Source organism: Enterovibrio baiacu, from assembly GCF_004120195.1.
Classification (GTDB): Bacteria; Pseudomonadota; Gammaproteobacteria; order Enterobacterales; family Vibrionaceae; genus Enterovibrio; species Enterovibrio baiacui.
Map to the genome: position 1 here is coordinate 1 of NZ_SCHN01000011.1, position 230,686 is coordinate 230,686.

Below are 230,686 nucleotides of genomic sequence, written 5' to 3' on the forward strand. Positions count from 1 at the left end.
ATATCAGTCTCAGTCTCAGTTGATAACAAAAGGATGGCGCGCATCCATGACTGACGGGTATGACTGTTATCAGAACGCACTAGCGGAACGGGTCAATGGCATTCTCAAACAAGAGTTCTTGCGTTATCGATGCAAAAACAAAGCAGAGTTGCTATCGCTGGTGAAGGAAAGTATCGATATATACAACAAACTTAGGCCGCACCTCAGCCTAGGGATGCAAACCCCAAATGAGGTACATGAAAAAGCCAGTAGGCAATACCCACTGGCTCTTACTTAAAACCGTCAACTTATTTTAGGACGGGACAGTAATCAATGCTTTTTCTAGCTTCTAGCTTCTAGCTTCTAGCTTCTAGCTTCTAGCCTCTATCGCTTCGGCTGTGCATCAATGCATTGACCGTTCACCGCTGCGCCTTCTGGTGCCATCAAGTAAACGTAAAGCGGCATAATGTCTTCCGGTGTTTTCAGGGTTTTCGCATCTTCACCAGGGAAAGCGGATGCGCGCATTCGTGTACGCGTGCCACCTGGGTTAATGGCGTTAACCTTCACGGATGTGTTGCTCAACTCGTCTGCCAGCACTTGCATCATGCCTTCAGTTGCGAATTTAGACATGGCATAAGCGCCCCAGAATGCGCGACCTGCATGGCCTACGGTGGAAGAGGTAAACACGATGCGTGCGTCTTCTGACTTTTGCATCAGTGGCATGATCGCTTGAGTCATTAGGAACGTCGCTTTGACGTTGACTTGCATCACTTCATCAAAGGCTTTTTCTTCAATTTGGTCAAACGGACTCAACACACCCAACAAGCCTGCGTTATGCAGCACACCATCAAGGCGTCCAAATTGCTGTTCAATGGTATCAACCATGTCGATGTAATGCTGGCGAGTTGCGCCGAGCATATCGAGCGGGATGATGGCGGGTTGCGCGCCGCCAGCGGCTTCGATTTCATCGTACACGCTTTCCAGCTTCTTCACTGTGCGTCCAAGCAAGATGACGGTTGCACCGTGTTGAGCGTAACTGAGTGCGGCTTGTCGTCCAATACCATCACCCGCGCCGGTAACTAAAATCACTTTACCGCTTAATGCATCGGCTGCTACTTGATACTCCACGTTACAATATTCCTTTTCTTATCGGCAATCCTGCCTGTTAATCTCGCTGCCCATGCGTCATGCATGCTCGTTAGAGAAAGGCGTTTACCCTTGCATTGTAAGTTGGCTCGCAGACAAGAAACAATAAGCTGTTGCAAAGAAAGCGAGGCGAAACCAGCACTTTGATACACATCCCTCGTGAATCTCGCGCTCGAATAGTAGTAGAATGGCGAGATATAACGATAAAGAGGAACACAGTTTGGAATTCTTGCTTGATTACGGCCTGTTTCTGGCCAAAGTTCTGACGTTTGCTGTCGCAGTCATCGCTGTTCTCATCATTGCAAAAAGCGCTGGTGGCAAACAAGGTCAGAAAGGGGAACTCGAAATCACCAATCTGACGGACAAGCACAAAGACCTTGTCCACGCGATGGAATCACACATTTATGACGAGGCCGCACTCAAGGCTCGTGATAAAGCAGAGAAAAAATCCGAAAAAGCCAAAGCTAAGGAAGCGAAGGCTGAAGCCAAAAAAATGACCGATTCCGCGTCACTGGAATCAAGCCGCAAACCCCATCTTTTCGTGGTGGATTTCAAAGGCAGCATCGATGCCCGCGAAGTAACTGCATTGCGTGAAGAAATCACCGCCATTCTAGCCATCGCAAAAGACGGCGACGAAGTGATGGTACGCCTTGAAAGTGGTGGTGGCATGGTGCACGCCTATGGCCTTGCCTCTTCACAGCTTGCTCGCATTAAGCAAGCAGGCATTCCGCTGACCGTTTCTGTTGATAAAGTGGCGGCGAGTGGCGGCTACATGATGGCATGTGTGGCGGACAACATTATCGCTGCTCCGTTTGCCGTTGTTGGCTCAATTGGCGTTATCGCACAATTGCCAAACTTCAATAAACTGCTTAAAAAACATGACATTGAATTTGAACAGCTCACTGCGGGTGAATTCAAACGTACGCTAACTATGTTCGGTGAAAATACCGACAAAGCGCGCGAAAAATTCGTCAGTGAATTAGAAGAAACACACGTTCTTTTTAAAGACTTTATTGCAGACCACCGTCCATCGTTGGATCTGGAAAAAGTCGCTACGGGTGAACACTGGTTTGGCAATCAAGCCCTGCCATTGGGACTGATTGACAGTGTGGGTACAAGCGACGATTACCTCGTCACCGCAGTCAAAGAAAAAGACGTTTTGGGTATTCGCTACGTGCAACGTAAGAAGCTGGCAGAAAAAATCGCAGGTTCAGCGGCAGAAGCAACAGATCGTCTACTGTTGAAATGGATTAGCCGCGGCCAGCGTCCGATCGTTTAGGAGTCAACATGAATCAGAAATGGGCTTTGTTTTCGTTCCAAGGCCGAATGAGACGCCGTGATTACTGGCTATACAGCTTACCCGTGATGTTCGCTGTGGTACCTACCTTGTTTTATCAAGGTGGGAATGCTTTGCTTGATGTACTGACGGTAGTGATCACACTGTTTGCGATTTTTGCTTCGCTTGCGCTTAACATTAAACGATTGAAAGACCGCAATAAGAACCCGTGGTGGATTGTGGTCACCTTCTTGCCAATAATCGGCCCCATCTTTGCTTTGGTTGAGTTGGGGATTCTGGATGGCACGCCAGGTCCAAATCAGTTTGGCCCAGACCCGAAAGGGCGTGGTGGTGATAAGTCTGATCAGGGCGGAAACTCTGTTCGAGAGGACAAAGAAAAAGATACCGCGGTGTTTGAGGGATAAGCCCAAAATTTGGTAACATAGGAAAGTCGGCAGGGGCAACAATGCAACTGCCGACTTTTTGTTTTTTAAATTTTTTTTAAATTTGTTTTGAAATCAGTGACATGGTTGTAATGGTTTTAAAACAAGAGATTTTTACCACTGTGAACACTATGTTTGCTAGTGGTTGGTGGGATTCTGGCTGCTGTAACCATCGGTTACAGAGAATATCACTACATGGAAATGCTCAACCTTCATTGTACGACTTTGGCAGAGTCTTCTTTGCCTTGCTCACGGCTTGATAAGTTTAGCGAAAGTAATTCGGATGTTATCTCCATGATTGGAGTGACTTCAGCTTTGAGAATCGTGTATAGAGTCTAGGTTAAGCGCTTCTATGGCAAGTATTAAGTATCGACCAGATGTCGATGGTCTCAGGGCTATCGCTGTTCTTTTAGTGATCGTTTTTCATTTCAATAAAGATATTCTTCCGGGTGGATTCATTGGTGTAGATATCTTCTTCGTGATTTCTGGATTTATTATTACGTCTGCAATCTATCCGCAAATTAAATCTGGGGATTTTACCTTTCTAGAGTTTTATGAGCGAAGAATTAAACGTATTTTACCACTATTCTATATGGTTGCATTGTGCAGTCTAGTCTCCGCCTATTTTTTATTTGCACCTAACGACTTTTCGGCGTTTTCTGATAGCTTACGTTATGCGTCAGTATTTATTTCTAATATTTATTTTGAAAAGAATACCGGGTATTTCGCACCATCGTCAGAAACCATGCCCTTGTTGAACATGTGGTCGCTTTCGGTTGAGGAGCAATTTTACTTTATATGGCCAATCGTTCTGTTGTTTTGTTCTCGCTATCTATCATCAAGAATAGTGCCTAAAGTGCTCATCGTCGCACTACTATCAATGATTGGCTATTCACAATACTTGGCACTAACTTCCCCTTCGGAGGCTTACTTTCTTCTTCAAAGCCGAGCATTTGAGATGCTTATTGGTGCGGCACTTGCGTTGCGGCTATCTCAATTGAGAAGTGAAGATCAATATTACAAAGCCCATGTCTATTTCCTCACAGGCATTGTAGGTGCGCTACTTGTTGTTATTGCGTTAATTACTCTCGACAAAGGTGATATTTTCCCTGGTGTGAATGCTGCGATTGTTTGTTTTGGCGCTGCACTCATCATTTTCTCAGGTGAGAGAAAAAACACACCAATTACACGAATTTTGTCCATGCCACTGTTGGTATGGCTCGGGAAATTATCATACTCTCTTTATCTATGGCATTGGCCTATTCAAGCATTCTACCGTTATTATCAGCCTGGTTTTGGTGTTAAAGGTTTCGTCTTTTGCTCAATATTAACTTTCGTACTCTCTTATTTAAGTATGAAGCTCGTGGAGAATCCTGCTCGACATTTTAAATTGAAAAGAAAATATGTGTTTTTGGGGTATTTCATTATTCCTGTTCTTTCTTTTGTTCTAATTGCTAAGCATATTGATAAACAAGAAGGTTTTCCTGAGCGATTTAGTGCTGAGGCAATGGCGCTATACTATGATTCTGTGTCTAAAATTGAGTTCGATGGGCAGAGTCGAAAGCAATTCGAAGGTTTCGAACCATTCCGGCCAATGTTGTTGGGCGACCAATCCGTTTCTTCACCTAGTGCGTTTCTTTGGGGAGATTCGCATGCGGAACACTTCCAGTCGTTCGTAGAAGAGTTAGGGAAAAAATATCACTTTGGAGCCTTATATGGTGGTCAAGGTGGTTGTCCTCCCATTGCTGAGGGTGGACGTGTGCGTCATGGAGAGCTAGAAGCACACTGTTACCAAAGCAATGAGCAGTTGTTGAAAAGAATTCTTGCGACTGACGTCGACGTTGTTTTTCTCGGAGGCCGATGGGCGACATATTCGGAAACAACGCTTGCCGAAAACGAAGATGGTCGAAATATCTATCTCGGCGATGATAGTGATCGCTCGGAGAGCATCAACAACAATCGCCGCGTGTTTTCTGCGGGGTTAGAAAAGACAATTGCTACCCTTATTGCACATGGGAAAACCCCGGTAGTGTTCGGACAGGTGCCATCATTTCCTTTCAAGCCAAGCAATTGCTTGGTTAAAAAATCGAATTATCGTTGGGCGGCAAAGGATAGTTGCGACACACGCTCTATGCCATTTTTTGATAGATACTCCTACGCGAATAATTTGCTGTTGGATTTACAGCGCAAGTATCCTGAAACAGTGATTATTGACATGCCGAAGCTGGTTTGTGATCGCGACGAATGCGTAAGTTCGTTACATGGTAAGCCTTTGTATAGCGACAATAATCATATCAATTCGGTGGGAGCACGAGCGTTTTACAATGCTTACATGCAAACAGATGCATCAAAAGTAATGAAGAAGTTGTTTGCCAGTTAGCTAAAAATCAAGGGCCTGAGCGTTCAGGTCCTTGATTCAGCATTTAGCGGTAGATGTTAAATTCAGCAAATATCGTTGGCTAGATATCACCGATATCATTATCACTAGGTCAATGTATATTGCTTCGAAAGCTGATGCGCAAGGAACTTAAACATATTAAAAACAGCGGTTGTTTTTGGAGTGGGTAGTCCATTGCTGTCGAGGAAATATTCGCCTTTGAAGACCATCACACCGGCTTTTTCCTCAACGGAATCGGCGTTCATGCCTTCGATGTAAGCGTCATGATCGCGGATCATCGCGTTGGCGATGTTGAGAAGCTCAGTGGCGGAGATAGGAGTCTTGTCTGACATACTTTTCTGCATGATGATGAAAAATGAGTGTCTATTATAATCCCATTGCATATGTGTTAGGCAATCGGTTCTAGCTGACGAAAACATCGCCAAAAGCAATGTTATTGTGAGCCAAGCCAGAAAAATTAATTGCGAAATGGCCTTTCTGCATGCGTCAATGGTAATGATTAGCGCGCTTGCAGATGTGAGACTACGCTAAACCCCCAATATGTCCGATTGGCTGTTCACAAAAGAACAACAACTGTGGAAGCAGCAACCAATCGGGGGGATTTCGAAAGAAACAGGTTGATATTCAGATCTAGTCGCTCAATATTGTAAATAGCGTCAGCGTGCCACCATAATGCACGTGATTTGAATTAATAGATTGAATTTTAAACGCAAGGGCGTACTGGTCACTATGGGTAAATCTCTCGTTATCGTGGAGTCCCCGGCAAAGGCAAAAACGATAAATAAATATCTGGGCAAGGACTTCATCGTTAAATCGAGTGTTGGTCACGTCCGCGATCTGCCTACCGGCGCTTCACAAGGCGGTAAAAAAGCTGCACCTACCTCTACCAAAGGGCTGAGCGTAGAAGAAAAAGAACGCATTAAAAAAGAAAAGGACAAGAACTCGCTGATCAACAAGATGGGTGTCGACCCATACCGTGATTGGAAAGCGAACTATCAGATCTTACCGGGTAAGGAAAAGGTCGTTTCTGAACTACAAACGCTTGCTGAGAAAGCAGACGTTATTTATCTCGCAACGGATTTGGACCGTGAGGGTGAGGCGATTGCCTGGCACTTGCGGGAAATCATCGGCGGCGACGACAGCCGCTTCAAGCGCGTTGTGTTTAACGAAATCACCAAAAATGCAATCCAGCAAGCGTTCCAAGCGCCTGGCGAATTGAACATGGATGGCGTGAATGCACAGCAAGCACGCCGCTTCCTAGATCGCGTTGTTGGTTTCATGGTGTCTCCACTGCTGTGGAAGAAAGTTGCACGTGGTTTGTCTGCAGGTCGTGTTCAATCGGTGGCGGTTAAGTTACTTGTTGAGCGTGAGCATGAGATCAAAGCGTTTATCCCACAAGAATATTGGGATATTCACACTGACACGACGACCGCGAGCCAGAACGCACTGCGTTTGGTGGTAGCTCAGCAAAATGGCGAAGCGTTTAAACCGCTAAACCAAGAGCAAGCGATGTCAGCGACGGATACGTTGAAAAAAGCAACGTACAAAGTCGCTGACCGTGAAGACCGCCCGACATCGAGCAAGCCATCAGCACCTTTTATTACGTCAACGCTGCAGCAAGCGGCGAGCACCCGTATGGGCTTTGGCGTGAAGAAGACCATGATGCTGGCTCAGCGCTTGTACGAAGGCGGTTACATCACCTATATGCGTACCGACTCGACCAACTTGAGCCAAGAAGCGGTTGAATCTGCACGTGAGTTTATCGGTAGCGAATACGGTGAAAATTACTTGCCGTCAGCACCGATTAAATACGGTTCGAAAGGCAATGCTCAAGAAGCGCACGAAGCGATTCGTCCTTCAAGCATTGACGTGAAAGCCGATGATCTTCAGGGCATGGACCCAGATGCGCATCGTCTGTACGACCTGATTTGGCGTCAATTTGTTGCGTGTCAAATGACACCTGCAAAATACGATTCAAGCACCATTACAGTAAAAGCGGGCGAGTTTACGCTGAAAGCGAAAGGCCGCACGCTACGTTTCGATGGTTGGACTCGCGTTCAACGCCCAATGGGCAAGAACGAAGATACTACCTTACCGCATGTGGATGTGGGCGAGACGCTAACACTTGAAACTGTCGATCCGAAGCAACACTTCACCAAGCCACCTGCACGCTTTACCGAAGCGGCGCTTGTTAAAGAGCTTGAGAAGCGCGGCATTGGCCGTCCATCAACCTACGCATCGATCATTTCGACGATTCAAGATCGTGGTTATGTGCGTGTAGAGCAGCGTCGTTTCTACGCTGAGAAGATGGGTGAGATTGTGACGGGTCGTCTTGATGGCAGCTTTGCTGACCTGATGGATTACGACTTCACTGCGCGTATGGAGGGTAACCTCGATAAAATCGCGATGGGCAGTGAAGATTGGAAAAACGTACTGAACAACTTCTTCAAAGCGTTTACCGATGATCTGAGCAAAGCGGAGTTGGATGAGCTTGAAGGCGGTATGAAGCCTAACAGCATCGTTTTGACTGACATCGATTGTCCGACGTGTGGCCGTAAAATGGGTATTCGTACCGCATCAACAGGCGTATTCCTCGGCTGTTCGGGTTATGCATTGCCACCAAAAGAGCGCTGTAAAACGACCATCAACTTGATGGATGAAGAAGGCATCGTTAACGTACTGGAAGAAGACGTTGAAACCGCCGCATTGCGTGCGAAGAAACGTTGTCCTAAGTGCGAAACGGCGATGGATGCGTATCTGATTGACCAAGATCGTAAACTGCACGTTTGTGGTAATAACCCAAGCTGTGACGGTTATTTGGTTGAGAAAGGCGAGTTCAAACTCAAGGGCTATGATGGCCCTGTGGTTGAGTGTGACAAATGTGGTTCTGACATGGTGCTGAAAAATGGCCGTTTCGGTAAGTACATGGATTGCACCTCTGAAACTTGTAAGAACACGCGCAAGATCCTAAAGAATGGCGAAGTTGCGCCACCAAAAGAAGACCCAGTACATTTCCCTGAGCTTCCTTGTGAAAACTCAGATGCGTACTTTGTGCTTCGCGATGGTGCATCCGGACTGTTCATGGCAGCAAGTAACTTCCCTAAATCGCGCGAAACCCGTGCGCCTTTGGTTGAAGAACTGGTTCGCTTTAAAGATCGCATTCCAGAAAAATACCAATATCTGGCAGATGCACCAGCACAAGACCCTGACGGTCGCAAAGCTGTGGTTCGCTTTAGCCGTAAGAGCAAAGAAAACTACGTGCGCACCGAAGATGATGGCAAGCCATCAGGTTGGACTGGCCTATTTATCGACGGTAAATGGGAAATCACAGATAAGCGTAAGAAGAAGTAATTCTTCGGCGTGAACATTGAACAGGCAGCCTGATGGCTGCCTTTTTTATTCCAGTGGTGTTAGCAAAATAAAAGAAGGAATGCGGCGCTAAACCCCTCTATTTTTTTCTCGCTTCTCGCTTCTCGCTTCTCGCTTCTCGCTCTATCCTGCTTTTCGTTGCGCCAACTTGCGTGTACAGACGCGATCGACAATGTTGCCTATCTCTGCGGTACAACTGCCACAACCGGTACCTGCGAGCGTTTGGTTGCTGACGTCTTGAACACTTTCCGCATTACCATCAATTAATGCCACTTCAATGGTATCTAACGACACCTGTTTACAGGCACAGACAATCGGGGAGCGGGCGGCCAGCGAACCTGAGAGAAAGGCGTGAATGTCTTGGCTATCAAATTGACTGGCGAGAAGCTGTGATATGTCTGGCTGTTCACTTTCTTGCTTGAGCGGAAAGGCTGAAAATGCAAACAACGGCATTTTGTCCTGATAAGTCACAACACGACGCCCATGCTCTGCGTTGCCATGAACGAGGGCGGCGCTTTCAACAGGCGCCAATGTCATGATCTTGGCGGGCACGGAGGCACAGCTTTCTTTGAATTGAAAGTGGTAGAGGTAACCCCCTTCGATGGCTTGAAGCACCCAATAGTCTGCATCGAATGTGTTGAGCTGTTGCTTGGTAAGCCGTGTTTTCGTCACCAAGCTGACCGCGCTTTGCATCATCAAAGGTTTGATAGACACAGGTGTTGTTTTAAATTCGGGTTGACCCGAAATGGGGTCGGTGTGTGCGGGGATCACCGCCGTTACCTTTCCACCGGAGCAATTCATCTTGTTCCAGTGGATCGGCGCGAAGCTCTGTCCCGGAATCACGCGATTGGTCACGTGGGCTTTAAAAACCTGCTCGCCGACATGGCTCATCACATTAACCAGCTGGCCTTCTTTGATGCCCCTGTCTGTCGCATCGAACGGGTTGATTTCGATAATGGGTTCGATGGTATGGGCGTTTAATGCCGCAGAAAGCCCTGTACGCGTCATGGTGTGCCATTGGTCTCTAATTCGCCCTGAGTTGAGGATCATGCTGTATTGCGGCGTAATCGGGCTTACAGGCGCTTTGTGATCAACGGCAATAAACCGCGCTTTTCCATCTGGTGTGGAAAAATCCCCTTGGGTGAAAAGACGCCCCGACGCAATGTCATTGCTCACGATGGGCCAGCGCGTCGGCGGGAACGTGTTGTAATCGTCGACGGACAATCCCTTCAACGCGGAGAGGTTTAGCTTCCGTTTTGTCGCATCACCGTCTTGGTTTCCGATCGTCGTCATCGCGACATATTCTTTGAAAATGTGCGCTTCAGTGGGGTAATCGAAGGCGTGAGGGAACCCCATCCTTTTGCCCACTTCACTCACGATCCACCAATCGGGTTTACCTTCCCCTGGTGTCGGCAGTAGTCGACGCTGACGAGAAATCATGCGTTCTGAATTGGTAACCGTTCCGGATTTCTCACTCCACCCTTGCGCGGGCAGTTTCACGTGGGCGTAATCCAAGGTTTCGGATGTCGACACACAGTCAGACACAATGACCAGCGGGCATTTCTCCAAAATCTGCGCGATCCGATCACTGTCAGGCAGACTGACCGCGGGGTTCGTCGCCATCACCCACAGCGCTTTGATTTTCCCGCTTTCGATGGCGTCGAACATGTCGATGGCTTTCAAACCTTGTTGTGTCGCCAATCTGTCGGTTTGCCAAAAATCACTGACCAAGGCGGCGTGTGTGTCGTTGCCAAACTCCAAATGTGCTGCGAGCGTGTTGGCAAGCCCGCCGACTTCGCGTCCCCCCATGGCATTGGGTTGACCCGTGATGGAAAAGGGGGTGCTACCAGGGAGTCCAACGCGGCCAGTGGCGATGTGGCAATTCAAAATGCTGTTGGTATTGTCCGTGCCGCTGGTGGACTGATTCACACCTTGGGAGAACATGGTGACGGTTCTGACATGTTGGCGAAACAGGCGGTAAAAGGTCTCGATGTCTGACAGTTTCAATCCCGTCGCTCGGGCCACAGCAGCGACCGAATTGAAACGTTGTGCTTGTGTGAGTGCGTCATCTAACCCTGTCGTGTGGTTGGCAATGTAACTTTGGTTCAGTTGTCCATGCTTGGCGAGATCGGCCAGCAAACCATTGAACAGCGCAATGTCGCTGCCGGGCGTCAGTGGGAGGTGCAAGTCCGCGATTTCACAGGTACTGGTTCTACGTGGATCAATGACCACAACTTTGGTTCCGCGTGTCTCTTTCGCGGCTTTCAAGCGTTGATACAGCACGGGATGACACCAAGCGAGGTTTGATCCCACCAAAACGACGAGATCTGCGATGTCTAAATCTTCATAAGTGCCGGGTACACAATCTTCCCCAAAAGCGCGTTTATGACCCGCCACGGCAGAGGCCATGCAAAGACGGGAATTGGTGTCGATGTTGGCAGACCCAATGAAGCCCTTCATCAATTTGTTGACGACATAGTAGTCCTCGGTCAAAAGCTGCCCGGACACATAAAATGCAACGGCATCGGGGCCATGTTCTTCGATGATATCGTTGAGAGAGGTCGCAACATGGTTAAGCGCAGTGTTCCATGTTGTCGCTTCACCCTCTATGGAAGGGGTAAGCAATCGCCCTTCAGTCGTGACGGTGTCACCGAGCGATAATCCTTTTGAGCAGAGTCGGCCTAGGTTAGCAGGGTGAGATTCATCCCCTCTAACGTCGAGTTTCCCGGATGCATTAACCTTGGCTTCGATCCCGCAACCGACACCACAATAGGCACACGTAGACTTGATCCATTCGCTTTTGTCTTTCTCTGATGTAGTTTGGATATTTGTCACTTCACTCACCTATCCCTGTTTCATTTCTTATTTGTTTGCGAGTAACACACAGCAAATAACGCGCCACTTTCAACATTGGTAAAAATAACAGCGGCATAGTTGGAATGAATGCAGGGTTTTTAGGTTAAAAGAATGATGTGGTTGAGTTTTTGTCTCTGCGCCAAGAAAGTGCGAACAATGAAAATTATTAATAGTTTCTGTTCATTCTGGTGCAATGCAATAAAAAGGTGCACGTAAAAAGTGCACTTCAATGAATCATTGAAAGCGGTTTTAATTGTTTTTGAAGATAGGGGGTAAATAAATAGAGTATATAAAACATTTAGTTATGATTTTATGAACTCATGCTTGGCTGTGCTGGCACTCTACTTGCTCTATTGACAAAAAAATAGAAAGCGATGATTTCACAAAAGACGCATTCGTGAAAATAGAAGTGTGTTTATTTCTTTAACGTGAATTATCGCATGGATGTATTGATGAGGTCAGGATGGCAAATCGCACATATTCAATTATGCCAAATAAACAGTCTTATACACTCAAAGGTCGTGAAGGGTTATTAAGGCAAGCACGTGTTGCCGCTATTTCATCAAGCGTTTTTGATGGCGTGAATAACAAGAGAGCGAAACTCGAAGAAAGCCAGCGCAAGGTGGGTACTGTCTTTCTGGTTGGTGCGGGGCCGGGTGACCCCGATTTATTGACCATTAAAGCACTCCGTTGCATTCAACAGGCCGATGTTGTCGTCTATGACAGACTCGTCAGTGCAGAGATTCTCTCGCTCATTCCTTCAGACAAAGACATTTTCTACGTCGGTAAAGCCAAGGGCGCGCACAGTGTCCCCCAGAATGATACCAACGCCTTGCTGGTTGAATTGGCGCAGCGTGGAAAAAATGTGTGCCGACTAAAAGGTGGAGACGCTTTTGTCTTTGGCCGAGGCGGGGAAGAAATGCAGACCCTGCATCAGGAAGACATTCAAGTGGAAGTCATTCCTGGGATCACAGCCGCTTCCGGCTGCACCAGCTATGCAGGTATTCCTCTTACGCATCGCGGTTTATCACAAGGTTGTACCTTGGTGACAGCGCATGCCGAAAAAGATTTGTCAGTAAACTGGAGCGCACTCGCCGCTTTGGATCATACCTTGGTGTTCTACATGGGGCTGTCGAAGCTGTCCCTCATCAGCGAAGAACTCTCTCAAGCCGGTTTGCCTTCAACAACGCCTGTCGCGGTGATCGAGAAAGGGTGTACCGCTGACCAGCGCGTATTTATCAGCGACCTCGCCACGATCAAGGATGCCATCAAGCACGAAGCGGTGGTGTCGCCGTCATTGATTGTCGTGGGCAAGGTTGTCTCGCTGGCAAAAGAATTGGATTGGTTTATTACGCAGACCACAGAACAACTTGAAAAGCTTTCTGCATAAGGATTTGAGCATGGAAAAGAAACGTATTGTCGTTATTGGCAACGGCATGGTTGGGCATCGATTCATTGACGAACTGTCCCAAAAAAACAGCGACGCTCAGTTTGAGATCATTACCTTTTCTGAAGAGCCGCGCTTAGCGTATGACCGCGTCCAACTTAGCAGCTTCTTTAGCGGCAAAGATGCCGACGATCTCATGCTGACCAGTGAAAACGAATATAAAGAGAAAGGCATCACGTACTTTTTGAACGAAAAAGTGGTGTCTATTCAGCGCGAGAAAAAATGTGTGGTCACAGATCAAGGTCGCGAGATTGCTTACGACAGCTTGGTGCTCGCCACAGGCTCATACCCGTTTGTTCCACCGATTCCAGGTAACGAGCAGCCGCATTGCCATGTCTATCGCACCATCGAAGATTTAGAAGCCATTCGCGCTTCTGGCGACAACAGCAAAGTTGGCGTCGTCATTGGCGGTGGCCTATTGGGCTTGGAAGCGGCAAATGCCATTCAAAATATGGGGCTGGAAACCCATGTGGTGGAGTTTGCGTCACGTCTGATGGCGGTGCAGTTGGACGAGGGCGGCGGCGAGCTGCTGAAGCAAAAAATCACGGCATTAGGCGTGAATGTTCACACTGAAAAAGCCACGCAAAGCATCACGAAAGGCGAGACGTGTCGATACAAACTCACCTTTGCAGATGGTACAGAACTTGAGACCGATATGGTGGTGTTCTCTGCGGGTATCCGTCCTCAAGACGAACTCGCCAAAGCCCATGATCTGGCTTTGGGAGAGCGTGGCGGTATCGTCATTAACAACCAATGCCAAACCAATGATAGCGACATTTACGCCATCGGTGAATGTGCGCTTTGGGATGGGAAAATCTTTGGCTTAGTCGCGCCGGGTTACCAAATGGCCAAGGTTGCGGTTGCGTCAATTTGCGGCACCGAGGCCGAGTTTAAAGGGGCTGACATGAGCACCAAACTCAAATTGTTGGGTGTGGATGTTGCTAGCATCGGTGATGCGCAAGGATCAACGCCGGGCGCCCAGTCTTACACATTCTCGGATGGCATTGAGCAAGTCTACAAACGGATCATCGTTTCAGAAGATGGGAAAACTTTGCTGGGTGCGGTGTTGGTGGGGGACGTTGAAAGCTACCCGAACCTATTACAAACCATGCTGAATGGCTTGCCTCTTCCTGAGTTCCCTTCTGTGTTGCTCCTGTCTAATGACGCGGCTGACAGTGATTCTGGATCGGCAGGGTTAGCGACCTTGCCGGATGAGGCGCAGATTTGTTCGTGTTATGACGTGACCAAAGGCTGCATCAAAACAGCGGTGGCGTCAGGTTGCACCACCATGGCAGATCTGAAAGCGGAAACCAAAGCCTCAACGGGCTGTGGTGGCTGTGCGGCGCTGACCAAGCAAGTGATGGATGCAGAGCTTGCTGCGCTTGGGCACGAGGTGAACAACAACTTGTGTGAGCACTTTGAGTATACGCGCCAAGAATTGGCGGACATTGTTCGCATCAAGAAAATCAAAACCTTCGATGAGTTGTTAGAAAGCCATGGTAAGGGGCTGGGCTGTGATGTGTGTAAGCCGACCGTCGGGTCGATCTTGGCGTCATTTTGGAATGACTATGTGTTGAAAAACGAGCACATGGGGCTACAAGACACCAACGATATCTACTTGGGTAACATGCAAAAAGACGGCACCTATTCCGTCGTGCCACGCGTCGCTGGTGGCGAAATCACCCCCGACAAATTGATTGTGCTGGGGCAGGTCGCGAAAGACTACAACCTCTACACCAAAGTGACGGGCGGCCAGCGCATTGACTTGTTCGGCGCCCAGTTACATGAATTGCCAGAAATTTGGAAAATTCTCGTTGATGCAGGGTTTGAAACCGGGCATGCCTACGGGAAATCGGTTCGAACGGTGAAATCTTGTGTGGGTTCTACATGGTGTCGTTACGGTGTGGATGACAGCGTGGGCTTCGCCATCAACATCGAAGATCGCTACAAAGGGCTTCGTTCTCCACACAAGCTGAAATTTGCGGTGTCAGGCTGTACGCGCGAATGTGCGGAGGCCCAATCGAAAGACATTGGCATCATCGCAACAGAAAACGGCTGGAACTTGTATGTCTGTGGCAACGGCGGCATGCGCCCGCGTCATGCTGATCTGTTCGCGTCCGACCTTGATCGTGAAACCCTGATCAAATACATCGACCGCATTTTGATGTTCTACATCCGCACCGCAGACCGTTTGCAGCGTACCTCTGTGTGGCTGGAAAACCTTGAAGGTGGATTGGGCTATCTCAAACAAGTGGTGATTGAAGACAAGCTCGCTATTGGTGAAGAGTTGGAAGCAGAGATGGCAGCCAGCCTCGGTCAGTACCAATGTGAGTGGAAAACCACCATCGAATCACCAGAAAAACTCAAACGCTTCAAACACTTCATCAACAGCGACCAAGCTGACAGTGGGTTGAAATTCATCACGGAGCGTGGTCAGAGAGTGCCTGCACCTGCAGTGCAAATTGTAGAGCCGACGAAGGTCGCGGCAGAGCCAGAAAAACGCATTGATGTTGTAGAGATTGAAGGGTAGGAGAGGCGGTATGTATCAGTGGCAAACCATTTGCGATAAGACAGATTTGGTAGAGAACACGGGTATTTGTGCTCTGTTCAACGACAAGCAAGTCGCCATCTTTCTCTGCGGAAAAACCGACACGCTTTATGCGATCGACAACTTCGATCCGATAGGGAAGGCGAACGTGCTGTCGCGCGGGCTTCTCGGGTCCATTGGCGAAAAAACCGTGATTGCCTCTCCGCTGTATAAACAGCATTTTTGCCTCACCAGTGGAGAGTGCATAGAGGACGAATCCGTGTCGGTCATTACCTATCCCGTTCGACAGCATGACGGTGCTGTTCAATTAGGTACGCTGAATATCAAATAAACCGATGCTCACGCTCTGTGGATGCAGCGGCATCGATGGAGCGTTAATAGACAGTGTGCCTTTTCGCAGCGAAATAGGGTGTAACCGCACTGTCTTCTTTTCCTTATCAGGTTGTTGTTTTTAAAACCTCGTGCTCTGACGCTCTCAGCGCAAGCCACGGTGGGACAAGTGCGCCCAAAATAAGGGAAAAATGAAAAGCCAGAGACATGAAAACTGCAGAAATAAAACGTTGCAGTTCAAAGGATTATTTATTAACGAGGACAGGAATTATGTCAGGTAGCGAGAAGTTCAACGTATTTTCCTTTACAGGGAAAATGAAAATACTTCATTTAAGTTGGTTCGCCTTTTTTATTACGTTTGTGGTGTGGTTTAACTTTGCGCCATTACTGCAATCGGTAAAGGAATCATTAGGATTAACCACCGCAGAAATCAAAACACTTCTTATTCTAAACGTCGCCTTCACCATACCCGCTCGGGTCATCGTCGGCATGCTCACAGACAAATACGGGCCACGCTTGGTTTACTCACTCTTGCTCGCGATTTGTTCTATTCCCTGTTTCGTGTTCGCGCTCTCCGATAACTTTGTTCAAGCCGCCATTGCGCGCTTTGCACTGGGTTTGATTGGCGCAGGTTTCGTTATCGGTATTCGCTTGGTATCAGAGTGGTTCCCGCATAACGAGTTAGGCACAGCAGAAGGCATTTACGGCGGTTGGGGTAACTTTGGCTCAGCAGCGGCTGCATTCACTCTTCCAACGGTTGCCGTGATGTTTGGTGGTGAAGATGGCTGGCGTTATGCCATGGGTATTACAGGCCTCATGAGCTTGTTCTTCTCGGTTATTTTCTACAGAAGCGTTACTGACACGCCAAAAGGCGCGACGTACTACAAGCCGAAAAATGGCGGTGCAATGGAAGTGACCTCTAAGAGCGATTTCTACTTGCTGCTGCTGATGAAAATGCCGATGTACGGTGCGCTAGCGCTACTGGCGTGGAAACTGTCGCCATCAGGCATTGGCATGTTATCAGACGCGATTGTGATGGCTATTTACGTGGTGCTTGCGCTGATTTATGCGTTCGATGCCGCTCAAGTATGGAAAGTGAACAAGCATGTGTTTGTCGAGCCTGTGCCTGAAATTCACCAGTACAAATTTAAGCAAGTGGCCGTGTTGAATGTACTCTACTTCGCCACCTTCGGCTCTGAGCTGGCTGTGGTTTCCATGCTGCCACTGTTCTTTGCCGACACGTTTGAACTGACCCCTGTCGTAGCAGGCATGGTGGCATCGGCGTATGCCTTCATGAACTTGATGTCTCGCCCAGGTGGCGGATGGCTGTCGGACAAATTTGGTCGTAAACCGACGCTGCTTATCCTAACGGCTGGCCTGGCAGTGGGTTACTTTGTGATGGGACAAGTGGATGGCGCTTGGCCAGTCTGGCTCGCGGTTGTCGCAGCAATGGGCTGTTCGTTCTTCGTGCAATCGGGTGAAGGGGCAGTATTTGCAGCCGTGCCACTGATTAAACGTCGTATGACAGGCCAAATTGCGGGTATGACGGGCGCATACGGTAACGTCGGTGCCGTGGTGTACCTCACTGTGTTGTCGCTGGTGGATTACAGTACCTTCTTCTTAATCATTGCCGGTACAGCGGTGCTTGGCTTTGTCACGTTACTCTTTATGGAAGAGCCTTCCGGCCAAATTGCCGAAGTGAATGACGATGGCACGATCACCATGATTGATGTAGCGAAAGCCTAACTATGAAACCCGAGGTATTGTCCACGCCTTACATGGCGTCAAATGCCGCGAAAGAGTCCGAGAAGCTTGCTTCTCGGCTCGTCGTTCGCGCGGGAGGGGGCTCTGTTGCGGGGCGAAAGCCCCCAAATCAAGATGCCTTTGCCGTTAAAATCCCCAGCAACCTGAGTGAACTCAAACACAAAGGCGTGGTTGCGACGATTGCGGATGGCGTAAGTTCAAGCGAGGTCAGCCAAAAGGCCAGCGAAACCAGTGTGACGGAATTCATCAATGACTACATGGATACGCCGAACACGTGGTCTGTGAAATCGTCAGCGGGGGCGGTACTTAAATCCATCAACCATTGGCTTTTCCATCACGCAAAGCAAGACGGTGAGAAATCCAATGCCATGGTCGCCGCGTTTACGGGCGTTGTCATTAAATCAAACACTGCCCATCTTTTTCACATGGGTGACTGTCGGGTTTATCTTCTTCGAGATAAAACGCTGACGCAGTTAACTCAAGACCACCGCCGTTACACCAGCAAAACACAGCACCACTTAACGCGTGCTCTTGGCATTGATAGCCATTTAGAAGTCGACTACAAGTTATCCGCGGTTCAGGCTGGTGATGTGTTGTTGATGACCACAGACGGCGTGCATGATGCCTTGTCAGAAAAGGACATACTTACCTTCCTGAAAGGCAAGGTATGCGGCCAAGACGAAAGCCTTGAGACCGTTGCGACAGCGCTGGTAGACAAAGCGTTGGCGGCGGGCAGTGATGACAATATCTCCTGCCTGTTTCTTGCCATTGATGCGTTGCCGAAAGCTGCTTTCGATGAGGCGTTTCGGCATCGCGCAGAACAAGTTATCCCGCCAGTGTTGTTGGAAGGGCAACAGATCGACCACTTCCAGATCAAGCGCGTGATATACAGCGGAAGCCGAAGCCATTTGTATCTCGCGAGAAGCACGCAAGATGACAAACAATACGTTTTGAAAATGCCGTCTCAGAACTTCGCGGACGACGACGTGTATCTGTCTGGCTTTATTCGGGAAGGGTGGATCGGAGAGCAAGTACGGCAGCGTGGCGTGATGAAAATTCACCCCCAAACTTGGCATTCGCGCTTCCTCTATCATGTCTGTGATTATGTGGATGGGATGACGCTCAGGCAGTGGATGCTTGATAACCCGACGCCGACACTCACGCAAATCCGTACGCTTGCCAAAGGCGCGATTCGTTCGATGCGCGTCTTACAGCGTATGGCTGTGGTGCATCGTGATATCAAGCCTGACAACCTGATGGTGGATAAAGACATGAACCTTGTCCTGATCGATTATGGGACGGCACAAGCGCAAGGCTTGGAAGAACTGTCAGGGCATGTTGAAGAAAGTTATCCCGTTGGGGATTTAAATTATGCTGCGCCTGAGTATTTGAAGGGAAACAAAGCCACCTTGTCGTCAGACGTCTATTCACTCGGTGTAACCTTCTACGAAATGCTCACAGGGCATTTACCGTTTAAGCCAGTGAATGCGTCAAACCCACGAGCATCAAACCGACAAACCTACACCCCTGCGGTGGTGTTTCGGCCTGATGTGCCTGATTGGTTTGATGCAGCGCTGAAAAAGGCGTGTCATTCCATTCCATCCGCGCGGTATGACGTGCTGTCAGAGTTTGAGCAAGATTTGCTGACCCCGAACCGGGATCTAGAAAAGACAAGCCAACAGCGCGCGATGATCGAAAAAGACCCCGTGCGCTTTTGGAAAGGGTTATCCGTGGTGTTGTTTACGATGGTGATGTTGCTTACGGCGCTGCTTGTTCAGGCTTAGCGCTGCGCGGTTAACGCAAGCATGACTCCTACACCCATGAATGTACCGCCAAAGGTACGTGGCAGCCATTTGGAATGAGCAAGGCGCTTGGATCGCGTGAAGGCTTTCACGCCCCAATAGCCATACCCGCACAGACAGGTGATTGAACAGCACATGAGCGTGACGACCAGTAAAGAAAACTGAGGTAATAGCGCTTCGTTGATGTTGATAAACTGCGGAAATAACGCCGTGGTAAAGACAATGGCTTTTGGGTTGGTGAGGGCAACCAGCACACCTTGCAGATAGTAACTTTTGGTATTCACGGTTTTAGGCGCATCGTCCAAAGAAATTGCCATGCCGTTTCGCCATGTTTTTATGCCGAGGTAAAAGAGGTAGCACGCCCCCAGCACTTTGATCACCAAAAACGCGGTGGCAGAGCTCAACACCAAGGCACTCAGCCCCAGCACTGAAAACGAAGACATCAAAAACAGCCCCGTGACATTCCCCAAGATCGTAAACACCGCTTTTTTTAACCCTGAACGAACCGAATGCGTCATCACCAGTAAGATCGCAGGCCCTGGAGAAAGCGCCGCGATAAAAGCAATCGACAGAAAGGCGAGCCAAGTTTCGAACGTCATTGTTTCTCCTTGATTGCGTGAGGTGATGAAAATCTAGATTTGGGTCGGATTCAGATAGACCCCGCGATAACCACATGCTGGTGTGAACAAAAATCACGCATTTATCCTTCCATAAAACCATGTTGTGTATGCAATAGAAAGCATCATTGGCTTATTAACGTGTCAGCTATTGAGACAAAAGTCCTGTTTAAGATTGGGGGGGGGAATTACTGCCTGATCTGCGTTAGGCGCATATTGTTTTTTCCTCAAATGAGAATAAGAATCGAAACCAGTATCATGCGCATAACCAAAGGGGAAAATAATGCTCAACAAAAAATGGATGTCACTGGCATTGGCAAGTACCGCCGTTGTATTGACAGGGTGCCCAGCGTTAAAGGAAGGCAAGCTAGATCTTCCCGTGGAGGGAATGCATTACGAATCTTCGGTTTATAAAGGGACAACGGACGAAGAGGGCTCGTTTTATTACTTTGCTGGCGACAAAGTCCGTTTCAGCGTGGATGGCGTGAAATTTTCGAAAGTGAAAGGAAAAGAAACGGTATCACTTGCTGCGTTGGTACGTGAAGATGACTTGCGTGACGAGGAATCTGTCAAACTCCTAAAAATGCTGATCGCGCTCGACAGCGATGGTGACATGTACAACGGATTGTCCCTTGATGCGGCAACTTCTTCTAAGCGTAAGCGCGCTTTCAAAAAACTTTCTGATGCGCAATACGAGAACATTGTGGGTGATGTCGGCGACGCGCAAGCGTATGCCTTTGTGAAATGGGAGCAAGCAGGCTCAGACATTGCCATGGCCGCGGGTAACCACCACACCCTAGGCTTGAGCGCGGAAGGTAAGCCTTTCAGCTTTGGCGAGAACTATGGCGGTTTTGCTTATGGCGAAGATCTGAACCGCTACTGCGACGGAAAAATGCGCACCAAGCTTGGCCGAGCATCGGACCTCTATCTGCCAGAAGGCACTGAACTGGTCACGGAACCACGAGATGGCCTGACAGAAGCGGAAGGTGGATGCTATGTCGATTTGTTGAACCAGCGTCTCTACGGCCTTTCAAACCCTACCTCTGCGTGGATTGACACGGATGGTGTTACGTTCAAATCCATCTCTACCGATCAAATTGATGGCACCATGGTGACGGAAGACGGTCGCTTGTTTGTGTTTGGCCCTAACAACCGTGGTCAATTAGGTCTCGGTCATGAAGACACCGTCGATGCGCCAGTGGAAGTGACATTACCCGATGACGAGCTAGCGGTGTATGCGACCAGCGGCAGTGCGAGTGCCTATGTTGTCACGCGCTCAGGCAAGGTGTATTCAGCGGGTGACAATGGGAATTTGCAGCTAGGCCGTGTGGACGACAAAGATGCAGATCAAAATACCTTCGGGCTGGTGGACATTCCTGCGGACGAATTTATTGTGTCTGTTGCGATTCGTGACCACCATGTTTTTGCCCTGACGGCGCAAGGCGATGTCTACTCTTGGGGTAACAATGCCCGTGGTGGTGAGCTAGGTGATGGCACCGTCAATGCAGACCGTTCCATGCCAGCGAAGATTTTAGAAGGTAAAAACATCATCGCAGTAGAAACTGGCGCTGACTACGGTTTGGCGGTTGATGCAGAAGGTACCGTATACGGCTGGGGCAGCAATGACTATGGCGCACTTGCTCAAGGTACACCTGTTGCGAACAGCGCAGGCACGCTTTACAAAGTGGAAGACATCACGTCACTGCCTACGCCAGAAGTGCTTGTAAACTTGCTTCCTGAAAACCTAAGTGGTGATCGTATTGTTGAATTCCAGGGTGGTAGCCGCAACGCTCACGCGCTGACACTGGGCGGTGATGTTTACTCTTGGGGTGACATGGGATCAGGCTACATGGGCAATGGGTACGCGGTTGATGATCTTGGTATCGAGCGACAAATTGCGGTTCAGCCTGTGAAGAATGAAACGTTGAGCGAGGTAAACGTTCTGTCGTTGAATTCAAATACATCAAGCCATTTTGCGGTTGATGACAACGGCAAGGTATGGGCGTGGGGTTCAGCGGCTGACGGTAAACTCGGCGTGGTCGAAGATTACTGTGCTGAAGTGAACGCGGACGCTTACGGTGAAGCGGCGTCAACCAGTGTTTGTTACACACCAGTGGCCTTGTCTCTTGTGCCGACGAGCGCGGAATTGAAATAAATGCATTAAACGTGTATTGAGCGAAGTAACACGCGTCATCAGCGATTCCGTTGGCTAGCGGATACCCGAGTAAATCGAGACGCACATTCGATACGGGAAACGAAAGAAGGTGGCTTAGCCACCTTCTTTTTTCTACATACAGGCTGACGCCGAGCTAACGAATGTTCAAGCCTCTTCCATGATGGCTAGCACTTCATGCGTCTCTGTTGGGCGAACAACCCGCGCCACTTCCACGCCGTCTTTTAGCAAAATCACCGTTGGCCAGAGTTTCACCTTAAAGTGACGACCAAGCGGTTTTCCTTTGCCATCAAAGACCTTGATATGAAGCATTGAGGTAGGCTCGAGTACCTCTTTGATTGCGTCCTGCGCGCCTTGGCAATGAGGGCACCAAGGTGCGCCAAATTCGATCACCGCCAAGCCTTTCAGGTGCGTGACATCATCAATGGTAGGTGCGTCTTCGTCATAATCAGGTTTGAACCCGATTGTTGATGCTTTCATCGTGTATTCTTCCTTGAAGCGTATTGGGTTAAAAGCGCGTTATTGTGTTCAAAATGCATCGTTTTCGTCGTGCACTGAGACATAAAGAGAGCCATCGTGCTCTTGTTGAACGAAAAAGGTAATCGGCCGACAGCAGACTTGGCAATCTTCAATGTATTGCTGCCCACTGTCTTCACTGTTGATAAGCACCTGAATCGACTCGCCGCAATACGGGCAATCAATGGCTCTTTCATCCAGTTCCGTCATTCACCGTTTCCTTTTTCGTTCCGCTAAAACCAGTGGGTGATACCAACCGCTAAGACTAGATCCATCGTTTTATGGCCTCGGCAGTGTCGCTTGGGTTGGTATTGAAACAAATGGCCGCTTCAGGGGCTGCCATGTGTGCGGCATTGACTAAGCGTTCGAAGACGAGGAAATGATCATCATCACGACGCACACCCGCACCAATTAACACGCAATCGTAGCCTTGCCCTTCGAGCGCTTTGGTCGCCGTCTCAAACGCCGTGTCACCATCACGAATAAAGTGCAGCACAACGTCATAACCGAGTGATACTAAGTTATCGCGGTCGCCTTCTAATGCCGCCAGCAATTTTTCTGCGCTCATGCCTGGCCATTTATCGTAGTTAACAACGTCAGGGTGCCAGCCGAAAAGGGCGACTTTTTTATCACTCATAAATCCTCCAATGGAATGCTTTCCCGCCCCCAATGTATCGCTAATCGGTTTGTCATTGTTGTCTGATTTCTAAGCTTAGTTTATCTATTTGCGACGAGGGATTTGCCGAATGGAAATTGTGTGTGAAGAGAGAGAAGAAGGAGAGTGAAGGGTATATTGGGCGCAATAAAAAGGCGAGCAGGCCGACGACAGGTTATCTGCTCGCAAACGTAAACCGTTTTTCAGTAGCAAACGTTGGACGTTGAGCGTTTGCTATTGGGTGAGATTTTTTAGCGGTTCCCACTTTCCGTCGTTGTCTGACGAACGCACGGCGGCATAAACAAACGCCATGCCGTACGCGCCTTCTTCCACGGTGGGGTTCCACAGGCTGAAAGGTTCGGGCTGCTCGCCCAGCAGGTCATCCACAATGTTCGATGCAAAATCGAAATACAGATTGGCGAAGGCTTCGCGGTAGCCTTCAGGGTGTCCAATGGCCACATGGGAAACACGTCTTCCCGCTTCTGAAAGCCCAATCCCCCCTTTGGTGAGCACATATGCAGGCTTGTCGATAGGGCGAACGATCAATTCATTGGGCTGTTCTTGGTGCCATTCCAATCCACCTTTGGTGCCATAAACGGTGAAGTTCAAACCATGCACGCCACCTGCAGCCGCTTGCGTTACCCAGAAAACACCCCGTGCCTTGTTTGGGTAGCGGAGCAAAATGCCGCAATAATCATCGGCGTTGCGACCTTCCACAATGGCGGTCACGTCAGCACTTAACGACGAGGCTTCCATCCCCATGACATAGCTGGAAAGGTGGTAGCTGTGTGTGGCAATGTCGCCAAGAATGAGGGAAGGCCCTGCCAGTTCGGGTTTCATGTGCCAGTTTGATCCTGCACGTTCCGATTCCGTGAGCTCGGCAAGGTGGCCTTGAACATAGTTGCTTTGGACCATGGTGATGTCACCAATAAGGCCTTGTGCCACCATTTCACGGGCTTGTCGCACCATGGCATAGCCACTGTAGCCGTAAGCGACGCAGTACCGTTTGCCTGACGCTTTCACGCGTTTAACCAAATCGGCGGATTCGTCTTCGGTCATGGTTAATGGCTTTTCGCAAAATACGTTGAACCCGGCCTCAAGGGCATGGCAAGACAATTCATAATGGCTGTTATTGGGTGTCATGATAGCAAGTGCATCAATGGGGTTTGTTGCAAAGGCTTCGCCAGCAAACAAGGCATCAGGATCGGCGTACGGGCGCTCGATGCCCATGGCTTTTCCCGCCGCGATGGAACGTTCTGGGTTGGAAGAGAAAACGCCGGCAACCACCTCAAATTCTTCGTGCATGGTGGCAGCGGAGCGATGGATGGAGCCAATGAAAGAATCTGGCCCTCCGCCAATTACGCCTAATCTCAATCTTCTTCCCAGTTTGCGGTATGCCTTGCTCATTGTTACGTCCTTTTAAAAGAGTCCATTTACCCGTTGTGTTGCGATGCCTTATTTCAGCAACGGTTGCCTGCTGGCTGACAGCAGTGCAAGCACGCGCTCTGCTTCTGCTTGCAAGGCGGGCATTGCTTTACCTGCGAAATATTGACGGTCGTATTTATCAGGTTCTTGCGCCATGCAATCACGAATCGCATTGCCGAAAGCGACGCGGAAGGTTGTACCGACATTGAACTTGGCGACGCGTTGTTGCTTAAGTTTTAAGAGGTCGGCTTCCGCAATGCCTGTTGTGCCATGAATCACTAAGGGAAGCGTGGTCGCCATTTCTATCTGCTTGAGCAGTTCAAACTCAATCGGGCTATCTGCTTCGGTTTTACGGTGCACATTGCCGACAGACACAGCCAAGGCATCTATGCCGCTTTCTTGTGCATACCGGGTGGCTTCAGCAGGGTCTGTTGACTGAGATTTGATGTGATCTCGCCCTTCTTGATAAGGCACGGAACCCAGTTCACCTTCAACGGACACCCCGACTGCATGTGCCACTTCAACCACTTGACGGGTGCGACGAATGTTCTCGTCGAGGGGCAGTTGCGAGCCATCAAACATCACAGAGCTAAACCCTGCATGAATGGCGCGATAGACGATGGCTTCTTCGTAACAATGATCGAGATGCACACACACAGGCACTGACGCTGCTTTCGCCATTGGAACCAGCATTCCTGCCATGGCTTCGACACCCGCAAGGTCTACCATGTCTTTGTTCACCGCCAGGATAACGGGCAGCGAACGTGCTTCCGCGGCCGCGATGATAGCTTGAGCTTCTTCAAGCCCAAACACATTGCAGCAGGCGATAGCGCCGTCTGACACGGCGGCATCGGGGAGTAAATCGTTGAGGTTAACTAACATTGCATCTTCCCTGTGAATGTTGGTGCGTTACTTAAACTTCGCCACCATGTCTTTGATACCAGGAATGGTGTGAACCTGATATTCATGGTGCGGGTCGAAGTGTTGAACCAGCGATTTGCTGCTCTCACCCACGATGATCGTGAAGTAGTACATTTCATAGCCTGGGGCGGCGACGGAAGGGTGATAGCCCTTATCAATCGCAATCACGCTGCCCGTACGCACATGGTAGACAGGGCCAAAATCATCTTCGTGTTCGTAAAGGAACTGCGCGCCAAACCCAAAGTCCGGGTTAAACCTGAATTGGTACACTTCTTCGTAGCGTGTTTCTGCAGGTGGGCGCTCTTCATCATGCTTATGCGGCGGGAAGCCTGACCAACCGCCAGCGCCAACAGTAAACAACTCACTGACTAATAGACGGCCGCGCTGGTCTGCGTTTTTCTGACCAAGAATGTGCTTAATCTTGCGGTGGGTTTTGGTGTCGTCACTGCCATATTGGATTTTGTCTGTGTCTTCTGGCGCAATGGCAAATGACGTGAGTGGTTCGCTGCCTTCTTCTGGCGTAAAGCGTCCACCAGCAATCATCACATCGGCGGTGTCAGAAACACAAGTGATGGTGACTTCACTGCCGACAGGCGCGTACACAGCAGCAGGATCGCCATCCCATACATGAGCGCGTTTGCCGATGTTGTTGTAGGTTTCGCCATCGACCGTGATGTCACAGGTGCCGCCTGCAAGTACCACGGCGGATTCATAATTTTCTAGCGAGTAGCTGTAACTTGCACCTTGGTGTAGTTTCACTGGGTTGAAATAGCACAATGGGGTGGTGTCATCATCTACGCCGATGACTGGCTCATTCTTGTTATCAAACGGAGGGATATGCTTTCCCATGATGAACTCCTTATTCATTCCGTGAATCTTGATTCGATAAGGCTAACGGTATGCCGCCAGCCCTCGTTTATGTTCTTAACAATTGATGTCCGCGTGCCAGCATGAAATTAGAGAGATCGGGAAATGTCGACATGGCGTCGGCACAGGTGTCCCCCGTGACATTGATGGCTGCGTTAGCCGCGCCCATGGCGACGGCATCACTCAAGGAAAATTGGTTAAGCAAGCCAAACAGCAGGGCGGCGGCAAAGGCATCGCCTGCGCCATAAGGCTTGCGCGCTTCAACACGAAAAATGGGTTGCGACAAGTGGGCGAGGTCGCCGTTGCTGTCGAGACCAAACACGTCGCAGCCTTCCGATCCTGCTTTCACCACAACGATCTCTGTGCCGCCACTGAGTAACTCCGAGGCTGCGTTAATGTGGCTGTCCGAGACATCATGAGGCACACCCATGACGTCAAATTCTTCCTTGTTGCCAATCACGATGTCGCTGAACGACGCGGCAAGTTTGTAGAAATGCGGTGGATCTTCGGGTGAAGCCCAAGAGTAAGGGCGATAGTCGAGATCGAGAACCACCTGCGTGCCATTGAGCTGCGCGGTTTGCATGGCCGCCAACGTAGCTTCACGTGACGGGCTAACGGACAAGGCTGTACCGGACACGAACAAGCACCGCGCTGAGGCGAGGTATTTCGTGCTGATGTCTTCTGGCGACAACGCGAGATCTGCGGCGTTATTTCGGTAAATCACCACTTCAGGTTCAGGGCGAAGTTCTGCCACTGCGAGGCTGGTTCGATATTCGCCTCTGAGGGTTTTTACCCCCGCTAAATCGATGCCTTTGTTTACCATGTACTGGCGAACAAAATTACCGAGCGCATCGTCAGAGAGGCAACCAATGAAACCTGCTTTCGCCCCCAAGGTTGCGAGACCAATGGCCACGTTCCCAGGTGAACCGCCGACACTTTTCTTAAAGCTCACTTCTTGCGCAAAATTCGCACCGTCAGTGTTGCCATAGAAATCGACCCCCGCGCGCCCCAAGCAAATGACATCAATGGGGCGTTCGGCATTTTGCTCATAGCCTGAAAGTTGAATCATGCTTTTAGTCATAATCCACCCAGACTGCACCTTGGTCTGCTGAACGCACACAGGCATTCACCATTTTCACACCATCAATGCCACCTTCGATGTTCGGGTACCAATGGTTTTCGAGAAACGCTGTGTCACCGCGTTCGAACGCGTCGATAGCCAATGCGTAGCGATGGTAGATATTTGCCCATGATTCGAAGAAGCCCTCAGCGTGACCGCCTCCTTGACGATTGGCAGACACGCCAGGGTCATCATTGTGAAGATACGGCATGCCGCGTTCTAGAATACGCACTGGCTCGCCTTGCACTTCATAGCGAAGCTGGTTCGGATATTCATCCCACCACTCGAGGCTGGCTTTTTCGCCAACAATGCGGATTTTCTGCTGGTGCATCGATCCACTGTTGATGGCGCTTGCCCACAATGTGCCGACCGCGCCACCTTCAAAGTTGAAAACCACATGCGCGTTGTCTTCAAGTGGCGCACGGGATTCGATGAAGCTTTGACGCGAACACATCAACGACTTCACTTTGAGGCCTGTGATCAAACCCGCCATGTAGAAAGGGTGGGTGCCACAATCGCCGATGATAAAACTTGGGCCAGACACTTCAGGGTTCATGCGCCATTTCGCGCCGGGGTTGTCTTTTTCCACTTCTGTGTTGTGGAAACCGTGCGCAAAGCTCATTTGAATGACGCGTACTGCGCCGATGTCACCACGTTGCACCATTTCTCTGGCTTGGTGCACCATCTGAAAACCGCAGTAGCCATACATCACGGCGAGCATTTTGTTTTGTTTTTCAGCCAAGGCTTTTAGTTCAAGGGCTTCTTCGACATGCACAGTCACAGGCTTTTCACACACCACATGCAAACCCGCTTCTAGCGCCGCCTTGGCGATTTCCGCGTGGGTAGAGTTTGGTGTCGCGATAGAGACCGCCTGAATGCCGTCTTCACGTTTGGCTTCTTCCGCAAACATGGTTTTGTAATCGGGGTAGCAACGGTCGGCGGCTAGCCCCAAATTCATACCAAATTCCTTGCCACGCTCCGCGTTAAGGTCCAGTGCGCCAGCCACAAAACTGAACAATCTATCGCGCTGTGCTGCGGCGCGGTGTGAGTAGCCAATTTCACTGCCACGGCCGCCGCCGACCATGCCCCAACGAATCGGGGACTCAAAGTGCATTTCTTCATTGAACATAGTGCGCTTCTCCTGAAATCTAATCCGTTAGGTCAACATTACACGCCACGGCGTTGATGTTTACGGCCTTCTTCCCATTGGTCACGGGCGTTGGCAATGCTCTCGTTATCAGTCACTTCTGACAAACCCACTTCCCACCATGCATCACAGGAAGACCACTTGGTGTCATCAATATCCGTGACAATGACGTAGGTTTTGTCCGAGGCTTTCGCGCGTTTGAATGCAGCCTCAAAATCACTGAGATGTTCCACTTTTTCTGCGTTGGCGCCTAAGCCGCGGGCGTGGCTGACGAAATCGACGCGCGGTAAGTCGTAATCGCGTTCCGTGGTGCAATCCTCGAGTTGGTTATTGAATGCAGTGTTACCTGTGTTGGTTTGAAGTTTGCGGATCACGGCAAAACCGCCGTTATCACACACCAACACGATCATTTTGTGGCCGGTCAGCACAGAGCTGTATATGTCGGAGTTCATCATTAGGTAGGAACCATCACCGACTAACACGATGGATTCGTGGTCTGGTCGTGCAATTTTATTGCCCCAGCCCGCCGCGATTTCATACCCCATGCACGAGAAACCAAATTCGACATCCAGCGAGTACGGGTAGGTCGCTTGCCAATTCATATTGAGCTCAGCAGGCAGGCCACCAGCCGCGGTGATAACGCGGTCTCCTTCGTTCACAAGGCTGTTCACCTTGCCAATGATTTGGGCGTAAGAAGGAAGTGCCGTGTCGGTGGCTGCGGTGCGTTGTTCAACTACGCCGCGCCATTCGGCAGTTTCTGTCGCGGCTTTATCGACCCAATGACTCTGCGCTTGCCAGTTACCTAATCGATCACTGAGTGGCGCGATAGCCGCCTTCGCATCAGAGATGATGGATTGCGCCATGTGTTTCGTGGCATCAAAACGGCCTGCATTGATGCTGATGAGCTTCATGTCAGGGTCACGGAAGACGGTCCAAGAGCCTGTTGTGAAATCTTGAAGGCGCGTACCAATGGCAATCACCACGTCAGCGTCTTCACACATGTGATTGGCACTGTTCGAGCCCGTCGTGCCAATAGGGCCACAGTTCAGCGGGTGATCAGCACTCAGCAGGGTACGTCCTGCAATGGTTTCCACGACGGGTATCTGGTGTTTCTCAGCAAACTGAATCAAAGCATTGCGTGCGCCGGAATAAGCCACGCCACCACCGGCAATGATCAAAGGGCGTTTGGCTTGCTTGATGGCCTCTGCGGCTAAATCCAGTTCGATTGGCTCGGGTTGTGGGCGGCGAATACGATGCACTTTTGGTGCGAAAAAGCTTTCTGGGAAATCCCACGCTTGGCCTTGCACATCTTGAGGCAGAGCAATCATTGCAGGGCCGCAATCCGCAGGATCGAGCATGGTCGCAATGGCTTGCGGCAGCGCCACGGTGAGCTGTGACGGCGCATTGATGCGATCCCAGAAGCGCGTAACGGTTTTAAACGCATCATTCACGGTGAGGGATGGGTTAGAAAAATGCTCAGTCTGTTGCAGCACTGGGTCTGGCAAACGTGATTGGAAAGTGTCACCAGCCAGCAACAAAAGAGGCAATCGGTTGGTGTGTGCAACGCCTGCTGCCGTGATCATATTGGTCGCGCCAGGGCCAACAGAGGAGGTGGCGATACCGATGCGACGGCGTTGATTTGCGCGGGCGTAAGCCACCGCAGCTAGTGCCATGGATTGCTCATTTTGTCCGCGCCATGTTGGGAAAACGGATTGGTTTTCAAACAGCTGTTGCCCCAAGCAGGTGACGTTACCGTGGCCAAATATGGCAAACGCACACCCGAATAAAGGTTCTATTTTTCCATCAATTTCAATCTGTTGTGCCGCTAAGTAACGCACAAGAGCCTGTGCGGTAGTGAGTCTAATTGTTGTCATCCTTGGAATCTCCTAACGTTCCCTTCTGATGAAATAGTAGTCATTATTTGAAAATGTTTTCAAAACTAAAAAAGCTAAAAATCGGATATAGCGCCCAATTTTCATTCTAGAAGGGTATCCGTCCGAACATTCCTCAGTTGTGAGACGCCGATTACGTTGACAAAGTGAAATCATTACCATAATTGTTTAAAAGATGTTAACGAGACTTTAAACGTTTTGTGTTGGCGAAGGCGTTCAGGTTTACAGGGAAGAAGGCTTGAACGGACGATCTGACGAAAAGTTTAAAACAGATACGCCCTCACTCTTACCAACGATGCGTTGGTAAACACGCAAAGGAGGCAACGGATTGGAACTTAAAATTGCTAATGCACCCTGCTCTTGGGGAATTGAATTTGCAGACAACCCTGCAAACCCAACATGGCAAACAGTGCTCGATGAAATTTCTGGTGCAGGTTACGGCGCAACAGAGCTAGGTCCATTGGGTTACCTACCCACTGAACCCAGCACATTACAAAGTGCGCTTGCTTCTCGAGATCTCGGCTTAGTGGCTGGCACTTTGTTTGTACATCTTCACAAGCCCGAAGCGCGTGATGGTATTTACGAAACGACGCACAAGACCTGCGACATTTTGAAGCAGCAAGGCGCGTCTTACCTTGTTGTTATCGACCACGTGTCATCACCTCGCACCGATCAAGCCGGTCAAGTGGATACCGCAACGCGCCTAACGGACGAGCAGTGGGATGCCATGATGGAAACCCTGCGGGGTGTCGGGGAAATTTGTGCTGAATATGGCATCACACCGACCTTGCACGCCCATGCGGGTACTTACATCGAGTATCGCGATGAGCTTGATAAAGCGATGCGAGACCTTCCACCTGAGTTGATGTCGTTGTGCGTTGACACTGGTCATTGTGTTTACGCGGGCATGGATCCTTGTGATGTGCTGCGTACCTACAAAGACCGCGTTAAATACCTTCATTTCAAAGACATCAATGCCGAGGTACATGCGCAATCTATTGCGAAAGATACGGATTTTTACACTGCGATTGGCAACAACATTTTTTGTCCGCTAGGGCAAGGGTGTGTGGATTTCGATGCGGTGCGTCAAACGCTGCATGAGATTGATTTCAAAGGCTGGGTCACAGTTGAGCAAGACACAGACCCGGCGGCGAAAAGCGATGCCAAAACCGACGCTGAGAAAAGCCGTGCCTTTATCGAAAAGGCGGTGTTAGCAAGTTAATTGACAGTAGGTTGTGCGCGAAAGGTTTCTGCGCACAACTGCTGCTCGTGTTCGACAATATTGGGAGCAGGGCAATGAATTGCCCTAAAAAGGATTGGAGGCAAGTATGTCGGTAAAAGAAGCCGCATCAGAAACGGAGGCTCAACCAACAGGTGGAGCAAATGATGAGCGAGTTCGTAAGGTTTCCTTTGTAAGCGGTTTGTTATCTCGCCCTGAGTTGGGGTCAGTATCAGGCGCGATTTTAGTTTTCGTGTTCTTCGCACTGGTTGCGTGGGATTCAGGCATGTTCAATGCCGACGGCATCATGAACTGGACTACGGTATCAGCACAACTTGGCATTATCGCCGTGGGTGCGTGTTTGTTGATGATTGCCGGTGAGTTTGACCTTTCCATCGGTTCGATGATTGGTTTTGCGGGCATGATGATAGCAATCCCTGCGGTGTATTGGGGTTGGCCTGCATGGGCTGCCATCCTATTTGCGTTCGCTGGGGCAATGGCCGTGGGCTTTTTGAATGGCTATATCGTGGTGAAGACGGGGCTTCCTTCCTTTATCGTTTCACTCGCTTTCCTCTTTATTCTTCGCGGTTTGACCATTGCACTGTCAATCATGCTGACCAACAAAACCATCCTTTCAGGTGTGGGTGATGTGGCAGAAGGTGATTGGTTGGCCTCCATGTTTGGGGGTGAAATCGGGACAGGGCTGTTCAGTTGGCTCGGCAGCATTGGTTGGATTGAAACCTATTCTGATGGCACACCCGTCGTGACAGGCATTCCAATGGTGGTTGTGTGGTGGTTCTTGCTTACTGCTGTGTGTTCGTTTGTGCTGCTACGTACCCGTTTCGGTAACTGGATTTTCGCGTCAGGCGGCGATGCTAACGCAGCAAAAAATGTGGGTGTACCAACAGATCGCGTGAAAATCATGCTGTTCATGTTCACCGCATTTTGCGCCACGGTTTTTGCAGCCTGTCAGGTGTTCGAATTTGGTTCAGCAGCGGCAGATAGGGGCTTGTTGAAAGAGTTTGAGGCCATCATTGCCGCGGTAATCGGCGGGGCATTGCTCACGGGTGGCTATGGCTCAGTGATTGGTGCTTTCTTCGGTGCACTGATTTTCGGTGTGGTGCAGATGGGTATCTTCTTTACGGGTGTGGATTCAGATTGGTTCCGCGTTTTCCTCGGCGTGATGCTTTTGATTGCGGTGTTGTTCAACAACTTCATTCGCAAGAAAGTAACGAGCGCGCGATAGCAGGGTGTGAATACATCTTACTGTTGACATGAAAACGGATTTTAGGAGAAACACAATGTCTGAATACATCCTCGAATTGAAAAAAGTCAGTCGCTATTTTGGCTCTGTTATCGCGCTAAAAGACATCGATATGGAAGTCAAAATGGGCGAAGTGCATTGCTTGCTTGGCGACAACGGGGCAGGTAAATCAACCTTGATAAAAACCTTGGCCGGTGTGCATACGCCGTCTGAAGGTGAGTTCTTGATGGACGGTAAACCGGTGACGTTTAAATCACCCCGTGATGCGCTCGATGCGGGTATTGCAACGGTTTATCAAGATTTGGCGCTCGTGCCTTTAATGAGTGTGACACGTAATTTTTTCATGGGACGAGAGCTGACCAAGCGCGTTGGGCCTTTTGAAGTGTTTGATACAGCACGTGCCAATGAAATCGCGAAAGCGGGCATGAAAGACATGGGCATTGATGTGCGAGACCCAGAGCACCCCATCGGCACCATGTCAGGCGGTGAACGCCAATGTTTGGCAATCGCCCGTGCGATTCACTTCGGCGCAAAAGTGCTGATTTTGGATGAACCAACCGCCGCGCTCGGTGTGAAGCAATCCGCCAACGTATTGAAGGTGATTGCAAGGGCTCGTGGTAAAGGGCTCGCGGTTATTTTGATCACGCACAATGTTCACCATGCTTTCCCCATTGCCGACCGCTTTACCCTGTTAAACCGTGGTAAGAGCTTGGGTACATGGTTGAAGAAAGACGTCACCCGCGAGCAAATTCTAGAAATGATGTCCGGCGGACAGGAGCTAGAAACACTCGAAGCAGAATTAGCAGAATTCGAACGCGCAGACACTGCCGAGGCGAATTAAGCTTTTAACAGAGCAATAAATGAGTAAGAAAAGGGCAGCGATGTTGCCCGACCAAAACGCCGTGGCTAAGTGGACAAAAGGAAAGACCCGTTCCTTAGCCATGACACAATAAGTAGATTGGAGAACACTGGATGAATACCCTACTTAGATCTGTAGCAAAGAGAGCATCGGTACTTGTTTTGGCCTTGGCTGCCAGCATGGGTGCAATGCTTCCGAGCACCGCATTTGCAGAAGGCGAGCGTTTCGTACTTATCAGCCATGCGCCTGATTCAGACTCATGGTGGAACACCATTAAAACCGCGATTAACCAAGCGGGTGAGCAGTTAGATGTAAAAGTGGAATACCGTAACCCACCTTCAGGTGACCTGGCGGATATGGCACGTATCATCGAGCAAGCTGTGGCATCGAACCCTCAGGGGATCATTACCACTATCGCGGATTATGAAGTGTTGAAAGGTCCACTTGAGAAAGCGCGTAAGAAAGGCATTCCAATTGTTACCATGAATTCTGGTACGCATCAGCAAAGTGAAGACCTGGGGGCTATCCTCCACGTGGGTCAACCAGAATATGATGCGGGCTTTGGTGCGGGTAAACGTGCGAAGAAAGACGGCGTTACCTCTTTTGTGTGTGTAAACCACTACATCACAAACCCTGCTTCTGTAGAGCGTTGTCAAGGTTTCGCGGATGCGCTGGGTGTTGAGTTGGGCAGCCAAATGATCGATGTTGGTCAGGATCCAACGGGCATCGAGAAGAAAGTATCGGCTTACCTTCGTTCAAACCCAGACACGGGTGCGGTACTTACACTTGGCCCAACGTCTGCACACCCAACGCTGCGTGCGCTTGAGAAAACACGCAAGCTAGGTGACATCTACTTCGGTACGTTTGACCTGAGCGGCGAAATCGCGCAAGCAATCAAAGATGGCAACATCCAATGGGGTATTGATCAACAGCCATTCTTGCAAGGTTATGTGCCAGTGATGGTACTTACATTGTACAACCGCTATGGCATTGCACCTTCAAACAACATCAACTCAGGCCCAGGCTTTGTGACAAAAGCCAACGTCGGACTGGTTGAAGAATTGGCGGGCGAGTACCGTTAATGTGAATAACGAGTGAAAGGCACGGTCGGTTGTCGTTTTCTGATAAGCGACCGTCTCTTATCTCGGTATACTTGTTTGAACCCACAGCAAAGGAAGCGTGTTTTCCTGTTTCCTTTGTTGTATCCCTTGCTGTTATTGGAGCCTTTGAATAACAGGAATTGCTCAAATACATGTCACAAATAACAACTTAACTCGGGGATTGACGCCCTCTGACAGTATCTAGCTGAAATCAATTTCATTATCATTGCCTGAATACTGTAAGGCGCAGTGTACACAGGTGAAATGGAATATCGTTTTCGAAAGGAATATCGGCAGGAAGGTATATGACAGTCAGTAAAGAAAAGAGAGACAATCAATCACCTTCATTTCCACCTAAGAAAAAGCCCAAAGTTACCGTTGTAGAAGTTGCCGAAGCGGCCGGTGTTTCTGTCTCTGCGGTTTCACGTGCATTTAACCCTGACGCCAGCATTTCTCGCCCTCTGCGTGAAAAAGTGTTTAAGGCGGCAGCGGCATTGAATTACAAGCCAAACCGTTTGGCGCGAGGTATAAAGTCGCGCTCGAGCTTGGTGGGCATATTGATGACAGACTTTAACAACCCCTTTTATCTGCCTATCTTGTCGCGTTTTACCTCTGAAATTCAAAACAGAAACTGCCATAGCCTTCTCATCCACGTGAACGGCGACATGGACATTCAAGAAGCCGTTGAATTGGTCATGGAGTACAACGTTGATGGTTTGATCATTACCTCAGCAAGCCTTCCCAAAGAATTGGTGGATGCGTGTCGCTCACAGAACACACCCGCGGTCATCTTCGGTCGAGACTCTAGCGAAAACAGTGTCACGGTCGTGAGCTGTGACAATGTCTTGGCAGGTAACATGGCGGCAGACATGTTATTGGATGCGGGGTATACAAAACCTGCTTTTGTTGCGGGCCCTGTTGGTACCTCAGCCACCATCGATCGTCAGCGTGGTTTTATCAGTCGCTTGATGGAACGAGGCTGCAGTCAGTGGCAAGTCATCGAAGGGGGAGAGTTTAGCTACGACGCTGGGTATGATGCGACCCTTCGCATGTTCAAGAGTGTCGAACGCCCTGACGCTTTGTTCTATGCCGATGACATCATGGCCTGTGGCGGTATGGATGCATTACGTTATGATTTGGGATTGCGTGTGCCTGAAGATGTTGGGGTGATGGGCGTGGATGACATTCGTTTGGCAAACAGTCGTTCTTATGATTTATCGACCATTCGCCAGCCAAATGAAGAAATGATCCAACGGACTATCGATGCGTTGTTTGAACATATTTCTGACCCGCAGTTACCGCCACAATCTATAACCCTACCGTGTGAAGCGGTAGAACGCGGCTCAACGAAGAAGAGCAAGTAAGCGACAATACTGGTAGCATACGCCCGGTTTTTCTCTGACTTATGCTTTTTATGAATCCGACTTTACGCTATTTAAATGGTTACCCCGAGCACCTGATTTCGCAAGTAGAGCAGCTTGTTGAAAAGGGGGCGCTCGGCGCGTGGCTAAAACAACGTTACCCACATAACCACACTATTACGTCTGAGAAGGCATTGTATGACTATGTGGTGGGCATCAAAAACCAATACCTGAAAAAGTCTTCCCCGCTAAGCAAAGTCGCATACGACGGTAAAATCCACGTGGTCAACAACGCACTGGGATTACACAGTTTTGTGTCGCGTGTGCACGGTGGAAAATTAAAAGCAAAAAACGAAATTCGTATTGCTTCTATGTTCAAAGATGCGCCTGAGGCTTTTCTTAGAATGTTAGTGGTGCATGAACTTGCGCACCTGAAAGAGAAGGATCACAACAAGGCGTTCTATCAGCTTTGTTGCCACATGGAGCCGGATTACCACCAATACGAATTTGATGCGCGCTTGTACTTGATCCATTTGGAAAGCGAGAAGCAAAAATAGCCATTCGTTAGCAAGCACAAAGTTGCAAACAGAAAAAACGCGCCTAGTTAGGCGCGTTTTTGTTTGTTGAAAGCGTGCTATGAATTAACCGAGAGAGAATTTCCCAACAATGTCGTTCACGCTGCGGGTAATGGATGTTAAACCGCTTGCTTCTTTTGACAGAGTATCTGCGCCAGACGCCGTGTTTTTCGCTAGCGTATTGAGCTCATCAACAGATTGGTTGATGTTCAGCACCACCGCATTCTGCTCTTCGGCAGCCACCGCGATTTGATTGTTCATGTCGCGGATGCTTGCGACAGACTCAGTAATCGACACAAGGGCTTCGCGTGTCTTATTGGCTTTCTCTGAGGTATCTGTCGCTTCTTTCATGCTCACACGCATTGAATCCACTGAACGCTTCGATTCGCTTTGCAAGCGTAAGATTAATTCTTGGATTTCTTCGGTGCTTTGTTGTGTTCGACTTGCGAGGCTTCGCACTTCATCCGCAACCACCGCAAACCCTCGTCCTTGTTCACCCGCGCGTGCAGCTTCAATCGCGGCGTTCAGCGCCAACAAGTTGGTTTGCTCGGCAATGCCGCGGATCACATCCAAAATGCTTCCCACGTTCTTGGTTTCATTTTCTAAGCTCTCGATGGTTTCGCTCACATCCCCCATGTTTGTCACCAACGAATCAATACTGGCACGGGTTTGATCCAGCACGGTTTGGCCTTGGTGAGCATGGCTGTCTGCTTGATTGGCCAGGTTTGATGCTTGTTGCGCATTCTGAGAGATGTTGTCGACCGTTGCAGTCAACTCATGCATGGCTTGCGAGGTTTGACCGAGCTGATCTGCCTGTGCTTCAGAGTTATTTGCCGTATCTTTGGTAACATCCACCAAGGTGTTCGATGCACCGTTCAAAGTATCGAGAGATGTTTTGAGCTGCGTGACAATGTCGCGTAAATTGGTGCTCATGTCACCCATAGCGGCATAGATGCCCGTAGCATTTTTCTTGTTTGAAAAATCCTGGGTAAGATCGCCTTGTGCAATGTTGCGTGCCATATTTTCAATGTTTCGTGGTTCGCCACCAATCGGTCTTCGGACCGCTTTTGTCACCATGATGCTAAGGATGATCCCCACAATAATGGCGAGTGCTGACGCGATCATGACAAATTGCACAGCCGCTTCACTGTCACTTTGTGCTTCTGGCCCTAAGGTGTCTTGCGAACTTCTGATGGACGCTTTGAAATCACTTAAATTGGTGGTGACTTGTGGGCCTATGACATCCAAGGTGTTTGAGATGCGGTCGTTACGCTTGGTAATGATGACTGCGGTGCCTTCAAGTGCAGATATATAAGAACGGTGTGCGTTTGAGAAGGCGTTTGAACGCTCAACATTCGCTTGAGACGTGGAGAGGCGTTTCAGAGAACTGAAAGGCACAAGGAGGTTGTTTAGTTCTGACAGAGAACGCTTTAAGTCCGCTTCTGAGTTACTGATGAGAAACTTTGCTGCAAACAATCGTCCAAGAAGAAGTTTCTCTTGAATCTGTGAGGCATAGAAGAGAGGTTCAACCGCCCCAATAAGCTCCGCATCTTTTATCACTTCCGACATGATTTGGCGCATTTTAAGGCCATTTGGGTCGAGTTGACTGGAAACAAGGGCATTGCGGTCTTGAAAGTCTTTCACGACCAGCGCAAATGTTTGGCTGTATGTTTGGAGAAGTTTCTTGGACTCTTCGAGTTCGCGGATGCGATCCGGCGCTTTTTCGTGAGAAAGGATGGTGTTGATGAGTTCGTCGATGCGCGCCATATCGGCCTGAACCTTGTCGACCTGAGCAGCATCTTGATTTTTCAGGAATTTCAATACACCAAGTCGGGCACTCAATAAGGTAGATTGTGCTTCGCTCGCCTCATTGGAACTGCGCGCAAGCCCTCGATAGTCAGTGAAGTTCTTATAGCCTTCAGACAACCCGCTATAGCCGACAACAGACACCACAAGTAGCAAGGCAAGGACAGCAGAAAACGAAATCGTTAACTGTTGGCCTAGTCTTAAGTTACTTAACATTGATAATTCTCCCAACGAAATCCAGTAATTAAGAATATTAATTAGTCTATTAACGATTAGCTCATAAATGAGTCATTCACCATGCCAGTCCTTTTATTTCGCAGGGTGCAATAGGGAGTGTCTGGATTTGCTTACGCAGTGAATAAGTGTTCTGTCATTTATATTCCGACGTGGGTCGATTCTAAAGGCCTGTTTTACATCGTATTACATTTCGCAATCTTGATACGCTAGCTATATAGTAAACAAAAAAATTACTAATAAGAGAAATGGCGAGGAGGGACGATGCCTGAACCTACATACGGATTTTTTCTAAGGCGAGTGTGGCTATTGGGCTTTCCACTCGCGCTGCAAAGCTTACTTTTTAGTAGCGGTGGCTTCATTGATAACCTCATGGTCAGTCAACTCGGTACGCAAGAAGTGGCCGCTTCAAGTATTGGAGCCCGCGTTTTTTGGTTTGCAGGTATCTTTATCTGGGGGATGGGAACCGGGATGGGCGTGATATTAGCCCAGTATTGGGGGGCGAAAGACGACGCCGGATTACGCAGAAACTTCGCGTTAGGCGCCACCTTTTCCACCGCCGCGTCGACGCTTATTTTCCTCTTTTGTTGGCTATTTCCTATGGTCATTCCTTCACTGTTTAAAGCGTCAGGCGAAACGGCAAAACTCGCGGCGGATTACCTGCAAATCATCAGCGTCGCGCTCTTGCTCGCGGGCCCGACCATTTCTATGGATTCGGCGCTGCGTTCGCTGGGTAAAACCAAAGTAACGCTCTACATGTCTATTGCTGAAATTGGTGTAAACATCGGCCTGAGTTTTGTGCTTATTTTTGGCTTACTAGGATTGCCCGAAATGGGCTTAATGGGAGCGGCAATCGGCACTTTAAGTGCCCGTATTCTGCGCGTTGTTATCTCTTTATGTGCCCTCCACGTTCTCACCCCTGTGCTGATTTTAACGCCCAAGGATTTTGCGTTTCGTGCTTCCACCGTCACGCGCTACCTCAACATTACGGCACCTATCATCGCTGGCAGCTTGATGTGGAGTGGGGGGATTTTCACCTACCAACTAATCATGGGGCGGATGGGCGAAACCGAGCTCGCCACCATGGCCATCATTTCTGCATTGGAGGCGTTGTCGCTGTGTGTCGCGTCGGGATTATCGAGTGCAACGGCCATTGTCATTGGTCATGCACTTGGGGCTAACAAGCTTGCTATCAGTGAAAAATATGCCCGCTTTGCGTTAAAAACGGCGGTGATAGTGGGAATAGGGTGCGCCATGGTTATATTGCTGGTGCAAAATCAGGTGTTGAGCCTTTACACCCAAGTGAGCGATGACGTGCTTTCACTGGCCGCACTGTGTTTTCCCGTTTTGGCACTCAGTGCGTTGGTGAGAAACATCAACATCACCTTGATTGTTGGCGTGCTTCGTGCGGGGGGCGATGCGAAGTTTTGCATGAACATGGATGTGGTTTGCCAATGGCTTTGGGCGGTGCCTATGACGGCGATGGCCGCGATCTGGTTTGATTGGCCACTTCATTATGTTTTTCTCATGATGACATCTGAAGAGATTGTGAAACTGTTGCCGACAATTCGTCGTGTATTTGGCACCAAGTGGTTAAATAACCTCACAGAAGAGGCCGTGGCAAAAGCGTAAAGCTCCTTTTAGCGGACATTGGCGAGAACCCGTTTGCTTTGTCGGGCTTCTCGCCTGCATTACTAGGTACTTAAACGTTGTTTAGGTTAACTGGGTATATGCGTTTAAAACAAGCCCGCCCAGACTGATAACACTTCACTCATGCTTATCTCATTGTTTAAATAATTCAAAAACTAAACGAGGCTAAAAATTTCTCATGCCTTGGTTTGAATATTCAATTAACTTACTTGTAAAAACTTGTCACAAAGTGTCTTGTCATTAATCCTCATGTCGCAACTGAGACAAATTTATTGTTAGTAATCTCTAATATTGTACATTCTTGATTACAGGTATGAATGTGTAAAAAAATTGGCGATTCTAGCGTTTAAATTAAATTCAAATACCACGCTTACGAGAAACGTAATGCAGTTTTTATCTAAAGGGTTTTAGATTATGCGCAGATTAGTCAGTTTATTTGCAGGGGTATCAGGTTTATTCATGATGCTCTCTCTTGGAAACAGTGCGTTAGCAAGTGACACTCCTCAAGGTTGTATTGTGAGTCTTGAGACGGGTGCTGAATATTGTTTACCTGTCGGTCAACGTTCTGGCTACTCACTACCGAACTGGATCCGTGCTCATGAAGTTTATGTACAGGCGGAAGAGGGTTCGGCAGTGATGCTGTCTGACTGGGACAACTTATCTTATAACCGTCTCGCAGTGTTTGAAGGAACAACAACAAACCGTGAATTGACCGATGTTCGTGCTTATAACGGTCAAAATCTCGATTTTTCTGCGCCACGTTCAATGCGTGTTGTCGCGAGCAACAAAAAACTGGGCTGTATTGTTAGTAAGCAAACGGGCGACAAGTACTGTCTACCTGTTGGCAAGCGCTCAGGTTATTCACTACCAAGTTGGATTTACGCACACGAAGTTTACGTGCAGGCGTCTGAAGGTACTGGCGTGATGTTGTCTGACTGGGATAACTTGTCATACAACCGTCTTGCCGTGTTCTCTGGCACTGTTGAAAACAACAAAATGACAAATGTTCGTGCTTACAATGGGCAAAACCTCGATTTTTCAGCCCCACGTTCAATGCGCGTTGTCGCTAACAGTGCGCCTCTAGGCTGTATTGTGAGTCTAGAAACAGGTGAAAGATACTGTCTACCTGTAGGGCAGCGCTCAGGTTACTCACTACCAAGCTGGATCAAATCGCACGAAGTGTATGTTGAGCCGTCTGAAGGTACTGCGGTAATGCTCTCAGATTGGGATAACCTTTCTTACAACCGTTTGGGTATTTTTAACTGTACAACGCCGAATCGTCAGCTAGAAAATGTGAAAGCACGTAATGGTCAGAACCTCGATTTTTCTGCCCCTCGCTCAATGCGTGTTATTGCAGGTACTACAGCTTCTGACCAAGTGATTAAAGGTACTGCAGGCGATGATGTGCTTTATGGCTGTTCGGGCAATGACACTATCACTGGCTTTAATGGTGACGACACCATTTACGGTGGTGCAGGTAATGACACCATCAATGGTAGCAATGGTGATGACGTCCTCCATGGTGGTTCGGGTAACGATAAGTTGTTTGGCGCGGGTGGCAATGATGCGCTTTACGGTGATGCGGGTAACGATATTCTTCAAGCAGGCTACGATGATGACATTGTGATGGATGGTGGTACTGGTCTCGACCTTTACATTGGCAGTGAAGGCAACGACACCATGTTCTTTGACCAAGAGGACTTTTCGAATGAAGCGTTCCTAACCCAAAATGGCAATATTTACACGGGTGATCGTGGATTTGATAAATTGATTGTTAACAGTGATGCAAACATCGATTTCTCCGGTCACTCTTATTTCCAGAATGGTCGAAACCCCGGCGTAAAAGTGATTGCTCAAGTTGAAGCTATCGTTGCTAATGCCGGCAATCAAACAGTCACCATCAATGCCAACTCGGTTTTCTCACAATCTGATGATATTCAGACCGAGACAAACGTTAATCCGGGAGACTGGAAAGGCTTTGTGGCTTACTTGGGCTCGGGTAATGACACGTTGAATGTAGAAACGGGTATCTGGCAATACGATGCAAGTGCTTCTGCGGCAGTCACTTTGTCAAATGCCATGATCGAGTTCATGGGACTGAGCTTTGCACAAGTGACTGAGCTGCGTGCTTACGTTTTCACTTACGCAGACAAAAAGATCACCGTTTGGAGTGATGCTGAGTTTATTCAAACTAACGGAAACAACATCTAGTATTTCAGATTAGCAAATATGGCCCAACACGAGTTCGTGTTGGGCTTTTTTCTTTATAGTGCACTGCATCTAGGTTTATAGGCGTTTCGCCATGTTTGCTCATGATAACTGTAAAATATTGACTAAAATTCTAGTCGAATATCGTGTAAGAGATGACGGAGTGCCTTAAAAATAATAGTAATATTCAAGTATGAGTAAGGTGCTAATTTGGACAGTTTTGTATATTTTACTGGCGTAAAATGACATTGATTAGAATATTATGATATTCGGTTTGTCTTCACATAATCCCCACGTCGAATCACGCAAAAATTAAGAAAGTGATTTTTTAGACTCACAAATGAGTCATATGGGTAGTAATAGAATCATTCTTTAATGGTACTTTAGATCGTATGATGCTCATTCAAATGTGATCAAAGAATTAGACCCTATCGCTGAAATTACGCTGAACGTCTTCTCTGGCTATTGTACAGATCCTTCGCTTCATCAAAACTGAGCTCAACAAACATGAGTTCAATTTTACAGCTCTCTTAAATGAGACGCGAAATCTAGATAAGTTCAGGTTGCACAAGCAGTATGAAGTCGGTGGGCTCAACCACCTCCTGCTTTTGACCAAATGAACACAGTCAGAAATAGAGGATGAAGTGATGTCGAAGATTACAGGGACTAGCGGTTCAGATTTTTTGTATGGTTCAGGCGTGTCAGGCGAGAATCTCCTAATGAATGGTGATTTCGAAGCATGGGGTGACGATGGCAACAGAAAATGGGGGCTGTTCGCTGACAATCAAGTTGCTGGTTGGTATACGCCTGGCAACATGGCGATTGAACTTCAACAGGGTTCATTTGGCGGTACGCCTTACACGCCGTCTAACAACACTGTTCTCGAGCTGGATTCAACCGGTAACACATGGGTTCAACAAGACATTGACGTGACTGAACTTGCGGAAGATGGCGACGTATCTCTGAGCCTGTCTTTTGATTACGCAAACCGCTACAAGGGTGATAACCACGCGACAAGCCAATTCGAAGTGAAGGTGATGGATAACGAAGGCAACGTGCTATACAGCAAGTACTTCGCCAACACCCAATCTAATGAGAGCTACCAAAACTTTGAAGTTGATTTCTCTGTTCCTGCTGGCACAGATGGCATTTCACTTCGCTTCGAAGGTAAGGGGCAATCAGACAGCTACGGCGCATTGATCGATAACGTCTCTGTTTCACAATCAGAAACCGGCGATTTGAACGACATCATCAATGGCCTTGAAGGTAACGACACGATTCACGGTGGTGAAGGTGACGATACGCTTATCGGCGGTAATGGCGATGATACCATCGAAGGTGGTGACGGCGCTGATACGATTTACGGTAACGACGGTGTACAAGGTAACGGTGCACGTGAACTGCTGATCAACGGTGATTTTGAAGATTGGGGTGATAACGCAGGCAACAAATGGGGCTTGTTCCATGACCACCAAGTCACGGGCTGGTACACACCTGGCACTAACCTGATTGAACTTCAGCAAGGCCAGCATGGCGGCACGGCGTCAAACAGTGGTTCTAATACTGTGTTGGAACTGGACAGTCACAGAAATACTTGGGTTCAACAAGACGTGAATGTTGAAGGCCTATCTTCTGATGGCGATGCGGTTCTTGAACTTTCTTTCGATTACGCAAACCGTTACCGCGGCAGCGACACGTCAACCAGCCAGTTTGAAGTGAAAGTCTTCGACCAAGAAGGCAAAGTCATTTACAGCAAGTATTTTGACAACACGCAATCGAACGACCACTACGAGTCATTCACGGCAGATGTTGTTGTGCCACAAGGTGTGGACTTCATCTCTATCCGTTTTGAAGCGGAAGGCCGCTCAGACAGCTACGGTGCGCTGATTGATAATGTGTCACTTCAACAGAAAGTGAACAACGAAACGGACAACGACACCATCAATGGTGGCGCAGGCAACGATACTATCTACGGCGAGCACGGCGATGATGTTATCGATGGCGGCACCGGCGATGACACCATTTTCGGTGGTACAGAGCTGAGCCAAACGTTCGACCTACGTCATCAAGATGGCGCGACCATCTATGACCTTAAGGGCGAAGGTACAGTAACAATCAACGTGAGTGATTTCACGCACAGCGCAGCGTACAACAACAGCATCGGTTACTACGTGATTGATGAAAATGGCAACGTGGTACGTGCCGCGGTTATCGCTGATAACGTGAAGAACGTGTCTGACCTGTCTGTTGATATTGATGTGTCTGGTGGTCAGTCATTCGGCATGTTCCTTATCCCTAACGGCGACCGTGCTGGTTTTGATGTGGGTGAAGTAACACTGAACTTGTCAGGTACTAGCTCAACGGTTTCACAAGGTTCAAGCAGCTCTGTTGTTTATGTGTCTAACGCTGCTGAAAACGGCGACGGCAAAGACCATGAAAATGTGAACGGAAATACATCCGCATGGGAAGACTTGTGGAACCTGGGTGACCGTGATTACAACGACACCACGTTCACTATCACTGTTTCTCAAGAGCAGAACTTTACTGACAATGACACCATCAACGGTGGCGAAGGTAACGACTACATCCACGGTGGTGACGGCGACGACCTCATCCGCGGTGATGAAGGCGATGACAACCTGATCGGTGGTCAAGGCAACGACACTATCTACGGTGGTGCGGGCGATGACGTTATCAACGGCAGCCAAGGTGATGACATCCTTTACGGCGGCGACGGTGATGACAAACTGTTCGGTGCGAGCGGTGACGATTCACTGTACGGCGGCGCAGGTAACGACATTCTTCAAGCGGGCTTTGAAGACGACATCATCATGGACGGTGGCGAAGGCCAAGACCTTTACATTGGTAGTGAAGGTAATGACACCATGATCTTCGACCAAGATGACTTCTCAGATTCAGCGTTTTTGGCTGAAAACAAAACCATCTATGTGGGTGACCGTGGCTTCGATAAGATCATTGTAGATGGTGACGCGAACATCGACTTTTCTGGCAAGTCTTACGGTGTAACATCAGGTCCAAAACCAATTGCACAAGTTGAAGCGATTGTTGCTGAAGGTGAGGGGGACCAAACGGTAACCGTTAACGCCTTTGCGATTGATGCTCAATCTGACGATTTCCAAACCACCACCAATGTGGATCCAGGTAACTGGGATGGTTTTGTAGCGTACTTGGGCGCAGGTGATGACACCTTTAACCTTGAAGCGGTTAACTGGAGTTACGAAGCAGATGCAGCAACGACTGCAGAGCTTTCTGCTGAACAGATTGCCTTCATGGGATTGACTGACTCACAAGTGAGTGAATTGGATGCGTATGTGTTTACACAAGGTACTAAAGCCATCACGATTTGGACCGATGCTGAAAACATCCTGCAAGACGGTGATGATATTTTTAGCCTAACCTAATGCTAATACCTTCATAGATAAATATTAAAGCCCAGCGAAGTGCTGGGCTTTTTATTGTTTTCTGGTTTCTTTAAGGTGCCGCTTCGTTAATGGGTTGGTGTTTTTTGTGGTGTTTTTATTTACCGGGCATTATGCGGAATAATTGGAAGTGCTAAGTAAATCATTTGTCGACGTTTGAATGGGTGTTTATAACGGTTCTTATTAATCCCATCGTGTTATTATCAATATAAATCAGTGTCCTATAACTCACTAATTTAGCGTCCTCTATATCCCTTTTCTTTATTTTTAACTATTATGTCCATTTTTCTTGCTTTCTATATCTAATTTATTTTTGTTTTTAGTCCATTCCGACAGTTACTGGTGTGTATTTTTGATATAGGTAATCTATGCAGTGTGCCTAATTATTTTTTCAAACTGATACTTTACTCATGTTTATATTGGTACTTCATTGCTCAACCTGAAAGATCTTATTAATTCAAGCAACTGACTTTGCTATGAACATGCCCCAAACCCATTGTTTAATGATGTCTTATCTATAAAACTGTTGTCACAGCAAGCGTGATATGAATGTTAGCTATCCCAAATATAAGTGCTGCATTGTAAGCAGGGCTGTTTATTGAAGATGTATGACTGTCATTCGTTGGCGCACATAAGACAGACAAGTGAGGGCAAAGGAAATGGCAGATATTAACGGTACGTCAAACGCAGATACTTTGTACGGTGACATCGGTAACGGTGATGACTCTAAAAAGACTGGCGCAATGTTCGTGATGGGCGCTGACTTCACCATGGACAGCGGCAACTTCCATACTTGGTCGTTTCCACCTAAATTGAACTTCACGGGCTCAACGACTGATGTCACTTTTAACGATGACGATGGCCAGCTAAATGGCGATGATCGTTGCAATGAGCGCTCTGATGACAAATCACAAACCGTTGATATCGGTGGCCAAGAATATTCTGCAAACGTGGATTTCAGCCTCAAATACTGCGACAGCGATGGCAACATCTACACGTTCGCGATTGTTGATATCGATGCAGACGGCAACGGTCACCACTACTGTAATGTCGGCGAGAACGGCAAGATCCTAATCCAAATTGATGGCCCAGAGATCACAGGTGACACAGACCTTTCTTTGGTTCCAAACTCTTACCAAAATGTTAGCAGCCTTAACTATGCAGATATCACTGAGCCTCAGACAGTGGATCCAGCAGACCTGAATGACACCATTGTTGGTGGTGATGGCGACGACACTATCTTTGGCCTGAAAGGTCAAGATCATATCTCCGGTGAGAACGGCAATGACAAATTGTACGGCGGTGATGGTGATGACATCATTTACGGCAACACGGCCACGCCTAATTTTAGCGAAGACCCAAGCGTCACTGTCTTCCAGATGGGTGCAGATTTTGATATGCCGGCTGGTGGTAATTTCCACACTTGGTCTTTCCCGAAAGATCTGTCATTTGATGGTGGTTCAACAGACGTTACATTCCAAGACGACGATGGCGTTTTGAATGGTGATAACTACTGCAACGAGTACTCTGACGATAAATCACAGACCGTGACTATTGACGGTAACACGTACCCAGTGAACTTGGATTACACCCTTAAGTACTGCGATTCTGATGGCAACGTTTATACCTTTGCCATTCTAGACGTTGATTTGGATGGCAACGGCCACCATTACAACAACTTGAATGAAAACGGCAACCTGTTGCTTCAACTCGACGGCCCAGAAATCACTGACGCTACCGATTTGTCACTTGTTCCTCATTCATACAAAAACATCAATGAATTGGATTACGATGATGTTGCTAACGCGACAACACAAAAATCTAACGACAATGATTACATTGATGGCGGTGCAGGTAATGACACCATTTACGGTCAATGGGGCGACGATGAGATTTACGGTGGCGAAGGCAACGACACCATTTACGGTGGACAAGAAGCAACCGAAACCATTGAAACCGACCCGACCGCAAGCGTGTTCATCATGGGTGATGATTTCGAAATGCCATCGGGCGGTAACTTCCACACGTGGTCTTTCCCTCAGAAACTTGCGTTTGATGGCGGTACGTCTGAAGTTACCTTCCAAGACGACGATGGCGTTCTGAACGGTGATAACTACTGTAACGAATACTCTGATGATAAGTCGCAGTCTGTCACCATTGATGGAAACACGTACGCGGTTAACTTGGATTACACACTCAAGTACTGCGATGCAGCCGGCAACGTTTATAAGTTCGCGATTATCGATGTGGATTTGGACGGTAACCGCCATCACTACCACAACCTTGGTGAGAACGGCAAAATCCTTCTACAAATCGAAGGCCCAGAAATCACTGCCGCGACAGACTTAACGCTGGTCCCTCATTCTTATGAGAACCTTCGTGACCTTGATTACTCTGAGTTTGCAGAAACCACAAAAGAAGTATTTGTCAGCGACAATGACACCATCAGCGGTGGTGAAGGCGACGATTACATCCACGGTGGTGACGGCGATGACCTGATCAACGGTGACGAAGGTGATGACAACCTGATTGGCGGTCAAGGCAACGACACTATCTACGGTGGTGCGGGCGATGACGTGATCAACGGCAGCCAAGGTGATGACATCCTTTACGGTGGCGACGGTGATGACAAACTGTTCGGTGCGAGCGGTGATGATTCACTGTACGGCGGCGCAGGTAACGACGTTCTTCAAGCGGGCTTTGAAGATGACATCATCATGGACGGTGGTGAAGACCAAGACATCTACATTGGTAGTGAAGGTAATGACACCATGATCTTCGACCAAAATGACTTCAATGATGCAGCGTTTTTGAAAGCGAACAAAACGATTTATGTTGGCGACCGTGGTTTTGACAAAATTTTGGTCGATGGCGACGCGAACATCGATTTCTCTGGAAAATCATACGGTGTAAATGGTGGTCCTAAGCCGATAGCTCAAGTGGAGGCAGTTGTTGCGACTGGTGATGGAGATCAAACAGTCACAGTCAATGCATTCGCGATTGATGCGCAGTCTGATAACTTCCAAACCACGACAAATGTCGATCCAGGTAACTGGGATGGTTTTGTGGCTTATTTGGGTGAGGGTGATGACACGTTTAACCTTGAAGCTTTCAATTGGGATTACGAAGCTGATGCTGCACCTTCAGCAGAGCTTTCAGCAGAACAGATTGCCTTTATGGGATTGACGGATTCTCAAGTGAGTGAGTTGGATGCGTATGTGTTCACACTGGGCTCAAAATCCATCACTATCTGGACAGATGCGGAAACTGTCTTGCAAGACGGTGAAGACATATTCAGCATGTAATTGCTTCCAGCAACAATGAAAAAACCCGCATTTTGCGGGTTTTTTTATGGCTATCGCTTAGCGTGAAAGCGCGTTGTATTGTGCTTTGGTGATGCCATAGTGCAGGCGATCATCAAAGCCTGATTGCGTTTTGTAGTACGCAGTTTGACAGCCTTCTTCAACCAAGCCGACTTTAACGAGCGTTTTATAAGAACCTTCGTTTGAGCGATAACAATCTGCGGCCACTTTGTGTGCACCAAACACATCAAAGGCAATAGACAGAAGGAACGTGCTACCGCGACTTGCAAGGCCTTTACCCCACGCGTGTTGAGCAAACTGGTAGCCCAGTTCATAGTTCCCCGACAAAAACATCACCGCATGCAGACCCACCATGCCCATGAAACGACCTTCGTGGTCGCGAATGATGGCCGTTGGGCTTTCTGGCCATTCACCATGGCCAATCGCTTCCGCTGTGCCTTCAATGATAGGACCAAAATAATCACGGTAAACGTCTTCTGGCGCGGGCGCAAAGTAGAGGTATTCCGTGACCTTTGGGTCGCCCAGCATCTCGATAATATCGTTAAGGTCGTTTCGCTGGATGAGCGCAATGGTGTAGCCATCCATCAAAGGGATGGCTTGGCCGCGCTTAAATGTATTCATGTTCGACACGTTGTTCGTCTTCTATGGTGGAAATTCGCGCACAGACTACGCCGAATTTTCCACCACACAAGTGTTTTTCAGCGATGGGTGAGGAATGCGTGTTTGTCGTTACGCGCCTTGTTTGGACTGCAGTTCACTTAACGCCTCTTGATAGGCCTTGTGTGACCATTGGTTGTTCAAGGCGCGGAGTAATAGCGATTCCATCGACTCTGGCGCTAAACCACCAATCGGTGGATCCGTGTCGAGGTTCGTCGGGAAAGAATAGCCGTCGGTCGCTGCTGTAATGATTGCGACTTTTTCTGCATCGCTGAAGCTATTGTTCTCCCATGCTTGGCGAAGGTAAGGATAGATGACCTGACTGATGTCAGCGAGATCGACGGTTTCCATGGGTTTGGCAAACGTCGAAGAAACTTGCAATAAGTTCGCCGAACGGTGGAAATCTTGCGTTTTATTTGCGCCTGCAGCATGGAAAAGTGCAGGGTTAAAAAAGACCGCGTCACCTTTTTCTAGAGGCACTTGAACGCAGTGTTGCTCAAAATAGGCCTTAAATGCGTCATCGTGATAAGCGACATATCCGAGGGGATAGTGTTGCGAAAAGGGAAGCAACTTGGTTGGGCCACTCTCAATGGGCATGTCTGTGTGTGCGACAGCGCCTTGTAGCGTCAACATGGATGACATCTGCTGAATGTGAAGAGGGTAACGCACGGTTTCGTCTGGCTGTTGAAAGCCTAAGTGGTAGTCGCGATGGGAAACCTGTGCTTCACCGCCGGGTCTCACAATGTTCACTTGCGCAGTGACTTGATAATGTGGGCCTAACCAAGCTTCAGAGACGAGGCTTAATAGCGGGTTTTTGTAGTATTCAACGAAGTTTGATGGCGCTGCAATGGCGCTTTTCTGGAACACATTCCAAATCCTACCGTTGGCTTGCGGGCCCGTTTTTCCGAAGTGGTCGCCAGCACCATACCCTTTCTCTGATTCTAAAATCTCCTCAAAGACCTGACTCATTTCGTCAATCACTTGTGTGTCCTGAAAAAAGCGTTTTACGGCGAAAACGCCGGGGCCATCACGCAATGCGGACGCCATTTCATTTTGAAAGTCACGATACTTTTCAGGGTGTTGACGGATGACTTCTCCATCATAGATAACGACATTTTTAATGATGGAGCTTGCTAGCGGATACTGATCAGCATGGACAACCTGGTGACAGAGAACATGAAAGTCATCGAGTCGAACGTCTGATGACGCAAAGAACGAGGGTAGAACAACGTTTTTGGTTTGATTCATGATGCCTTTCTCCTTTGGCGTCTCTCTTTAAACTCACCTGTCTTATGGATTACTGGCTTTACTGTTTTGTGGTCATCCTAACGTGTCCGATAGCTTCAACTGGTGCGAAAGTGCGAGTGATAGCCATCCAGTTACACAATGAGTCTATTTCAAAATTGATTCAAAATGAAATAAAAATTTCATTTTGTTGATGTTTGAAAAAAATGTTCTATTATTTCTAGCGGGCAAATTGAAAATGTTTTCAATTTGCCCGCTAGACCCGATTCAAGAAACAAACCATGGACAGGTTTAGCGTCTTGAAACGAGTAACGAATCAATCAAACACCAGCAAGGAGGACGTGTGCCTGATCTTCTCTCTAAAAAGCGTGAGTTAACCTCTTCTGGGCGTTATCAGCACATCACCCCTGAATCTGCGGGTTGGAAATATGTCGGCTTTGAAGCGTATTCCTTATCCGAAGGAGACACGCATACTTTCGATGCAGGGGCGGATATTGAATTGTGCTTGGTGATAGTGGCGGGGAAAGCGGAAGCGGTCTTAGCGGGAGCCTCCCTGGGCGTGATTGGTGAGCGTCTTAACCCGTTTGAACGCACAAAGCCCTATTCTCTGTATGTCACAGCGGGTGACACGGCAACAATCACTGCGGTAACCGCGTTGGAGCTGGCGGTATGCTCTGCGCCGGGCAAAGGAACATACCCATCACGCCTCATTGGGCCTGATGATGTGGGCGCGGAAGCGCGTGGTCATGGAAATAATCAGCGATACGTGCACAACATCTTGCCAGACGACAAAGATGCAGACAGCTTGCTGGTGGTTGAAGTGTATACCGATGAAGGGTGCACCAGTTCCTACCCCAGCCACAAGCATGATCGCGATGCGCCACCCGAAGAAACACAGTTGGAAGAAACCTATTATCACAGGTTAAACCCGTCTCAAGGTTTTTGTATTCAAAGGGTTTATACCGATGATGGTGATCTTGATGAGTGTATGGCTGCGTATGATAAAGACGTGGTCATGGTGCCCAAAGGCTACCATCCCGTCGCCACGATGGCCGGTTACGACAGTTACTACCTCAATGTCATGGCTGGGCCTGTTCGCAAATGGTTATTCACGTGGGAAGAAGACCACGCATGGATAAATTCCCCTGTCTATGAAGAAAAGCATTCACGTTAGGTGTTTGGCGTTTCCCTAAAACGACATTACATACACCCAACATTATAAAAATTGAAAAGCAAAAGGAGTTGCCATGTTTAATATCGCGTTGTTTGGATGTGGGCGGATAGGAAAGGTGCATGCGGTGAATATCGCTGCTAACCCTCAAACCCAAATCCGTGCGGTGATCGACCCTTATCAAGAAGGAGCGATGCAACTTGCGGCGCAGTATGGTGCGGATGTTATGACAGTGGATGAAGCCATGTCTGATCCTGATATCCATGCGGTTTGTATTTGCTCAGCGACAGACACACACGCTGACCTAATCGAATTAGCGGCGAAAGCGGGAAAAGCCATTTTCTGCGAAAAGCCGATAGATTTGAGTCTAGCCCGTGTAAGAACCTGTTTAGAGGTCGTTGAGGCCAGTGGCGTACCTTTCTTGGTGGGTTTTAACCGCCGCTATGATCCGCAATTTCGTACGCTGAAAGATTTATTTGAAAGTGGCGCGATTGGTAAAGCCGAAACATTAGTGATTACGTCACGCGATCCGTCGCCACCGCCCGTAGATTACGTCAAAGTGTCTGGCGGCATTTTCCGTGATATGTCGGTGCATGACCTCGACATGGCGCGTTTTATTATGGGAGAAGACCCTGTATCCGTCTCAGCCCATGGTTCATGTTTAGTCGACCCTGAGATTGGAGAAGCGGGAGACATCGACAGTGCTGTGATCGTGTTGCATTTCCCCTCTGGTGCGATGGCAAACATCATCAACAGTCGCCGCTCTGGCTACGGCTATGATCAACGCATAGAACTGCATGGCAGCAAAGGCATGCTCAAAGCCGGTAACGTGCGTGAGCATTTGGTCGAGCATTGGGGGGAAGAAGATTGCAGCAGTGCAAAACCTCAATACTTCTTCCTTGAGCGCTACGAGAAAGCCTACATCGCTGAGTGGCAGCATTTTGTTGATGTGTTGGAGGGCAAAGTCGAGCCTCAATGCTCTGGCTATGATGGCGAGCAGGCATTGGTGTTGGCGGAGGCGGCGCTTGAATCGCTGAATGCACAAACCACGGTAAAGCTCGGCTAAAGCAAACGGTTTAGTGGACAGTCAAGTGTCCTATCCCGAAACAGGCTATACCCATACTAAGAGGATGCATTTCTCATCATTGCATCCTCTTTTTCTATCTACGGTTTCTTATCTATGGTTATATATACAGTGTTTTTGGGCTGACATTATTCACTTTCTCAAGGAAAAAAACGATGGAACGTTGTAGCTGGGCAAATGTAAGCGAACTTGATCAGGTTTATCACGACACGGAATGGGGCGTGCCTGTTCATGATGATAGAGAATTGTTTGAGATGCTGATTTTAGAAGGCGCGCAAGCGGGCTTGAGCTGGACGACCATTTTGAAAAAGCGCGAAGGATACAGAGAAGCCTTCGATCATTTTGACATTGAAACCGTTGCCGCTTACGACGAAGAAAAAATAGCGGAATTGCTGGCGAATCCCGGCATTGTGCGAAATAAGCTCAAGGTGAATGGCACAGTGACGAACGCCAAGTTGGTGCTGGAGATTCAAAAAGAATTTGGCAGCTTCGATGCGTATGTTTGGTCGTTTGTGGGTGGAAAGCCCATCATCAATCATTGGGAGAGCATGTCGGATGTGCCAGCGACCACTGCAGAATCTGATGCAATGAGCAAAGCGATGAAAAAGCGTGGCTTTAAGTTTGTCGGCAGCACGATTTGTTACGCGTACATGCAGGCAACAGGCATGGTGAATGACCACATGACATCCTGTTTTCGCTACGGCGTCGACGTCGGAAAATAACGTCGCCTAGAGGGAAATAGAGAAAGCGGGAATGTTCCCGCTTTTCTTGTTTTATGCCTTCTTGTTAATTCTTACTACCGCATAAACAACCAACAACATGCCCAAGCCATGCCAGATCGTGAATGCTTCATCAAGCAGGGTGATGGCAAAAAGGGCGGTGATGGCAGGGCCTACATTGCTTGTTAAGCTCAGTACAGACGGTGTTAATCGCGCCATGGCTGCTGCGACAAAATATGACGGTAGTACGGTGCAGAAAAAGCCCAGTGCGACACCTAGAAAAATCAATTCATCAGACATGTTGCTGAACTGCGTACCTTGCCACTGCTGTTGAATCATGATGACAACGCCCGCGCTGCCCATACCAATACTGGTAAAAAGCTGTGGCCCGATCTTGCTGATCACTGTCTTACTCAGTACCAAGTACGTTGCGAATAACAAAGCTGCTCCCACGGCCAGAGCGCTTCCTAGCCACACCTGTGAACCAAACGAACTAAAGTCATGCAAGACGATCATGGCCACGCCAGCATAGCCTAAGCCAATGGACACAAAGGTGCCTTTGCGCGGTGGTTCTTTCAGAAATATCCAACTGATGATCACCACAAAAGAAGGAAAGAGAAACAGCAACAGGCGTTCAAGTTGTGCAGAAATAAACTCAAGCGCCGTGATGTTCAGCAAAGAGGCAAAGTAATAGCCAAGGATGCCGACGAGCACAGCTTGCCCACCAAACTTTCGCACTTTGTCGCGTTCTTCTGGGAGGCGACATAGCCAGATAAGTATCGCGACATAGAGTGGGAGAGAAGAGACGGCACGAAGGCTCATGATGTCGGTTACATCGCCACCTGCTGCATAAGCAAGTTTGATCAGAACAGGTTTTAGGGAAAAAAGCACGGTGCCGATCAACGCAAAGATAATGCCTTGGCGATAATCGGAATTGGGCTGTTCGGCGGCGGATGTATTATTCATGTTGTCACGTCCTTGCTTGTCGTTGGGAAAGAAAACAAGGCTGTGAGAAATGGTATCCGGCTGCATTACTCACAGCCGGAAAAGAGTAAAGCTACCGACTGTTGGGCATAAGGAGGAGAAGCCAGAGTGATAGCGATGAAGTAAACATAAATACTCTTTTCTGTTTGGTGGTTTTTAAACTAACTCCCCTGAAACTAAAGCATCTTTTACATTGGTGCAACCTTTAACTCAAACAGCGTTTCATTGGGTGGTGTTAGTGCCGCTACCCGTTGAGGTGCGTTAAGTCAATGGCCTGTCGGTCGAGTGTACGATGAGCATCCCTCTGAACTTCTAAGGCGTAACACGCGATTGGTTCGTGTTTTACAACGACGCGCGTAAACGATCGCTGTTGCTCGTTGGCTTGATAGCCCTCATTTTCGAGGGTGCCGTGGTTGCTAATGCAAAAGCGATGTGCGGCGTATTGTTGGCGCTACCTTGCTTTGCAATATGACGTCTTCCTGCCTTTTTTCCCATTTCATAGCCGACATCGAGCTTCGATTTTTTCATGGTGAAGCGACCAATCGAAAAGTTTTTAGGTGGCGCGATAACACGGACCTTACAATCGGCGGGTGGGTTTTTAATGAAGCTGAGTGATTGATTGTAGCGTTCAGCACGTTGGCGCATGGCGTCCGCGATGTTCGGGTACTTTTTCAGAAGGTGATCCATCAACCCAGGCATTTTCATTGGCGACATGGTGAAATCAGCAGGGTGAGATAAAACAACCGTAATATCACGTGCACCGCGGCGATACGCTTCCGCGACAGGAATGGAATCGGCTACGCCACCATCGGTGTAACAACCACCAGAGAAACAAGGCGTCTGACGATACGCAATGGGCAGCGCAGATGTGGCTTCGATAACATCGGTGATGTTATCTTCGTTAATCCAGTAGTAATCCGCTAATCCCGTGTCGACATTGGTGACAGTCGCGAGCAGTGGAATGGCGTTAAAAAAGGTTTTTCGATCAAGCGGGAAGCGCGAGTGAGATTCATCCCACAGCCATTGCACATCGATCAGATTGCCACCGCGTAAAAAGCGCGTTGGATTGAAAAAGCGTGAGTCAGTGGCAAGCTCAGTAATGACGTGATAACTGCGCTTTTGTTGCCCTGCCAGATAGCCTAACAAGTTCGATGCGCCCGCAGACACACCAACGGCAAAATCAAAAGGCGCGAAGTCGTTATCTAAAAACGCATCTAAAACACCGCTGGCAAAGATGCCACGCATTGCTCCGCCTTCAACCACTAATGCTCGTTGACCTGCCATTGTAATATCCTCCTTTCCACCAATAAGCACAGGATACGTGTGCCTCAGTGTGAAGAGAAATCGCTCTTCGCTATCACTCTGATAGTTTTTACTTATCAGTGGTCAGAGGAGTGATTGTTACATGGTGGGCGCGTTGTCGCTTTTTGTTTAAATTAACGTTTTAAGCATTTCACAAAAATGAAAGGAGGCTGTCTCCGCATAGAATGGTAAGTGTCTGGTGACAGTGCTTTGATTTTTTCACTGACGATGCCCTCAGAAACCTGCGAGATCAGCAGTCCACTCTGTGTAGCAGCCCCTAATAGTTCTGTGAGTGAACGACGGAAGAAGTGAACTTCAACGGGTTCGCCAACGGTGTTCCACAAATCAATAACCGGCTCTCGTTTGAAGTAATCACCGCTGGTGGAATAATCAAAATCAGCAAACGGGTGATGGGTGGAGAACACCATGTACCCACCAGATTTTAGTACGCGATGCGCATCTTTAAAGAGCAAGGTTAGATCTTCAATGTAATGCAGCATAAGTGGGCAAATGATGACATCTTTGCTGTCTGAAGCTTCGTGAGGTAGTCCTTGAGAAGCGTCTTGCGCATAGGCAGTGACGCCACCTGAAAACTTGCGTGAGACAATATCAATCATCGCCTGTGAGGCATCAATACAGGTCACCGCTGCGGCGTCTGACGCCAAAAGAAACTGCGCGTAAACGCCCGACCCACAACCTACATCCAATACGCTTTTACCTGCGAGGTCGTCGAGCATTGCTTGTAGGTTTGGACGTTCGAAATGTGCATTGTAGAGGTTATCTTGAACGGCAAGATCATATTGCTCTGCATGTGTTGAATACATCTTTGATTTCATCTTGTTATCTCTCAATCCACACGGCCATAGCGTGAATTCAAAAGGGGGACTGGCTTATATTTTGCCAGCTATGCGTGGACAAGGCATACGTGTTTTTTGCGTGGAATGTGGCGCGCTGAGTTCGGAAAAGGTGGGGTAAAAGTGAGGGCGGTGTATTCGGGTCATTCATGAGGAAAACCCTCCACAAAATGTGGAGGGTGAACGGCTTATTGTGCTTGGCGAACCAGTGTATCGCTATCAGTGTGCGAAAACGGTTTCCCATAGATGTCCAACTTCACCGTCTCGGTATAGGTGAGTTTGTTGCCATCGATTTTGATGTTCATGGTGAAATCTTTGGTTGATGCTTTTTCAGACATGAAGTTTGATTGGGCGATGCCTTCACCAGAGGCAACCAAGGTCATATCATTTCCTGCTTTGCCTTCTGCAACGACACAGGTGCCGCGCGGTACGCAGAATGAGTTATACACGGTCTGATTTTTGTGGTCATAAATCAGATAACCACGTTGATCATGAAATTTGGTGTCATCTACTTTCCTGAACACTTCTTGCTTGTAGTAAATGGCGGCGAGATATTGCTCGCTGGCATTGGTTGCATCAGCGGCCACTTCAAACGTCATCACTTCATAGAGTGGTGTTGCTGCTGGCGCACCTTCACCTTGTGCCGTATTGGCTTGTGCAGGCGACACATCAACACCACCCGGTTTGTCGCTTTTCCATGTCCCTACAAGTTGTGCAAGAGGGCCAAAGTTGATGCCATTGATGATGCCTTCGTTTTTGGCGGTGTCATTCTCAGCAAGCGCAGTCAGAGTTGTGCTCATCGCAATGGAAAACACTGTCGCTTGTAAGATTTTATTGCTCATTATGTACTTCCTCTGTTTTAAATTTTTTATTGGCATAGCTACTCACTATTTTTTTAGAAGCATTAAGCCAAGACGTCGCGCTATTCCTAGCACCACAAATGCTATTGAAATGAAGTCAAAGAAAGTAGTCATTGTGAAGTGAAAACAGTGGGATTATTTGGGCTGCTACATCTTGAGAGAAATGATAATAGTTACTGAAAGTTAGAGGAGAAAATCATGAGTGAGAATATACATTTGTGTTCGGAAATTTTGAGAGAAGCTATCCAGAAATACAGTGTTCTATTAATAATCTGCATCCAAAAGCTACCTAAGCATCAATGTTCATAATCTAAATGTTATTACATGAAAACGCATTTTCAACACCATACAACGAATTAACAATATTTGAGAATGGCGACTTTGAATAATGGGGAGATGCATCCACTCTTTTTGTCTTAACATCAAAAGTCTATAAAACTAGTCATTTATTATTGTTGTTATCACAATAATTAGACATTGTTGCTAGGTGTTTTTGCATAAAGTGAAGAGGTGACTTTGCACGTTCTACGGGGCGAAGTTTCTCTTTGCTGAACGAAGGATTCGGCCAGCAAGTGTGAATTAAACGATGTCAGTGGTTTAGACAGAGGATGGTCTTCGCATCGATTTGATGATCTATTTCCTATGGTAAACATGGAGTGGTGCGATGAATGATTTTAGCGAAAGACTCGCTGGTATCTGGGCGGCATTAGGCAGTTTTTTTAGGCAAGTCGTCATTTTCTTTGAGCGAGTTATAAACGCCATTTTTCCCCCCGAAGAAGTACCTGTTCCTCCTGTATTGATTCAAGAGCCTCCTTCTCCTCGGGACTCAACGTTGGATCTTGAATCTATCGGTAACTCTTCGCAAGAGGCAACAGCGGCTTGGAAAGCAGATAAAACACGGGTGAGGGCAATCGCCAAAGAAAACCAATTGAAGATTGAACAAGCCCTAGGTACACGAGACGAGTTAGGAAACCTTGTGCCAGATTCAAAGCTTGATCTGGGCTTTAATGTGGTGCTTGGGCGTGGGTACTTTCCTATTCTTGGCGATTTGATTATCCCTGTTGGATCGGGTTTTTTCCGTGGGCAAGGGTCTTATGTACGACGAAAATCATTGAGTTCAGCGTTGCGCGGCGTTGCAAAACACCCGACGGCACTTTGCCCGATTGGTGGGTCGGATAATAACGGTATTCTCACCCAGTGTGGTTCGACTTTTTTGGCGGATTTTGCGGTCAGTGGCTGCTTAAAAGACAAAGGGGATGGGGGTAACGGCATCATCTTGGGGCACACGCCGCCACAGCCTTCAGTGTCAGCATCTGCGCAACCCAGCACCACTCAGTTTTGGGCTGGGCAACCGAATAGACAGCCTCAAAAACGTTTTACCTTTCCTCTTGTATGGGCTGGTTTGACGTCGTTCAAGTTAAACAATGGTAAAGGTGATTCAGAAATCACTGTGCCAGCACGAGGCGCGTACAACACACCGAAAGAAGTGCTGTTGGACGACAAAGTTGATATTCCGTTGGTACGTTGGGTGAGGGCGTTTGCTGCCAATGGTAAAGAAGTGGCGCGCTATGCCAACGTTGGCTCAAAGCTCGCTGGCGGTATTGTTGGTATTAATGCCGATGATAGACAAACCACGGGAAAACCTAAGACAAGCGGTGAAACCCGTGTGTATCACAAACCGATTGGGGAAAATGACACGAAGACGACCGTGGTTGTGCCCGGCGGTTTACCCGCGAATACCGTAAAGGTCGAAGTCTCTTTCTATAACTTGGTGACACATTATTCCTTGGTGTCTCAAATGACACCCTACCTTCCCGGTAACTTTTACACCACAGCTCGCGCATCGTACAACGAGTTCATGAACATCGTCGTTGAACGTATGCCTTGGAACGGCTTTGTCGGCATTGATGGAGCCTACAATACGTTGACGAACCTGATGGCGCGTGAAAATGGTTTGGATGGTTGGTTCTTCCCCGGCGGTTATGAAGATTACATGCACAATGCGTTTGTGAGTTGTGCCGCGGTGAACAATGGCGGCTGGTCGCTTTATGCGTCAGAGCCGGTGTTAGCAAGCCGAAACGTGAAAGACACGAAAGGCTGGCCCAATGCTGCGGGCGTGCTGAAAGTGCACCAAAAATTCACCTATACAGCATCGTCGAATGACTTCGGTAACTTTGATACTTACGGCAGTCGCGGCGGGTCGATCTACATGGGGGCATCCTCGAACTCAATGCAAACAGGGAGCATGGAAGATCATTTTGATTCGAATAATGTGGATCCATTCGGTAACTCTGCAGAGCGGGAAGAAAGCGATTGGAACCCACTGCGATGGACAAGCCTGGTTGTGTTTGCGGCAGATGCACGCCAAAACGATATCATTGTGACGAGCACCCCCACCGACTCCCGACGAGTGACTTACTGCAAAGCAAGGTTGACCCAAGAAACGCCCGCGACGAATAACCCAAACAGCAATGTGTACTCGGCCATTAGCACTAATCATTACTGCCACCCTAGACCAGATAGCTATGGCTCGCTGGTGGAAGTGCGTCCACCGTCCATCGCACATTTGCACTTAACGTCGTATGACGAACATGAGCGTGATGCTGGCGATGTGCAGAGTATTCCTGGCGGCGTTGGAGAAATCCAAGGGCTATTTTCGGGCTTGCGCTCTTACCTCTTCCGACCTTGGTTTTATGGCATCACGCCATTGGCGAATCAACAAACCCTCAGTTGGAAGGTGGCGTTCAGTGCTCGACACACCAAGCTTGCAGGCAACGCGAAAGAAGTGAGTTTGTCTGCGGATGCGTTGGGCATTGCAGGACAGCATAAAATCAATAATTTGTACTTTGGCACCATTGCTCAAAACTTTAAAGGTCGCAGGATTGCTGCCGGTGGGGTATACACCATCTCTTCCATGGTGGATTTCTTTGAACGGAAAGAGTTTGATGACATTGATATGAATTTGTTGAATGTGTCGGCTAACTACCTTGATGATGAAATTAGAAAAACAGTGGGTACGCCTGCGCCCACGTTGCCTGCCAGTTTATTGATGATGCCACCACGGGTTCGACTCTGGAAGAATGCCGCGGGTGAGAAAAAATTCAGTGTCGAAATCCCGATGTTAAACACGGATGACAAAGACTTGGTCTACCCAGATACGGCAAACCTTATGCATTATTTCAAGATTAAGATTGAAACAGCCAGTGCGGATACATCGCTGCAATAGTAGGTTGTGGCCATTCGAGAGCGGTTCTATTGATCACTGAATGGGTGTCATAAAAAACAGCCACAATCGCGTGGCTGTTTTTATATTTGTTTTGGGTATAGACCTGAGTTTTATTTATAGCGCCCTGCTGTAATGAACTCGTTGAAGCTTTCGCACCACACAATCACGGTGTTGAACTGAGAAGGATCAATGCCTTCAGGCACTTTGACGATAAAGTTCTCAAACGTTTTAACATCACCGACTTGGGTCATCTTGCCTTTTAAATTGATAAAGTCGGTTTCTGTTTCGACAAACTCAGGGGAAAGGTACAGCTTGTAGTCTGGTCCGGGTGCGAGCTCTCCCATGAATGAAATTATATCAGGCCCAATGGCAACACTGCCTTCGCCCCAATGAAAGGTATCGCTGTCTTTCAGATCTTTACGGAACTCTGCCGTGTAATTGGCACTCGCTGAAACTGACGTTATTTCCGCCGTAGATGGGCCTTCAGGGGCGATTAAGATGGGCAGGGTGTAGATACCGACAGCAAAGCCTATCGCCACAGCAGCAACATGGGAAATGACGAGAGTAATAGCTTGTCGTGTGGTCATTGTTGAAAGCCTCCGATGTAGGGATATGTCATGGCTAAACAAGGTGAAATCATCGTCTTCGTGTTGTTTAGATACAGTGATTATGTGTAATAGAGGGGGATAAAGAAACCGTCGTTGTTGTTTCTTTCGTGAGATGTGAAGGTGCCAACATTTACGATTATGCGCATGCTTGCGGTTACACGATTGCCCATGAAATAAATTGAGTCTTTTCCTGAATAAAATATAGGCACTTTCCCTATGTTAATCAGCACATATATTTTTTGGCGACGCATCAGTTTTCTGTTTTGTCACATTTTAATCTTCGCGTCCCTAAAAAGAACAAAGTGCGTGCCACTCCAGGTACAATCTTCTCCTTTATAAAGACAAGAACAAGAAAAGTAAGCGCTTTTTATGAGAAAAGTGTGCGCTTTTTTATAAATCTGACGTCGCAGTTAAATATGTCTTACAAGGTATTAAATCTTAGAGGGTGTCCTATTTGGTTGGAATGAAATCATGTTGAATAAATAGCACTTGTTGTAGGTGGTCGTGCTCTCTATGTTCATAAATGGATTTTTAATCAAAGGGATAGATATGTCTAAATTCAACAATGAAAGAAGAACGTTTTTAAAAAATGGCCGTGGGTTACTTTTTACTTCTGTTGCGGTTTCATCGCTTCCCATGTCATTCCTTCTTTCTGGCTGTGACAGTCCGTTTTATCACATCACGTATGAAAACTGGGCGCAGGATATTAAGGTTGGTGGCGTATTAGCGGCCAAGGTAACATCACGAGAAGACCTTGAATCCGTCGCGAAATGGGCATTGGAGAATGGACACTTTATTAAGGCGTTCGGCTCTATGCATAATTGGTCGCCATTGATCCTTTCGGAAGACGAGCCCAAAGATAAAGCCTTGTTGCTTGATATGTCTCAGTTTAATCACCTTGAAATGCTCGAGTCCCATGCTGATTATGGTGTGGTGAAAGCGGGATGTGGTGTGCAGTCAGAAGACTTGTATTCCTTTCTCGCCAATCAAACTGGCGGACAACCAGACATTCCCGGTTATGCGTTTTCAAATACCCCTGCGCCGGGTAACCTTTCTCTCGCAGGCATGCTTTCAATCGGTGGTCATGGCACCAAAGTGAGCTACAACGATTCAAAAGAGAATGAATCGCTAAACGGCAGTATAAGCAACAATGTCTTGTCGGTAACCGCGCTGGTATGGGACGGCAGCAAATACGCCCTGAGAACCTTCCACCGCGACGAAGAAGATGGCGATCTCTTCTTGGCAGCGCTTGGCGCTACCATCATTCTTGAAGCGACACTGTATGTGCTGCCCAACTATAACCTTCGCTGCCAGAGTTTCACGGATGTGCATTACTCTGAACTCTTTGCATCAACAGCAGAAGAAACGCCATTGTCGATTGCGAAGATTTTGGATTCGGCAGGGCGCATGGAAGTTATTTGGTTCCCCTTTAGCCAGAAACCGTGGCTAAAAGTGTGGAGCAATGAGCCGCAAAAACCTGCGTCTTCGCGCGCTGTATCAGGGGCATACAACTATGCGTTTAGCGACAATATTCCCTTGTTCATTTCAAACATCATTAAAGGCATTTTGGTTGCAAAACCCAAATTGGTGCCTGCTTTTGGTATTTTGCAATCCGTTACAACGACCCTCGCATTAAAAGGCGGGGCGAATCGAGAGAATTTATATAATCAGGTCGTTAGCAATACATCAGCGAGAAGCTTGACCGGCGATGGCGTGGATAATGAGACCATCACGGAAGAAGAATTCGAGGCTTTCCTTCCTTACATTGAAGCGGTCGAATCGACGCAACCTGAAAACACCCATGCACGCAGTTTGTTCGCGCAGAATTACGATATTTGGGGGCCGGCATGGAAGACCTTGGTGTATGTGCGCGAAACCACCTTGCGCGTGACAGCGAATGGGTATGCCGTGCACCTCAACCGTGCAGATGTTCAGCCGTTTTTACATGACTTCGCTAACGTCTATCTCCGTCTTCAATCAGAGTATGCGGGCAGAGGCCAATACCCGATTGCTGGGCCAATGGAAATCAGGGTGACGGGCGTGGACAAAACAGACGGGCTCAACCTTTCTAATGCAAAACCCCCTGCGCTTTCAGCAACCACTGACACACAGGATGCGAATCTGGATACCGTGGTGTGGCTAGACTTACTGACCTTTGCGGACATGCCGTGGGCAGGGGAGTTCTATCAAGAAATTGAAGAATGGCTCTACCAACAACTGCCCGCGCATCAAGTCAGGGTTGAGTGGTCGAAAGGGTGGGGGTACAACGCTGCGGGGGCATGGAAAAATGAAGATTTCATTGCCAACACTGTGCCAACAACCTTCACTACTGCAACACGTTCCTATGAGGAGACTGCAGCGCGACTCCGTGACTATGATCCGCACTATTTGTTCGCTTCAAGCTTGGTAAGAAAGCTGGTGCCCTAAGCCATTTATATCTCGCATCTGGCACTAACACTTATCGCAGGATGAAAACAAAAAGGACGAAACATTCGTTTCGTCCTTTCTATTTATACGGCCTGAATCTGGGCGAACTTAGTCAGTTAGTTGGCGTCAGCCACTTTAATCACTAACTTACCGAAGTTCTTGCCTTCCAATAGACCCATAAAGGCGTCAGGCGCATTTTCTAGCCCATCGACCACCTGTTCTTTGTACTGCATCTTCCCTTGCGCTAACCACTGTGACATGTCTGCGGCAAATTCGTTGTAGCGGTGCGCGTAATCATCAAAAATGATGAAGCCTTGCATCTTGATACGTTTGATCAACAAGGTCGCCATCAGCATGCCCATGCGGTCCGGCCCCGCTGGCAGTTCAGTTGCGTTGTACTGAGAAATCATGCCACAGACAGGAATTCGCGCGCCGGTATTCAGCAATGGAAACACGGCATCAAAGACCTTTCCACCGACGTTTTCGTAGTAAACGTCGATGCCTTTATCACAAGCAGCTGCCAACTGTTCAGCGAAATCATCAGCCTTGTGGTCTAAACACACATCAAAGCCCAAGGTTTCAACTGCGTAGCGACACTTCTCTTCACCGCCGGCAATGCCGACCACTTTACAGCTTTTCAATTTACCAATTTGACCTACCGTCGCGCCGACAGGCCCAGTCGCTGCAGCAACGACGAGGGTATCACCGTCTTTTGGTTGACCGATATCCAGTAAGCCCATGTACGCAGTAAAACCTGGCATACCCATGATGCCCAGCGCAAACGAAGGGTGAGACGGTGATTGCCCCAGTTTTAGAAGCCCTTCGCCGTCAGACACGGCATAGGATTGCCAACCTGAAAATGATAATACCCATTCGCCTTTTTCAAACTCGGGATGTTGTGAGTCTTCCACCTGACAAACAGTCGCACCCACCATCACGTCATCAATTGCGGTAGGTTCAGCGTAGGATTTCGCGTCACTCATGCGACCACGCATGTAAGGGTCAAGAGAGAGGTAAATGGTTTTCAGCAACACTTCGCCTTGGCCAATGGTTGGGATGTTGACATTTTCTAAGCGGAAGTTATCGGCAACAGGCGCGCCTACAGGGCGGGAGGCAAGTACGATGCGTGCGTTTTCTGACGGTGTTGACATAAAGCAATATCCTTTTTCTTATGGTAGTGAATAGCCATTAGACCGGTCGTCTAGTGTTGTGTTAAAAAAATCCGCCACATGACATGGCGGCTTTTAGAGTGAACGTATCACTCGCTTATACCCAAACAAGGTGAAGATGCCGGATCCAGCGAGCATCTTCACGTTGTTTGGGGTGATGTCGGTTTAAAAGGCTGTGTTGCCTTTCAATAATTGTTCAGTTGAAAGCAATGCTTGTGACATGCCATCGGTGTTTTGGCTGAGTTTGCTCATTAGGCTTGCACCAATCCACAAATAGTAAAGCTGATTGGCGGCAACATGGCTGTCTTTGACCTGAATGGAGCCGTCTTCGGTGCCTTCTTTGATACATTGAGCAATCAAGGCAATGATGTGATTTGCACCATCAAGCAAGGACAAGCGCATTGCTTCAGACAGATCTGACACTTCACCGCTTAGCTTAACCACTAAACAACGCTGGTTGTTGCATGTGCCGTCATTTACCTCAATCCATTTACGCCAATACTGCATGAGCTTTTCATAGCCACTGATGCTTGGGTCACTGAACAACGCATCGAGGCGCTGTCGGTAATTAGCGAAATACTCGGTGATCAATGCTTCACCAAACTGCTCTTTGGATCTGAAGTAATGATAAAACGAGCCTTTCGGCACACCGGCATGCGCGAGCAATTGAGACAGGCCTACACTGGTAAAGCCTTTCTCAACGATCAATTGGTAGCCCACATCTAAAATGTGTTGGCGGGTAGGGTGTGTGTCTGTATTCATGGCGCGTATCTTAAGATCAATTAGACCAGTCGTCTAGTCAAAGAATTTGTCTGTTATTTGCCTTGTGATCACATCTTTGTCTATTTCGTTAATGAAATGTTTATTTCATTGGTTGCGTGATAAACGTTTAGATCTTACTATTAAATGAAATAAACGTTTCGTTATGGTTTTCTGTGTTTCGAAACGTTTCACTTCACCCCTTCTTCACACCAACACAGTCGGACAGGAGTCATACATGACGACGCGGAAAAGAACACTGGATGTTATCTGCCTTGGGCGCGTAGCGGTCGATCTCTATGGAGAGCAAGTCGGTTCAAGGCTCGAGGATATGCGAACGTTCGCTAAATATTTAGGTGGTTCGTCTGGCAATGTGGCCCATGGAACGGCCCGACAAGGGCTCAAATCCGGCATGCTTGCTCGTGTGGGTGATGAGCACATGGGGCGTTTTGTTCGTGAAGAGTTAGAACGTGTGGGCGTAGATACTAGCCATATCATCACAGACAAAGAGCGTCTGACAGCGTTGGTGTTACTCGGCATCAAAGACAAAGATACCTTCCCTTTGATTTTCTTTCGTGAAAACTGTGCCGATCAAGCCATCACGCCCGAAGACATTAGCGAAGAATACATCGCATCCGCGAAATGTTTAGCCATCACGGGCACGCACCTTTCAAATCCAAGTTCTCGCCAAGCGGTGATCACCGCGCTTAATTACGCGCGCAAACATGGCGTGCGCACTGCGTTGGACGTGGATTTTCGTCCTGTGCTTTGGGGGTTAACCTCATTGGGTGACGGCGAAACCCGCTTCATCGCGTCTGATGATGTCACCAACCAGTTGCAAGAAGTGCTGGGGCTGTTTGACCTGATTGTCGGCACAGAAGAAGAATTTCACATTGCAGGTGGCACGGAAGATTCTATTGGTGCGTTGAAAAAAGTGCGCGAACTGACAGACGCCACTTTGGTGTGTAAACGCGGTCCACTGGGTTGTAGCGTATTTACCGATGAGATCGGCAGCCAGTTAGACGATGGCATCACAGTGAAAGGTGTGCGAGTTGAAGTGCTGAATGTGCTGGGGGCGGGTGATGCCTTTATGTCTGGTCTGCTGCGCGGATATCTGAACGACGAATCATGGGAGCAAAGCTGCCGCTATGCCAATGCATGTGGTGCCCTGGTTGTATCTCGCCACGGTTGTTCTCCTGCGATGCCGACCAAAGAAGAGCTTGATAATTATTTGCTGCGTGAGCATGAAGTGCCACGTCCTGATCGTGATGCGATGTTGAACCATCTTCACCGTGTGACTACCCGTGAAAAAGCCTGGCCAGAGTTATGTGTACTCGCGTTTGATCATCGTTCGCAGTTTGTCGAAATGGCGCTCAGTGCAGGGATTGATGTGGCACACATTCCGCATTTGAAATCACTCATTTGGCAGGCGGTGAAAGATGTCACGGCAGAAAGTGGTTTAACGGGGAAAGCAGGCATTCTGTGTGATTCCACTTTTGGCATGGATGTACTCAACGACGCAACCGGGTATGGGGATTCAGTGGCAGAGCGCTACTGGGTTGGTCGACCCATTGAACTGCCAGGTTCGCGTCCACTTCGCCTCGAAAATGGCAATATCGGCACGCAATTGGCGAGTTGGCCACGCGAGCAGGTGGTGAAATGTTTGATGTTCTACCATCCCGATGACGAACGTGAACTGCAACTTGAGCAGGAAGAAACCTTAAAAGAGGTGTACAACGCCTGTTGCGAAAGTACCAATGAATTGCTGATTGAAGTCATTCTACCGAAAGACGTGCCTGTCAGTTCGGACAAGGAAGCAGATGCCTTGTATCAGCGTGTCATGGAGCGTTTGTATAACTTAGGGATTAAACCCGATTGGTGGAAATTGCCGCCACTCACTGCGCAGGGCTGGAAGGACGTTGATGCCTTGATAGAACATCGTGATTCTCACTGTCGTGGTGTTGTGCTCTTGGGGTTAGATCAACCTGCTGAACAACTTAAAGCGGGTTTCTCTGCCGCTTCTCAATCGCGCACTGTGCGTGGTTTTGCCGTAGGGCGCACTATTTTTGGCGAACCAAGCCGACAATGGATGCGAGGTGAGCTAACGGGTGACGAGTTCGTAGATGCTGTGAAACAGAACTACTTGGATTTGATTGATACATGGCGTCAACGTTAATGGGAGTGCCCACTTCTTTTAACGACAGATCGGCGATGGAAGAGACAAGGAGCGAAACATGGCAGTTCAACGAGGCATCAATCCACTGACTTGGACGAATGATGATCTTCCCTCTTTGGGGGCAGAAACGCCCCTTGATGTATGTTTGGCGGAAGGGAAGTTAGCCGGGTTTACGGGGTTTGAATTGGGCAATAAATTCCCAAGAACCCCAGAAGTATTGGGCCCAATTTTGCGAAAGCACGAATTGACGTTGGTTTCAGGCTGGTATTCAGGAGAATTGTTAAGCCGTTCTGTTGAGCAGGAAATCGATGCGGTGCAATCTCACCTGGATTTACTTAAAACGCTAGGCGCAAAGGTGATGGTGTTTGCGGAGGTAACTGGGTGTGTTCACGGCAACATCACTATGCCTGTTGAGCGTCGACCTCGTTTCCCAGAAAACCGTTGGCAGGAATACGGCGAGAAACTCACGGCGTTTGCAAAATATACCCAATCACAAGGTGTTCAAATTGCCTATCACCATCATATGGGCACAGTGATCGAAAGTGAGTCGGACATTGATCGCTTAATGGATGTCACGGGCGAAGAAGTGGGCTTGTTGCTGGATACGGGTCACCTCCATTTTGCTGGTGGCGATCCGGTTGCTGTTGCGAAACGTCATGCTGCGCGCATCAATCACGTGCATTGCAAGGACATTCGACAATCCATTCTCGATGACGCGAATAATCGTCGACTTAGCTTCTTGGATGCCGTGCTAAACGGCGTATTCACCGTGCCTGGTGATGGCTGTATCGACTACTCTGCTGTTATGGCAGTGCTCAAGGACAGTGATTATAACGGTTGGCTGGTGGTGGAGGCAGAGCAGGATCCTGCCATCGCTCATCCGCTGACTTACGCGAAAAAAGGGCATAAAAACCTTGAGGCTTACGCAAGAGAAGCAGGCTTGCTCTGAGAAAAATGAGTGCAACACCGCCTATAGAAAAGTGGCGGTGTTGATAGAGAAGAATTGAACGCTAAATAACCCCGCATGCAGCGCAATACAGGGAGACCCAAGACATGGAAACGGTTCATAATTTTGTTAATGGCAGCATTGCTGAAAGTCAGACAACCCGATTTGGTGCGGTATTTAACCCCGCCACGGGTGAGCAAACTAAACAAGTCGCGTTGAGTAGCGCCCAAGAAACGGAGCAGGCCATTGCAGCGGCACAAGCTGCTTTTCCAGCGTGGGCGAAAACACCGCCACTTCGTCGTGCGCGCGTCATGTTTAAGTTCAAAGCCTTACTTGAGAAGCATCAAGATACGCTGGCACGTTTGATCAGTAACGAACACGGTAAAGTGTATTCAGATGCCGTAGGCGAGTTGACCCGTGGTTTAGAAGTGGTGGAATTTGCCTGTGGCATTCCCCATCTGCAAAAAGGGGAGAGTTCTGCAAACGTCGGTTCGGGTGTTGATAGCCACTCTCTGATGCAACCACTTGGCGTTTGTGCTGGGATCACGCCGTTTAACTTTCCTGCTATGGTGCCTATGTGGATGTTTCCGATTGCCATTGCAACGGGCAACACCTTTGTGCTGAAACCGTCAGAGAAAGATCCCTCACTGGGTTTGATGCTGGGCGAGCTTTTAAAAGAAGCAGGTTTGCCTGACGGCGTGTTTAATGTTGTGAATGGCGACAAAGAAGCGGTAGATGTGTTGCTGACCGATCCTCGTGTTCAAGCTGTTAGCTTTGTGGGTTCAACGCCGATTGCTGAATACATCTATGCCACGGCGTCTGCACACGGCAAACGTTGCCAAGCGCTGGGGGGGGCGAAAAACCATTGTATCTTAATGCCGGATGCTGACATGGACATGGCCTCTAGCGCCATCATGGGGGCTGGGTTTGGCGCTGCGGGTGAACGTTGCATGGCATTGTCTGTCGTGGTTGCCGTGGGCGATGAAACGGCAGATACCTTGGTAGCTTCTCTGTCTGACAGCATTGCTAACATGCGTGTCGGTCCGGGCATTGTGGATGGCCCTGAAAATGACATGGGCCCTGTGATTTCAGCGCAGCATAAAGACAAAATTCTGGGTTACATCAATGCTGGCGAAGCGCAGGGTGCAAAGCTGGTGGTGGATGGTCGAAATTGCCAGGTTGAAGGGCATGAAAACGGCTTCTACGTTGGTCCAACCTTGTTTGATGATGTCACGCCTGACATGAGCATTTATCAAGAAGAGATCTTTGGCCCCGTGTTGTCTGTGGTTCGTGTGCCGGATTATCAAACGGCGCTCGAACTCATCAATCGTCATGAATATGGGAACGGTTCAGCAATCTTCACACGAGATGGCGAAACGGCACGCCAATTCAGTGAAGATGTCTTGGCAGGTATGGTCGGTGTGAATGTGCCGATTCCTGTGCCCATGGCCTTCCACAGCTTTGGTGGTTGGAAGCGTTCCATCTTTGGGCCATTAAACGTGCATGGCAATGACGGTGTGCGTTTTTATACCCGCATGAAAACCGTTACCACGCGTTGGCCAGCCAGCGTGCGTTTGGAAAAACATGACAGTCACTTCACCATGCCCACCATGGGTTAGCGTTTGATTAAACGATAAAAAGGCCGCTGTTGCGGCCTTTTTTAAACATATGATTTCTTTCAGAAATTATACGAAATCAAACATGTCGCTAGACACTTTGTTGGCATTAAAGTCTTCAAGGGTAACCGTTGTTTTGTTACCGAAGTCTAAGATAGTGTCGCTGCCAGATTGCGTCACGCCGACTTGTTTGAATGATGTCAGCAGTGAACTGTCAATCTGAAGCGTGTCACCTTGGCCTTTAGAGAAGTCCGCAATGGTGTTGTTACCATCGCGATATTCAAAGAAGAAGGTATCTGCACCGAATCCACCAACCATGTAGTCGTTGCCATTACCGCCGACCAAGTAATCGTCGCCGTTTTCACCATACAGGTGATCGTCATTACCGCCGCCATAGAGTTTGTCATGTGCGGCGCCACCTTTGAGGGTATCGTTGCCTAAGTGACCTTCTAGGATATCGTTGTGGAAGCCACCATCAAGATAATCATTGCCTTTACCGCCGTTGAGGAAGTCGTCGCCGGCATCGCCGTACAGGGTATCATCGCCCTCTGAACCACGCAGTTCGTCATTATTGTTGCCGCCATGCAGTTCATCGTTACCTGTGCCACCATGGAGGTAGTCAAGGTTGTTACCGCCATACATGATGTCGTTGCCTTCACCACCCAGCATTCTGTCGTTGTTGCCTTCACCGTACATGGTGTCATGACCGTCACCGCCAACAAGGTAATCATTACCGCCGCCGCCGTTTAACATGTCGTTGCCTTCATCACCGAACAGTTGGTCGCCGCCGTTACCACCAAACAAATTGTCGTCACCTAGGCCGCCGCCGAGTTTATCTGCGCCGTCTTCACCTTGAAGGCTGTCGTTGTCCGCACCGCCGTAGAGTTGGTCAGCTTCTGAGCCACCCCAAAGTGAATCTTCGCCCGCGCCACCACGAATAAAGTCTTCACCTTCATTGCCCCAAAGAACATCGTTACCTTCGTCGCCGTTGATTTCATCGTTACCAGTGTGGCCGAAAAGAACGTCATTACCGTGACCGCCAGATAAGAAGTCGTTACCATCGTTACCTTGGGCTTTGTCGTCGCCATCACCGCCATAGATTTTGTCGTTGCCTTCGTTGCCAAAGAGACGATCATGGCCAGTACCGCCAGAAACGTAATCATCGCCCAAACCACCTTCTACAAGATCATCACCTGCATCGCCGTAAAGGTTGTCGTTAAGGAAGCCGCCACGAACCCAATCGTTGCCCGCATCGCCGTGGACTTCATCAGTGCCGTCACCGCCGATTACCGTGTCGTCACCATCACCACCGTAGATAAAATCAGTGTCGCCGTCGCCTTGAATGTAATCGTTGCCGCCGTTTCCGTAGATGAAATCAACACCTGCTGTGCCGATGATTCTGTCGTCGTTGTTAGTACCGTTAATGATGTTCGACATATTCATTCCCTTGCATTTTTTTGAGGATGAGAAAATATTGTTAAATCTGGGTCAAGATGCCACGTCATTTTCGATAATATGGAAAGAATGCCAACCCATTGAGTTTGCAATAGTGAGAATTCAGGCATTGGTTGAGTAATTAATCTAAATGAGAAACACACCTCCATACTTAAGTGTTTTATTGATTAGACGTTTTTAATTTACTTTATGACTTAAAATCAGGTGGTTACTTTCTTGTTGCCACGGCGAGGCATGAGTATGAAAGGGATGCTCATTCTTTTTAACGGTGTTTGATTAGCGAGTATGGTTTTTTTGGTAAAAAGGCGTGTTGTTATCGTTACATCGCGTTTTTAATTAAAACCGACGGTAGCTAATGTCAATCTTTCTCATTCAGCATAAAACGGTACTGCGAAAAAAGCAGAGAGGCATAGAAAAGGCCGCGAATGCGGCCTTTGGATTAAGTGTGGTTGTGACGTCTATTTAAACAACTTCACATGTGCTTCCATTTCTTCCCCAATCTGCTTACGCATGTTCATTAAACGAATTGCGGATTGTTCCAGCTCTTTATCTTCGTCTGTCTCTGGTATCCATTTAGGAATAGAGGAGGGTTTCCCCGCTTCATCAACTGCGACCATGATGACGATACAGTGGGTTGTGAGTCGGTTTTTCAGTTCTTTTGGATCGCTGGCCTGCACATCAATGGCAATGTGCATGGAGGAGTTGCCGGTATAAATCACTTTGGCGCTGACTTCGACAAGGTTGCCGACATGAATCGGTGCAACAAAACGAATACCGCCTGCATAGGCAGTAATACAGTACTTGCCACTCCATCCTGCAGCGCATGCATAGGCTGCAAGGTCAATCCATTTCATGGCGGCACCACCGTGCACCTTTCCGCCAAAATTCACGTCACTGGGCTCCGCCAGAAAGCGTAATGTTATGTCCCTTTGTCGTGCACTCATTGTTGTTATCCTTACTGCATGAATTACTTTAGTTATAACAAAGAATGAGGGAGACAAGTAGGGGATAGTCAGCGTTACTGTCACTTAAAAGGGATTCAAGAGATAGTTAAGCCTGTTTATGAATATCCTGTATGATGACGACGTTTTCATTCTTCAGTCCAGTTCGCCATGTTTTAGCGTGCTTGGACACATTCTAAGACGCACTATGTCCGCTACTGATTCGCAGAACCACACCATTGTTGATGATTTCGTTGCACCTGCTTGCGAGGGTTTCATCTCGCTGCTGTATCAAGATGATGACATCTTATTGATCGACAAACCCAGCGGGCTGTTTAGCCTTTCCGGTAAAAACCCGCTGAATTGGGATTCGGTGCATCATCGCTTGGTTCATGGGCAAGACGGACGGACGCCTGCCTTTCCTGAGGCTAAACTTCCTCACCGCTTAGATTTCGGCACATCAGGCATCATGGTCGTGGCATTGCATGCCGAGTCTGCAAAGCACCTGAATAAACAGTTCCAAGAGAGAGCGGTTCAGAAGCAATACATGGCGATGTTGGAAGGTTGGGTCTCTGAGGATCACGGCCAAATAACGGCTGCCATTGCAAAAGACAAAACCCTGTTCCCGCGCGTGAAATTATGTGCAGACACAGGCAAGCGCTCGGTGAGCGACTATGCGGTTATTACGCGCTATCCCAACCCACAACGCACACTCGTCAAATACACGCCAGTGACAGGACGAACGCATCAACTGCGCATACACAGTTTGTCGATGGGGCATCCTATTTTAGGGTGCGATTTGTACAGCAGCGATACCAGTGAGCGCTTGGCCTCCCGATTGCAGCTACATGCAAGTGATTTGTTCTTTGTGCATCCTATGACGGGAGAAAAAGTGCACGGTCAGAGTGTGTGTCCATTTTAAAAATACAGCTTTAGGAAAAAGAAAAGCCTGCTAAGCAGGCTTGTCGATGATGCTGTTTAAGGTGTTATGCACCCAGAGTTGATGACAGTGCTTGCTGCACTTCTGTATCTGATGCATCGCGAGAAATGGTGAAAGAACGGTACATATCACCGCGTCCCATTGCGCGATCGATTTCTGCGAGGCAATGAATGCGGTCGCCGTCCAGAATGAAGGAAAGTTCGATTTCCTTTTTACTGAAGAATCCGCTGTTTTGAAATTCCAATTCTTGGTAACAGCCAGAACGTGAGGAAAAACCGTTGCCGTTCAATTGACCTTGCTCAACGTCTGCTTTGACCATGCGGTAGCCTTCGCTCTCAAGCAGGTTGATCACTCGCTGTACCGCAGGCAGAGGGCGAATTTCTAAGTAATCTCTGTCCGTTGGGTCGATAGCGAAATCGATGTCTAGCGACGTTTCAACCCACACTTTTGATTGGTTGTAGTTAGCTGAAACTGCGGTGATAGGCGTTTCGTCATGTAATGGCATGTCGAAAGAAATCGATCTTTCTTCACCCGGTTGGAACACGAAAGGGTCAACGGCTTGCATCGAACCCAAAATGAAATTCTGATAACTCACGCTGTCGTCAGATTCCACTTTTACTTCGGTACACAGTTTGAGTGAAATGGCATCGACTTGTTGTTCAATGTCGCCACCTTTAATGTGAATGGTGCCGGTTAGCATTGCGCCTTGGTAGACAGATTCGTTGTCTAACACGGTGTCGACTTTAGCAGCACCAATACCTAATGATGCTTTCAATTTTTTAAACATGCTTGTCCCTTTTTCTTTGTGGCAATTCTCTTTGCTCATCTCTTATTTACACACACCTGCCAATGTAGACAAGCGACAATAATGATAATTCCCTGCATTCCCAATTCGTTGATAAGCAATCACTCTCGAAGGAAATGAGCGTCACCTTATGTTGATTTAGATGGAGTGTTAGATAACGAGGTTGAACATTGAAGGCGATGTTGTGCTGGCAACGACCCACAAATTCGCTGAGGGTCGTGAACCGTTTACGCGGCTTGCAGCGGCGACCCGCTATGGAAACGGAACATGTCATCCGGTGATTGGATAAGCATTGCTTCTTTTTCGCCGATCAGTTTGATGCGTTCTTGAATGTCTCCGCCCGCGATGGCGGCGGCTAAGGTCAAGTAGTCCTGATAGTGGCGCGCCTCTGAGCGTAGCAGTGAGATATAGAACTTCTGCAGCTCCGCATCAAGATAGGGGGCAATCTTTGCAAAGCGCTCGCAAGAACGCGCTTCAATGTATGCACCGACAATCAGTTTATCGATCAATGTGGCAGGTTCATGCGTTCGCACGGCTGACATCATCCCTTTCGCATAGCGGCCCGCATGCAGAGGCGAGTAGGGCATGTCACGCTTTTCCATGATCTCGATAACTTGCTCAAAATGATGGAATTCTTCTTTAATCAAGCGAACCATTTTGTCGATCAGTTCTTGGCCGTGTACAAAGCCGGCTTTGGGTTTTAATGGGGCGCTCAACCCATTTTTCTTGGCATGAAATGCACCGTCATGTTGGCGTTTGTACACGAAGTCTTCATAGGGTTTTGCCCACTCAAGAAGCAAGGCGCCACTGTCTTTGTCGATGCCGTATTTGCGAATCAACCACATTGCGGTTTGCGCAGCTTTTAGCTCGCAGTTCGCGTGGTCACGCAGCAAGATGGTTTCATTCTCTGGTTTAATGGCTTCATCTATCCATGCCTGTGGCGTTTCGCAGTGGAGAAATCCACGAACGGGCTCTAAGAGTTGTTCTAATTCTTGGCTAAGTTGCATCGACATTTCTGTTCTTTTTTATGGTGTTGAGGGCATTGATTATACAAGCAGCGAGAGTTGAGAGAAACTCTCCTGACATGTTCTGTCAGTAGCTGGCAGTAAGCTTCTTTCAACCCCACATGAAAGGAGAAAACACCATGGATAACATCGTTGAAACGGTACGCTTTAAATTGAAAGAAGGCACGGAAGTGCAAACCTTCCTTGCTGCGGCAGAAGGTACGTTGCCTTACATCAGTGGCTGCGAAGGGTTTGTTTATCGCTCATTGAGTTTGAATGAAGAGACACAAGAGTGGACGGACATTGTGTATTGGACCAACCTCACCAATGCGCAAGCGGCATCAAACAACTTTATGCAAGATGCTGGTGCGCAAAAAATGGTGTCACATATTGATGGCGCTACACTTGTTATGGCGCATGAGTCCGTCAAAATGAGTGTCATGGGTGAGTGTGTAGAGTCAGCTTAGCAAGGAAGTTAAATGAGTAAATCGGAACGTTTGTTTGAGCTGTTAACCCTGTTGCGTTCTAAGCGTTACGCGGTGACAGCCATGGCGATGGCAGAAGAGCTAGGCGTCAGCGAACGCACGATTTACCGTGATGTCCAATCTCTGCAGCTTTCAGGTGTGCCGATTGAAGGCGAGGCAGGGGTTGGGTATCGATTAGGCAAAGGGTCTCATTTGCCTCCACTCATGTTCACTGAAGAAGAAATGCTCGCCATGGAACTCGGTATGCGCATGGTGAGAGCATGGTCCGACAGGCAACTGGCTGCGGCTTCTCATTCTGCATCAAGAAAAATCCATTCCATCTTACCGGATCATATTCGTGCCCAAATAGAGGAGTTTCCAATAGAGGTTCCTGCCTTTCATGTTGGCAGTGATAATGCCGAGCGCAACGAGTTGTTACGGGAGGCGACAGCACAGCTGAAAAAAATCCACATTCATTATAAAACTGGTGAAGGAATCGTGTCTGATAGGGTGGTACAGCCGCTTGGACAAGTTTATTGGGGCAAAGTATGGACCTTGGTCGCTTGGTGTGAATTAAGGAATGACTACCGAAGTTTCCGTATCGATAGAATTATAAATGTCGACATGTTAGCGGATAATTTTTCCACAAACAGCGAGAAATCTTTTCAGCATTATTTAGCCGCGAGCTATGGTTGCGAGAAATAAACTTTATTACATCAGGTAAACCATTTTAAACATCCCGCCGTAATGTCTTTTCGCTGATCAGCTAAATCGAGCAGGTGCTCACAACCTTTCAATAAATGGAATAGGAGAAATCATATGATTTCTACGAAGGTCGTATCGTCTCTAAAATCAGCACTTCTATCTGTGTTCGTTGTATTTGCAGTCTCTGCTTGCAGCGCACAAGCTAAACATCACGAGTCAATGCACGAAAAACCAAAACAAAATATCGTTGAAATAGCAGCAGGAAACCCAGATTTCAGTACGCTAGTCGCAGCAGTGAAAGCGGCTGGCCTTGTTGAAACGCTTCAAGGGAAGGGGCCCTTTACGGTTTTTGCACCCACCAACGAAGCATTTGCAAAGCTACCAGCAGGCACAGTTGAAAGCCTATTGCAGCCAGAAAACAAAGACCAGCTTGTTGCGATTCTTACGTATCACGTCGTGCCAGGGAAAGTGATGGCAAAAGACGTGATAGATCTGACAGAGGCAACGACAGCGCAAGGCAGTGTTATCTCAATCGACACCATGAATGGCGTGAAAGTCGATAACGCCAATGTGGTCGCGACAGATATCGAAGCATCAAACGGCGTTATTCACGTGATTGATAGCGTGATTATTCCCAATTAAAACGGTGCTTTCTCACCCAGACAGTATGGGGCGTAAGCAAGGACAAAAACAAAAAAGCGAGCCATCGGCTCGCTTTTGTTTTTACTGAGAACCCAAATGGGTACCAGACGGTGGGGATTATCCCAGTAGGTCGTCTGCTACTTTGTAGTTTGGATCTTCAATGTGGTTGATTTCAACCAAGCTTCCCGCTTTCGTCAGTAGCGCCTGACAATCTGACGACAAATGGCGAAGGTGCAGGGTTTTGCCTGATTTGTTGTATCGGTCTGCCAAGGTATCAATCGCTTCAATCGCGGAATGGTCAGCAACGCGAGATTTACCAAAATCTACGATAACGTCGCTTGGGTCATTCTGTGCATCGAATAGCTCAAGGAAGTTAGCCACTGAGCCAAAGAACAGTGGGCCATTCACTTCATAGATTTTTGAACCTTCTTCGTTGATGTGGCTTGTCGCGTAAATGTGTTTTGCGTGTTCCCATGCAAACATCAACGCAGAAACAATCACACCAACAATCACGGCAATCGCAAGGTCTGTCATCACGGTAACAACGGTGACGAGCACGATGACAAAGAAATCTTTCTTAGGTACACGGCGTGCCAGTTTGAAGGTTGCCCATTCAAAGGTGCCGATAACGACCATGAACATCACACCAACAAGCGCTGCCAGTGGGATCATTTCAATCATTGAAGACGTGAACAAGATGAAGCAAAGCAGTGCAAGTGCGGCAACAATGCCCGATAGACGGCCACGACCGCCTGAGTTTACGTTGATCATTGACTGACCAATCATCGCACAACCGCCCATTGCACCGAACACTGAACAGGTTACGTTCGCCACGCCTTGACCCACACACTCGCGGTTACCGTGACCACGTGTGCCTGTCATTTCATCAATAACGGTCAGCGTCAGTAGTGACTCAATTAAACCCACTGCAGCAAGAATCAGAGCGTAAGGCAGAATGATGTACAGCGTTTCAAGGTTAAACGGCACGGATGGAACAGAAAACGTTGGGAGTGAACCTGCCAATGTTGCGTTCTCATCACCGCTCATTGAGCGAAGGAAATCCACCACGGTGCGGGTATCAAGATCCAGTAGCACTACCGCTGCTGTCACAGACACGATAGCGACCAGTGAAGACGGTACAGATGTGGTCAGCTTAGGCAGGAAGTGAATGATTGCCATGGTGATAGCCACCAAGCCAAGCATTAGCATCATTTGATTGCCTTGAAGCCAGTCTAGGTTTCCTGCTGCATCGGGTGCTTTGAATTGGCCTAACTGTGCAAGGAAAATAACAATAGCCAAGCCATTAACGAAACCAATCATCACAGGATGAGGCACCATGCGGATGAATTTTCCGAGCTTGAATACACCGGCAGACACTTGGAAGAGACCAGCAAGCATAACGGCGGCAAAAAGGTATTCGATGCCGTGCTGAGCCACCAGGCTGACCATGACTACGGCCATTGCGCCTGTTGCGCCCGAAATCATGCCTGGGCGTCCGCCAAGAATTGATGTTAATAAGCCCATAATGAACGCAGCGTAAAGACCAACCATTGGGTCTACACCTGCGACAAAGGCGAATGCGACGGCTTCAGGCACAAGTGCAAGCGCAACCGTCAACCCTGACAGTACGTCGTTTTTCACTGAGTGCTGGGGGAATTTTGGAAATTCAAACATTATGTAAATTACTTGTCTTTAGATGGGTTAAAGGGAATCACACAACATCGCTAGCGGTAGCAAAACGATCGTCCTTGTAATCACTTAGCTAGCAATTAAACGTTCTTTCTATAAACAGCTGTCTCAACTGTTAAATGCTTGCGGATACTACCTAATAGTGTGATTTTGTTCAATGTTCGTGACGTAATTGTGAATCTATCTAATAAAGATATCAGTGATTGATATGGTGAAACGACCGCCAGAAATGCGTGTATTTCCCATAGCATTAGGGTAGTCGTGTTCGGGGATAACGTAACGAAAACATTAAATATTTATACCCAAGCAACCTCTAGGTTCGCGTTCACCGAGAGTTTGTTTAGGTATAAATAAAAAAAGAGCCATGACATGCATGGCTCTTTCTATACCAGCCTGAACTTAGAAGTTAGGCTTGGTCGCTGGTGCTGCAGCACGGCTTGTTGCCGTGTCGCTACCAGCTTGTTTGGTTTGAAGACGCTCAGCTCGGAATTCTGCAATCGCGACTTGGATTGGCGCAGAAGACACTTCTGGAGCAGGTGCTTTCGTCATTGGAGACGTTGCACGGCGACAGCGAATTACAGAAGTTTCAGCAGGTTTTTCTGCTTCAACCGTGGAGATTTCGCTCGCTTCAATCACTTCTTTGATATCTGCTTTCTCTTCGTTCTGAACAGGAGCAACTGGTGCTGATTCAACCACTGCTTCTTCAACTGCCGCTTCTTCAGCCGCAACTTCTTCAACCAAGGTTTCTTCAATCACTGCTTCAGGTGCTTGCTGCACAGCAGGCTCTTCCGATACTGCATTTACAGTCAGTGGAAGCTCTTCGCTCAATGCATCTGCGCCTTCAGATTTGGCTTTTTCTTCCAAAATCGTTGGTGCAGTCGGACGAGGGAAGACTTTACCCATTGCCATTTCAGGGAAAGCAACACCGCCTAGGGCTGGTTTCGCTTCAACAGCGGCTTCAACAACCGTTGCTGCTGGTGCTACGTCCGCAATCACTTCTTCTGCAACAACAGGTGCTTTCTGTGCCGCTTTTGACGGCCATACTTTACCCATTGCCATTTCTGGAGAAGCCACACCCGATTTCAGAACAACCTTGTTGCGCTTTTCAACAACAGAAACTGCCGTTTCCATCATGTCTAGCTGGTCAAGACCTTGCTCTGTAGATTCAGTGTCGTTTTCTTCGCGGTAGTTACGACGACGACGCTGGCCACTTGCACGTAGGTGACGAGGTGAACGACGGTTACGGCGTTTCTCTTCACGTTGCTCAGTTTGCTCACCATCTTGTGCAACAACAGTGTCATTCACGTCAGCTTGTTTTGCTTCGGCAGCAACGGCTTTGCCCATCTCTTGAAGAGGGTTTGCAGCAACGTTTTCTTGCTCAACAGACGTATCGCCTACGCGAATCTTTTTGTTTAGCTTGCGGCGTTGACGGCGTTGTTTAACTTTTTCCGTCTTCTCCGCTTTTTCCTGCTTCTCAACAACCGGTGCGTCTTCTTTTACAGACTTCGCGACTTTCTGTTGTTGACGCTGTTCCGCTTTCTCTGCTTTATCAACAGGCTTGCGGTTTTGCTTCTTAGCAGGTCTTTCTTGACGTTCTGCGTTGCCGTTGCGCTCGTTACGCTCATTGCGTTGCTCGTTACGATCTGACGTTTCTGAACGGTCTTTACGACGTTGTGGACGCTTCTCGTTGCGCTCTTGCTTGCCGTTTTCATCGCGTTGATTGTTGCGTGAACCACGACGATTGCGGTCTTGCGAACGTTTTTGATCACGACGATTACGGTTTTCTTGTTTTGGTTCTTCTTTCTTCTCTTGCTCTGGCTCAGAAGCAAACAGACCAGAAATGAAGCTAACCAAACGCGAGAACAAGCCTGGTTGTGCTTCAACTTCTTTCGTTGGTGCTGGCTTCGCTGAAGGTGCTGGTGAAGCGGGCGCAGAGAAGCCTTGCAGTGCAGGCTCTTCACGTTTCTTCACGATACGTTCAGCAGGTGCATCATCTTTCGCTTCTGCTTCACGAATAGCTTCCAATTGCTTAGGCAAGTGGTAAGAAAGTGTGCTGTTTTCATCGCCGCCACGGACACGCAACACTTCAAAGTGTGGTGTTTCCATGTCTGCGTTTGGCACGATCACAACGCGTACGTTGTGGTATTTCTCTACGTGCTGAACAGAGCGGCGTTTTTCGTTAAGCAGGTAAGAGGCAACAGGCACTGGCACGATAGCCATGACTTGTGATGTGTTCTCTTTCAATGCTTCTTCTTCGATCAAACGAAGAATGGACAGCGACAGGGATTCGTTATCACGAATCACACCTGTACCTGTACAACGAGGACAAATGTGGTGGCTCGCTTCTGCCAAAGACGGGCTCAGGCGTTGACGAGACATTTCTAGAAGACCGAAGCGCGAAATACGGCCGATTTGAACGCGAGCACGGTCCATACGAACAGCTTCACGTAGGCGGTTTTCAACTTCGCGCTGGTGGCGAACAGGGGTCATATCGATAAAGTCGATAACCACCAGGCCACCCAAGTCGCGTAGACGTAATTGACGTGCAATTTCGTCAGCTGCTTCTAGGTTAGTTTGAAGTGCTGTTTCTTCGATATCTGAGCCTTTTGTTGCACGGGCTGAGTTGATATCGATAGACGTCAATGCTTCGGTTGGGTCGATAACAATCGAACCACCAGATGGCAGACGCACTTCACGTTGGAATGCAGATTCAATCTGGCTTTCGATTTGGTAATGGCTGAATAGAGGTACTTCACCTTCATAGCGCTTAACGCGCTGCAGGAAGTCAGGACGGGTCGCCTGAATACGCTCACGCGCCTGATTGAAAACTGTTTCGCTATCAATCAATACTTCACCGATATCACGGCGTAGGTAGTCACGGAATGCACGGGCAATCACGTCACTTTCTTGATAGATAAGGAAAGGGGCATTTTGAGAATCTGCAGCACCTAGGATACGTTCCCAGTTGTTCAGCAGATAGTTCAAATCCCATTCAAGTTCTTCGGCTGATTTGCCAACGCCTGCGGTGCGAACAATAAGACCCATGCCTTGTGGCAGTTTAAGGCCAGACATTGCTTCTTTTAGTTGGCTACGCTCTTCACCTTCGATGCGACGAGAAATACCGCCAGCACGTGGATTATTAGGCATAAGAACAAGGTAACTGCCTGCTAGAGAGATGAATGTGGTGAGGGCTGCGCCTTTATTACCACGTTCTTCTTTGTCTACCTGAACAATCACTTCTTGACCTTCTTTCAACACCTCTTTGATGTTTGGACGGCCTTGATAGCTGTAATTGTCTGGGAAGTATTCGCGGGCAATTTCTTTAAGAGGAAGGAAACCGTGACGTTCTGAACCGTAGTCAACGAATGCTGCTTCTAGACTTGGTTCAATACGGGTGATTTTGCCTTTATAGATGTTTGCTTTTTTCGATTCATGGCCTGGGCTTTCGATATCTAGATCGTACAAGCGCTGACCGTCAACCAATGCGACGCGCAACTCTTCTTTTTGAGTTGCGTTGATCAACATTCTTTTCATATCAAATTTTTCTCGATTATTTGTCGTTGTTATTAGTTGTCGGATACGAGACAAAGAACGCAATGCTGCCAGGTCCCAAGTCTGACATTAATGCAACCTCACGGCTGGGGAATCAGGGACGCTCTAGGGCACTACTTATTTACCCACTGACACGAAGATAAAGAAGTCTCTTCGGTTTACTCAGTCGGTTTTCCACCACAAATGGCGACAGTCTCTTTGACACTGGTTATTTTTCCCGTCGTGCCAACAAACTAACGGGTGCCTTAATCCTCATGTCTTACGCCAAATGCTGCATGATTAAAACGCGTTGAACTCTCATCGGAATCGAAACTACTAAGAAATAGTGCCGTGAATGGTCAATGTGTCTTGGTTAAAGCGGATTATATTTACTCTGTTTGACGGCAATTTCGCCGTAGTGTGTAAAAAAGCTACAAACTTTTCTACAGTACGGCGCAACTATAGCAGGGACACTTTTTTGCGGCAAATTACTTTGATGCAATGTAGAATCTACGCCCTATGAATACAGAAAAACCTAAAGTGCAATTCATCGACATCTCCGATGACATTGCTGGCCAGCGGATCGATAATTTTCTCCGAAATAGGCTTAAAAACGTCCCTAAAAGTATGATTTATCGCGTTCTTCGCAAAGGAGAGGTGCGAGTTAACAAAAAACGCATAAAACCCGAATACAAGCTTCAAGAGGGAGATGTTATCCGTCTTCCTCCTATCAAGATCCCAGAGACGGCGCAGGTTGAAGCGCCTAACACCAAGCTTGATAGGGTGGCTGAGTTAGAAAATTGTGTGATTTATGAAGACGATCACATGCTTATCCTCAATAAACCGTCTGGAACAGCAGTTCATGGCGGCAGCGGGCTGCATTTTGGCGCGATTGAAGCAATGCGTGCACTGCGCCCTGATGCGCGTTTTCTTGAGTTGGTTCACCGAATCGACCGCGATACGTCCGGCATTTTGTTGATTGCCAAAAAACGTTCGGCGCTTCGTCATCTTCAAGCGCAATTTCGTGAGAAGACAGTACAGAAATATTACTTCGCGTTGGTCATGGGTAACTGGAAACCAAGCATGCGCAAAGTGACTGCTCCTTTACTTAAAAATGAAGTGAACAGCATTGTGCGTGTTAACCCGAACGGTAAAGCATCGGAAACGCGGTTTAGGGTGTTGGAGCAATTTAAAGATGCGACCTTGGTGCAAGCGAGTCCGATTACTGGGCGCACACACCAGATTCGTGTCCATGCGCAATACTCGGGTCATCCTATTGCTTGGGATGATCGATACGGTGACCCACGGTTTGATGCTTACACGAAGAAATTCGGCCTGAGCCGATTGTTCCTTCATGCAGCAAACATAAAGTTCACGCACCCGAGCACTGAAGCGCAAATGGATATCTCTGCGCCGATGGAAAAGAAACTTGAGCGAACGTTAGAAGGATTGCGCACCTGTTAAAGCAATATAAGCTGGTCATCTTTGATTGGGATGGCACTGTGATGGACTCCATAGCACGTATTGTGTCGTGTTTAGAGGAAGCTGCCCGTTTGACGGGTGGTTTGCCTACGCTATCGCCTGAGCAACTAAAGCAAATGATTGGCTTGAGCTTAGAAAAAGGGTTTGTGCTCCTTTACCCAGATGCTCCTTACTCTCTGTTTGAGACGTGGAAGGCGCATTATGGTCAGCAATTTCGAGATGATAACCCGACGCCGCATGGGTTTTATCCAGATGTTGCCACCACACTCGACACGTTGAAAAACGCGCATGGCAAGCTTTTAGGGGTGGCAACAGGGAAGTCACGCATTGGTCTTGATAGGGCGATGGGTGAAACTGAAAGCCAACACTTCTTTGCTGCGACACGTACGGCGGATGAAACATCGTCGAAACCCGATCCTTTAATGATTAACGCGTTGCTCGAAGAGCTCAGTATTAATAAAGAAGAAGCGGTTATGGTGGGGGATACATCTCATGACATGCTGCTAGCAAACAATGCCGGCATTGATGCGATTGGTATTACATGGGGTGTGCATGATGCAGTTACGCTATCTGGATACAACCCTGTGGCAATTGTCGACACACTACCAGAGCTACTCACATTGCCATAGGCTTATGCTTTAGCAGAACTTAGAAATGAAAAAGAGCGAAGATTCGCTCTTTTTTTGTGCCTGAGAAAGACGGTGCTAACCCAATACGTTTACACCTTCTTGTTCTAACATTTCACGCAGTCTAATCAATGGAAGGCCAATCAAGGTGTTTGGGTCTCTGCCATCGAGCTTTTCAAACAGAGCAATGCCTAAGCCTTCGCATTTGAAACTGCCCGCGCAATCGAGCGGAAGCTCGCGCCTCACGTAGTTTCTGATTTCTGGTTCAGTGAGGGTTCTAAAATGCACGTGAAACGGTTCAACGTCAGTTTGAACGTTCCCCGTTGCGCTGTTATAGAGGCTTAAACCTGTATAAAAAGTGATGTGTTTACCTGACGCCGCTTTGAGTTGCTCGAAAGCACGCTCTTCAGTATGCGGTTTACCGAGGATCTTTCCGTCGATCACGCAGATTTGATCGGATCCTATGATCAAGGCGTTGGGATGATCAATAGCGCACGCTTTTGCCTTACTTTCAGACAAGCGCTTCACCAAATCGACGGGATCTTCTTGTTCGTAAGGGGTTTCATCAATATCTGGCGAATGTGTTAGGAAGGGAATCCCCAGCTTTTCTAGTACCATTTGGCGATATTTAGAGCCGGATCCTAGCACGACTGTTTGTTTATTCATCTAACGATGATCCTTTCTCGGAATATTCGTATACGAAGGTCAGTGTAATGTTTTACACTTGCGGAGGCGAGTGGGCATAGGATGTCCGTTGGCAATTCGTGCCCATTCTGTTTCAAATTCGCTAAGTGCCTGTAGTACAGAAAATAACCTTTTCGTCTCTGGACGAGTGTTTATACGCTACGTCTTAGAAGTAAAAGGCTAAATTTCTTTGACTCGGGATACTTTGGAGGCTAGAATTCGCGCCCTATGCAAAAGGTAAAAGTACCACTAACGGTTGACCCGTTTAAAAGTGCGCAAAAGCGACTTGATTATGATGGCATCATCGCAGTTAAGCAGCTCGAGCGTCTTGCAGAGGTAACTGGAGGTGTGATCAGTGATGCTGATGTTAAACTTTCTTTTGATATTGACGCACAAGGACTGAAGATCGTAAGCGGAAACGTGAAGGTCGACGTGAATCTTGAGTGTCAACGTTGTTGGAAAGTCTACCCACATCATTGTGATATCGAATTTATTTACAGCCCGGTTTTCAATGAAGATCAGGTTGGCAATTTACCGGATGCTTATGAGCCGGCATTAGTCGACGAAAATGGTGAGATTAACCTACTTCAACTTATCGAAGATGAGTTGATTGTGGCTTTGCCACAGGTTGCCATGCACGAAGAAGCTGATTGCGAAATCGATTCTGATGGTATGGTTTTCGGGGAAATCCCGCTTGCTGATGAGCGTCCGAATCCATTTGCCGTTTTGAAAAACTTAAAGCAAAAGTAACGAGGAGTAGGGTCAATGGCCGTACAAAAGAGCAAAAAATCACGTTCAATGCGTGGTATGCGTCGTTCACACGATGCGCTAACTACTAGTGCATTGTCTGTAGATGCAACTTCTGGTGAAACTCACCTGCGTCACAACGTGACTGCTGACGGTTTCTACCGTGGCCGCAAGGTAATCAACAAGTAAGGTTGAGCCTTGACTGGTCTAACCATTGCACTTGATGCGATGGGTGGGGATTTCGGTCCCCAGGTAACAGTGCCTGCCTCCGTGCAGGCATTGTTGCATTTCCCTTCGTTAAAAGTCGTACTCGTCGGTGATCACGCTGAGATCACCCGCCAGCTTGTATCGCTGGGTCAAGAACATGCCTCCCGCATATCAATTGTTCATGCGGAATCTTCTATCGCCAACGACACGCGTCCTTCTCAAGCACTTCGCTCGAGTAAAGGTACCTCCATGCGCATCGCATTGGAACTTGTCGCCGATGGCAAAGCTGATGCCTGTGTCAGTGCCGGTAATACGGGCGCACTCATGGCACTCTCTCGCTCCTTATTAAAACTTCTCCCCGGTATAGACAGGCCTGCGCTTGTTTCAGCCCTTCCAACGTTAGGCTCTCAACAAAGCTGGCTACTCGATCTTGGTGCCAATGTTTCAGTCGATGCTGATACTTTGTTCCAGTTTGCCGTAATGGGTTCTGTGCTTGCTGAAGAGCAATTAGGTTATCAACCCACTGTAGGCTTGCTGAATATCGGTGAAGAAGAAATTAAAGGAAATGATTTAGTAAAGCGTTGCTCGGAAATGCTTCAGCAATGCTCTGCAGTCAATTACATTGGTTACGTAGAGGGCAATCAGCTCTATACAGGGAAGGCTGATGTGGTTGTCTGTGATGGATTTGTCGGCAACGTAAGCCTGAAAACCAGTGAAGGGGTCGCAAAGCTGTTTTTAGATAGCTTAAAGCAGCATATTTTGATGAGCCCATTTAAAAAACTGGTGGCTAAATGGTTATTTGGCGAACTATTTACTGCGCTTAATCACCTGAACCCCGACCAGTACAATGGCGCAAGTCTGTTAGGATTGCGCGGCATTGTAGTGAAAAGCCACGGACGTGCTGATATATCCGCTTTCCAACACGCTATCGGGGAAGCGGTCCACGAAGTCGAACGGCAACTACCTAAAAAAATATGTGACCGTTTGGAAGCCGTACTACTCGAGAGGCATTATTAGTCTTCATGTTCAGTAAGATTCTAGGTACAGGCAGCTTTCTGCCTGCCCAAATCCGCAGTAACGCGGATCTCGAAAAAATGGTTGATACCAGTGATGAGTGGATTACTGCCCGAACTGGTATTAAAGAGCGTCGTATCGCGGCAGACAACGAATCTGTTGCGGTAATGGCTTACAACGCTGCTGTACAAGCAATTGATATGGCTGCCATTGATAAGCACGACATTGACCTCATTATTGTTGCTACCACGAGCGGAGAAAGTGCATTCCCAGCCGCTGCGTGTGAAGTGCAGGCCAAACTTGGTATTAGCGGTTGCCCTGCCTTTGATATTGCAGCCGCCTGTTCTGGTTTTGTTTACGCTTTGAGCGTTGCTGATCAGTATGTGAAGTCTGGCATGGCACGTAACGCCTTGGTTATTGGCTCTGATCGTCTTTCTCACATGTGTGATCCGACAGATCGCTCAACCATCATCTTGTTTGGTGATGGTGCTGGCGCTGTTGTTGTCGGTGCGAGTGAAGAGCCTGGTGTGATTTCTACGCACCTACGTGCTGACGGTAAGTTTGGTGAATTGCTGAACTTGAAACATCCTTCGCGCGGCCCGTGTTCTCAAGTGGAAGAATATGCTTGGTTAGAAATGGCAGGGAACGATGTGTTTAAAGTTGCCGTCACACAACTGGCGAATATTGTTTCTGAAACGCTAGACGCCAACCAAATGGAAAAGTCTGAAATTGATTGGCTTGTTCCGCACCAAGCAAACTATCGAATCATTAAAGCGACGGCAAAAAAGCTGGCCATGTCGATGGATCAGGTTGTCCTAACGCTCGATAAACATGGCAATACGTCTGCCGCCTCTGTTCCGACTGCACTTGATGAAGCAGTTCGTGATGGACGCATTCAACGCGGTCAAACGATATTGCTTGAAGCCTTTGGCGGTGGTTTCGCCTGGGGCTCTGCGCTGATTAAGTTTTAATAAGGAAAATTTCTATGTCTAACTTTGCTGTGGTTTTTCCAGGCCAAGGTTCACAAACTGTGGGCATGCTGGCTGAACTGGCTGAACAATTTGATGTAGTAAAACAAACATTTGCTGAAGCATCTGACGTTTTGGGTTATGACCTTTGGGCGCTTGTTCAAAACGGCCCAGACACTGACCTGAACCAAACTCACCGCACTCAACCTGCGCTGCTGACTGCCTCTGTTGCAATCTGGCGTGTATGGCAACAAGAGGGCGGTGCACAACCTACGGTTATGGCTGGTCACAGCTTGGGTGAATACTCTGCACTGGTTTGTGCGGGCGTTGTTGACTTCAAAGAAGCCGTTAAATTGGTTGAGCTGCGTGGTCAATTGATGCAAGAAGCGGTACCTGCTGGCGTGGGTGCAATGTCTGCCATCATCGGCCTTGAGAACGATGCCATTGCGAAAGCATGTGAAGAAGCAGCCGAGGGGCAAGTTGTTTCTCCTGTGAACTTCAACTCACCAGGCCAAGTTGTGATTGCGGGTAATAAAGAAGCGGTTGAGCGTGCAAATGTGCTTTGTAAAGAAGCAGGCGCGAAGCGCGCATTGCCTTTGCCAGTTTCTGTACCGTCTCACTGCGCGCTTATGAAGCCTGCGGCAGACAAACTGGCCGTTGCACTCGAAAGCATCGCATTCTCTGCTCCGTCTATTCCTGTTGTTAACAACGCTGACGTTGCTACAGAGACAGATCCTGCTGCGATTAAATCTGCACTTGTTCGCCAACTTTACGGTCCGGTTCGTTGGACTGAAAGCGTTGAGAAAATGGCAGGTGAAGGGGTTGAGCTTCTGCTAGAAATGGGCCCAGGTAAAGTATTGACGGGTCTTGCTAAGCGTATCGATCGTAAATTGAACGCTGCTGCGGTTAACGATCCTGCTTCTTTGGAAGCGGCGAAGTAATTTCTGGAAACTGCAGCCAGTAATCGCTGGTTGCTGCAATTAAGGAACGAATAAGAATGGACCTGAACGGTAAAATTGCGCTTGTTACGGGTGCGAGTCGCGGTATTGGACGAGCAATCGCTGAAATTCTTGTAGAGCGCGGTGCCACAGTTGTTGGTACGGCTACCTCTGAAAGCGGTGCTGCGTCAATCAGCGACTACTTGGGCGAGAACGGTAAGGGCTACGCGCTTAACGTGACGTCTTCTGAGTCGATCAGTGACGTATTGAAGGCGATCAAAGAAGAGTTCGGTGATATCGATATTCTTGTTAACAATGCAGGCATTACTCGTGATAACCTCCTGATGCGTATGAAGGATGACGAGTGGCAAGACATCATGGATACTAATCTGACGTCTATTTTCCGCATGTCTAAAGCGGTCCTGCGCGCGATGATGAAAAAACGTAACGGACGTATTATTAATGTCGGTTCGGTTGTTGGTACAATGGGCAACGCCGGACAGGCAAATTATGCGGCAGCGAAAGCTGGAGTTGTGGGCTTTACCAAATCTATGGCACGTGAAGTTGCATCGCGAGGCATTACCGTAAATACTGTCGCTCCAGGTTTCATTGAAACCGACATGACAAAAGCGCTGAACGATGATCAGCGTGCAGCAACTTTGGCTCAAGTACCTGCTGGACGTTTAGGCGATCCACGTGAAATTGCGGCGACTGTAGCGTTTTTGGCGTCAACAGATGCAGCCTATATCACGGGTGAGACACTGCACGTCAATGGCGGCATGTACATGATTTGAGCACAAAAGTTGCAACACTAAATGATACAGGTCAAACTCCGACTGTTTATCGAGCAAATCGTGGTTTGACCAGCATTAAGGGTGTTGCAACTTCCACGTTATTGAATAAACTACTGCACATATCGCATCTGCGAATCTTGTAAGGAATAGTATTAATATGAGCAACATCGAAGAACGCGTAAAAAAAATCATCGTTGAGCAACTAGGCGTAGACGAAGCTGAAGTTAAAAACGAAGCATCTTTCGTTGACGATCTGGGTGCAGATTCTCTAGACACAGTTGAGCTTGTTATGGCTCTGGAAGAAGAATTCGATACCGAGATTCCAGACGAAGAAGCTGAAAAGATTACTACTGTTCAAGCTGCTATCGACTACGTTGTTGGCGCGTCTGAGTAATCAGAAAAAAAATTCTTCCAGGCGGTCAATTTGGCCGCCTGAGTTTTTTCTAGCACCTCGAAATTTTAAAGAATCACCTTTCTCCGGAGAATATCATCGTGTCTAAGCGTCGTGTTGTTGTCACTGGCATGGGGATGTTATCGCCTGTAGGTAACACTGTTGAGTCATCATGGAAAGCTTTGCTAGCTGGCCAAAGCGGTATTCAAACAATTGACCACTTCGATACAACAGGCTTTGCAACCAAATTTGCTGGTCTAGTAAATGATTTCAATTGTGAAGATTACATCTCTAAGAAAGATGCCCGTAAAATGGATTTGTTCATCCAGTACGGTATCGCTGCAAGTATGCAAGCACTTGAAGATTCCGGCTTGGAGATCACCGAAGAAAACGCTGAGCGTGTCGGTGTAGCCATTGGTTCGGGTATTGGTGGACTTGGCTTGATTGAAGCTAACCACCGTGCGTATGTCGAAAAAGGCCCACGCAAAATCAGTCCATTTTTTGTACCGTCGACCATCGTAAACATGATCGCCGGTCACGTATCCATCAATTACGGCCTTCGCGGTCCAAACATCGCGATTTCAACGGCTTGTACCACTGGTCTTCACAATATCGGTCACGCGGCACGCATGATTGCGTATGGTGATGCAGACGCGATGGTTGCAGGTGGCGCAGAAAAAGCGTCTACCGAACTAGGCATCGGTGGTTTTTCTGCAGCAAAAGCGTTGTCGACCCGTAATGACGATCCACAAGCGGCTTCGCGTCCTTGGGACAAAGACCGTGATGGTTTTGTTCTTGGTGACGGTGCTGGCATTATCGTGCTTGAAGAATACGAACAAGCAAAAGCACGTGGTGCCAAGATTTACTGTGAGCTTGTTGGCTTCGGTATGAGCGGTGACGCTTACCATATGACGTCGCCTAGCGCAGACGGCTCTGGTGGTGCGCTTGCAATGAAAGCGGCTATCCGCGATGCAGGTATCACGCCAGAAGACATTGGTTATGTAAATGCACACGGTACGTCTACGCCTGCGGGTGACGTTGCTGAAACGAAAGGTATTCGTTTGGCAATGGGCGCAGCTGCAGATAAAACCATGGTGTCTTCAACCAAATCAATGACAGGCCACCTTCTTGGTGCAGCAGGTTCAGCAGAATCTATCTTCACCATCATGTCGCTGGTTGATCAGGCTATCCCGCCAACGATTAACTTGGACAACCTAGATGAAGGCTGTGACCTTGATTACGTTCCACATGAAGCTCGTCAAGTGAAGTTGGATTACGCGCTGTGTAACTCTTTCGGCTTCGGCGGTACAAATGGTTCGTTGATTTTCAAAAAAATCTAAGAATTTTTTGATAGACTAAGGCGGCTCGATACAGTGTATCGAGCCGTTTTTTTATATGTAATTCAGGAACCCGGAATGATTCTGCTCAATGGATTGGTTAGTGATGAGATTTCAATCTCCGATCGTGGTTTACAGTACGGTGATGGCTGTTTTTCTACCCTTTTGGTTGAGAAAGGTATCGTTGCAGCATGGCCGCTACATGAAGACCGATTGCGTAACAATGCATCACGGCTTGGGATCACCAATATTGATTGGCCTTTAGTTGCTTCTTGGGTGCAAGATGCGGCGAAATCTAGCGAAGACACGGACAAAGCGGTTCTGAAAGTGATCATTACGCGAGGAGCGGGTGGGCGAGGCTACAGCCCTGAAGGCTGCAATGCGCCCAACGTCATTATCTCAACGCATGCTTACCCAGCGCATTATGATACGTGGCGAGAGAAAGGCATCGCAATGATGTTGCTCGAGCAACCACTTGGTCTCTCTCCGCTGGCGGGCATTAAACATCTAAACCGTTTAGAGCAGGTGATGCTCAAGCGTGAGGTAGATAAAAGCGGCGTTGAAGATGGTGTCGCGTGCGATATGAGTGGAAACCTCGTTGAAACGTCGGCATCGAACTTGTTCTGGCGAATCGGAAATATGATTTATACGCCAGATCTTCAACGAGCAGGTGTTGCGGGTACGATGCGCGCTCAGGTTATCGAAGCGGCGAAAGCACTCGGGTTCGATGTTCAGGAAGTTCTCTCATCCCCGGATGCGCTATTTCGAGCAGAAGAAGTGTTTATAACAAATGCAGTAATGGGCGTGATGCCTGTTAGATGCGTAGAAACAACAAACTACAGCGCATTTGATGCTTGTAGAGCAATAACATTGAGGTTAAATGCGTGATTAAGAAACTGGCCCTTGTACTTCTTTGTCTTGTATTGGCTGCTGCTGGCGGTGCGTATTGGGCATATGGGGAAATTGAATCGTACGTGAGTGCGCCAATAGACACTCAAGAAACGGTTCTTGTGACGGTACCGGATGGCGCGAATTATCACTCCGTTACCCGTACTTTGATTAATGCCGGTGTCATTTCACCGTCCGAATGGTCAAGGTTTGCAGCAAAAACGCACCCAGAGCTTACTCGATTGAAAGCGGGTACGTATGAAATTGCGCCATCAATGACACTCGCCGATGTGTTTGCCGTGTTTAGAGAGGGTAAAGAGCACCAGTTTGCGATTACCTTTGTTGAAGGCAGTACGTTCAAAGAGTGGCGAGAAATCCTTAATCAAACGGATTACCTGAAACATGACACAGAAAACTTGAGTGAAGCAGACATTGCCAGGAAGCTCGGTTTATCGTCAGAGAAAGTCGAAGGATTGTTGTTGCCAGAAACGTATCACTTTGTGGCGGGGGAGAGCGATCTCTCTATTCTCGGTCGTGCCTCAAAGCAACTTCAAAGGGCTTTGGATTCAGCGTGGGCATCACGTGCTGATAAGCTGCCTGTAAAATCCGCGTATGATTTACTCACGCTTGCTTCCATCATCGAGAAAGAAACGGCTGTGGATGAAGAGCGTGGCAAAGTAGCGTCAGTCTTTGTGAACCGTTTGAATAAGCGCATGCGTTTGCAAACTGACCCGACGGTGATTTATGGCATGGGTGATAAATACGATGGCAACATTCGTAAGAAAGACTTACGCACGCCAACGCCATACAACACCTATGTGATTTCAGGTTTGCCTCCAACGCCGATTGCGATGCCAGGTAAAGCATCGATCATTGCTGCAGCAAACCCTGACAGCACACCTTATTTCTATTTCGTTGCCAGCGGTTACGGTGGCCACAAATTTTCGAAAACGCTCACGGAACATAACCGTGCAGTCCGACAGTATCTAAAAGTATTAAGAAGCCAATGAACGGAAAATTTATCGTAGTTGAAGGCCTTGAAGGCGCTGGGAAAACCACTGCTATCAATAAAGTCATTGAAACACTGAAAGCGCATGGCATCAGCGACATTGAAACAACACGCGAGCCGGGTGGTACACCGTTGGCAGAGCAAATGCGTGCATTGGTAAAAGAAGGCCACCCTGATGAGCCTTTGACTGACATGGCAGAGCTGCTTTTACTTTATGCAGCACGTATTCAGTTGGTTGATAACGTCATAAAGCCTGCGCTTAATCGTGGTGCTGTTGTGGTGGGTGATCGCCATGACATGTCTTCGCAAGCATACCAAGGCGGTGGTCGTGGCTTTGATAAGGCATTGATGCAAAACCTGCGTGATACCGTTTTGGGTGATTTTCGTCCTGATTTCACGATCTATATGGATATTGACCCTGAGCTTGGCCTGTCTCGCGCTCGCGCACGCGGCGAGCTAGACCGTATTGAACAAATGCAGCTAGCGTTTTTCCAGCGTACGCGTGAACGTTATTTAGAACTGGCAGCAGCAGAAGAACATATTGCAGTTATCGACGCATCACAATCGATTGAAGACGTTACACGTGATATTCAATCAGCATTGGAGCAATGGCTGACCCATGCAGGTTAACGTATACCCTTGGCAACATGATACATGGCAGCATTGGCAGCAGCTTCTGGGTCAAGACAGACTTCATCATGCTGTGCTGTTGGCTTCCCCAAAAGGAAGCGGACGTATTGCGCTTACTGCGATGCTGGCGAAAACCATTCTTTGCAAAAATGGCGTCACTGAACCTTGCGGTGTTTGCCATAGCTGCAAGCTGTTTGATGCAGATACGCACCCTGATTTTCACCTACTCAAGCCGGAATCTGAAGGTAAGCAGATAGGTGTCGATGCAGTACGTGCTGTGAATCAGTATGCTTGGGAAACGTCACAGCTTGGTGGGCAACGGGTTATTCTGATTCAAGATGCAGATCGCATGGGTGAGGCGGCGGCGAATGCCGTTTTAAAAACGCTAGAAGAGCCACCGTCCCATTGCCACTTCATTCTCCTTGCTGCATCTATGGAGACTATGCTGCCAACGGTGGTTAGCCGATGTAACAAGTGGAAGCCTAAATTACCGCAAGAAAGCGTTGTGAAGCGTTGGGTTGAAGCCGAGTTATTTGATTCAGTGCCTCTTCAAGTGATCCGTATTAACCGTGGAGCACCGTTAGCAGCGAAAGCATTTGTTGAATCAGGTAGCTTGGGAGCGCATGAAGGGCTACTTGACGCATTTTCGGGCTATGTAGCAAGTAAACAAGGTCTTTTCACGCTCACGGAGAAGCTCATTAAGTCTGGTAACGATGGATTACAGTGGTTGAGTTTTTTATTGTTGGATGTGATGAAGTTGCAGCAGGGGACCCAAGAAGGGCTCGTGCATTGCGAATCTCTGCCGTTAGTTGAAAAGATTGGTCGTGCTGTGCCTGCATCTGTCGTTATACGCCAACTGACAGCGCTAAATAAGTTGAAGAGCGATTTAGTGAAAAGCGCAGGCTTGAACAATGAACTTATGGTCAGTCGCTGGTTGAGTGACTTTCAGTAAGCACCTACAATGCATCGTTTTACAGGAATACCGGAGTTAACAACGTGCTAGTCGATTCACATTGCCACCTTGATAAATTGGATTACGACGATCTGCATACGGATGTTGCAGAGGTCATAGAGAAAGCGAAAGAACGTGGTGTGGATTACCTGCTCTCTGTTGGTGTAACTCTGCGCAGCTTTCCAACCATGATGGACCTGATCCGTCCGTACCCTAATGTGTTTGCATCTTGTGGTGTTCACCCTCTCGATATCGAAGAAGGGTTCGACTTCGATCAGCTGCGCACTTTGGCTGCGGATGACCGTGTTGTCGCGATTGGCGAAACGGGGTTGGATTACCACTACCAGCCAGAACTTGCTGAAAAGCAGCAAGAGGTTTTTCGTCAGCATGTGCGCATCGCGGTTGAGCTAAATAAGCCGCTTATCATTCACACACGTATGGCTCGTGAAGACACGCTGCGTATTCTGCGTGAAGAGAACGCGCAAAAAGTGGGAGGTGTGCTGCACTGCTTCACCGAAAGCTTTGAGATGGCAGAAGCTGCGATTGAGCTTGGTTTCTACATTTCTATTTCAGGCATTGTTACGTTTAATAAAGCGTCGGAGCTGAAAGACGTTGTGCGCCGTTTGCCTTTGGAAAGATTATTGGTTGAAACCGATTCACCGTATCTTGCACCTATTCCGTATCGTGGTAAGCAAAATCAACCGGCTTATGTTCGTGAAGTGGCGGAGTATGTTGGTTTGTTGAAAGGGGTGTCTGCTGAAGAAGTAGCAGCAACCACAACGGAGAACTTTTTCACGTTGTTCTCGACCGCGACGCGCTGAATCACCGCTTTTACTGTCTCTAAAGGGCTGCTTTGCAGCCCTTTTTCGTATTTCTCTGTTACGATTTTCGTAACACGCTACATGTCACGAAGATAAACGAGGTTTGTAACAGTAATTACCCGTTTGGTTTTTATTATTGTTATTTATTGTTTTATCTAATTGAAATTAATAATAAAAAATAAAACATTGTCGCGAAAAAAGACAGGATACATAAGCGTATCAGTGATACTTAATTCGTTACATTAAAAAACATTAAGCCGTTAGGCATTTTAAGTGTCTGAAATTCATTCATAAGGGATGGGTTGTTAATTTAACTCATAAAATACAATGGGTTATGTAGTATCAAAAGTGCTATTCGATACAATTTTCATGTGATCTATATTTAGTTTCTGAACAAACACATCGTGTTACGTAGAGTCATTCGAGCTGCAGTCCTATATTACACATCGAAATACATTGATTAGCAGGTTGTCCTGAACTCACATGTTTCTGAGTTCAACGTACAACTAAAATTATTCTCAGGAGCATAATTATGTTTAAAAACCTGTTTGCTAACCTGCAAAAAGTCGGTAAGGCGCTGATGCTGCCTGTATCGGTATTGCCGGTAGCAGGTATCTTATTAGGCGTTGGTGCAGCAGACTTCAGTTGGCTTCCAAGCGTTGTTTCAGGCGTAATGGAAAATGCTGGTGGTTCAGTATTCGGCCAAATGCCACTGCTGTTTGCAGTAGGTGTTGCGCTAGGTTTCACGAACAATGACGGTGTTGCAGGCCTTGCAGCAATCGTGGGTTACGGCATCATGGCTGCGACCTTGGGTGTGATGGCGCAAGTTATGGGTGTTGATAAAATCGATACCGGTGTGCTTGGTGGCATCCTCGTTGGTGGTGTTGCGGCTTGGGCGTTCAACCGTTTCTTCCGTATTCAACTTCCTGATTACCTAGGCTTCTTCGCAGGTAAGCGTTTCGTTCCTATCATGACAGGCTTCTGTGCAATTGGTCTTGGCCTTGTACTTGCTGTTATTTGGCCACCTGTTGGCGGTGCGATCGCGGCTTTCTCTCACTGGGCAGCAAACCAAAACCCAGTGGCAGCGTTTGGTATTTACGGCATCGTAGAGCGTTCACTTATCCCATTTGGTCTGCACCACGTTTGGAACGTACCATTCTTCTTTGAAGCGGGTAGCTGTGTAAACGCTGCGGGCGAAGCACGTACTGGTGTTCTGACTTGTTACTTGGAAGCAGATGCAGCATCACGCGCTGCAGGTAACGGTTTCGGCCAGCTAGCTGGTGGTTACATGTTCAAAATGTACGGTCTACCTGCTGCTGCTATCGCAATGTGGCACACTGCGAAACCAGAAAACCGCGCGAAAGTGGGTGGTATCATGGTTTCTGCGGCATTGACGTCATTCCTAACCGGTATTACCGAACCAATCGAATTCGCGTTCTTGTTCGTAGCACCAGTACTGTATGTAATCCACGCTGTTCTAGCGGGTACTGCATTCGTACTGACTAACATGCTGGGTATGGTTCACGGTACGTCGTTCTCACACGGTTTGATTGACTTCGTGGTTCTGTCTGCAAACTCTCAGAAAATGTGGTTGTTCCCACTTCTGGGTATCATGTACGCAGTGTTCTACTACGTCGTGTTCCGTGTCGCTATCGTGAAACTTGACCTGAAAACGCCTGGTCGTGAAGACGAAGACGAATCAGTGGCTGTTGCGGGTGGCGAATCAGAAATGGCGAAAGAACTGGTTATGGCATTCGGCGGTAAAGACAACATCACTAACCTAGACGCATGTATCACTCGTCTACGTGTATCAGTGAACAGTGTTGATAGCGTTGACCAAGACAAGCTGAAGAAGCTAGGCGCAGCAGGTGTTGTTGTTGCGGGTGGCGGTGTTCAAGCTATCTTCGGTACCAAATCTGACAACTTGAAGTCAGACATGGACGAGTGGATTCGTAACAACTGATATCCCAATCCATACTCATGACATCAATAGTTACCCCCTAGCTATTGAGATCGAAAAAGGAGAGCCTAGGCTCTCCTTTTTTATTACCTGATGAAGGCTAAATGACGTGGCATCGATTAGAGCGAAACGAAAAACATCATCAAAATAGGTACGAGTAAACTCAAGATAAACCCGCTTACAATCGCAATCGGTACGCATTTAACGCCGCCAGTGGTTTGAATAATTGGTAGCGTGAAATCCATAGAGGTTGCCCCGCCATAACCAATGGCAGTGAGTGGATAGCGACTAATTAAAAGCGGAATAAGAACAATGGCAACCAGTTCTCTCGCAAGCTCTAAAAGAAAGGAGGCCCCGCCATAGACGGGTCCCAGTGCATCTCCCATCAATATCCCCGCCAATGAATACCAACCAAACCCAGAAGCCATAGCGAGGCCATAATTGTACGGAATGGATAGTAACCATGCTGCGAGCAGCCCGCCGCAGAACGACGTCACGATGATAACAGCGGCGACACTCAATCCTTTCTTGTTCAGAATGATCTGTTTCAACGTCATGCCGCTGTTTCTCAATTGAATACCAATCAAAAACAGCAGAATGAGTAAGATCCCTTCACTGGCGGGATCTACCCAGTCCAGAGGGATAGGAAGCAAGAGCCCCAATACCAATCCGCCGCCTACCACAAAGACCAGCTTCACCGACTCCATTAACATGGCTGAAAGGGGAACATCTCGTTTGTGCTGCTCTGTTTTCGTCGATAGCAGCTTATCTAAAAGGGGGAGCGCAAGAAGGTTGGCTGTGCCAATACACAGAAAGAACGTCGACGCGAGAAGCAGAATTTGACTGAGGTTGGCACTGAGATCGTCAAGGCCCGCTAAGCTTAATCCCATTAACCCTAGGATGACAAAGACAAGGTGCGAGGTTGAACGATTGATGATATCGAGAAACTTATCGCTTTTAACTTTGATCAAGTAGCCTACGACAAGTGGCAAAAATATATACAGCATGCCTGGTAGCATTCAGAACGACCTTATTGAAAGAAAAGAGAAATCACGCTGAGAGTATCAGTGGAGATCAAATAAGGTCAATCTGTGCGCCGAGGCTTATATGAGAAAGCCATCGGCGAGAATAGGGGGGTTAACGCTGAGGACTAGAATCCGCAGTTATTGATGATGCCATTAAGCTCAACCCTGAAATCCGCATCATTCAGGTTCGACAATTCGTATAGCGCTTCTGCACCGGCGAGGGTGATTTCAACATCATGGTCATCAATGGCATCGTCATTCGCCCTGAACAAGAGTAGATGGTTTGCCATGGTTGCTACGTTTAGGTACGTCACCTCATCGACTTCACGACGAATGCGTCGGTTTGTCGATACCTCGATGAAATCCAAATCGAAGCCCCAACTTTTTAAAATGAATCTGCTTGCTTCTTTACTGACGGAGTAAAAAACATGACTCGCGATATCAAAATCTAAATAGTTCCCTTCATCGGTGTAGTTTTGATATGCCTTAACAGCACTGTAAATACCAATGTCGGCGAGCAATCCGATCAGTAAGGCTTTCTCCACTTCTAGTTCACAGTGTGTCTCGTCGTACTTTTTCACTTTTTGGCAAACTAGCGCCATTGTTGATGCAAACTCGCGTGACGATGTCGCACTCTTTTTCAACAACGCATTACATTCTTCACTAAATGGAGAGGATGTTTTTAATGTCTGTATGGCATGTGCAGTAGCAATGCCAAGCACACGCTGAATCCCTAATCGAGACACCGCCATGTTGATGTCATGGCAAGGACGATTCGTTCTTGGACTGAAAATGGCTGAGTTTGCCGCGCGGATAACCGCCGCCGTCAGCGTTGCATCATCCAATAAAAGCGTCGACACATCTTTCACTGTGCTGTTTTGAGCAAAGCAAACGCGTTGTAATTTTAGGACGACGTCAGGGATTGGAGGCAGTTCCAATGTCCCGTCTTTCAGTGAGCGATAGACTCGCTGAAAAAAATCAGTCTCAATCGCTTTTAAGTGCTTCTCACGGCTAGGGTTTACCCAGAATAAAGAGAGGTTTGCCATCTTTTTAGACTCGAAAAAACATCCAGTGCATAGTAATCCTGATGGGTGGTAAATGAAACATGTAGCGCATTTTATTTGAAGCAGTGACAAGTATTAATGCGCCGTGTCTAAGATTTTTGTCACCGAGAAAACTGATAATAATATTAATTAGATAAAAGCAAGTTGGCGATGAATTAGGGTGAGAAATCTGAACTAAATTAACGTTTATTGCGCGTAATGCATGTAATACACGACAATAAGTTGCGAGTGTCTGTGCCCATTTAACATGCAGTAAACATAAATATTACACATCATAACCGTGACGGATGTTGCGTTTTTGGTACAACATCCGGTGTTGGGTGATCTAGTGCATGGTTTTCTATGCCCTAATAAGTCATCATTAATTTGCGTTGAGAATTTACAGAATTTTTAGCCGGGGAATTGGCTTTTTGGGGAGAAAGGAGGCACCAGTGCTAGAAGTAAAAAGTGGCTTTGTCGAATACTTGTCTCAATTTGGTGAGACAGAAAAGCGCTCCATGTTTGGTGGTACGGGTTTCTTTGTGAGCGGTGCAATGTTTGCGCTAGTGAAAGAAGATCGTATCTATCTAAGAGGTGGGGCAGAGCTTACAGATAAACTTATTGCGAAAGCGTGCAAAAAATTCGTCCATGTAAAGAAAAGTTCTACCGCCATCGTTAATTACTACGACATCACCGAGCTATACGAGCAGGAGGATGACGGCTTAGATGCAATGGTAAAAAAGTCCGTCGAGAATTCGGTGGCGGAGAAAGAATACCGAGACTCAAAATTAAACAAGCGTCTTCGCGATTTACCCAATTTGCGTTTGACTATTGAGCGTATGCTTAAAAAAGCTGGCGTCGAAAATGTTGATATTTTCTTTTCAATGAGCCCAGAAGAACTGTTCCGTAAGGTACAAGAATCTCACGGCTATGATGTCGACATTAAATTGCTTTGGATGTTTGCTGGTGCGCAAACAGGTGTTCACTGGACGTTGCTCAGTGAAGAAACCAAGCAGCAATTGCTTCGCGCTGTCTAAATACCGTTCCCAAGAAAATAGCCGCCTTGTGCGGCTTTTTTTGTCCCTGTGTTTTACTACGAAGGCTGTTGGCGAGTTGAGCCCCCGTGCTTATTGGGTATTTAAGCATGTACGCTGTAAAGGGATATTGGTACAGTCTTAGTTACGAAATAAAAAATAAAACAGTGACTTCGTATGAAACTGCCTCAACTCTCTTCTTCCTTACTTGCAGGGTTACATTGCTTTTCGATCGTGGCTGAAACCATGAGTTTTACGCGTGCTGCTGAGCAACTACACCTTACCCAAAGTGCCGTTAGTCACCGTATAAAAAAATTAGAGCAAAGGTTAGAAGTTGCCTTGTTTGTTCGTCGCCCTCGTCATTTATCGTTAACCAACGAAGGTGAGCAGCTTAAATTGGTCGTGACAGAACAGTTTTCCGCGATTAGCTTGAAGTTGTTAGAGTTGAACCACGCCAAGCCTGTGGGTGATTTTATTATCTCTGCACCACCTACCTTCGCCCAGCGCTGGCTTGTCCCGCGTCTTCATCAGTTCGCAGAAGCGTTTCCAGACGTCACGCTGCACCTTAGAACGCGCAATGATTTGGTGGATTTCAAAGCCGAGGCCTTTGATTGTGCGATTTACTTTGGTCATGGTCGTTACACCGGACTTTGCAGTCATCACTTACTCGACGATGCCATCCTTCCTGTTTGCAGTCCGTCATATGCAGAAAGGCACGACCTGTATGGCAACCCTCAAAAACTCGCGGCGTGTCAGCTTTTGCATGACGCCGCGCCATGGGCGAGTGCCAGTCTGAGTGATGAATGGCTCTATTGGGCAAATGCAAATGGGGTTGAACTTAATGGTACGAATCACAGCTTTGATCGGGCGGATCTGGCGTTAGAAGCAGCATCGTCAGGGATGGGCGTTGCTATTGGGCGCATGGCATACATTCAAGAGCACCTCCATTCTGGGCGATTAGTCGCGCCTATCGATTTGTCCGTGAAGTCACCGTATAGCTTTTACTTGGTTTATCGAGAAGAGCAGCAAGGAAATGCAAAGATAATGGCATTCAAACAATGGCTGTTTGAACAGATTCCAGTAAATAGAGAATTCTGAACGTTGAGCGTCAAGTTACTGACCTAAATGATAACTGCGTCGAAAAATCCGCTGTATTCTTTTTGGTCAAGCTTATAAGATACGAAGTATGCTAAATCGAAAGTGCGTTAACTAGATGGCCAAAAATACGAAAGAAGGTGCGCTGCAAACCGAAGCCTTGGTGCATCAAACCATCATCGATATTTTCATGGAACATGGCTGGGAAGCTGTTACCTACGGCAGCATTGCCAAGCTTACGGGGTTAAGCCGAAGCGGTATTCAACGCATTGTGCCAAGCAAGGAGGCAATGGGTGAAGCATTCCAAGGCCAAGTGTTTTCCTATGTGTTTGGCAAGCTCGATACTTCCACGTCAGAAACTGTTATTACATCGTGGCTGAAAGCGTTCGATGACCCCAAGTTTTCAAACTGTATTCGTTACCTTGTCGGGGCTGTTCACGCAGAAGATACGGGCAAGTTAAAAGCCGCGAAAGGTCTAGAAAGAATGTCATCACTGTTGGGGCGTGAAATCACGATCACTCTGATGGGATTGTCGGTGGTTAAATTACTGGAAGCCGACCTCGTTGACTGATTGAGGTTGCTGAGTATTCATCAAACGAAACGTAAGGAAGAGATAATGATTCAGCTTCGCGTCGCATTACTGGCAGTCACGTCGACATTTCTGCTCTCCGGGTGTGCCATTAAACCTGCCGAAACCGTCACGGTTTATAAGAGCAAAAACGCAGTGCAATGTGAAACCTCAGGAATGAGTGTGCAAGACAGCGCCAATACGTTGTCTTCTTACGGCGTGACCGTGAAGTCTTCTCACTGTGGTGTGCTAACGGAAACGATGTTTGCGAGCGTGTGCGGGGCGAAAACAGGTGACATTGTTTTCCACGATATTGGTGCGAGAGAAGAAGCCTTAGCAGCAGAATTGGGGTATACCAACATTGATGCTCTGAAGACCGCTGAGCTGGCGAGTGGCTTTGCAGCGGTTGATTGCAAATAATGAAAAGTCATTCGCTGTTATCTGTTAAGAGGTAGCGAATCAGAACAAATAAAAAAGGTCTCTATATGTAGAGACCTTTTTTGATCACTATGCCGTGATAGGCATTAGAACTTAAAGCGTGTGCTCAGAATAACCTGGTCGCCGTAGGCTTCATTGAACCGAAGCTGTGCGCCGATTGCAAACAGCTCAGTCGCGTGGAAACGACCAAACACAGAACCAAACACTTCATCTTCGTCGTCGATAGACAGGTGACCAAGTTCACCACCCACTTCAAGTTGTGGGCCTAACCACTGACGAACACCTAAGTTCACTTCAACGCCGAATTCAGTATCACCTTTGAAACGGTCACGTGCTTTCATGGTGCGTAAGCCCAATTCGCCGTAAACGTCTGCCCAGTTGTTGATAGGTGCGTGGAAGCCGATGGCAGCAGTAGTGTCGAAATCGCTGTCAAATTCAGTATCGGCTTCAAAACGGATGTGGGCATTTGGGTGAATAGAGGTGCTAAAACCAGCGCCGTAAGTCACAGGGCTAATACCTACTCGAGCTTCGAAGTAGTCATAGCTGAAGTTACTCATGGTACCCTCGTTAGCCATAGTTGCAGCAGAAAAGGCAGCAGAAGAGGCAGCGGCTAGCAAAATACCAGCAATCTTAGTTTTGCGCATGGAAGGTCTCGTGATGATTTTAAATTTGTGCAGCCATTTTAATAGAAGTCGCTTTTGCGAAACAACAGCATAGCGCCTTAAATAAGGCGCTGATTAGTAAATATTGGGCAAAATATAGTGAAAATGTGGACAAGAACGGCTGGAAATCGTGAAGCCGTTCTGAATTTAACGTTTTCGATTAACAATCCGAAAAGCTTAATCGGTTATCGCTGATGGCTTTCATCACGCGTTCTGCGTCCAAAATACTCACCCATTGCATCAAATGACGGTCGTGTTTGATCATGTAGGTCGTTAACTGGTCAACAACGACGTGCTTGAGGGCTTCACCTTCCCATGGCTTCGCAATGAAGTAATCCAAGCTGTTATTATTCACTGCTTGAACGGTTTCCTCTAACCCAGCTTGACCCGTGAGGAGAATCTTTCTCGCGTTGGCGCAGTCGCCTTTTTCATTTAGCTCAATGAGAAAATCGACCCCTAAATCTTTTGGCATGATGTGGTCACACAAGATCAGCGCGAGTTTATTGCCATCAGCCGTGGCTTCCGCGAGCACTTCGCGGGCTTCAGCCACAGATTCCGCTGCTTCAATAATAAAGTGCGCTTCCAACGATGCTAAGTCATGGGTAACGCTGTCGAGGACATCTCTTTCATCGTCCACGCACAGGATAAGATATTTACTCATTTTTCCTCCTTAGAAGCCGCAAACAGTGGGGCATAGGGTAGGGTCACTGTCATCGCGGTGAATTCGCCAGATGATGATGCCACTTCTATTTTCCCTCCGTGATGCTCAACAATCTGTCGGCAAACCGACAATCCGATGCCAAGCCCGAAGTGTCCTTCCCGTTTTGTGGTGTAGTTCAACTCAAAGATTTTATTTTTAATGGTTTCTGGAATGCCCGAGCCGTTGTCGCGAACCGTGACCTTTACAGCTTTGCGACTCTGGTAAACGGTTTCTCGCGTTGTAACGTGAATTTCGCCATCAGAATCAACGGCATCGAGTGCGTTCGAAATCAAGTTTGTCCAAACTTGCTGCAGGGCGATAGGCATACAGCGAACGTCTCGAAGTTCGCCATAATCTCTGACCACTTTGAGCCTTTTTAGCTGATTTTCGAACATCACTAAGGTGTCTTCTATGCCTTCATGAATGTCCACATCGCGCATGGTTTCATCATCTTGACGGGCATAGGTTTTTAAGCTTTTCACCATGTCTGCAATGCGCTGGGCGCACACGCTGGTGGAGCGCAATAAGCTGCCGGCTTGATAGAACATGTCCCACTGCATGAGCGTCTTTTCAAATCCACTGTCCAGGGTGTGCATCCAGGTTCTAATGTCTGCCGGATTATCGAATCCCATGTTGACCGCTTTTCTGGCGAGCGTGCGATCGCCAATCATAGGCTCAATGGCTTTTGCTTTTTGTCGGGCATCGGCAGTGGACATTGGGCGGGAAAGGAGCGCCTCAGCCATGATGTGATTAGCCTTCTCTTTGGCTTTGTCACTGAGCTCTGTATTGATGAGCTCACCGATGCTGTCTCTCAACGTGTCGCTGTTTCTTAAAATCGCAGACACGGGGTTGTTAAGTTCATGAGCAACCCCCGCAACCAATTGACCCAGCATCGCCATTTTTTCTCTTTCGATCAGTTGTTTATGGGCCAACTCGAGAGATTTCAGCGTTTGTTGCAGTTTCACCTCCGTGGTGATGCTGCGTTTGAGGCGTCGATTAAAGTGCCGCAACAAATAGCTGGTAAACAAGGGCAACAGATCGTTTCTCGCTTGCATGACTTTGCTAAACAACGCGCGGTTCAACTTAATGACGTTTGTGGGTTGAAGGGTAATGCCCGTGGAAAAAGACACATCACCTGTTACGAACGACATACCGCCGATCAGGCTGCCTTTTCCTAGCCTCGCCACTTCATGAGAGGCGCCGGTTTCATCGCGCTTTAATAACGCCACTTCACCGTCGACAACAAACCAAAGGAAACTGTTTGGTTGGCCTTCATGGGTCAGTAAATGGTCTTCACTGTAGCTTCGGAAAGCGTGGTTCTCGTCGTTATGATCGAAGTAATCAGTCAGCTCATTGAAGAGTTGTTGGGCAAGCTCATCATCCGATGTTCCGATGGCAGATTCGATAAACCCGTGGCGATAGCTGGCAAGACGATGTTCAATATGCGCATCAAGCAATCGACGTTGGTCGAGAACATGGCAAAATCGGAGCAAATCGTCGGTATTGTGCTTTAACACATAGTTGGTTAATTCCTTGCGCGCCGTCGTGACCATCTGTTCGGGCTCCCAAGGTTTGGTCATGCAGTAATTGAGTCGACCTTCGTTCACGGCCTGCATGATCACTTCAATTTGCGCTTGGTCGTTGAGTAATATGGTTCGCGCGCCCGCAGAGGCAGGTTGATTGTCGATATTGATCAGTAGATCAACGCCGTTATCCTCGCCAAGGTTATGGTCGCAAATAAAAAGTGCAACCTGACGGCCTTGCTGATGAAGCTCACTGAGCGTGACAGTCGCGGAAGAAACGTTATCAATACAGACGATGTCGAAGGAGGAGGAAAAAGCGGCGAGTTCTCGTTCTAGTTGCGCCAAAATCTCTGCGTCATCATCAAGACAAAGAATGACATATGGGTGCATGTGTTTACCAAATACCTGCATTTTTCATAAGTGTATAGCTTTGTTCGTCTACAAGCTGAGAACAAGACTGCAAACTGACACATACTGTGCGAAAACATTAACGCTTCTGCTGAAATCCTCATTAAGCCATGGGGTTAAGTGCATTGTTGGTTTACACTTGAGACCGTTTATTTTGATTTCATTGGAGCAATCATGATTTTTGGGAAGTATGCAGCCATTGGTGGTGCCGTGGCATTAGTCGTCATTTGGCCGCTCGCATCTGGACACGTGGGTCAGTCAATTTACGAACGCGAAGTTGAGCAGTCGCAATCGCCATACGCTGTTATTACTAACGAATCCTATGATCGTGGTTATTTGTCTTCTGACGTTGTCACCAAGGTATCTTTGGTGGGATCAGCCAAAGAGCAACTTGAACTGGATGGCATTCCAACCAGCTATGTGCTGAACAGCAAAGTGTCTCATGGCTTCTTTAGTATCGGTACAGAATCGGTGCTTGAAATGACGCCTGAACTTAAAGTGCTGACAGACAAGTTGTGGCCGAACGGTGAATCACCTTTTACCTTCCAATCAGAAACCGCTATCTCCGGTAAAACGGATTACACCATGTCGTTGGCGGCCATTGATGCCAATGAAGACGGTGTGAAAATCGCCAGTACGCCGCTTGTTGTTAACGGTACGATGGACAAAGCGGGTGTGATTTCTTTCACCATGAACATGGATTCATTCGGTTTTGAATCTGACTACGGTGAAAAAGCACAAATCACCAATGTGACGGGTTCAGGTCAAGGTGAGCTAATCGATGATATTTGGGTGGGTAACCAGAAAATTAATTTCGGCCGTTTTGACCTTGATAACCAAGATGGCCTGCCAGCGACGCTCACCAACTTCAGCATTGAAGTGAAGAACCTACTGACGTCTGTATCCGGTGTTGATGTGAAAACTGCTGAAGCGGACGATCTACGTTTCAACAATGAAAACCTGATTTCGTTGGAGAAGTTTGAGGTAAAAGACGAGCTTACTTTGAACAACCTAAAATTAGGCTTGAACTTCGATGCGCTGGACTATACAGCCATGACAACGCTAGCAACGGTCGCAGACGCGATGGGCGAAGAACCTTCTCCAGAAGAGATGGAGCAAATGATCACAGCGTTAGATGCCTTGGTTGATAAAGGGTTGGGTGTGAAACTGAATCCACTGGAAATTGATACGCCAGAAGGGCAAATTGATGCGAACTTGGATTTGCAAGTCGCTTCAGGCTTGACCAGCGTTTCTCAAAACTTCCAAGCATTACCAAGCAAGATTAGCGGTGAATTAAACCTCAGCGCGCCGTCTGCCTATGTACAAGGTGTACCTGAGCTGTCGAACATGGCACAAAATTTGGAACAATATGGATTCGTATCTCAAAGCGAAAACATGGTGAAATTGAATGCCAAAATTGAAGGTGATCAACTGGTGTCTCCGACGGGGCAAAAAATCCCTGTGGGTTTGCTGATGATGCTAATGATGTAATGCAACTTAGTGATTAATATCAAAAGCCCGTGCGAGAGAATAACGCGCGGGCTTTTTTGTGGAAAAAACACCCGAGTTAAATAAATGTTAGAAATTCACTCTAGTCTTTGTGACAAAACGTAAAAATAAGCAGAATAGGGCTAGTAATTTTGCCAACTTAGTCGACACTGAATAGTAAGACAGAGATTTAATCCCTGTTTCTACATTCAGTCCAACAATAGGGGGATGCATGGAATCGATAAAAGTAAAAGATTACATGAATAAAAGGCCTGTAACGTTTAAAGCCTCCATGACTCTGTCGATTGCATTAGAAAAAATGCTGAAGGCTGATCAAACTGGTGGTCCCGTTGTCGATGACAACCATCATGTTGTCGGTTTTCTGTCTGAGCAAGACATGATCCACAAACTGCTCAAGGTTGGTTACTACTGCCAAGACACAAACACGGTTGATGATTGTATGCATAAGGCGGTTGAAACAGTGACGCCTGAAGACAGTATCATTCGATTGGCAGAGCAAATGCTGCCAGGCAAACCAAAAGTTTACCCTGTGGTTGAGCATGGCCGTTTAGTCGGCATCATGTCTCGCCGCGATATTCTCAAAGCCATTGCAACGCAAATCGACGATTGTTTTCACCATCCAGTATAACGTCCTTCGTGTTGATAATAGCGAAATGTTAAAGGTGCTTTAGGCACCTTTTTCTTATTCCTATTGCTTCTACTGAAATACACTGCACCTTGTGAACTCACTAAAAATTCATGCTTTTCCTTTCATCGTTGTTTTCGCATTAATTTGATAGACTGCGGCGCAAAACTTTTGTGCTGCGAACAGGAAATGCAGTGCAGTACTGTGATAATTCGACCGGAAGTCATCATGTCTAAACAGCAACAAGCAAAGTTCGTCAGTGGATCAATCATGCGCCACATCACTGTGATGTCGACATCCGGCGCGGTGGGATTGATGGCGTTGTTTTTGGTTGACCTTGTCGACATGTTTTTCATCAGTTTGCTTGGACAAGTTGAGCTCGCCGCAGCGATTGGCTTTGCCGGTACCATCGTGTTTTTCTCTACCTCTGTCTCAATAGGCACCTCTATCGCCACGGGCGCTTTGGTGAGCAGGGCGCTTGGCGCCGGCAAAAAAGACGACGCGCGAAAGATTGTGGCGAGCGTGATGATTTTCGCGGCGTTGGTCAGTGTGGTAACGGTAGGGCTTATCCTCTTCTTTCTCGACAACATCCTAGGACTGATTGGCGCAACAGGGGAAACCGCCGTTAAGGCGAAAGAGTACCTTGTTATCATCTTGCCAAGTGCACCGTTAATGGCGATGGGTATGTGTGGTGGTGCAGCATTGCGCGGCGTGGGCGATGCGAAGCGCTCGATGTCCGCAACCTTGGCGGGCGGCGCTGCCAATGCCATTCTCGACCCTATTTTTATCTTTGGTTTGTCGATGGGCATTGAGGGCGCAGCGATTGCGTCTGTTATGTCGCGCGTTGTGCTTTTTGGCGTGTCTTTTCATGCCGTACACCGCACGCACGATTTGATCGCGAGGCCATCGCTCACGGATTTGTCAGAGCATTTTCGTGCCATTACGCATATTGCGGTGCCTGCCATCGTGACAAACACAGCAACCCCCTTCGGAAATGCCATCGTGACGGCACAAATTGCGAAGTTTGGTGCGGACTACGTGGCAGGTTATGCCGTTATCGGACGTTTACTTCCGGTTTCTTTTGCTCTCATCTTTTCTCTGTCAGGCGCAGTGGGACCCATTCTTGGGCAGAATTTTGGGGCCGGGCGTTTTGATCGCGTTCGACTAACCTTGTCCGATTCCGTGAAGTTCGTGTCTGCATACTGCGTGTTAGTCGCCGTGATTCTTTTCTTCTCACAAAGCTTCATCACTACTGCATTCAGCTTAACGGGGGATGCGGCGTCCATGGTGAACCTTTTCTGTACCTTTATTGCCATCAGTTTCATTTTCAATGGCATCCTGTTTGTCTCCAACGCGGCGTTTAACAACCTTAATCGCCCAACGTGGTCAACGTTACTCAATGTGGGTAAAGCGACGCTGGGCACGATTCCCTTTGTTTATGTAGGTGGGGAATTGGCGGGTGCTGAAGGTGTGTTGATCGGTCAGGCGCTAGGCTCTGTGTTCTTTGGTGTGGCAGGTTATGTGTTGGTAAACCGTTTGATTAAACAGCTTTCAGACGAGAATGAAACAATCGAAGACACTGTGGCGATTGAGCCAGTTGTACCTGTGGCCGCATTCAGCAGTTGCCGAGAGGTGATGGCGGAAGACGGTGAAGAGCTACAAGACAAAGATGGAAAGTGTAAACCGTCAGCCTAATGCTGACGGATCCCTACCATGGAAAAAGCAGAAACCCCGCGTTTGAAAAGTGAACGTATCCACCCAATTTATTGATCTAATTCAGTAAAGCCTGAGCGTATTCCGCGCAAAATGTCCCCGTTGCCCACTCATTGTGGGTGTTTTAGCTTTTAAGGGACTACAAGCGATTATGCGCATTCAGGCGAAATATCTACTTCCACTTCTTATTCCGTTGTTGGTGTTAGTTCTGCCAGCTTCGGCTTTTCCTTTTGAATCGATGACAGTGATGCAGCAGCGTGCCATCGCGTTGTTTTTGTTGGCTGCGTTGTGCTGGGTGTTAGAACCCATTCCTATCTATGCAACCTCCGTCGTGGTCATTGTTTTAGAGCTGCTTTTCTTATCCGACAAAGGGTTGATTTGGTTCAGACGTGATGCAGGCTCGCCAGAATTCGGCGGTTTATTGAGTTACAGCGATATCATGGCAACTTTTGCTAGCCCGATCATTATGCTGTTTCTTGGTGGCTTTTTCCTTGCAATGGCAGCAACCAAATACCGTTTAGATATCAACCTTGCTCGCGTGTTGCTCAAGCCGTTTGGTGCAAAGCCTCAATGGGTAATGGCTGGCTTAATGCTTATCACTGCTATTTTCTCTATGTTCATGTCGAACACGGCGACCACGGCGATGATGCTCGCGATTCTTACGCCGATTTTGGTGCTGTTTAAGCCTGACGACCCGGGCAAGATTGCGTTTGCACTGTCTATTCCTGTTGCCGCAAACATTGGTGGTATTGGTACCCCGATTGGCACGCCACCCAATGCGATTGCATTGAAATACCTCACTGGCGAAAACATGATCACCTTTGGTGAGTGGATGGCATTTGGTGTGCCATTTGTTGTTGTTATGTTGGTGGTTGCATGGGCGTTGCTGTGCGCGTTGTTCCCTTCAACTGAAACCAACATGTCGCTGGACATTAAAGGTAAGTTCTTAAAAACACCGAAAGCCATCACTGTGTACATCACGTTTGCGGTGACGGTAGGGCTGTGGTTGATGGGTTCAAGCCATGGTATGAACTCTTACACTGTGGCGTTGATTCCTGTCGCTGTGTTCTCGATGACGGGCATCATCAACAAAGAAGATTTGAAAAAGATTTCTTGGGACGTGCTTTGGTTGGTATCGGGTGGTTTTGCATTGGGCTTGGCTTTAGACAGAACCGGGCTCGCGAGCTTGTTGGTGAACAGCATTCCGTTTGAAAACTTTGCGCCAGAAATCGTCTTGATTGGCGCGGCGGCGCTGTGTTTGCTGATGGCGAACTTTATGTCTCATACCGCGACCGCTAACTTGTTGATGCCAATCATGGCGGCGCTCGGTGTGTCCATGACCTCGTTGACGCCGTTAGGCGGTGAAATGACACTTATCCTTGTCGTGACATTCGCAGCCTCGTTGGGCATGTCTTTGCCAATCAGTACGCCGCCGAATGCCTTGGCACACGCTACAGGCCATGTGAACAGCAATCAGATGGCGAAAGTGGGTGTCATTCTTGGTGTGGGTGGTGTGGCACTTAGCTTTGTGATGATTTGGATCTTGAGGTTGGTGAACTTCCTATGAGTTCAACGACAGCACAATGCCCAATCTCTGAGCATGAACCCGTGCTGGCTCGGATCATTCGAGACTACTTTTGCTCGCCTAACCGACAATGTCAGGTCTTGGCGGGCATTGCTGTGCTTGAACAATCAGGGCACAACGACCGCTTGTATTACCTGAAAAGTGGCAGCATGGCGGCCTACTATCAAGAAACTGATAACAGCCATCCCGTGCTGGTATTTCAAGTTGAAGCGGGCATGTTCTTTGGGGTGCACAGCTTTTTCGCGGGCACCTTCAAAGCCTCGACGACCGTGATTGCGCAGACGGATTGTGAACTGGCATGGATTGATATTTCAACGAAAGCTGTCAATGAAGACACTTATGGTTCATTGAGTGCGCAGTTCATGCCTGTGATGGTGAGTGAACTTTCAAAACGCCAACAGCGTGCGAGCTTAAAAGCAGTCGCGAATGCGCAGTCACAGCAAAAACTCTTTCGTGCTGAGCAGATGACGACCTTAGGCCAATTGGCCGCAGGCATTGCGCATGAGCTTAACAATGCGGTCGGCGTGATTGATAGCAAAGCGCAACGCTTGCAGGACACGCTGTCTTCATGGCTTGCCACGTATCAGCCGGACGCACAGCCTTTTTTCGATGTGGGTTTGTCTCAAGGGCAGGGTGTGTCTTCCAGTGAAGCACGTTCACGGGGAAGAATGCTCGAGAAGCAGCATGACTTACCGAGCAATAAAGCACGTCTACTTGCCCGCGCATTGCCGCAAGATGCAGAAATAAACGTGTGGCTGGCTGATCTTGATAACGCCCTGCATTTTTGGGAACAAGGCAGAGAGCTGCATGATCTGCAAATTGCCGCGCAGCATGCGGTTTCCATTGTGCGTTCTGTGAAGCAGTTAGGTGGCGCAGACCATGAACGTAACGAGCATGTTGATATCAATGACACATTACAAAAATCGCTTTCCTTGCTTCAAGGCGCTATTCGTGGCGTGACCGTGACGCAAACCTTTGGTGACCTTCCTTTGCTGGTGGGCAGCAGCACTGAGTTTGTCCAAATCTGGGTCAACCTCATTAAAAATGCCACAGAGGCATTGGCCGACACGCCATCACCAAACATTGATATTTACACCTTCACGTCTAAGGGCTGGCTGATTGTCACCATTGCCAATAATGGTCCTGTCATTGAAGAGAGTGTACGCCGCAAAATCTTTCAACCTAATTTCACCACCCGTAAAGGTGGGTTGTCTTTTGGCCTTGGTCTTGGTCTGTCTATCGTCCAACGACTGGTTAACGAATATAACGGCTCCATCGCCGTCAAAAGTGACGCGGACATAACGACATTTCGAGTCCGATTACCGCTAGGGGAATAACATGGAAAAAATCAACATTATCTGCGTTGACGATCAGCGTGAAGTGCTTAGCGCAGTGCTCAAGGATTTAGCGCCTCTTGCCGACATTTTTCATATTGAAGATTGTGAATCGGCGGATGAAGCCCTTGAGCTTATCGACGAGCTAGATGCGGAAGGCGAGCACATTGCCCTCATCATTTCCGACCATGTCATGCCGGGAAAAACAGGTGTGGAATTGCTGACAGAAGTGTCGGCAGACACGCGTTTCAGCCATACGCGTAAAATGCTGCTCACAGGGCAGGCGACCCACGCCGATACCATTGAAGCCATCAACAGTGCGTGTATTGAGCGTTATTTCGAAAAGCCTTGGAAAGCAGAATTGCTGTGTGATGCGGCGAAAGCCTTGGTGACGCAGTACATCTTTGACTTGGGCATTGATTATCGTGATTACCAAGATGCATTGGATACCAATGTGGTGTTTGCGCGTTTGAAGTAACGCATTGCTGATAAAGAGGAAAGGGCGTCAAGGTTGTGCTCATGCAGTTGTGAGATGTGACCTTGAAGCGAAAACACGATTTTTCTCATGTGGCACTTGACCTTGGAGTTATCTCCAAGGTTTACACTGATTGTATCAACCCAGAAAGGAGATAAGGTCATGTGCCATTCTTGTTCATCATCGCGCTGTAAAAACACCGCGCATGCGCATTCATCAACACACCTTCAAAGCACGACAGTCTCAAGTGACACTTGCTGCAACACGTCAAGTAGCGTTGCGTCATCATCTTGTTCAGTAACTGATGGTTTGCAAGAGGACAGCGATGATCCTGCGCGAGCCCGTGGTTGTCGCCACGAAAAAGACGTTAACATCGAACACGAACATAAGCATTCATGCTGCGCAACATCCAGCCCAGAGCCAGAGGCCGTCATCACGGGTGGCAATGTGCTTGAGTGGCGAGTGTCGAACATGGACTGCCCAAGCTGTGCAGGCAAGCTAGAAACGGCATTGCGTGGCATTGACGGCCTCGTCGATGCGAAGGTACGTTTTGCGACAGAAAAGCTTGTTGTGAGTTTCTCAGCACCGCCATCAGAGGCGTCTCTCTCTACCATCAAAACCCGTGCAGAAAAAACAGGCTTCCCCCTTACGCCAGTTTCCGAACCTAAAAAAGCCAAAGTGCCATTAACGCTTTTTCAGCGCATTCAAAAAGAAGGCGTGTTGATTGCACTTATCTCTGTCATGGCGTTGGCGGGCGTGTTGTCATTCTGGCATGCCGAGCTATCGAGCACCTTGTTCACCTTAGCGACCGTGATTGGTCTGCTGCCTATCTTGAAAAAAGCCGGAAGCCTCGCCAAAAGTGGATCGCCATTCTCCATTGAAATGTTGATGAGCATTGCGGCATTGGGGGCGTTATACCTCGGTGAAACCGTCGAAGCCGCCATGGTATTGGTGCTGTTCCTGATCGGCGAGCGTCTTGAAGGCTACGCGTCTTCAAGGGCGAGAGACGGTATTCAAGCGTTAATGGCACTGGTGCCAGACGACGTCATTCTTATTGACGATAACGGTGAACGTAAAAGCGTTCCTGTGTCGAGTTTACAACCTTCACATTGCATAGAAATCGCACCAGGCGGCAGATTACCGGCGGATGCAGAATTGATGGGTCACACCGCCAGTTTTGATTTGAGTGCATTGACGGGCGAATCGATCCCCGTTGAGAAATTGGTGGGTGAGAAAGTGCCCGCAGGCGCGTTGGTCGTGGATCAAGTGGTGCAACTGCGTGTTGTCTCAGAACAAGGCAAGAGTGCGATTGACCGTATTCTCACCTTGATTGAAGAAGCGGAATCGCGCCGCGCGCCTGTTGAGCGTTTCATTGACCGCTTTAGCCGCTGGTATACGCCGCTGATGATTCTGGTCGCCGCGTTGGTTGTGGTTGTGCCGCCGTTGCTGTTTGGCGAAAGCTGGGATACATGGGTGTATCGTGGCCTCGCGTTGCTTCTCATTGCTTGTCCATGCGCGTTGGTGATTTCAACGCCAGCAGCGATGACATCTGGCCTCGCGGCGGCAGCAAGGCAGGGCGCTTTGATCAAAGGCGGAGCAGCGTTAGAAGCCCTCAGCAAGGTGGATTACATCGCCTTCGATAAAACGGGCACCCTGACGGAAGGTAAACCCGCGGTAACAGACATTCTCACCTGGTCTGGTGATGAGGCTACGTTGATAGCGCAATCTTCTGCGATTGAAACGGGCTCGCATCATCCGCTCGCAAAAGCGCTGGTTGCTGAAGCAAAGCGTCGACAGGTTCCAGAGTTAGTCGCTGAAAAGATGAAAGCGACGGCGGGTCGTGGTGTGTCTGGTGTGGTGAACGGGCAGAGTGTGTCGCTGGTGGCACTCGACAAGCTTGATGCCGAACAACGTCTGAGTGATGTGCAGCAGGATGCCGCTCAAGCGCTGGCTGAATCAGGAAAAACCGTTGCGATTGTTTTCGTCGAAGAACAAGCAAAAGGTGCGATTGCATGGCGGGATGAGTTGCGTGATACAGCAAAAGACACTGTTTCTGCGCTCAATCGTGAAGGTGTCCGTTCAGTCATGCTAACAGGGGATAACCCTAAGGCTGCGGCAGGCCTTGCTGCGCAATTAAACATGGAATATCGCGCAGGCTTGATGCCTGAAGGGAAAGTGGATGCAATCAACGCGCTTGCGAAGGGCTCTCGTGTCGCCATGGTAGGCGATGGCATTAACGATGCCCCTGCAATGAAAGCGGCAACCATTGGTATTGCCATGGGGGGAGGCACAGACGTAGCGCTAGAAACCGCGGACATTGCCCTTAGTCATAATCGCATTGAGAGCCTGCCAGATATTGTCAATCTTGCGCGCACGACCATGTCTAATGTTCACCAAAATGTGACCTTGGCGATTGGCTTGAAAGCTGTGTTTCTCGTGACCACCGTGCTGGGTTATACCGGGTTGTGGGTAGCGGTGCTTGCGGACAGTGGCGCGACAGCCATTGTGACCATGAATGCGCTAAGACTGCTGAAATGGGGCACGGCAAAATAATTCACCCATTGCTAATGTAAATGGGCACTGTGACGGTCAATCGAACGATATTACGCTAATGAAGTGATCTAGATCGATATATGCTGAAATGCGATGAAAGTGAAATGATTCAAAAGTGATATTAATCACTTTAAATTTTTCGCCGGACGCTATTGTAAACGTATTGAACGCCACAACCCATTTTCTAGTGGCCATTTAGACAAGAGCGATAGTTTATCTTGTTGAACCCAAGCATTGAGGAAAGCGTTATGACTGAGCAAACTGTGTTTCACTTAGGTGTTACTAAAAAGGATCTTGAAGGTGCCAAAATGGCAATCATTCCGGGCGATCCTGCACGTGTAGAAAAAATTGCTGCATTGATGGAGACGTCGAAATTCCTAGCCAGTCATCGCGAGTACACTTTGTATCTGGGTCGCATCGAAGATAAGCCTGTAGTGGTTTGTTCAACCGGTATTGGTGGTCCATCAACATCGATTGCCGTTGAAGAATTGGCGCAATTGGGTATTGAAACCTTCCTTCGTGTGGGAACCACTGGTGCGATTCAACCGAACATCAATGTCGGTGACATGATCGTGACCACGGCCTCTGTGCGTTTGGATGGTGCGAGCTGTCACTTTGCGCCACTTGAATTCCCAGCAGTTGCAGACTTTGATGTGGCAACTGCCATGAAAGTGGCTGCGGATGCCTCCGGCGCGAAAGTACACACCGGCGTAACTGCATCGAGCGATACTTTCTACCCAGGCCAAGAGCGCTATGACACCTTCAGTGGCCGTGTAGTGCGTCGCTTTCAAGGCTCAATGAAAGAGTGGCAAGACATGGGTGTGTTGAACTTTGAAATGGAATCCGCAACTTTGCTCACCATGTGTGCAAGTTCAGGGTTGCGCGCAGGGTGTGTCGCGGGCGTCATCATCAACCGCACGCAAAAAGAAATTCCAGACCAAGAAACCATGGCTGAAACCGAAGCGCGCTCTATTCGCACCGTGGTAGAGTCGGCGCGTAATCTGATGAAGATGGATGGTTAACGCCAAAGCCGCAGACCAATAAAAAGAAAGCCAGCAGAGATGCTGGCTTTTTTGTTTGTTATCGTGGTCTAGCTAGCTATAGCGGTGTTACTTACGCAAAAGAGGCTTTCTCATAGCCGCCGGCTTTGAGGAACCATTGATGCAAATGGGTTTTCAAATCACCTAATTGATCGGGGCCAATGAGCGCCAAACCAAGATCCGTTGCTCGTGTAATGTCGTGGTGGCGCAGTGGGCGGAAACTCACCAACATGGCGCGTGCTTGCAGCCCGCCAAGCAGGTCGCGAATCGATTCCAGCTTGTACAAAGTGTCATCACCGTCGCTCGACATGCCTTTGGTTTTGCATTCGATAATGTGAAGTTTGTTATTCACCACGGTGGCAACATCCAGTTCGTTACGCACTTCTTTTTCGCCAATCTGACGATAAACCTGCACACCCAATGAATAGTCTTGAATGGTCAGCAACTCACGCTGAATTTGCTCAACGATGTGGTGCACATACCATTCGAGCCATTCACCATTGGCGAAACGACGCGCCGCTTCATTGGTAAACGTCAAGATGCCGCCTTTATACGTTGAGAGTCCAGCGTCATTCAAATCATCAATCAGCATACCCAATTCACGGTAGCCTTGCTGTTTCTCACTGAGCTCTACGTCAAGACGCTGTTCTTTACGGCAAGTGGTCGCCAAGTAATTTAGCGTTGCAAGGCCAGGGCCGAGTTCATAGGCATTGCTTGCCCACTTGTGGCCAACGCTTTCAATGGTGGTTTCAAGTGGGCTTCGAATATCATCCTCAAGCAACTCACAACGCGCACCGAAAATGGTGAGGTAGTCGCTGATATTGATGTGGTCTTCCACTTGTTGCTGTTGTCGACCTTCAGGGAACAGCCAACAAAGCTCATCGCTGAAAGGTTCAATAACATAAATCGGCCATTGGTAGGTGCGGAACACTTCATAGGCAGAAAGTAGACGGTGGCGCAGTCCGCAGCTTGCATTGAAGTAAACTTCAGCGCTTTCTTGCTTCAGTTGTTCAGCCAACTCAACAAGCTTGGACTTGATGAGCGGGATATTGATGTCTGTAGGGATCACGTAAAAATCAGTCTGAATGCCTTTCGGCAACAAGACTTTACTCAGTTGATCAAATTGGTGCTGCTGTTCCTCTACACCAATAAAGATAACTCTTTCGGCCTGCGATTGGCGGTGCAGCAAAGCGGTGACCAGCCTCACGGGGTCTTGGTCGATAATACCAACATGAATGGCCATAGTTACTCCATGATTAGTCAGCCATACGAACATTTCGTATGCCGACCTTTTGTTATAGTTCTTCTAATATCTGGTCGCGGAGGACGATATTCAAGTACTTAGTGATTTTTCTCTCTTTTTAAGATGGGTGTGATTCACTTCTATTCGTGTTTTGTACAAAAAGTGCCACCAATTTTGGTCTACTTTCCTAATCTTAATAGTGTCGCTTGTTTCATTGCTGATAATTTCCTAAGAATTCATCGATAAACCTCGTCTCATAATTTCTCAATGTTGAGCCTGCAATGAAACTAGGGGAGTGAGCTTAAGACACGCATGCCCTTGATGGTTAGACTACGTTCATATCATCAAAGACATACGACCGCAATTCGAGAAGCGAAGCACTGGGGAGAGTTATGATTGGTCACGAGTTTGATTCCAAATTAGACGTTATCGAGGTTAGAGGACAAGCATTTCTAGTCACGAATGATGCGAGAATCATTGGCCTGGAAAAAGGCATGAACATTGCGCCTAATCAGGTACTTTTGACAAACAACGACAGTGATGTCGTGGTTGCCCTTGATGGCAATATTTTTCAAATCGATAGCCAATGTGCTTCCTGTTTGGTGCCTGCAAAGGCGGGGCAAGATGCCTCCATCGCGACAGCGCAAATTCAAGCCTATTTCAATGGCGAAGTGCTGGATTCCGATTTGCCGCTCAATCTTGACGTTGCCCAGCTCCAAGAACTGATTCTGCAAGGCGTCGACCCCACCGAAGTTTTTGAAGAAGCGGCAGCGGGTGAAGCCGCAGAGGGTTCGTCGAATGCTGGCTTTGTGGTTATTGAATACCTCAATGCCTCTACACTGGCGGAAGCGGGCTTCGATACTACTGGGCCGTCCAGTGATACCAATATTATCCCTGAATTCTTTGGCGATGACGTAAACCGTAATGGTGACGGTAACGGCGATGACGGAACGACACCGCCCACCGAAGACATCGATGCGGCAGGGGGGCAGCGTGTTTCTCTCGTCGTTGATGAAGGCGATCTGGATAATTCCCCCTATGGAACGCCAACCACGGCCACTTTCACGATTGAAGGTGGTACTGAGGCGCTAAATCCAGGCACGCTGCAAATTGCGCCATCTGCGTTAGCACTCTTTGAAAGCGAATTAAGCACCATCACGTCAGGTGGCGAGGCGGTGACGTTTACGCGCTCATCAACGGCATCGGGTGATGTGGGTACATTCACCTTGGTGGGCACGGTTAACGGCGAAGTGGTTATCACACTGACGTTAACAGCAACGCAAGATGGCAACGGTTTGTCCATCAGTGCGACCTTAGATCAATCTGCGCCGCTCGATCACCTGAGCGGTTCGGGCACCTACATCAACATCAACGGCGATGCGATCACCATTGATTTGCCTCTACAAGTTGCGGATAGCTCGGGCGATTTACTTCAAGAGCCTGCGCAAGTTCAACTGGTCAGTAACGACGGCGCAGCTCCAGTCGTTGGAACTGCCAGCGTTGAGATTGATGAACCTCAAAATAACCCTGTCAGCGAAAGGCGTGAATCGACCACCGAAGGCATCGATCTTGGCAGTGATAACATCGCCAAAATCGAGTTTGACGACACGGCCGCGAAGCTCGCGTTTGATGGTGTTACCAGCCATACCCAAGAAACTTGGGTTGATACGTCTGTTGATGGCGTGGTGACACTGCGCGTTGTGGGTACAGACGAAGCTGTGCTCGAGATTTCATTGAAAGTGCCATCTGCGCCGGGAGAAACCGCCGCATATGAAGTGACGCAATTTTTGCCTATCGACCAAGATGAAGATCTTGTCGGCGACGGTAACTTCGAACAGTCAACATTCACACTGCCATTCAAGGTTTTCGATACCGACGGCGATGTGAGTAATGATTCAGAGGTGACGTTTACCATTAACGATGGTGTGCCAACGGCGGGTGGTGAACGTCTTGATGCATCCGGTGCACCAGAAGATCTCCTTTCAATTGATGAAACAGGCTCTAGCCAAGATACATCGGACAGGAACTCAGCAACGAACTCGTTTGATATCGAAGCGGCATCGGACAAATTGATGCCAGACACCTTGAGCATTGAAGATTTCTCGTCACTGCAAACAGAGTTGATGGAGCTTCAGAACAATGCGGGCGAAAACGTCGATGAAGTGACATTGGTTGAGAGCACCGATGCGAATGGCAATCGCGTGTTGACGATCACCGCATCCATTGGTGGCGAGCCAGCACTGGAGTTTGTGTTCACCGCGACGCAGGCAAGCGGCTCGCTTGATGTAACAGTAGAAACAGAATTCCATCAATATACACCTCTGAACCATCCACAAGATCCAAGTGCTGGGCTGCAAAGTGGCGATGTCACTGCGGATGACAGTGTTATCACAATCAAAATCCCCGTGCAGATCCAAGATTCTGATGGCAACCAGCTGATCAATCCTGAGTCGACCTTTGACCCGAGTGCGCCAGATCACCAAGGTCGTGTCGTGACATTCGAAATCAAGGACAACCCGACCGAGACGATTGATGAGACCACGGTTGATGCAATAACGGTTGATGAAAGTGGCATTGATGAGAGTGCGACCAGTCACCAAGGCTCGCAAGCCAGCGGTACCTTGAACATTGACGATACCAACACCAGTGGTAGCCCAAACAACTTGAATGTGCATGATGGCTCGGGGGACACGTTAGCGGATTTCAATTTCGAAGCCGATTATGTGACATACCCTGATGGCCAACCTGTGTTGTCAGGTGACTTTCCTGTTCGCATGGAGCAACGTCCAGAAGGGGATACCTTCCCGAAAACTTATTACGGTATTGCCGATGATAATTCCGGTGACACGCGCGACGTTTATAAGGTGGTCCTTGCTTCGGACGGTACCTTCTCTTTTGAACTGTTAGCGGGGCTGGATCATGCAGAAGGCGATGGTATTAATACCTTAACCTTCAATCTGACCGCTTTCGCTACCGATGCTGACGGTGACGTTGCATCGAAAATCACTGTGCCGATTACCGTTACGGATGACATTCCACGAACGGAAGGCAATTTGGCCATCGACATTGATGATCTCGATGTGGGTGCTATCTCGATCAATGTTTTTGAAATCACCGATCCCTCGCAAAATCCCGGTATTGAAGATCTGCAAGGCGCAGATAGCGACACCCTCATCACCCGTATCTTTAATGGGGAAGAGTGGGTGGATGTGTCAACGCGCCGCGAATCTGAAATCGATATCTTCTCAGAAGCGGATCCAAGCATTCAAATTGGTACCGTAGTCATCGATCCGACGACCGATCCCGTAGGGCAAATCACGTTTACCCTCACCGATGAAGAATTCACTGGCTCCATTGATCAGTCCCTTCGTTATGAAGTGACGGATGGCGATGGAGACAAAGTTGAAGGCAGCATTTCGCTGATCATTGACGTTGATGCAGCCGGTGGACAGAAGGTGTCACTGACCGTCAACGAAGGTGATTTGGATGACACGACCTACAGTGAAGCATCAAGTTCAACCTTCGCCATTGAAGCGGGCACAGAACGTTTAGTGCCAGGGTCGCTGCAAATCGCACCAAGTGCACTTGCCTTGTTTGAGTCAGAACTGGCGACGATCACTGCTGGTGGCGAGCCGGTTGTGTTTACGCACAGCGTAGAAGGCGATGATGTCGGCACCTTTACCTTGGTTGGCAAAGTGGGTGATGAGGTCGTCGTGACACTCACCGTCGTTGCAGAACAAGACGGCAACAGTTTATCTGTCACCGCCACATTAGATCAGACGGCACCGCTGGACCATACTTCGGGCACAGGTACATACGTCAACATTGATGGCGACCAGCTAACCATCAACCTGCCGTTGCAAGTTGAGGATACGACGGGCGAACTGATGTTGGCCCCGGCTGAAATCACCATGGTCAGTAACGATGGTGCACCACCAAGTGTTGATGACGTAGAGATTGAAATTCAAGAACCACAGCTCAACGCTACAGATCCTGTTGTGTCGTCCACATCCGATGGTGTCGATTTGGGCAGTGATGAAATCAGCAAAATAGAGTTTGATGCAACGGCAGCAGAAAGCGCGTTTGACGGCATCACAAGCAATGGCGAAGAAACCTATGTTGATACGTCTGTTGAGGGTGTTCTCACACTGCGCGTAACGGGCACCGATGAAGCGGTACTCGAAATCTCAATGAAAGCGCCAGAATCAAGCGGCGATGATGTTTCTTATGAAGTGAAACAGTTCCTTCCCTTCGACCAGAATGAAGACGTTAGCGGCGATGGCAATTTCGAGCAATCGACCTTTAACCTGCCATTTACCGTCTTCGACGCGGACGGCGACGAGAGCAATAGCGCGGAAGTGAGCATTACCATTAAAGATGGTGTGCCAACAACCGGTGGTGAGCAACTGGATGGCAGCGGAAATCCTGTCGACATACTTGAGCTCAATGAGAATGTCACTACCCAAGATGCATCAGAATCTAATTCTGTAACAGGCTCTTTCGATTTGGTCGCAACCACCGACAAATTGGTGCCTGATACATTAAGTATTGAAGATTTTGCGTCATTGCAGACCGAGTTGATGGGGCTGCAAAACAACGAGGGCGAGAACGTCGATGGCGTGACGCTGGTTGAAAGTGTCGACGGCGACGGTAATCGTGTGTTGACTGTTGCCGCATCTGTAGGCGGAGAGACAGTGCTTGAGTTTGTCTTTACTGCAACGCAAGCCGCAGACTCTCTCGATGTCACGGTAGAAACGGCTTTCCATCAATATGCGCCGTTGAATCATCCTCAGGATCCAGATGCTGCGCAGCAAGAGGGGGATGTGACGGCGAATGGCGACGTTATTTCAATCAAGATCCCTGTTCAAATTCTCGACACTGACGGTAACAGTCTGATTAATCCAGACAGCACTTATGACCCAAGCGCGCCAGACACGCAAGGGCGCATCGTCACGTTTGAAATTAAAGATGATCAACTCGATACGGCAGAAGAAAGCACCGCCGATACGCTCACTGTGAATGAAAGCAGTATCGATGGCAGCGCGACAAGCCACCAAGGTTCTCAAGCCAGTGGTAACTTGAACATTGATGACACCAACGACAGTGGTAACCCTAACAACCTCGATACCAATGATGGTGCGGGCGACACGTTGAAGGATTTCAACTTTGAAACCGACTTCGTGACCTATCCGGATGGTCAGCCAGTGTTGTCCGGTGATTTTCCTGTTCGTATGGAGCAACGCCCTGAAGGTGACACCTTCCCGAAAACGTACGTCGGTTTTGCTGATGATAATTCCGGTGATGCACGCGATGTGTTCACCGTGGTTCTCGAATCTGACGGTAGCTTCTCTTTTGAGTTGTTAGCGGGGCTTGATCACGCAGAAGGCGATGGAATCAATACCTTGAGCTTCAACTTGACGGCATTCGCGACGGATGCGGATGGTGACGTCGTTTCGCAAATCACCGTTCCAATCACAGTGACCGATGATGTCCCGCGCACCGAAGGCAACTTGGCCATCGAAATTGGTGACCTTGTTGGGACACCTGCGACGGTTTCACTGGATGTGTTTGAGATCACCGACCCATCACAAAACCCTGGCATTGAAGATCTACAAGGCGCTGACAGCTCAACGCTGATCACGCGTTTGTTCAATGGTATTGAATGGGTTGATGTGTCGACGCGCCGTGATTCAGAGATCGAAATTTACTCTGAAACCGATAATTCTATTCAAATTGGTACGGTGGAAATTGACCCGCGTACTGACCCTGTCGGCCAAATTACCTTCACCTCGACCGATTCCAATGTGATTGGTTCTGTCGATCAAAATATCCTCTTCGAAGTTACCGACGCAGATGGGGACGTGGTTGAAGGCAGCATTGCGCTGACCATTGAAGACCAAACCCCTACCATTGTTGTGAACCCATCAGCGTCGGGAGAACAGCAAGAAATCAGTGGTGTGGAAGACCAAGGTCAAGACAATACCGACACAGAAGCTGATGGCGTGACGCCTGCGAACGGCATTGCAATCAACATGCAGTTGAGCGTTGGTGATAATGATTTGGGCGAAGCGCTCGAAGAAAACGGCAGCTTAGTGCTCAACGGTGAAGTGACGCTCGCAACACGCGATGTGGCGGGCGACATTGGTGGAACCTTCTATTTCAACGGCACCGCCATTACGCCTGATGGTGATGGCAACATCGTGTTTGATAGCACCATGTTCGAAGCCGTTGACGGTTCAGATCCTGTCACGTTTAACCTCGTGGGCATCACCTTTGTTCCAGATCCAGATTATTCATCGTACGACGACACTGACCTTATCGAGTTTGATGTTGAGCTAGAAGTGAATGGGCACGATCCTGTCTTTACGTCGTCCCCGATGCAGATCAACATTGATGGCATCGCCGATACACCAAGCATTACCTTGATTGGTGATGCCGCAGACGGTGTGTTCGAGATTCAAGAAGATCACAATCCGTTTGACCCGTTCAACCCTGAACCTTTCCGTCTAGGGGATTTGGTCAGCACCGAACTGCAAGACACAGACGGCTCGGAATCATTGCGCCTTGAGATCACCCTGTCGCCAGACGTGGGTGAATTACGTGGCGGACGCATTGTTCTTGAAGACGGTGTGTGGAAGCTGGCCGATCCGTCATTACTGAGCGGCGTGAGCTTTACGCCTGATGAAAATTTCAGTGGTGATATTACGGTCACCGTGAAAGCCATCTCGACAGAAAGCGACCCAGCAGTGGTTGATACAGCAGAAACCGATACCTCGTTCATCATTCGTGTTGAACCGTCTGCCGATGATGCGCGACTCACCACACGTCGCGTCTTTGGCAGTGAAGATGCGGGTAATGCTGACCCAGATATTGCGGAGAGCAATACGGCCATTGCGCTTGGCAGTGCGATCACGCTGCAATCTATCGATGATACTGACGGCTCGGAAGCGCTGTTTGTGCGTATCTTCGACATCCCAGATGGGGCGGTGTTGCAACTGAATGATGGCACGACGATCACGACACTCACAGACACAGATCGTGTGTCGATTGATGATTTAGACAAACTTGAAATCGTTCCTCCTGTGCACAGCAATGAGAACTTTACTTTGCAGGTCGAAGGCATTGTTGTAGACAGTGCGGTGGGGTCTCCTGACAGTGAACGTATCATTTCAGCGGAATCGCTCGAGGTTGTGCTGACGGGCGTTGCTGATGTGCCTGTGTTTGACGTTAACGACCCAGGTACGGACGCCGGGCAATGGGCATTCGATGCCGACACGGGCGTTGTTTCGACCTCGGTGCCGGAAGACGGCTTGGCAGGTGATGGCTTGGTGGCTGTCGATTTCAACTTGGTGTCAGGTGAAAATGCATTGTCACCGTCAGACACCTCAGAGTCGCTATCCCTCATCATCTCAAACCTACCAGATGGACTGAGCTTTGTTCAGGTCGATGGTAGCGGTGTCGAAACAGAAGTCGAACTGACCTTCGCAGGGTGGGTCACGAACGCCGATGGCGAATCTGTGCAGAGCTACGTGATTGACCACACTGGGTTTGCGGATGGCAATGTCTACATCAAGTTGCCGCCAAACCTGACAGAAGACATCAAAATTGATGCACGTTTGGTTGCCACAGAAAATGACGGTGACGAAGCGGTGCTTGATACCGCTATCGAAATTAAGATCGATACCCCTCAAATTGATGCCGAAGACTATGTGGAATCGACGTCCATCGGCAAAGAAGATGAGTGGATCGACGTTAACTGGATGCCTGATTTATCCATTTCAGGCATTGACGATTCCAATGCACAAGGTGCAGAAGAAATCGTGGTTGGTGCGGTGATTTCTGGCTTTGATGCCACTGATAGCGTTCAGTTGGTGAAAGGCACGGATGTGATCACGCTGACACCGACTGGTGGCACCATTGTGATTTCAGAAGCGCAGATCACTGACGGCTATCAGTTGCAGGTTAAACGCGCTGAAAACAGTGACGTCGACCTGACATTGAATACCGTTGTTACAGTGAGGCAGGCTGATTTTGAAGACCCTTCAATCACCAGAGAGAAAGACATCGAAGGTGTCGTCAATGTGAACATTGAAGCCAAAGTTGAAGAAGACGGCTTGTTGACCTTTGTGGATAGCGATGGCAATTCAACGTCGAACCTGTCTACAGCGTCAAACGGTGTGATTGAACTGAAAGATGCCATCCGATATGACGAGCTCGATCTAACGAGTGATGAAGTACCGATCAAAGTGGTTATCACCGATCTTGCGGATGGTTTCTATGTGACCAACTCTCTCTATGATGGAGACGGCGGTTGGATCTTGAATGACCCGAATGATTTCAGCATCGTCGCGCCAGAAAACTCGAGCGGAACGACCACGTTTACAATGACGGCGCTGGTGGTTGATGAAGGTGACAACAACGAAGAAGATGTCAGCCTTCCGGTGCAAGTGAGCAGCAACACCATTACGCTGACTTACGAAAACACCACAGACACGGGCAACATCGCGCAGGTAATTGCTGTGCCGACCGACCCTGTTGTCGCGACGGGTGATGAAGATAACCCTATCTCTCTACAAAGCTTGGGCGAGGCACTCAATGTCAATTGGCCAGCAACTGGTGACACTGAATTTGACCAAGTTTCCTTTATCATCAAAGGCGAAGACTTGCCTGTAGGCGCAGTGGTTGGTGGGGCTAACTACCATGTCGAAACAGACATCTATGTGTTTGATCCACCGGGCATGCAATCGTCAGGTAACCCTTACCCAGATGGCTTTGATCTGTCTGAGCTGACCATTACTGCACCTGATGACTTTGCGGGCGAACTGCAAATACCTATCTCCATTGTTAGCGTGGATTCGTCGAGTGGTAATACGTCGACCTCTGACGTGGTTGTGGAATTGCACGTTAACCCATTGGCGGATGTACTGCCGCCAACGGGGGCAGAGCAGCCAAGCGATAACACCATTGATTACAGCTTCTCGTTAACCGTGAAAGAAACACAAGGGCTTGATGAAAATCAGCAGCCAGTGACGGGAACCGCAACAGAAGAAGTGGTGCCTGATGAGGCGTTAGAAGATGGCCTTGTGATCCTCAGCATCGCAGGTTCATTGGCAGACGTTGATGCCGTGAATGGTGAAGAAACCATTTCCAATGCAGAACTCACCGTCGATGCTAGCATGGGTAGCTTTGTCCTGCCGGATGGTTCAGAGAGCACGACCGTTTCACTGTCTGGTGTGGACATTACCAATATCAAATTCAAACCCGCACCCGATTTCAGTGGTGAAGTCAGCATTGATGCGAGCTTGACCATCACGGACACGGCAACCATTGATGGCGCGCAAGTGTCAGATTCTCGCGATGTCACCACGTCCTTCACGTTTGACGTGACGCCAGTGAATGACACCGTCACCATCACGCAAGACGGTGTGGAGCTTGCTGACGGCGAAGTGATTGAAGTTGAAGGCGCTGAAGACGGATCTGGTGGTATTTCATTGGCATCCATCGGTGCCTCTTTCAGTGATGTCGATGGGTCTGAAACCCTGGCATCGGTGATTGTTAGCAATGTGCCAGAAGGCTTTACACTCAATGTTCCTGCATCGAACGCGGGTGAAGGGCAATGGGTCATTGCTGCTGAAGATTTGTCCAACCTGACGAATCTGTCTGAAATCGCCCTCGTGCCGCCGAAAGACTTTAGCGGCACAGTGGATTTCGTGTTGACGATTTACACCAAAGAAGCGGGGTTGAACTTCGTTGTTGGTGAAAGCCAAGATCTCACGCTGACGGTCACGCCTGAGGGAGACGGCGCGACAGCGAGTGTGGTTGCTGCCGCATCCACGGTGGAAGACACGGCTGTTACGCTTGAGATGGAAATCAACGCACTTGATGCGAATCCAAGCCTCAGCACCACAGGTCAACCTGCTGGCGTTAGCTTTACAGAGAATGGTCCGGAGACCATATTGATCACGGTTTCAGGCATTCCTGAAGGCGGTAAGATCATCCTCCCTGATGGTGTAACCGGTACCGTGACGCCAGAAACGTCTGACGGTGGTGATGTTGTTGTCGCAGTTGACAATACCAGCTTGAACGATTTGACCTTCTTACCGCCCCCGGATGCAAACGGCGAGTTCGTCTTAGATTTGGCGATTCAAACATCCGACAACGGGCAAGTTTCGGCTGATGTGGTGAACAAGCAAGTCACTGTGTCAGTGTCAGCGGTGAATGATGCGCCAGTCAACATCATTGCAGATAGCTATGACGCCGAAGAAGACACCATTTTGACCATCACTGATCTTCAAGTCAGTGATGTTGATGTGGCGGAAGGGACATCGATTGTTGCTGTTGAACTCGTGGTTGGCGCAGGCAATGTGCTTGACCTGGTGGGCGACACGACAGGCATCGATGTCACAGGCCAAGGCACGAACACCATTACCCTTGAAGGTGATATTGATGCGGTTAATGCGCTGCTTGCTGCGGGCGTAACGTATGAGTTTGCCGGTGAGAATACCTCCGGCTCGGATGAAATTCAGATGACAACGCGTGACCGAGGTAACTTCGGTACGGGCGGTCAGAAATTCGACCGAGACACAGTCGATATCATCGTTGCACCGAAAGCGGATTTGCCTGAACTGACATCCGCAGCGCAATTGGCATCCATGCGCGCAGCAACAGGTGCATTAATGCCATTGCTTGGTTTGATGGCCAGTGTGGTTGACCCGATTGCCGATGAGTTCTCTGTTACCTTCAGCGGCCTAGGGACGGTTGGTCAAGTCGTCGACAGTACGGGCACGCCTGTCGGCACAGATAACGGCGATGGCACATGGACGTTTGACCAAGGTACCTTGGCAATGACCGACCTGTCGACGCTAAACCTTATGTTCAGTGGTCAGCCGGCGGGTGACGTTACCATTACGGCACTGTCTGATGTGGATGACGGCGAGCCGCTATCATCCACCATCACGGTGAATGTCGAAGTGGTAGATACATCGACGGATCCTGTGTTGAACGACACCGACAACAGCAACGCTGACCTTGTGATTGATGGCACAGCAAATACCACAGTGTATGGCGGTGCTGCCGATGACATTCTTGTTGGTGGCTTAGGCGAGGATATCCTTGTCGGCGGCGCGGGCGATGATGAACTGTGGGGCGGTGAACGCAACGGCACTGGCGATGGCCAGAAAGATACCTTCGCGTGGGAATCTGGCGATTTCGGTACGGCGGCAGCGCCAGCGACAGACACCATCAAAGACTTCGAAACTGGCATTGATGTTATTGATATTTCAGCTGCGTTTGCCGCAGACGGTATCTTTACCTTCACAGAGTTGGCGAATCGCCTCGATATTCAAACGGTCGATGGCAATACACGTATTCAAGTGATGGATGACACAAGCAGCCCGATTCAAAACATCATTGTTGAAGGCAAAACGCTCGACACCTTGTTAGGGATGGACGCGACAACACTGACACAAGATGAAATTCTTGAGTCCATGTTGATGGCTGGCCAGCTTGTCGTCTTCGATTCGTCGGCAACACAGTTTGGTACGGAAGCCGATGATACCTTGGTGGCTGATCCTGCAGGCGAGCGCATTTACGCGGGCGATGGTGATGACACTATTGAAGCGGGGCTTGGCGATGACATCCTTGTTGGCGGTGAAGGGGATGATGTGTACACATGGACGACGTCTAGCGTTAGTACCACCTCCAACACTGATACCGTTGGCGACTTTGAATTGGGTGACAGTGTCACGGGTGATAAGTTAGATGTATCAGCGCTTCTTCCTGACACAGTTGATAGCTCTTCGAGTATCGCAGAGCTCCTCGACTACATTCGTCCTGAAATGACAGACGATGGGCTGACCTTGCACGTTTCACAAACGGCGGGCGGCACAGAGGTGCAAGACATCGTATTGCACAATGTTGGCTTCACCGAACTGGGGCTTGATTCAGGGGCGACAGGCACACAAATCCTTGACGAGTTATTACAACAGCAGGCGCTTAAGCTCGATTAAGGGCGCGCGCTCACTGCGAGTGTCAATGGACAACAAAAAGCACTGCGTTCAGGCGGTGCTTTTTTTATTGTCGCTGTTCGTTTACCGTCGGCGACGCTATATTGAAGAAAATCAGTTAGAAAGTAGAAACATGAAAACCTTATTTGCACACCGAGGCATGTCCTCACTCGCGCCAGAGAACACCTTGTCAGCATTCTCACTCGTTCCTCAGTACGGACTGGATTGGATTGAATGTGACGTCGATATTCTTGCCGATGGCACCATTGTAGTAAGCCATGACGATACCTTGGACCGTTGCACTGACCGTCCAGGTAGTCTCTATGATTTAACGAAAGAAGACCTGCAAGATATCGATGCGGGCAGCTGGTTTGCTGATGAGTTTATTGGCGAGCGGCTTCCCACATTTTCTGACTTCATCACCTTGGTGAATACGCTCAAGATTAACGTTAATGTGGAGATCAAATCTTGTACCGCAGGGTGGGAGATGTCGGAAAAGCTGATTGACGGCGTACTGGCGGAATTGAAGAACCTCAACAAAACGAGCGACCTTCTTGTGTCATGTTTCAACCCGCTTGTATTGGCAGAGTTTAAACGTCGCAGTCCACAAACCAATGTGGCGTGTTTGTTCTCACGAGAAATGTTGCTAGAAGGGGATTGGCTTTCTGTGTTGCAAGCGTGCAAAGCCGACACGATCAACGTTGATGATACCGGCCTGACAAAAGAGCAAGTTATTGAGATGAAAAGCCATGGCTATGCCGTGAACGTGTATACCGTGAACCACTTAGGGCGCGCCAATCAGCTCTTTAATTGGGGCGTTGACGGCGTATTCACGGATGTTGGGCAAAATTTCCCTTCTCGATACCGACATATTAATCAAGAAAAATAGTCTAAGTCACTCTTATTGATAGGTGGTGCTTATTGAATTGATAATAAGCACCCATTATCCCTCCTGCCTTCGTTGCCGTAATCTAACCCCATAATCAAAGAGGACATTGAGCCTCAGACAAACATCAAGGGGAAAGACCATGACAACCATTAACATTGGTATTAACGAGCAAGACAGATTGGCAATTGCACAAGGGTTGAAGCATCTACTTGCGGATTCTTATACCTTGTATTTGCAAACCCACAATTTCCACTGGAACGTTACGGGTAAGCAATTCCGCGATTTGCACACCATGTTTGAAGAGCATTACAACGCACTGGCGTTAGCGGTGGATGACATTGCTGAGCGTATTCGTACCCTGGGTGTTGCGGCGCCTGGTACATACAAAGCGTTTGCTGAGTTGAGTGCGATTGAAGAAGTGGATGGTGTGCCGAGTGCAGATGACATGATTGATATTCTGACGCGCGGTCATGAGCAAGTGGTGCGCACCGCGCGTCATGTTCTCAAACTCGCCCAACAAGCGGACGATGAATCCTCAGCATCTTTGGTTTCAGACCGTATGCGAGAGCATGAGAAAACAGCGTGGATGTTAAGAGCACTGCGCGAAGTATAAGTATCGTACTGCTTGGTCGTGTCCATCAGCGCCAATAAACAAAACCGCCTACGTTAAGGGCGGTTTTGCTGCGTGTGAATTGGACAGCGATGCAATAAAATGGGTGACGTGATGATTAGCTACCTGCATTTTCAACGCGGTCAATAATGATCTGTGGAAATTGGTATCTGTCTTTATTCTCTCGATTGCGAACAAGCCGATAAAGCTTTTCTAGGTAATCCTCGTCGTCTTTATCGTTCTCCCAGAAAAAACGCCCAGCCGCTTTTACTGCTCCCCACATCAAGTTGGCGCGAAGGTTGTCCACCCCGTTATCGCGCAGTAATCGATAGAAGATGTCATCAGCGAGTTCAATCTCGACTTGATGGTTGTAGTAAAGCCAGTCATGTACCAGTGCTGGCATCATCACATCAGGATGAAAAGGGGTAAACGTTGCCTGCCATGCAGGGGCTGGAATGCTCGCGCCATCATAGCGGAAGTACTTTGGCACAACGATATCGACCCCTTCCGCAACAATTTCAAAATCCCATGTCAGTTCATATTTGTTTACGATGGCATTTGGGAATAGTTTCGGTTGTTTTAGCATGCAAAACCTCTAATTCTTATGTTTACCCAGTTTAATACTGGCCACGAACGCTCACGTTAAGACTAGTTGATGCTGTTGAGTGGTTTGAAAGTAGAGGACTTTCCTTAAAGGAATCTGTAAAACGCTGCGTTTGTATCAATTTTATTATGCAGGGGCGACATTGAGTAAGTGCATTGTCAGTGCGCCAATGGCCGTGCTTCATGGCGTGAAAAGGGCGATCAAAACTGATAGAAAGGTATGTCGGGCACGACGCCCGACATGACATGAATGAAGGTTTACAGCGTCAGGCTTTTTATCATTCCTGCCTCCGCGTGCCCAGGAATATTGCAGGCAAACTCAACGTTTTTATCGCCGTGAAAATGCCATAACAATTGTTTGGCTTTCCCGGGCTTCACCGTGACTGTGCTGCCTGAATCATGATCGTGGTGACTTGTCATGGTTTTCATCATTTCTCGGTGCGTCAATTGCTCTTCCAATGAACCGATAGAAAACTCATGGTCGATCTTGCCAACATTCATGACCACAAATTGCACCACGTCATTCGGTTCGATGGTCACGTCTTTTTTGAAATTGATGCGCATGTCATCCGATAAAATAACGTGAACGACTTTATCAGGCTTTGCGCCATCCGCAGGCATGCCAACCGCAGACATGCCTTCCATGTCCATCATGGCGGAATGGTCCATCTTGGTGTTATCCATTTTTCCATGATCCATGTCGGCGTGGCTCATTTCAGCATGGTTCATTTGGCTATGATCCATGTTTGAATGATCCATGGCGGTAGAAAACGCGCTTGTCGAAATGAATGCGAGTGATAGTGCAAGGAGTGTTTTTTTCATAATGAATGCCTTTTTGTCAGTCAATTTGAACCGCCGCATCTGCTTAACGGGCAGATGCGGCGATAGGTATTAATGAAGTTCTTTGTGTTTCCACAGTTTGAAAATCGCAGGGATCACCAACAGCGTGAGAAGCAGGGCGGACGCCATGCCCCCAATCATGGGTGCGGCGATGCGCTGCATAACTTCAGAGCCAGTGCCTTCGCCATACATGATGGGAATGAGGCCAATGATGACGGTAAGCACTGTCATCATGACGGGGCGAACACGCAACCCTGCACCTTCGCGGATAGCGTGGGTCAGATCGTCTGCGGTTAATTGACGGGATTGCTCGATGGCATCTTGTTTTATGCCATGCCACGATTGGTTCAAGTACACCATCATGATGACGCCAATTTCGACCGCAACACCGGCCAGCGCAATGAAGCCAACACCAACCGCAATGGAGAAATTGAAGTTCAGGAGATACATCAACCAAAGCCCGCCCACCATTGCCAGTGGGAGTGTCGCCATGATGATGAGCATTTCACCCACGCGGCGGAAACTCATGTAGAGCAACAGCATGATGATGGACAGGGTGATGGGTACAACCACGCTCAAGCGCGCTTTTGCACGCTCCATGTATTCATACTGCCCTGACCATGCCAGCGAATAACCGGCAGGTAGTGCCAACTGCTCGGCAACAATCTGCTGTGCTTCCGTGACGTAAGAACCCAAATCGCGTTGATCGATATCGACGAACACCCAGCCGTTTGGCCGTGCGTTCTCTGTTTTGATCATGGGCGGACCATCTTCATAACGAATGTCAGCAACGTCAGCCAACGCAATGCGCGCGCCATTCGGCGTTACTAATGGCAGCTCTTGAAGCTTGACGACGGAATCACGGTAATCTTGCGGGTAACGCACATTGATGGGGTAGCGTTCTAACCCTTCAATGGTTTCACCCACGTTCATTCCGCCTACGGCAGTGGAAATCACTTGTTGAACATCTTTAATGCTTAAACCGTAACGGGCTGCTGCACGACGTTCGATGTCGATGGTGACGTAGCGTCCTCCCGCCACACGTTCGGCATAGACAGACGCCGTTCCCGGAATCGTGTTCAAGATGGGTTCGAGCTGTGCGCCGATAGATTCAATCACGGCCAGTTCTGGGCCTGCGATTTTGATGCCGATAGGCGTTTTAATGCCCGTTGCCAGCATGTCGATACGCGTTTTAATCGGCATCACCCAGGCATTAGTCAGGCCGGGGAACTGAATCAGACTGTCGAATTCTTTTCGGAGCGATTCTGTCGTGACGCCTTCTCGCCACTCAGTGCGTGGTTTCAACTGAATCACAGTTTCAATCATGGTGAGCGGAGCGGGATCGGTAGCAGTTTCTGCGCGTCCGATTTTGCCCCACACGGTATGCACTTCAGGCACGGTTTTAATCAGCTTGTTGGTTTGCTGTAACAACTCGCGCGCTTTACCAATGGAAATGCCAGGGTAGGTGGTTGGCATATACATCAGATCGCCTTCATCCAACGGCGGGATAAACTCACTCCCCAATTTGCTGGTGGGGTAATACGCCGACACCAGCAAGGATAAGGCAACCACAAGCATGGTTTTCGGGAAACGAAGGCTGAGGTTGAGTGCTGGTCGATAAAGTGCCACTAGGCCTCGGTTGACCGGGTTTTTATGTTCGGGCAACACCTTATCGCGAATGAAGTACCCCATGAGGACGGGAACCAGTGTGATGGCAAGGCCAGCAGAAGCTGCCATCGAGAAGGTTTTCGTGAAAGCAAGCGGCGAGAACATTTTGCCTTCTTGCCCTTCCAGCGCGAACACAGGCACAAAGCTCAACGTAATAATGATGAGCGAGAAGAAAAGCGGCGCGCCGACTTCTTCTGCGGCTTTGCTGATCACCTGCCAGCGGTTTTTGTCGGTCAATGGCGTGCGTTCAATGTGTTTGTGCACGTTTTCGATCATCACAATCGCACCGTCCACCATGGCACCAATGGCGATCGCAATGCCGCCAAGTGACATGATGTTGGCGTTGATGCCTTGCCAATGCATCACGATAAACGCAGATAAAATACCTATCGGTAAGCTGATCGCGATGATCAGGGATGAGCGAATGTGGAAAAGAAAGAGCGCGCAGACTAACGCAACAACGATGAACTCTTCCGCCAATTTCTTCCAAAGGTTCTCAACGGCGTCATCAATCAGGGTTGAGCGATCGTAGGTGGCCACGATTTCGACACCTTCAGGCAAACCGCGTTGCAGTTCCGCGAGCTTCTCTTTGACGTTGGCGATGACATCACTGGCGTTTTCACCAAAGCGCATGACGATCACGCCACCTGTGGCTTCACCTTCACCATTAAATTCAGAAATGCCACGACGCATCTGCGGGCCAATGTTGATGTCCGCAATGTCGCCTAACAGCAGGGGCGTGCCTTTCTCTGTCACCTTGAGTGGAATGGATTGAATGTCTTCTACGTTCGTCAGGTAACCCGTGGTGCGAACCATGTGCTCGGCTTCTGCAATTTCAATCACCGATGCTCCGGTTTCTTGGTTGCCGTTTTGAATCGCCATGTTCACTTGTTGCAGTGTCAGGTTGTAGGCGCGCAGTTTTGCAGGATCGATCTGCACTTGGTACTGCTTCACCATGCCGCCAACCGTTGCGACTTCTGATATGCCCTCAACCGTTTGAAGTTCGTACTTTAAAAACCAATCTTGTAGGCTGCGCAGTTCTGCCAGATCGTGCTGTCCGGTTTTGTCCTGCAAGATGTAGCTGTATATCCAACCCACGCCCGTCGCGTCGGGGCCCAGTGTGGGTTTTGCACTGGGTGGAAGTTTTGGCGCGACTTGACTTAAATACTCCAAAACGCGCGAACGTGCCCAGTACATGTCGGTATCATCATTGAATATGATGTAAACGTAAGAATCGCCAAAGAAGGAATAACCCCGCACGGTTTCTGCGCCGGGCACGGCGAGCATTGCCGTCGTCAAGGGATAAGTCACTTGGTCTTCGACAACTTGTGGCGCTTGCCCCGGGTAGGTGGTTTTGATGATGACTTGCACATCCGACAGATCGGGCAGGGCATCAACCGGCGTATTTTTTACGCTGTATAAGCCGCCAAGGGTAAGAAACACCGTCGCGACCAACACGAGAAAACGGTTGGCAATCGACCAGCGAATAATGGCAGCAATCATTGTTTGCCTCCTGCCATTTCAAGCGCTTTGAGCGTATACGCAGAGCCGTCCTTAACCACTAAAAACCGAACAGTTTGCCCTTCAGCAAAACCCGACAGATTCACGCTTTCATCGGCAGAAAAATTCATTTCTCCCGCGTCCCATTGCCATTCACTCACAGCATCATGACGCAGCGTGATCATGCCGAAATCGGCCATCAACATGGAAATGTCGCCAGTGACCCACACTTGGTTCGCGTTAGATGACTCGCTCAACGTGAAATCGACGATTTCATATTGGCCTGATGGGGCTTTCTTCATTTCAAAGTCGATACGCTGACCTGCCTTGGCATCGGGCATGTCCATGCCGTCTGCGAGGGTGAAGTTCATTACCATACCCGGCCAATTCCACTCAGGAACAGGCTCATGATTAATGGTGAACATGCGGTGGCCTGACATTACATCGGTGATTTCACCTTTCGCCCACATGGTCTCTGGCACGCTGTCTTGCGGGTTTTCTTTTACAGCATTGATGCGTGACAGGTCGGCGGTTTGGCTCGATTCTGAATCCAGCATAAAGTGTGCGGATGTCACCACGCGGTGTTGCTCTGTTAATCCGTCCAGCACTTCAATGCGGCTTCCCGCTTCTCGGCCAATTTCAATGCGAGCTGAACGGTATTTCCCTTCGCCTTCAGCAAGCACAACCCGTGTAATGCCACCTGAACGGATCACTGCGCTGTTTGGCACGGTTAACACTGCTTCATCCGTAACAGGTTGAAGCGCAATATTGGCGAACATGTTGGGTTTAAGTTCGCCATTGGGGTTGTCGAACTTTAAACGTACGCGCAAGGTGCGGGTTTTTGGATCAAGAATGGGGTAGACGTAATCGATATTACCTTTCCATGCTTTTCCGGGGATCGCATCAAGCGTCATGGTGGCGAGGCTGCCTGCTTTCATCCAGTGTGCTTGACGTTCGAAGACCTCTGCATCCACCCACACTTCATCGAGTGGCCCCGCACTTATCACCGCTTGTGCTGGCGACAAATAGCCACCTTCACGAATGTTCAAGCTCGCAATGATGCCGTCTGCCACGGCCTTGATATCGACGGTCTGCGAGGCTTTTCCTCGTTTGACGATAGATTGGATTTGTTCGCGGTCTACACCCATCGAGACCAAGCGTTCAGTCGCCCCTTTGACCAAGCCTTTTCGGCTCGTTCGGTAGGCGTTGAGCAACTCTTCTTGGGCTTTTACCAATTCAGGGGAGTAAAGGGTAAACAGCACATCGCCTTTCGTGACTTTCTCACCAACTGCGTTGATATAGAGCTTTTCCACCCAGCCTGCGATGCGCACATTGGTTTGCCAAAGTTTGCTTTCATCAAACGCGATATAGCCAACGGTTTCGATACGCGGCGCAAGCTTGGCGAGTGAAACACCTTCGGTTTTCACACCAAGGTTGTTTTCAACTGATGGGTTGATTTTAACCGTGCCTGCTTGGTCATTTTTTCCCGCAAGGTCATCTTCATAAACCGGGACTAAATCCATGCCCATTGGCGATAGGCCGGGTTTGTCTCGCTGATAGTTTGGATCCATCGGGGCGACCCAATACAAGGGTTCTTTCTCACCGCTTGATGACGCCTCGGCCATGTTTGGCATGGAGTGGCCAGACAGCAGATGGTTTGCACCAAACCCAATGGCACCGCCAATGAGCAACGCGAGAGTGGCTATTTGCATTGTTTTCATTATTTATCCTGCCTTGCTTACTGCTGATGACGTGGTGTTGGGTGGGAAATGTCAGGCTGAACCGCATCGAATTCGAAACCGCCTAATAACGCAGCAAGGTTGCTGTTCACCAGGTTCAAATCGGTAATCAATCGCTGTTGTTCTAGTTCAAGCGCTAGCTCATCCGCGGCGGCCGTGATGACGTCATTGAATTGCGACGTGTTGTTTTGGTAGCCACGTTCGACGGCATTGGTGCGCGCGCGAGCTTGAGAGAGCAGGGTGGATTGATAGCGATTGAGTCGCTGTTCAAGGTTGCTTCTGTCAACCAGCAGTGCATTCACTTTTGCGTTCATTTGCGCAAGAAGCAGGTCTTTTTGAGACTTGGCTGCGCCGACTTGGTATTGCGCGGCGGCGTAAGTGCGATCTTGTTTGTTTTCGGTAAACAGGGGAATGTCTAAGGTGACATAGGCGCTAACAAGATCAGACGCCGGTTGGCCGTTCATGCCATTCGCTTGGCGATGGACATACATCACTTCTACGCCGAATTGGGGGCTATAAGCTTGCTCCGCAATATTGACCTGCGTTTTGTTCACTGCGATGGCCGCATCTGCCATTTTGACCATGGGGTGCTGCGCCAGTAATGCGTAATGTGCGGTGTCGTCACTGTGTTGGATACGCGAGTTTAACGCACGCCAATTCAGCGAATTGGTGGCAATCAGGTCTTGTTCATGTTGAAGCCAGCTTGCTCCCAACCATTCAGAAAGCTGGGAAACAATGCGTCGCTGAACTTGGGCGTTGGCGTGAATTTTTTCGTCCAACTTGCTCACTTGAAGCTGAGCATTCAGCAAATCCTGCGCTTCACTCTTTCCGATGGCGTAATTGGTTTGGATGAAGTTCGCCAATTCACGCACTAAATGCTGGTTTTCACGCAGGATCGTTTCTGCCTGTTGTTGATACCCCAACTCAAGCCAAAGTTGCGTCATGTTGTTGGCGATATCGAGTTCACGAGATGCAACTTGAAGCGCAATACCATCGGCTTGTTGATTGGCTTTTGTCGCTTGCAGAGAAAGGGTTGAACCACGTTCGAACTGTTGCATCAGCCCAACCGAAATGTTGGTCATTGGGTCTTCATCGAACTGAAAACTGTCGACAGGCAAGCCGCCGAAGCCGACCTTGATTTTAGGGTCCATCAAGGTTGCGCTTGCAACGCCTGCTTCGCGCACGGCTTGCGATTGGGCGTAATAGGTTTGACGACTTTTATCGCCTGACAGTGCTTGTTCGATAAGATTTTCGAGCACCGTTTTCGTGCCTGAAACGTCTTCTTTGAGGGTGTGCGTAGTTTCACCGGCCGCAAATGCAGGCAATGATGACCACGCCGCGGCACAGATCGACAGTGCCAATACGCTTGGTTTGATTTTCACAACTAAATCCATTCTGTATGCGTCAAAGCCAACGCTAGACGCAGAAAAATCCTCTGCTAGAGACACGCCAATACGCGCGCAGAAAGCAGATAAGAAAACAGAGAGAGATTTAAGCTATTGGGGGTCTATACAGGGAACGCGGAAAAGTCATCAACGCATGGTTTGATTCTGTAGGGATCAGCGCCAACGCCGTGCGATGTAAAACGGCTTGATGGTCAGAGGCGAGAAACGCAAACACGCTGACGCAGACAAGCGTGCAGCAGTTGGTTTCCATGTCATCCATCGAGCCACAATGTGGGGATTCGGTGTTCGACGCTTTCGGAACGTCGGTGTGATGTGCATGTGGGTTCGACGAGGTGTCCATCGTTGAACAATCCGGCACATCGGATGAAGCCGTGCGAGATGTCACTTGCTCCGTTGACATCATATCCATCGCCATCATTGTTGATCCTGACGCAACACCAGACATCAGCATGACGAGCAAGCTGATGATAGATATCCAGTATGTGCGGAAGGACGAAAAGCGCATGTGATGATGTCAACAAAGCCAATATTGATATAAGTGTAAACGTTCCAGTAGGAGTAAGGTCAATGCGATTTCGATAAAATGGCGATTATTGAGTAATGTGTGAATAACATTTGAGCGGTGTGTGTTTGATTTATTACTCATTACCGGTTGGGTTTGGGGGAATAATTCACCGATGAAATGTGTTTGCGCTTTCTTGGTTTAATGCAACCAAGTTAGAGCCAACTAACTAAAATTAAACGATTTTCCAATTCAATCACACTTCACATTTTCTTTCTCAATACAGGCATAACATCGTATCGGTTTGTTTATTAATGGATAAATGGAGCGACTGATGACTATAGGTAAATATCTGCGTTGGAAAGATGAGCAAGGCAATGTGTTTCGACCTGTTTCTCTTATTGGTACGGAATTGCTGAATGACCGCACTTTGAACAAGAGCACGGCATTTACCTATGAAGAGCGCGAAGCCTTTCAGTTGAATGGTCTGCTCCCTCCGCGTGTTCAGACGTTTGAAGATCAGTTGAATCGTGTGTATGACGGGTTTAGAAGCGCCTCAACCGACATTGAGAAATACCTTTTCTTGCGTTCACTGCAAGACAGAAACGAAACCCTTTTCTATGCGTTGCTTTCTCGCCACGTTGAGGAAATGACCCCCATCATTTACACGCCAACCGTGGGTAAAGCGTGCCAAGAATTTAGCCACCGCTATCAAAAAGCCCGCGGTTTATACGTGACGGCTGACAACGTGAATCAAATGGGCGAAATGGCACGCCAGTTTGCAGGCAAAGACATCAAAATCATCGTGGTGACAGACAGCCAAGGCATTCTTGGTATTGGCGACCAAGGTGTGGGCGGTATGGGCATTCCGATTGGTAAGCTTTCCCTTTATACGCTCGGTGCGGGTATTCACCCAGCACACTGTTTGCCGATTGCATTGGATGTGGGCACAGACAACCAAGATTTGCTCAACGACCCTATGTATCTCGGTGTGCCACGTCGTCGTATGCGCGGCGACGAATACAAACGCTTCATCAAGCGCTTTGTAAAACAAGTAACGCGCCATTTCCCGAAAGCCGTGCTGCAATGGGAAGATTTCAGTAAATCGAACGCGTTCGATAATTTGAGTGATTACGAAGATGTGTTGCCTTCGTTCAACGATGATATTCAAGGCACGGGCTCTGTCGTACTCGCCGGTATTCTTGGTGCATGCAAAATCAAACAAGAAACTTTGATTGACCAAACGTACGTGGTTTACGGCGCGGGGGCAGGTGGCGTCGGCGTCGCCGACCAAATCTATGCGGGCTTGTTGAAAGAAGGCTGTGCACACCAAAACGCGAGAGACAAAATCTTTATCCTCGATTCTCAAGGCTTGGTGTTTGATGACCGAGAAGGGTTAGACGAATACAAAAAACGCTACGCAAAACCTCGCCATATTGCGGAAGGCTGGGTAACGGAATCAACGGAAAAAGTGTCGCTGACAGAGCTCATCAATAACCATCCTGTGACTGTGCTTCTTGGCACGAGTGGCATTGGCGGTGCATTCAAAGCGGAACATGTTCAGAAGATGATGGAATACACGTCGCGTCCGATGATTTTCCCATTGTCGAACCCGACGGCCAATTGCGAGGCTTTACCTGAAGACATTTACCAATGGAGTGATGGTTGCGCGATTGTCGCAACAGGCAGTCCGTTTGCGAACGTGAGCTATCAAGGGCGCGAATTCCGCATCGGGCAAGGGAACAACGTGTTCATCTTCCCGGGGGTAGGCCTAGCGTCTATTGTTTCACAAGCAGAGAAAGTCACCTTGGACATGTTCACCATGGCGTCTTATGCCTTGGCTGACTGTGTGTCTGAAGAGGATTTGGCGGAAGGCTGTGTGTATCCGCGTATTCGCGATTTGAAAGACGTGTCGCTGGTGGTGGCGAAAGTGATTTTGGAACACATTCAGGCGACCAACCCAAATAGCTGTTTACGCGGCAAAGACATTGAGCAAGAACTTGCGCTGCATATGTGGGAGCCCGTTTACTTACCGTATCGCAGGGTTTAGCGAGGAGAGGTGTTGATTTTTACGCCCTAAATCACTGAAAAGTAAAAAGCGACTGATTCCCGCCAAAGCATGAGGTGGGAATCAGTCGCAAACGTTTTTCTTGTCTTTACGCTTTCGAATGCTGCAGCGCTTTCTCCGCCAGCTTGTCTGTCAGCATACGCATCTCAGGCAAAATACGATGGATAAGGTGGAGCTGCTGCAACACCATACGCGCTGAACTGCTTTCTTCCTCGCGCCATTTACCTAAATGCTTGCCAAGCTCATCGTCATAGCAAGACTGTACGTCACTTTCTTTAGAAAGCTTTGCCACCAAACAATCCAGTTCTTTGTGTATACCTCTGTGCGCTTTCGACACCAGTTCATGAATGCTGTCATCATCCATTTGCATGCGGTGTGCACCAAGCGCCGAGATGTAACTCAACATCGCGTGGTTCAAACACAGGAAGCGGAAACTCTCGTCCGTTGCGGCTTGATATCTACCAGGTTCAGCCAACATGTTACTGATGGCCGTCGTGAGTTGCGCATCGTTATTGTGCGCTTCACGGCGCGCGACGCGATACGCCATGGTGTCGCGTTTTCCGATGCGGTACTGACCGATGATTTGCGCGAGATAATCGCGGTTCGCGGCCACGGCATCTTGCATGATCCCGCGTAGGCGGTGAGCTTGCCAATCCGGCAACACAAAACGTACAGCGAGAACCGACAGCAAACAGCCAATTAAAGTATCGCCTAAACGCGGCAACATGACGGCATACCCTTCACCCAATTGGTTGAAACACATGAGCACCAACAAGGTGATGAAGGTGGTTGCGGCGGCATAGTGGGTGGTTCGAAAGGCGAAGAACAACACGCCAAACAATACCATTAACACCAACTGCCCCGTCGGATCGGGGAAAAGCGTCAGCAGAGGCAGACCAATCAGCAAGCCGATCAAGGTACCAGAAACACGTTCTGTCAGTTTGCTGCGCGTTGCGGAGTAATTGGCTTGGCAGACAAACAAGATGGTGAGCAAAATCCAATAGCCGCGTGTTAGGTCAAGCGCTTGAATGATGCCGTAACCGACAGCCAACGAGAGGCTGAGACGCACAGCATGGCGGAACAACAGCGATTTCGGCGTCATCTGCGCCCAAATGCGCGAGATCTTGTCACGCAAGCTGTGTGCGTCTGGGTCGGCAATCTCTTTGTCTTCGTCAGTTTGTGTGGCATCTGGGTTGCTGATGTTCGCTAATTGGCGCTCAACCGTCGCGAGGTTACGGAACAGGTAATCAAGCTGGCTTAACAGCGCATTCCATTCTGGGTTGTTCTGTTCTTTCACATAGATCAGCGATTCGTTTAGCTCATCCAATGCTTTGATGCTCTCTTCCCCATGACGATAAGGGCGAGAAAGGGTTAAGCAATGGGACACTTCCAAACAGGCTTTGGCTTGAAGGCGCAGTAAGCGCTGCAGGCGGAAAAGGATATCGCTGTGGAAGAACACGGTCGCGAGATCTTGATAGCGATAGTGCGATGAGTTTGCGCGTTCGTGAATGTCTTGCGCCAGAATATAAATCTTCAATAGCTGACGACTGCTGTCGTTCAAGCGCCCGCGTCGAACACGGTTCAGCAACGAGGTCTTTGCCGCATTGAGTGCGTTCACCACATGGCGGTTCTGGTCGGCATCGGTTAAGCGTAACGTTTGAGGATTCACATCTCGACCTGGGTGAAACATGTCAGATTTCTGGTCGAGGTATTTCCCAAGGGTTTTGAACAAGGCTGCGAGGCTTTGTTGTACTGGTTGCATCGGCCATAGCATGAGCCACACCAGCGAAATCACGCCATACCAAGCTGCCCCAGCCAACAACATGGCAGGTTGGAACCACAAGTTCACGGATTCGTGCGCACCAAGCATGGTGTAAACCGCCGTGAGCAAGGAAGCAAAGGCGATGCTGGCGTAACGCGGACCTATCGCCCCAAGCATGGTAAATCCAAACGTGGACGAGATTAAGCCAATCGTGAACAACAAGGGATAATCGAAGAGAAGTTCAATCGAGAACGTTGCGATGGCAAAACACACCAGCGTGGTGATCAGCGCGGAGAATCGGCCTGCAAGGTTATCGTCCGTTTCAGCCAGTGCAGAAGCGATGATACCCAGCACCAGAGGCGTAATGGCTTCAGTTGCGCCAAACCACCAACATGGCAGTGCAACGCCAACAAGCGCAATGAACACTCGCACACTGTAATTGATGCGACTGTTTGCCCAGTATTCTCGAAGAGTTAAAGAGGATCGTTTAGAAATCATACGAACAGAGATAGGCCTCGAATTCAGGTAAGATAACAGATTAGGAAGTGCATCCAAGTGGTGAGATCAAAAAGGGCCGGCATTTTCAGTCCCATTCCTGCACATCGCGCGCTTTTGCTGACAATTCATACAAGTATCGTTGTGTCAGTGGGTTTTCTGTAAAGGATATCGATGAGTTGGTGCCCATTCCTTGGTATTCTGAGTCACTATAGAAAACAACGAAATAAAGCGATAGACGCACTCTGATGAAATTATCCGCAAGCCGATTGGCGCAATGGTTTGTGCAAGGCGATCACTACAGCATCCGTTTGGATGAATCCCGCCTTGTGTTCGAATCTAAACACATCACTGAAACCGTGCCTTTTTCTATTTGGGATGGTCAGTGCCGCATTTCCCGTGGCTTATGGTGGGGGAAATTGACGGTGATTGTGTCGCCGGCGGATCGTCCTGCGCAAACCCTCACTGTGTATGGATTGCCATGGCGTGAACTGCAAGCGTTCGCAGAGCAACTTACCGGAGAATACCAAGTCTGGTTGGCGGGCCAGCAGAAGCGCTTTATGTTAGTGGAGCACGAGTTATTTGCGCTTCGCGATATCTTGGCCGATCACCATGGGTTTCTACGTGATGCTGATTTAACCGCATGGCGCGAAAAGGCTGACGCAGTGTTTGAAGCCCATACCTTGCACCCTCAAGTGTTTTCCATTGCCAATCCAGCGCTTTATCAAGCGGTGTATGGTTGGATTCAAAATGGCGATGCCATGCGCGAGGCAAGAAACCAGCGCTGGCAAGATAACGAGCGCGAACGTTGGTCTGCTTGGTTTGATGAGGCAGAGTCTTCCCCTTTGAATGCATCGCAGCGCGACGCTGTGTTAATGGATGATAACCATAACTTATTACTCGCCGGGGCAGGTTCAGGCAAAACCAGCGTGTTGATGGCGCGAACGCGTTACCTTGTCACGGGTGAGCAGACCACACCTGAGCGCATTTTGATGTTGGCGTTCGGTAAGAAAGCCAGCGAGGAGATGAAGGCGCGATTGCAAGCACACCAACTGAACGCGGTAAATGTTTCAACCTTCCACAGCTTTGCCACGAAAATCATCAAAGATGCGACAGGGCAAGCCCCCGTGATGGCAGATATTGCAACAGATGAAGAGAGCAAGTTGAGTTGGATGACCGTTTGGCTGGCGAAAAACTTGGCCAACCCAACGGTAGAGAAACGCTGGCAGAAACACTTAACGCAATGGAAAGTGTCGGGTTTGAGCGCAGACCGTCCTCTGGTTGAACAAGCCCATGAACCTAAACTGCACAAATGGTTGTGGCGACAGTTAGATTTGCTTCAGCAACAAACTTTGTCCCAAACGGCGATAAAACAACGTATTCAAGCATTGTTACCTGACACCTCAGAAAACGATGACGAATCGATGCTGACGCCGGAAGATGCAAAGAAAAAAGACATTGTCACCAAAGCCATGAGTGAATTGGCGTTGGTATGGCCTTTAGTACGGGATTATCGCCAACACCTGTCGCAGAGCAAGACGCTCGATTTCAACGGGTTGATCATCGAAGCCACAAAAATCCTTTCCAAGAAGAATGCCACGCTCGCGTCGCACTATGACCACGTGATGGTGGATGAATATCAGGATATTTCGCCATCGCGCTTGGCACTGCTTGAAGCCGTATGCGGTGGCAAACGTGACCGTGCGCCATCACTGTTTGCGGTGGGGGATGATTGGCAAGCGATATACCGCTTTGCAGGTTCAGACGTGAGTTTAACCACGGATTTCCTCACCCGTTTTCCGAAAGGCAACATTCGCTACCTGGATACCACTTATCGTTTTAACGCCATGTTGGGTGATGTTGCGAACCGTTTTATTCAAGTGAACCCATCCCAGCTTTCAAAACCGCTGAATAGTCATCGACAGCAGAAGAAAAAAGCCGTCACCTTGCTTCCCACGGAGAGCATCGCTGCAACCTTAGAAAAACTCGCGTCTTCTCAAGGCGACAAATCGGCAAGCGTGCTTATCATTGGACGCAACAATGCCAATAAGCCTGCGGATTTAAGTCAGTGGCAATCATCCTATTCCTCGTTAGATATTCATTATGTTACTGCCCATGCCAGTAAGGGGTTAGAAGCGGATTACACCTTCATCGTGGATATGAATGAAAACGTCTTCCCAGCGAGATCTTATGCGGAGGGCTTGGAAGGGGCATTGCTGCACATGGAAGAAGGGGTAGAGCATGCGGAAGAGCGCCGATTGTTCTATGTCGCGCTGACCCGTGCCAAACACCAATGTTGGGTGTGCTGCGAGCCTGATTCAGCTTCTGTGTTCGTGAAAGAGTTGTGGCAAGGTGATTACCCTGTGGCGTCATCCATTGCGAAAAAACAGCTTATAGCGAGCTAACTGTTGGCGTTGTTTGCTTGAACACCGCAGCGCAACATGGTGGATTCTTGCGCGCCATCAGTGACCATAAGATGGAATAGAAAGGCTAAGGAATCATCGACGATTTTTTGTTTAGGGTGATTGAGGGCATTGCCCATGAGGCTGCCAAATGTCTTGAAGGAATGCACAGAGCTTTGCCCTGATACCGCAACGCCCAGTGTGGCGCAAATGGCTAAATTGTCGATGATTGAAGAGCGCATGGTTTCTTCGTCATCGTCAATCACAGCGAGGAGAGCAAAGGTATCTTTGTTGTTAACCCAAATCTCTCCGTTATCGATCACCAGTTTTTCTCCCTTCTGCATAGGCTGCCATTCGTTTTGGTAGCCGAGCATTTCTAAGTTTGCCTTGGTTTCATTCGTGTTTGGGTAGCGCTGTGCATGGACAGAGCCTCCCCAAAATAGGGTAAGTGAGACAACGAGAGAGAGCAGAGAAAGCTTCCTGATTCGATTCAATAGGAGGTACGCCTGATTGAGTTGCATATGATTAAGTGTAGTCATTGATGCTTATGTCGGGAATGGCGAACAGGGTGTTGCATGAAATGTTAAGAAGAAAAATAAGCGCTCCTTGCATGCCTGAAATGTATGAAAAGTGAATCAAGCGCACAAATTTCGATAAAGAGAATGCTGTGCGGTTTTGCGTGAAAGATCTTATTTTAAAAGGCGATTTCACATCAGGAAGCGCTAATGTTTCTCGTCATATCACATTGAATTACTGTGATCTTTTGCCTATAAATAATGAAAGGCGTTTAGGGTGCGATGAATTCTTCATTAGTGATGGGTAAATTTGTGTGTAAAACGCACTGACAGAACCGCAATGAATGACGGATAAAACGCACAGGCAGTGAAAGCAACCCCTATTTTTGGTCGTGGATCCGGCGAGGTATAAATGAGTACGAATTCGACACCTGCGAAAAAGCCGCCGGCAAAAACCAGAGAAAAAGTGGTCATGGGCTTACAAGCCATGGACTTCATTCAACATGGTACGGAAGCCTCGTTAGAAATAGTGACCCCTTTGGGTCAACGATTGAACTTCAAATCCAACTTCATTGGTTTCGATGATCAACAACATATCTTCTTTACCATGCCGAAACTCTCTAAAGGTGATTACGAAATGTTTTTCACCGAAGGGTTTAATGTCGATATTGAAGGTGTATCAGAACACGGTGAAGGGGCATTAGTGCGCTTTCGCACCCGCATAGAGCATGTGATTTATCGTCCTGTCTCTTTGATTGTTTTTCCTGTTCCTCAGCAAGCAAAACTGGTGCTGCTAAGAAACGAAATCCGTTACGAGCTGCGCCTTCCTGGCGATATTCAACTGTCTAATCGCAAGCTTCGTGTCATTTTAACGGATGTGTCTTCTGGCGGGTGTGGCTTTGCTTACGATGCGATCTCTCCTGAGTTTGATGTTGACCAAAAGATCGTTCTTGAAGTCATCAACAGCACCACACAGGACACTTACGCGTTAAGTGGGGCAGTGAAGAACGGACGCACTAAGCGTGGTAAGCAAACATATGGCATGGTTTTCGATGAGCCAGGCAAGGCAAACTGCCGTCGCTTGCTTTCAACGTTGATTTACGACGGCACGAAATACGTGTTTAAAAATCCGAAGAAAGACCAAGCCATGGGTGGAAAAACGTAACCATGTTATGGGTTTTTCGCTGATGCAGCGTCATCAAAAAAGCACCGAAGAATCGGTGCTTTTTTATTGCCGGTCCTGTTGGTTTTACTCTCTGAAAACAAGCAGTAAATTGAGTGCATCGCCTGGGTTAATTTCAGTGGATGGGTCATCATCGAAAAAACGGTTAAAACCATTGAGACGAGGATCGTTGTCGCTAAGTTTGTGAAAGCCCATGCTCCAGTCTTCAAACTGACGCTCAACCAAGGGTTTTCGCATCATCTCTACGATGCCATAGTGGCGATGATCGCTACATATTTTCTCAAACAGAGACGAGACGATGTGCTCGTCACCTTCGATGGCTTGAATAAAGTCGCCATCTTTGTAGAGCAACATACCCGTGATGCCAAGCGCTTCGTTGTTGCTACGAATGTCGCCAAGCATGGCGTTAAGTTCGGATTCGGTAAAAGGGCGTTCTGCACTGCTGATATAAACAATTTGCTGTAGGTTGTTGCTCATTGTTTGCTCCAAGATTTCTTCCCAAGCAACCTCTTAACGCGGGTTCGACGAGAACGTGTTTGTCAGCGGCGACATGCTGCTGATATGTCCTCACTAAAGTATGTTTCAAATTTAAGAATTTGCCTTTGTGCGAGACGAAATATTTGCGTCTTCAACGTACAGCACCTTGCTGATGATGTGGTGGCTGTTTAGGAAATCTAACCAACGCACTTGGTGATGCTGCAGCTTGTCTCCCGGTCCTTTTACTTCGACAAACTGACAGGTATTTCCTTTCACCATGAAAAGATCAGGATGACCTGCACGGTTTGATTTCGGGTCGAACAATATGCGCTTAAAGCAGGCCACGAGTTGATGTGGCGCTAACGTCAGCAACGCGGCTTCGATCTGTGCTTTGTCGATATACCCCCAGAACACCCAATCATTGGCCAAACCCTGTTTTTCCTCAAACGTTTTGAGACGTTGTTTTACGCTTTCTTCTCGAGTTTGTTGTGCCAAAGCGTGCAAGCGTTCATCAATGGCAGATTGTCGCGCGGCGTAAAATTCAGAAGAAAACATGTCGCGAGGTGAACGTTGGAAGGGGTTTAAAAATGCCCCCGAAACAGGGCTGAAAATGATGTCCCAAAACGTCAAGCCAAAGAGTGCATTTAACAACAGGTTTTCGCTGAACCACACTGTCCAGCCTTGTTCGGTGAAATGCGCTGCGCTCGCCACTTCCACGCGTGTATCTAAGGGCAATGAAAGGTGAAGGTTTTCGTAAAGGTGCACGTTGGCAGTAGGGCAGGAAAAGTCGGTTTTCTTTGCCAATTGCTTTGCGATACGTGCCGCCACGTCTTTTTCATCTTCATTAAAGGGCTTTTCGAGCATGCTACTGACCAATTCGCTGGCACGTGTCCAATCCGCTTGCTTTATCGCGATACGGGCTTGTCGCTCCCTTGAGGGAGGCAAGTGTGATTGTGAAAACAGCATGGCGGCATCATCAATATTTCCTGCGCGCTCTTGTTCTCTCGCCAATTGGTTAATCAACCGTTGCCGTTTTCGTTCTAGCGGCGGCCACGCTGTTGTAAAAGGAAGCGCTTTGGGCAACTCAAGAAGGGCGTGTTTGTCTTTTTTCTCCAACAATTGCCAATATTGCTCAGAAAGAGAGGACAAATTTAGCCAGTCTTTCATTTGGTCTCTACTTGTAAACAACCTCTCCTCAGCAGTAAGTGATACGCTTTCGAACCGCTGAATACCTAGGTCACTTAAAACAAACTGGTTCAGGTCTTGTCGCGCGTTACCAAAATACAAGAGTAGGAAAATTGGCATCACATCGAGCCGAACATGCAGACACGAAAATGTCAGCGGTTCTGGGGTGGGGGAGTGCATAGCAATCTCTTCGATAAGGTCAGCTTTCTTACTTTTTTTATTCAGCGGCAAGGCGGCGAAGTGACTGAGCAGTTCGGGTTTGGTCAACAGTGAACAAAGGGCATCAAAAGGAGGTGCGTATTCAATATCAATGAGATGTGCTTCTGCGAGGGCAGAGATGACATGCGGCAGGTTGTCGATTTCGGGGTAATTGAGTTTGTCTTCACGAAACCAGTGGCCTTTTCGGGAAAGAAATCGCACCAACAAACATTGTGCATTGATGGGTAAGTCACGAAAAGCCGTTATCCAGTCACCTTCTTCTTGGGTAAGAAGATCGCCGTAACGCGCGGTTACGGTGTCGATGATAGAAGCAAAATTAGCAAGGTAATAATGCGGTGGTAGATCTGGCAGAACAGCAGTATCGGTCATTGTAGTGAACGGTTGGGAATACGAACGTTTGATTATGACTGCCTCTTGGTGATGTCACAAACGGACGTGGCTAGGAATGAGAATAATAAAGGACACGTTTACGGTGAAAATGCGGAAACTGTTAATCGGGCTAGGGGTTATGTTTTCTGCGTTTGTGGGAGCGGAGCCAGCGAAGAATTCAATCAACAGTACATTGCCGATCAAAGCGGCAGATTGCTTGGTGGTGGATAAAGACAAAAATATCTTGATGATCGAAGAAGCCATCAGCGGAAAATATGCGATACCGGGTGGTTCAATCATTGGTGACGAAACGCCAGAGATGGCTGCAAAGCGCGAAACATTTGAAGAAACAGGGTTAGTGGTTAACGTCGGAAAACAAATCGCGCGTACCTATAATTCCGCCCTGTATGCCTGTGAGTTGGCGACGCCTGCGCGTTTCTACATGGATAAACATGGCCAACGCATTGTGATGGTTTGGACGGCACCGCACTTCGGCAAAGAAGTCACGCGCGTACTGTTGAATGCCGACAATAAAGCCATGCGAAGCAACTATCGTTTCCCTGAACACAAATGGCAATTTCCCAATTGGGTCCCCGACGTGCCGCCAAGCACATTTCTATTTTCTCCAGGTGAAATTGGCACCTTGATTCCATTCTATGAATCCCAATTGATCATGCTGCAAGAATGGCAAAATACGATTTCAAGTAGCGGTTTGACCTTGTTTTTATCCAAGTTGGTCATTCTGTTTGGCTGTATTTTTTCGCCGCTGTTTTTTCTACTGACGTTACCCCTTATTCGAAGCTATCAAGGCCATCGCGCTTTACTGATATACGGAGCAGGGATGCTTTCTATGGCGACGCTCACCTTGATTCTGAGTACTGTGATTGTTGTTCCTCGTCCGTACTTTATTGACCCTGTGTTCGGCGTGCACAATACCTTAGGTTATACCTTGCCAAGTACCATGGTGACCTTGACGACCATGCTGTTTGGCTGGGTGTGGATGACGTCAAAAACCGCTGAGAAACACCGTAAAGCACGGTGGTTGATTATGATGGGCGGCATCCTATCGATTCTGTTTGTCAGCCTCAAAGTCATGTTGCTGGGTGAGCACTACCCATCCGATGTATTGGTTGGCATAGCATTGGGCGTAGCGGGCACGTTTGGCCTTCATCACGTCAGAAAGTGGCGATTCGAGGACAGACGCTACGTGTTGATATCCGCGCGCTTCTGGGTTGCGGCGTTTGCCGTTATAGCGGCCATCGGCGGGATCATTCATAAACCTCACATTATTTATCTATCAGCGGTGTGTCTTGGCGTTTACAGTGCCTTGATGTGGCTAAAGTTCTTCCCCGTGTATGTTTCACCGGTTAAGCGACATGTTAAGTTGACGTTCTTTTCGCTGCTCTCCATCGGCGTACTGGCTATTGCGGCTGTTGATTATTGGTTAACAGCGAAATATGCCGTGAACACCGTGATAGTGGCGGTGCATTGTGGCGCGCTTTGGGCGATTGCCGTGTGGCTGTTGGTCGTGGCACCTCGGATGTTACCAAAGGTGTTGAAAATCTGATTCTAGTCGGTGTGAGCATATGTTCACGCCATGTACTTCGCTGAACACCTTGAATAAGCGGCTGAAATTACACTGGCTGAATTGAAAGCTTTGTGTTTTCAGCCGCTTTTACATTGAATCGAAGAGGAAATCCGCTTTGAAGCCGCCCTTGGCTGTTGTAAAGTTATGCGCAGTTGAATAATCCGCAAACTGCCAGTTGCCGTAAGGATCCACGGTGCAATTTCTGGCTTCAGGGAGCAAGATGTTACCAGTACTCAATCATCAACATACGCTTGACCCAGTGGTAGGGCGTTATCTTGATACGCTAAAAGCGTTGGGTTTCCAAGGTGAAACCGAAACTTTCTATGCGAGCCGCCTTGCGGTCGCCACGGACAACTCTGTTTACCAGATGTTGCCTCAAGCCGTTATTTTTCCTACGTCTACGCATGATTTAACCCTTGTGGGTAAAGCCTCTCTAAACGGCGATTTTGATGCGATCCGCTTTTCTGCGCGCGGCGGCGGCACGGGCACGAACGGCCAATCACTCACACAGCATGTTGTCGTCGACGTTTCTCGTCACATGCAAAAAGTGCTCGAAGTGAATCCAGAGGAAGGCTGGGTGCGTGTTCAAGCCGGTGTGGTGAAAGACGCACTCAATGATGCACTTCGTCCACACGGTTTCTTCTTTTCTCCCGATTTGTCGACCAGTAACCGTGCGACGGTCGGTGGTATGGTGAATACCGATGCGTCGGGTCAAGGCTCACTGCGGTATGGCAAAACCTCTGACCATGTTCTGGCACTGAAAGCGGTACTCGCAGATGGTTCCGAGCTGGATACGGAATCGCTTCAATATGCCGACGTGCAAGCCACTGAACGCCAAGATTATGCAGGACATGCGCTGCGTGAAGTGTCGCGTATCTGCCGAGAAAAACGCGCGGATATCGATGCGAAATTCCCGCCGCTGAACCGCTTCTTGACCGGCTATGACCTGAAAAACGCTTACAACCCGGAACAAGACACCTTTGATATCGCACGTGTGTTGTGTGGTGCGGAAGGTTCTCTGGGTTTTATTTCAGAAGCCAAACTGAATATTACCCCCATCCCTAAAGCCCGCACCTTGTTGAACGTGAAATACGACAGCTTTGATTCTGCATTGCGCAGTGCACCTGTGATGGTGGAAGCAAATGCGTTGTCGGTAGAAACCGTTGACTCACGGGTTTTAAATCTGGCGCGCGAAGACATTGTCTGGAACACGGTCAAAGATCTGTTGACCGATGTGCCGGGCAAAGACATGCAGGGCATCAACATTGTTGAGTTCGCGGGCAACGACGTGAGTGAGATTGAGGCTCAGGTTGCATCACTGTGCGAGCGATTGGATGTGCTGGTCGAAGCCGGTGATAAAGGCGTGATTGGTTATCAGGTCTGTAACGACTTGGCGTCTATCAACAAAATCTACAATATGCGTAAGAAAGCCGTGGGTCTACTTGGTGCGGCAAAAGGCGCAGCTAAACCTGTCGCGTTTACAGAAGATACGTGTGTGCCGCCAGAGAACCTTGCTGACTTTATTGTAGAGTTCCGCGCGTTGCTGGATAGCCATAACCTGAATTACGGCATGTTTGGCCATGTGGATGCCGGTGTGCTTCATGTGCGTCCCGCGCTTGATTTGTGCGATCCCGAGCAAGAACTGCTGATGAAGACAATCTCTGATCAAGTGGTTGCGCTGGTGGCGAAATACGGCGGCTTGATGTGGGGTGAGCACGGTAAAGGCTTCCGTTCAGAGTACGGCCCTGACTTCTTCGGGGAAGACTTGTTTAACGAGCTGCGCAAAGTCAAAGCGGCGTTCGATCCGCATAACCGCATGAACCCGGGCAAGATCTGTACGCCTTTTGAAAGTTCTGATGAATTGGTGAAAGTGGACGGCGAAAAACGCGGTGCCTTTGACCGACAAATCCCGATTCAAGTGCGTGATAGCTTCCGCCAAGCGATGGAATGTAATGGTAACGGCTTGTGTTTTAACTACGACACCAGCTCTCCAATGTGTCCGTCGATGAAGATCAGTTATGACCGTCGCCATTCGCCAAAAGGCCGCGCAGGTATCGTGCGTGAATGGCTGCGATTATTGGCAGAGCAGGGTGTTGATCCATTAGTACTTGAAAAAGAGCTGATGGATAAGACGCCATCGATTCGTCAAATTTTCGAACGCTTCAAAAACACGTGGATGGCGAAGAAAGACGATTACGATTTCTCCCATGAAGTGATGGAAGCGATGAATGGTTGCTTGGCGTGTAAAGCCTGTGCAACCCAATGCCCGATTAAAGTGGACGTGCCAAGTTTCCGTTCGCGCTTTATTAACCTCTATTACAGTCGTTATCAGCGTCCTGCTAAGGACTACCTCGTTGCAAACATCGAAACCATGCTGCCTTGGATGGCAAAAGCGCCTGTGCTCATCAATGCGATGACTCAGCCGAAATGGGCGAAAGCGGCGACGAAGGCCACCATTGGGTATGTTGATGCGCCTGCGTTGTCTGTGCCGACATTGATGGAATCGCTCGACGGGCATCATGCCACCAAGTTTGATTTGCAGTGGCTACAGGCGTTGAGTGCGTCAGAGCGTTCTCGTTACGTACTGATTGTGCAAGACCCTTTCACCAGCTTCTATGAAGCGGATGTGGTGCGTGATTTGGTGTCTCTGATTGAAAAACTGGGTAAAAAACCCATGCTTCTGCCATTCAAGCCAAACGGAAAAGCGCAGCACATTAAAGGTTTCTTGAAGAAGTTTGCGAAAACCGCGGCGAACACAGCAGAGTTTCTAAACCAAATTGCTGAGCTTGATGTGCCGATGCTCGGTGTCGATCCAGCGTTGGTACTATGTTACCGCGATGAGTACAACGAAATCTTGGGAGACAAGCGTGGCGACTACCAAGTACTGACTGCTCATGAATGGCTGATTGAAGAAATCAATCACCAGCCAACCAAAGAGCAAGCAGACACAGATGCGTGGTACTTGTTTGCACATTGTACTGAAAAAACCAAGATGCCTAATGCAGAAGCCGAATGGGGCAAGATTTTTGCGCACTTTGGCGGGAAAATGGAAGCCGTCGCAGTGGGTTGTTGTGGCATGGCAGGCACCTATGGCCATGAATCCGACAAGCTGGAAAACTCAAAAGGCATTTACGGTCTGAGTTGGAAGCCGCGTCTTGAATCGTTACCACCAACGCGAACCATGGCAACGGGCTATTCGTGCCGCAGCCAAGTAAAGCGATTTGAGCATCATAAAATGCTTCACCCTGTGCAAGTGTTGCTCAAGCTGGTGTAAGCCATTTTGCTTTTCATTCAATATCATAAAGGGGCGTTTGCCCCTTTTCTTTTTCTGAACCATCAGCTTCTTCTCATACCAAGCATGTAAAAAGTCACGATTTTACACGGCGTCGCAATAGTAGAGCGGGGCGAGCTGAAGGAGCTGATAGGCTTACCGATAACCCTTTACCCAAACAACGCATTGCCGAACGTGTGCTTTGTGTTTGTTGGGTGTGCCTTTTTAGAAAGGAGTCTGTCGTTATGTCTTCACTTCAGCCACATCTTACGTTTCATGGCATGTGTCGAGACGCGCTTCAGTTTTACGCTGATGCACTTGATGGTAAGGTCGTTACATTAAGTACCTTTGACGAATCGCCCGTCGAATTTCCTTCTCATTTTCTCAATCGCGTCATGCATGCAGAATTTGTTTCTCCTGAGCTTTCTTTTTTCGCGTCAGATGGCCTTGATGACTCGCTAGCGCAGGGGTCGGGGGATGTCGCCTTCCATGTCAGGTTCACAGAGCAGACGCGTCAGGACGTGGTTTTTTCTGCATTGTCAGATCAGGGGCAGATCATCATGCCGTTGGACTATACGTTCTGGGGGGTAAGGTTTGGGATAGTGACGGACAAGTTTGGTATACGCTGGATGTTAAGTTGTTCGGCGGAGAGCCCTAAAGACTAAACGCCTCCGAAACCAAGCAATGAAGTGAGCAAGGTGTCAGAGGCGTTAACGTTAGCGGCGTTAGAATCAGGTTTATCGAAACCTGATTCGTAACAAGATCAGTCTTCGTTAGGGCTTAACCAGCGGTAAATAACACCTGCTAGGATGGCGCCAATCAGTGGTGCAACCCAGAACAGCCAAAGCTGTGAAAGTGCCCAGTCGCCAACAAACACGGCAGGACCAGTGCTTCGCGCAGGGTTAACAGAGGTGTTGGTCACTGGAATACTGATGAGGTGGATCAGTGTGAGTGACAAACCAATCGCAAGACCCGCAAAGCCTGGGCTAGACAGCTTGTGCGTCGCACCAAGAATGACGATCAAGAACATGAAGGTCATCAAGACTTCGGTGATAAAGCCCGATGTTAAATCGTAGCCGCCTGGTGAGTGTTCGCCGTAGCCATTGGACGCGAGGCCACCGGCTAAATCAAACCCCGGCTGACCGCTGGCGATCATATAAACAGCGTAAGCACCGGCAATACCGCCCGCAACCTGAACGACAATGTAAGGTAAAAGCTCACTGGTTGGAAAACGTCCGCCAGCCCAAAGGCCAACAGAGACAGCAGGGTTTAGGTGGCAACCGGAGATATGACCAATCGCATAGGCCATGGTGACCACGGTTAAACCGAAAGCCAGTGAAACACCTAAATAACCGATGCCAACGTCGGGTACTCCAGCTGCTAAAACAGCACTACCGCAGCCTCCCAGAACTAACCAAAACGTACCGATGAATTCGGCAGTTAATTTTTTCAACATAACAAAGCGTCCTTTTCACATCGCCTCGTATCGGCGAATTGTTTTAATGCAAAAATATGGAGTAGGAGTTGTTCCTGTACTGCGCTTTAAACGTAGCACATTGTATGGCTTTGTCCGCTTTAGGTGGATTAACCCCACTAAGCGACAAGCGTTTAAACGACTTCAGCCGCACGGAAAGGGTCACATACATCGTAGAAAGCTGATGGAGTGTGTGATGCATATTTCGAAGGGAAGTGGGCGAAAGCGCGCGGAATAACTTGGATTTAGAAGATATACTCTATTGAAAATCAAATCGTTGCCTTGACTAAGGCGTTAAGCAATGATCACTACGTAACGCCAAAGCGAGGCTTGTAAATGATTAAGATTGTTTTCATTGTTGGTTTGATACTCGTTGGACTTCTGGCAGCCAAATTTGTGGATGAAAAAATGCAAAAGAAGATTGCCATCGTGTTTGTTGCCCTTGTGGCCGTTGCTGTTATTAGCCTTGTTGTTTCCGAACTCATTCGCTAGCAACGCCAGCTTAGTACTTTAAATACCTAGCGACAGCTAAAAAAAAGCGAACCATTTGGTTCGCTTTTTTCGTTTCTATTTAGTAAGAAACCGGATGACGCTTAGCGCGCGGTTTGGCGGCTACGCTGACCAGCAGGGCGTTTCTTACCGCCTCCTGTAGGTTTAGCCGCGAATGGCTTACCACCGCCTTGTTTGTGTCCATTGCCTGCGGTGTTTCCGCCCGTTGGGCGCTTACCGTTGCTTGGTTTTCCACCATTCGTTGGTTTATTACCATTGCTTGTCTTAGCGCCGGTGGTAGGGCGGCCACCTGCAGGTTTGCCATCAGCGGTTTTACGCTGTGGCTTACGGATATCAGGCTGATTAGGGTGTTTCGTCGCAAAGCGCTTCGCACCGTGACGACCAGACCCGCGGCGTTGAGCGAATGTCAGCTCTGCTTCTGTGCCCGGTTGCGGAATCAAACAGCCCGGACGATCACCGATCAGGTGCTTTTTACCCATGCTGGTCAGCGCTTCACGGATCAACGGCCAGTTAGCAGGATCGTGATAACGAAGCAGGGCTTTGTGCAGACGGCGTTGAAGCTCGCCTTTCGCTACAAACAACTCTTCGCGTTTTTTGTATTTCACGCGCTTAAGCGGGTTTGTCTCCGAGTGATACATCGCCGTTGCGTTACACATCGGCGACGGGTAGAAGTTCTGTACTTGGTCACACTGGAAATCATTTTCTTTCAGCCACAATGCTAGGTTCAGCATGTCCTCATCAGTACACCCTGGGTGTGCGGCGATGAAGTAAGGGATCAGATACTGTTTCTTACCCGCTTCTTTGGTGTACTTGTCGAACATTTCCTTGAAGCGGTCATAGGTGCCCATGCCCGGCTTCATCATCAGATCCAGAGTGCCTTTCTCTGTGTGTTCAGGGGCAATCTTCAAGTAACCACCAACGTGGTGAGTCACAAGCTCTTTCACGTACTCTGGTGATTCAATCGCAAGGTCATAACGAACACCTGACGCAATCACCACCTTCTTAACGCCTTTGGTTTCGCGCGCAGCGCGATAAAGGTCGATGGTGTGCTGGTGGTCTGTGTTGAGTTTTTCACAGATTTTAGGGAACACGCACGAAGGGCGACGGCAGTTCCTTTCTGCTTTTGGATCAGAACAGCCTAAGCGGTACATGTTCGCTGTTGGGCCACCCAAATCTGAAATAACGCCGGTGTAACCTGGCACTTTCTCGCGAATGTCTTCCAGTTCATTCAAGATAGATTCCTGAGAACGGTTTTGGATGATGCGGCCTTCATGCTCGGTAATAGAACAGAAAGAACAACCACCAAAACAACCGCGCATGATGTTGACCGACGTTTTGATCATTTCATAGGCAGGGATTTTCGCGTTGCCGTATTTCGGGTGAGGAACACGTGCGTAGGGCAAGCCAAACACATAATCCATTTCGTCTGTAGTAAGAGGAATGGGCGGCGTGTTAACCCACAGTTCGCGATCACCGTGTTTTTGAGCCAGTGCGCGCGCTGAATATGGGTTGTTTTCTAGGTGCATCACGCGGCTTGCGTGTGCGTAAAGAATGCGGTCGTTCAAGAGCTTTTCGAACGAAGGCAAGCGCACGTAGCTGTTTTCAGCATCGTGACGTGCAGGGCGAACCATTACAGGCTTTGCGACTTCTTCTTTCGCTGCATCTTTCGAGGTTTCACACGCCGTTTCTACCACATACGGGTTGGACATCACCATGGCTTTGCCTGGCTTGTCGATACGCGTGCTGTCGATTTCTGCCATTTCTTCAGGCGTAGCTTTTAACATCACTGCCGTACCTGGAATACGGGTCATGGTTTTAATGTCTTCGCCGCGAGATAGGCGATGTGCAACGTCAACCAATGCACGCTCTGCGTTACCGAAGAGCAAGATGTCTGCTTTTGCATCTGATAACACTGAACGGCGAACTTTGTCAGACCAATAGTCATAATGCGCGAGACGACGAAGGCTGGCTTCAATACCGCCGATAACAATCGCAGAATCTTTATAGGCTTCACGGCAGCGTTGCGAATAAACCAATACCGCGCGGTCAGGGCGCATGCCGCCTTTGTTGTCTGGTGTGTATGCATCGTCGTGGCGTGGTTTACGGTCCGCCGTATAGCGGTTGATCATGGAGTCCATGTTACCCGCAGTGATGCCGAAAAAGAGGTTAGGTTGGCCTAGCGCCATGAACGCATCTTTATTCTGCCATTCAGGCTGCGCAATGATACCTACTCGAAAGCCTTGTGCTTCGAGTACACGACCAATAACAGCCATACCAAAACTTGGGTGATCGACATAGGCATCACCCGTGACAATGATGATGTCACAGCTGTCCCAACCAAGCATGTCCATTTCTTCACGGCTGGTAGGAAGGAATGGCGCAGCGCCGAAGCACTCAGCCCAGTATTTTGGGTAATCGTAAATAGGAGTAACAGAATTGCGCATTTTTTGACCTCTTTCTCGCAAGGCGGCAATTATAGCGACTTGACGGGGTGAGAGCCAGCGAGATTAAACCTGCACTTTTACAAGGTTTTTAGAGAATTCACCGGTTGGCCATGCGGATGGAGCATCCTAAGGTTTCTTAGGTTAAATAAAAGCATCCAGAAGACCAAATAAATGATGTTTACTGATTCGCTTTGATAAAAACAATTGAAAAACTGATAAACAAGCCAACAAAACATACGAGAGGGTAATGTGTGAGTCTTTGTTCATATACCCAAACAACCTGAAGATGCAGGATTCAGCGAGGTTTACTGACGTTATGATCTAGGCGTCCCTTTGCCGATGTAGTGATCTCCATCAAAAAGGGATAACACCGAGCATGGCGTCAGTAAACTCGCCCGAAGGGAGGCCTTCAGTGCGTCCACTTCATCGTTAAATTCCTGTGAAATAGAATGACTATTCCTACAAGAATTTGCCTTGAACTGAACGCACTGATGGCCTCTGAAATCGAGCATCTTCAGGTTGTTTGGGTATATATAAACTAAATGATGAATGTTTAAGTCTTATTAAATAGACATAACTTCAAACTTAATGCCTTTCTATCTTGACTAAGTCCCGCATAATTTTAATTATTAATGTAACAACCATATCAATAGAGAAACATTTTAATGCAAACGAGTCATTTGTAAGCATTCAATGTAAAAAATTCCAGCGGAGGGAAAGTATGGATAAGCAATATAATCAAGCCGTCGACGTGTTAGCGCAACTACGTGTGGGCGATGCCATTAGCGACGCGCTCAGGGCCGATGCGAAAGAAGTAACCAAAGAGGTATTTGAAAAGCATTGCCAACACTATGACCTGAATGAGATCGATGAAATGCTCCACAGCGACGCAGTATGTACGACACTCAGGAATACATGGACAGACATGATTTGTGATGTTTGGCACAGCTGACTACTGCTGTATGCGCGTTGTCACCCGCGACGACACTGATGTTGTGGGTGGCATGTCTACGCGAATATTTAGACTTCTTTTCTCACGCTAAATCACGTTCAATTTTTTAAAACGGCGAACGTTTCTGACCTTCAATTTCGTCCAATCTTGCTTCATGCCCAAGAATGGCATCTGCTTGTTCTGCGGGTGTCGCGAGTTTTCTCAGAGCAGCCTCTAGCATCACATCGAGTGTATCAACGGTTTTGGCACGTCGAAAAAATATTAGCCAATCCGTTCGGCTGGTTGGTTGTGTTGTTGACATAGTTGACCCAAAAATTATTAAAAATGTACGTGGCGACACTTTGTTGCGTGTCTTGTTTTAAAAATAGCCTAGAGCACACCATCGTGCTTACAGCCGTTAATTAGATTGAGAACATGTAAAAACGGCATATTCATGACAATGAAAGAAATAGCGCGGTGTACCGAATAATAACATTGATCGTTTAATTGTGCTTAATGAGGGAATAGACCTTATGGGATGTGGAAACTTTCAGACGAAACCCAAGGGCGTAATGTGTGCCCTTGGGGGGTGACGCTGTTGTGTTAGAACCTGAAGCTGACACCTGCGGAAGCAAGGTATTGGCGTGCATCATAGAAATCGATATTTGACTCGGTATTGTTGTATCCCGCCAAAACCACCAACGACAACGGGTGGATTTCGAACAAGTGTGCGTATTCGTAAGCAAGGAAAACGCCGTATTTGCTGTCTTCGCGTGGCTGTCCAAACACAGGGTGGGCCGAGTCATATTCGCTGTATTGGTAGCTACCTGTTAGCACGATTTTGTTTCTTCCCGCGAAGCTGAAATACGTCAGTTCACCGCCATAAGCTTGGTAAGACATAGCTTGACCATCAGCGTCATGGTTAAAGTAGATCAGGGAAGGTGTAACGCCTAAGCCACGACCTAGGAATTGGCGATAGCTCAGTTTGGAATAAAAGGTGTCTCCGCTGCGTTGAAGGGACTCTTGCGCCGATTGGGACAGTCCCAAAGCTTGCCCGCTCTGTTCATTTTCTATGTCGGTTTCTGCAAAGGCTAAATCAACAGACAATGGTGAACCACCAATGGAAGAAACCTGAAAGCGATAGGCATTACCGGATTTTTCTGTTTCAGTGCGTGGCGAACGTGTGATGTAAGGGTCAGCCCAAATGTCTTCGTTAACCAATGTCGGTAGGTAAGATGCAGTGATCGTGGTGCCCGAACCAAACTGCTGCTTGTAGCCTGCTTCCAGCGCAATAGTACCGATAGCGATATCTTCGCGAGAGGTACCCACAAAAATCTGTTTATCTAGGCCACTGCCAAAGGTAAAGGCCAGCTTGCCCAATGCGCCGAAGATGGCATCTGCTTCTCTGTCCCCGTTGCTGTTTAGCTCGCCATTCTTGGTGTTTTCGCCGCTGGTTGAAAGGTTCGAATCTGTTGATACGACACCACCCAACACTGAAATCTCCCCACTTAATCCACCCTGTTCAGCAAGCTGTGCTTGAGCAAAAAACGGCGTTATCGCCAAACCGATTAACGTGTATTTGTTCATTTTCATTTTAAAATCCCTGTGTGCGCGGCAAATTGTTATTTTCATGCGTGCCAGTGCCAACTTCTATCCAGATTGATGGGCGCTTTCTGTGTCTCATAAATTAAACATAGTGGCAGGGTTTTCATCATATCAGAGCTTTATTGCGATGTGTTTAACAAAGAAATAAAAATGTTGCATATACGTTATTCAGGACAATCACGAGACCGGCATGAGCTTTGTGAGCGCCTCTATTTTTATGTTTGAAAGCTGTCGATAATCAAAGTAGGGGCAAATGAGAATAGGCAGTGTTGGATGCTTTGCAAATTCATTGTTTATCCAAACACACGACCCAGAGAGCCCGAGTTTGTGTGCGTGTGTTCGCCCAGCAATAATATGTATGGTGAGGGGGGCGGGATCACTTTGTTGCGTTTGAGCAACGCGTAAAGGATCTGCCATTCCAAAGTGCAGGGCGGTACTTGATTCTGCTTGCAGAAGCGCTTGATCGCGATAAGCTTGCCATGTTTTGTATCCCTGCGGATAGAAAGGGCTGCTTTCTGGCAAGGCGAACATGAGTTTCGCGTACACATTGAACACTTTTCTCCAGCCATTTCCTCCTGCATCACCCAAGGTTTTGATATGCCCTTTTTGAAGCGGCGTATAAGGGGGCAGATCATCAGCATGTCCCCACAAGCTTTCAACGGGTGGCGCTTTTTCTACATACACGTGGACGCGGGCATGCGGGTTACCAAAGGCGAATGAGGTCATGATGTACCTATTTGTTTTGTTGTATAAAATCGATGAATGCGCGATCAGCAAGAGAGAGATACCCGTGCTTACGCCATGCTATGGCGATATCAAGGATGACAGGCTCTTCAAAGGGAATAGGGACGAGGCTTGGTTCGTATTCGGTCACCATTTCAAGTAATGCCGTTATCGCGAAACCGTGCCTGACAATGTTCAGAATCATCGCCAATAGGTTCGTTTCAAAAGAGAGGTGTGGTGTGATTTTTCGTTCCACACAAATGCGATCAATGAATTCTCGGTGAAAATACCCCTTCTTGAACATCACCAGCTCTTCTTTAAAGAAATCGTCAAATGACATGGATTTCACATCGGCAAGGGGGTGATCTTTGCTTGTGACAGCCACCATTTGCGATGAGATCAAATGCGTGGTCTCGAGCGCAGCGGGAACATCTTGATTGTGAATAACGCCGATATCCAGTTCGCCATCCAACAGCATTTGACGAATAGACTGTGTGCCAGCTTCCACCACGATAAGGGTGAGGTCGGGGTACTTACTTTTGAATCCCATAAGCAAGGAAGGAAAGAAATACGACCCCAGCATGCCGGGAACGCCTACGCGAACTTCCCCTTTTTGTAGGCCGCGCAATTCCGCCATTTCGGTACTTGCATCCTCGACATGTTGAAGAATGCGATACGCGTGAGGCAACAACACTTCGCCTTCATGTGTGAGGTGAACTTGACGTTCATTTCTATCAAAAAGTGGCAGACCAACACTGGTTTCCAGCTTTTTGATGGCAATGCTCAGAGCCGGCTGCGCGATATGCAGTGTTGACGCTGCCTTGGTAAAACTCCGGTGCTCTGCAACGCTGATGAAATAGCGAAGTTGACGTAAATCCATGTGCACTTTCCCTGGGCTATCGTTAACGAAGGCATTGCCTAGCTATTAATAAAAGATCTTACTTTGATAAATTTAATATACTTCATTTATTACGGTTGGATTGCTACTTTCAATCTATCTTGTGAAACAGACTGCGCCTAACACCATGATTGAATTGAATAGCCCTGCATACCGAAAAGCCACCTTTGCACTCTCGTTTGGGTCGTTCTTGGTGTTCTGCAATCTCTATCTTTTTCAGCCCATGTTGCCTGTGTTTGCCATCGGGTTTGACGTAACTGCCACCAAAGTGAACTGGTTGCTTGCTTCGACGACGCTAGGCTTGTCCGTCAGCTTACTTCCTTGGGCGATGCTTTCTGAAAAAGTAGGCCGTCGGCCAGTGATGCTAACCAGCTTGGTGCTCATTCCGCTTGTCAGTATGTTATCGCTTTGGGCAGAATCCTTTTGGACCTTGGTATTGCTGCGTGGCTTAATGGGCATTGCGTTGGCGGGTTACGCCGCGGTGGCTGTGGCATACATCGCAGAAGAATTCAGCCCAATGGCGCTGGTGATGGCCGTGGGCGGATACATCAGTGCCAACTCGATTGGCGGTATCAGTGGTCGTTTAGCCGGGGGCTTTTTGTCGGACGCGTTCGGTTGGCACGGCGCGGTTATCGGCATGACGGCTTTTACTGTTCTCGGGATCGCCTTCGTTTATGCCTTGCTTCCGCCTCAACAACACTTTTCAGTCTCTAATACGTCATTTCGTTCGCAGCTTTCGACCATTCGTTCGCACCTGACCAATCCTTTATTGCTTCTTGCCATGATGATAGGCGGAATTAACTTCGCGATTTTCGTGAACATCTATTCCGTGACCGCGTTTCGTTTAGTGGACGCTCCGTTTAACCTGCCGGTAAGTTTGGTCTCCACCATTTTCATTTGTTATTTGGCAGGGACGTTAACATCCAAACTGAGTGGACGATGGGCGAATCGTTTTTCTGTGTTCAGTGGATTATTGCTGGGTACAGGCATCACCATGCTTGGCGTGTTGGTGGCAAGCGTTGATGCTGTCAGCATGGTCATTTTAGGACTGTTGATTGTCGGTGCGGGGGCGTTCTTTTCCCATTCTCTTGCGTATGGCTGGGTAAGTCGTCGAGCGGAAAAGGGCAAAGCAACTGCAACGGCGTTGTACCTCGTTCATTATTACGTGGGCGGCAGTTTGGGTGGCTTCTATCTCATTGGTTGTTGGGAGTTGGGAAGATGGCCGCTGGTGACGATAGGCGCAATGTCGCTAGCGGCAGTGAATGTGCTCTTAATTCATTTATTGGGTGTTCGCGAAAAAGCAGAAACACCCCAATGTTGTTGAATTAACCTTGATAGCGGCTGCTTGGGAATTGTCGGCGTTTCAATTCGCAAACTCTAACCAAGGGCGTCGGCAGTTATTTTTGCTTTCTTTTGCTCTGGCATCGAAGACTAGGGCACAATTTCTGCCTTTGTCTTTTGCGCGATAAAGCGCGGCATCCGCTTTTTCGAGTAAGGTTGAAAAATCATCGTCAAAGGATTCGCTGGTGGCAATACCTATTGATGTGGTGATTTTGATTGGTGAATCTAAACCTTCCACGGCAATGTCCAAATCTTGGATAGTCTGCATGATCCGATTCGCGACATCTTTTGCATTGGTTGTACTGCAATGCGGCAGAAACAAAATAAATTCCTCCCCACCGAAACGCCCAAAAATGTCTGACTTTCTCAGTGTGTGTTGTACCGATTCAGAGAAGGCTTTGAGTACGACATCACCTGCAAAGTGTCCATACCTGTCATTCACGCGTTTAAACCGATCAAGATCCATGATGAGGACGGAATACGGTCGCGACTTAAAGCGCGTGTTTTCAAAATCGCGTTTGGCCAACGTGAGCAACATGCGCTTGTTGTATACACCCGTCAGTGGATCAAGCGTGGCATGTCGGTACAAGCGAAGCATCATGTGGACTTTCGACGTTTGCGCCCAAATCACCATGAGACCCACCACGGTTTGCAGCCAGTAAATCGCCATTTCATCGAGCTTAAAAAGGGCACCGCTTGACGCATCCACGTAAAGTTGAATCGCGGCAGTGAGAGCCATAAAGCTCAGAGATTCGCGAATGGTAAGTGGGAAAATGGTTAACAGCACGATATGTACAAAAGGGAGTAGAGTATAAAAGTAGGTCGTGCTAGTGACCGAATGCTGGTAATCGAGTGTACTGTTTGCGAACAAATAGAAACTATTGACTGACACGACAAACGCTGTGATGGCGAGTCTCCCCGCTGCAAGTGTGCCATGTTTTGTTGCTTTTTGGCCGATGATGACAAGCGTACATGCAAGGATAACGCGCAATGTCACCAAAGAGTGGGATTGAATACCAAGCAGGTAAACATCAACCGGTATCCAAGCGAGTGTTAAAAATGCCCAGACATAGCATAAGGCTGAAACGCGAGGGCTGAGATAGGTCGCGCGTGTGGTATTAAAACTGGTTGCATGCTGTTTTGCGCTCCATAGTTCCAACCAGATAAAGGATAAGCGTTTATACGATAACTCCATGTCTTCGTAACCTTGTGCTCATTGCGATTAAATATTCGCCAAAATGTGGGTAATTGTCCGTTATTCTTTGAAGTGCGTTCATGAACGCTGTCTAGATATATCACTAATTACATATAAAAATGAGTGCATACAAATTAATCATCTATTTTTGTGAGGTTATCTATGTTGTTGCACCTATTTGGTGAGCACATATAATTGCTCTCAAGATTTTGATAGGTAGAGACATATGTACGACGTAATAAGCACCGTGGTCATGGCTGGATTGTTGGGTGCTCAATTAGTGCTGACGCTTGTGTTGTTGAAAGGGGATATATGCCCTGGGCAACGTGGTCGCTTGCATAAAGCATTCTGGTTTTTGGTGGCGGGTTGGGCCATTGTGACGCCGTTTTCCCCTTTCTCTGCATTACCTTTTATTGCTCTGGGCATTTTCTCGCTCAGATCTAAGTCGGGCAAAACACGTCAATCTGGGCCCATTCCTGTGCTGCATTTAGCCAACGGCTTTGCGGTGCTGGCGGTATTGATGGCAGCAGTGGAGCAAGGGGTAACAACGGGGTTGCTGATGCTCTCTCAAGTGTTGCTGGTGGGAGCGGTAACCGCGCACTACTTGTTGGTTAAAGCGCGCTCTCGTTTACAAGCCTTTCATCGCATTCTTCCTGTGGTTGGCATTTTTTCCGCCATGATGATGGCGTTGATGTTGGCGGTTTCAAGCGCCATGTTGCCAGAGCAAGAAGCGGCGGCCTTGGTGTCTACCATCTTGACGAGCCTTGGTCTTGTGCTGTTAGGCGTGTGTATTTGGGCCATGCATTTGATGCGCCAAACACCACCTCACATCGCGCAACTCGGCGTTGCGTTTTGCGTGTTGCTGAGTGCTTCAACCATCGCGATAGCGCCATTTATGTAACTGGCTGTCTGCGCGACTGTAACAGGATTAATAAAAGGCACGGATAGTGCCTTTTTTCATGCCCGCAGATCGCTGGTATAAGCCTGACGTTCTACACTTTCATGCAGTGAGACGTTGAAAAGCGAAGCGCGAACCTTGTTAGGTTCTTTGGGAATCTGTCAGGAGATAAAGCATGGAAATCCATAACCTCGAAAAGCTTGAAGCCCCGATTGTGTATGGCATTGTGAATGAAAAACTGCGTTTAGAATGTGGCAGCTTAGACGCCTTGATCGTGAAGTACGATCTTGATGCAAATGAACTGCAGCACCGGTTTGATGAGCTGGGGTGCTACTACGACGCGGACGTGAACCAGCTACGTCAAAAGTAGCCAGCGTTTACCACGTTCATCAGGGTTATACCTTCTTAATGCCGACCAAGTGCGTGTGGCATTGGGTTCTTGCAGTTGCAAAAAATGCCTGTAAATATGGTCGCGAAGCTTCTTGGTTTCTGACGGCGGCGTACAGTCGACGCCACAATCCTTCCCCTAAAGGCCTGTCTACCACTAATCCTTGTCGAGAAAATTCACTGATTGCCCAGTTGGGCAAGGCCGCAACGCCAAGTCCCGCGGTGACCATTTGAATGAGCATTAATGTGTTGTCAGCAGATTTGAACTGAGAAGGTTCAATGCCTGCAGGCTGCAAGAAATGCTTAATCACATCCATACGTTGTCGTTGAACGGGGTAGGTGAGTAGCGTCTCGTTCGCCAGATCTTCTGGGGCGATGATTTTCTTCTTCGCCAAAGGATGAGTATCTGCCAGCACCAAGCGCATTTCGAAATCAAACAAGGCTTCGTAATGAATTTCACTGCGTGGGGCAATGTCAGAGGTGATGACCACATCTAATTCACCGCCTGCAAGTGCCGGTAAGGGTTCGAAGCCAAAACCTGATGAAAAGTCTAACGTCACCAATGGCCAACTGACTTTGTACTCTTTCAATGCTGGCATGAGCCATTGGAAACAAGAATGGCATTCAATCGCCATATGCAGACGACCTTGCGCATCTTCCTTCAACGCCGCCAAATCGGTTTCTGCACGCGCCAGCCTCGGCAATACATCATCAGCCAACGTGAGTAGCACTTGTCCTTCCGCCGTAAAACGCACGGGACGTGTCTTTCTCAAGAACAAAGGCGAACCAATACGCACCTCTAAGTCTTTGAGTTGATGGGAGAGTGCGGACTGAGTCAAACACAACTGTGTGGCAGTAGAAGTGAGTGAACCTGTGTCTCTTAACACTGACAGAGTACGTAGATGCTTAACTTCAATCATGAATTTTTCTCAATATCCTTTTGAGTAAATTGAGTTTGTTTTAAGAACTCTAATCAATCGAGGTGGACATGTAAACATCTGGACGGCCAATTAGGGGCGGGAATGTTCAGAGACTGCGCGAACCGTCGAATAACTGACAGTAATCTGTCGTGAAAAATACTCGAGAGGGACACCGATTTTCGGGTGCTTTTGTTGCTAATACGTTATGACTCACTAGAGTTCAATCAAATGAATACAAGCAGTTAAAACACCTTTGGCTGGCGATTTTGTGATTTATGCACAACAATTAGTTAACACATTTTGCTGGTGGGGTAGGCAATGGCAAAGAAGATGATGGCATCAACGTTAATAACAGTCTTTATTGGGCTGTTTTTTTCGTTCCTCGCTGCCATGTCTTTGCACCGCTCTGAGCAACTTGCCATCGAGCATGAAATACAAAAAGACGTTGAGAATGCAGCGCTCTCCCTTGGCAGAGAGCTAAACATTGGCATAGAACTGCTTTATGCACTGCGCAATCAAATCGCATTGAGCGATGAGATCAATGAAGATGCTTTTGTTGTATTCGCTGACAGCGTGATGGACAGACACCCCAATATCCGCTCGATGGAATGGGCCGAATATCTGGTTGAGAAAGATCGTGACCTCTATGAAGCAGAAGCTGCACTCGAGTTTGCTTTGTTTGAGATCGTTGAGCTCAGTGCCAATGGTCAATTGGTGAAGGCCGCATCGCGCAATCAGTATTTCCCCGTCAGGTATGTCACGCCTTATGAAGAAAACCAGAATGTCATGGGGTTTGATTTAGCATCGCGTCCATCCATGAAAGATGCGTTGGAAATGAGTTGGTATCGAGGTGTGCCGATTGCTACGCCCGCCATTCGATTGAAGCGAGAATTTGAAGATCACAGCGGCTTCCTAATGCTTTTGCCCGTTTTTGTTGGTAACCCTGAAACCCAAACGGATAGGGAAGCGGCATTGCGCGGCTTCCTCGTAGCACTGTTCGATGTGCAGGATATCTTTGATATCGCCATCAGTAACACTGTGAATGAGGCCATAAATCTAGAGCTCATCGACAAGGGGCTGAACGAACAAAGCGATGTGATTTTTCAGAACATTGTGGACTTGGCAGAGTCGCCAGTCATGACACTGGGTTATACCTCTAAACCTATATACTTCGCAGGCCGAGAGTGGGTATTGCGTGGCACGCCGACCATTGATTATGTGCAAACGCGCATGAGTATTTATCCTTACCTGATATTTGTTGTCGGCATGATCATTTTCTCCCTGCTGGCCTACTTGCAGTATGTGTTGCAGCACCGCGCTCTGAGCGTGCAAAAGCGCGTGGATGCAAAAACGCGAGAGCTGAGGGATGCGAACAAGAAGCTCGAGAAAATGTCGAAGGCTGATGGGCTGACTGGTCGATACAACCGCGACTACTTTGATGAGTGTGTCGATGCCGAAGTGAAGCGTTCTCAACGTGATCGTCTGGCCATGAGTATGCTCATCGTCGAGATTGACCACATGTCAGCCTACAACGAGAAACATGGCCGTGTGGGAGGTGACAAAGTGATTCGCCTTGTTAGCCAAGCACTGGCCGACAAGCTAAAGCGGCCTGGGGATTTACTCGCGCGGTATGGTGGAGAGTCTTTTGCCATCTTATTGCCAAACACCAAAGACGGCGCACCGATCGCGCAGCTGTGTTTTGATGCGGTGAAGGTACTGAAGTTGCCTTTCGACAAAGAAGCAGGGGACGACATTGTTACCGTGTCGATCGGGGGCGTGACTGTGCTGAAATCAGAAGAAATTGATCCCACCAAGTTCATGGCGTATGCAGAAATTGCGCTGAACAAAGCCATTGCAGAGGGACGAGACCAAACACATTGGATCTATTCCCCAGAAGACAATCAGCCTCACGTGGGAGGCTGATTATTCGTCACTGACGCATTATTCGAATGCGTTGATGGGCTAACTTACTATTAGTTAGTGCCGTCAGTCAGTTGAAAACGTAGCGTGTGGTCGCTGTTTTTCAGTACTAGGGTTTGTTCACCCAGTTCTACTGAGCTCCAGTTACCCAATACGTTTGACATCACACCTTCAAGCGCCATCGCAGGTTCAGGGCATGCCATCATGGTTGTTGCCATCTTGTCGATGCGGAACTGGTCGCCTTTCAATTCAGCTTGGCCAAAGTAACGGTTACAACCGCCGTGACCGTTAGCAGCGAATGCTTCGCCAATTTCTAGGTTTGGTGCTGCAAAGCCTTCTGGAAGCGCCAGCGCTTTTCCGTCAACACTCTCTAGCACCCAGTTGTGGTTTTGCATGTTATCAACGGTAACGTCCATTGATGATCCTTGGCCTGAACTAGCAGCACAGCCAGCCAAAATTGCTGGCGCGAATAGCATTGCGATTGCGGTTCTTTTCATTATCAACTCCAGATAGAAAACTGAATCAGCTTCGATAGAGACAGTCTAGTCAAGGCTTGGTTCAACACCTGAGCGATTAACTGGACGTTTACTGACTTTCGCCATTATTCCGATTATTGCGACGTGCGCAAGTCAGGAAAGTGTTAAAACCCTAATAATTGTGTGAATACTGTCGATGGAATGAACAATTGGCGGATAATATTCGGACAGAAACAAAAAAGCCCCCAAATTCAGGGGGCAAGGGTGAATACCATCGCTTTGTTGTCGTTATAGTAAAAAGACGATCAAGCAGAGTGAAAAGTCACGCTCGTTACCCAAAAAATGGGTGGGTTCGGTAAAGCTTTTCACTCGCTTTGCGATACGGAGTAAGCTGTATCGGGATTGCGCTTTTCTAGGGTTAACCTTGTTAGATTATGCTTTCTCAGATTAACCAAAATCGCCATTCACATAACCCAGCGTGCGATGGTCGGTCGGGTTCATGAAAATGTGCTCAGTTTCGTTGTGCTCAACCAGCTCCCCCATCAAGAAGAACGCTGTGCGATCTGAAATGCGTCGTGCTTGTTGCATTGAGTGGGTCACGATGACGATGGTGAAATCTTTCTTCAAGGTCTCCATCAAATCTTCAATTTTCTTGGTGGCAATCGGGTCAAGTGCCGACGTCGGTTCATCCATCAGGATTACATCAGGTTCCATCGCGATGGTACGAGCAATACACAGACGTTGTTGCTGACCACCAGACAGACCAAAGGCATTCGACTTCAATCGGTCTTTTACTTCATCCCATAGCGCAGCGCTGCGAAGGCTCTTCTCTACCACTTCGTCGAGGTGTTTTTTGTCATTGATGCCTTGAGCACGAAGGCCATACGCCACGTTTTCATAAATGCTCATCGGGAAAGGGTTCGCTTTTTGGAACACCATACCCACTTTAATACGAAGGTTCGCAACGTCGATGTTGCCGTACACGTCTTCCGCATCCATCTCCACAAGGCCATCAATCTTTACGCCTGCAATCAAATCGTTCATGCGGTTCAAACAACGCAACAAGGTAGACTTACCGCAGCCTGAAGGGCCAATTAACGCTGTCACTTTCTTATGAGGAATCGGCAAGTTGATGTTTTTTAGCGCGTGTGTGTCGCCATCGTTGTAATACAGGTTTAGGTTTTCAATGTTGAATTTGTTCATGTTCTTAATCCTCGGGCTCAGTAAGTGGCTTTGCTGAATTTGCTGGCGATCAGTTTTGTCAGCATGTTGATGAGTAGCACGACAACAATCAGTACGGTGGCAGTGGCGTATGCCTGATGCCATTCGTGAACCGTGTAGAGCTCCTGAGTTAATTTATAAAGATGGACAGTGAGCGTTCTGCCTGAATCGAGCAGGCTGTCTGGAATGCGCGCAACCATGCCTGCGGTAAGGAAAACCGGGGCTGATTCGCCAATTACACGACCGACGCTCAAAATAATGGAGGTAACAATACCTGGCATTGCACTTGGAAGTATCAGCTTCCAAATGGTGTAAATCTTTGATGAACCCAATGCGTAAGAGCCTTCGCGATACGTATTTGGCACCGCAATCAAGGCTTCCTCTGTGGTTCGGATAATCACAGGAAGAATCAAAATACTCAGCGTCAACGCACCCGATAGAATCGAGAAGCCTAAACCCAGTACTGCCACAAAGAAGGTCATACCGAACAAACCAAAGATAATCGAAGGGATGCCCGCCAGTGATTCCGTACAAAAGCGAATGACCTTCACGAGCTTACTGCCCACTTTCGCGTATTCGGTCAGATAAATCGCCGTCATGATGCCGATAGGTGCTGCGATGGAAATCGATGCAAGTACCATGTAAATGGTCGATACGATCATCGGCCAAATACCAGATTCTTCTCCTATACGGGTGTAGTTGCTCGTGATGAATGACCAGTTCACATACTGCAAACCGTTACTCAAGATGTACCAGATAATCCAGAACAGGAAGCCAACTGTCATGGCGGCCGCTGTCCATACAATAGCAAGCGCGGCTTTGTCTTTTAGGTGGCGAGAACGCGCATTTTGTTTGCTGACGTTTTGTAAAATAGACATCGTCATTACCTCGCTTTTTCGCGATTAAGATAAAGCAGTGAAGCGTTTAAAATCATGATGAAAATAAGCAGCACGATACCTGTCGCGTAGAGTGCACTGGCGTGAACCCCTGACGCGTAGGACATTTCTAGGGCAATGTTTGCTGTGAGCGTTCGCGCTGAATCTAGAATGCCTTCTGGCATGGCGGGTGCGTTTCCCATCACCATGATGATGGCCATGGTTTCGCCAAGTGCGCGTGCAATACCCAGAATGACACCTGTCATGATGCCTGAGCGCGCGGCGGGTATGAGCAACTTAAATGTGGTGAACATTGGTGATGCGCCCAGCGCAAGAGAACCTTCTTTGTAGGTTTTCGGCACAGCGCGTAACGATGTTTCAGACACGGCGATAACCGTTGGTAGGATCATAATGGCAAGCACCACGATGCCCGCTAGCAAGGTGTTGCCGGCAGGCACGTTAAACACGTCCTGAATCAAGGGCACGATGATCACAAGGCCAAAAAAGCCATAAACCACGGAAGGAATACCAGCCAGCAGTTCCACCGCGGGGCGGATAATGTTTGCAAGCCACTTTGGGGCGATTTCAGCAATAAAAACGGCAGTTAACACTGCAATTGGCACGCCTAGCGCGACAGCACCAAGCGTAGACGCCAGTGAGGCCACAATCATTGGCGAAATGCCGTAAAGGGCAGGTGGCAACCACTCTGTACCCGTGACGATGCCTGTAATGCCCGCTTCTTGAATCGCAGGGATGCCTTCAAGAAAAATAAAGTAGCCAATAGTGGCAAGTGAAAGCACGCCAATGATGGCTGCTGTTAGGAATAAAGAACGAAAGATGGCTTCTCGCCAATCCCGGCCTTTACGGCGACCGAGCTTGCTGGTGTAGTGCTTAGGTGCTTGTTCGGCTGCGATGGTCATGGAAACTCCAGATGTCATGTACTGACAGTGTGGATTTAAAGTAAATCGGCCTGACGAAATGTGTCAGGCCAAGGTATCTCGGTTTATTGCGCTGACACGTAGCCTTCGTTCATTACGATTTTTTGACCGTCAGCAGAAACAACCCAATCAAGGAATTTTTCAGCGGCAGGTGAAGGTTTGCCTTCTTTACTTAGAACAAGGAATGGGCGTGCGACGGGGTAATCACCTGACGCAACGTTTTGCTCTGTCGGCGTCACGCCGCCGATTTTGATGGCTTTCAGTGATTCGTCGATTGAACCTAATGAGATGTAACCAATGGCAAAGGGGTTGTTTGCAACGATGGTTTTCACGACACCATTACCGTTGCCAACTTGTGCGCGTTGAGAAATAGCTGACACTGTCATGCCATTCACTTTTCGCTTTAGGTTCATGATGTCTTCGAATGCACCACGCGTACCAGATGCTGTGTCACGTGTGACAACAACGACGGGTTTGTTTTCGCCACCTACTTCAGACCAGTTTTTCACTTCGCCGCGGTAAATCTTGGCAATCTGTTCGATGGAAAGGTCGTTAAGTGTGTTGCTGTTGTTGATGACGACGGCAATGCCGTCACGTGCAATCACGGTTTCTTTTAGCGAAGGTTCTTTTTCTGAGTCTTTCAAATCACGTGAAGACATGCCAAACATCGAGGTGCCGTTCTTTGCTGCTTTTACGCCTGCCGAAGAGCCTGTGCCTTGTACTTCGATGAATGTGCTGTTGTTTTGTGTTTGGTACGTTTCAGCCAGAATTTCCATTACTTCTGTCACAGACGTTGATCCTGAAACCGTGATGGTTTCTTGCGCTGAAGCGGAGTTGGCAACCAATGCGCCTGCCATGCACAGAGCGGTGAAAACGTTTGATTTCATTATAACTATCCTTAAAAAATGCCTTTCTTTGAAAGCGTTATTTGACTCAACGAGGGCAACTTTAGGAGAGTTATGTGACATTCATGTTTCACTAATTTGAAGCATTAATGACGAGACAAAGAAGCATAAAAGTCATTTATGTTTCATTTGTGAGTCATCGAGATTGGTGATAAATCTGATGTGAAATGGCCAATTTGGAGTGAGAAACGAAAGAAGCAGGCGGAACCATTTGGGTTAGTTTTGGCTCGCAACGCGCGCATTGGTGAGGTTCGCTTGTTGAAGCCACTCATCGGTTTGAGCCAGTGTCATGGGGCGACCATACCAGTAGCCTTGCAGTTTATCGCAACCAATGGAAATGAGGTACTGCCCAAGCGCTTCGGTTTCAACACCTTCTGCAACCACTCGACATTCAAGGCTGTGCGCCAAGTAAATGGTCGATCTGACGATGGCCTCGTGGTTGCTGCTGTATAACAAGTCTGTCACGAAACTGCGGTCGATTTTAATTTCATCAATCGGCATGCTGCTCAAAATCGAGAGGGAAGAAAACCCTGTGCCAAAGTCATCGATGCTCAAATACACGCCCAGTTTTTTGATTTTCTCCAATACAGCCTGCGCCTTACATGGGTTCTGCATCATGCTGGTTTCTGTGATTTCAAGCGTGAGTTGCGCGGGGTTAATAGGGTGTTTCTTCATGAGGCTGCTTAGAAACACTTCCAGCGTATCATCTTCAATGTCTTTCACTGACAGATTGACCTGAACCTGCGGGGTGATGCCTTGTCTGCGCCACGCTGCGAGTTGTGCGACCGTGGTTTCAAGCACCCAATGCGTGATTTTCTTGATGGCGTTGGTCTGTTCTGCGATGGGAATGAACTCATCTGGGCGTACTGAATAACCATCACCCATCGGCCAACGTATCAGCACTTCCAACGTCATTTGGTTTTGGTTGTTCACGTTGATCACAGGCTGAAAATACAGCTCAAAGTCCATGGTAGACACCGCCGTGTGAAGCATGGATGCCAGTTCAGTCTTGTCATAAAAGTGGGATGACGCCGAAGGCTCATAAATGGTGTAGGGGGCTTGGATACGTTTGGCACTGTACATGGCGATTTCTGATCGCTTCAATACATCTTCAGCGCTGCTGCCGTGTTCTGGGAACAGGGCGACACCCGCCGTGCTCGTAACGTTGACGTCGTGTTCGTTGATCGTCAATGGATGGTCTAAATAAGATTGAATGCTCTCGATATACGTCGGGATATTGCTGTCTTGCGGGTCATTAATGATCAGCGTGAAGCGGTTGCCACTTGAGCGTGCAAGAAAAATGTCTGCATCAATGAATTCTTTAAGCCGTTCTGAAAACTGCGTGAGGAGCACATCGCCTTTTTGATGGCTAAACACTTCGTTGATGTTGTTGAAATTATTAATGTCGAAGGTGACGAGCGCGAAGCTCTGTTCGCTGAGATTATATTCATTCACCTGGTGGCTAATCGTTCGTAGCAAGAACCGTCGGTTAGGCAGACCCGTAAGAGGGTCGTGAGATTCATTATGGTGCTGCTGAAATTCAGCAAAAGCGATGCGTTCCATGGATTGAGATATCACACCGAAGAGCATCACGCAGAATATGCCGCCACCAAAGAAAACCGCGGAGACAATGAATTCAATGAGCGTCGTTGTGGGTTTCATGGACAGGAAAGCGGCGAAGGTTAAATAACCCAGTACAAAGCCGAGCATGACGGGGATAAAACTAAAGGTAGAAGGGCGCTTGTCTCGTTGGTAGAGAGCAATCGAAGAGCGCAATGCCGACACAAGGGCAAGCATGCCTAATATCACAAGGATGATAGAGACTGTTTTTATCATCGTTATCGATAGTTGCCCGTAAACAAAAAGAAAAATACGCAGCGATGGCATGAACACATGCGCTGCGACCTTCTTAAATGTAGTTTACTTTTTATGAGCATGTATGCATTGCTAGAAAGCAATCACACGCTTGTCAGGAATTGCAGACAGAGCAGTTTGTATTTCTAGGGAGCGTGAAACTGCGCCATGAACTGTCCATGGCATCGAACATCATAAGTTTGCCTGATGGGGGCGCACTGAAGCAGGAAATCACCTTAATCGCTTCGAGTGCTTGTGATGCACCTATGATCCCAACCACTGGCGACAAAATGCCAGCTTCTACACAACTGAGGGCTTGTGCGCCAAACATGGCACTCAAACATTCATAACATGGTTCATCGTCACCGTACGTAAACACCGCGACTTGTCCTTCTAAGCGAATCGCCGCCCCGCTGACCAACGGGGTTTTATGCGCATAGCAAAGTCTGTTGAGTTGATTGCGTGTTTCCACATTGTCGCTGCAATCCATCACGAGCGAATGCTTGGCGATGAGTGCCGAGAGGGCTTCATCATCGAGGCGCTCAGCATAGGTATGGATCACCACATGAGGATTAAGCTGACGCAGCGCATTGGCCGCTGAATCAACTTTAAGCTCGCCAATCGTGGTGTCGCTATGAAGCACTTGGCGTTGAAGGTTAGACAGTTCAACCCGATCATCATCAACAAGTGTCATCTCGCCAACGCCCGCAGCTGCAAGGTATTGGCTTGCTGCGCAGCCAAGGCCGCCCGCACCCAATATCAAGATGCTGGCTTGCTTCAATGCTTCCTGACCGTCGAAATCAAACTGTTTAAGAATGATCTGACGGTTGTATCTGAGTTCTTCTTCAGGCGAAAGAATATCCACAGGGATCCTTTAATTTAATACGGCGTTGAACGGTTCAATGGTCACGTCTTCGTTGACATCAATGTGGCCTCTGTCCTGTTCCAAAATGGCAAAACAATTGGCTTGAGACAATGAACTGAATGCGCCAGAACCTTGGTTGCCAGTGGTAGAAACCCAAAGCTGACCTTCAGCATCTACATGATATACCGCGCGCTGGTAATCCGTGCGACCTGGTGATTTCTTGAAACGTGTTGCGGCTTTTGCTTTAAGCGCAATGGTTGGTTGCCATTGTGTATGACCGCCAAGTTTCGCCAATAAAGGCTGAACCATCACGTGCAGTGTCACCAACACTGACACTGGGTTGCCCGGCAAACCGCAGAAAAGCGCGTCTTTAATGGTACCGAAAGCGAAAGGTTTACCCGGCTTAATGGCGATTTTCCAAAAACCCACATCGCCTTCTTGGTCAAGAATGTCTTTGGTGTAATCGGCTTCACCCACGCTTACGCCACCCGATGTCACGATGACGTCTGAAACTTCCGCCGCTTTCAAGAAAGCATCACGTAGCTGTTCAGGGCAATCAGGGATGACACCCATATCAATCGCTTCACAGCTCATTTTGTCGAGCATGGCGCGAATGGTGTAACGGTTGCTGTCGTAGATTTCCCCTTTGCCTAAAGGCTCGCCGACTTGACGCAATTCGTCTCCCGTCGAGAAGAATGCCACTTTGGGTTTACGGATCACGGTGACGTTCGCGATGCCAAGCGTTGCAAGCATCGGCACTTCTCGTGGCGTTAGAAGGGTACCTTTTGGAATAACGACAGCGCCTTGCTTAACGTCGTCACCGATGGGGCGAATATTCTGTTGAGCGTTCGCTGACGCGGTGAAGGTAATCAGATCACCGTCTACTTCTGTTTGCTCTTGCATGATGACGGCATCTGCACCCGCTGGTACTTCTGCGCCCGTCATGATGCGAATACATGTTCCTTCAGGCCATTCGCCTTCGAAAGGAATACCTGCAAAAGATTTGCCTGCCAAGGTAAGGGTGCGTGATTTTTCTAAATCTGCACAGCGCAGTGCATAGCCATCCATTGCTGAATTAGCGAAAGGTGGCACATTGATCGGGGAGCAAATGTCTTCGGCTGTTATGCGGTTTTGCGCATCCATTAAGGACACAACATCGGTTTGAGTAATTGGCGTGGTGTTTTCAAGCAAGGTAGAAATCGCAGTGGAAACTGGCATCAAACCTGGTGTATCGCAGCAACCCATAAATAGACTCTCGATGGTTTTGAACAAAACATGTTCAAGACGTAGAAGAAAGCGGTCATTATCGCAAACTTTGTTCGCTCAAACTAATGTCCACACGCAAATCGAGGTGTAATTTTATTACTATTAACGTTATGCTTCAAAAATCTGACACAAATTGATCCTTGTCCTTAAAAGACGAGTATTTAATTAGATAACAACATTGTAACGACCCGAGGATTTTCTATGACAGCATTGAGCGATTCTGCAATTCGAGTGCGTGAAGCACTTATTGCACGGGGCATTGAGACACCAATGACGCCGGGATCTTCGATGACCGCGACAGAAAAAAAAGAAAAAATCGAATACCACATGCGGGAAATTCTAACTGTTATCGATCTTGACCTGACAGACGACAGTCTAATCGAAACGCCGGCACGAATTGCTAAAATGTATGTGGATGAGGTGTTTTCAGGCTTAGACTACTCGAACTTCCCGAAAATCACAGTTATCGACAATAAAATGGGCTGTGATGAGATGGTGAGAGTGAAAGATATCACCCTTACAAGCACGTGTGAGCACCATTTGGTGACCATTGACGGTTCGTGCACTGTTGCTTACTTGCCGAAAGACAAAATCATTGGCTTGTCGAAGATTAATCGCATTGTTCGTTTCTTCTCGCAACGTCCTCAAGTTCAGGAACGTTTAACACGACAAGTGCTTGTGGCGCTTCAGACATTGCTCGAAACCGACAACGTGGCTGTCCACGTGAATGCGACACACTACTGTGTGAAATCACGCGGTGTGATGGATGCAACCAGCGAAACCACCACCACTGCGTTAGGCGGTGTGTTCAAGAAAAATCCAGCGACGCGCGCAGAATTCTTGCACGGCATTGGCATGTAATTAGCGTTTCTCGCTACACGGTTTAGAAACAAAAAAAGCGCCAATCGGCGCTTTTTTTATCTCTGCTAGCAGGGCAGTAATCTGTTGATTACTTTAGTACTGCTGCAATGGCTTTACACAATGGGCCCATGTTAGAACGCATCATGCCAGCAACACTGATACGGCCAGAACCTACGATGTAAACGCCGAACTCGTCTTTCAGGCGAGCAACTTGTTCTTTGTTCAGACCTGAGAAAGAGAACATGCCGTTCTGACGCTGAATAAAGCTGAAATCACCTTCCACGCCTTCTTCTTTCAAAGTTGCAACGAACAGTTCGCGCATCTCTTGAATGCGTACACGCATATCCGCGACTTCTTGTTCCCACTCTGCACGCAATTCTGCGTTATCAAGGATCAAGGTAACGACTGCCGCACCGTGAGCGGGTGGGTTAGAGTAGATAACGCGCGCAATGCTCTTCACTTGGCTGAATGCTGTTGCCGTTTCTTGTGCTGTTTTACCAACAATGGTAAATGCACCAACGCGCTCGTTGTAAAGACCGAAGTTTTTAGAGAACGAACTTGCAACAAGAAGCTCTGCACAAGAGTCTGCGAAAATGCGGAGACCCGCGGCGTCTTCTTCAACACCAGACGCAAACCCTTGGTACGCGAAATCGAACATAGGAAGCAGGTTCTTTTCGTTACACAGTGCTGCAAGTTGCTGCCATTGCGCTGTATCTGGGTCAATACCTGTTGGGTTGTGACAGCAACCGTGCAAAAGAACAACGTCGCCTTCGCTTGCGGTTTCTAGATCTGCCAGCATCGCGGCAAAATCCATGTCTTTGGTTTCAGCGTTGTAGTAGCCGTAAGATGCCACTTCCAAACCTGCTGCTGCGAATACACCGTTGTGGTTTGCCCACGTTGGGTTGCTTACCCATACTTTTACGTCGCCAAGCTGACGTTTGATGAATTCTGCTGCAACACGCAGAGCACCTGTGCCTCCTGGCGCTTGTGCGGTTTGAGCGCGCTTGTCTGCAATGATGGTTGCATCATTACCAAACAGCAATTTCTGAACGGCCAAACCGTACTCAGGTGTACCTGGAATGCTTAGGTAGGACTTGGTGGTTTCTTTTTCAAGAAGGATGGCTTCTGCTTTTTTAACAGTCGCTAAAACAGGGGTGTTACCAGATTCGTCCTTGTAGATGCCTACACCTAGGTTGATTTTCTCAGCACGGGCATCGGCTTTGAATTCTTCAGTAAGACCTAGAATAGGGTCAGCGGGAGCTGCAACAATTTTTTCAAACATTTCTTCATCCATGGCGTTAGTAAAGGAAACTGTCTTTGTTTATACCATTTTGATCCGTTGTAATAAAACCGAAATTTTCTGAAATTTTATTGTTCTTTGTATCGTGATATTTGCGCGATCATCCACACAATTATTTGTTGTCATCGAAATCATATTCTTGTCAGCCTTGGAAGCACATCTCGCAGAAAGTCAGGTGTGTGCTGGGACAATGGGAAAAGAAACAGATTTCATTCAACAAATCAGGGATTCGCAAACTGGGAATGCGTGAATGTGAAATGAAAAGGGATAACAGTAGGGGCGTTTGAGGAAAAATTACAAAAAAAAGACCGCTAATCAGCGGTCTTTTGAAATCGGTACTGAACGTGTTTGTTCAATAACTTAGAAGTTTGCACTGCGTGGCGTACGTGGGAATGGGATCACGTCGCGTACGTTGCCCATGCCTGTTACGTAAGAAACAAGACGCTCGAAGCCTAGACCGAAACCAGCGTGCGGTACGGTGCCGTAACGGCGTAGATCGCGGTACCAGCTCATGTGCTCTGGGTCGATGTTCATTGCGCGCATACGTGCATCTAGAACGTCTAGGCGCTCTTCACGTTGTGCACCACCAATGATCTCACCGATGCCAGGTGCAAGTACGTCCATTGCCGCTACTGTCTTACCGTCTTCATTTAGGCGCATGTAGAACGCTTTGATGTCTTTCGGGTAGTTTTTAACAATAACAGGTGCTTGGAAGTGTTTCTCAGCAAGGAAACGCTCGTGCTCAGATGCCAAGTCGATACCCCATTCAACTGGGTTCTCAAACGTTTGGCCAGACTGAAGCAGGATGTCGATTGCGTCAGTGTAATCCACTTGCGCAAAATCAGAATCAACGAACTTCTCTAGACGCGTGATTGCTTCTTTGTCGATACGTTGAGCAAAGAACTCAAGGTCATCACGGCGCTCTTCAAGCACGGCTTTGAACACATACTTCAGCATGTCTTCTGCCAGTTTCGCAACGTCGTTCAAGTCAGCAAACGCGACTTCTGGTTCAACCATCCAGAACTCAGCGAGGTGGCGGCTTGTGTTTGAGTTTTCAGCACGGAACGTTGGGCCGAAGGTGTAAACCTTGCTCAGCGCACATGCATACGCTTCAGCGTTCAACTGTCCTGATACGGTTAGGAAGGTTTCTTTACCGAAGAAATCTTCGTTGAAATCAACGTTACCTTCCTCAGTGCGAGGCAGGTTTTCCATGTCTAGCGTAGACACGCGGAACATTTCACCCGCACCTTCTGCATCAGACGCGGTGATCAACGGCGCAGATACCCAGAAGTAACCTTGCTCATGGTAGAAGCGGTGAATCGCTTGAGACAAGCAGTTACGTACGCGTGCAACCGCACCGATCACGTTAGTACGTGGACGTAGGTGAGCAACTTCGCGTAAGTACTCAATGGAGTGGCGTGTTTTCGCCATTGGGTACGTGTCTGCATCTTCAACCCAACCAACAACTTTTACGTTTGTTGCTTGTAGTTCGAACGCTTGGCCTTGTCCTGGGCTTTCAACCACTTTACCAGTGACTTCAACTGAGCAACCAGTGGTTAGACGGAGTACTTCTTCCTGGTAATTATTCAGCTCATTAGGAACAACCGCCTGAATAGGGTCAAAACAAGAGCCGTCATAAATGGCAAGGAAAGAAATACCGGCTTTTGAATCACGACGGGTACGGATCCAACCACGGACAGTGACTTCTGCGTCTACTTCCGTTTTGCCGTGCAGGACGTCTGCTACAGGCATATAGTTCATAATTTGCATCTAACTCCGTTGAAGATGGCTCGATGATGATGTTCACCGAGCAGAGACAATTCGCATTTGAACCAGCAAGTTTACCTGTATCCAGATAACCTTCAAGCGTTGTTATAAGATGCGAGTCTAATTTGATTGATCCTTTATCAAATCAGCGTCAAAAGCTGCTCAAGGTTTAACCGCTTGACGTTATTTTCGAAAAATTTGACGTGTTTCGCCTTCGTTACCAGACAGGTTGTCAGGGAAATCGACACGATCTGTCTGCGATTGCGTTTGAGGTTCTCACCAATATTGAGTAGCATCGCGGCGCATTAAAGATTTGATTGACGCGTTTATGCTCAGTAGTGAGCGAGATGCTGTCCATCCGAGTAACGCGCTATATACAGGAACGCACATTATGCACACTGAACTGTTCAAAGAATTCATGTTTGAAGCTGCCCACCATTTGCCACATGTTCCAGAAGGACATAAATGTGGCCGTTTGCATGGGCACTCTTTCCTTGTGCGTCTTTATGTGGCTGGTGAGGTTGATCCACACACTGGTTGGATCATTGATTTCTCTGAAATCAAAGCCGCGTTTAAACCGATTTATGACCGTCTTGACCACTATTACTTGAATGACATTGAAGGGTTAGAAAACCCAACAAGTGAAGTGCTGGCGAAATGGATTTGGGATCAGTTGAAGCCTGAATTGCCTTGTTTGAGCAAAGTGATGATCAAAGAAACGTGCACTGCAGGGTGCATTTACACTGGCGAATAAAGCGAGTGCCACGGTCAGGCTTTCGCTCTGTGTGAAAGGCAGGCAAGTAGAAACGAAAAAAGGAGCCTTAGGCTCCTTTTTTTATGGCGCAATAAAAGTGCGCGTTTTGATAAGACTGTTAAGCGATATCGAGGTATTTGTGCGTCTGAATCGACAAGCGCCAATTACGTTTGATGCAGGTATCGATACACAATGCCGTTGCGCGCGGCTTTTGGCTGATAGGCTGCAGTGCGATTTCTACGTTTTCACGCAGTGCAACACCATCTAACAACGCTTCAAGCTTTTCAATGTCTGACTCTGTGCCAACAGGGTGTTTGATTTCATTGGCGCGCTCGAGTGCGCTTTCCAATACAGGCAGCTTCCCACGCATGTTGATTTTCGGTGACACTGTCACCCATGTGCCTTCTGTCGTTTGCACAGGGTACGTACCACTGGTCTCAATTTGGCAGCGATAGCCCGCAGATTCAAGCAGTTCGGTTAATGGGCGAAGGTCGTAGATACACGGCTCACCACCTGTGATCACCACGTGTTTAGCGGTGTAGCTTTTTTGTAGATGCGTCAAAATGTCATTGGCATCGACAGCAGCCCAAATTGGGCTATCACCGGTTTTGGTGATGATTGCGCCAAAGTCGCGCTCGTCCCCAGGCAAGGTGTCCCAGGTCTGTCGTGTATCGCACCAAGGGCAGCCAACAGGGCAGCCTTGTAGGCGAACAAATACGGAAGGAACGCCTGTAAAGGTGCCTTCGCCTTGAATAGTTTCAAAAATTTCGTTGACGTTGTACATACCGCTTTAACAATCAGAATCGTATGTGGGGCTGGATTATGTCAGCTTCTTGCGCCAGAGTCTTGGCTTGTTGTTCTTTGAGGTATGCAGTGCGGTAAAAACAAACGATAACCCATTGATTTTTTAAAGTTGGAAGTGGGAAACAAAAGATATTTGATTTAGCTCGTGACGTGTATCACGACATCATCTCAATGTGCTTCACAATTACTTCGCAAAGTAAAAAAATTCAAAGATAGGATTTACTTTAGGGAAAATGGGATGATTCTTGCCCAGCCAGGACATATAGATCACATTAAGCGTAATAACGCTGGCACAGTATATAAGTTGATCGATCAGCTCGGGCCTATCTCTCGAATCGAACTATCAAAACGCAGCCAATTAGCACCCGCTAGCATCACCAAAATCACTAGAGAATTGATTGATGCACATCTCGTCAAAGAAACTGAATATGGAGAAACAGCGGCGCGCGGACGCCCCGCTGTAGGACTTGAACTGAACAATGAAGGTTGGCAGTTCTTGTCTTTACGCTTGGGTCGCGGTTACTTAACCTTGGCACTGCACGAACTGGGTGGCGACATCCTGATAGAGAATCGCCATGATATTCATGTGCTCGACCAAGACCTTCTTATCGAACACGTTCTCGAACACATCAATCAGTTTTTTGCTAAGCACTCTGCTGTGGTCGATCGTGTTACATCTATCGCCGTATCACTGCCTGGGCTGGTAAATAGCGCTCAGGGCATTGTCCTTCAAATGCCGCACTACGATGTCCATAACATGCCTTTAGGTGCAGCGATTCACCGTGCAACGGGTTTGCCCGTGTTTATCGGTAACGACACCCGTTCATGGGCGTTGGCAGAAAAACTCTTTGGTAATGCACGTGATGTAGAAAACGCGGTTTTGGTGTCGATTCATCATGGCGTCGGCGCTGGCATTATGCTTGACGGAAAGGTGCTGGAAGGGCAGGTCGGGAATATTGGCGAGCTTGGACATATTCAAATTAAGCCGTTCGGCAAGCGCTGCTTTTGTGGTAACAGTGGGTGCTTAGAAACGGTAGCGAGCCTTCAAGCGGTCATGGAAGAAACAAAACTGCTGCTTGAACAAGGGCATGAAAGCGTTCTACAAGACCAGCCTTTAACCATTGATCGTATTTGTGACGCAGCGGAAAACGGAGACGGTGTTGCTGTGAAAGTTATCACCGAGCTAGGCCACCATTTAGGTCAGGCCATTGCGATCATGGTGAATCTTTTTAACCCTGAAAGAATCCTTATCGGCGGTGAATTCAACCGCGCAAAGCGTGTGCTGTATCCTGCCATTATCGACTGTGTCAGGAGTCAAAGCATGCCGTGTTATACCGAGAATTTGATGCTGGAAGAAACCTACTTCTATACCCAAGCGACAATGCCAGGCGCTGCGCTGGTCAAACGCGCTATGTACAACGGTTATCTGCTGATGAAGGTCTTAGAAGGTTAACAGCGCCATTTAAAGCCGGTTAACTTGACGAGTGATGAACACACAAAAAAGGAGCCTAAGGCTCCTTTTTTCATTGTTCAGAATGGATACCACACAGTGGCGGCTTCGAGGTGTCGTTTATACAGAGCAAGCACAACACACAAGGCGATACCAGAAAGTACCACAATGTCTCTTGCCGTTAGCGGGCGATAGTTGTACCAGGTTCGTGCTTTGTTTCGTCCGAAGCCACGCAGTGTCATTGCATTTGAAATTTCATCGGCGCGATCGAGGCTAGAAAAAATCAACGGGATCAGGATTTTCGCGACACCTTTAAAGCGTGTCATCAGCGGTGCATTCTTGGAAAAATCAACGCCACGCGCTTGTTGTGCGTGCATGATGTTGATGAAGTCGCTTTTTACTTCGGGCAGATAGCGCAAGGTTAAGCTCACCGCATACGCGATTTTGTAAGGCACACCGATGCGGTTCAGGCTCGATGCAAATTCTGTTGGGTGTGTGGTGAACACAAACACCAGTGCAATCGGGAACATACTGAAGTATTTCAGTGTGATCGTGCACAAATAGAACAGGGTTTCTTGTGTCAGCGAATATCCCGCAGGAAGCTCAAGCAGTGTCGTGTTGGAGCCTACCCATTCAGACCCCTGTTGCGGAGCGACCAAGAACATAAACACCGCATTCATGCTCAACACACTGATGGTACCAAGCAGCAGCGGTTTATACGCCTGAAACGCCACGCCTGTCATTTTTAACAAGGCTAACCCCAACAAGACCATGCCGACGATAATGCGCACGTCGAAGGTTGTCAGCACCACGGTGACCCATGCCATAAACAGAGCAAACTTGGTAATGCCATTGAGTGCGTGAAGTGGCGATTTGGTATCAACGTAATTGATACCGAACTTCATTTTTGATGCTTTCATTTGGCGTTGCTCTCTGACTGAATAAATGTCTGCATAAATCCGTCGATATCTTCAATGCCCGCCTTCTCAGCAAGCTGGTACAAACTTGTGGTTGTAAGGTTGGCTTCATCTAACAACGCAGGTTGGCTGAATACGTGAGTCATTGGCGCGTCGGCAATTAACTTGCTGTCTGCAATCACGACGGAACGCGTTGTGTATTCCAACACCAAGTGCATGTCGTGAGAAATGATCATCACCGTAATGCCTTGCTCTTCATTCAGCTTCTTAATGAATTGCAGCATGGAAGTGTAATTTTGGTAATCCTGACCAGCTGTCGGCTCATCCAAAATCAGCAGGTCTGGCTCCATCACCAAAATAGACGCGATGGTGACGCGTTTTTTCTGGCCATAGCTCAGGGCATCTACCGGCCAATGGCGGTATTTGCTCAAACCACACAGTTCTAGAACGTCCAGCACACGTTTTTCGATGTCAGAGTCGCTCAGCCCTTGGCTCATTAAACCGAAGGCCACTTCATCCTTAATCATGTGGTGTGAAATCATATGATTAGGGTTTTGCATGACAACGCCAACTTTTCGGCTGCGCTCGAAGATAGTGAGTGCTGAGAAATCTGACCCATCAAAAGTGATGTTGCCTTCATCTGGGTCAATCACGCCCATGATCAGCTTGGTGATGGTGGATTTACCAGAACCATTTTTACCCAAAACAGACATCATCTCGCCACGATTGACCGTAAAGCTGACATCTTCGAGGGCATTTTTCTCACCGTCATAGGAGTAGGTGAGATGATTCAGTGTTAGCAAGGCTTCAGACGCGGGCTTCTTGTCGTTGGCTTGCGCATTGCGATGCCAGGTTGTTAATGCTTCTGCATATTTCGCAACGGGCAAATTAGCCATGTTTGATGGCTTGTCTGCTTGCTCTACCGCGCAGCCAGCATGTTTAAGCGCCGAAAGATACAGAGGCTCTCGAATGCCATGGGTACTCAGTAGTGATGATGTCAGGATCGCATCGGGGGTGGTATCAGCAACCACTTCGCCGTTATCAATGAGGATCACACGGTCGATATGCTGGGTCAGCACATCTTCCAAGCGGTGCTCAATGATGATGATTGTTTTTCCAGTATCACGATGAAGTTGGTCAATGATCTCAATGGTGCGTTTGCCCGTTTTAGGATCGAGTGCAGCAAGGGGCTCATCAAACAAAAGGACATCAACGTCATCCACCAAAATGCCCGCAAGGGAAACACGTTGTTTTTGGCCGCCAGACAAATCATGCGGGGCATGATGAAGCAGGTTTTCAAGGTCAACCATGTTGGCGGTGGCTTTGACCAGTGGGTACATGTCAGCAACGGACACGCATTGGTTTTCTAGTGCAAACGCAATGTCTTCGCCCACACTCAGACCGACAAACTGGCTGTCAGTGTCTTGCAGTACCGTGCCGACTTTCTCGGTGTATTCCACCAAGGTCATTTTTTGACTGTTCTTACCATCAATCAGCAATTCGCCGTCGATGTGTCCTTCAATTGCGTGAGGGATCAGGCCATTAATGCATTGACCGAGCGTGGATTTACCACTGCCGCTTGGGCCAATGATCAAGACTTTCTCGCCTTTCTCTATGGTTAAGTTGATGTTTTTTAGCGTTGGATTTACCAACGCATCATAGCGAAAGGAGAAGTTTTTAAATTCGATGGTCATTGAGAAGTTTAGGCCTCAGTCAAATTACGGCACTGTCTGTTGCGTTTGGCCACAGATTGCAAAATGAAATAGCCAACAACGGCAACCAGCAAGGCGTTACCTGCAGCAATAATACAAAGCTGAATAAAGACTTTGGTAAAAGGTTCGGCATAAAGCACGGTATCAAGGAAGGCAGATGTGCCATACCCAATCACGTTGCCAAGCAAAGCAAGCAAGGCGAAAAGCACGATATCAATCGGGCCAAAGCTGCCGTATTTCAGGCGACGCTTGGTCAAAATAGGGAAGAAACCGATCACGAAGCCCACGATGCCAGAGCCTAATACCCAGGTCAGCCAAACACCCCAACCGGCGAACATGTCGGTGACCCAGTGGCCGATGAAGCCAACAAAAAAGCCCACGCCTGGGCCAAACAACACGGAGAAAAGCGCAAGAATGGCCATTGCTGGCTTGAGCGTCGTGTTTGCGAAAACAGGAATGCCGAACATTGGCAAGCCGCCAATGCCGTAAAGCGCAGCACCAATAGCAATGATAACGACAGTCTTTGCTGAGAAATTCATAGATAAACCTTTGTGCTGGACAGGATCTATTTGTCCAACGCATATTTTGACGCCAGTTATTTTAAGTGGCTCACAAAAAAGAGGCGGGATTATAAAGATAAACGCCTAGAAAGGAAAGCTAACAGTCTAGACGTCTAAAAATGTCTGTAAACCAAGATACACAGATTGTTGAAGTCGTGAGCGGGTCAGAGTTGAGAACGCCGAAATTTAGTGCGATAAGCGTAAGTGTTGCGCTTAGAAGGACTTAGGAAGAGGCCTGTGGATGTACGAATTTATTACCTTTTTTATTCTACGGTCTAAGCTACGGTTTGGCACGCCGATGCAGTGAAAACAAAAAAGGCGCAGAAGCGCCTTTTTTGGGTGAACAGGGTGTTGTGCTTATTTCACTGTCGACGTCTGAAGCGCTTCAGCTTCTTTCGCGCGGCATGCTGCTGCGGTAAAGACAACGTCCGTTGAGCTGTTCAATGCAGTTTCTGCTGAATCTTGAACAACACCAATGATGAAGCCTACCGCGACCACTTGCATGGCGATATCGTTTGGGATGCCAAACAGATTACACGCCAGTGGAATCAACAGAAGTGAACCACCCGCCACGCCTGACGCACCACATGCTGAAACGGCAGCAACGATGCTCAGTAGGATGGCTGTCGCGATATCCACTTGGATCCCCATGGTGTTAACCGCTGCAAGCGTCAATACCGTGATGGTAATCGCTGCACCGCCCATGTTGATGGTTGCGCCCAATGGGATAGAGACAGAGTAGGTGTCTTTATCCAATTTCAATTTGCTACATAGCTGCATGTTCACAGGGATGTTGGCGGCAGAGCTACGCGTGAAGAATGCCGTTACGCCACTTTCACGCAGACATTGGAACACCAATGGGTATGGATTGGTGTGTGTTTTGATGTAAACAATCAACGGGTTCACAACCAAGGCGATAATCGCCATGCTGCCTAACAATACCGCAAGTAAATGCGCGTAGCCCACGAGTGCTTCAAAGCCGGTTTCCGCAAAGGTTTTAGCAACCAAACCGAAAATACCAATTGGCGCGAGTTTGATGATGAAGCGAACGATGAAAGACACACTTTCAGCAACATCGCCAAATACGGTTTTAGTGGTATCTGATGCGTGGTGAAGCGCAATGCCCAAGCCAATGGCCCATGCAAGGATACCGATAAAGTTACCGTTCATCAGCGCATGAATAGGGTTATCAACAATGCTGAACAACAAGGTTTGAATAACCTGAACAATGCCTTCTGGTGGCGCGATGGCAGAATCTGTTGTTGTTAGCGTAAGCTCTGTCGGGAACAAAAAGCTCATGGTGACAGCCGTGATCGCTGCAGCGAAAGTACCAACTAAATAAAGGATGATGATCGGACGAAGATGGGTGTGTTGGTTTTTCTTCTGATTTGCGATTGATGCTGCAACCAATACAAACACCAAGATCGGTGCGACGGCTTTTAGAGCATTAACAAATAGACCGCCTAGGAACCCGACGGCTTTAGCACTTTCTGGCGAAAGGCTAGCGAGGGCAACACCGGCAATAATACCTACCAAAATCTGAACAACCAGACTGGCGTTAGTAACACGTGCTAAAGGGGAGTTTTCTTGCTTCATTTTTCTCACTTCACTGTGTATGAGCTGTTAACGTTTGGATTAAATCAGGTGAATTACTAATCTGTAAAGCAGTAATTGAAATAAAATATGATGATAGATCGCATATGCCTGATTATATATAGCAATGAAGAATTACAGCGATGTAAAATATTACGGAGATTGTTGTAATAAAGATGTAAACTCTGAAAAAGAAAAAGCGCCCAAAGGGCGCTTTAACATGTGGTGGAATTGTTAACTATTTAAATCAACTAATAAATAACGCGGCCAACAGCATTTAACAACTGGCTGACGCCTTTGGTAAAGTGCAGAGGTGCGTCTGATACGGTGTAACAAAGACAACCATCATGGGTTTGCGGCGTGTGGTGATTGTTCCCATCCAACACAATAAAATCTCCCGGCACGTAGGTGTCGTGTTCATCTTCGAAGTGCCCACCTAACAGTAGGGTCAGCTCGGTGCCTTTGTGCGTGTGACTGGGAACACTGCCGTTCATACCAATATGCAAGAGGCTGGCGCGTGTATCGCCTTCATTCAGTGGAAGGCGCGCGCGACTAATGGTGCCGATCGAGCTCCATCCCAGTTGGTGGTAGCGGCGCAATGCGCGTGGCAGCGCGTAAGTTTCTCCGCATACGCTGATTTCGGCTTGTGGTGATGGCGTGACGAGGGTTTTCGGCACTGTTTCGTCAGACATAATGTCGGCCAGCATGTTGCCAAACATCGCATCCATATCAAACGATTCTTCGTTCAAGGAATCGGTAATGCTCGCCTCTGCGTTGTCATCGTTTGACGACGGCGCGTCAAAAGCTTGCTGTGCGGCTTTTTCTGTAAACAGCGCAACTTTCTTCGCACACTGGTCGCACATTTCACAATGCGCTGATACCGCAATGGCCATTGACGCAGCAAGTTCACCAACGGCATGAGCCATGAGCATTTCATCGGTTGGGTGATACTTAATCATCATTCACCTCCAAGTGTGTACGAAGCTTTTGAAGGCCTAGACGCAGACGGGATTTGATGGTTCCTAGAGGAACATCTAACTGTTCAGCGAGCTCTTGGTGGGTTAATTGCTTCAAGTAGACACCTCTAACAACTTGTTGCTGTAAATCGGGCAATAGGTCGATGTAAGACAGAAGGTGAGATTGAATTTGATCCTGTAGCGCTTCATCTTCCTGATCGCCTGATTCACCGTCGATAAGCGGCCAGATATCGCCACTCAAACAATCTTCTCTGTTGCTTTTTACTTTACGCAACATGTCAAAGCTGACGTTTCGCATGATAGTGAAAACCCATGTCGAGGCGCCGCCTTTGGAACCATCGTACAAGTGGGCTTTGCGCCACACTAGAATCATGGTTTCTTGAACAAGCTCCATAGCATGACCATCAACGCGCAGATGGCGTAAACCGTAGGCGCGAACTTTGGGTGCGAAATGTTTAAACAACGCCGCAAATGCAGCATTGTCACGCGTTTCAGCGACGCGTTGTAAAAGCTCAGCCAACTTTTCGGGAGTGGGTACTGACATAGGTGTCTGACTACTCGAACGTTTTGTGTTGTTAGCATTATACGTACTTCTGGCCAATTCCATGATCAATGTTTCCTGCATGTGCCAAATTGTGACATGTATTAGTTAACGTAGTGAAATCATGAATGGATCAGTATTCGTTTTGTATTTCTTCAGTGAGGAGCACGGTTATGAACTGCTTCGCATCTTCCGCGTCTTCCTGTGCAATGAACCACTGGCGCTGATTATTTGCTAAAGGCAATACCTCTAGCCAACGCTGGCATACCCAATTCACATCATTGAAGTGCAATTCATCGCTGTACTGAGAGGCATGTTCAGGGTGAGCTTTGAACAAGGCTTCAAGGGCTTCACTCAGTAAGCCGGGGTTTGCACTGTTGGTCGACCAATCGGGCAACGTTTCAGTGTTTCCTATCCAAAGACCATCATCTTCTTGATCGATGTGTGAGAGCTTGACGCGCGACAGACCTTTGATAGTAATACCGAGTAGCCCGTCAGGCAGGGTTTCAAAGTCGATGATTTGAACGTGCGTACCGTAGGTGCAGATAGCATCGCCTTCTTTCATCGCGAGGACGAACCCTTTCTGTTCAGCCATGGATTCTTTCACGAGGCGAACGTAACGAGGTTCGAAAATACGAAGTTTAGTAATGCCCCCAGGGAGCAAAAACAGGGGTAGCGGAAATAAACCCAATTGCATGAAGAACCTCCATAAATAACGTTAGAATTTACGGAGGCGTTTCATGATGCGATCACTTCAGCCATCAATTAAACGTCGCGTAACACGGCGTTTACGTGCTTAAGACATGCTTTCGACAGCACGTTGAATAGCATCAACCAGTTTTTGCAGTTGATCTTCACGCATATCAAAGGGCGGCATGATGTAGACAAGGCGGCCAAAAGGACGAATCCACACACCCGATTCAACAAAGTGTTTCTGAATTGACTCGACATGCACGGGTGTATTGAGTTCAACAACCCCAATTGCCCCAAGCCATCTCACCCCTTTTACGGCGTTAAGGGATTCTAGTGGAGGCAACATGTTGGCGAGGTGTGACTCAATGGTCAGCACTTTTTCCTGCCATGGTGTGTCTTTTAAAAGTTGTAAACTTGCGTTTGCTACGGCGCTGGCAAGAGGGTTGCCCATAAAGGTGGGGCCATGCATAAAGCAACCGGCCTCTCCGCTGCACACGGTATCAGCGACATGCTTTGTTGTGATCGTGGCGGCCATTGTCATATAGCCTCCCGTCAATGCCTTACCCAAACACATGATGTCTGGTGAAATCCCCGCATGTTCACAGGCAAAGAGCTTACCCGTACGACCAAACCCCGTGGCAATTTCATCGCAAATGAGCAACACCCCATGTTCATCACACAGCTCACGAACACGCGTCAAAAACGTACGATGGTAAATGCGCATGCCGCCCGCACCTTGAACGATAGGCTCAAGGATCACGGCGGCAATATCGCGGATGTTATCTGTCAGTTTGGCTTTGAAATCAGCAATGTCTTCTTCTTTCCATTCGTCATAGAAACCGCATTCGGGCGAATCGGCAAAGATGTGCTCAGGAAGAAAGCCCTTGTAGAGCTTGTGCATGGAATTGTCTGGATCAGTGACTGACATTGCCGCAAAGCTGTCGCCGTGATAACCGTGTCGCAGTGTAAGAAATTTCGATTTTGGTTCGCCTTTCGCGTGCCAATACTGCAGCGCCATTTTGAGCGCAACTTCCACAGAGATCGATCCCGAATCACACAGAAACACTTTATCTAACGGCGCGGGTGTCATGTCGACAAGCTGCTTACAAAGCGCAATCGCGGGTTCGTGCGTGATCCCGCCAAACATCACGTGAGACATTTTGCCAGCTTGGTCGATCATGGCTTTGTTCAGCACGGGATGGTTGTAACCATGGATCGCAGCCCACCAGGAAGACATGCCATCAATGAGCTCGGTGCCATCCTCTAAATAAAGGCAGACTCCGTCTGCGCTTGCGATGGGATAGCACGGAAGCGGGTTGATGGTTGAGGTGTATGGGTGCCAAATATGTTCACGATCGAAAGCAATATCCATGTATAAATAATATCCAGTTGTAAACCATAGGAATTAATCACCGTTGACATTGTAAGGCTTCACTTTAGACTGAACAAGTCACCATACCCAAATCACTTTGTCTTCTCGCCATTTACGAGAAAGGGTTGGCACTCAGGTGCGTCTCATTAGGTGTTTTGGGTATGTCATTCATTCCAAATTGAGGTATTACAGGTGGAAGTTCGCCATAATTGGACTGTCGAGGAAGTGCAGGCCTTATTCGAAAAACCTTTTATGGATCTGATGTTTGAAGCGCAGCAGGTTCATCGACAGTTTCATCCCGCCAATGAAGTGCAAGTGAGCACACTGCTTTCTATCAAAACGGGTGCATGCCCGGAAGATTGTAAATACTGCCCCCAAAGTGCCCATTACCGTACCGATGTTGAAAAAGAGCGCCTGCTAGAAGTCGAGCGCGTTTTGGATGCAGCGGATAAAGCAAAACGTTCTGGTGCAACCCGATTCTGTATGGGTGCTGCGTGGAAAAACCCGAAAGCGCGTGACATGCCATACCTCAAGGAAATGATCCAAGGGGTGAAAGGCATGGGGCTAGAAACCTGCATGACCTTGGGTATGTTGGATGAATCACAAGCCACAGAGTTGGCAGATGCGGGTTTGGATTACTACAACCACAACCTGGATACGTCGCCAGAATATTACGGCAACATTATTACCACGCGTACATACCAAGATCGCTTAGACACCTTGTCAAATGTGCGCGGTGCGGGCATGAAAGTGTGTTCCGGTGGCATCATCGGTTTGGGGGAAAACGCCCGAGACCGCGTGGGCTTGTTGATGGAACTGGCTAACTTGCCTCACCATCCTGAAAGTGTGCCGATCAATATGTTGGTGAAAGTGAAAGGCACGCCGCTAGAAGACGTTGACGATGTTGAACCCTTCGATTTCGTTCGTATTATTGCCGTTGCGCGCATCATGATGCCGAAATCTGCTGTGCGTCTTTCAGCGGGCCGTGAAAACATGAATGAGCAAATGCAGACCATGTGTTTTATGGCCGGTGCAAACTCAATCTTCTACGGCTGCAAACTGCTTACCACGCCAAATCCTGACGAAGACGCAGACATGATGCTGTTTAAAAAGCTGGGTATTAATAGCGAACAACGCGCTCAAAAACCGGATGCAATCCAAGAAGAAACCTTGCTTGCTGAAGTGGCAGAGCGTGTCGCGGCGCGTCCTGACAAGGATGACTTGTTTTACGAAGCCAGCGTTTAGGTGCCAAGTTACTCATGACCGGAACAAGCCAACTGCCAAGCCGTATCGCGCAGAAGCTTGCTGAGCGTCAGCAGCAAGGGCTTCATCGTTCTGTGAAGGCTTTCCATCACCAAGATGGAAAGCTCTTTGACGAACACAACAAGACGTACCTGAACTTCTCGGGTAACGACTATCTTGGCCTAGCCAGCGATCCGGCGTTGGTTTCAGCGTGGCAGGAAGGTTTATCTCTTTACGGTGCAGGCAGCACAGCATCGCCGTTGGTGACGGGCTTTTCACACGCGCATCAAGCGTTAGAAGCATCGCTGTGTGAATGGCTTGGTTTTGACAACGCGCTGCTGTTCAATAGCGGCTTCTCTGCGAATCAAGCAGTGATCTTTTCCTTGCTTGAAAAAGGGGATGTACTGTTTCAAGACAAGCTTAACCACGCGTCGTTAATGGAAGCGGGTATCTTGTCTGATGCCACCATGCTTCGATTCCTTCACAACAACACCGCCAAACTCGATAATGCACTAAAAAACCACGCCGATGCGCCTTCTCGCTTTGTTATCACAGAAGGTGTATTTAGCATGGACGGCGATTTGTCGCCACTCGCAGACATTGCCTCTGTGTGTAACGCCAACAACGCCTGTTTGATGGTTGATGATGCGCATGGCATTGGTGTATTGGGTAAAGAAGGAAGAGGATCTTGCGACCATGCAGGCATTCAGCCTGACATCTTGATTGTGACCTTCGGTAAAGCCTTTGGAATGATGGGTGCAGCTGTAATGTGCAGTGCGCAAGTGCATGACTATCTGACGCAGTTCGCGCGGCATTACGTGTACTCCACCGCCATGCCTCCCGCACAAGCTCACGCTTTAACGAAAGCCGTTAGCATGATCAGAAAAGACAACTGGCGCAGAGAAAAACTGCATGAATTGTCGTCGCGGTTCCACCATGTGCTGAGTGATCACAACGACGTCGTGGAAACGCAAACACCGATAAAACCCGTTGTGCTGGGGGATGTCACTAAGATGCTGACTGCCGCAGAACACCTTAAATCTGCTGGTTTTTGGACGGGTGCCATTCGGCCACCGACGGTGCCCCCGAACTCTTCACGACTCCGCATTACCTTGTCCGTGAGTCAGTCACTGGATGACGTAAATGCGCTAGCCAGCGAGTTGCACCATTTATTAGAAGGGGATCGACATGAGTAACGCCGTATCACTCGGTTCCTTGTTTGACGAACAGGTAAACACACAACAACACGACGATAAATCCGCAATCAAGGCGGCATTTGGCCGAGCGGCACATTCATACGACAAAAGTGCGGCTTTCCAGCGTCGTGTTGGTCACGCATTGATGACGATGCACCGGAATTGGCAGGATAAAAGCATCCTAGATTTGGGATGCGGAACTGGCTATTTCAGCGCGCAGTTAGCCAGTAAAGGGGCGTCAGTTATCGCGCTCGATTTGTCTGACCGCATGCTTGAAAAAGCACGAGAGCGCTGCGGTGACTCACTGCGTTATGTTTCCGGTGATGCAGAGGCATTACCGCTGGCATCAAACAGTGTCGACATGGCATTCAGCTCACTGGCATTGCAATGGTGCAGGGATCTCTCCGTTCCCTTGTCTGAATTAAAGCGCGTAGTAAAACCTGGAGGAAAGATTTTATTTTCGACGCTGCTCGATGGTTCACTGTTGGAACTCAAAAAAGCGTGGGAAGTAGTCGATTCTGAGCAGCATGTGAACGCATTTGTAGACACTAAGACGGTAAACATTGCGCTCGCGCAAGCTGGTTTCACAGGCTACACCCTAGAATGCAAAGCGATGGCAGAGAGCTATCCTTCGGCTTTTGCACTGATGAAAGATCTCAAAGGCATAGGTGCAACGCATTTAGACGAAGGGAGAAAGGCGGGATTAAACGGCAGAAAAGCATTGGTTACGTTAGAGTCGGCGTATCGTCAATTCCAACGAGCTGATGGCACCGTGCCCGCGACTTATCAAGTTTGCTTTGGAGCGATAACCAATGACTAAAAGCTATTTCGTGACCGGCACGGATACTGAGGTGGGTAAAACAGTCGCCTCTGTAGCAATAATGCAAGCAGTGGCGAAAGCAGGGCTGATTGTCGGTGGCTACAAACCGATTGCAGCCGGTAGTGATGAAACAAGCGAAGGGCTAACCAATGAAGATGCGGTGTGTTTACGTGCTGCGTCAAATCTGGCCCTTAACTACGACGAGGTAAACCCGTGTTTGCTTCATGAACCGTGTTCACCGCATATTGCCGCTGAGTTAGAAGACAAAGAGATTGCGTTTTCACTGTTAACGAAAGGATTGAAAAACATCCAAGCAAAAACGGATTTCGCCTTAGTGGAAGGGGCTGGCGGCTGGCGTGTGCCTGTCACGTACGATGCCACCTTGGCGGATTGGGTCAAAGAAGAAAAACTCCCAGTGATCCTCGTTGTTGGCATTAAACTGGGCTGTTTAAATCATGCCTATCTCACCGCAGAAGCGATTCGTCGTGATGGGTTGGAGATTGCTGGCTGGGTGGCTAACCGTATTAATCCGGGCACTGAACACTACAGCGATATCGTCAAAACGCTAGAACACCACTTACAAGTACCAAAGCTTGGTGAAATACCTTACATGACGAAAGTGAAAACCCGTGATTTAAGCGAGTATATTGATGTAAAGCCTCTTGGACTTTAGTCTGATAAGTGGCTCTAAGAAAGTGTAAAAAATTAGACATGAATAACAAAAAGCCAGCACGAATGCTGGCTTTTCAATATTCTTTATCTGCTTACTGCAGTACGACTATTTGCTGTCTTCTAGCAATCCCATAAGCGATTGCTGCATTTCGGAAACCTGTTGCAACTTGTGGTTCTCGTCGTCAGCGAGACCAAGCTCTGCGCAAGCTTCGTCAAAGCTCATGCCTAAGTGACAGCAAAGTATATCGATAGCGACACGATAATTTTCTTTGTCAGCCATGGTTTTCTCTCCTTAGAATCGCATCCAAACTTGGATGCAAAAGCGTATCAACCTGATGCGCTCACCGTTTCAAACACACTATTCTGGATAGTGCCTAAACACAACTCGACCAAAGTCTAATCCCTTAAAACTTTTTAAACGTCGAGCGTTCTGTATATAAAAGTGGCGGAGCCTCCGTTCGTCAAGCTAATGCGTAACAAATTGCTACATGGACTTGTTTTTCGCACGTTTGACCCTACTATCTCACCTGAGCGCTTCAATCATATCGGAGACAAGATTACTCATGAAACGCATAGCTTTATTCCTGTTGACCAACCTCGCGGTTGTTTTCGTCTTCAGTATTGTTCTTAACATCGTGTATGCCGTTACTGGCATGAACCCTGGCAGCCTGTCAGGTTTGTTGTTGATGGCTGCGTTATTCGGTTTTGGTGGGTCATTGATTTCTTTGATGATGTCGAAATCAATGGCGCTACGTTCAGTTGGTGGTCAAGTGATTGAACACCCGCGCGACGAAACAGAGCACTGGTTAATGAGCACCGTAAGCCGCCAGGCGCAGCAAGCGGGCATTGGCATGCCAACCGTTGCTATTTATTACTCAGACGACATTAACGCGTTTGCAACGGGTGCAAAGCGTGATGACTCGTTGGTGGCAGTATCAAGTGGCCTGCTTGAAAACATGACACGCGACGAAGCAGAAGCTGTTCTTGCACACGAAGTCAGCCACATCGCGAACGGCGACATGGTGACGCTGACCTTGATGCAAGGTGTTGTGAATACCTTCGTTATCTTTATCTCTCGTCTCATCGCTGGCGCGATCAGTGGCGTGAACAATGATGAAGAAGGTGAGGGCGGCGGTAGCTTTATGACCTACTTCATCGTGTCATCGATTCTCGAAGTGGTGTTCGGTATTTTGGCGAGCATTATCACCATGTGGTTTAGTCGTCATCGTGAATTTTACGCAGATGCTGGTTCAGCGAAATTGGTTGGCCGTGAAAAGATGATCGCTGCACTTGAGCGTTTGAAAGTGAGCCATGAAAGCCGCCTTGAGGGTTCAATGGTTGCTTTCGGTATCAACGGTAAAAAATCACTGAGTGAATTGTTCATGACGCACCCGCCGTTGGACAAGCGTATTGATGCGCTACGTCGTGGTGAATACGTTAAATAATTCCTGAGTTCGAGAAAAAGCCTCCATTTATGGGGGCTTTTTTCGTTTTGGGCGCTTGTGAAAAACACAATGCGCTACGGTTAATCAAGGCGATAGCGAGTCTATATAAAGAGAAAGGAGTCTAAAATGAACCCAGTGACTTGGTTTGAAATTCCCGTTGAAGACATGGAAAGGGCGATCGTTTTTTATGAGTGCGTGTTTGCGATTTCTCTTAAACGTCATGATATGAACGGAACAGACATGGCGTGGTTTCCTGCAGAAAAAGGGGAGGTATACGGTGCGACGGGCACACTTATCGCCGGTGATGGCTACACACCAAGCGCGGCTGGCGTGATGGTGTACATCAACGTTGAAAACATGGATGACGTGCTAGAACGTGCAGAAAAAGAAACGAATGTGCTCGTGCCTAAAACCAACATTGGCGGCAATGGTGTCTTCGCCCATATAAAAGACAGCGAAGGAAATCGTATCGGTATTCATAGTCATTAAGTTTTATTTAGGCACCTTGCCTACTTAGCTGTAACACGTTACCTATTAAAACCACTAATCCATACATCGTTATTGAGACCATCTTCATTTAGTTCCCGATATTTCGAATTGACTATTTTGTGTTCAGCATCAATGTGATGAAATGGTATGCATAGTCAATCTGGAACTATGCTCAATGAATATACCCAAACAGGTTGATTCTTAGGGTGTAAGGATATTTCTCAAAGCGAACAGAACACCTTCTTTCGCTTTGATTTAAGGTTTAGGGACATGTTTAATAAGATCAGGGTGATCCTCGTAGCGCTAATATTGCTGGGCTTGTTTGCCACAGCGGTGTTTTATGGTGCGCTCACGATCAGCTTGCCGACATTGTCGGGGAGCACGGTGTCCTCTGTGATTTCTAAACCGACGCTTTTACGTCGCGATGAGCTTGGCACGGCCATTGTGCATGCAGAGAATCGATTAGATGCGTCTTATGCGCTAGGCTATGCTCACGGCCAAGATCGTTTCTTTCAGATGGATTTACTCCGCCGCAACGCTGCCGGCGAACTTGCAGAATTGTTTGGTGCTTCCGCACTACCACTTGATGAAAACGTGCGCTTTCACCAGCTTCGAAAACGCAGCCAAAAAATACTCGCCACCTTTCCTGAGCAACAAAAAGAGATTTTGTCTGTTTATGCCAAAGGCGTTAACGATGCTCTTGCCCATGCTTCTTTTCCCACGTTTGAATATCTACTCACCCAGTCGGATAGAAAACCTTGGAAGCCTGAAGATTCCTTGCTGGTGGTTTACAGCATGTATTTGGATTTACAGGGGCAGAGCATTGACAGAGATCTTGTCTATCACGCCATTGAACAAACCTTTGGCAAGGAAACGCTCGCTTTTCTTACGCAACCTAGCCAGTTCCAAGCTGCTTTAGACGGCAGTCGCCTTCCACTGAAAAAGGAGTCTATTCCAGAGATAGACAGTATTTTCTTAAAGACAGCGACGGTTACACCCATCGAGAAAGACGCAGAGGTAGGTAGCAATAACTGGGCTGTGAGCGGCGCGCTGACCCGAAATGGCAAAGCCATGTTGTCTGACGATATGCATCTCATGCTAAACACGCCAGTGATTTGGTACCGCGCACAGCTCAACATCACCAACAACGAACAAGAGACGCAGGTGACCGGCGTCAGCTTGCCCGGCGTGCCCGCCATTGTTGTGGGTTCGAACAACAAGATTGCGTGGGGATTTACCAATTCTTATATCGATACCGCGGATTGGATAAAGCTTTCAGAGAAAGACAAAACGGCGCTGGATGCAGAAAGTATCCCATTGCCAGATGGCGAGAAGACGTTCTATGTCGAAGTGAGTCACTTCGGGCCAGTAAGAAGAATCGATAACGAGAAGTATGCGCTGACGTGGGTGGGTTATCAGGACTACGCCATCAACCTGAATTTAATGAATCTTGAAGTGGCAGATTCCGTGTCCGACGCACTTGCTGTGAGTAAGAAGATTGGCATACCGGCACAGAACATGGTGGTTGCGGATAGCAGCGGTGATATTGCATGGCAAATCACAGGCGCAGTGCCTAATAGACGCAAACCTGCGGATACGCCGATACCATCGGCACGTTTTGATGACGCATGGTCGAAACAGGCACGTGACCTGCCTACAGTGGTGAACCCGAAAGATCAGCGAATCTGGACGGCGAACAGCCGCGCCGTGAGCCGATCTCAACATCATCGGTTTGGCGACGGTGGCTATGCACTGGGGGCGCGAAGCGAACAGATTAAAACGCGGCTGTTTGAGAAGGACCTGTTCGACATTGAAGATTTCTATCAGATTCAATTAGATAACGAGGCGTTGTTTCTGGCGCGATGGCAAGGTTTCTTGCTTGAGGTGCTAAAAACAAAGCCCGAATTGTTTGCTGAAGACATAAAGGAAGTTGAAGGGTGGCAAGGTTGCGCCTGTGCAGACTCCGTTGGCTACAGCTTGGTGAAACGTTACCGAGATACACTTATCGATCAACTGTTCGCGCCCGTAGAATCTCAACTCGCTGCGCAGAACCTCAGCTTAACGCTCATTGAAAGGCAGCTTGAGCCCGCATTGTGGCAGCTTGTTCAAGCGCGAACCGACAGTTGGAAGCCTCATGGTGCGGCTAATTGGAATGCCTTCTTCACGACGGCATACATAGATATGCGAGAACAACTCATGCTGGACATGACAGGGCATGCCACTGGGTCTTTGAAAGCGTTGCGGTGGGGAGAGGTGAACCGCCTTCAAGTGCAGCATCCGTTTAGTCAGCAAATTCCTGTGCTGAGTAATCTACTCAACATGCCCGAGGTTGAAGGGTTTGGAGATAGGTTTATGCCTGCGGTGCAGGGCAAACGATTTGGTGCGTCACAACGCTTGATTGTTCAACCTGGCGACGAAGTAAATGGTGTGCTTACGCTGCCGGGTGGGCAGAGCGGCCATCCACTTTCGCCGTTTTATCGCATCGGCTTTGAGGCGTATGCCAATCAAGAATCAACTCCTTTCTTACCGGGTGATGTTCTTCACCAAATCGAATTCCTCCCTGAATCGCCTTAGTGCGTTACGCCCAAATAAAACAAGCGCTAACGGGCGGTTTTTTATACGACATAAATCATGCGTAAAATTTGGCGAAATAAATTACGCTAATTAAAGGGAGAGAAATAACTGAATTACCAATGCCTTGCGAAGCATTATTACAAATTCCCGTTGCAATAATTAGAACATTAGAGGCGGTTAGCTCATTAGGCTGTAAATAGTCAATGATATATATGTTTCATATATGAGATTTAATCTATTATTCTGATTCTCTCCCAATAAATAGATCGACTTTATTTGCAGAGTGAAAGATATGAATATTCTTAAATGTGTGTCCAATGGTTCAAAAGTGATACTGAGTAGTAAAAATACAAATCACTTTTGCCCGACTCATTTAAGGGTAATTGATATGCAATTTGATTCTTTCACACATGCTTCACGTTGGTTAGATTTAGCGACGTTTGGTCCGAAGCAGGGCGAGGCAAATGCATTAGTCAACAAACGCGCTAAAGCTTGGTTCGATGAACAAGTGAAACTGCCGGCTTCCTCTCACTTAAAGCAATGCGAAAAACAATTCGCCGCTCAAGGTTACGGAAAAATGATATCTCGCTCTACACGCATTCGTGCTTGGCTAGATATCGCGCTGTATGGCGATGACCAGCTACGACAAAAAGTAGGTTATGCGCTCAGCCAAATCTTTGTGGCCTCAGATCAAGATGCAACACTCATTAATCACACACCTGCAATCGCGCACTATAACGATTTGTTGTGTGAACACGCATTTGGAAATTACCGCGATTTGTTAAAGGCTGTCTCTCTATCACCTGTGATGGGGCATTACTTGACCATGGTAGGTAATCAAATGGGTGACCCGCTAACAGGGCGTCGTCCTGACGAAAACTATGCGCGTGAGATTTTACAGCTATTTTCTGTTGGGCTGTATGAACGTGACATTGATGGTTCCTACATCATGGGAAACAACGGTCAGCCCTTGGCCTGTTACGACGAAAAAGACATTCAAGAACTGGCACGCGTCTTCACTGGCTGGGACAGTCTTGATAGCCACATGATTGAAGCCATGACCAACAATGGTAAGTACCATGACCCAGGTGAAAAGACCATCATGGGACACCGTTTCCCTAAGAACGTCGATGCCGCTGTAGAAATGGATCGTGTGATGGATGTATTGCTGCATCACCCTTCTACTGCGCCTAACATCAGTAAAGGGTTAATCCAAAAACTCACCACATCTAATCCTTCACCAGACTATGTTCGCCGTGTAACCGAAGTCTTCCTGAATAATGGAGAGGGGGTTGTTGGCGATTTGAAAGCAGTGGTTTGGGCAATACTTGCAGATGAAGAAGTCTACACCGCACCGCCAATGAGCATGAGTAAGATCCGAGAGCCTTGGTTATCTTTGGTGTACATCTACCGTGCATTAGATGCACAACCGGGCGCAGGCAGCCCATTGGTAGAAACAGATTTGGTCTATCTGAAAACCTGTAACCAATATCCTTTAGGTTCACCGTCTGTGTTTAATTTTTACTTACCTGATTACGCACCCAGTGGTGTAGTAAGTGAAAACAATTTGGTGTCTCCTGAATTACAGATTATTGATTGGTCCCATATTATTTATGTTCACAATTTTATATATGGAATATTCAGACTTAATCTGCAAGATGAAAATAAACCACTGAAAAAACAGCTTTATATCAACGTCGAAGATTTAAAAACGCCATTCGACACGAAAGACATTCACGGATTTATTACCGCAGTGTCTGAACGATTTTTTAATGGCGCTATGCCGGTAGAACTGCAACACATATTGTCTGATCACTATAACGGACTCGATATGCACGCAGGTAAGTGGGTTCAGCGATTAATGTTTATCGCTTTATCTTCCCCATATTTCCACGTTCAGGAGAACCGCGCATCATGAAACTAACACGTCGAGATTTCATCAAATCAGCCGGTATTGCAGGCGCAGCTGCTGCCGCACCAATGAGCTTTAGCCTTCAAGCACGAGGCGTTGAAGACTACAAAGCGCTTATCTGCATTTTCCTCAATGGCGGTAACGACTTTTTCCATCAGGTTTTGCCGCTGGATAGCGAAAATTTTAATAAATTCAACGCATCACGCCAAGGCATTGCTGTGCCACGCAGTCACGTTATGCCACTCAATATTAAAGATAAACATGGCGTTCAGTTTGGCTTGAACAAATCCATGCGTGCACTTATGCCATTGTTCGATAAAGGCCAAGCCAATGTGGTGATGAATGTCGGGCCTTTGCTTGAGCCGACATCCAAAGAAGATCTTGAGTCTGGCCGTGTGGAACTGCCGCCGTATTTGTTTGCTCACAACAAACAACAAGAGGTATGGCAACACAGCTGGATGGGGAAGAACTACAGTGAACACGGTTGGCTAGGGATGTCGATGGACGTGATGGCTCGCTCTATGGCTGACATGCCAAATTGCTTCTACACAGGCCCGAACTCCATCTTGAATAGCTACTCAACGGATAGCATGTTCGTGAACAAAAATGGCTTTCAAGAGTTGCAAGCGTTGTCGAGCGCAGTCATTCGTTCTAGCTACGAAACCATGGCAAACCAACATTACGATTCACCGCTGGTGGCAGGCTATGCCAATGTTGTTCAACAAGCCGTGTCGGCGCAAAAACAAATGGAGCCGATCGTTGAAGGCATCCCAATGGATGACCGTATTCCGACATCGAACCTGGGCACCCAGTTGCGCGGCATCAAGCAAATGATCGACGCAGCACAGCTTCTGGGTCACAACCGTCAGGTGTTCTATGTCACTATCGGTGGTTTTGACACCCACGATAATCAAGTTCGCCGTCAAGATGACCTGATGAAAGAATTTTCAGAAGCGGTTGCAGGGCTTTATGACGCGCTAGAAGCCGATGGTTTATCTGAAAACGTACTGACCTGTTCATTGTCAGAGTTTGGACGCACCATGCACGACAATGCGCGAAAAGGCACTGACCACGGTTGGGGTGGTGGACAGTTTATGTTTGGCGGGCCAACGCGCGGCGGCGAGTGTTGTGGTGAGTACCCAGATTTCACACGCGGCGGCAAAGATGACAACGGTGAAGGGCGTATCATCCCCAAAATCGCGCATGAGCAATATGCCGCTTACATGGTGAAGTGGTTAGGGCTAGGGAATAGTGCTCTCAATACCGTGTTCCCGACCTTGCCGAAATTCGGTGGGCCGATGGAAATGAAATTAGTGTCGCGCTGAATCTGCGCCATCAAACCCAAACAATGTACAAGCCAGAGCCTATTGCTCTGGCTTTTTTTATATCGAAAATTTCAGTTATCTAGGCAAGAGATGAACCAATAACTCAATACCAAAATAAAACGCACAAGGATTGGTGGCAGCGAATAGTGATTTGCCCTAGTATTTTTCTCTCATTCGCCAAGCTGTAGGAAGCAGAACATGAGTAAAAGCTGGGATGATATGGCTGCAGAATGGGATTCTAATGCAGCGGTTATCGCCTATTCAGAAAAAGTAGCCAGTGCGTTGGCGAACGTTGTGGCAATCAAAGGAAGTAAGATCTTCGATTTTGGGTGTGGCACGGGTTTGTTGACAGAAAAGCTGTCGCCGAAAGTGACCTCAATCACTGCCATCGACCCCTCTGTGGAAATGATCAATGCATTGAAAGCGAAACAGTTGCCGAACGTGAGCACCGTGGTTGGTGTGGTTGATGAAATGTTCGTTCGAGAATACAAACAAGCGGGCCAGCGTTTTGACGTGATCGTGGCGTCTTCGTCACTCGCTTTTGTGCCAGATTATCAAGAAACCATCGCGTTGTTAGCCATGTTGTTGGTAGATGGTGGGTTGCTCGTGCAGTGGGATTGGGAAAAGAGCGAGAGTTCAAGCGCGGGTTTTACTGTGAGTGAAATTGAAGAAGCGTACACGAACGCAGGCTTGAACGTGATTTCAACCTCCATTCCTTTCAACATGGGGGACATGCGTGTTCTGATGGGGGTCGGTCAGCGCACGGCATAAACAAAAAAACCGCCGAGAAGGGCGGTTTTTTTATATGGCTTACATTGTTTCTACGACTTACATTGTTTCGATGAATTATGCCGCTTGTGGGCTTTCTTCAATCGTCGCGCGGTTGCCGTTCCAGCTCAGAACAAGGCCCAGCGCAACTGCAGCCGCAGCGCCCATCATTACCGCAGACACTGTTAGCAAACCGCTCACTGCCATCGCAGACACAATGCCACTCGCTACAAAACAAATCATGGTTTGCAGGAAGTTCAAGAGACCAGCAGCGGTTGCGCTACAGTGTTTGAAATCTTCCAACGCTTTATTCACCACGATTGGGTAAATTGCACCGTTCGCCACTGCTAGGAAGCAGAATGGGATCAATACAGGCCAAATGTTGGTGACATCAGACTGCCAAGACACCACGAAGATGGCCGAGACACTCGCGATAAACAAGCCAACAAACCAAGGTAGAAGTACTGAACCATCAAATTTGTTCAACAATGCGCGGCAGCTGTATCCACCCACAATGAACGCGATAGTTTGTGGTACATAGCTCATGCCAATGTCAGCACCGCTATAACCCATTTCCGTCATCACAAACGGTGAGCCTGTTAGCCAAGCAAAGAACGCCGCTGAGCAGCCCGCGAAAATCAGCATGTTGCCAACAAACTTACGTGAACTCACGATGTGCTTGTAGTCACCAACCAATTTCGCGCCAATTTTTTCGTTCGTGTCTACAGCAGGTGCACTTTCTTCTTGGCGAAGCGTGGTAACCACCAGCAATACACCCAAACCTATCAGCGCAATGAAAATGCTGCGCCAGCCGAAGTGAGATTCCAGTGCTGCACCTGCAAGTGGCGCTAAAGCAGGCGACAAAGCCACTAACGGCATCACCGTTGCGAAAACACGTTGAGATGTTTTGCTGTCATAACGGTCAATCACGATGGCTTGCCAAATCACAGATGCACTGCATGCACCTAGCGCTTGAACAAAGCGCGCAGCAAGAAACACTTCAATACTGTCGGATAGGAAACACGCCACTGTCGCTGCAGTGAACAGCGCCATACCGCCAACCAGTACCTTAATACGGCCAATGCGGTCAGACAACGGACCGTAAACCACTTGGCCCAATGCCATGCCCAATAGGAACACAGTCAGAGATAGGCCGATCATGGATTGCGTCGTACCCATTTCAAGACGGATGTTTTCAAAAGCGGGTAGGTACATATCGGTTGCAAGGAAGCCAAGCATGCTCAAGCCTGCAAACCACACCATTGTTGTCATAGGAACAGAATTTTTCATTTTACGTTGTCCGTTCGTTTATCAATGGTGTGGAGTGTATCCGCCACAAAAAAGTCTGTGAAACGGTAAAATTTCTCAACTGCTTTCAAAAAATTTGATTTGAAGCCTAAGTGTGACCAATATAAAGCAATAATTGTTCACGCTTTAGTGAACAGCTCAGTGAAAAAGGGCTTCTATCCTCATGTTCTCTTATCCCGATCTTCAAGTTATTGATGCCGTAGCAAGACGCGGCAGCTTCTCGGCTGCGGCTGAAGAGCTTCATAAAGTGCCCAGTGCGGTGAGCTACACAGTTCGTCAAATGGAAGAAAAGCTTGCTGTGAATTTATTTGAACGCCTGCATCGCTCGGTAAAATTAACCCCAGCGGGGGCGTTTTTCGTCGAAGAGGCACGCGGATTAATGAAGCAAATGGATGAGATCCGAGTGCAGACCCAGCGTGTTGCAAATGGCTGGACGCGCAGTGTGTCGCTCGCGCTGGATAACGTGGTGCGAGAAGATCGTGTCGATTCACTGGTGCGTGATTTTTATGATGCGTTTCCCGATGTCGAACTGCTGCTGACGATGGAAGTGTTTAATGGCGTGTGGGACGCCTTGGCTTACGATCGCGCAGACATTGCCATTGGGGCGACGGCAGCGGTGCCAGTGAGTGGAAACCTCAGCTATCGTGATATGGGTATTTTGACGTGGCGTTTCGTGGTATCGAAAAATCACCCGTTAGCCGGCGAGCAAGAACCGATTCGTCACGAACAGCTATTGGGTTATCCCGCCATTTGTTTGGAAGACACTTCGCGCATTTTACCGAAGCGAGCCACATGGTTGCTTGATAATCAACGTCGCTTAACCGTCCCTAACTGGCACAGTGCGATTCAGTGTTTTCGCAGTGGATTAGGGATTGGCGCAATGCCATCACACATGGCGGAACCGTATTTGAAAAGTGGCGAGTTAATCGAAAAAACCTTGGTTGAGCCGCCAAGTAAAAGCCCGTGTTGTATCGCATGGCGAACCGACAAAGAAAACCCCGCAGTGAATTGGATATTGGATTACTTGGGCGATGCAGAGAAAGCACATCGCGAGTGGTTGGAGTAGCAACTTTAGGATTCGAAAAAGCAGGGTTTCTGAACATTGACCAAAGTCAGCCTCAAAGGAGACTTTGGTCGTTCTTGTTACAGCTTACGGAATCGATACCGCCCAAGCTTCTTTCACGTTCACAGTAAATGAGCGGTTGCTTGGCGTGCTTCTTTTTCCATGGGGGCGTTGTAGTAACCGTAAATGAACATTTGCATGAGGTATTGTCGTGTTTGTTCAGTCAGCCCTAACTCTTCTGCTTGTTTTACATGAACAAGCTCATGGGGAAGCAGATCACGCTGATTCTTATAACGATGGTGTATCCATATACCATAGCCGTAGGCGTAGCCCGCCATATTCGGGTTGGTATACCCCACGCGCTTAGCGATTTCTAGCAGTTCAGGGTCTGTGGGTGTAGGCAATTTATCAACGTAATAAACGCGCACTTTTTCAGGGTGTTGAACACCCATTTCCTTCGCAATCACAATTTGAGCATCGGTGAGAGGTTGTCCTTTTTTTAACGCCTCTTTTTGGGCGTCATGGACAAACGCACTCGCGGCAGGCATCAGTTTATTAACACCATCAATCAGTTCATGCGGTGGATTTGCATATATCTCATCTCGGTTTACACACCCCGTTAGAACGAGCAAACCTAAGCAAAGCGTAAATACCTTTTTGTTCATTATGAATCCTGCATCTTTAGGTTATTTGGGTATAGGGGGAAACTATCATCTAAATAAAGGGTACTGGGTTGCTTTCAAAACGTTCTTGGAGGCAATACGCAGTGTGGAAAGAGTCTGATGTAACACGTGGATTGACGACCCTTGTTGTTGGCACGTAATCTGTTTCTCTATGGACTGGTGACTAAAAAGAGAAAAGGCCGTGGATCTGCTTTCATTACTGCTTTTCGTGCCCGCGTGTTTTGCTTTGAACATGACACCGGGGCCGAACAATCTCCTCGCGATGAATAATGCCCGTTGTTATGGCTTCTCTTCAGCCATGGTCGCGAGCGTGGGGAGGCTTGTTGCATTTTCCGTCATGATTGCGCTTACTGCCTCTGGGTTGGCGGTCATTCTCTATGCATCTGAAACGGTCTTTTTTGCCATTAAGCTGTTTGGGGCACTGTATTTGTTTTGGATTGCTTTTCAATTATGGCGATCCACTGCGCTACCGATATTAGAGGGTAATCCTCAAAAAAGTGTGCGCGCTCTATTGCAGCAAGAGTTTGCGTTAGCGGCGGGTAACCCGAAGGCGATTCTAATTTTCACTGCTTTCTTGCCACAGTTTGTCGATGTGGCGGGCAGTGTTAATCATCAATTCTTTGTTCTTGGTGCAACATTCTTGGCGCTCGAGTTCCTAGCGATTGCCGTCTACGCCTTGTTTGGTCTTTATCTTCGTCACTGGTTTAGCAATCCGAGAATGGCAGCATGGTTCAATCGAGGTTGCGCTTTGGTGTTGGGCGTGTCTGGTGGCAATTTACTGCTGATGGACAAACAGTCGTAGCTGGAAATGCAGAAAGTCGAAAGCCATCCGATAGGGTGTTTTTTTTATGTCGCTTTACGTCATGTCCCATTTTTTGATGACAATACGTTAAAGGATGCAAGTACGTTCAATGCAGGGCGAACATCATTGCATGACACAGAAGCGTTGTTCTTCCGCGCTCTTTTTACATGACCTGTCGTTGTGATAAAAAAAAGCAGCTCAAAAAAGCTGCTGAATGTTGGACTCGGTGCCGCATGTGAATCAGTGTCGTTCTGCGGTTCTTATTATCGCGTTCGCTTATGCCATTCCTCCGAGTGAGGATACGGTTGAAATAAAGCTTTTTGCGCCTAAAAAGATCGTGATCAAGCTAATCAGAATGCCAAAGCCGAGAGACACTTTGCTGTTGACGTATTCACGCATGAACTTAGCTTGGCTCGTTATCATCACCAGTAAAATCACGGCAATGGGCAGGATAATGCCGTTCAATACCTGAGCGGAGATGATGACGAAAACAGGGTTTAAACCCGTCGCGGAAATGAAAATACCAAAAATCAAAATAGACAGATTGGTGAAGAAAAAACGCTTATCTGATTTGTCGTATTTCCAGCCAAACAGGCCAGCCAGCACATACGACGCGCCAAGCGGTGTCACAATGGCTGACGATAATCCCGCTGCAATTAGCCCCACACTCAGAAATGGGCTCGCAAAATCGCCAAGTACGGGTTCGAGTGCTTTCGCCATGGACGCAATACTTTCTACCGACGTGCCTTTGATAACGGTACCTGCTGTGATCATGACAGCGGCAGTAATAAAGCCCCCCACGGTGATCGCGACGATGATATCGAGTTTAGACAGCTCCAACTGATCGGTACTGGCAAACGCCTTTTTGGCATTAATGGCATGAACAAAGAAGTTGTAAGGCACAATCGTTGTACCAATCAACCCCAGAACCAAAAACATGCCGCCATCAGGAATGGAAGGAATAAGCCCGCTGGCAACGTCAGACCAGTTGGGACCTACCGCAAAGACCGCGACAAGAAACACCACCGCCATGGTGGCAACTAAAACCATGAGTAGCTTTTCTATCAGCGCAAACGGGCCGAAATTGATAAGCACCAAAATAGTGATACCCACCAGTGGACCAAGTATTTGCGTAGACACACCTGTTAGTGTCGATAACCCTGCAGCGGACCCAGTGAGGTCGCCACCCATATAGGCAATACAGCCAAGGGGAATAGCGACACCGACGAGGCCTCTCGCTAAGTGTTTTAGCGCATTGTTTTCAAAGGTTTTCGAAATGGCTTCAGACAAACCTTGTCGTGTGACGACCCCTAATCGTGCCGCCATCTCTTGTAGAACGATTGTCGCGACGATGGCAAAGAGGATGGTCCAGAGTAGGTGATAGCCAAAATCTGCGCCGGTTCTTGTTGCCGTGGTGATAGTGCCAGGGCCAATGAATGAACCGGTGATGACAACCGCAGGGCCAATGGCTTTTACTTTATCTATAAATGTGTATTTCGTTGATGATGTGGTGTTTGAGGTCGACATATAATCCCTCCTTGGGCGTACTGCATATGTTCTCGCTAAAGTGTGGTGTCGCTTTTAGTAAGCGGACCCTTCTGGGTTATTGAGATCGTGTTTTTCAGTGCCCGAAAGGGGCGGGTTGAAAACACTCACCAAAATCAGATCTTCCGATTGGCCTCCACGCAAGAAGTGGGGGTCGTGTTTGTCTAGCACATAAATGTCGCCCGTTTTGATTGGGTACACATTGCCATTCATGTCCTCTACTTCCCCTGTGCCTGCAATGCAGTAACACGCTTCAAGATGGTTTCGATAATGCAGCTTAGATTCAGTGCCAGCGCGAACCACGGTGTGACAAACGGTAAAACCAACGCCATCTTGTTGGGTCAAGAGTCGGTGACTCGTTCCGTTTCCCCAGTTTACAAATCGGTCTGTTGATTCAACGTCATTAAGTGATCGAATAAACATGGTGTCTCCAAGTGTTAGAAATATTCAAAAAAGAAGACGTTCAGATACTTTGTCACCATCATCGAGATTGCGACACGTCTGAGTGTATGAGGCTGCTAACCTTGAAGAAGATGATGAATTGAAGCGTCAGGCTGAACAATTGATCTAATTTCAACTCACTTGTTAGAAATACTTACAATGAAGTTACCGCCCTTATCTGCGATAAAAGCGTTTGAAGCCACCGCGAGGCATCTTTCTTTCTCCCGCGCAGCGGAAGAATTGTTTGTCACTCACGCGGCAGTAAGCCATCAGATAAAAAACCTTGAAGAGTGGTTTGGTACCAAGTTGTTCCTTCGTGAAGGGAGGGGTATCCGGCTTTCGCGCTCAGGTGAGTCGCTGTATCGAAAAGTGTCTCCCGCACTGTTTGATATCGCTGATGCGTGTCGAACAGTGAAAATGTTGGTTAACAAAGAGTCACTCACCGTAGGTTGTATTCCGTCGATTGCGAATCGTTGGCTGGTGCCAAACCTGAATACGTTCACATCCTCACACCCTGATTTAGATGTAAAAATTGTCTATGCGACGGTGGATGACACATTAGAAGACAATGAGCTGGATGTGCTGATTACCACCGGGCAGGAGAAAGGGCATCACGTTGTGTCTCGTTGGTTGTTCTCTCGCGCCAATAAACCTGTGTGCAGCAAAGCATTTTTGCAGTCGCAGGGGCAGTTAGACACGCCTGAACAAATGCTCACCGCGCCGCTCATTCATGATGAAAATCGAAAAGGGTGGCAGGAGTGGTTTGAAGCGGCCGGTGTCCCTTGGAAAGCCACGGACAGTTGGCCGCTTTATCAAGATTTCAATTTACTTGCGACGGCAGTGATAGCAGGGCATGGCATTGCGCTTTGTCCTGTTGAGGTATTTCGATTGGAAATAGAGCGAGGAGATTTAATTGTCTTGTCAGACATTTCCACTAAAAACGACATGGGTTATTACGCCAGTTACCGCGAGAACACCACGGATGTTGCCGTTCATTTTGTTGGATGGTTCGCGCAGTTTGTCGCTGATCATTGAGAACGATGACACGCACTTGCGAAGCCAAAGCCAAAGCCAAAGCCAAAGCCAAACAGCACGTTACCCTGTGGCGTTTGCCTTTTCTGCCGTGATAGTCAATACGGGCAGGTACTCTGCCACACAGGCTGTTGCACGTGCTCGGTGGGTATCAACCATACTGGCGGAATACGTTTCACCGTAGACGTCGTCTTCGCAGGCTAACATAGAAAATAAGAAGCCATCCGAGAGGATGGCTTTTTTAGTGCGTTGCTATATGTGATGTCGATTACTTCGACGACAAGTCTTTGTACGCCGCAGGCACGTTTAAACCAGGGTGCACCCAATCACGAAGGGCGTAACCTGTAAACTCTGGTAACTGCACTTTGGCCACTGTTTCTTGGAGTGTTAATCCGTCATCGATAGCCGCTTGTACTTGTGTTTTTACCGCTTCAAGGTAATCAATGTGCCATTGAATATCGTCAGGCGTCATTGGTGAACCATGGCCCGGAATAACAGTGGCATCATCTGGCAAGAAAGCGCGCACTTCTTGCAGTGACTCAAGCGTTTCAAGCAAATGGCCGCCAAGCAACCAAGGTAGAGAAGGCTTCACAGCCACAATTGGATTACCTGTCCACATGGTTTTTGATTCCGGTTCCCAGATGAACAGATCACCACCAGTCTGAGCGAAACCAAAATCCATGATTTCGACCATCTTGCCACCTAGGTCGAGGGTGATTTTTCCGCCGTCACCAACAAGAATGTCTGCGTCTGTTGGCAAAACTTCTTCGATACCACGGCCTTTGCCGAAGTTTTGCATCATGAACTGTGTGTCGTGTTCAAAATGGGTGTCGATGTAATCTTGTGTTTCTTGGTGTTGAATGATTTTTGTCTCTTTCGGCAAATACATGTTGCCGTATGAGTGGTCACCATGAGAGCTGGTGTTTACCGCATAAATGATTGGCTTGTTTGCTTCCGCTTTTACCATGCCTTGGACTTGCATGTTCAAACGTTTGTTCAGCATGGTATCGATGATTAACACGCCTTTATCACCCACAATGAAACCGCCACTGGTCGCAACAGGTAGGCCTTTGCTTTCTAGTTCTTTTGCGTCAGAAGGATAGTAAGCGTAAACGCCGTCATCCAACTTCTCTGAAATCAGTTGTACTTTGTTTGCATCCCAAACAGGCTCGTTAGCCGTCGCCATTGATGCGCCGAAAACCGCGGTTGATAGGAGAGCTGCAGTAATGATGTTTCTTTTCATTATTTTATCCGTCCATTTTGTTTACTTCCTGTACGTTCCTTGAAAGTATAGAAATTCAACCACGAAGAATAAACACAGCCACTGGTAATAGTGTGTTCTCTGATTAAGAACAATCATGGGAGGGGGAGCGAAGGGAAAATGGATAAGTTCACAAACATGGAAACCTTTGTGCGTGTGGCGGAGTTCGGCAGTATTAGCGGCGCTGCTGATCACATGGAGATTGCCAAATCAGCGGTAAGTAGGCGTTTGAAAGAGATTGAGAATTACCTCAATGTGCAGCTTTTCCATCGCACCACGCGCTCCATGCACCTCACTGACACGGGTAAAGCCTATTATGCGTATTGCCTGCGGATTCTTGAGGATGTACGGGAGGCCGAGCAAGCAACGTCGCAGGCGCATTGCGTGCTGCGCGGATCGTTGAAAGTCGCGATGCCTTCGACCTTTGGCGTGATGCACATGAGTGCCGCCATTAATGATTTCTTGCTTGAGCACCCGCACATTGAGTTCGACTTGGATTTCAATGACAGGCAAGTTGACCTGATTCAAGAAGGGTATGACCTTGCGATCCGCATTGCCGATTTGCCGGATTCCACGTTACTTGCTCGTCGAATTGCCCCGATAAAACATGTGATTTGTGCTAGCCCATCCTACCTCGAAAAACATGGAACACCGACATGCCTGAATGAACTGTCAACGCACCAATGCCTGAGTTATAGCTTGAGTAAAGACACTCAGCATTGGCGGATTCAAACGGCAGAGGGGGTTCAAAAGAAAGTGAAAATAAATACGGTAGTAAAGGCAAGCAGTGGAGAGTACCTGCTCTCGGCAGCGATTTCTGGCTTGGGCATTACCCATTTACCCACTTTTGCAGTATCGGAAGCCATTCAGCGAGGAGAACTTGTTCGTATTCTGGATGGTTGTGGATCCAACGCGTTAAATGCCTACGCCGTGTACCCGCAAACCCGTCATCTTTCCCGACGCGTGCGGCGCTTTATTGATTTCCTCGCTGACAGATTTGCAGGAACACCTTATTGGGATGAGGTTTAACGGGCGCAAACCTTGGTTGTACTTCCCATAATAAATGGAGTTGTGCTTTGCAGCCTAGCATCATGGCATGTAAGACAAGTCAGGTTCGACGTGAATATGAACGGTGTCACTGTAGCGTCCGCCTGCCTTTCTTTCTGTGTTACCAATGATGATTTGGATGGGAAGCGGTGTCCCTTCGGTCGACACATTGCTTCTCCACTCACTGTTTCCGCCATCTAAGGCGATTTCCTCACTGGCGATTCGCATCATGTAATCTAAGTCCCATTTCGGGTTTTGAGATTGGTGACGTAGCTTGCCGTCAAATTGGGATTCAGCAGAAAGGGTATAAGGCGCCGTGCTTTCTACCCAAAGACGCGGGGCATAGTTGATGATCTTGTTGGTTTTTAATGAACCGAGGTCGAGGTTGTAATGGCGCTGAGTCAGTCCATAGAATTGAATTCTAGCGCTTGGCACAACTCTGGTAGCAATGCGCAACGCTGATTGATCTTGCTCCATCACACTGTTTTCTTGGTACAAGGTCGCTTTAAGCATGCCACTGTATTCGGCGGCTTCTAGCCATTGGGCGTTAGGAAACCGAAGCTCGAACACGGTGTTGTGCTGGTGGCTATTAAGTGTGAAACGCCATTTTCCTGCTTCTAATCGTCCTGTCTGTGCGTAAAACTCGAAGCGCATTTCTGCAAGGCTATGACTCCTCAAAGCGTTTGCGCCATCATCAACTTCAATCACAATATCAACGGCACAATCTTCAGGGATGCTGGTGGTGAGCGCATATTGTTTTTTAAGTGGGTAGCTGGCGGAAGAAAACACATCGTATGTATTCGTACTGAGCACCGGCTTGAGGTCCAGTATCGACGCGTTGCATTCTTCGGCAACTGATGCTGGAAGGTAAAGCACCAACAGATAAGTTGGCATCGTTTTAATCCACATACAGTTCTCCTAAGCGAACAAAGGTGTCGTCAACACTGTCGATAGACAGGGTCAGCGTTTGTTTCGCCGTCGTATTTAATACAAGTTCGTAGTTGCCCGGTCGCAAGCCAGAGATGGCAAAACGGCCTTGGCGATTGGTGAAAAACGCCAAAGGGGTGATGCCTTCACCATCAAGGTAATGCGCCATACCCGCTACCAAGGCAATCCGCGAAGAGGTGCGTTTACTGATCAGCGTGCCCATGGCGGTAATGACCGCATCTGAGCCAATTTTCAGTGCGTAACCTTGTCGATAACCGGGATACAAGGCGAAGCCCCCATCGCCAAGGTCATAACCTGGTGGCAGGTCTTCAACGTGGTAGCTAATGATTTGATCACTGTATGCCGCGAGATCGGACACCAGAACATTGCTGCTTCCTTCAAAGAATACCCGCGCAAACTGATCGTCTTCCGAGGGGTCTACTGCGATACGATTTTCGGCTAACGTGGGGTGTTTGCTGATCACCGCAAAGGCTTCACCAACGGAACGCCCTATGGCGAACTCGGCGCCGGAAAACGCTATGGCACTGGACACATTAACGCGTGTGTTATGGGTACGGACATCTTCATTAACGTCACTGTAGCGCGTGGTGTGATTCACACTGGCTTGGTAGCGATTGCCTGTGTAGTCGACTGACGCGTTGAGGTTGGCATCCAATGAATCTTGGTTTTCAACCGACGCAAACGCGGAAATGCCGCCAGTGTTTCCCACTGCATTTTGATAGCTGACATCGAGCCCTGAAAACCGATTTTCCGATTGGAATCGGCTGACTACACGGGTTTTGTTTCCTAAAGGCCAACTTAACGTGAATGTACCCGAGAGTTCATCGTCGCCGTTATCGAAGCGTTGGTAATCAACGCGCGTGCTCCACGTCGCGTCAGTGTCAAAAACGGGGCCTGAAAAGCTGGGGCTTGCAGACCAGTAATTATCACTTTCTCGGTGGCCTTTGCTGAGGTTGGCAGAAAAGGAACTTCGGTAATCCGAACTCAATTGAAAAGCCGCAAACACGGACAAAAAGCGCTGCACGCTGTTCAAGGGTTCTTGGTTTGTGGTGTCTTTCACGGTATCGACATCATCCGTGCCCGCGAAGTTTGGGGTCAGTTGGTCGTAGAGAACACTGAATTGGTTGAGCCATGTATTGCTTTCAGGGATGTCAGCATCAAAGGCAAACCGAAACGCATTGCCAGTGCCAAAAGTCGGGTGCTCGCTTTGGCTGGCATGAAGTTCTGTGACACCCAATGACGTCGCGAAAAGGACGTTTCCGCCATATTGATACACATCGTCGAGTTGTTGGCCATTCACACCTAACGTTAGCCAAGGGGCGACACCAACCTCCACGTTACCCATGATCAGGCGTCTATCCGTATCGTAACGGAGTCTGTCGCCTTCAAAGATACGTGGCGCTCCGAGCATGAGGGAGTACTCAAATTCTCCCGTGTTTAATAACTCACTGCCCGTGGCGACCGAGAAACTGATTTCCTCTGTTTGACCGCTCGCATCCGTGATAACCAGAGAAATATTGTTCAAGCCTTGTGCGATGGGGATGTCGTTAAGGTTATAAGTCCCTGCGTTTAACGTGAATCGCTGAACCACGGAGCCGTCTATGACAACATCAACGCTGGATGTGCGCGTCAGGGTGAATGATTGGGCTGCTGTCGGTCTGACATTCTTTGTGGAAATCAGCGAAAAATCGCGGGTTAAACCAATGCCTGCAATGTCTGCGCTGCTTTGAAACAAGGTGCCATTGTTGAACATGTCGCCCAGCACTAAGCGAGAACCCGCATCAGGAAAGTCGAGATTCAAGCGTGTCCCTTCGCGCAGGTAGTCTGCACCCAAGCCATCAATATCGTCGTACGTGGATTCGTATTCTAAGGACAAGCGTTTGTAATTCAGTGCGGACTCGAAACGGTGATTTTGGTTGCGCTGTTGGTCGGTGTTCTCATCAACAGATTGGTTTAATGAATTCGACAAGGTCACGTTCAGAAAACCATTCAGTTCAGAAGGGGGGAGGTAGTCGGTATAGGCTGACGCTCTGCCCATAGAGAGTTGCTGGGTGAGCATTTTATCATTGGGAATGCTTATCACGCACTCAAGGGTAGAAAACTCAAAGGTCAGTCCTAAACCCACACGTTGAAAGTCGATCTGCGATAAATCGTCTCCTGCGGTATCGGTAGATAGGGCATTGAGAACGTCTTCATCCACCAAGGTTTGGAGAACATCTAAGGTTGCTTGTTTCGGCAATAAGATGTCGTCTTCAGCGGTAATGGTAATGTCAGTTTCACCAATCACACTGTCACTGATGCGCAGTAACGAGGTGAGAGTAATATCGCGTCCTGTTGGGTTGATTTTCTGTTCAGCAAACGCAAACGCGCAAAGAAAGAGCGAAGACAGAATGACGGCGTAGAAGGGGGTGTACCTCGCTTTTCTCATCGCGCCTCGCTTTCGTAATCCCCAATTTGAAGGGATGCAGGCGCTGGAAACGTAAAGGCACTGAATGGCGGTAAAAATCGCTCGCCAAACACCTGTTCCGGCGTGTCGATGTTTGGGTTGGTAGGGTGCAAAAACTGAATGCGACTCAAAAAGGTATAGCGATTACCGCGATTGGAGAGGGTTGCCGTGCCTTCCTTGTTGATGCTTAACGCGACATTTGCGCGCTGCGATGGCGAAGAAAGGTGTACCAAGGCGTTGTAGTGAATTTCAATGGCGACGCCGGAAGGGGCATCGCGCATGTCATCTTCAAGCGGTAGCTGCGTAAAGCGAACAAAAAAGCTCTGTGATGCGGGTAAAGTGTCCCCCCCAAGCCATTGCAACCGAAAGATTTGAATCCCGCCTGCGGGTAGCACAGCAGCGGGTGGAAAAATCATCAAGCCTACGTCATCCGCTGCTTGCGTGTCGTACCCGCCATCCGAATCAAAGATCAACTGATGAAGTGACGCTTCAATGGGAATGCTGTGTGTGTTGTGGTTTTCTAGCCGAATTTGGGCTGTGCTTCGGGTTGAGGCTGACATTTCTAACACGGTAGGAGAAATGGTCAGCCCGTATGATGTCCGAACAAAAACAAGCGATACGATGATAACCGGTAACCAACGTAGCACTGCTCTGCTACTGGGCAGGACTGAGGCTAATCGTCGTATTACGTGCATTAAATCCCTTAACTGGCTTCATGGCGAAAATGCGTGAAGACTGGGGAAGCACCAAGGTGGCATTGATGTAATTACCAATATCCGCACCTTGTATGGTGTGCGTCTTCCCGCCATTTTTCAGCGTCCATTTCATTTCGTTGAGTCGGCCATAGCTGTCACCGGAATTGTTCACCGTGACGGACCAATGTTGCTCCCCAGATGACAAACCCGTTACCGCGAGATTCGCATCCGTGTTCTTAGGTTTAACGTTCATTAAGGTGTCAAACCGCATTAGCAAGCCCACGTCCAAATCTTGCTCGCTGTTTCGCAGCACATTTTGTTGGCGAACAGAAATGCGATACGCCTGCGATTGTTTAATATCTGGCGCACCTAAATAACGAACGGTGACAGATTGTGATTTACCCGGGGCGATAACGGCGGTAACAGGAATAACCAGTAAATCGTTATCTGCTGGCGTGAGCGTTTCTTCGCCGCGTTGGTTCATGTTGAGTTTGAGTGGCACCATTTCAACGGTGAGAGGGAAGTCGTTGGTATTGTTGATGCGCATTGATAATTGCGCGCCTCTGCCTGTCGGGGTCATCTCCGCGATCATGGGCTGAACCTGATATGCGTATGACGGGAGCGCGACTATCATCCCCAACAACAGAAAAATGCGGGTCATTACTGTCTGCATAGATGAAAACTCCTTGCCTGTAAAAACGGGAGGCAAACGCCTCCCATTATTTTTTACTGTTGGGCAATGGTGATCGTTAATGTATCTGAGTAATCACCTGCATAGGTTGCTGCACCCGTAACGGCAATATCGAGTGCGGCTGATTCGCCCGTAGCAAGGAGTGGCGAGCCCCCATAAGCACCAACTGTCGATTTAGCTAATGCAGTATCGAGAGTAAGGTCTGCTAATGAATCCATATTTAGCGTGGCGGTGTAGTGCACCACGTCTGTCGATGAATTACTTTTCATCCCTTCGTTTGTGCTTGTGAGCGTCACATTGGCGCCTGACGCATAATTACACTGTACGGTGAGGCCAGAGATGGATGTACTAAGAGAAGCCCCCGAGTTGAGAATACCCGCTTGGTAATTAACAGGCCCTAGACCTGATACTTGGCAGATAGGATCTACGTTACCTTGAATGGCGATAGAAACTGGGTCAGCCGACACGGATGCAGCGAAGAATGCAGAGACGGCGATTGAATAGATGCCTAGTTTTTTCATGATAATGTCTTCCTTCAATGGGTTGTACACTATTTTTCAGTTTGTCATTTATGCCGTAGGGAGATAATGCACTTTTAAGGCGTATACATTTTACGATGAAAGTGATTTTTCACGGCGATGATTTAAAAGCTTCCATTTATCGATGGTGAAACATCGATGGTTATTACATCTTTATATTCTCCAGAGAATACAAATTCTTGCTCTTTCTCTATCTTGATTTCTCCTCTTGTTTTGAAAGGTATTTCATTTTTTCCGGTCATTCTTTGGACTGAAGATAACTCTTTACTATTAAACGTTTTATTCACCCCTATACTTGAAATGGTCAGGCTCAATAAGTATGGATTTGTCGTTTTATAGAAATCATTTTTCAATGCTAATCCGCCATGTTTTGACCATATTGATAACGTAACTTCTTGATTACAATCAAGAGTGAATGGAATGCTTTCACTGCGTTGGTTTGAAATATCAACCAATTGATTGGAATTGATTTCAATTAAACAGCGCGAATCAATCTCTCCAAACATTGTCATGGACAACGAGTCCGTGGCGTTGGTGTTTGACGATATTATTAAAAATAATATACATGGCGCATATTTGTTTTTGATGATTATGTCCAAATCAAACTGCCTGTTGGATGGCTTTTCATCATGTATGTGAGAAATTTATAATAGATACGCCAGAGAGAGTTTGCAGATTAAATTAGAACTAAATAAATGGGGTGATACTTATTTGACTCGAAAGTATGGAGGGGATAGTCATTATTTAATATTTGACTGTTTATTTCTTTATTTTGAAACGAAACAAAATGATATTGACCAATTTCTCATGCACGGTGCCTTGTATGAATGATTGGATGCATTAAATTAGCTTTATATTTGTTTGGTTTTCTATTGTGATTGTTTTGTCTGGTTGAGCGATTTTTTCATGAACTGCCCATTTTGATGGTCAATATTTGTTTGTTAAAGCTGACACGTTATTTTTGTCGTCGGGGTATGTTTCTTTAGACTGACTAAAAATCAAAGAAGCCACTTCTTACATTTATCTCGAATGATGTGTCTTGAAAGCCAAGCTTTCATCTTTCTATGCACAGTATTAGTGCGTTCACATCGTCGAAGGTTACTCTACAGCTCACCGCTGAAGGCATGCATATCAAACAGATGGCACGCATCATTTGTGACACTTCACATTATTTTCTCGTCTAACAGCCTATCTTTATATTGTCGTTATTTTTTCAATGCGTAACCTGCACAGCGAACAGAAACCTACTGAATAAACAACGCGGTAAGAAAACAAGAGTGACAACATGAAAGTAATGCTAGAAAACAAAAAGCACGTCGTGACGATTGCTGTCGTGCTTGCCTGCTTTATCTTTATTGGCAGTCTGTTGCCTGAAGAGTTGACGTTGCAACGTTGGATCGCCGCATTTTTTGCCGCCAATGCGCTGGTGGCCATGGCGCTGGCCTTTGTGCTCTCAACACGACTTGAGATTTTGGAAACGATATTCAGAGGGCTAGACCGCGTCTATATGGTTCACCGCTGGGCCGGTATGTGGGCGGTATTCTCCATTTTTATGCATTGGTGGTTAGTGCCACAATCGGAAGCGCCGCGTGATGAATCAAGCTTGATGGAAATTGGCTCGGACACGGGAGAGTGGGCGACATGGCTATTGCTTGGGCTGGTAGTGATCAGCTTTATGCGTATTTTGCCTTACCATTTATGGAAATGGAGCCACCGTTTGATGGGGTTGGTTTTCTTTGTTTCCGTTTTCCATTACTTGTTTGCTCTGCGTCCTTTCCAACTGTTCTCTCCAGCGGGCATCGCGATGAACGTGACCTCCATCGTGGGGTTTGTGGCGTGGTGGTATTACGCATTCAGCAGATCAACCAGCAAACACCATCTCGCCAAAGTGCAGAATGTAAAAAGAGAAAACGGTGTGGTGAGCTTTGAAGCCAAACCCCTTCAAGGTCGACCAACATGGAAGGCCGGGCAGTTTGCGTTTATCTCTGTACTTCATCATGAAAAGATCGCGAAAGAGCCGCACCCATTTACAATAGCAAGTAGCCAGCACCAAGGTGTCGCAAGCTTCTCGGTTGCTGGGCTAGGGGATTACACCAAAACCTTGTATGACCATTTAAGCAACGGCGACATGCTTCGTTTAGACATGCCATATGGTCGATTTAAGCTGAACCGAAAAACATCACCGCAAGTGTGGATGGGCTCAGGCATTGGCATTACGCCGTTTGTTGCTTGGCTACAAGAGCTGAATTACACGACAGCGCTAACATCGAAACCGTGCCCGAACGTGGTGCTGTATTATTTGGTGAAAAACGCTGAAGCAGCAATTTTTGCTGAGGCGCTGCAACAGCTCACTGAAAATTTGCCGTCGGTGACATTAAACATCGTGTATTCGGAAGAAGGGCGTATTACCCCCGAACGTATCGCGGCTGATCTGAACGGTAATGTCGACAATGCAGAGCTCTATTTCTGCGGAAACCCTGAGGTGAGAAAAGCGATGCAAGCCGGTTTAGAGGCGCTCGGAATGCCGAAGAACAACACGCACTATGAACTGTTTGATTTCCGTGGGGCGATATAAGGTTTCACACTGATTAAAGCTGAAAAGAAAAGCACAATCCCCAAACTGGGATTGTGCTTTTTTATACGCAGTGTTGCGGGCTATCAGCCTGAGTAGAAGAATTCAAAGTCGTTGGCGCTGATGTCTTCCGTATTGATCCCTTTGAGAAGAACATTGACGTTGGTATCACTGAATTGATTGTCACCTGCGGTGTATTCGCGGATGATCTGTACTAGGGTGTCGTCACCTTGCTGGGTCACGACGAAGTCATCGAAGTCCATATCAGCGTGGTAGTAATCATCGAAGGCGATTTTATCTTCGCCAATAACAAAATCAGTGATGGTGTCTGTTTCAATGACAGAGTAATCAGCGCGTTCGTCGTCTACCACGAAAGTATCCGCCCCTTCGCCGCCAGTCAGCGTATCAAAGCCTTCGTCACCTTGCAGTCGATCGTTACCTTTGCCACCCTCTAATGTGTCATTGCCTTTACGGCCAATCAGCGTGTCATCCCCGTGCCAACCTACAATGTGGTTCGCGTTGTTTCTGCCCACTAACGTAAAGTTAAATTGCTCGCCGGAGATATCATCAAGATCAACGTTTTGGAGAGTGAATGAAGCGCTTGATGAGAATTGCATAACAACGTCATTCTCGTTTTGTGCGAGCAATGTGCCTGCGCGGTATACGCCACTATCATCAAGATGAAAGAGGCTCGCGTCATCGATAACGTGGGCAATGTTGATGCTGTCTTCGTCAGCGTCAAAATCAGTCACTGTGTTGTTATAACGGTTATTTTGCGTGCCATATTCTTCATAGTCGCCAGCGCTAAACGTATCTTTTCCAGCGCCCCCAGTGAGGGTATTGTTGCCAATGTCTGCAACGAGCAGATCATCACCGGCACCAGCGTCGAGTTGGTCGTTGCCGCCTTGCGCATAGAGTTCATCGTTACCCTCGTTACCAAATAACGTGTCGCTACCACCACCTCCCCAAATTTGGTCGTTACCACTGCCACCAGAAACCGTGTCGTTGCCTGAGCCGCCATCAAGTGTGTCGTCACCGCCGTCACCTTCAATGACGTCGTTGCCATTAGCGCCTGAAATTGTGTTATTGGCATCATCGCCAATGAGCGTTTCATTACCACTGTTACCGTGAATAACATAGGACACGTGTTCGCTTTCAAACGAGGAAGCGTCGGTATTTTTCAGGACAACGTGGAAATACTCATTGAGCTCTAATACTGCTGCTGAGCCCACTTGATTCGCGGTAAGTGCAGATAAATCAAAGCCGCTTAGATTGTAAGAATTAAATGTGATAGCCAAGGTGTCTGTGCCGACCGTGAAATCTTCAATCTGCACAGTTTGAATATCAGTAGAGGTATCGGTGCTAGAAAAACGGATTTCTTGTTGCAGTTCGAAAGCGTCTTTACCTTCACCGCCAACCAAAATATCGTTACCGCCCCTGGAGGTTAGGGTGTCATTACCTGCACCGCCATCGTAGTATTCTGCGGTTCTCGAACTGCCTTCCAACACATTGTTATCGTTGTTACCGATCTTCTTGATGTTGTTGGTGTCGTTGTGCCAATACTGGTTAGGGTGCGTTCTTGTAGAAAAGCCCCAGTAGCTATCGGCGTAACTCTGCCAATCACCCAGTTTGTCTGAATAGGTATTTGCACGTGTAAATGCAAAATCTGACGCACTGAGATCAGTCGCCTGTACCTTATTTAGGATGATGGTAGACCCATCTGACAGCGTTATACGCGTTGTAATGCCATGCTGTTCGATGTTCAGATCGTCAATGCTGTTGGCAAGGCTTGTGTCGATGCTGATGGTATCGATACCCACTTCGAAATCAACAATACGGTCGTGGCCAATAGAAGGCGCGTCTTTGGGAATGATATCTTCGCCGCGTAAAATCGAATGGCCAAAATGAAATATGTCTGCGCCACTTCCGCCAATCAATAACTGATCTTCGCCATTTCCTGATAAGTAATCGTCACCCGCACCGCCGAATAAACGGGCGTTGCTCGCCGTCGAGCCTTCAACAAGTAAAACATCATCGCCAGTGCCACCTCGCAATGTGTCGTTCTTTCCAAAGCTCACTAACACATCATTGCCACTTCCGCCGCCAACTTGGTCGTTGCCATAGCCTTCAACCCAGTCGCTGCCCGCCCCGCCAATGGCAACATCGGCAGTGTGTGCGTTGGCGAAAATAATATCTTTGCCACCGGCACCGATGGCCAGTTCGCTATCAATGATCGTATCGTCACCTGACGCGCCATATGCGCAGTCATACCCTGAGCCACCATCTAGCGTATTATTGCCACTGCCTGCGAAGAGCGTGTCATCCCCTTGATCGCCGATGAGCATGTCATCACCGTCTTGACCATGCAGCGTGTCGTCGCCTTCATTACCAAAAATGTAATCGTGGCCTTCTCCGCCATAAAGGGTGTCGTTTCCTGCATTGGCAACGAGGGTATCATCGCCTGCACCGCCGTCTAGAATGTCATTGCCTGCACCGCCAGTGAGTTCGTCACCACCCGAACCGCCTTCAAGCTGGTCGTTTCCGGCATCGCCAGATATCTCATCATTTCCTTCTCCGCCGGAAAGAACATCATCGCCACTGCCGCCATAAAGCTGGTCAATGCCGTCATCTCCATAGAGCGTGTCATTGCCGCCGTCGCCATATAAGCGATCTGCGCCTTCCCCGCCATGCAGGGTATCGTGGCCTTGTTCACCATACAGGCGGTCGTTGCCTTGATCGCCGTAAAGGGCATCGTTTTGCCGTCCGCCATAGAGGTAGTCCACCCCTAAACTGCCGTAGAGTTCATCATCTCCGTTCTCGCCGTAGAGTTTATTAAATCCATAGTAAGGGCCAGTAGGGGCGGTGTCGGTCATGCCGTAGAGTTTGTCGTCGCCATCACCACCGTAAAGCGTATCAGAGCGCGAACCGCCATAAAGTTCGTCATCGCCACCGTAGCCATAGAGTGTGTCGTTGTAATCTAGCCCATAGATACGGTTATCGTTTTCATCGCCATGAAGGGTGTCGTTTTGGTCAGTGCCGATAATGTCTGAAACCGCACGGATTGTTGAGATCGCGTTAATGGCGTCGTTTTGCTGCTCGTCGAGCGTCAGTGAGAGTGAGTTTGGCTCAGATAGATCTTGATCGTTGATGTTCATACCTTTCTCCAAGTGATGCATGCCGCGAGTCATGAATGCGTTTTACTGTCGCGGACGTTGATGCTGAAAATAGTGGCGAGTAATTGTTGTTTGCCGACGCATCAATTAGAAGCAAGGTGGTGAATGAAATCTGTAGTAGCTTTTAGACAGCCAAGCATCCTTTCGTCTAAGTTCACAAAACAGTGCAAAAATAGGCATAGATGACGGATGCTTTTTAAATCAGATGCATATGATGGGGTTTGTGAAAGGGGAATATGCTGAATCACCGAGTGCTTTCGAAAAAGTGGGAAATACGCACTGTGGTTGCGAAGATGACCAAAAAGCGGTTTCGGTAGCGGCTGATGGGATCGCATGAACTGCATTTGACGTATCACTCCGCAGCATTGCAGAAAGGCATGGCGCCGAAAGAGATGACACAGAAAGGGTGGCAAGGAAGATGAATGAAAAGTGAAATGGAAAACGTCCAAACACTAGACCGTTTTGAAAAAGGGTTTCGAACGCGATTTACACTGTCAGATGAAGAGTGGGAGGACTTTGTCGACAAGGTGACGCTTCGGCACTTCTCAAAAGGGGACGTGCTTTTTCATGCGGGTGATGTTGCGCACAAACTTCGATTTGTCTACTCGGGTACATTTTGTAATTACTATCTCACGCCAGACGGAACACGAAGAAACAAATCGTTTTTGCAAGTCGGAGATGTTTCAGCAAGCCTCTCTTCCTTCGTCGCATCGCGCCCGACGCGTTTCACCTGCGAAGCGCTAACGCAAGGCATGTGTTTTGAAATATCTGCTTCCTGCCTAAAACAGTTGAGCGAGAGTCACGCAGGGTGGAAAGATGCGTTTCTTGCCATGGTAACGGCGCTTGCGATGAAAAAAGAGCAGAGGGAAGCGGATTTATTGCTGCTTTCATCCACCGAGCTCTATCTTCAATTTGTCGACGCCCACCCAGATCTGGCCGTGTCATTACCTAACTATCACATCGCTTCGTACCTTGGCATCACTGAAGTGTCGCTGTCTCGTATCCGCGCGAAACTCGGGATGCAAAATGCCTATCAACGTCAGTAGCTCCCTACATTTCTCGCACTATCATTTGCGCGTCTCACGCAGAAATTTTCCGTGTTTTAACATGTGTTAATTTGTTTGGGATATCGGTTCATTACCATGAGTCCTATATCATTCAGATAGGGACACATCATGAAGCTAACCAACAAATGTATTGTGCTGACGGGTGGCACTTCCGGCATCGGGCGAGCGCTGGTGGAATGCTTAGCCGAGACAAATCAACTGATTGTGATTGGTCGGGACGCAAAGAAACTTGATCAACTGAAACGCGAGTGGCCAACACTCATTACCTATCACACCGATCTTTCCGATGTAAAAAGCGTTCACTCCGTCGCGAATTCTATTCAGCAACAGCACCCAAAAATCGATGTGTTGCTAAACAATGCTGCGGTGCAATTTACGCCATTTTTTACCGATGAACGCTTCGAAATCGATTCTATTCAGCGCGAAATTGACACCAACTTCACCTCGGTGTGTGCATTAACGCATGGATTAATGCCTTCACTCTTGGCGGTGGCGTCATCACGTATCGTGAACGTTAATTCCGCGCTTGCGTTAGTGCCTAAGGCATCTTCGGCGGTGTACTGCGCAACCAAAGCCGCACTCAATATCTTCTCTCAAAGTTTACGTTATCAATTCGAAGGCTCTGCAATAAGTGTTCAGCAGGTATTCTTGCCGCTGGTGGACACAAAAATGACCTCAGGTAGGGGCAAAGGAAAGATCAGCGCGTCGTCTGCGGCGTTTGAAATCATTGCGGGTATCGAAAAAGGAAGCAGAGATTTTGATATTGGGATGACGCGATTTTTGAGAGGACTGCTCGCTATCGCCCCCTTTGCCGCAAAAAAACTGTTAAAGGGGTCATAAATGACGTTGAAGCACACGTTGATTGCAGGGGTTTTAGGAGGAATATCCATGAGTGTTAGCGCCATAGAAAACAAAGTAGAAATACGGGTTAAGGGAATTGATATAAGCCGACCAGGG

184 protein-coding genes (1 of these 184 cut by a window edge) are annotated in these 230,686 nt (G+C 48.2%); 97 read left to right on the forward strand and 87 right to left on the reverse strand.

Features of this window, described 5'->3' with window-relative positions:
* The coding region (locus EQP46_RS12560; RefSeq protein WP_161972862.1) for an integrase core domain-containing protein at positions 1-277 on the forward strand (277 nt) is incomplete at its 5' end.
* An 86-nt stretch (positions 278-363) separates the two neighbouring features.
* Here the strand turns inward: EQP46_RS12560 and EQP46_RS12565 are convergent.
* Positions 364-1,107, reverse strand: a complete 744-nt coding sequence (locus EQP46_RS12565) for a YciK family oxidoreductase (RefSeq protein ID WP_129493992.1) — start codon at positions 1,105-1,107, stop codon at positions 364-366.
* Between the two features lie 238 nt (positions 1,108-1,345).
* Between EQP46_RS12565 and sohB the strand changes: the two genes are divergently transcribed.
* The 3 genes from sohB (at position 1,346) to EQP46_RS12580 (ending at position 5,224) form a co-directional block, all read left to right on the forward strand.
* A complete protein-coding gene (gene sohB, locus EQP46_RS12570; protein ID WP_129493993.1) occupies positions 1,346-2,404 on the forward strand; it encodes a protease SohB in 1,059 nt (352 codons plus the stop codon).
* A gap of 8 nt (positions 2,405-2,412) precedes the next feature.
* The gene (locus EQP46_RS12575) at positions 2,413-2,826 is read left to right on the forward strand and encodes a DUF805 domain-containing protein (RefSeq protein WP_129493994.1); all 414 of its coding nucleotides are present in this window, start codon (positions 2,413-2,415) and stop codon (positions 2,824-2,826) included.
* Between the two features lie 370 nt (positions 2,827-3,196).
* Positions 3,197-5,224, forward strand: a complete 2,028-nt coding sequence (locus EQP46_RS12580; RefSeq protein ID WP_129493995.1) for an acyltransferase family protein — start codon at positions 3,197-3,199, stop codon at positions 5,222-5,224.
* 104 nt (positions 5,225-5,328) lie between these two features.
* Here EQP46_RS12580 and EQP46_RS12585 read toward each other — a convergent pair whose 3' ends face one another.
* Positions 5,329-5,574: a YciN family protein gene (locus tag EQP46_RS12585; RefSeq protein ID WP_167482766.1), complete on the reverse strand. Its 246-nt coding sequence runs from the start codon at positions 5,572-5,574 to the stop codon at positions 5,329-5,331.
* A 397-nt stretch (positions 5,575-5,971) separates the two neighbouring features.
* Between EQP46_RS12585 and topA the strand changes: the two genes are divergently transcribed.
* Positions 5,972-8,593, forward strand: coding sequence for a type I DNA topoisomerase (gene topA, locus EQP46_RS12590; protein WP_129493997.1), 2,622 nt, complete (start codon positions 5,972-5,974; stop codon positions 8,591-8,593).
* Positions 8,594-8,734: 141 nt separating this feature from the next.
* Here topA and EQP46_RS12595 read toward each other — a convergent pair whose 3' ends face one another.
* Positions 8,735-11,455: a nitrate reductase gene (locus tag EQP46_RS12595; RefSeq protein WP_129493998.1), complete on the reverse strand. Its 2,721-nt coding sequence runs from the start codon at positions 11,453-11,455 to the stop codon at positions 8,735-8,737.
* A gap of 475 nt (positions 11,456-11,930) precedes the next feature.
* Between EQP46_RS12595 and cobA the strand changes: the two genes are divergently transcribed.
* The 5 genes from cobA (at position 11,931) to EQP46_RS12620 (ending at position 19,340) form a co-directional block, all read left to right on the forward strand.
* Positions 11,931-12,857 (forward strand): uroporphyrinogen-III C-methyltransferase, encoded by a 927-nt coding sequence (cobA, locus tag EQP46_RS12600; RefSeq protein WP_129493999.1) that lies wholly within the window; start codon positions 11,931-11,933, stop codon positions 12,855-12,857.
* Positions 12,858-12,867: 10 nt separating this feature from the next.
* Positions 12,868-15,444: a nitrite reductase large subunit NirB gene (nirB, locus tag EQP46_RS12605; protein ID WP_129494000.1), complete on the forward strand. Its 2,577-nt coding sequence runs from the start codon at positions 12,868-12,870 to the stop codon at positions 15,442-15,444.
* Between the two features lie 10 nt (positions 15,445-15,454).
* Positions 15,455-15,793 (forward strand): nitrite reductase small subunit NirD, encoded by a 339-nt coding sequence (gene nirD / locus EQP46_RS12610; RefSeq protein WP_129494001.1) that lies wholly within the window; start codon positions 15,455-15,457, stop codon positions 15,791-15,793.
* A gap of 269 nt (positions 15,794-16,062) precedes the next feature.
* Entirely contained in the window at positions 16,063-17,538 is a 1,476-nt protein-coding gene (locus tag EQP46_RS12615) for a NarK family nitrate/nitrite MFS transporter (RefSeq protein WP_129494002.1), read from the forward strand.
* A gap of 2 nt (positions 17,539-17,540) precedes the next feature.
* The gene (locus tag EQP46_RS12620) at positions 17,541-19,340 is read left to right on the forward strand and encodes a bifunctional protein-serine/threonine kinase/phosphatase (protein ID WP_129494003.1); all 1,800 of its coding nucleotides are present in this window, start codon (positions 17,541-17,543) and stop codon (positions 19,338-19,340) included.
* On the opposite strand, the gene EQP46_RS12625 is transcribed toward EQP46_RS12620, so the two are convergent.
* Complete coding sequence (locus tag EQP46_RS12625; protein WP_129494004.1) at positions 19,337-19,957, reverse strand: LysE family translocator; 621 nt, start codon at positions 19,955-19,957, stop codon at positions 19,337-19,339. The two genes, EQP46_RS12620 and EQP46_RS12625, sit on opposite strands and share 4 nt — an antisense overlap.
* A gap of 301 nt (positions 19,958-20,258) precedes the next feature.
* Here EQP46_RS12625 and EQP46_RS12630 point away from each other — a divergent pair, with 301 nt between their 5' ends.
* Positions 20,259-22,130 (forward strand): RCC1 domain-containing protein, encoded by a 1,872-nt coding sequence (locus tag EQP46_RS12630; protein WP_129494005.1) that lies wholly within the window; start codon positions 20,259-20,261, stop codon positions 22,128-22,130.
* Positions 22,131-22,295: 165 nt separating this feature from the next.
* Here the strand turns inward: EQP46_RS12630 and EQP46_RS12635 are convergent, their stop codons facing one another.
* The 9 genes from EQP46_RS12635 to iolD form a co-directional block, all read right to left on the reverse strand.
* Positions 22,296-22,628 (reverse strand): thioredoxin family protein, encoded by a 333-nt coding sequence (locus EQP46_RS12635; protein ID WP_129494006.1) that lies wholly within the window; start codon positions 22,626-22,628, stop codon positions 22,296-22,298.
* A gap of 48 nt (positions 22,629-22,676) precedes the next feature.
* Positions 22,677-22,874: a CPXCG motif-containing cysteine-rich protein gene (locus EQP46_RS12640; protein WP_129494007.1), complete on the reverse strand. Its 198-nt coding sequence runs from the start codon at positions 22,872-22,874 to the stop codon at positions 22,677-22,679.
* A 55-nt stretch (positions 22,875-22,929) separates the two neighbouring features.
* On the reverse strand, positions 22,930-23,301 hold the full coding sequence (locus EQP46_RS12645; RefSeq protein WP_129494008.1) for a hypothetical protein: 372 nt from the start codon (positions 23,299-23,301) through the stop codon (positions 22,930-22,932).
* Positions 23,302-23,553: 252 nt separating this feature from the next.
* Positions 23,554-24,726: a Gfo/Idh/MocA family protein gene (locus EQP46_RS12650; RefSeq protein ID WP_129494009.1), complete on the reverse strand. Its 1,173-nt coding sequence runs from the start codon at positions 24,724-24,726 to the stop codon at positions 23,554-23,556.
* A gap of 48 nt (positions 24,727-24,774) precedes the next feature.
* Complete coding sequence (locus EQP46_RS12655) at positions 24,775-25,626, reverse strand: class II fructose-bisphosphate aldolase (RefSeq protein ID WP_129494010.1); 852 nt, start codon at positions 25,624-25,626, stop codon at positions 24,775-24,777.
* Positions 25,627-25,653: 27 nt separating this feature from the next.
* The gene (locus EQP46_RS12660) at positions 25,654-26,514 is read right to left on the reverse strand and encodes a 5-deoxy-glucuronate isomerase (protein WP_129494011.1); all 861 of its coding nucleotides are present in this window, start codon (positions 26,512-26,514) and stop codon (positions 25,654-25,656) included.
* A 67-nt stretch (positions 26,515-26,581) separates the two neighbouring features.
* Positions 26,582-27,613 carry a 5-dehydro-2-deoxygluconokinase gene (gene iolC, locus EQP46_RS12665; RefSeq protein ID WP_129494012.1) on the reverse strand — a complete coding sequence of 344 codons (1,032 nt, stop codon included), beginning with the start codon at positions 27,611-27,613 and terminating at the stop codon, positions 26,582-26,584.
* Entirely contained in the window at positions 27,606-28,781 is a 1,176-nt protein-coding gene (locus tag EQP46_RS12670) for a Gfo/Idh/MocA family protein (protein WP_129494013.1), read from the reverse strand. Before EQP46_RS12670 ends, iolC begins: the two co-directional genes overlap by 8 nt.
* 38 nt (positions 28,782-28,819) lie before the next feature.
* Complete coding sequence (gene iolD, locus EQP46_RS12675; protein WP_129494014.1) at positions 28,820-30,673, reverse strand: 3D-(3,5/4)-trihydroxycyclohexane-1,2-dione acylhydrolase (decyclizing); 1,854 nt, start codon at positions 30,671-30,673, stop codon at positions 28,820-28,822.
* A 346-nt stretch (positions 30,674-31,019) separates the two neighbouring features.
* Between iolD and EQP46_RS12680 the strand changes: the two genes are divergently transcribed.
* The 6 genes from EQP46_RS12680 (at position 31,020) to EQP46_RS12705 (ending at position 37,051) form a co-directional block, all read left to right on the forward strand.
* Positions 31,020-31,913, forward strand: coding sequence for a TIM barrel protein (locus EQP46_RS12680; protein WP_129494015.1), 894 nt, complete (start codon positions 31,020-31,022; stop codon positions 31,911-31,913).
* Positions 31,914-32,019: 106 nt separating this feature from the next.
* Positions 32,020-33,156: an ABC transporter permease gene (locus tag EQP46_RS12685; protein WP_129494016.1), complete on the forward strand. Its 1,137-nt coding sequence runs from the start codon at positions 32,020-32,022 to the stop codon at positions 33,154-33,156.
* Between the two features lie 55 nt (positions 33,157-33,211).
* The gene (locus EQP46_RS12690; RefSeq protein ID WP_129494017.1) at positions 33,212-34,015 is read left to right on the forward strand and encodes an ATP-binding cassette domain-containing protein; all 804 of its coding nucleotides are present in this window, start codon (positions 33,212-33,214) and stop codon (positions 34,013-34,015) included.
* Positions 34,016-34,146: 131 nt separating this feature from the next.
* Positions 34,147-35,115, forward strand: a complete 969-nt coding sequence (locus tag EQP46_RS12695) for a sugar ABC transporter substrate-binding protein (RefSeq protein WP_240671722.1) — start codon at positions 34,147-34,149, stop codon at positions 35,113-35,115.
* Positions 35,116-35,438: 323 nt separating this feature from the next.
* On the forward strand, positions 35,439-36,497 hold the full coding sequence (locus tag EQP46_RS12700; RefSeq protein WP_129494018.1) for a LacI family DNA-binding transcriptional regulator: 1,059 nt from the start codon (positions 35,439-35,441) through the stop codon (positions 36,495-36,497).
* A 50-nt stretch (positions 36,498-36,547) separates the two neighbouring features.
* The gene (locus tag EQP46_RS12705) at positions 36,548-37,051 is read left to right on the forward strand and encodes a M48 metallopeptidase family protein (RefSeq protein ID WP_129494019.1); all 504 of its coding nucleotides are present in this window, start codon (positions 36,548-36,550) and stop codon (positions 37,049-37,051) included.
* Positions 37,052-37,135: 84 nt separating this feature from the next.
* Here EQP46_RS12705 and EQP46_RS12710 read toward each other — a convergent pair whose 3' ends face one another.
* Complete coding sequence (locus tag EQP46_RS12710; protein ID WP_129494020.1) at positions 37,136-39,091, reverse strand: methyl-accepting chemotaxis protein; 1,956 nt, start codon at positions 39,089-39,091, stop codon at positions 37,136-37,138.
* A gap of 282 nt (positions 39,092-39,373) precedes the next feature.
* Between EQP46_RS12710 and EQP46_RS12715 the strand changes: the two genes are divergently transcribed.
* From EQP46_RS12715 to EQP46_RS12730, 4 genes are all read left to right on the forward strand, one after another.
* Entirely contained in the window at positions 39,374-40,741 is a 1,368-nt protein-coding gene (locus tag EQP46_RS12715; RefSeq protein ID WP_129494021.1) for an MATE family efflux transporter, read from the forward strand.
* A gap of 477 nt (positions 40,742-41,218) precedes the next feature.
* Entirely contained in the window at positions 41,219-42,970 is a 1,752-nt protein-coding gene (locus EQP46_RS12720; RefSeq protein WP_129494022.1) for a calcium-binding protein, read from the forward strand.
* A 644-nt stretch (positions 42,971-43,614) separates the two neighbouring features.
* Positions 43,615-46,389: a calcium-binding protein gene (locus EQP46_RS12725; RefSeq protein WP_129494023.1), complete on the forward strand. Its 2,775-nt coding sequence runs from the start codon at positions 43,615-43,617 to the stop codon at positions 46,387-46,389.
* 677 nt (positions 46,390-47,066) lie between these two features.
* Positions 47,067-49,712, forward strand: a complete 2,646-nt coding sequence (locus EQP46_RS12730; RefSeq protein ID WP_129494024.1) for a calcium-binding protein — start codon at positions 47,067-47,069, stop codon at positions 49,710-49,712.
* Between the two features lie 57 nt (positions 49,713-49,769).
* Here EQP46_RS12730 and EQP46_RS12735 read toward each other — a convergent pair whose 3' ends face one another.
* Positions 49,770-50,351: a GNAT family N-acetyltransferase gene (locus tag EQP46_RS12735; RefSeq protein WP_129494025.1), complete on the reverse strand. Its 582-nt coding sequence runs from the start codon at positions 50,349-50,351 to the stop codon at positions 49,770-49,772.
* Positions 50,352-50,459: 108 nt separating this feature from the next.
* Complete coding sequence (locus EQP46_RS12740) at positions 50,460-51,635, reverse strand: phytanoyl-CoA dioxygenase family protein (protein ID WP_129494026.1); 1,176 nt, start codon at positions 51,633-51,635, stop codon at positions 50,460-50,462.
* A gap of 340 nt (positions 51,636-51,975) precedes the next feature.
* Between EQP46_RS12740 and iolB the strand changes: the two genes are divergently transcribed.
* From iolB to EQP46_RS12755, 3 genes are all read left to right on the forward strand, one after another.
* Positions 51,976-52,806, forward strand: a complete 831-nt coding sequence (iolB, locus tag EQP46_RS12745; RefSeq protein ID WP_129494027.1) for a 5-deoxy-glucuronate isomerase — start codon at positions 51,976-51,978, stop codon at positions 52,804-52,806.
* 73 nt (positions 52,807-52,879) lie between these two features.
* Positions 52,880-53,869, forward strand: a complete 990-nt coding sequence (iolG, locus tag EQP46_RS12750) for an inositol 2-dehydrogenase (RefSeq protein WP_129494028.1) — start codon at positions 52,880-52,882, stop codon at positions 53,867-53,869.
* A gap of 173 nt (positions 53,870-54,042) precedes the next feature.
* A complete protein-coding gene (locus tag EQP46_RS12755; RefSeq protein WP_129494029.1) occupies positions 54,043-54,609 on the forward strand; it encodes a DNA-3-methyladenine glycosylase I in 567 nt (188 codons plus the stop codon).
* 51 nt (positions 54,610-54,660) lie between these two features.
* On the opposite strand, the gene EQP46_RS12760 is transcribed toward EQP46_RS12755, so the two are convergent.
* From EQP46_RS12760 to EQP46_RS12775, 4 genes are all read right to left on the reverse strand, one after another.
* Entirely contained in the window at positions 54,661-55,572 is a 912-nt protein-coding gene (locus EQP46_RS12760; RefSeq protein WP_192545506.1) for a DMT family transporter, read from the reverse strand.
* 360 nt (positions 55,573-55,932) lie between these two features.
* Complete coding sequence (locus EQP46_RS12765) at positions 55,933-56,874, reverse strand: patatin-like phospholipase family protein (RefSeq protein WP_129494031.1); 942 nt, start codon at positions 56,872-56,874, stop codon at positions 55,933-55,935.
* Between the two features lie 152 nt (positions 56,875-57,026).
* On the reverse strand, positions 57,027-57,728 hold the full coding sequence (locus tag EQP46_RS12770) for a class I SAM-dependent methyltransferase (protein ID WP_192545507.1): 702 nt from the start codon (positions 57,726-57,728) through the stop codon (positions 57,027-57,029).
* A gap of 206 nt (positions 57,729-57,934) precedes the next feature.
* Positions 57,935-58,588 carry a heme-binding beta-barrel domain-containing protein gene (locus EQP46_RS12775; RefSeq protein WP_129494032.1) on the reverse strand — a complete coding sequence of 218 codons (654 nt, stop codon included), beginning with the start codon at positions 58,586-58,588 and terminating at the stop codon, positions 57,935-57,937.
* Positions 58,589-59,270: 682 nt separating this feature from the next.
* Here EQP46_RS12775 and EQP46_RS12780 point away from each other — a divergent pair.
* Positions 59,271-61,832 (forward strand): hypothetical protein, encoded by a 2,562-nt coding sequence (locus tag EQP46_RS12780; protein ID WP_129494033.1) that lies wholly within the window; start codon positions 59,271-59,273, stop codon positions 61,830-61,832.
* Between the two features lie 110 nt (positions 61,833-61,942).
* Here the strand turns inward: EQP46_RS12780 and EQP46_RS12785 are convergent, their stop codons facing one another.
* Positions 61,943-62,419 (reverse strand): DM13 domain-containing protein, encoded by a 477-nt coding sequence (locus EQP46_RS12785; protein ID WP_129494034.1) that lies wholly within the window; start codon positions 62,417-62,419, stop codon positions 61,943-61,945.
* 570 nt (positions 62,420-62,989) lie between these two features.
* On the opposite strand from EQP46_RS12785, the gene EQP46_RS24460 reads away from it, so the two are divergent.
* A complete protein-coding gene (locus EQP46_RS24460) occupies positions 62,990-64,867 on the forward strand; it encodes a cholesterol oxidase substrate-binding domain-containing protein (protein ID WP_240671724.1) in 1,878 nt (625 codons plus the stop codon).
* A 116-nt stretch (positions 64,868-64,983) separates the two neighbouring features.
* Here EQP46_RS24460 and EQP46_RS12795 read toward each other — a convergent pair whose 3' ends face one another.
* Together EQP46_RS12795 and EQP46_RS12800 are read right to left on the reverse strand one after the other, a co-directional pair.
* Positions 64,984-66,018, reverse strand: a complete 1,035-nt coding sequence (locus tag EQP46_RS12795) for an NADP-dependent oxidoreductase (protein WP_129494036.1) — start codon at positions 66,016-66,018, stop codon at positions 64,984-64,986.
* A gap of 183 nt (positions 66,019-66,201) precedes the next feature.
* On the reverse strand, positions 66,202-66,798 hold the full coding sequence (locus EQP46_RS12800; protein ID WP_129494037.1) for a TetR/AcrR family transcriptional regulator: 597 nt from the start codon (positions 66,796-66,798) through the stop codon (positions 66,202-66,204).
* Positions 66,799-67,033: 235 nt separating this feature from the next.
* Between EQP46_RS12800 and EQP46_RS12805 the strand changes: the two genes are divergently transcribed.
* The 3 genes from EQP46_RS12805 to EQP46_RS12815 all read left to right on the forward strand — a co-directional run bounded on the left by EQP46_RS12805 (position 67,034) and on the right by EQP46_RS12815 (position 71,536).
* Positions 67,034-68,971 (forward strand): bifunctional 5-dehydro-2-deoxygluconokinase/5-dehydro-2-deoxyphosphogluconate aldolase, encoded by a 1,938-nt coding sequence (locus EQP46_RS12805; RefSeq protein WP_129494038.1) that lies wholly within the window; start codon positions 67,034-67,036, stop codon positions 68,969-68,971.
* Between the two features lie 58 nt (positions 68,972-69,029).
* Positions 69,030-69,920: a myo-inosose-2 dehydratase gene (gene iolE, locus EQP46_RS12810; protein ID WP_129494039.1), complete on the forward strand. Its 891-nt coding sequence runs from the start codon at positions 69,030-69,032 to the stop codon at positions 69,918-69,920.
* 104 nt (positions 69,921-70,024) lie between these two features.
* A complete protein-coding gene (locus EQP46_RS12815) occupies positions 70,025-71,536 on the forward strand; it encodes a CoA-acylating methylmalonate-semialdehyde dehydrogenase (protein WP_129494040.1) in 1,512 nt (503 codons plus the stop codon).
* Between the two features lie 66 nt (positions 71,537-71,602).
* Here EQP46_RS12815 and EQP46_RS12820 read toward each other — a convergent pair whose 3' ends face one another.
* Both EQP46_RS12820 and EQP46_RS12825 read right to left on the reverse strand, forming a co-directional pair.
* A complete protein-coding gene (locus EQP46_RS12820) occupies positions 71,603-72,970 on the reverse strand; it encodes a calcium-binding protein (RefSeq protein WP_129494041.1) in 1,368 nt (455 codons plus the stop codon).
* 476 nt (positions 72,971-73,446) lie between these two features.
* Positions 73,447-73,932 (reverse strand): acyl-CoA thioesterase, encoded by a 486-nt coding sequence (locus EQP46_RS12825; RefSeq protein ID WP_129494042.1) that lies wholly within the window; start codon positions 73,930-73,932, stop codon positions 73,447-73,449.
* 205 nt (positions 73,933-74,137) lie between these two features.
* On the opposite strand from EQP46_RS12825, the gene EQP46_RS12830 reads away from it, so the two are divergent.
* Positions 74,138-74,851, forward strand: a complete 714-nt coding sequence (locus tag EQP46_RS12830) for an RluA family pseudouridine synthase (protein ID WP_192545508.1) — start codon at positions 74,138-74,140, stop codon at positions 74,849-74,851.
* Positions 74,852-74,915: 64 nt separating this feature from the next.
* On the opposite strand, the gene EQP46_RS12835 is transcribed toward EQP46_RS12830, so the two are convergent.
* Both EQP46_RS12835 and miaE read right to left on the reverse strand, forming a co-directional pair.
* Positions 74,916-75,656: a sporulation protein gene (locus tag EQP46_RS12835; RefSeq protein WP_167482767.1), complete on the reverse strand. Its 741-nt coding sequence runs from the start codon at positions 75,654-75,656 to the stop codon at positions 74,916-74,918.
* Between the two features lie 245 nt (positions 75,657-75,901).
* Positions 75,902-76,681 (reverse strand): tRNA isopentenyl-2-thiomethyl-A-37 hydroxylase MiaE, encoded by a 780-nt coding sequence (gene miaE / locus EQP46_RS12840; RefSeq protein WP_167482769.1) that lies wholly within the window; start codon positions 76,679-76,681, stop codon positions 75,902-75,904.
* A 137-nt stretch (positions 76,682-76,818) separates the two neighbouring features.
* Here miaE and EQP46_RS12845 point away from each other — a divergent pair, with 137 nt between their 5' ends.
* The 3 genes from EQP46_RS12845 to EQP46_RS12855 all read left to right on the forward strand — a co-directional run bounded on the left by EQP46_RS12845 (position 76,819) and on the right by EQP46_RS12855 (position 78,489).
* On the forward strand, positions 76,819-77,145 hold the full coding sequence (locus tag EQP46_RS12845; RefSeq protein ID WP_129494046.1) for a hypothetical protein: 327 nt from the start codon (positions 76,819-76,821) through the stop codon (positions 77,143-77,145).
* A gap of 12 nt (positions 77,146-77,157) precedes the next feature.
* The gene (locus EQP46_RS12850; RefSeq protein ID WP_129494047.1) at positions 77,158-77,847 is read left to right on the forward strand and encodes a helix-turn-helix transcriptional regulator; all 690 of its coding nucleotides are present in this window, start codon (positions 77,158-77,160) and stop codon (positions 77,845-77,847) included.
* Between the two features lie 114 nt (positions 77,848-77,961).
* Entirely contained in the window at positions 77,962-78,489 is a 528-nt protein-coding gene (locus EQP46_RS12855; RefSeq protein WP_129494048.1) for a fasciclin domain-containing protein, read from the forward strand.
* A 117-nt stretch (positions 78,490-78,606) separates the two neighbouring features.
* Here EQP46_RS12855 and EQP46_RS12860 read toward each other — a convergent pair whose 3' ends face one another.
* The gene (locus EQP46_RS12860; RefSeq protein ID WP_129494049.1) at positions 78,607-80,163 is read right to left on the reverse strand and encodes a SulP family inorganic anion transporter; all 1,557 of its coding nucleotides are present in this window, start codon (positions 80,161-80,163) and stop codon (positions 78,607-78,609) included.
* A 414-nt stretch (positions 80,164-80,577) separates the two neighbouring features.
* Positions 80,578-83,703 (reverse strand): ribonuclease E, encoded by a 3,126-nt coding sequence (gene rne / locus EQP46_RS12865; protein WP_129494167.1) that lies wholly within the window; start codon positions 83,701-83,703, stop codon positions 80,578-80,580.
* 525 nt (positions 83,704-84,228) lie between these two features.
* Here rne and rluC point away from each other — a divergent pair.
* Together rluC and EQP46_RS12875 are read left to right on the forward strand one after the other, a co-directional pair.
* Positions 84,229-85,173, forward strand: coding sequence for a 23S rRNA pseudouridine(955/2504/2580) synthase RluC (gene rluC, locus EQP46_RS12870; protein WP_129494050.1), 945 nt, complete (start codon positions 84,229-84,231; stop codon positions 85,171-85,173).
* A gap of 17 nt (positions 85,174-85,190) precedes the next feature.
* Entirely contained in the window at positions 85,191-85,820 is a 630-nt protein-coding gene (locus EQP46_RS12875; RefSeq protein ID WP_276320901.1) for an HAD family hydrolase, read from the forward strand.
* Positions 85,821-85,895: 75 nt separating this feature from the next.
* Here EQP46_RS12875 and EQP46_RS12880 read toward each other — a convergent pair whose 3' ends face one another.
* Complete coding sequence (locus tag EQP46_RS12880; RefSeq protein WP_129494052.1) at positions 85,896-86,483, reverse strand: Maf family protein; 588 nt, start codon at positions 86,481-86,483, stop codon at positions 85,896-85,898.
* 246 nt (positions 86,484-86,729) lie between these two features.
* Between EQP46_RS12880 and yceD the strand changes: the two genes are divergently transcribed.
* The 14 genes from yceD to ptsG all read left to right on the forward strand — a co-directional run bounded on the left by yceD (position 86,730) and on the right by ptsG (position 99,160).
* Positions 86,730-87,251 carry a 23S rRNA accumulation protein YceD gene (yceD, locus tag EQP46_RS12885; protein ID WP_129494053.1) on the forward strand — a complete coding sequence of 174 codons (522 nt, stop codon included), beginning with the start codon at positions 86,730-86,732 and terminating at the stop codon, positions 87,249-87,251.
* Positions 87,252-87,266: 15 nt separating this feature from the next.
* Entirely contained in the window at positions 87,267-87,437 is a 171-nt protein-coding gene (gene rpmF, locus EQP46_RS12890) for a 50S ribosomal protein L32 (RefSeq protein WP_016961383.1), read from the forward strand.
* Positions 87,438-87,446: 9 nt separating this feature from the next.
* Positions 87,447-88,472 carry a phosphate acyltransferase PlsX gene (gene plsX, locus EQP46_RS12895; protein WP_129494054.1) on the forward strand — a complete coding sequence of 342 codons (1,026 nt, stop codon included), beginning with the start codon at positions 87,447-87,449 and terminating at the stop codon, positions 88,470-88,472.
* A 5-nt stretch (positions 88,473-88,477) separates the two neighbouring features.
* Positions 88,478-89,440 carry a beta-ketoacyl-ACP synthase III gene (locus EQP46_RS12900; protein ID WP_129494055.1) on the forward strand — a complete coding sequence of 321 codons (963 nt, stop codon included), beginning with the start codon at positions 88,478-88,480 and terminating at the stop codon, positions 89,438-89,440.
* 14 nt (positions 89,441-89,454) lie between these two features.
* On the forward strand, positions 89,455-90,378 hold the full coding sequence (fabD, locus tag EQP46_RS12905) for an ACP S-malonyltransferase (protein ID WP_129494056.1): 924 nt from the start codon (positions 89,455-89,457) through the stop codon (positions 90,376-90,378).
* Positions 90,379-90,434: 56 nt separating this feature from the next.
* Positions 90,435-91,169, forward strand: a complete 735-nt coding sequence (gene fabG / locus EQP46_RS12910) for a 3-oxoacyl-ACP reductase FabG (RefSeq protein WP_129494057.1) — start codon at positions 90,435-90,437, stop codon at positions 91,167-91,169.
* A gap of 157 nt (positions 91,170-91,326) precedes the next feature.
* Positions 91,327-91,563 carry an acyl carrier protein gene (gene acpP / locus EQP46_RS12915; RefSeq protein ID WP_007467184.1) on the forward strand — a complete coding sequence of 79 codons (237 nt, stop codon included), beginning with the start codon at positions 91,327-91,329 and terminating at the stop codon, positions 91,561-91,563.
* Between the two features lie 98 nt (positions 91,564-91,661).
* Positions 91,662-92,900 (forward strand): beta-ketoacyl-ACP synthase II, encoded by a 1,239-nt coding sequence (gene fabF / locus EQP46_RS12920; RefSeq protein WP_129494058.1) that lies wholly within the window; start codon positions 91,662-91,664, stop codon positions 92,898-92,900.
* Between the two features lie 75 nt (positions 92,901-92,975).
* Positions 92,976-93,785 (forward strand): aminodeoxychorismate lyase, encoded by an 810-nt coding sequence (gene pabC, locus EQP46_RS12925; protein ID WP_129494059.1) that lies wholly within the window; start codon positions 92,976-92,978, stop codon positions 93,783-93,785.
* Positions 93,782-94,795, forward strand: coding sequence for an endolytic transglycosylase MltG (mltG, locus tag EQP46_RS12930; protein ID WP_129494060.1), 1,014 nt, complete (start codon positions 93,782-93,784; stop codon positions 94,793-94,795). Before pabC ends, mltG begins: the two co-directional genes overlap by 4 nt.
* Complete coding sequence (tmk, locus tag EQP46_RS12935; RefSeq protein ID WP_129494061.1) at positions 94,792-95,424, forward strand: dTMP kinase; 633 nt, start codon at positions 94,792-94,794, stop codon at positions 95,422-95,424. Before mltG ends, tmk begins: the two co-directional genes overlap by 4 nt.
* Entirely contained in the window at positions 95,414-96,376 is a 963-nt protein-coding gene (holB, locus tag EQP46_RS12940; protein ID WP_129494062.1) for a DNA polymerase III subunit delta', read from the forward strand. Before tmk ends, holB begins: the two co-directional genes overlap by 11 nt.
* A gap of 44 nt (positions 96,377-96,420) precedes the next feature.
* Positions 96,421-97,197, forward strand: a complete 777-nt coding sequence (locus EQP46_RS12945) for a TatD family hydrolase (RefSeq protein WP_129494063.1) — start codon at positions 96,421-96,423, stop codon at positions 97,195-97,197.
* Between the two features lie 532 nt (positions 97,198-97,729).
* Positions 97,730-99,160: a PTS glucose transporter subunit IIBC gene (gene ptsG / locus EQP46_RS12950; protein ID WP_129494064.1), complete on the forward strand. Its 1,431-nt coding sequence runs from the start codon at positions 97,730-97,732 to the stop codon at positions 99,158-99,160.
* Between the two features lie 116 nt (positions 99,161-99,276).
* Here ptsG and EQP46_RS12955 read toward each other — a convergent pair whose 3' ends face one another.
* Positions 99,277-100,176 (reverse strand): LysO family transporter, encoded by a 900-nt coding sequence (locus EQP46_RS12955; RefSeq protein WP_129494065.1) that lies wholly within the window; start codon positions 100,174-100,176, stop codon positions 99,277-99,279.
* Positions 100,177-100,307: 131 nt separating this feature from the next.
* Positions 100,308-101,228, reverse strand: coding sequence for an HDOD domain-containing protein (locus EQP46_RS12960; protein WP_129494066.1), 921 nt, complete (start codon positions 101,226-101,228; stop codon positions 100,308-100,310).
* 449 nt (positions 101,229-101,677) lie between these two features.
* On the opposite strand from EQP46_RS12960, the gene EQP46_RS12965 reads away from it, so the two are divergent.
* The 4 genes from EQP46_RS12965 to EQP46_RS12980 all read left to right on the forward strand — a co-directional run bounded on the left by EQP46_RS12965 (position 101,678) and on the right by EQP46_RS12980 (position 104,342).
* Positions 101,678-102,262, forward strand: a complete 585-nt coding sequence (locus tag EQP46_RS12965) for a TfoX/Sxy family DNA transformation protein (protein ID WP_017010166.1) — start codon at positions 101,678-101,680, stop codon at positions 102,260-102,262.
* A 174-nt stretch (positions 102,263-102,436) separates the two neighbouring features.
* Positions 102,437-103,357 carry a DNA-binding transcriptional regulator DsdC gene (gene dsdC, locus EQP46_RS12970; RefSeq protein ID WP_129494067.1) on the forward strand — a complete coding sequence of 307 codons (921 nt, stop codon included), beginning with the start codon at positions 102,437-102,439 and terminating at the stop codon, positions 103,355-103,357.
* 115 nt (positions 103,358-103,472) lie between these two features.
* Positions 103,473-103,925, forward strand: a complete 453-nt coding sequence (locus EQP46_RS12975; RefSeq protein WP_129494068.1) for a TetR/AcrR family transcriptional regulator — start codon at positions 103,473-103,475, stop codon at positions 103,923-103,925.
* 45 nt (positions 103,926-103,970) lie between these two features.
* On the forward strand, positions 103,971-104,342 hold the full coding sequence (locus EQP46_RS12980; RefSeq protein ID WP_129494069.1) for a hypothetical protein: 372 nt from the start codon (positions 103,971-103,973) through the stop codon (positions 104,340-104,342).
* A gap of 104 nt (positions 104,343-104,446) precedes the next feature.
* Here EQP46_RS12980 and EQP46_RS12985 read toward each other — a convergent pair whose 3' ends face one another.
* The 3 genes from EQP46_RS12985 to EQP46_RS12995 all read right to left on the reverse strand — a co-directional run bounded on the left by EQP46_RS12985 (position 104,447) and on the right by EQP46_RS12995 (position 107,635).
* Positions 104,447-105,004, reverse strand: a complete 558-nt coding sequence (locus EQP46_RS12985; protein WP_129494070.1) for a porin family protein — start codon at positions 105,002-105,004, stop codon at positions 104,447-104,449.
* A gap of 178 nt (positions 105,005-105,182) precedes the next feature.
* Positions 105,183-105,683, reverse strand: a complete 501-nt coding sequence (locus EQP46_RS12990; protein ID WP_129494071.1) for a response regulator — start codon at positions 105,681-105,683, stop codon at positions 105,183-105,185.
* Positions 105,680-107,635 (reverse strand): ATP-binding protein, encoded by a 1,956-nt coding sequence (locus EQP46_RS12995; RefSeq protein WP_129494072.1) that lies wholly within the window; start codon positions 107,633-107,635, stop codon positions 105,680-105,682. Before EQP46_RS12995 ends, EQP46_RS12990 begins: the two co-directional genes overlap by 4 nt.
* A gap of 192 nt (positions 107,636-107,827) precedes the next feature.
* On the opposite strand from EQP46_RS12995, the gene EQP46_RS13000 reads away from it, so the two are divergent.
* The 8 genes from EQP46_RS13000 to udp all read left to right on the forward strand — a co-directional run bounded on the left by EQP46_RS13000 (position 107,828) and on the right by udp (position 118,469).
* Positions 107,828-109,144: a DUF945 family protein gene (locus EQP46_RS13000; RefSeq protein ID WP_129494073.1), complete on the forward strand. Its 1,317-nt coding sequence runs from the start codon at positions 107,828-107,830 to the stop codon at positions 109,142-109,144.
* 229 nt (positions 109,145-109,373) lie between these two features.
* Complete coding sequence (locus tag EQP46_RS13005; protein WP_129494074.1) at positions 109,374-109,790, forward strand: CBS domain-containing protein; 417 nt, start codon at positions 109,374-109,376, stop codon at positions 109,788-109,790.
* A gap of 225 nt (positions 109,791-110,015) precedes the next feature.
* Positions 110,016-111,482: an MATE family efflux transporter gene (locus EQP46_RS13010; protein ID WP_129494075.1), complete on the forward strand. Its 1,467-nt coding sequence runs from the start codon at positions 110,016-110,018 to the stop codon at positions 111,480-111,482.
* 169 nt (positions 111,483-111,651) lie between these two features.
* Positions 111,652-113,067, forward strand: a complete 1,416-nt coding sequence (locus EQP46_RS13015) for an SLC13 family permease (protein WP_129494076.1) — start codon at positions 111,652-111,654, stop codon at positions 113,065-113,067.
* Positions 113,064-114,422 carry an ATP-binding protein gene (locus tag EQP46_RS13020; protein ID WP_129494077.1) on the forward strand — a complete coding sequence of 453 codons (1,359 nt, stop codon included), beginning with the start codon at positions 113,064-113,066 and terminating at the stop codon, positions 114,420-114,422. Before EQP46_RS13015 ends, EQP46_RS13020 begins: the two co-directional genes overlap by 4 nt.
* Position 114,423: 1 nt before the next feature.
* Entirely contained in the window at positions 114,424-114,897 is a 474-nt protein-coding gene (locus EQP46_RS13025) for a response regulator (protein WP_129494078.1), read from the forward strand.
* 159 nt (positions 114,898-115,056) lie between these two features.
* The gene (locus EQP46_RS13030) at positions 115,057-117,447 is read left to right on the forward strand and encodes a zinc/cadmium/mercury/lead-transporting ATPase (RefSeq protein WP_129494079.1); all 2,391 of its coding nucleotides are present in this window, start codon (positions 115,057-115,059) and stop codon (positions 117,445-117,447) included.
* A 248-nt stretch (positions 117,448-117,695) separates the two neighbouring features.
* The gene (udp, locus tag EQP46_RS13035; protein WP_129494080.1) at positions 117,696-118,469 is read left to right on the forward strand and encodes a uridine phosphorylase; all 774 of its coding nucleotides are present in this window, start codon (positions 117,696-117,698) and stop codon (positions 118,467-118,469) included.
* Between the two features lie 91 nt (positions 118,470-118,560).
* On the opposite strand, the gene EQP46_RS13040 is transcribed toward udp, so the two are convergent.
* The gene (locus EQP46_RS13040; RefSeq protein WP_129494081.1) at positions 118,561-119,730 is read right to left on the reverse strand and encodes a Card1-like endonuclease domain-containing protein; all 1,170 of its coding nucleotides are present in this window, start codon (positions 119,728-119,730) and stop codon (positions 118,561-118,563) included.
* A 392-nt stretch (positions 119,731-120,122) separates the two neighbouring features.
* Here EQP46_RS13040 and EQP46_RS13045 point away from each other — a divergent pair, with 392 nt between their 5' ends.
* The 3 genes from EQP46_RS13045 to EQP46_RS13055 all read left to right on the forward strand — a co-directional run bounded on the left by EQP46_RS13045 (position 120,123) and on the right by EQP46_RS13055 (position 133,237).
* Positions 120,123-131,738, forward strand: a complete 11,616-nt coding sequence (locus EQP46_RS13045) for a retention module-containing protein (RefSeq protein WP_129494082.1) — start codon at positions 120,123-120,125, stop codon at positions 131,736-131,738.
* 130 nt (positions 131,739-131,868) lie between these two features.
* Positions 131,869-132,624, forward strand: coding sequence for a glycerophosphodiester phosphodiesterase family protein (locus EQP46_RS13050; protein WP_129494168.1), 756 nt, complete (start codon positions 131,869-131,871; stop codon positions 132,622-132,624).
* Positions 132,625-132,763: 139 nt separating this feature from the next.
* Positions 132,764-133,237, forward strand: a complete 474-nt coding sequence (locus EQP46_RS13055; RefSeq protein ID WP_129494083.1) for a Dps family protein — start codon at positions 132,764-132,766, stop codon at positions 133,235-133,237.
* A 115-nt stretch (positions 133,238-133,352) separates the two neighbouring features.
* On the opposite strand, the gene EQP46_RS13060 is transcribed toward EQP46_RS13055, so the two are convergent.
* The 6 genes from EQP46_RS13060 to EQP46_RS13085 form a co-directional block, all read right to left on the reverse strand.
* Positions 133,353-133,820: a DUF1353 domain-containing protein gene (locus tag EQP46_RS13060; RefSeq protein ID WP_129494084.1), complete on the reverse strand. Its 468-nt coding sequence runs from the start codon at positions 133,818-133,820 to the stop codon at positions 133,353-133,355.
* A gap of 275 nt (positions 133,821-134,095) precedes the next feature.
* Positions 134,096-134,659 (reverse strand): copper-resistant cuproprotein CopI, encoded by a 564-nt coding sequence (gene copI / locus EQP46_RS13065; protein WP_129494085.1) that lies wholly within the window; start codon positions 134,657-134,659, stop codon positions 134,096-134,098.
* Between the two features lie 69 nt (positions 134,660-134,728).
* Positions 134,729-137,848 carry an efflux RND transporter permease subunit gene (locus EQP46_RS13070; RefSeq protein WP_129494086.1) on the reverse strand — a complete coding sequence of 1,040 codons (3,120 nt, stop codon included), beginning with the start codon at positions 137,846-137,848 and terminating at the stop codon, positions 134,729-134,731.
* Positions 137,845-139,566: an efflux RND transporter periplasmic adaptor subunit gene (locus tag EQP46_RS13075; RefSeq protein WP_129494087.1), complete on the reverse strand. Its 1,722-nt coding sequence runs from the start codon at positions 139,564-139,566 to the stop codon at positions 137,845-137,847. Before EQP46_RS13075 ends, EQP46_RS13070 begins: the two co-directional genes overlap by 4 nt.
* Positions 139,567-139,583: 17 nt before the next feature.
* Positions 139,584-140,966, reverse strand: coding sequence for a TolC family protein (locus EQP46_RS13080; RefSeq protein ID WP_129494088.1), 1,383 nt, complete (start codon positions 140,964-140,966; stop codon positions 139,584-139,586).
* A gap of 109 nt (positions 140,967-141,075) precedes the next feature.
* A complete protein-coding gene (locus tag EQP46_RS13085) occupies positions 141,076-141,495 on the reverse strand; it encodes a hypothetical protein (protein WP_240671725.1) in 420 nt (139 codons plus the stop codon).
* A gap of 331 nt (positions 141,496-141,826) precedes the next feature.
* Between EQP46_RS13085 and EQP46_RS13090 the strand changes: the two genes are divergently transcribed.
* Positions 141,827-143,542, forward strand: coding sequence for an NAD-dependent malic enzyme (locus tag EQP46_RS13090; protein WP_129494089.1), 1,716 nt, complete (start codon positions 141,827-141,829; stop codon positions 143,540-143,542).
* 106 nt (positions 143,543-143,648) lie between these two features.
* On the opposite strand, the gene yccS is transcribed toward EQP46_RS13090, so the two are convergent.
* Complete coding sequence (yccS, locus tag EQP46_RS13095; protein WP_129494090.1) at positions 143,649-145,820, reverse strand: YccS family putative transporter; 2,172 nt, start codon at positions 145,818-145,820, stop codon at positions 143,649-143,651.
* 245 nt (positions 145,821-146,065) lie between these two features.
* On the opposite strand from yccS, the gene helD reads away from it, so the two are divergent.
* Positions 146,066-148,222: a DNA helicase IV gene (gene helD / locus EQP46_RS13100; RefSeq protein ID WP_129494091.1), complete on the forward strand. Its 2,157-nt coding sequence runs from the start codon at positions 146,066-146,068 to the stop codon at positions 148,220-148,222.
* Here helD and EQP46_RS13105 read toward each other — a convergent pair.
* Complete coding sequence (locus EQP46_RS13105) at positions 148,219-148,713, reverse strand: hypothetical protein (protein ID WP_240671726.1); 495 nt, start codon at positions 148,711-148,713, stop codon at positions 148,219-148,221. The genes helD and EQP46_RS13105 overlap by 4 nt on opposite strands.
* Before the next feature lie 433 nt (positions 148,714-149,146).
* Between EQP46_RS13105 and EQP46_RS13110 the strand changes: the two genes are divergently transcribed.
* Positions 149,147-149,899, forward strand: coding sequence for a flagellar brake domain-containing protein (locus EQP46_RS13110; protein ID WP_129494092.1), 753 nt, complete (start codon positions 149,147-149,149; stop codon positions 149,897-149,899).
* An 84-nt stretch (positions 149,900-149,983) separates the two neighbouring features.
* Here EQP46_RS13110 and EQP46_RS13115 read toward each other — a convergent pair whose 3' ends face one another.
* Positions 149,984-150,394, reverse strand: a complete 411-nt coding sequence (locus EQP46_RS13115; RefSeq protein ID WP_129494093.1) for a BLUF domain-containing protein — start codon at positions 150,392-150,394, stop codon at positions 149,984-149,986.
* A gap of 111 nt (positions 150,395-150,505) precedes the next feature.
* Entirely contained in the window at positions 150,506-152,167 is a 1,662-nt protein-coding gene (locus EQP46_RS13120; protein WP_129494094.1) for a VRR-NUC domain-containing protein, read from the reverse strand.
* Positions 152,168-152,243: 76 nt separating this feature from the next.
* Between EQP46_RS13120 and EQP46_RS13125 the strand changes: the two genes are divergently transcribed.
* The 3 genes from EQP46_RS13125 to EQP46_RS13135 all read left to right on the forward strand — a co-directional run bounded on the left by EQP46_RS13125 (position 152,244) and on the right by EQP46_RS13135 (position 157,691).
* Positions 152,244-153,734, forward strand: coding sequence for a bifunctional NUDIX hydrolase/phosphatase PAP2 family protein (locus tag EQP46_RS13125; protein WP_240671727.1), 1,491 nt, complete (start codon positions 152,244-152,246; stop codon positions 153,732-153,734).
* 241 nt (positions 153,735-153,975) lie between these two features.
* Complete coding sequence (gene ydiJ / locus EQP46_RS13130) at positions 153,976-157,029, forward strand: D-2-hydroxyglutarate dehydrogenase YdiJ (RefSeq protein WP_129494095.1); 3,054 nt, start codon at positions 153,976-153,978, stop codon at positions 157,027-157,029.
* A gap of 242 nt (positions 157,030-157,271) precedes the next feature.
* Positions 157,272-157,691: a VOC family protein gene (locus tag EQP46_RS13135; protein ID WP_129494096.1), complete on the forward strand. Its 420-nt coding sequence runs from the start codon at positions 157,272-157,274 to the stop codon at positions 157,689-157,691.
* Positions 157,692-157,789: 98 nt separating this feature from the next.
* Here the strand turns inward: EQP46_RS13135 and aqpZ are convergent, their stop codons facing one another.
* On the reverse strand, positions 157,790-158,479 hold the full coding sequence (gene aqpZ / locus EQP46_RS13140) for an aquaporin Z (RefSeq protein WP_420841377.1): 690 nt from the start codon (positions 158,477-158,479) through the stop codon (positions 157,790-157,792).
* 357 nt (positions 158,480-158,836) lie between these two features.
* Between aqpZ and EQP46_RS24240 the strand changes: the two genes are divergently transcribed.
* Complete coding sequence (locus EQP46_RS24240; protein WP_167482768.1) at positions 158,837-158,992, forward strand: hypothetical protein; 156 nt, start codon at positions 158,837-158,839, stop codon at positions 158,990-158,992.
* Positions 158,993-159,093: 101 nt separating this feature from the next.
* Here the strand turns inward: EQP46_RS24240 and EQP46_RS13145 are convergent, their stop codons facing one another.
* On the reverse strand, positions 159,094-161,454 hold the full coding sequence (locus EQP46_RS13145; RefSeq protein ID WP_129494098.1) for a YgiQ family radical SAM protein: 2,361 nt from the start codon (positions 161,452-161,454) through the stop codon (positions 159,094-159,096).
* Between the two features lie 721 nt (positions 161,455-162,175).
* Between EQP46_RS13145 and EQP46_RS13150 the strand changes: the two genes are divergently transcribed.
* Complete coding sequence (locus tag EQP46_RS13150; RefSeq protein ID WP_129494099.1) at positions 162,176-162,406, forward strand: hypothetical protein; 231 nt, start codon at positions 162,176-162,178, stop codon at positions 162,404-162,406.
* A 106-nt stretch (positions 162,407-162,512) separates the two neighbouring features.
* On the opposite strand, the gene EQP46_RS13155 is transcribed toward EQP46_RS13150, so the two are convergent.
* From EQP46_RS13155 to EQP46_RS13170, 4 genes are all read right to left on the reverse strand, one after another.
* Positions 162,513-162,707: a hypothetical protein gene (locus tag EQP46_RS13155; protein WP_129494100.1), complete on the reverse strand. Its 195-nt coding sequence runs from the start codon at positions 162,705-162,707 to the stop codon at positions 162,513-162,515.
* A 281-nt stretch (positions 162,708-162,988) separates the two neighbouring features.
* Positions 162,989-163,978, reverse strand: a complete 990-nt coding sequence (locus EQP46_RS13160; RefSeq protein ID WP_129494101.1) for a DUF2860 domain-containing protein — start codon at positions 163,976-163,978, stop codon at positions 162,989-162,991.
* 189 nt (positions 163,979-164,167) lie between these two features.
* Entirely contained in the window at positions 164,168-164,716 is a 549-nt protein-coding gene (locus tag EQP46_RS13165; protein WP_129494102.1) for a DUF6942 family protein, read from the reverse strand.
* A gap of 7 nt (positions 164,717-164,723) precedes the next feature.
* On the reverse strand, positions 164,724-165,593 hold the full coding sequence (locus EQP46_RS13170; RefSeq protein WP_129494103.1) for a LysR family transcriptional regulator: 870 nt from the start codon (positions 165,591-165,593) through the stop codon (positions 164,724-164,726).
* Between the two features lie 145 nt (positions 165,594-165,738).
* Between EQP46_RS13170 and EQP46_RS13175 the strand changes: the two genes are divergently transcribed.
* Entirely contained in the window at positions 165,739-166,935 is a 1,197-nt protein-coding gene (locus EQP46_RS13175) for an MFS transporter (RefSeq protein ID WP_192545509.1), read from the forward strand.
* Between the two features lie 39 nt (positions 166,936-166,974).
* On the opposite strand, the gene EQP46_RS13180 is transcribed toward EQP46_RS13175, so the two are convergent.
* Positions 166,975-168,147 (reverse strand): GGDEF domain-containing protein, encoded by a 1,173-nt coding sequence (locus tag EQP46_RS13180; protein WP_129494105.1) that lies wholly within the window; start codon positions 168,145-168,147, stop codon positions 166,975-166,977.
* Between the two features lie 226 nt (positions 168,148-168,373).
* Here EQP46_RS13180 and EQP46_RS13185 point away from each other — a divergent pair, with 226 nt between their 5' ends.
* Together EQP46_RS13185 and EQP46_RS13190 are read left to right on the forward strand one after the other, a co-directional pair.
* Positions 168,374-169,048 (forward strand): hypothetical protein, encoded by a 675-nt coding sequence (locus EQP46_RS13185; protein ID WP_129494106.1) that lies wholly within the window; start codon positions 168,374-168,376, stop codon positions 169,046-169,048.
* Between the two features lie 172 nt (positions 169,049-169,220).
* On the forward strand, positions 169,221-169,415 hold the full coding sequence (locus EQP46_RS13190) for a DUF4250 domain-containing protein (protein WP_129494107.1): 195 nt from the start codon (positions 169,221-169,223) through the stop codon (positions 169,413-169,415).
* Positions 169,416-169,440: 25 nt separating this feature from the next.
* On the opposite strand, the gene metR is transcribed toward EQP46_RS13190, so the two are convergent.
* Complete coding sequence (metR, locus tag EQP46_RS13195) at positions 169,441-170,352, reverse strand: HTH-type transcriptional regulator MetR (protein WP_129494108.1); 912 nt, start codon at positions 170,350-170,352, stop codon at positions 169,441-169,443.
* A gap of 318 nt (positions 170,353-170,670) precedes the next feature.
* Here metR and EQP46_RS13200 point away from each other — a divergent pair, with 318 nt between their 5' ends.
* Positions 170,671-172,275, forward strand: coding sequence for a CHASE domain-containing protein (locus tag EQP46_RS13200; protein ID WP_240671728.1), 1,605 nt, complete (start codon positions 170,671-170,673; stop codon positions 172,273-172,275).
* Positions 172,276-172,325: 50 nt separating this feature from the next.
* Here the strand turns inward: EQP46_RS13200 and EQP46_RS13205 are convergent, their stop codons facing one another.
* The 8 genes from EQP46_RS13205 to moeA form a co-directional block, all read right to left on the reverse strand.
* Positions 172,326-172,769 carry an META domain-containing protein gene (locus tag EQP46_RS13205; protein ID WP_129494109.1) on the reverse strand — a complete coding sequence of 148 codons (444 nt, stop codon included), beginning with the start codon at positions 172,767-172,769 and terminating at the stop codon, positions 172,326-172,328.
* A 426-nt stretch (positions 172,770-173,195) separates the two neighbouring features.
* The gene (pstB, locus tag EQP46_RS13210) at positions 173,196-173,951 is read right to left on the reverse strand and encodes a phosphate ABC transporter ATP-binding protein PstB (protein WP_240671729.1); all 756 of its coding nucleotides are present in this window, start codon (positions 173,949-173,951) and stop codon (positions 173,196-173,198) included.
* A gap of 17 nt (positions 173,952-173,968) precedes the next feature.
* Positions 173,969-174,853 carry a phosphate ABC transporter permease PstA gene (gene pstA / locus EQP46_RS13215; protein WP_129494111.1) on the reverse strand — a complete coding sequence of 295 codons (885 nt, stop codon included), beginning with the start codon at positions 174,851-174,853 and terminating at the stop codon, positions 173,969-173,971.
* The gene (pstC, locus tag EQP46_RS13220; protein ID WP_129494112.1) at positions 174,853-175,764 is read right to left on the reverse strand and encodes a phosphate ABC transporter permease subunit PstC; all 912 of its coding nucleotides are present in this window, start codon (positions 175,762-175,764) and stop codon (positions 174,853-174,855) included. Before pstC ends, pstA begins: the two co-directional genes overlap by 1 nt.
* A gap of 83 nt (positions 175,765-175,847) precedes the next feature.
* The gene (locus tag EQP46_RS13225; protein ID WP_129494113.1) at positions 175,848-176,669 is read right to left on the reverse strand and encodes a phosphate ABC transporter substrate-binding protein; all 822 of its coding nucleotides are present in this window, start codon (positions 176,667-176,669) and stop codon (positions 175,848-175,850) included.
* 234 nt (positions 176,670-176,903) lie between these two features.
* Positions 176,904-178,523: a putative bifunctional diguanylate cyclase/phosphodiesterase gene (locus tag EQP46_RS13230; protein WP_129494114.1), complete on the reverse strand. Its 1,620-nt coding sequence runs from the start codon at positions 178,521-178,523 to the stop codon at positions 176,904-176,906.
* 133 nt (positions 178,524-178,656) lie between these two features.
* Positions 178,657-179,406 (reverse strand): molybdopterin-synthase adenylyltransferase MoeB, encoded by a 750-nt coding sequence (gene moeB, locus EQP46_RS13235; protein ID WP_129494115.1) that lies wholly within the window; start codon positions 179,404-179,406, stop codon positions 178,657-178,659.
* A gap of 9 nt (positions 179,407-179,415) precedes the next feature.
* Positions 179,416-180,651: a molybdopterin molybdotransferase MoeA gene (gene moeA / locus EQP46_RS13240; RefSeq protein ID WP_129494116.1), complete on the reverse strand. Its 1,236-nt coding sequence runs from the start codon at positions 180,649-180,651 to the stop codon at positions 179,416-179,418.
* A gap of 222 nt (positions 180,652-180,873) precedes the next feature.
* Here moeA and folE point away from each other — a divergent pair, with 222 nt between their 5' ends.
* Positions 180,874-181,533, forward strand: coding sequence for a GTP cyclohydrolase I FolE (folE, locus tag EQP46_RS13245; protein ID WP_129494117.1), 660 nt, complete (start codon positions 180,874-180,876; stop codon positions 181,531-181,533).
* An 88-nt stretch (positions 181,534-181,621) separates the two neighbouring features.
* Here folE and EQP46_RS13250 read toward each other — a convergent pair whose 3' ends face one another.
* On the reverse strand, positions 181,622-182,815 hold the full coding sequence (locus EQP46_RS13250; protein WP_129494118.1) for an amino acid aminotransferase: 1,194 nt from the start codon (positions 182,813-182,815) through the stop codon (positions 181,622-181,624).
* A 378-nt stretch (positions 182,816-183,193) separates the two neighbouring features.
* Positions 183,194-184,594, reverse strand: coding sequence for an asparagine--tRNA ligase (gene asnS / locus EQP46_RS13255; protein ID WP_129494173.1), 1,401 nt, complete (start codon positions 184,592-184,594; stop codon positions 183,194-183,196).
* A 397-nt stretch (positions 184,595-184,991) separates the two neighbouring features.
* Here asnS and queD point away from each other — a divergent pair, with 397 nt between their 5' ends.
* Positions 184,992-185,354, forward strand: coding sequence for a 6-carboxytetrahydropterin synthase QueD (queD, locus tag EQP46_RS13260; RefSeq protein WP_129494119.1), 363 nt, complete (start codon positions 184,992-184,994; stop codon positions 185,352-185,354).
* Between the two features lie 118 nt (positions 185,355-185,472).
* Here queD and queE read toward each other — a convergent pair whose 3' ends face one another.
* On the reverse strand, positions 185,473-186,138 hold the full coding sequence (queE, locus tag EQP46_RS13265) for a 7-carboxy-7-deazaguanine synthase QueE (protein ID WP_129494120.1): 666 nt from the start codon (positions 186,136-186,138) through the stop codon (positions 185,473-185,475).
* 258 nt (positions 186,139-186,396) lie between these two features.
* Here queE and mlc point away from each other — a divergent pair, with 258 nt between their 5' ends.
* The gene (mlc, locus tag EQP46_RS13270) at positions 186,397-187,611 is read left to right on the forward strand and encodes a sugar metabolism global transcriptional regulator Mlc (protein WP_129494121.1); all 1,215 of its coding nucleotides are present in this window, start codon (positions 186,397-186,399) and stop codon (positions 187,609-187,611) included.
* 77 nt (positions 187,612-187,688) lie between these two features.
* On the opposite strand, the gene EQP46_RS13275 is transcribed toward mlc, so the two are convergent.
* The 8 genes from EQP46_RS13275 to bioA form a co-directional block, all read right to left on the reverse strand.
* Entirely contained in the window at positions 187,689-188,528 is an 840-nt protein-coding gene (locus tag EQP46_RS13275; RefSeq protein ID WP_129494122.1) for an energy-coupling factor transporter transmembrane component T family protein, read from the reverse strand.
* On the reverse strand, positions 188,525-190,219 hold the full coding sequence (locus tag EQP46_RS13280) for an ABC transporter ATP-binding protein (RefSeq protein WP_129494123.1): 1,695 nt from the start codon (positions 190,217-190,219) through the stop codon (positions 188,525-188,527). The genes EQP46_RS13275 and EQP46_RS13280 overlap by 4 nt, the downstream gene beginning before the upstream one ends.
* 8 nt (positions 190,220-190,227) lie before the next feature.
* Positions 190,228-190,776: an ECF-type riboflavin transporter substrate-binding protein gene (locus EQP46_RS13285; RefSeq protein ID WP_129494124.1), complete on the reverse strand. Its 549-nt coding sequence runs from the start codon at positions 190,774-190,776 to the stop codon at positions 190,228-190,230.
* Between the two features lie 378 nt (positions 190,777-191,154).
* A complete protein-coding gene (gene sstT / locus EQP46_RS13290) occupies positions 191,155-192,393 on the reverse strand; it encodes a serine/threonine transporter SstT (RefSeq protein WP_129494125.1) in 1,239 nt (412 codons plus the stop codon).
* A 248-nt stretch (positions 192,394-192,641) separates the two neighbouring features.
* On the reverse strand, positions 192,642-193,349 hold the full coding sequence (locus tag EQP46_RS13295; protein WP_129494174.1) for a ChrR family anti-sigma-E factor: 708 nt from the start codon (positions 193,347-193,349) through the stop codon (positions 192,642-192,644).
* On the reverse strand, positions 193,342-193,974 hold the full coding sequence (locus tag EQP46_RS13300; protein ID WP_129494126.1) for a sigma-70 family RNA polymerase sigma factor: 633 nt from the start codon (positions 193,972-193,974) through the stop codon (positions 193,342-193,344). The genes EQP46_RS13295 and EQP46_RS13300 overlap by 8 nt, the downstream gene beginning before the upstream one ends.
* 67 nt (positions 193,975-194,041) lie before the next feature.
* Positions 194,042-194,605, reverse strand: coding sequence for an LON peptidase substrate-binding domain-containing protein (locus EQP46_RS13305; protein WP_129494127.1), 564 nt, complete (start codon positions 194,603-194,605; stop codon positions 194,042-194,044).
* A gap of 99 nt (positions 194,606-194,704) precedes the next feature.
* Positions 194,705-195,973, reverse strand: a complete 1,269-nt coding sequence (gene bioA / locus EQP46_RS13310; RefSeq protein WP_129494128.1) for an adenosylmethionine--8-amino-7-oxononanoate transaminase — start codon at positions 195,971-195,973, stop codon at positions 194,705-194,707.
* Between the two features lie 192 nt (positions 195,974-196,165).
* Between bioA and bioB the strand changes: the two genes are divergently transcribed.
* The 4 genes from bioB to bioD are packed head-to-tail and all read left to right on the forward strand — an operon-like array spanning position 196,166 to position 199,904.
* Positions 196,166-197,218, forward strand: coding sequence for a biotin synthase BioB (gene bioB, locus EQP46_RS13315; protein ID WP_129494129.1), 1,053 nt, complete (start codon positions 196,166-196,168; stop codon positions 197,216-197,218).
* 14 nt (positions 197,219-197,232) lie between these two features.
* On the forward strand, positions 197,233-198,411 hold the full coding sequence (gene bioF, locus EQP46_RS13320) for an 8-amino-7-oxononanoate synthase (protein ID WP_129494130.1): 1,179 nt from the start codon (positions 197,233-197,235) through the stop codon (positions 198,409-198,411).
* Entirely contained in the window at positions 198,404-199,231 is an 828-nt protein-coding gene (gene bioC, locus EQP46_RS13325; protein ID WP_129494131.1) for a malonyl-ACP O-methyltransferase BioC, read from the forward strand. Before bioF ends, bioC begins: the two co-directional genes overlap by 8 nt.
* Positions 199,224-199,904: a dethiobiotin synthase gene (gene bioD, locus EQP46_RS13330; RefSeq protein WP_129494132.1), complete on the forward strand. Its 681-nt coding sequence runs from the start codon at positions 199,224-199,226 to the stop codon at positions 199,902-199,904. Before bioC ends, bioD begins: the two co-directional genes overlap by 8 nt.
* 105 nt (positions 199,905-200,009) lie before the next feature.
* Here the strand turns inward: bioD and EQP46_RS24245 are convergent, their stop codons facing one another.
* Complete coding sequence (locus EQP46_RS24245; RefSeq protein ID WP_017011896.1) at positions 200,010-200,183, reverse strand: hypothetical protein; 174 nt, start codon at positions 200,181-200,183, stop codon at positions 200,010-200,012.
* Positions 200,184-200,466: 283 nt separating this feature from the next.
* On the opposite strand from EQP46_RS24245, the gene htpX reads away from it, so the two are divergent.
* From htpX to EQP46_RS13360, 6 genes are all read left to right on the forward strand, one after another.
* Positions 200,467-201,348 (forward strand): protease HtpX, encoded by an 882-nt coding sequence (gene htpX / locus EQP46_RS13335; RefSeq protein ID WP_129494133.1) that lies wholly within the window; start codon positions 200,467-200,469, stop codon positions 201,346-201,348.
* Between the two features lie 126 nt (positions 201,349-201,474).
* Positions 201,475-201,837 (forward strand): VOC family protein, encoded by a 363-nt coding sequence (locus EQP46_RS13340; RefSeq protein ID WP_129494134.1) that lies wholly within the window; start codon positions 201,475-201,477, stop codon positions 201,835-201,837.
* A gap of 270 nt (positions 201,838-202,107) precedes the next feature.
* A complete protein-coding gene (locus EQP46_RS13345; RefSeq protein WP_129494135.1) occupies positions 202,108-204,411 on the forward strand; it encodes a penicillin acylase family protein in 2,304 nt (767 codons plus the stop codon).
* A gap of 388 nt (positions 204,412-204,799) precedes the next feature.
* Positions 204,800-206,329 carry a DUF1800 domain-containing protein gene (locus EQP46_RS13350; protein WP_129494136.1) on the forward strand — a complete coding sequence of 510 codons (1,530 nt, stop codon included), beginning with the start codon at positions 204,800-204,802 and terminating at the stop codon, positions 206,327-206,329.
* Positions 206,326-207,648, forward strand: a complete 1,323-nt coding sequence (locus EQP46_RS13355; protein ID WP_129494137.1) for a DUF1501 domain-containing protein — start codon at positions 206,326-206,328, stop codon at positions 207,646-207,648. The genes EQP46_RS13350 and EQP46_RS13355 overlap by 4 nt, the downstream gene beginning before the upstream one ends.
* Positions 207,649-207,846: 198 nt before the next feature.
* A complete protein-coding gene (locus EQP46_RS13360; protein WP_129494138.1) occupies positions 207,847-208,419 on the forward strand; it encodes a class I SAM-dependent DNA methyltransferase in 573 nt (190 codons plus the stop codon).
* Between the two features lie 75 nt (positions 208,420-208,494).
* On the opposite strand, the gene punC is transcribed toward EQP46_RS13360, so the two are convergent.
* Positions 208,495-209,706, reverse strand: coding sequence for a purine nucleoside transporter PunC (punC, locus tag EQP46_RS13365; protein WP_129494139.1), 1,212 nt, complete (start codon positions 209,704-209,706; stop codon positions 208,495-208,497).
* A gap of 181 nt (positions 209,707-209,887) precedes the next feature.
* On the opposite strand from punC, the gene punR reads away from it, so the two are divergent.
* Positions 209,888-210,790: a DNA-binding transcriptional activator PunR gene (gene punR / locus EQP46_RS13370; RefSeq protein ID WP_129494140.1), complete on the forward strand. Its 903-nt coding sequence runs from the start codon at positions 209,888-209,890 to the stop codon at positions 210,788-210,790.
* Positions 210,791-210,909: 119 nt separating this feature from the next.
* Here punR and EQP46_RS13375 read toward each other — a convergent pair whose 3' ends face one another.
* Positions 210,910-211,452 carry a hypothetical protein gene (locus EQP46_RS13375; protein ID WP_129494141.1) on the reverse strand — a complete coding sequence of 181 codons (543 nt, stop codon included), beginning with the start codon at positions 211,450-211,452 and terminating at the stop codon, positions 210,910-210,912.
* 199 nt (positions 211,453-211,651) lie between these two features.
* Between EQP46_RS13375 and EQP46_RS13380 the strand changes: the two genes are divergently transcribed.
* A complete protein-coding gene (locus EQP46_RS13380; protein ID WP_129494142.1) occupies positions 211,652-212,272 on the forward strand; it encodes a LysE family translocator in 621 nt (206 codons plus the stop codon).
* Positions 212,273-212,548: 276 nt separating this feature from the next.
* Here the strand turns inward: EQP46_RS13380 and EQP46_RS13385 are convergent, their stop codons facing one another.
* A complete protein-coding gene (locus EQP46_RS13385) occupies positions 212,549-213,799 on the reverse strand; it encodes an Nramp family divalent metal transporter (RefSeq protein WP_129494143.1) in 1,251 nt (416 codons plus the stop codon).
* Between the two features lie 54 nt (positions 213,800-213,853).
* Complete coding sequence (locus EQP46_RS13390; protein ID WP_129494144.1) at positions 213,854-214,240, reverse strand: ectoine synthase; 387 nt, start codon at positions 214,238-214,240, stop codon at positions 213,854-213,856.
* A gap of 177 nt (positions 214,241-214,417) precedes the next feature.
* Here EQP46_RS13390 and EQP46_RS13395 point away from each other — a divergent pair, with 177 nt between their 5' ends.
* Complete coding sequence (locus EQP46_RS13395) at positions 214,418-215,293, forward strand: LysR substrate-binding domain-containing protein (RefSeq protein WP_129494145.1); 876 nt, start codon at positions 214,418-214,420, stop codon at positions 215,291-215,293.
* Positions 215,294-215,353: 60 nt separating this feature from the next.
* Here the strand turns inward: EQP46_RS13395 and EQP46_RS24115 are convergent, their stop codons facing one another.
* Positions 215,354-215,497 carry a hypothetical protein gene (locus tag EQP46_RS24115; RefSeq protein WP_161972863.1) on the reverse strand — a complete coding sequence of 48 codons (144 nt, stop codon included), beginning with the start codon at positions 215,495-215,497 and terminating at the stop codon, positions 215,354-215,356.
* Between the two features lie 61 nt (positions 215,498-215,558).
* Positions 215,559-216,533 (reverse strand): MBL fold metallo-hydrolase, encoded by a 975-nt coding sequence (locus tag EQP46_RS13400; RefSeq protein ID WP_129494146.1) that lies wholly within the window; start codon positions 216,531-216,533, stop codon positions 215,559-215,561.
* Between the two features lie 138 nt (positions 216,534-216,671).
* Between EQP46_RS13400 and EQP46_RS13405 the strand changes: the two genes are divergently transcribed.
* Complete coding sequence (locus EQP46_RS13405; RefSeq protein WP_129494147.1) at positions 216,672-217,580, forward strand: LysR family transcriptional regulator; 909 nt, start codon at positions 216,672-216,674, stop codon at positions 217,578-217,580.
* Between the two features lie 60 nt (positions 217,581-217,640).
* Here the strand turns inward: EQP46_RS13405 and EQP46_RS13410 are convergent, their stop codons facing one another.
* The 6 genes from EQP46_RS13410 to EQP46_RS13435 form a co-directional block, all read right to left on the reverse strand.
* Positions 217,641-218,507, reverse strand: a complete 867-nt coding sequence (locus tag EQP46_RS13410; RefSeq protein WP_129494148.1) for a hypothetical protein — start codon at positions 218,505-218,507, stop codon at positions 217,641-217,643.
* Complete coding sequence (locus EQP46_RS13415) at positions 218,497-220,974, reverse strand: fimbria/pilus outer membrane usher protein (protein ID WP_129494149.1); 2,478 nt, start codon at positions 220,972-220,974, stop codon at positions 218,497-218,499. Before EQP46_RS13415 ends, EQP46_RS13410 begins: the two co-directional genes overlap by 11 nt.
* Positions 220,971-221,639, reverse strand: coding sequence for a fimbrial biogenesis chaperone (locus tag EQP46_RS13420; protein WP_161972864.1), 669 nt, complete (start codon positions 221,637-221,639; stop codon positions 220,971-220,973). The genes EQP46_RS13415 and EQP46_RS13420 overlap by 4 nt, the downstream gene beginning before the upstream one ends.
* Positions 221,640-221,646: 7 nt before the next feature.
* The gene (locus EQP46_RS13425; RefSeq protein WP_240671730.1) at positions 221,647-222,360 is read right to left on the reverse strand and encodes a fimbrial biogenesis chaperone; all 714 of its coding nucleotides are present in this window, start codon (positions 222,358-222,360) and stop codon (positions 221,647-221,649) included.
* A gap of 53 nt (positions 222,361-222,413) precedes the next feature.
* Positions 222,414-222,899, reverse strand: a complete 486-nt coding sequence (locus EQP46_RS13430; RefSeq protein ID WP_129494151.1) for a hypothetical protein — start codon at positions 222,897-222,899, stop codon at positions 222,414-222,416.
* Between the two features lie 122 nt (positions 222,900-223,021).
* Positions 223,022-223,429, reverse strand: a complete 408-nt coding sequence (locus tag EQP46_RS13435; RefSeq protein WP_129494152.1) for a hypothetical protein — start codon at positions 223,427-223,429, stop codon at positions 223,022-223,024.
* Between the two features lie 773 nt (positions 223,430-224,202).
* Here EQP46_RS13435 and EQP46_RS13440 point away from each other — a divergent pair.
* Positions 224,203-225,492, forward strand: a complete 1,290-nt coding sequence (locus EQP46_RS13440; RefSeq protein WP_129494153.1) for a ferredoxin reductase family protein — start codon at positions 224,203-224,205, stop codon at positions 225,490-225,492.
* A gap of 83 nt (positions 225,493-225,575) precedes the next feature.
* Here EQP46_RS13440 and EQP46_RS13445 read toward each other — a convergent pair whose 3' ends face one another.
* Positions 225,576-228,644, reverse strand: a complete 3,069-nt coding sequence (locus tag EQP46_RS13445; RefSeq protein WP_129494154.1) for a calcium-binding protein — start codon at positions 228,642-228,644, stop codon at positions 225,576-225,578.
* A 440-nt stretch (positions 228,645-229,084) separates the two neighbouring features.
* Between EQP46_RS13445 and EQP46_RS13450 the strand changes: the two genes are divergently transcribed.
* The 3 genes from EQP46_RS13450 to EQP46_RS13460 all read left to right on the forward strand — a co-directional run.
* Positions 229,085-229,708 (forward strand): Crp/Fnr family transcriptional regulator, encoded by a 624-nt coding sequence (locus tag EQP46_RS13450; protein WP_240671731.1) that lies wholly within the window; start codon positions 229,085-229,087, stop codon positions 229,706-229,708.
* Positions 229,709-229,837: 129 nt separating this feature from the next.
* The gene (locus tag EQP46_RS13455; protein ID WP_129494155.1) at positions 229,838-230,569 is read left to right on the forward strand and encodes an SDR family oxidoreductase; all 732 of its coding nucleotides are present in this window, start codon (positions 229,838-229,840) and stop codon (positions 230,567-230,569) included.
* Positions 230,570-230,686 carry the start of a DUF2141 domain-containing protein gene (locus tag EQP46_RS13460; RefSeq protein WP_129494156.1) on the forward strand. The gene runs 330 nt beyond the window's last position, so 117 of the gene's 447 nt are visible here — the first part of the coding sequence; the start codon lies at positions 230,570-230,572; its stop codon lies off the right edge, out of view. It begins immediately after the preceding gene.

Bases quoted from the DNA above. Each gene is read 5' to 3' on its own strand.
- EQP46_RS12575 (WP_129493994.1), top strand. From the start codon at position 2,413: ATGAATCAGAAATGGGCTTTGTTTTCGTTCCAAGGCCGAATGAGACGC.
- EQP46_RS12580 (WP_129493995.1), top strand. From the start codon at position 3,197: ATGGCAAGTATTAAGTATCGACCAGATGTCGATGGTCTCAGGGCTATC.
- EQP46_RS12585 (WP_167482766.1), bottom strand. From the start codon at position 5,574: ATGTCAGACAAGACTCCTATCTCCGCCACTGAGCTTCTCAACATCGCC.
- topA (WP_129493997.1), top strand. From the start codon at position 5,972: ATGGGTAAATCTCTCGTTATCGTGGAGTCCCCGGCAAAGGCAAAAACG.
- cobA (WP_129493999.1), top strand. From the start codon at position 11,931: ATGGCAAATCGCACATATTCAATTATGCCAAATAAACAGTCTTATACA.
- nirB (WP_129494000.1), top strand. From the start codon at position 12,868: ATGGAAAAGAAACGTATTGTCGTTATTGGCAACGGCATGGTTGGGCAT.
- nirD (WP_129494001.1), top strand. From the start codon at position 15,455: ATGTATCAGTGGCAAACCATTTGCGATAAGACAGATTTGGTAGAGAAC.
- EQP46_RS12615 (WP_129494002.1), top strand. From the start codon at position 16,063: ATGTCAGGTAGCGAGAAGTTCAACGTATTTTCCTTTACAGGGAAAATG.
- EQP46_RS12620 (WP_129494003.1), top strand. From the start codon at position 17,541: ATGAAACCCGAGGTATTGTCCACGCCTTACATGGCGTCAAATGCCGCG.
- EQP46_RS12625 (WP_129494004.1), bottom strand. From the start codon at position 19,957: ATGACGTTCGAAACTTGGCTCGCCTTTCTGTCGATTGCTTTTATCGCG.
- EQP46_RS12630 (WP_129494005.1), top strand. From the start codon at position 20,259: ATGCTCAACAAAAAATGGATGTCACTGGCATTGGCAAGTACCGCCGTT.
- EQP46_RS12635 (WP_129494006.1), bottom strand. From the start codon at position 22,628: ATGAAAGCATCAACAATCGGGTTCAAACCTGATTATGACGAAGACGCA.
- EQP46_RS12640 (WP_129494007.1), bottom strand. From the start codon at position 22,874: ATGACGGAACTGGATGAAAGAGCCATTGATTGCCCGTATTGCGGCGAG.
- EQP46_RS12645 (WP_129494008.1), bottom strand. From the start codon at position 23,301: ATGAGTGATAAAAAAGTCGCCCTTTTCGGCTGGCACCCTGACGTTGTT.
- EQP46_RS12650 (WP_129494009.1), bottom strand. From the start codon at position 24,726: ATGAGCAAGGCATACCGCAAACTGGGAAGAAGATTGAGATTAGGCGTA.
- EQP46_RS12655 (WP_129494010.1), bottom strand. From the start codon at position 25,626: ATGTTAGTTAACCTCAACGATTTACTCCCCGATGCCGCCGTGTCAGAC.
- EQP46_RS12660 (WP_129494011.1), bottom strand. From the start codon at position 26,514: ATGGGAAAGCATATCCCTCCGTTTGATAACAAGAATGAGCCAGTCATC.
- iolC (WP_129494012.1), bottom strand. From the start codon at position 27,613: ATGACTAAAAGCATGATTCAACTTTCAGGCTATGAGCAAAATGCCGAA.
- EQP46_RS12670 (WP_129494013.1), bottom strand. From the start codon at position 28,781: ATGTTCAATGAAGAAATGCACTTTGAGTCCCCGATTCGTTGGGGCATG.
- iolD (WP_129494014.1), bottom strand. From the start codon at position 30,673: ATGACAACAATTAGACTCACTACCGCACAGGCTCTTGTGCGTTACTTA.
- EQP46_RS12685 (WP_129494016.1), top strand. From the start codon at position 32,020: ATGTCGGTAAAAGAAGCCGCATCAGAAACGGAGGCTCAACCAACAGGT.
- EQP46_RS12690 (WP_129494017.1), top strand. From the start codon at position 33,212: ATGTCTGAATACATCCTCGAATTGAAAAAAGTCAGTCGCTATTTTGGC.
- EQP46_RS12695 (WP_240671722.1), top strand. From the start codon at position 34,147: ATGAATACCCTACTTAGATCTGTAGCAAAGAGAGCATCGGTACTTGTT.
- EQP46_RS12700 (WP_129494018.1), top strand. From the start codon at position 35,439: ATGACAGTCAGTAAAGAAAAGAGAGACAATCAATCACCTTCATTTCCA.
- EQP46_RS12705 (WP_129494019.1), top strand. From the start codon at position 36,548: ATGAATCCGACTTTACGCTATTTAAATGGTTACCCCGAGCACCTGATT.
- EQP46_RS12710 (WP_129494020.1), bottom strand. From the start codon at position 39,091: ATGTTAAGTAACTTAAGACTAGGCCAACAGTTAACGATTTCGTTTTCT.
- EQP46_RS12715 (WP_129494021.1), top strand. From the start codon at position 39,374: ATGCCTGAACCTACATACGGATTTTTTCTAAGGCGAGTGTGGCTATTG.
- EQP46_RS12720 (WP_129494022.1), top strand. From the start codon at position 41,219: ATGATGCTCTCTCTTGGAAACAGTGCGTTAGCAAGTGACACTCCTCAA.
- EQP46_RS12725 (WP_129494023.1), top strand. From the start codon at position 43,615: ATGTCGAAGATTACAGGGACTAGCGGTTCAGATTTTTTGTATGGTTCA.
- EQP46_RS12730 (WP_129494024.1), top strand. From the start codon at position 47,067: ATGGCAGATATTAACGGTACGTCAAACGCAGATACTTTGTACGGTGAC.
- EQP46_RS12735 (WP_129494025.1), bottom strand. From the start codon at position 50,351: ATGAATACATTTAAGCGCGGCCAAGCCATCCCTTTGATGGATGGCTAC.
- EQP46_RS12740 (WP_129494026.1), bottom strand. From the start codon at position 51,635: ATGAATCAAACCAAAAACGTTGTTCTACCCTCGTTCTTTGCGTCATCA.
- iolG (WP_129494028.1), top strand. From the start codon at position 52,880: ATGTTTAATATCGCGTTGTTTGGATGTGGGCGGATAGGAAAGGTGCAT.
- EQP46_RS12755 (WP_129494029.1), top strand. From the start codon at position 54,043: ATGGAACGTTGTAGCTGGGCAAATGTAAGCGAACTTGATCAGGTTTAT.
- EQP46_RS12760 (WP_192545506.1), bottom strand. From the start codon at position 55,572: ATGAATAATACATCCGCCGCCGAACAGCCCAATTCCGATTATCGCCAA.
- EQP46_RS12765 (WP_129494031.1), bottom strand. From the start codon at position 56,874: ATGGCAGGTCAACGAGCATTAGTGGTTGAAGGCGGAGCAATGCGTGGC.
- EQP46_RS12770 (WP_192545507.1), bottom strand. From the start codon at position 57,728: ATGAAATCAAAGATGTATTCAACACATGCAGAGCAATATGATCTTGCC.
- EQP46_RS12775 (WP_129494032.1), bottom strand. From the start codon at position 58,588: ATGAGCAATAAAATCTTACAAGCGACAGTGTTTTCCATTGCGATGAGC.
- EQP46_RS12780 (WP_129494033.1), top strand. From the start codon at position 59,271: ATGAATGATTTTAGCGAAAGACTCGCTGGTATCTGGGCGGCATTAGGC.
- EQP46_RS12785 (WP_129494034.1), bottom strand. From the start codon at position 62,419: ATGACCACACGACAAGCTATTACTCTCGTCATTTCCCATGTTGCTGCT.
- EQP46_RS24460 (WP_240671724.1), top strand. From the start codon at position 62,990: ATGTCTAAATTCAACAATGAAAGAAGAACGTTTTTAAAAAATGGCCGT.
- EQP46_RS12795 (WP_129494036.1), bottom strand. From the start codon at position 66,018: ATGTCAACACCGTCAGAAAACGCACGCATCGTACTTGCCTCCCGCCCT.
- EQP46_RS12800 (WP_129494037.1), bottom strand. From the start codon at position 66,798: ATGAATACAGACACACACCCTACCCGCCAACACATTTTAGATGTGGGC.
- EQP46_RS12805 (WP_129494038.1), top strand. From the start codon at position 67,034: ATGACGACGCGGAAAAGAACACTGGATGTTATCTGCCTTGGGCGCGTA.
- iolE (WP_129494039.1), top strand. From the start codon at position 69,030: ATGGCAGTTCAACGAGGCATCAATCCACTGACTTGGACGAATGATGAT.
- EQP46_RS12815 (WP_129494040.1), top strand. From the start codon at position 70,025: ATGGAAACGGTTCATAATTTTGTTAATGGCAGCATTGCTGAAAGTCAG.
- EQP46_RS12820 (WP_129494041.1), bottom strand. From the start codon at position 72,970: ATGTCGAACATCATTAACGGTACTAACAACGACGACAGAATCATCGGC.
- EQP46_RS12825 (WP_129494042.1), bottom strand. From the start codon at position 73,932: ATGAGTGCACGACAAAGGGACATAACATTACGCTTTCTGGCGGAGCCC.
- EQP46_RS12830 (WP_192545508.1), top strand. From the start codon at position 74,138: ATGTCCGCTACTGATTCGCAGAACCACACCATTGTTGATGATTTCGTT.
- EQP46_RS12835 (WP_167482767.1), bottom strand. From the start codon at position 75,656: ATGTTTAAAAAATTGAAAGCATCATTAGGTATTGGTGCTGCTAAAGTC.
- miaE (WP_167482769.1), bottom strand. From the start codon at position 76,681: ATGCAACTTAGCCAAGAATTAGAACAACTCTTAGAGCCCGTTCGTGGA.
- EQP46_RS12845 (WP_129494046.1), top strand. From the start codon at position 76,819: ATGGATAACATCGTTGAAACGGTACGCTTTAAATTGAAAGAAGGCACG.
- EQP46_RS12850 (WP_129494047.1), top strand. From the start codon at position 77,158: ATGAGTAAATCGGAACGTTTGTTTGAGCTGTTAACCCTGTTGCGTTCT.
- EQP46_RS12855 (WP_129494048.1), top strand. From the start codon at position 77,962: ATGATTTCTACGAAGGTCGTATCGTCTCTAAAATCAGCACTTCTATCT.
- EQP46_RS12860 (WP_129494049.1), bottom strand. From the start codon at position 80,163: ATGTTTGAATTTCCAAAATTCCCCCAGCACTCAGTGAAAAACGACGTA.
- rne (WP_129494167.1), bottom strand. From the start codon at position 83,703: ATGTTGATCAACGCAACTCAAAAAGAAGAGTTGCGCGTCGCATTGGTT.
- rluC (WP_129494050.1), top strand. From the start codon at position 84,229: ATGAATACAGAAAAACCTAAAGTGCAATTCATCGACATCTCCGATGAC.
- EQP46_RS12880 (WP_129494052.1), bottom strand. From the start codon at position 86,483: ATGAATAAACAAACAGTCGTGCTAGGATCCGGCTCTAAATATCGCCAA.
- yceD (WP_129494053.1), top strand. From the start codon at position 86,730: ATGCAAAAGGTAAAAGTACCACTAACGGTTGACCCGTTTAAAAGTGCG.
- rpmF (WP_016961383.1), top strand. From the start codon at position 87,267: ATGGCCGTACAAAAGAGCAAAAAATCACGTTCAATGCGTGGTATGCGT.
- EQP46_RS12900 (WP_129494055.1), top strand. From the start codon at position 88,478: ATGTTCAGTAAGATTCTAGGTACAGGCAGCTTTCTGCCTGCCCAAATC.
- fabD (WP_129494056.1), top strand. From the start codon at position 89,455: ATGTCTAACTTTGCTGTGGTTTTTCCAGGCCAAGGTTCACAAACTGTG.
- fabG (WP_129494057.1), top strand. From the start codon at position 90,435: ATGGACCTGAACGGTAAAATTGCGCTTGTTACGGGTGCGAGTCGCGGT.
- acpP (WP_007467184.1), top strand. From the start codon at position 91,327: ATGAGCAACATCGAAGAACGCGTAAAAAAAATCATCGTTGAGCAACTA.
- pabC (WP_129494059.1), top strand. From the start codon at position 92,976: ATGATTCTGCTCAATGGATTGGTTAGTGATGAGATTTCAATCTCCGAT.
- tmk (WP_129494061.1), top strand. From the start codon at position 94,792: ATGAACGGAAAATTTATCGTAGTTGAAGGCCTTGAAGGCGCTGGGAAA.
- holB (WP_129494062.1), top strand. From the start codon at position 95,414: ATGCAGGTTAACGTATACCCTTGGCAACATGATACATGGCAGCATTGG.
- ptsG (WP_129494064.1), top strand. From the start codon at position 97,730: ATGTTTAAAAACCTGTTTGCTAACCTGCAAAAAGTCGGTAAGGCGCTG.
- EQP46_RS12955 (WP_129494065.1), bottom strand. From the start codon at position 100,176: ATGCTACCAGGCATGCTGTATATATTTTTGCCACTTGTCGTAGGCTAC.
- EQP46_RS12960 (WP_129494066.1), bottom strand. From the start codon at position 101,228: ATGGCAAACCTCTCTTTATTCTGGGTAAACCCTAGCCGTGAGAAGCAC.
- dsdC (WP_129494067.1), top strand. From the start codon at position 102,437: ATGAAACTGCCTCAACTCTCTTCTTCCTTACTTGCAGGGTTACATTGC.
- EQP46_RS12975 (WP_129494068.1), top strand. From the start codon at position 103,473: ATGGCCAAAAATACGAAAGAAGGTGCGCTGCAAACCGAAGCCTTGGTG.
- EQP46_RS12980 (WP_129494069.1), top strand. From the start codon at position 103,971: ATGATTCAGCTTCGCGTCGCATTACTGGCAGTCACGTCGACATTTCTG.
- EQP46_RS12985 (WP_129494070.1), bottom strand. From the start codon at position 105,004: ATGCGCAAAACTAAGATTGCTGGTATTTTGCTAGCCGCTGCCTCTTCT.
- EQP46_RS12990 (WP_129494071.1), bottom strand. From the start codon at position 105,683: ATGAGTAAATATCTTATCCTGTGCGTGGACGATGAAAGAGATGTCCTC.
- EQP46_RS12995 (WP_129494072.1), bottom strand. From the start codon at position 107,635: ATGCACCCATATGTCATTCTTTGTCTTGATGATGACGCAGAGATTTTG.
- EQP46_RS13000 (WP_129494073.1), top strand. From the start codon at position 107,828: ATGATTTTTGGGAAGTATGCAGCCATTGGTGGTGCCGTGGCATTAGTC.
- EQP46_RS13005 (WP_129494074.1), top strand. From the start codon at position 109,374: ATGGAATCGATAAAAGTAAAAGATTACATGAATAAAAGGCCTGTAACG.
- EQP46_RS13010 (WP_129494075.1), top strand. From the start codon at position 110,016: ATGTCTAAACAGCAACAAGCAAAGTTCGTCAGTGGATCAATCATGCGC.
- EQP46_RS13015 (WP_129494076.1), top strand. From the start codon at position 111,652: ATGCGCATTCAGGCGAAATATCTACTTCCACTTCTTATTCCGTTGTTG.
- EQP46_RS13020 (WP_129494077.1), top strand. From the start codon at position 113,064: ATGAGTTCAACGACAGCACAATGCCCAATCTCTGAGCATGAACCCGTG.
- EQP46_RS13025 (WP_129494078.1), top strand. From the start codon at position 114,424: ATGGAAAAAATCAACATTATCTGCGTTGACGATCAGCGTGAAGTGCTT.
- EQP46_RS13030 (WP_129494079.1), top strand. From the start codon at position 115,057: ATGTGCCATTCTTGTTCATCATCGCGCTGTAAAAACACCGCGCATGCG.
- udp (WP_129494080.1), top strand. From the start codon at position 117,696: ATGACTGAGCAAACTGTGTTTCACTTAGGTGTTACTAAAAAGGATCTT.
- EQP46_RS13040 (WP_129494081.1), bottom strand. From the start codon at position 119,730: ATGGCCATTCATGTTGGTATTATCGACCAAGACCCCGTGAGGCTGGTC.
- EQP46_RS13045 (WP_129494082.1), top strand. From the start codon at position 120,123: ATGATTGGTCACGAGTTTGATTCCAAATTAGACGTTATCGAGGTTAGA.
- EQP46_RS13050 (WP_129494168.1), top strand. From the start codon at position 131,869: ATGAAAACCTTATTTGCACACCGAGGCATGTCCTCACTCGCGCCAGAG.
- EQP46_RS13055 (WP_129494083.1), top strand. From the start codon at position 132,764: ATGACAACCATTAACATTGGTATTAACGAGCAAGACAGATTGGCAATT.
- EQP46_RS13060 (WP_129494084.1), bottom strand. From the start codon at position 133,820: ATGCTAAAACAACCGAAACTATTCCCAAATGCCATCGTAAACAAATAT.
- copI (WP_129494085.1), bottom strand. From the start codon at position 134,659: ATGAAAAAAACACTCCTTGCACTATCACTCGCATTCATTTCGACAAGC.
- EQP46_RS13070 (WP_129494086.1), bottom strand. From the start codon at position 137,848: ATGATTGCTGCCATTATTCGCTGGTCGATTGCCAACCGTTTTCTCGTG.
- EQP46_RS13075 (WP_129494087.1), bottom strand. From the start codon at position 139,566: ATGAAAACAATGCAAATAGCCACTCTCGCGTTGCTCATTGGCGGTGCC.
- EQP46_RS13085 (WP_240671725.1), bottom strand. From the start codon at position 141,495: ATGCGCTTTTCGTCCTTCCGCACATACTGGATATCTATCATCAGCTTG.
- EQP46_RS13090 (WP_129494089.1), top strand. From the start codon at position 141,827: ATGACTATAGGTAAATATCTGCGTTGGAAAGATGAGCAAGGCAATGTG.
- yccS (WP_129494090.1), bottom strand. From the start codon at position 145,820: ATGATTTCTAAACGATCCTCTTTAACTCTTCGAGAATACTGGGCAAAC.
- helD (WP_129494091.1), top strand. From the start codon at position 146,066: ATGAAATTATCCGCAAGCCGATTGGCGCAATGGTTTGTGCAAGGCGAT.
- EQP46_RS13110 (WP_129494092.1), top strand. From the start codon at position 149,147: ATGAGTACGAATTCGACACCTGCGAAAAAGCCGCCGGCAAAAACCAGA.
- EQP46_RS13115 (WP_129494093.1), bottom strand. From the start codon at position 150,394: ATGAGCAACAACCTACAGCAAATTGTTTATATCAGCAGTGCAGAACGC.
- EQP46_RS13120 (WP_129494094.1), bottom strand. From the start codon at position 152,167: ATGACCGATACTGCTGTTCTGCCAGATCTACCACCGCATTATTACCTT.
- EQP46_RS13125 (WP_240671727.1), top strand. From the start codon at position 152,244: ATGAGAATAATAAAGGACACGTTTACGGTGAAAATGCGGAAACTGTTA.
- ydiJ (WP_129494095.1), top strand. From the start codon at position 153,976: ATGTTACCAGTACTCAATCATCAACATACGCTTGACCCAGTGGTAGGG.
- EQP46_RS13135 (WP_129494096.1), top strand. From the start codon at position 157,272: ATGTCTTCACTTCAGCCACATCTTACGTTTCATGGCATGTGTCGAGAC.
- EQP46_RS24240 (WP_167482768.1), top strand. From the start codon at position 158,837: ATGATTAAGATTGTTTTCATTGTTGGTTTGATACTCGTTGGACTTCTG.
- EQP46_RS13145 (WP_129494098.1), bottom strand. From the start codon at position 161,454: ATGCGCAATTCTGTTACTCCTATTTACGATTACCCAAAATACTGGGCT.
- EQP46_RS13150 (WP_129494099.1), top strand. From the start codon at position 162,176: ATGGATAAGCAATATAATCAAGCCGTCGACGTGTTAGCGCAACTACGT.
- EQP46_RS13155 (WP_129494100.1), bottom strand. From the start codon at position 162,707: ATGTCAACAACACAACCAACCAGCCGAACGGATTGGCTAATATTTTTT.
- EQP46_RS13160 (WP_129494101.1), bottom strand. From the start codon at position 163,978: ATGAAAATGAACAAATACACGTTAATCGGTTTGGCGATAACGCCGTTT.
- EQP46_RS13165 (WP_129494102.1), bottom strand. From the start codon at position 164,716: ATGACCTCATTCGCCTTTGGTAACCCGCATGCCCGCGTCCACGTGTAT.
- EQP46_RS13170 (WP_129494103.1), bottom strand. From the start codon at position 165,593: ATGGATTTACGTCAACTTCGCTATTTCATCAGCGTTGCAGAGCACCGG.
- EQP46_RS13175 (WP_192545509.1), top strand. From the start codon at position 165,739: ATGATTGAATTGAATAGCCCTGCATACCGAAAAGCCACCTTTGCACTC.
- EQP46_RS13180 (WP_129494105.1), bottom strand. From the start codon at position 168,147: ATGGAGTTATCGTATAAACGCTTATCCTTTATCTGGTTGGAACTATGG.
- EQP46_RS13185 (WP_129494106.1), top strand. From the start codon at position 168,374: ATGTACGACGTAATAAGCACCGTGGTCATGGCTGGATTGTTGGGTGCT.
- EQP46_RS13190 (WP_129494107.1), top strand. From the start codon at position 169,221: ATGGAAATCCATAACCTCGAAAAGCTTGAAGCCCCGATTGTGTATGGC.
- metR (WP_129494108.1), bottom strand. From the start codon at position 170,352: ATGATTGAAGTTAAGCATCTACGTACTCTGTCAGTGTTAAGAGACACA.
- EQP46_RS13200 (WP_240671728.1), top strand. From the start codon at position 170,671: ATGGCAAAGAAGATGATGGCATCAACGTTAATAACAGTCTTTATTGGG.
- EQP46_RS13205 (WP_129494109.1), bottom strand. From the start codon at position 172,769: ATGAAAAGAACCGCAATCGCAATGCTATTCGCGCCAGCAATTTTGGCT.
- pstB (WP_240671729.1), bottom strand. From the start codon at position 173,951: ATGAACAAATTCAACATTGAAAACCTAAACCTGTATTACAACGATGGC.
- pstA (WP_129494111.1), bottom strand. From the start codon at position 174,853: ATGACGATGTCTATTTTACAAAACGTCAGCAAACAAAATGCGCGTTCT.
- pstC (WP_129494112.1), bottom strand. From the start codon at position 175,764: ATGACCATCGCAGCCGAACAAGCACCTAAGCACTACACCAGCAAGCTC.
- EQP46_RS13225 (WP_129494113.1), bottom strand. From the start codon at position 176,669: ATGAAATCAAACGTTTTCACCGCTCTGTGCATGGCAGGCGCATTGGTT.
- EQP46_RS13230 (WP_129494114.1), bottom strand. From the start codon at position 178,523: ATGATAAAAACAGTCTCTATCATCCTTGTGATATTAGGCATGCTTGCC.
- moeA (WP_129494116.1), bottom strand. From the start codon at position 180,651: ATGGGTTGCTGCGATACACCAGGTTTGATGCCAGTTTCCACTGCGATT.
- folE (WP_129494117.1), top strand. From the start codon at position 180,874: ATGACAGCATTGAGCGATTCTGCAATTCGAGTGCGTGAAGCACTTATT.
- EQP46_RS13250 (WP_129494118.1), bottom strand. From the start codon at position 182,815: ATGTTTGAAAAAATTGTTGCAGCTCCCGCTGACCCTATTCTAGGTCTT.
- asnS (WP_129494173.1), bottom strand. From the start codon at position 184,594: ATGAACTATATGCCTGTAGCAGACGTCCTGCACGGCAAAACGGAAGTA.
- queD (WP_129494119.1), top strand. From the start codon at position 184,992: ATGCACACTGAACTGTTCAAAGAATTCATGTTTGAAGCTGCCCACCAT.
- queE (WP_129494120.1), bottom strand. From the start codon at position 186,138: ATGTACAACGTCAACGAAATTTTTGAAACTATTCAAGGCGAAGGCACC.
- mlc (WP_129494121.1), top strand. From the start codon at position 186,397: ATGATTCTTGCCCAGCCAGGACATATAGATCACATTAAGCGTAATAAC.
- EQP46_RS13275 (WP_129494122.1), bottom strand. From the start codon at position 188,528: ATGAAAGCATCAAAAATGAAGTTCGGTATCAATTACGTTGATACCAAA.
- EQP46_RS13280 (WP_129494123.1), bottom strand. From the start codon at position 190,219: ATGACCATCGAATTTAAAAACTTCTCCTTTCGCTATGATGCGTTGGTA.
- EQP46_RS13285 (WP_129494124.1), bottom strand. From the start codon at position 190,776: ATGAATTTCTCAGCAAAGACTGTCGTTATCATTGCTATTGGTGCTGCG.
- sstT (WP_129494125.1), bottom strand. From the start codon at position 192,393: ATGAAGCAAGAAAACTCCCCTTTAGCACGTGTTACTAACGCCAGTCTG.
- EQP46_RS13295 (WP_129494174.1), bottom strand. From the start codon at position 193,349: ATGATTAAGTATCACCCAACCGATGAAATGCTCATGGCTCATGCCGTT.
- EQP46_RS13300 (WP_129494126.1), bottom strand. From the start codon at position 193,974: ATGGAATTGGCCAGAAGTACGTATAATGCTAACAACACAAAACGTTCG.
- EQP46_RS13305 (WP_129494127.1), bottom strand. From the start codon at position 194,605: ATGCAATTGGGTTTATTTCCGCTACCCCTGTTTTTGCTCCCTGGGGGC.
- bioA (WP_129494128.1), bottom strand. From the start codon at position 195,973: ATGGATATTGCTTTCGATCGTGAACATATTTGGCACCCATACACCTCA.
- bioF (WP_129494130.1), top strand. From the start codon at position 197,233: ATGACCGGAACAAGCCAACTGCCAAGCCGTATCGCGCAGAAGCTTGCT.
- bioC (WP_129494131.1), top strand. From the start codon at position 198,404: ATGAGTAACGCCGTATCACTCGGTTCCTTGTTTGACGAACAGGTAAAC.
- bioD (WP_129494132.1), top strand. From the start codon at position 199,224: ATGACTAAAAGCTATTTCGTGACCGGCACGGATACTGAGGTGGGTAAA.
- EQP46_RS24245 (WP_017011896.1), bottom strand. From the start codon at position 200,183: ATGGCTGACAAAGAAAATTATCGTGTCGCTATCGATATACTTTGCTGT.
- htpX (WP_129494133.1), top strand. From the start codon at position 200,467: ATGAAACGCATAGCTTTATTCCTGTTGACCAACCTCGCGGTTGTTTTC.
- EQP46_RS13340 (WP_129494134.1), top strand. From the start codon at position 201,475: ATGAACCCAGTGACTTGGTTTGAAATTCCCGTTGAAGACATGGAAAGG.
- EQP46_RS13345 (WP_129494135.1), top strand. From the start codon at position 202,108: ATGTTTAATAAGATCAGGGTGATCCTCGTAGCGCTAATATTGCTGGGC.
- EQP46_RS13350 (WP_129494136.1), top strand. From the start codon at position 204,800: ATGCAATTTGATTCTTTCACACATGCTTCACGTTGGTTAGATTTAGCG.
- EQP46_RS13355 (WP_129494137.1), top strand. From the start codon at position 206,326: ATGAAACTAACACGTCGAGATTTCATCAAATCAGCCGGTATTGCAGGC.
- EQP46_RS13360 (WP_129494138.1), top strand. From the start codon at position 207,847: ATGAGTAAAAGCTGGGATGATATGGCTGCAGAATGGGATTCTAATGCA.
- punC (WP_129494139.1), bottom strand. From the start codon at position 209,706: ATGAAAAATTCTGTTCCTATGACAACAATGGTGTGGTTTGCAGGCTTG.
- punR (WP_129494140.1), top strand. From the start codon at position 209,888: ATGTTCTCTTATCCCGATCTTCAAGTTATTGATGCCGTAGCAAGACGC.
- EQP46_RS13375 (WP_129494141.1), bottom strand. From the start codon at position 211,452: ATGAACAAAAAGGTATTTACGCTTTGCTTAGGTTTGCTCGTTCTAACG.
- EQP46_RS13385 (WP_129494143.1), bottom strand. From the start codon at position 213,799: ATGTCGACCTCAAACACCACATCATCAACGAAATACACATTTATAGAT.
- EQP46_RS13390 (WP_129494144.1), bottom strand. From the start codon at position 214,240: ATGTTTATTCGATCACTTAATGACGTTGAATCAACAGACCGATTTGTA.
- EQP46_RS13395 (WP_129494145.1), top strand. From the start codon at position 214,418: ATGAAGTTACCGCCCTTATCTGCGATAAAAGCGTTTGAAGCCACCGCG.
- EQP46_RS24115 (WP_161972863.1), bottom strand. From the start codon at position 215,497: ATGTTAGCCTGCGAAGACGACGTCTACGGTGAAACGTATTCCGCCAGT.
- EQP46_RS13400 (WP_129494146.1), bottom strand. From the start codon at position 216,533: ATGAAAAGAAACATCATTACTGCAGCTCTCCTATCAACCGCGGTTTTC.
- EQP46_RS13405 (WP_129494147.1), top strand. From the start codon at position 216,672: ATGGATAAGTTCACAAACATGGAAACCTTTGTGCGTGTGGCGGAGTTC.
- EQP46_RS13410 (WP_129494148.1), bottom strand. From the start codon at position 218,507: ATGTGGATTAAAACGATGCCAACTTATCTGTTGGTGCTTTACCTTCCA.
- EQP46_RS13415 (WP_129494149.1), bottom strand. From the start codon at position 220,974: ATGAGAAAAGCGAGGTACACCCCCTTCTACGCCGTCATTCTGTCTTCG.
- EQP46_RS13425 (WP_240671730.1), bottom strand. From the start codon at position 222,360: ATGCAGACAGTAATGACCCGCATTTTTCTGTTGTTGGGGATGATAGTC.
- EQP46_RS13430 (WP_129494151.1), bottom strand. From the start codon at position 222,899: ATGAAAAAACTAGGCATCTATTCAATCGCCGTCTCTGCATTCTTCGCT.
- EQP46_RS13435 (WP_129494152.1), bottom strand. From the start codon at position 223,429: ATGACAATGTTTGGAGAGATTGATTCGCGCTGTTTAATTGAAATCAAT.
- EQP46_RS13440 (WP_129494153.1), top strand. From the start codon at position 224,203: ATGAAAGTAATGCTAGAAAACAAAAAGCACGTCGTGACGATTGCTGTC.
- EQP46_RS13445 (WP_129494154.1), bottom strand. From the start codon at position 228,644: ATGAACATCAACGATCAAGATCTATCTGAGCCAAACTCACTCTCACTG.
- EQP46_RS13450 (WP_240671731.1), top strand. From the start codon at position 229,085: ATGAAAAGTGAAATGGAAAACGTCCAAACACTAGACCGTTTTGAAAAA.
- EQP46_RS13455 (WP_129494155.1), top strand. From the start codon at position 229,838: ATGAAGCTAACCAACAAATGTATTGTGCTGACGGGTGGCACTTCCGGC.